Annotated in this window: 188 protein-coding genes, 5 tRNA genes and 1 riboswitch (1 of these 194 only partly in view); of the genes, 66 read left to right on the forward strand and 127 right to left on the reverse strand. The window is 65.8% G+C overall.

Going from position 1 to position 213,642, the window contains the following annotated elements; translation table 11 throughout:
- Together aroKB and HMPREF9710_RS26400 are read right to left on the reverse strand one after the other, a co-directional pair.
- On the reverse strand, positions 1 to 950 hold the 5' portion of the coding sequence (aroKB, locus tag HMPREF9710_RS01850; protein ID WP_005663354.1) for a bifunctional shikimate kinase/3-dehydroquinate synthase AroKB. Its footprint begins 661 nt before the window's first position; only the first 950 of its 1,611 coding nucleotides appear in the window; the start codon lies at positions 948 to 950; the stop codon falls past the left edge of the window.
- Between the two features lie 105 nt (positions 951 to 1,055).
- Positions 1,056 to 2,231: an Ig-like domain-containing protein gene (locus HMPREF9710_RS26400; RefSeq protein ID WP_005663356.1), complete on the reverse strand. Its 1,176-nt coding sequence runs from the start codon at positions 2,229 to 2,231 to the stop codon at positions 1,056 to 1,058.
- A gap of 52 nt (positions 2,232 to 2,283) precedes the next feature.
- Here HMPREF9710_RS26400 and HMPREF9710_RS28190 point away from each other — a divergent pair, with 52 nt between their 5' ends.
- Entirely contained in the window at positions 2,284 to 2,424 is a 141-nt protein-coding gene (locus HMPREF9710_RS28190) for a hypothetical protein (RefSeq protein ID WP_169331309.1), read from the forward strand.
- Between the two features lie 40 nt (positions 2,425 to 2,464).
- Here HMPREF9710_RS28190 and HMPREF9710_RS01860 read toward each other — a convergent pair whose 3' ends face one another.
- From HMPREF9710_RS01860 to HMPREF9710_RS01885, 6 genes are read right to left on the reverse strand one after another with little or no spacing between them, the layout of a single operon-like run.
- Positions 2,465 to 2,941: an Ig-like domain-containing protein gene (locus HMPREF9710_RS01860; protein ID WP_005663358.1), complete on the reverse strand. Its 477-nt coding sequence runs from the start codon at positions 2,939 to 2,941 to the stop codon at positions 2,465 to 2,467.
- Between the two features lie 35 nt (positions 2,942 to 2,976).
- Positions 2,977 to 5,175, reverse strand: a complete 2,199-nt coding sequence (locus HMPREF9710_RS01865) for a type IV pilus secretin PilQ (protein WP_005663360.1) — start codon at positions 5,173 to 5,175, stop codon at positions 2,977 to 2,979.
- Positions 5,176 to 5,187: 12 nt separating this feature from the next.
- Positions 5,188 to 5,736, reverse strand: coding sequence for a pilus assembly protein PilP (locus HMPREF9710_RS01870; RefSeq protein WP_157225411.1), 549 nt, complete (start codon positions 5,734 to 5,736; stop codon positions 5,188 to 5,190).
- Positions 5,733 to 6,428: a type IV pilus inner membrane component PilO gene (locus HMPREF9710_RS01875; protein WP_005663365.1), complete on the reverse strand. Its 696-nt coding sequence runs from the start codon at positions 6,426 to 6,428 to the stop codon at positions 5,733 to 5,735. The genes HMPREF9710_RS01870 and HMPREF9710_RS01875 overlap by 4 nt, the downstream gene beginning before the upstream one ends.
- Positions 6,425 to 7,057 carry a PilN domain-containing protein gene (locus tag HMPREF9710_RS01880; protein WP_005663368.1) on the reverse strand — a complete coding sequence of 211 codons (633 nt, stop codon included), beginning with the start codon at positions 7,055 to 7,057 and terminating at the stop codon, positions 6,425 to 6,427. Before HMPREF9710_RS01880 ends, HMPREF9710_RS01875 begins: the two co-directional genes overlap by 4 nt.
- Positions 7,057 to 8,079, reverse strand: coding sequence for a pilus assembly protein PilM (locus HMPREF9710_RS01885; RefSeq protein ID WP_143054454.1), 1,023 nt, complete (start codon positions 8,077 to 8,079; stop codon positions 7,057 to 7,059). The genes HMPREF9710_RS01880 and HMPREF9710_RS01885 overlap by 1 nt, the downstream gene beginning before the upstream one ends.
- Positions 8,080 to 8,442: 363 nt before the next feature.
- Here HMPREF9710_RS01885 and HMPREF9710_RS01890 point away from each other — a divergent pair, with 363 nt between their 5' ends.
- On the forward strand, positions 8,443 to 10,776 hold the full coding sequence (locus HMPREF9710_RS01890) for a penicillin-binding protein 1A (protein ID WP_040774896.1): 2,334 nt from the start codon (positions 8,443 to 8,445) through the stop codon (positions 10,774 to 10,776).
- A 63-nt stretch (positions 10,777 to 10,839) separates the two neighbouring features.
- On the opposite strand, the gene cyaY is transcribed toward HMPREF9710_RS01890, so the two are convergent.
- Positions 10,840 to 11,169 (reverse strand): iron donor protein CyaY, encoded by a 330-nt coding sequence (cyaY, locus tag HMPREF9710_RS01895; protein ID WP_005663375.1) that lies wholly within the window; start codon positions 11,167 to 11,169, stop codon positions 10,840 to 10,842.
- 41 nt (positions 11,170 to 11,210) lie between these two features.
- Here cyaY and lptM point away from each other — a divergent pair, with 41 nt between their 5' ends.
- A complete protein-coding gene (lptM, locus tag HMPREF9710_RS26880; RefSeq protein ID WP_143054455.1) occupies positions 11,211 to 11,402 on the forward strand; it encodes an LPS translocon maturation chaperone LptM in 192 nt (63 codons plus the stop codon).
- On the forward strand, positions 11,402 to 12,679 hold the full coding sequence (gene lysA / locus HMPREF9710_RS01900; protein WP_005663377.1) for a diaminopimelate decarboxylase: 1,278 nt from the start codon (positions 11,402 to 11,404) through the stop codon (positions 12,677 to 12,679). The genes lptM and lysA overlap by 1 nt, the downstream gene beginning before the upstream one ends.
- 33 nt (positions 12,680 to 12,712) lie before the next feature.
- Here the strand turns inward: lysA and msrQ are convergent, their stop codons facing one another.
- From msrQ to HMPREF9710_RS01925, 5 genes are all read right to left on the reverse strand, one after another.
- Positions 12,713 to 13,336, reverse strand: a complete 624-nt coding sequence (msrQ, locus tag HMPREF9710_RS01905; protein WP_005663379.1) for a protein-methionine-sulfoxide reductase heme-binding subunit MsrQ — start codon at positions 13,334 to 13,336, stop codon at positions 12,713 to 12,715.
- A complete protein-coding gene (msrP, locus tag HMPREF9710_RS01910) occupies positions 13,336 to 14,316 on the reverse strand; it encodes a protein-methionine-sulfoxide reductase catalytic subunit MsrP (RefSeq protein ID WP_005663381.1) in 981 nt (326 codons plus the stop codon). Before msrP ends, msrQ begins: the two co-directional genes overlap by 1 nt.
- Positions 14,317 to 14,448: 132 nt before the next feature.
- A complete protein-coding gene (ccsB, locus tag HMPREF9710_RS01915) occupies positions 14,449 to 15,627 on the reverse strand; it encodes a c-type cytochrome biogenesis protein CcsB (protein ID WP_005663382.1) in 1,179 nt (392 codons plus the stop codon).
- 24 nt (positions 15,628 to 15,651) lie between these two features.
- The gene (locus HMPREF9710_RS01920; RefSeq protein ID WP_005663384.1) at positions 15,652 to 17,745 is read right to left on the reverse strand and encodes a cytochrome c biogenesis protein ResB; all 2,094 of its coding nucleotides are present in this window, start codon (positions 17,743 to 17,745) and stop codon (positions 15,652 to 15,654) included.
- A gap of 119 nt (positions 17,746 to 17,864) precedes the next feature.
- Positions 17,865 to 18,539: a c-type cytochrome gene (locus HMPREF9710_RS01925; RefSeq protein WP_005663386.1), complete on the reverse strand. Its 675-nt coding sequence runs from the start codon at positions 18,537 to 18,539 to the stop codon at positions 17,865 to 17,867.
- A 143-nt stretch (positions 18,540 to 18,682) separates the two neighbouring features.
- Between HMPREF9710_RS01925 and yihA the strand changes: the two genes are divergently transcribed.
- Positions 18,683 to 19,426 (forward strand): ribosome biogenesis GTP-binding protein YihA/YsxC, encoded by a 744-nt coding sequence (gene yihA / locus HMPREF9710_RS01930; RefSeq protein ID WP_005663387.1) that lies wholly within the window; start codon positions 18,683 to 18,685, stop codon positions 19,424 to 19,426.
- A gap of 19 nt (positions 19,427 to 19,445) precedes the next feature.
- Positions 19,446 to 20,453 (forward strand): porphobilinogen synthase, encoded by a 1,008-nt coding sequence (hemB, locus tag HMPREF9710_RS01935; protein ID WP_005663388.1) that lies wholly within the window; start codon positions 19,446 to 19,448, stop codon positions 20,451 to 20,453.
- A gap of 62 nt (positions 20,454 to 20,515) precedes the next feature.
- On the opposite strand, the gene HMPREF9710_RS01940 is transcribed toward hemB, so the two are convergent.
- From HMPREF9710_RS01940 to HMPREF9710_RS01960, 5 genes are all read right to left on the reverse strand, one after another.
- Positions 20,516 to 21,457, reverse strand: coding sequence for a hypothetical protein (locus tag HMPREF9710_RS01940; protein ID WP_005663390.1), 942 nt, complete (start codon positions 21,455 to 21,457; stop codon positions 20,516 to 20,518).
- A gap of 201 nt (positions 21,458 to 21,658) precedes the next feature.
- Positions 21,659 to 24,793, reverse strand: coding sequence for an efflux RND transporter permease subunit (locus HMPREF9710_RS01945; RefSeq protein ID WP_005663391.1), 3,135 nt, complete (start codon positions 24,791 to 24,793; stop codon positions 21,659 to 21,661).
- The gene (locus tag HMPREF9710_RS01950) at positions 24,790 to 25,968 is read right to left on the reverse strand and encodes an efflux RND transporter periplasmic adaptor subunit (protein ID WP_005663392.1); all 1,179 of its coding nucleotides are present in this window, start codon (positions 25,966 to 25,968) and stop codon (positions 24,790 to 24,792) included. Before HMPREF9710_RS01950 ends, HMPREF9710_RS01945 begins: the two co-directional genes overlap by 4 nt.
- 118 nt (positions 25,969 to 26,086) lie before the next feature.
- Positions 26,087 to 27,457 carry an ATP-binding protein gene (locus HMPREF9710_RS01955; protein WP_005663394.1) on the reverse strand — a complete coding sequence of 457 codons (1,371 nt, stop codon included), beginning with the start codon at positions 27,455 to 27,457 and terminating at the stop codon, positions 26,087 to 26,089.
- Positions 27,454 to 28,182 (reverse strand): response regulator, encoded by a 729-nt coding sequence (locus HMPREF9710_RS01960; RefSeq protein WP_005663395.1) that lies wholly within the window; start codon positions 28,180 to 28,182, stop codon positions 27,454 to 27,456. The genes HMPREF9710_RS01955 and HMPREF9710_RS01960 overlap by 4 nt, the downstream gene beginning before the upstream one ends.
- Positions 28,183 to 28,378: 196 nt before the next feature.
- Here HMPREF9710_RS01960 and HMPREF9710_RS01965 point away from each other — a divergent pair, with 196 nt between their 5' ends.
- Complete coding sequence (locus HMPREF9710_RS01965; protein WP_005663397.1) at positions 28,379 to 28,912, forward strand: Spy/CpxP family protein refolding chaperone; 534 nt, start codon at positions 28,379 to 28,381, stop codon at positions 28,910 to 28,912.
- 39 nt (positions 28,913 to 28,951) lie between these two features.
- Here HMPREF9710_RS01965 and dsbD read toward each other — a convergent pair whose 3' ends face one another.
- The 30 genes from dsbD to HMPREF9710_RS02110 all read right to left on the reverse strand — a co-directional run bounded on the left by dsbD (position 28,952) and on the right by HMPREF9710_RS02110 (position 45,520).
- Complete coding sequence (gene dsbD, locus HMPREF9710_RS01970) at positions 28,952 to 30,775, reverse strand: protein-disulfide reductase DsbD (RefSeq protein WP_005663398.1); 1,824 nt, start codon at positions 30,773 to 30,775, stop codon at positions 28,952 to 28,954.
- A 127-nt stretch (positions 30,776 to 30,902) separates the two neighbouring features.
- Positions 30,903 to 31,298, reverse strand: a complete 396-nt coding sequence (gene rplQ, locus HMPREF9710_RS01975) for a 50S ribosomal protein L17 (RefSeq protein WP_005663400.1) — start codon at positions 31,296 to 31,298, stop codon at positions 30,903 to 30,905.
- A 118-nt stretch (positions 31,299 to 31,416) separates the two neighbouring features.
- Positions 31,417 to 32,394 (reverse strand): DNA-directed RNA polymerase subunit alpha, encoded by a 978-nt coding sequence (locus HMPREF9710_RS01980; protein WP_005663401.1) that lies wholly within the window; start codon positions 32,392 to 32,394, stop codon positions 31,417 to 31,419.
- Positions 32,395 to 32,696: 302 nt separating this feature from the next.
- On the reverse strand, positions 32,697 to 33,320 hold the full coding sequence (gene rpsD, locus HMPREF9710_RS01985) for a 30S ribosomal protein S4 (protein ID WP_005663403.1): 624 nt from the start codon (positions 33,318 to 33,320) through the stop codon (positions 32,697 to 32,699).
- A 260-nt stretch (positions 33,321 to 33,580) separates the two neighbouring features.
- Positions 33,581 to 33,985, reverse strand: a complete 405-nt coding sequence (rpsK, locus tag HMPREF9710_RS01990; protein ID WP_005663404.1) for a 30S ribosomal protein S11 — start codon at positions 33,983 to 33,985, stop codon at positions 33,581 to 33,583.
- Between the two features lie 14 nt (positions 33,986 to 33,999).
- Positions 34,000 to 34,365 (reverse strand): 30S ribosomal protein S13, encoded by a 366-nt coding sequence (rpsM, locus tag HMPREF9710_RS01995; protein ID WP_005663405.1) that lies wholly within the window; start codon positions 34,363 to 34,365, stop codon positions 34,000 to 34,002.
- A gap of 14 nt (positions 34,366 to 34,379) precedes the next feature.
- Entirely contained in the window at positions 34,380 to 34,493 is a 114-nt protein-coding gene (gene rpmJ / locus HMPREF9710_RS26885; RefSeq protein ID WP_005663407.1) for a 50S ribosomal protein L36, read from the reverse strand.
- A gap of 37 nt (positions 34,494 to 34,530) precedes the next feature.
- Positions 34,531 to 34,749 (reverse strand): translation initiation factor IF-1, encoded by a 219-nt coding sequence (gene infA / locus HMPREF9710_RS02000; RefSeq protein WP_005663428.1) that lies wholly within the window; start codon positions 34,747 to 34,749, stop codon positions 34,531 to 34,533.
- Positions 34,750 to 34,770: 21 nt separating this feature from the next.
- Positions 34,771 to 36,105, reverse strand: coding sequence for a preprotein translocase subunit SecY (gene secY / locus HMPREF9710_RS02005; protein WP_005663430.1), 1,335 nt, complete (start codon positions 36,103 to 36,105; stop codon positions 34,771 to 34,773).
- A 28-nt stretch (positions 36,106 to 36,133) separates the two neighbouring features.
- Positions 36,134 to 36,565, reverse strand: coding sequence for a 50S ribosomal protein L15 (rplO, locus tag HMPREF9710_RS02010; RefSeq protein WP_005663434.1), 432 nt, complete (start codon positions 36,563 to 36,565; stop codon positions 36,134 to 36,136).
- A gap of 28 nt (positions 36,566 to 36,593) precedes the next feature.
- Positions 36,594 to 36,773 carry a 50S ribosomal protein L30 gene (gene rpmD / locus HMPREF9710_RS02015; protein ID WP_005663436.1) on the reverse strand — a complete coding sequence of 60 codons (180 nt, stop codon included), beginning with the start codon at positions 36,771 to 36,773 and terminating at the stop codon, positions 36,594 to 36,596.
- Positions 36,774 to 36,784: 11 nt separating this feature from the next.
- Positions 36,785 to 37,303: a 30S ribosomal protein S5 gene (gene rpsE / locus HMPREF9710_RS02020; protein WP_005663437.1), complete on the reverse strand. Its 519-nt coding sequence runs from the start codon at positions 37,301 to 37,303 to the stop codon at positions 36,785 to 36,787.
- A 12-nt stretch (positions 37,304 to 37,315) separates the two neighbouring features.
- Positions 37,316 to 37,678 (reverse strand): 50S ribosomal protein L18, encoded by a 363-nt coding sequence (rplR, locus tag HMPREF9710_RS02025; protein ID WP_005663438.1) that lies wholly within the window; start codon positions 37,676 to 37,678, stop codon positions 37,316 to 37,318.
- An 11-nt stretch (positions 37,679 to 37,689) separates the two neighbouring features.
- Complete coding sequence (gene rplF / locus HMPREF9710_RS02030; protein ID WP_005663440.1) at positions 37,690 to 38,223, reverse strand: 50S ribosomal protein L6; 534 nt, start codon at positions 38,221 to 38,223, stop codon at positions 37,690 to 37,692.
- Between the two features lie 10 nt (positions 38,224 to 38,233).
- Positions 38,234 to 38,629, reverse strand: coding sequence for a 30S ribosomal protein S8 (gene rpsH, locus HMPREF9710_RS02035; RefSeq protein WP_005663442.1), 396 nt, complete (start codon positions 38,627 to 38,629; stop codon positions 38,234 to 38,236).
- Between the two features lie 14 nt (positions 38,630 to 38,643).
- On the reverse strand, positions 38,644 to 38,949 hold the full coding sequence (gene rpsN / locus HMPREF9710_RS02040) for a 30S ribosomal protein S14 (protein WP_005663444.1): 306 nt from the start codon (positions 38,947 to 38,949) through the stop codon (positions 38,644 to 38,646).
- Positions 38,950 to 38,953: 4 nt separating this feature from the next.
- Positions 38,954 to 39,493 carry a 50S ribosomal protein L5 gene (rplE, locus tag HMPREF9710_RS02045; protein WP_005663447.1) on the reverse strand — a complete coding sequence of 180 codons (540 nt, stop codon included), beginning with the start codon at positions 39,491 to 39,493 and terminating at the stop codon, positions 38,954 to 38,956.
- Positions 39,494 to 39,499: 6 nt separating this feature from the next.
- Positions 39,500 to 39,814, reverse strand: a complete 315-nt coding sequence (gene rplX, locus HMPREF9710_RS02050) for a 50S ribosomal protein L24 (RefSeq protein ID WP_005663448.1) — start codon at positions 39,812 to 39,814, stop codon at positions 39,500 to 39,502.
- A gap of 9 nt (positions 39,815 to 39,823) precedes the next feature.
- Positions 39,824 to 40,192, reverse strand: a complete 369-nt coding sequence (gene rplN, locus HMPREF9710_RS02055; protein ID WP_005663451.1) for a 50S ribosomal protein L14 — start codon at positions 40,190 to 40,192, stop codon at positions 39,824 to 39,826.
- Between the two features lie 238 nt (positions 40,193 to 40,430).
- A complete protein-coding gene (gene rpsQ / locus HMPREF9710_RS02060) occupies positions 40,431 to 40,703 on the reverse strand; it encodes a 30S ribosomal protein S17 (RefSeq protein ID WP_005663453.1) in 273 nt (90 codons plus the stop codon).
- The gene (gene rpmC, locus HMPREF9710_RS02065) at positions 40,700 to 40,891 is read right to left on the reverse strand and encodes a 50S ribosomal protein L29 (protein ID WP_005663455.1); all 192 of its coding nucleotides are present in this window, start codon (positions 40,889 to 40,891) and stop codon (positions 40,700 to 40,702) included. Before rpmC ends, rpsQ begins: the two co-directional genes overlap by 4 nt.
- Before the next feature lie 12 nt (positions 40,892 to 40,903).
- Positions 40,904 to 41,323, reverse strand: coding sequence for a 50S ribosomal protein L16 (gene rplP / locus HMPREF9710_RS02070; RefSeq protein ID WP_005663456.1), 420 nt, complete (start codon positions 41,321 to 41,323; stop codon positions 40,904 to 40,906).
- 2 nt (positions 41,324 to 41,325) lie between these two features.
- Positions 41,326 to 42,123 carry a 30S ribosomal protein S3 gene (gene rpsC, locus HMPREF9710_RS02075; protein WP_005663458.1) on the reverse strand — a complete coding sequence of 266 codons (798 nt, stop codon included), beginning with the start codon at positions 42,121 to 42,123 and terminating at the stop codon, positions 41,326 to 41,328.
- 11 nt (positions 42,124 to 42,134) lie between these two features.
- Positions 42,135 to 42,467: a 50S ribosomal protein L22 gene (rplV, locus tag HMPREF9710_RS02080; protein WP_174348348.1), complete on the reverse strand. Its 333-nt coding sequence runs from the start codon at positions 42,465 to 42,467 to the stop codon at positions 42,135 to 42,137.
- A complete protein-coding gene (gene rpsS, locus HMPREF9710_RS02085; RefSeq protein WP_005663463.1) occupies positions 42,464 to 42,739 on the reverse strand; it encodes a 30S ribosomal protein S19 in 276 nt (91 codons plus the stop codon). Before rpsS ends, rplV begins: the two co-directional genes overlap by 4 nt.
- A 9-nt stretch (positions 42,740 to 42,748) precedes the next feature.
- Complete coding sequence (gene rplB / locus HMPREF9710_RS02090; RefSeq protein WP_005663464.1) at positions 42,749 to 43,576, reverse strand: 50S ribosomal protein L2; 828 nt, start codon at positions 43,574 to 43,576, stop codon at positions 42,749 to 42,751.
- Positions 43,576 to 43,893 (reverse strand): 50S ribosomal protein L23, encoded by a 318-nt coding sequence (rplW, locus tag HMPREF9710_RS02095; protein WP_005663466.1) that lies wholly within the window; start codon positions 43,891 to 43,893, stop codon positions 43,576 to 43,578. Before rplW ends, rplB begins: the two co-directional genes overlap by 1 nt.
- Positions 43,890 to 44,510, reverse strand: a complete 621-nt coding sequence (gene rplD / locus HMPREF9710_RS02100; RefSeq protein WP_005663467.1) for a 50S ribosomal protein L4 — start codon at positions 44,508 to 44,510, stop codon at positions 43,890 to 43,892. The genes rplW and rplD overlap by 4 nt, the downstream gene beginning before the upstream one ends.
- 2 nt (positions 44,511 to 44,512) lie before the next feature.
- Positions 44,513 to 45,169 carry a 50S ribosomal protein L3 gene (rplC, locus tag HMPREF9710_RS02105; protein WP_005663469.1) on the reverse strand — a complete coding sequence of 219 codons (657 nt, stop codon included), beginning with the start codon at positions 45,167 to 45,169 and terminating at the stop codon, positions 44,513 to 44,515.
- Positions 45,170 to 45,443: 274 nt separating this feature from the next.
- Positions 45,444 to 45,520, reverse strand: a tRNA-Val gene (locus HMPREF9710_RS02110).
- A gap of 405 nt (positions 45,521 to 45,925) precedes the next feature.
- Between HMPREF9710_RS02110 and ggpS the strand changes: the two genes are divergently transcribed.
- Positions 45,926 to 48,244: a glucosylglycerol-phosphate synthase gene (gene ggpS / locus HMPREF9710_RS02115; RefSeq protein WP_005663470.1), complete on the forward strand. Its 2,319-nt coding sequence runs from the start codon at positions 45,926 to 45,928 to the stop codon at positions 48,242 to 48,244.
- 36 nt (positions 48,245 to 48,280) lie between these two features.
- Entirely contained in the window at positions 48,281 to 49,393 is a 1,113-nt protein-coding gene (locus HMPREF9710_RS02120; protein ID WP_005663472.1) for a mechanosensitive ion channel family protein, read from the forward strand.
- A 6-nt stretch (positions 49,394 to 49,399) separates the two neighbouring features.
- On the opposite strand, the gene HMPREF9710_RS02125 is transcribed toward HMPREF9710_RS02120, so the two are convergent.
- Positions 49,400 to 49,651 (reverse strand): type 1 glutamine amidotransferase family protein, encoded by a 252-nt coding sequence (locus HMPREF9710_RS02125; RefSeq protein ID WP_040774902.1) that lies wholly within the window; start codon positions 49,649 to 49,651, stop codon positions 49,400 to 49,402.
- A gap of 412 nt (positions 49,652 to 50,063) precedes the next feature.
- Here HMPREF9710_RS02125 and HMPREF9710_RS02130 point away from each other — a divergent pair, with 412 nt between their 5' ends.
- Positions 50,064 to 50,954: an AraC family transcriptional regulator gene (locus HMPREF9710_RS02130; RefSeq protein WP_040774905.1), complete on the forward strand. Its 891-nt coding sequence runs from the start codon at positions 50,064 to 50,066 to the stop codon at positions 50,952 to 50,954.
- Between the two features lie 39 nt (positions 50,955 to 50,993).
- Here HMPREF9710_RS02130 and HMPREF9710_RS02135 read toward each other — a convergent pair whose 3' ends face one another.
- Positions 50,994 to 51,749 (reverse strand): SDR family NAD(P)-dependent oxidoreductase, encoded by a 756-nt coding sequence (locus tag HMPREF9710_RS02135; protein WP_005663477.1) that lies wholly within the window; start codon positions 51,747 to 51,749, stop codon positions 50,994 to 50,996.
- A 288-nt stretch (positions 51,750 to 52,037) separates the two neighbouring features.
- On the opposite strand from HMPREF9710_RS02135, the gene HMPREF9710_RS02140 reads away from it, so the two are divergent.
- The 7 genes from HMPREF9710_RS02140 to HMPREF9710_RS02170 all read left to right on the forward strand — a co-directional run bounded on the left by HMPREF9710_RS02140 (position 52,038) and on the right by HMPREF9710_RS02170 (position 58,993).
- Positions 52,038 to 52,613, forward strand: a complete 576-nt coding sequence (locus tag HMPREF9710_RS02140) for a TerD family protein (protein ID WP_005663479.1) — start codon at positions 52,038 to 52,040, stop codon at positions 52,611 to 52,613.
- 93 nt (positions 52,614 to 52,706) lie between these two features.
- Positions 52,707 to 53,726, forward strand: a complete 1,020-nt coding sequence (locus tag HMPREF9710_RS02145) for an ATP-grasp domain-containing protein (protein ID WP_005663480.1) — start codon at positions 52,707 to 52,709, stop codon at positions 53,724 to 53,726.
- The gene (locus HMPREF9710_RS02150) at positions 53,723 to 54,910 is read left to right on the forward strand and encodes a phosphoribosyltransferase domain-containing protein (RefSeq protein ID WP_005663482.1); all 1,188 of its coding nucleotides are present in this window, start codon (positions 53,723 to 53,725) and stop codon (positions 54,908 to 54,910) included. The genes HMPREF9710_RS02145 and HMPREF9710_RS02150 overlap by 4 nt, the downstream gene beginning before the upstream one ends.
- The gene (locus HMPREF9710_RS02155) at positions 54,888 to 55,652 is read left to right on the forward strand and encodes a hypothetical protein (protein ID WP_005663483.1); all 765 of its coding nucleotides are present in this window, start codon (positions 54,888 to 54,890) and stop codon (positions 55,650 to 55,652) included. The genes HMPREF9710_RS02150 and HMPREF9710_RS02155 overlap by 23 nt, the downstream gene beginning before the upstream one ends.
- Positions 55,649 to 56,746, forward strand: a complete 1,098-nt coding sequence (locus tag HMPREF9710_RS02160) for a cysteine protease StiP family protein (RefSeq protein ID WP_005663486.1) — start codon at positions 55,649 to 55,651, stop codon at positions 56,744 to 56,746. Before HMPREF9710_RS02155 ends, HMPREF9710_RS02160 begins: the two co-directional genes overlap by 4 nt.
- Positions 56,739 to 57,653, forward strand: coding sequence for an HpcH/HpaI aldolase/citrate lyase family protein (locus HMPREF9710_RS02165; protein WP_005663488.1), 915 nt, complete (start codon positions 56,739 to 56,741; stop codon positions 57,651 to 57,653). Before HMPREF9710_RS02160 ends, HMPREF9710_RS02165 begins: the two co-directional genes overlap by 8 nt.
- Positions 57,650 to 58,993: a TerD family protein gene (locus HMPREF9710_RS02170; protein ID WP_005663491.1), complete on the forward strand. Its 1,344-nt coding sequence runs from the start codon at positions 57,650 to 57,652 to the stop codon at positions 58,991 to 58,993. The genes HMPREF9710_RS02165 and HMPREF9710_RS02170 overlap by 4 nt, the downstream gene beginning before the upstream one ends.
- A gap of 19 nt (positions 58,994 to 59,012) precedes the next feature.
- Here the strand turns inward: HMPREF9710_RS02170 and HMPREF9710_RS02175 are convergent, their stop codons facing one another.
- Both HMPREF9710_RS02175 and HMPREF9710_RS02180 read right to left on the reverse strand, forming a co-directional pair.
- Positions 59,013 to 59,585 carry a hypothetical protein gene (locus tag HMPREF9710_RS02175; protein WP_005663495.1) on the reverse strand — a complete coding sequence of 191 codons (573 nt, stop codon included), beginning with the start codon at positions 59,583 to 59,585 and terminating at the stop codon, positions 59,013 to 59,015.
- Positions 59,582 to 60,355, reverse strand: a complete 774-nt coding sequence (locus HMPREF9710_RS02180) for a hypothetical protein (RefSeq protein WP_157225412.1) — start codon at positions 60,353 to 60,355, stop codon at positions 59,582 to 59,584. The genes HMPREF9710_RS02175 and HMPREF9710_RS02180 overlap by 4 nt, the downstream gene beginning before the upstream one ends.
- Before the next feature lie 540 nt (positions 60,356 to 60,895).
- On the opposite strand from HMPREF9710_RS02180, the gene HMPREF9710_RS02185 reads away from it, so the two are divergent.
- From HMPREF9710_RS02185 to HMPREF9710_RS02195, 3 genes are read left to right on the forward strand one after another with little or no spacing between them, the layout of a single operon-like run.
- On the forward strand, positions 60,896 to 61,390 hold the full coding sequence (locus HMPREF9710_RS02185) for an Hcp family type VI secretion system effector (RefSeq protein ID WP_005663500.1): 495 nt from the start codon (positions 60,896 to 60,898) through the stop codon (positions 61,388 to 61,390).
- An 11-nt stretch (positions 61,391 to 61,401) separates the two neighbouring features.
- Positions 61,402 to 61,899, forward strand: coding sequence for a hypothetical protein (locus HMPREF9710_RS02190; protein ID WP_005663502.1), 498 nt, complete (start codon positions 61,402 to 61,404; stop codon positions 61,897 to 61,899).
- Between the two features lie 2 nt (positions 61,900 to 61,901).
- Positions 61,902 to 62,300 (forward strand): hypothetical protein, encoded by a 399-nt coding sequence (locus HMPREF9710_RS02195; RefSeq protein WP_051205005.1) that lies wholly within the window; start codon positions 61,902 to 61,904, stop codon positions 62,298 to 62,300.
- A gap of 161 nt (positions 62,301 to 62,461) precedes the next feature.
- Here HMPREF9710_RS02195 and HMPREF9710_RS28195 read toward each other — a convergent pair whose 3' ends face one another.
- The 7 genes from HMPREF9710_RS28195 to HMPREF9710_RS02230 form a co-directional block, all read right to left on the reverse strand.
- Complete coding sequence (locus HMPREF9710_RS28195; protein WP_040774911.1) at positions 62,462 to 62,653, reverse strand: hypothetical protein; 192 nt, start codon at positions 62,651 to 62,653, stop codon at positions 62,462 to 62,464.
- A 135-nt stretch (positions 62,654 to 62,788) separates the two neighbouring features.
- Positions 62,789 to 63,106: a 30S ribosomal protein S10 gene (gene rpsJ, locus HMPREF9710_RS02205; RefSeq protein WP_005663509.1), complete on the reverse strand. Its 318-nt coding sequence runs from the start codon at positions 63,104 to 63,106 to the stop codon at positions 62,789 to 62,791.
- Between the two features lie 191 nt (positions 63,107 to 63,297).
- Positions 63,298 to 64,488: an elongation factor Tu gene (tuf, locus tag HMPREF9710_RS02210; RefSeq protein ID WP_005663511.1), complete on the reverse strand. Its 1,191-nt coding sequence runs from the start codon at positions 64,486 to 64,488 to the stop codon at positions 63,298 to 63,300.
- 74 nt (positions 64,489 to 64,562) lie between these two features.
- On the reverse strand, positions 64,563 to 66,668 hold the full coding sequence (fusA, locus tag HMPREF9710_RS02215; RefSeq protein ID WP_005663513.1) for an elongation factor G: 2,106 nt from the start codon (positions 66,666 to 66,668) through the stop codon (positions 64,563 to 64,565).
- Positions 66,669 to 66,797: 129 nt separating this feature from the next.
- On the reverse strand, positions 66,798 to 67,268 hold the full coding sequence (gene rpsG, locus HMPREF9710_RS02220; RefSeq protein ID WP_005663516.1) for a 30S ribosomal protein S7: 471 nt from the start codon (positions 67,266 to 67,268) through the stop codon (positions 66,798 to 66,800).
- 137 nt (positions 67,269 to 67,405) lie between these two features.
- Entirely contained in the window at positions 67,406 to 67,789 is a 384-nt protein-coding gene (rpsL, locus tag HMPREF9710_RS02225; protein WP_005663517.1) for a 30S ribosomal protein S12, read from the reverse strand.
- Between the two features lie 319 nt (positions 67,790 to 68,108).
- Positions 68,109 to 68,990, reverse strand: coding sequence for a LysR family transcriptional regulator (locus tag HMPREF9710_RS02230; protein WP_005663519.1), 882 nt, complete (start codon positions 68,988 to 68,990; stop codon positions 68,109 to 68,111).
- Between the two features lie 103 nt (positions 68,991 to 69,093).
- Here HMPREF9710_RS02230 and metE point away from each other — a divergent pair, with 103 nt between their 5' ends.
- Complete coding sequence (gene metE / locus HMPREF9710_RS02235) at positions 69,094 to 71,385, forward strand: 5-methyltetrahydropteroyltriglutamate--homocysteine S-methyltransferase (protein ID WP_040775483.1); 2,292 nt, start codon at positions 69,094 to 69,096, stop codon at positions 71,383 to 71,385.
- A gap of 9 nt (positions 71,386 to 71,394) precedes the next feature.
- Here metE and HMPREF9710_RS02240 read toward each other — a convergent pair whose 3' ends face one another.
- The 5 genes from HMPREF9710_RS02240 to HMPREF9710_RS02260 all read right to left on the reverse strand — a co-directional run bounded on the left by HMPREF9710_RS02240 (position 71,395) and on the right by HMPREF9710_RS02260 (position 75,090).
- Entirely contained in the window at positions 71,395 to 72,357 is a 963-nt protein-coding gene (locus HMPREF9710_RS02240; protein WP_005663521.1) for an alpha/beta hydrolase, read from the reverse strand.
- Positions 72,354 to 72,590 (reverse strand): hypothetical protein, encoded by a 237-nt coding sequence (locus HMPREF9710_RS02245; RefSeq protein ID WP_005663524.1) that lies wholly within the window; start codon positions 72,588 to 72,590, stop codon positions 72,354 to 72,356. The genes HMPREF9710_RS02240 and HMPREF9710_RS02245 overlap by 4 nt, the downstream gene beginning before the upstream one ends.
- Positions 72,591 to 72,612: 22 nt before the next feature.
- On the reverse strand, positions 72,613 to 73,104 hold the full coding sequence (locus tag HMPREF9710_RS02250) for a hypothetical protein (RefSeq protein WP_005663525.1): 492 nt from the start codon (positions 73,102 to 73,104) through the stop codon (positions 72,613 to 72,615).
- Between the two features lie 79 nt (positions 73,105 to 73,183).
- Positions 73,184 to 74,233 carry an AraC family transcriptional regulator gene (locus tag HMPREF9710_RS02255; RefSeq protein ID WP_005663526.1) on the reverse strand — a complete coding sequence of 350 codons (1,050 nt, stop codon included), beginning with the start codon at positions 74,231 to 74,233 and terminating at the stop codon, positions 73,184 to 73,186.
- Positions 74,230 to 75,090 (reverse strand): GGDEF domain-containing protein, encoded by an 861-nt coding sequence (locus HMPREF9710_RS02260; protein WP_040775486.1) that lies wholly within the window; start codon positions 75,088 to 75,090, stop codon positions 74,230 to 74,232. Before HMPREF9710_RS02260 ends, HMPREF9710_RS02255 begins: the two co-directional genes overlap by 4 nt.
- 278 nt (positions 75,091 to 75,368) lie before the next feature.
- Between HMPREF9710_RS02260 and HMPREF9710_RS02265 the strand changes: the two genes are divergently transcribed.
- Positions 75,369 to 77,894 carry a TonB-dependent receptor gene (locus tag HMPREF9710_RS02265; RefSeq protein WP_005663530.1) on the forward strand — a complete coding sequence of 842 codons (2,526 nt, stop codon included), beginning with the start codon at positions 75,369 to 75,371 and terminating at the stop codon, positions 77,892 to 77,894.
- Positions 77,891 to 79,729 (forward strand): phytase, encoded by a 1,839-nt coding sequence (locus HMPREF9710_RS02270; RefSeq protein ID WP_005663532.1) that lies wholly within the window; start codon positions 77,891 to 77,893, stop codon positions 79,727 to 79,729. The genes HMPREF9710_RS02265 and HMPREF9710_RS02270 overlap by 4 nt, the downstream gene beginning before the upstream one ends.
- Here HMPREF9710_RS02270 and HMPREF9710_RS02275 read toward each other — a convergent pair.
- Complete coding sequence (locus HMPREF9710_RS02275; RefSeq protein ID WP_229409709.1) at positions 79,675 to 81,273, reverse strand: MutS-related protein; 1,599 nt, start codon at positions 81,271 to 81,273, stop codon at positions 79,675 to 79,677. The two genes, HMPREF9710_RS02270 and HMPREF9710_RS02275, sit on opposite strands and share 55 nt — an antisense overlap.
- A gap of 221 nt (positions 81,274 to 81,494) precedes the next feature.
- On the opposite strand from HMPREF9710_RS02275, the gene HMPREF9710_RS02280 reads away from it, so the two are divergent.
- The 9 genes from HMPREF9710_RS02280 to HMPREF9710_RS02320 all read left to right on the forward strand — a co-directional run bounded on the left by HMPREF9710_RS02280 (position 81,495) and on the right by HMPREF9710_RS02320 (position 92,143).
- Positions 81,495 to 83,273 (forward strand): YbhB/YbcL family Raf kinase inhibitor-like protein, encoded by a 1,779-nt coding sequence (locus tag HMPREF9710_RS02280; RefSeq protein WP_005663536.1) that lies wholly within the window; start codon positions 81,495 to 81,497, stop codon positions 83,271 to 83,273.
- A 158-nt stretch (positions 83,274 to 83,431) separates the two neighbouring features.
- Complete coding sequence (locus HMPREF9710_RS02285; protein WP_005663538.1) at positions 83,432 to 84,697, forward strand: efflux RND transporter periplasmic adaptor subunit; 1,266 nt, start codon at positions 83,432 to 83,434, stop codon at positions 84,695 to 84,697.
- Between the two features lie 25 nt (positions 84,698 to 84,722).
- A complete protein-coding gene (locus HMPREF9710_RS02290; RefSeq protein ID WP_005663539.1) occupies positions 84,723 to 85,436 on the forward strand; it encodes an ABC transporter ATP-binding protein in 714 nt (237 codons plus the stop codon).
- 9 nt (positions 85,437 to 85,445) lie between these two features.
- Entirely contained in the window at positions 85,446 to 86,753 is a 1,308-nt protein-coding gene (locus tag HMPREF9710_RS02295; RefSeq protein WP_005663541.1) for an ABC transporter permease, read from the forward strand.
- 18 nt (positions 86,754 to 86,771) lie between these two features.
- Entirely contained in the window at positions 86,772 to 88,004 is a 1,233-nt protein-coding gene (locus tag HMPREF9710_RS02300) for an ABC transporter permease (RefSeq protein ID WP_005663542.1), read from the forward strand.
- Between the two features lie 25 nt (positions 88,005 to 88,029).
- Entirely contained in the window at positions 88,030 to 89,361 is a 1,332-nt protein-coding gene (locus HMPREF9710_RS02305; protein WP_040775492.1) for a sigma-54-dependent transcriptional regulator, read from the forward strand.
- Positions 89,358 to 90,722 (forward strand): sensor histidine kinase, encoded by a 1,365-nt coding sequence (locus HMPREF9710_RS02310; RefSeq protein WP_005663545.1) that lies wholly within the window; start codon positions 89,358 to 89,360, stop codon positions 90,720 to 90,722. The genes HMPREF9710_RS02305 and HMPREF9710_RS02310 overlap by 4 nt, the downstream gene beginning before the upstream one ends.
- Positions 90,723 to 90,731: 9 nt before the next feature.
- A complete protein-coding gene (locus HMPREF9710_RS02315; protein WP_005663546.1) occupies positions 90,732 to 91,331 on the forward strand; it encodes a glutathione S-transferase family protein in 600 nt (199 codons plus the stop codon).
- A gap of 44 nt (positions 91,332 to 91,375) precedes the next feature.
- The gene (locus HMPREF9710_RS02320) at positions 91,376 to 92,143 is read left to right on the forward strand and encodes a spermine/spermidine synthase domain-containing protein (RefSeq protein WP_005663547.1); all 768 of its coding nucleotides are present in this window, start codon (positions 91,376 to 91,378) and stop codon (positions 92,141 to 92,143) included.
- Here the strand turns inward: HMPREF9710_RS02320 and HMPREF9710_RS02325 are convergent.
- Both HMPREF9710_RS02325 and HMPREF9710_RS02330 read right to left on the reverse strand, forming a co-directional pair.
- Entirely contained in the window at positions 92,115 to 92,627 is a 513-nt protein-coding gene (locus tag HMPREF9710_RS02325) for a hypothetical protein (protein ID WP_005663548.1), read from the reverse strand. The genes HMPREF9710_RS02320 and HMPREF9710_RS02325 overlap by 29 nt on opposite strands.
- Positions 92,628 to 92,825: a hypothetical protein gene (locus HMPREF9710_RS02330; protein ID WP_005663549.1), complete on the reverse strand. Its 198-nt coding sequence runs from the start codon at positions 92,823 to 92,825 to the stop codon at positions 92,628 to 92,630.
- Positions 92,826 to 93,187: 362 nt separating this feature from the next.
- Here HMPREF9710_RS02330 and HMPREF9710_RS02335 point away from each other — a divergent pair, with 362 nt between their 5' ends.
- Positions 93,188 to 95,611, forward strand: coding sequence for a TonB-dependent receptor plug domain-containing protein (locus tag HMPREF9710_RS02335; protein ID WP_157225413.1), 2,424 nt, complete (start codon positions 93,188 to 93,190; stop codon positions 95,609 to 95,611).
- Positions 95,612 to 95,627: 16 nt separating this feature from the next.
- On the opposite strand, the gene HMPREF9710_RS02340 is transcribed toward HMPREF9710_RS02335, so the two are convergent.
- The 11 genes from HMPREF9710_RS02340 to HMPREF9710_RS02390 all read right to left on the reverse strand — a co-directional run bounded on the left by HMPREF9710_RS02340 (position 95,628) and on the right by HMPREF9710_RS02390 (position 109,842).
- Positions 95,628 to 96,596 carry a cation diffusion facilitator family transporter gene (locus HMPREF9710_RS02340; protein ID WP_005663551.1) on the reverse strand — a complete coding sequence of 323 codons (969 nt, stop codon included), beginning with the start codon at positions 96,594 to 96,596 and terminating at the stop codon, positions 95,628 to 95,630.
- 71 nt (positions 96,597 to 96,667) lie between these two features.
- Positions 96,668 to 98,203 carry a hypothetical protein gene (locus tag HMPREF9710_RS02345; RefSeq protein ID WP_005663552.1) on the reverse strand — a complete coding sequence of 512 codons (1,536 nt, stop codon included), beginning with the start codon at positions 98,201 to 98,203 and terminating at the stop codon, positions 96,668 to 96,670.
- A complete protein-coding gene (locus HMPREF9710_RS02350; RefSeq protein WP_005663553.1) occupies positions 98,200 to 100,293 on the reverse strand; it encodes a hypothetical protein in 2,094 nt (697 codons plus the stop codon). Before HMPREF9710_RS02350 ends, HMPREF9710_RS02345 begins: the two co-directional genes overlap by 4 nt.
- Positions 100,277 to 101,260, reverse strand: a complete 984-nt coding sequence (locus HMPREF9710_RS02355; protein WP_005663554.1) for a BatA domain-containing protein — start codon at positions 101,258 to 101,260, stop codon at positions 100,277 to 100,279. Before HMPREF9710_RS02355 ends, HMPREF9710_RS02350 begins: the two co-directional genes overlap by 17 nt.
- Before the next feature lie 3 nt (positions 101,261 to 101,263).
- The gene (locus HMPREF9710_RS02360) at positions 101,264 to 102,148 is read right to left on the reverse strand and encodes a DUF58 domain-containing protein (RefSeq protein WP_005663555.1); all 885 of its coding nucleotides are present in this window, start codon (positions 102,146 to 102,148) and stop codon (positions 101,264 to 101,266) included.
- Positions 102,149 to 102,162: 14 nt separating this feature from the next.
- Entirely contained in the window at positions 102,163 to 103,167 is a 1,005-nt protein-coding gene (locus HMPREF9710_RS02365) for an AAA family ATPase (RefSeq protein WP_005663556.1), read from the reverse strand.
- A 3-nt stretch (positions 103,168 to 103,170) separates the two neighbouring features.
- Positions 103,171 to 103,794 carry a DUF4159 domain-containing protein gene (locus HMPREF9710_RS02370; RefSeq protein ID WP_005663557.1) on the reverse strand — a complete coding sequence of 208 codons (624 nt, stop codon included), beginning with the start codon at positions 103,792 to 103,794 and terminating at the stop codon, positions 103,171 to 103,173.
- Between the two features lie 15 nt (positions 103,795 to 103,809).
- Positions 103,810 to 105,147 carry a TldD/PmbA family protein gene (locus HMPREF9710_RS02375; RefSeq protein WP_005663559.1) on the reverse strand — a complete coding sequence of 446 codons (1,338 nt, stop codon included), beginning with the start codon at positions 105,145 to 105,147 and terminating at the stop codon, positions 103,810 to 103,812.
- Between the two features lie 10 nt (positions 105,148 to 105,157).
- A complete protein-coding gene (locus HMPREF9710_RS02380) occupies positions 105,158 to 106,795 on the reverse strand; it encodes a TldD/PmbA family protein (protein ID WP_005663561.1) in 1,638 nt (545 codons plus the stop codon).
- 64 nt (positions 106,796 to 106,859) lie between these two features.
- On the reverse strand, positions 106,860 to 108,194 hold the full coding sequence (locus tag HMPREF9710_RS02385) for a TldD/PmbA family protein (protein ID WP_005663562.1): 1,335 nt from the start codon (positions 108,192 to 108,194) through the stop codon (positions 106,860 to 106,862).
- Between the two features lie 13 nt (positions 108,195 to 108,207).
- Positions 108,208 to 109,842 (reverse strand): TldD/PmbA family protein, encoded by a 1,635-nt coding sequence (locus HMPREF9710_RS02390; RefSeq protein WP_005663565.1) that lies wholly within the window; start codon positions 109,840 to 109,842, stop codon positions 108,208 to 108,210.
- Between the two features lie 329 nt (positions 109,843 to 110,171).
- Here HMPREF9710_RS02390 and HMPREF9710_RS02395 point away from each other — a divergent pair, with 329 nt between their 5' ends.
- On the forward strand, positions 110,172 to 110,957 hold the full coding sequence (locus HMPREF9710_RS02395; RefSeq protein ID WP_005663566.1) for a class I SAM-dependent methyltransferase: 786 nt from the start codon (positions 110,172 to 110,174) through the stop codon (positions 110,955 to 110,957).
- Between the two features lie 121 nt (positions 110,958 to 111,078).
- On the forward strand, positions 111,079 to 112,698 hold the full coding sequence (locus tag HMPREF9710_RS02400) for a S1C family serine protease (protein WP_005663567.1): 1,620 nt from the start codon (positions 111,079 to 111,081) through the stop codon (positions 112,696 to 112,698).
- A 47-nt stretch (positions 112,699 to 112,745) separates the two neighbouring features.
- Here the strand turns inward: HMPREF9710_RS02400 and HMPREF9710_RS02405 are convergent, their stop codons facing one another.
- Both HMPREF9710_RS02405 and HMPREF9710_RS02410 read right to left on the reverse strand, forming a co-directional pair.
- Positions 112,746 to 114,356, reverse strand: coding sequence for a serine hydrolase (locus HMPREF9710_RS02405; protein WP_005663568.1), 1,611 nt, complete (start codon positions 114,354 to 114,356; stop codon positions 112,746 to 112,748).
- Positions 114,353 to 116,209 (reverse strand): M1 family metallopeptidase, encoded by a 1,857-nt coding sequence (locus tag HMPREF9710_RS02410; RefSeq protein ID WP_005663570.1) that lies wholly within the window; start codon positions 116,207 to 116,209, stop codon positions 114,353 to 114,355. Before HMPREF9710_RS02410 ends, HMPREF9710_RS02405 begins: the two co-directional genes overlap by 4 nt.
- A 164-nt stretch (positions 116,210 to 116,373) precedes the next feature.
- On the opposite strand from HMPREF9710_RS02410, the gene HMPREF9710_RS02415 reads away from it, so the two are divergent.
- Positions 116,374 to 116,949: a TMEM165/GDT1 family protein gene (locus tag HMPREF9710_RS02415; protein WP_005663571.1), complete on the forward strand. Its 576-nt coding sequence runs from the start codon at positions 116,374 to 116,376 to the stop codon at positions 116,947 to 116,949.
- Positions 116,950 to 116,952: 3 nt separating this feature from the next.
- On the opposite strand, the gene HMPREF9710_RS02420 is transcribed toward HMPREF9710_RS02415, so the two are convergent.
- Positions 116,953 to 118,368, reverse strand: a complete 1,416-nt coding sequence (locus HMPREF9710_RS02420; protein WP_005663573.1) for a CehA/McbA family metallohydrolase — start codon at positions 118,366 to 118,368, stop codon at positions 116,953 to 116,955.
- Positions 118,369 to 118,702: 334 nt separating this feature from the next.
- Between HMPREF9710_RS02420 and HMPREF9710_RS02425 the strand changes: the two genes are divergently transcribed.
- The 5 genes from HMPREF9710_RS02425 to HMPREF9710_RS02445 all read left to right on the forward strand — a co-directional run bounded on the left by HMPREF9710_RS02425 (position 118,703) and on the right by HMPREF9710_RS02445 (position 125,319).
- Entirely contained in the window at positions 118,703 to 119,605 is a 903-nt protein-coding gene (locus HMPREF9710_RS02425) for a LysR family transcriptional regulator (RefSeq protein ID WP_005663575.1), read from the forward strand.
- Between the two features lie 56 nt (positions 119,606 to 119,661).
- Complete coding sequence (locus HMPREF9710_RS02430) at positions 119,662 to 120,072, forward strand: RidA family protein (protein ID WP_005663577.1); 411 nt, start codon at positions 119,662 to 119,664, stop codon at positions 120,070 to 120,072.
- Between the two features lie 131 nt (positions 120,073 to 120,203).
- Positions 120,204 to 122,543: a GH92 family glycosyl hydrolase gene (locus tag HMPREF9710_RS02435; RefSeq protein ID WP_005663578.1), complete on the forward strand. Its 2,340-nt coding sequence runs from the start codon at positions 120,204 to 120,206 to the stop codon at positions 122,541 to 122,543.
- A gap of 16 nt (positions 122,544 to 122,559) precedes the next feature.
- Entirely contained in the window at positions 122,560 to 123,543 is a 984-nt protein-coding gene (locus HMPREF9710_RS02440) for a LacI family DNA-binding transcriptional regulator (protein WP_005663580.1), read from the forward strand.
- Between the two features lie 93 nt (positions 123,544 to 123,636).
- Positions 123,637 to 125,319, forward strand: a complete 1,683-nt coding sequence (locus HMPREF9710_RS02445) for a nuclease-related domain-containing DEAD/DEAH box helicase (protein WP_005663581.1) — start codon at positions 123,637 to 123,639, stop codon at positions 125,317 to 125,319.
- On the opposite strand, the gene HMPREF9710_RS02450 is transcribed toward HMPREF9710_RS02445, so the two are convergent.
- Positions 125,310 to 126,317: a helix-turn-helix transcriptional regulator gene (locus HMPREF9710_RS02450; RefSeq protein ID WP_005663582.1), complete on the reverse strand. Its 1,008-nt coding sequence runs from the start codon at positions 126,315 to 126,317 to the stop codon at positions 125,310 to 125,312. The two genes, HMPREF9710_RS02445 and HMPREF9710_RS02450, sit on opposite strands and share 10 nt — an antisense overlap.
- Complete coding sequence (locus HMPREF9710_RS02455) at positions 126,317 to 126,730, reverse strand: hypothetical protein (RefSeq protein ID WP_005663584.1); 414 nt, start codon at positions 126,728 to 126,730, stop codon at positions 126,317 to 126,319. Before HMPREF9710_RS02455 ends, HMPREF9710_RS02450 begins: the two co-directional genes overlap by 1 nt.
- A gap of 209 nt (positions 126,731 to 126,939) precedes the next feature.
- Here HMPREF9710_RS02455 and HMPREF9710_RS02460 point away from each other — a divergent pair, with 209 nt between their 5' ends.
- From HMPREF9710_RS02460 to HMPREF9710_RS02475, 4 genes are all read left to right on the forward strand, one after another.
- Complete coding sequence (locus HMPREF9710_RS02460; protein WP_005663586.1) at positions 126,940 to 127,476, forward strand: hypothetical protein; 537 nt, start codon at positions 126,940 to 126,942, stop codon at positions 127,474 to 127,476.
- 65 nt (positions 127,477 to 127,541) lie between these two features.
- A complete protein-coding gene (locus HMPREF9710_RS02465) occupies positions 127,542 to 129,632 on the forward strand; it encodes an AAA family ATPase (protein WP_005663587.1) in 2,091 nt (696 codons plus the stop codon).
- Positions 129,633 to 129,672: 40 nt separating this feature from the next.
- Positions 129,673 to 131,157, forward strand: a complete 1,485-nt coding sequence (locus HMPREF9710_RS02470; protein WP_005663588.1) for a DUF2779 domain-containing protein — start codon at positions 129,673 to 129,675, stop codon at positions 131,155 to 131,157.
- A 23-nt stretch (positions 131,158 to 131,180) separates the two neighbouring features.
- Positions 131,181 to 132,650, forward strand: coding sequence for a PDDEXK-like family protein (locus HMPREF9710_RS02475; RefSeq protein ID WP_005663590.1), 1,470 nt, complete (start codon positions 131,181 to 131,183; stop codon positions 132,648 to 132,650).
- A 9-nt stretch (positions 132,651 to 132,659) separates the two neighbouring features.
- On the opposite strand, the gene HMPREF9710_RS02480 is transcribed toward HMPREF9710_RS02475, so the two are convergent.
- The 3 genes from HMPREF9710_RS02480 to HMPREF9710_RS02490 form a co-directional block, all read right to left on the reverse strand.
- Complete coding sequence (locus HMPREF9710_RS02480) at positions 132,660 to 133,529, reverse strand: hypothetical protein (RefSeq protein ID WP_005663592.1); 870 nt, start codon at positions 133,527 to 133,529, stop codon at positions 132,660 to 132,662.
- Positions 133,530 to 133,539: 10 nt separating this feature from the next.
- Positions 133,540 to 141,642: a GH36-type glycosyl hydrolase domain-containing protein gene (locus HMPREF9710_RS02485; protein ID WP_005663593.1), complete on the reverse strand. Its 8,103-nt coding sequence runs from the start codon at positions 141,640 to 141,642 to the stop codon at positions 133,540 to 133,542.
- Between the two features lie 190 nt (positions 141,643 to 141,832).
- Positions 141,833 to 143,374: an aminotransferase class V-fold PLP-dependent enzyme gene (locus tag HMPREF9710_RS02490; RefSeq protein ID WP_005663595.1), complete on the reverse strand. Its 1,542-nt coding sequence runs from the start codon at positions 143,372 to 143,374 to the stop codon at positions 141,833 to 141,835.
- A 152-nt stretch (positions 143,375 to 143,526) separates the two neighbouring features.
- Here HMPREF9710_RS02490 and HMPREF9710_RS02495 point away from each other — a divergent pair, with 152 nt between their 5' ends.
- From HMPREF9710_RS02495 to HMPREF9710_RS02505, 3 genes are all read left to right on the forward strand, one after another.
- Complete coding sequence (locus tag HMPREF9710_RS02495; RefSeq protein WP_005663596.1) at positions 143,527 to 144,012, forward strand: Lrp/AsnC family transcriptional regulator; 486 nt, start codon at positions 143,527 to 143,529, stop codon at positions 144,010 to 144,012.
- 109 nt (positions 144,013 to 144,121) lie between these two features.
- Entirely contained in the window at positions 144,122 to 145,249 is a 1,128-nt protein-coding gene (locus HMPREF9710_RS02500) for a branched-chain amino acid ABC transporter substrate-binding protein (protein ID WP_005663598.1), read from the forward strand.
- 16 nt (positions 145,250 to 145,265) lie between these two features.
- Positions 145,266 to 147,074: a DUF885 domain-containing protein gene (locus HMPREF9710_RS02505; RefSeq protein ID WP_005663599.1), complete on the forward strand. Its 1,809-nt coding sequence runs from the start codon at positions 145,266 to 145,268 to the stop codon at positions 147,072 to 147,074.
- 171 nt (positions 147,075 to 147,245) lie between these two features.
- On the opposite strand, the gene HMPREF9710_RS02510 is transcribed toward HMPREF9710_RS02505, so the two are convergent.
- Genes HMPREF9710_RS02510 through HMPREF9710_RS02525 form a run of 4 tightly spaced genes read right to left on the reverse strand, consistent with a single transcriptional unit; the run spans position 147,246 to position 152,086 of the window.
- The gene (locus HMPREF9710_RS02510) at positions 147,246 to 148,937 is read right to left on the reverse strand and encodes a M14 family zinc carboxypeptidase (protein WP_005663600.1); all 1,692 of its coding nucleotides are present in this window, start codon (positions 148,935 to 148,937) and stop codon (positions 147,246 to 147,248) included.
- A gap of 5 nt (positions 148,938 to 148,942) precedes the next feature.
- Positions 148,943 to 150,484 carry a sensor histidine kinase gene (locus HMPREF9710_RS02515; protein WP_005663601.1) on the reverse strand — a complete coding sequence of 514 codons (1,542 nt, stop codon included), beginning with the start codon at positions 150,482 to 150,484 and terminating at the stop codon, positions 148,943 to 148,945.
- Entirely contained in the window at positions 150,481 to 151,431 is a 951-nt protein-coding gene (locus tag HMPREF9710_RS02520) for a hypothetical protein (RefSeq protein ID WP_005663602.1), read from the reverse strand. The genes HMPREF9710_RS02515 and HMPREF9710_RS02520 overlap by 4 nt, the downstream gene beginning before the upstream one ends.
- A gap of 4 nt (positions 151,432 to 151,435) precedes the next feature.
- Positions 151,436 to 152,086 carry a response regulator gene (locus HMPREF9710_RS02525; RefSeq protein WP_005663603.1) on the reverse strand — a complete coding sequence of 217 codons (651 nt, stop codon included), beginning with the start codon at positions 152,084 to 152,086 and terminating at the stop codon, positions 151,436 to 151,438.
- Positions 152,087 to 152,472: 386 nt separating this feature from the next.
- Here HMPREF9710_RS02525 and HMPREF9710_RS02530 point away from each other — a divergent pair, with 386 nt between their 5' ends.
- The 4 genes from HMPREF9710_RS02530 to HMPREF9710_RS02545 all read left to right on the forward strand — a co-directional run bounded on the left by HMPREF9710_RS02530 (position 152,473) and on the right by HMPREF9710_RS02545 (position 158,151).
- Positions 152,473 to 153,135, forward strand: coding sequence for an energy transducer TonB (locus tag HMPREF9710_RS02530; RefSeq protein ID WP_005663604.1), 663 nt, complete (start codon positions 152,473 to 152,475; stop codon positions 153,133 to 153,135).
- Between the two features lie 182 nt (positions 153,136 to 153,317).
- Complete coding sequence (locus HMPREF9710_RS02535) at positions 153,318 to 155,513, forward strand: M28 family peptidase (protein WP_040774918.1); 2,196 nt, start codon at positions 153,318 to 153,320, stop codon at positions 155,511 to 155,513.
- Positions 155,514 to 155,584: 71 nt separating this feature from the next.
- Positions 155,585 to 157,210, forward strand: a complete 1,626-nt coding sequence (locus tag HMPREF9710_RS02540) for a M28 family peptidase (protein ID WP_005663607.1) — start codon at positions 155,585 to 155,587, stop codon at positions 157,208 to 157,210.
- 92 nt (positions 157,211 to 157,302) lie between these two features.
- Positions 157,303 to 158,151 carry an alpha/beta fold hydrolase gene (locus HMPREF9710_RS02545; protein WP_005663608.1) on the forward strand — a complete coding sequence of 283 codons (849 nt, stop codon included), beginning with the start codon at positions 157,303 to 157,305 and terminating at the stop codon, positions 158,149 to 158,151.
- Positions 158,152 to 158,212: 61 nt separating this feature from the next.
- Here HMPREF9710_RS02545 and sodC read toward each other — a convergent pair whose 3' ends face one another.
- From sodC to istA, 4 genes are all read right to left on the reverse strand, one after another.
- Positions 158,213 to 158,734 (reverse strand): superoxide dismutase family protein, encoded by a 522-nt coding sequence (sodC, locus tag HMPREF9710_RS02550; protein WP_005663610.1) that lies wholly within the window; start codon positions 158,732 to 158,734, stop codon positions 158,213 to 158,215.
- Positions 158,735 to 159,088: 354 nt separating this feature from the next.
- On the reverse strand, positions 159,089 to 159,250 hold the full coding sequence (locus tag HMPREF9710_RS27640; protein ID WP_157225415.1) for a hypothetical protein: 162 nt from the start codon (positions 159,248 to 159,250) through the stop codon (positions 159,089 to 159,091).
- A gap of 9 nt (positions 159,251 to 159,259) precedes the next feature.
- Entirely contained in the window at positions 159,260 to 160,045 is a 786-nt protein-coding gene (gene istB / locus HMPREF9710_RS02555) for an IS21-like element helper ATPase IstB (protein WP_005663619.1), read from the reverse strand.
- Complete coding sequence (gene istA, locus HMPREF9710_RS02560; RefSeq protein WP_005663623.1) at positions 160,042 to 161,121, reverse strand: IS21 family transposase; 1,080 nt, start codon at positions 161,119 to 161,121, stop codon at positions 160,042 to 160,044. The genes istB and istA overlap by 4 nt, the downstream gene beginning before the upstream one ends.
- 90 nt (positions 161,122 to 161,211) lie before the next feature.
- On the opposite strand from istA, the gene HMPREF9710_RS26405 reads away from it, so the two are divergent.
- Together HMPREF9710_RS26405 and HMPREF9710_RS27645 are read left to right on the forward strand one after the other, a co-directional pair.
- Positions 161,212 to 162,009: a class I SAM-dependent methyltransferase gene (locus HMPREF9710_RS26405; protein WP_005663624.1), complete on the forward strand. Its 798-nt coding sequence runs from the start codon at positions 161,212 to 161,214 to the stop codon at positions 162,007 to 162,009.
- On the forward strand, positions 162,006 to 162,386 hold the full coding sequence (locus HMPREF9710_RS27645; protein ID WP_143054458.1) for a hypothetical protein: 381 nt from the start codon (positions 162,006 to 162,008) through the stop codon (positions 162,384 to 162,386). The genes HMPREF9710_RS26405 and HMPREF9710_RS27645 overlap by 4 nt, the downstream gene beginning before the upstream one ends.
- Positions 162,387 to 162,463: 77 nt before the next feature.
- On the opposite strand, the gene rpoC is transcribed toward HMPREF9710_RS27645, so the two are convergent.
- The 17 genes from rpoC to HMPREF9710_RS02650 form a co-directional block, all read right to left on the reverse strand.
- A complete protein-coding gene (gene rpoC, locus HMPREF9710_RS02570) occupies positions 162,464 to 166,708 on the reverse strand; it encodes a DNA-directed RNA polymerase subunit beta' (protein WP_005663626.1) in 4,245 nt (1,414 codons plus the stop codon).
- Positions 166,709 to 166,934: 226 nt separating this feature from the next.
- Positions 166,935 to 171,044 (reverse strand): DNA-directed RNA polymerase subunit beta, encoded by a 4,110-nt coding sequence (rpoB, locus tag HMPREF9710_RS02575; RefSeq protein ID WP_005663627.1) that lies wholly within the window; start codon positions 171,042 to 171,044, stop codon positions 166,935 to 166,937.
- A 300-nt stretch (positions 171,045 to 171,344) separates the two neighbouring features.
- Positions 171,345 to 171,722, reverse strand: a complete 378-nt coding sequence (gene rplL, locus HMPREF9710_RS02580) for a 50S ribosomal protein L7/L12 (protein WP_005663628.1) — start codon at positions 171,720 to 171,722, stop codon at positions 171,345 to 171,347.
- Between the two features lie 57 nt (positions 171,723 to 171,779).
- Positions 171,780 to 172,310 carry a 50S ribosomal protein L10 gene (gene rplJ / locus HMPREF9710_RS02585; RefSeq protein ID WP_005663630.1) on the reverse strand — a complete coding sequence of 177 codons (531 nt, stop codon included), beginning with the start codon at positions 172,308 to 172,310 and terminating at the stop codon, positions 171,780 to 171,782.
- A gap of 272 nt (positions 172,311 to 172,582) precedes the next feature.
- Complete coding sequence (gene rplA / locus HMPREF9710_RS02590; RefSeq protein WP_005663632.1) at positions 172,583 to 173,284, reverse strand: 50S ribosomal protein L1; 702 nt, start codon at positions 173,282 to 173,284, stop codon at positions 172,583 to 172,585.
- Positions 173,284 to 173,715 carry a 50S ribosomal protein L11 gene (gene rplK / locus HMPREF9710_RS02595; RefSeq protein ID WP_005663634.1) on the reverse strand — a complete coding sequence of 144 codons (432 nt, stop codon included), beginning with the start codon at positions 173,713 to 173,715 and terminating at the stop codon, positions 173,284 to 173,286. Before rplK ends, rplA begins: the two co-directional genes overlap by 1 nt.
- A 111-nt stretch (positions 173,716 to 173,826) precedes the next feature.
- Positions 173,827 to 174,447, reverse strand: coding sequence for a transcription termination/antitermination protein NusG (gene nusG, locus HMPREF9710_RS02600; protein ID WP_005663636.1), 621 nt, complete (start codon positions 174,445 to 174,447; stop codon positions 173,827 to 173,829).
- A gap of 1 nt (position 174,448) precedes the next feature.
- Positions 174,449 to 174,835 carry a preprotein translocase subunit SecE gene (secE, locus tag HMPREF9710_RS02605; protein WP_005663637.1) on the reverse strand — a complete coding sequence of 129 codons (387 nt, stop codon included), beginning with the start codon at positions 174,833 to 174,835 and terminating at the stop codon, positions 174,449 to 174,451.
- A 36-nt stretch (positions 174,836 to 174,871) separates the two neighbouring features.
- Positions 174,872 to 174,947 (reverse strand) — tRNA-Trp (locus HMPREF9710_RS02610).
- 108 nt (positions 174,948 to 175,055) lie between these two features.
- The gene (gene tuf, locus HMPREF9710_RS02615; protein ID WP_005663511.1) at positions 175,056 to 176,246 is read right to left on the reverse strand and encodes an elongation factor Tu; all 1,191 of its coding nucleotides are present in this window, start codon (positions 176,244 to 176,246) and stop codon (positions 175,056 to 175,058) included.
- Positions 176,247 to 176,331: 85 nt separating this feature from the next.
- Positions 176,332 to 176,406, reverse strand: a tRNA-Thr gene (locus tag HMPREF9710_RS02620).
- 33 nt (positions 176,407 to 176,439) lie between these two features.
- A tRNA-Gly gene (locus HMPREF9710_RS02625) sits at positions 176,440 to 176,513 on the reverse strand.
- Positions 176,514 to 176,551: 38 nt separating this feature from the next.
- A tRNA-Tyr gene (locus HMPREF9710_RS02630) sits at positions 176,552 to 176,636 on the reverse strand.
- Between the two features lie 209 nt (positions 176,637 to 176,845).
- Positions 176,846 to 178,381, reverse strand: a complete 1,536-nt coding sequence (locus tag HMPREF9710_RS02635; protein ID WP_005663638.1) for an HDOD domain-containing protein — start codon at positions 178,379 to 178,381, stop codon at positions 176,846 to 176,848.
- Positions 178,382 to 178,394: 13 nt separating this feature from the next.
- Positions 178,395 to 180,041, reverse strand: coding sequence for a tetratricopeptide repeat-containing response regulator (locus HMPREF9710_RS02640; RefSeq protein ID WP_005663640.1), 1,647 nt, complete (start codon positions 180,039 to 180,041; stop codon positions 178,395 to 178,397).
- 167 nt (positions 180,042 to 180,208) lie between these two features.
- Entirely contained in the window at positions 180,209 to 181,168 is a 960-nt protein-coding gene (locus tag HMPREF9710_RS02645; protein WP_005663643.1) for a J domain-containing protein, read from the reverse strand.
- Positions 181,169 to 181,300: 132 nt separating this feature from the next.
- Positions 181,301 to 182,449, reverse strand: coding sequence for a class I SAM-dependent methyltransferase (locus HMPREF9710_RS02650; RefSeq protein ID WP_005663645.1), 1,149 nt, complete (start codon positions 182,447 to 182,449; stop codon positions 181,301 to 181,303).
- Between the two features lie 44 nt (positions 182,450 to 182,493).
- Between HMPREF9710_RS02650 and HMPREF9710_RS02655 the strand changes: the two genes are divergently transcribed.
- From HMPREF9710_RS02655 to HMPREF9710_RS02675, 5 genes are all read left to right on the forward strand, one after another.
- A complete protein-coding gene (locus tag HMPREF9710_RS02655; RefSeq protein ID WP_005663648.1) occupies positions 182,494 to 183,294 on the forward strand; it encodes an SDR family oxidoreductase in 801 nt (266 codons plus the stop codon).
- 9 nt (positions 183,295 to 183,303) lie between these two features.
- Positions 183,304 to 183,702 carry a dihydroneopterin aldolase gene (locus HMPREF9710_RS02660; protein WP_005663650.1) on the forward strand — a complete coding sequence of 133 codons (399 nt, stop codon included), beginning with the start codon at positions 183,304 to 183,306 and terminating at the stop codon, positions 183,700 to 183,702.
- On the forward strand, positions 183,699 to 184,646 hold the full coding sequence (gene ttcA, locus HMPREF9710_RS02665; RefSeq protein ID WP_005663652.1) for a tRNA 2-thiocytidine(32) synthetase TtcA: 948 nt from the start codon (positions 183,699 to 183,701) through the stop codon (positions 184,644 to 184,646). Before HMPREF9710_RS02660 ends, ttcA begins: the two co-directional genes overlap by 4 nt.
- Positions 184,647 to 184,720: 74 nt before the next feature.
- Positions 184,721 to 185,479, forward strand: coding sequence for a 2'-5' RNA ligase family protein (locus tag HMPREF9710_RS02670; RefSeq protein ID WP_005663656.1), 759 nt, complete (start codon positions 184,721 to 184,723; stop codon positions 185,477 to 185,479).
- 60 nt (positions 185,480 to 185,539) lie between these two features.
- Positions 185,540 to 186,061 (forward strand): SixA phosphatase family protein, encoded by a 522-nt coding sequence (locus HMPREF9710_RS02675; protein WP_229409710.1) that lies wholly within the window; start codon positions 185,540 to 185,542, stop codon positions 186,059 to 186,061.
- A 100-nt stretch (positions 186,062 to 186,161) separates the two neighbouring features.
- Here HMPREF9710_RS02675 and HMPREF9710_RS26890 read toward each other — a convergent pair whose 3' ends face one another.
- Positions 186,162 to 187,019 (reverse strand): transposase, encoded by an 858-nt coding sequence (locus HMPREF9710_RS26890; RefSeq protein ID WP_143054636.1) that lies wholly within the window; start codon positions 187,017 to 187,019, stop codon positions 186,162 to 186,164.
- A 1,141-nt stretch (positions 187,020 to 188,160) separates the two neighbouring features.
- Here HMPREF9710_RS26890 and HMPREF9710_RS26895 point away from each other — a divergent pair.
- The gene (locus HMPREF9710_RS26895; protein ID WP_229409768.1) at positions 188,161 to 188,952 is read left to right on the forward strand and encodes a S8 family serine peptidase; all 792 of its coding nucleotides are present in this window, start codon (positions 188,161 to 188,163) and stop codon (positions 188,950 to 188,952) included.
- A gap of 64 nt (positions 188,953 to 189,016) precedes the next feature.
- Positions 189,017 to 189,508 (forward strand): hypothetical protein, encoded by a 492-nt coding sequence (locus HMPREF9710_RS02685; protein ID WP_005663665.1) that lies wholly within the window; start codon positions 189,017 to 189,019, stop codon positions 189,506 to 189,508.
- Positions 189,509 to 189,513: 5 nt separating this feature from the next.
- Here HMPREF9710_RS02685 and HMPREF9710_RS02690 read toward each other — a convergent pair whose 3' ends face one another.
- The 3 genes from HMPREF9710_RS02690 to HMPREF9710_RS02700 all read right to left on the reverse strand — a co-directional run bounded on the left by HMPREF9710_RS02690 (position 189,514) and on the right by HMPREF9710_RS02700 (position 196,750).
- Positions 189,514 to 191,274, reverse strand: coding sequence for a M14 family metallopeptidase (locus tag HMPREF9710_RS02690; protein ID WP_005663667.1), 1,761 nt, complete (start codon positions 191,272 to 191,274; stop codon positions 189,514 to 189,516).
- A 130-nt stretch (positions 191,275 to 191,404) separates the two neighbouring features.
- Positions 191,405 to 193,018 (reverse strand): S41 family peptidase, encoded by a 1,614-nt coding sequence (locus tag HMPREF9710_RS02695; protein ID WP_005663669.1) that lies wholly within the window; start codon positions 193,016 to 193,018, stop codon positions 191,405 to 191,407.
- Between the two features lie 132 nt (positions 193,019 to 193,150).
- The gene (locus HMPREF9710_RS02700) at positions 193,151 to 196,750 is read right to left on the reverse strand and encodes an indolepyruvate ferredoxin oxidoreductase family protein (protein ID WP_005663671.1); all 3,600 of its coding nucleotides are present in this window, start codon (positions 196,748 to 196,750) and stop codon (positions 193,151 to 193,153) included.
- A 171-nt stretch (positions 196,751 to 196,921) separates the two neighbouring features.
- On the opposite strand from HMPREF9710_RS02700, the gene HMPREF9710_RS02705 reads away from it, so the two are divergent.
- Positions 196,922 to 197,431, forward strand: a complete 510-nt coding sequence (locus HMPREF9710_RS02705; protein WP_005663673.1) for an Lrp/AsnC family transcriptional regulator — start codon at positions 196,922 to 196,924, stop codon at positions 197,429 to 197,431.
- 1 nt (position 197,432) lies between these two features.
- Here HMPREF9710_RS02705 and HMPREF9710_RS02710 read toward each other — a convergent pair whose 3' ends face one another.
- The 6 genes from HMPREF9710_RS02710 to HMPREF9710_RS02735 all read right to left on the reverse strand — a co-directional run bounded on the left by HMPREF9710_RS02710 (position 197,433) and on the right by HMPREF9710_RS02735 (position 204,648).
- Complete coding sequence (locus HMPREF9710_RS02710; protein WP_005663675.1) at positions 197,433 to 198,083, reverse strand: GNAT family N-acetyltransferase; 651 nt, start codon at positions 198,081 to 198,083, stop codon at positions 197,433 to 197,435.
- A 33-nt stretch (positions 198,084 to 198,116) separates the two neighbouring features.
- Positions 198,117 to 199,673, reverse strand: a complete 1,557-nt coding sequence (locus HMPREF9710_RS02715) for a diguanylate cyclase (protein ID WP_229409711.1) — start codon at positions 199,671 to 199,673, stop codon at positions 198,117 to 198,119.
- 161 nt (positions 199,674 to 199,834) lie between these two features.
- Positions 199,835 to 200,938 (reverse strand): multifunctional CCA addition/repair protein, encoded by a 1,104-nt coding sequence (locus HMPREF9710_RS02720; RefSeq protein WP_040775517.1) that lies wholly within the window; start codon positions 200,936 to 200,938, stop codon positions 199,835 to 199,837.
- Positions 200,939 to 200,940: 2 nt separating this feature from the next.
- Positions 200,941 to 201,660 (reverse strand): glutathione S-transferase family protein, encoded by a 720-nt coding sequence (locus tag HMPREF9710_RS02725; RefSeq protein ID WP_005663679.1) that lies wholly within the window; start codon positions 201,658 to 201,660, stop codon positions 200,941 to 200,943.
- A 17-nt stretch (positions 201,661 to 201,677) separates the two neighbouring features.
- Positions 201,678 to 202,646, reverse strand: coding sequence for a complex I NDUFA9 subunit family protein (locus HMPREF9710_RS02730; protein WP_005663681.1), 969 nt, complete (start codon positions 202,644 to 202,646; stop codon positions 201,678 to 201,680).
- 16 nt (positions 202,647 to 202,662) lie between these two features.
- Positions 202,663 to 204,648: a lytic transglycosylase domain-containing protein gene (locus HMPREF9710_RS02735; protein ID WP_005663683.1), complete on the reverse strand. Its 1,986-nt coding sequence runs from the start codon at positions 204,646 to 204,648 to the stop codon at positions 202,663 to 202,665.
- Between the two features lie 113 nt (positions 204,649 to 204,761).
- Between HMPREF9710_RS02735 and HMPREF9710_RS02740 the strand changes: the two genes are divergently transcribed.
- Positions 204,762 to 205,391 (forward strand): 5-formyltetrahydrofolate cyclo-ligase, encoded by a 630-nt coding sequence (locus HMPREF9710_RS02740; RefSeq protein ID WP_005663686.1) that lies wholly within the window; start codon positions 204,762 to 204,764, stop codon positions 205,389 to 205,391.
- Positions 205,392 to 205,477: 86 nt separating this feature from the next.
- On the opposite strand, the gene metF is transcribed toward HMPREF9710_RS02740, so the two are convergent.
- The 4 genes from metF to metK form a co-directional block, all read right to left on the reverse strand.
- On the reverse strand, positions 205,478 to 206,308 hold the full coding sequence (gene metF, locus HMPREF9710_RS02745) for a methylenetetrahydrofolate reductase [NAD(P)H] (protein WP_005663688.1): 831 nt from the start codon (positions 206,306 to 206,308) through the stop codon (positions 205,478 to 205,480).
- On the reverse strand, positions 206,295 to 206,651 hold the full coding sequence (locus HMPREF9710_RS02750; protein ID WP_005663690.1) for a phage holin family protein: 357 nt from the start codon (positions 206,649 to 206,651) through the stop codon (positions 206,295 to 206,297). Before HMPREF9710_RS02750 ends, metF begins: the two co-directional genes overlap by 14 nt.
- A gap of 114 nt (positions 206,652 to 206,765) precedes the next feature.
- Positions 206,766 to 208,178, reverse strand: coding sequence for an adenosylhomocysteinase (gene ahcY, locus HMPREF9710_RS02755; protein WP_005663692.1), 1,413 nt, complete (start codon positions 208,176 to 208,178; stop codon positions 206,766 to 206,768).
- 29 nt (positions 208,179 to 208,207) lie between these two features.
- A riboswitch (S-adenosyl-L-homocysteine riboswitch) is annotated at positions 208,208 to 208,282 on the reverse strand.
- A gap of 101 nt (positions 208,283 to 208,383) precedes the next feature.
- A complete protein-coding gene (gene metK, locus HMPREF9710_RS02760; protein ID WP_005663694.1) occupies positions 208,384 to 209,550 on the reverse strand; it encodes a methionine adenosyltransferase in 1,167 nt (388 codons plus the stop codon).
- Between the two features lie 176 nt (positions 209,551 to 209,726).
- On the opposite strand from metK, the gene HMPREF9710_RS02765 reads away from it, so the two are divergent.
- The 3 genes from HMPREF9710_RS02765 to dapF are packed head-to-tail and all read left to right on the forward strand — an operon-like array spanning position 209,727 to position 212,323.
- On the forward strand, positions 209,727 to 210,599 hold the full coding sequence (locus tag HMPREF9710_RS02765) for a lysophospholipid acyltransferase family protein (protein ID WP_267871911.1): 873 nt from the start codon (positions 209,727 to 209,729) through the stop codon (positions 210,597 to 210,599).
- A complete protein-coding gene (locus HMPREF9710_RS02770) occupies positions 210,596 to 211,459 on the forward strand; it encodes an LpxL/LpxP family acyltransferase (protein ID WP_005663698.1) in 864 nt (287 codons plus the stop codon). The genes HMPREF9710_RS02765 and HMPREF9710_RS02770 overlap by 4 nt, the downstream gene beginning before the upstream one ends.
- 3 nt (positions 211,460 to 211,462) lie before the next feature.
- Positions 211,463 to 212,323 carry a diaminopimelate epimerase gene (gene dapF / locus HMPREF9710_RS02775; protein ID WP_005663700.1) on the forward strand — a complete coding sequence of 287 codons (861 nt, stop codon included), beginning with the start codon at positions 211,463 to 211,465 and terminating at the stop codon, positions 212,321 to 212,323.
- A 63-nt stretch (positions 212,324 to 212,386) separates the two neighbouring features.
- Here the strand turns inward: dapF and HMPREF9710_RS02780 are convergent.
- A partial coding sequence (locus HMPREF9710_RS02780; protein ID WP_005663702.1) for a tetratricopeptide repeat protein occupies positions 212,387 to 213,642 on the reverse strand: 1,256 nt, incomplete at its 5' end.

Raw genomic sequence — 213,642 nt, forward strand, 5'->3', positions numbered from 1 at the left:
CCGACCGAGGAATCGACCTGGGACAGCAGGGTGGTCGGGATCTGCACGAAGGGCACGCCGCGCATATAGCTCGAGGCGGCGAAGCCCGTCAGGTCGCCGATCACGCCGCCGCCCAGCGCCACCAGCGTGGTCTTGCGGTCGCATTTGTTCTGCAGCAGCGCGTCGTAGACGAGGTTGAGCGACTGCCAGTTCTTGTGCTCTTCGCCGTCCGGCAGCACGATCTCGACCACGTCGCGGCCCGCAGCGCGCAGGTGGCCGGCCACCTTGTCCAGGTACAGCGGCGCGACGGTGGTGTTGGTGACGATGGCCACCTTGTTGCCGCCGATGTGGCGTTCGAGCAGCGCGGCGTCGTCCAGCAGGCCGGGGCCGATCGCGATCGGATAGCTGCGTTCGCCGAGGTCGACGTTGAGGGTGATGCGGTCCTGTTCGTTCATCGATGTCCTTGCAAGCCGGCGCGCGCGAGCCATTTCCTGCGCCGCCAGCTGGTCCAATATGGTTTGTACCATCGATTGTACGTTAGGACGGCCGGTGTCGATGACCAGGTCCGCAATCTCGCGGTACAGCGGATCGCGCTGGGCCCACAGCTCTTCGAGTTTCGCGCGCGGGTCGGCCGTCTGCAGCAGCGGACGGTTCTTGTCGTGGGCGGTGCGCTGCAGGATGCTGCCGATCGAGGCGCGCAGGTAGATCACGGTGCCGCGCTCGGCCAGCAGGGCGCGGCTGTGCGGATTGAGCACGGCGCCGCCGCCGGTGGCCAGCACCAGGCCCTGCTGGCCGGAGAGGTCGCGGATCACGTCCGCTTCGCGCCGCCGGAAGCAGGCCTCGCCCTCGATCTCGAAGATCCAGGGGATGGTGGCGCCGGTGCGCGCCTCGATCTCGTGGTCGGAATCGACGAAGCGGCGATTGAGCTTGCGTGCAAGCAATCGTCCGATCGTGGTCTTCCCTGCCCCCATCAGGCCAACAAGGAAGATATTGTCGTTCTTGGGATGTGGCACTACCAAACCCGCTCTAATGAAAAGACGGCCAGTATAGACTGGCCGCCTGTCAATCCGCGAATTTTATGGACAAGTGAAGTTCAGCGAGAACGGCAGCGAACTGACGTCGCCGCGCGGCGTGGTGACGCTCACGTTGAAGGTCGCCCGGGCGCCCGCGGTGCAGGGCTTGGTCCCGGTGGCGCTCAGGGTGATCCGGTGCGACGAACCCTGCGCGCCGGTTCCGGCGGCGGCGAAGATGCTCGGCACGCGGGCCGGGCTGATGTCGACGAGGGTGGCGTTGACCAGGCCGGTGACCGCCACGGTCGACTCGGACGGCAGCGGGTTGCCGTTCAGGTCGGTCAACTGGACCACGAATACTTTCGGGTCGTTGGCGCTGGCGCTGCCCAGGTCGCCGGTCGACGGCGACGTGGCGCCGTTGACGTAGGCACGGGCCAGGGTTTCGTCGCTGAACGTGATCGTCGTCTTGACGAACTGGGTATTGCTGCCGTCGGTGGTGCTGGCGCAGATCGTCGCCACGCCCGGACGGGTGCTGTCCGGGGTCGCGTTCGGGCCGGTATTGCATGGCGTGGCCGGGGTGTTCGGCAGCGCGACGCGGGGCTCCTGGGTGCGGAACGGGACCGAGCAGCCGCCGTTGACGGTGACGCAGCCGCCCGAGCTCGAGGTGCCGATGGCGCCGATATTGGTCTGGAACACGATCGGCGTGCCATCCGCCACCGGGTTGCCGAACTGGTCGGCCAGCAGCACGTTGACGGTGGCGGCCGGGGTCGTGGTGCCGCTGTCGAACGACCAGCCGTCCACGTTGCCGCTGGTGGTCGAGATCGAGAACGCGCGCTGGGTCGGCAGGCCGGTGGTCACGACGATCGAATCCGAGGTGGTCGAGATGACGGGCGTGGTCCCTGGCAGCACGGCGTGCACGCGGAACGAGGTCGGCACGTTGCCCGAATTGACGGTGGTGATCACCTCGCCGTTCTGGTCGGTGCGGTCGGTCGTCTTGTTCAGGGTGACCAGGTTCTCGGGTTCGGCGATGAAATCAACCTGCTTGTTGGCCAGCGGACGATTGAACAGGTCGAACACGCGGAAGCGCAGGGTCGCGGTCTCGGTGCGGTTGATGCCGCCCTGGCCGCGGATCACGATCGACTTGTCGGTCGGCAGCGCCTCGACGAACTGCACCGACGCGGCGCCCGGCTGGGCGATCACGAGCGAACCCGTGGCCGGGGTCGCGACGCCGTCGGCGGTCACGGTGATGGTGTCGTTGTTGCCGCAACCCTGGTCGCGGTAGACCGTCTCCGCGGTGCCGTTGCTGGTCGCGACGACGGCGGCCAGCGTGGCCTTGCCGGCGGCGACGCAGGCCGAGGTGAAGTTGACGTTGACCTGGCCGGTGTACCTGGCGCCGTTGGCCAGCAGGTCGACCTCGATCTTGCTCGAGTCGTAGGCATTGATGCTGCCCGGCTCCAGGCGCAGCGCGCTGAAGGTCAGCGCGGTGGCGTTGACCGCGTAGTTGGCGTGTTGGTGACGGCGGTGCCGGCCACGGTGACGCTGGCCGTGACGGTGCCGGCGCCGCCGGCCGCCAGGCTGGCCACGCGCATGGTGATGCTGGCGGTGCCGCTGGCGTCGGTCAGGGCGGTGCCGGCGCCCGGCGCGAACACGGCCAGGTCGTCGGCGGTGGTGAAGGTGACCAGCGCATTCGGCACCGGCTGCTTGTTGGCGTCGAGCACCAGGGCGCGCACCGTCAGCGGGGTGGCGCCGGAGAGCGAGGTGCTGGCGCTGCCCGTGGCATTGACCAGGCTGACGCCGACGGTCGGCGCGGCAGGCGTGACCGGCGTGCTGCCGGTGCCGCTGCCGCCGCTGCCGCTAGGTGTGCCCGGGTTGCCGCCGCCGCCGCCGCAGGCGGACAGGGTCGCGGCCAGGAGCAGCGCCAGGCTGCCGTACTTGATGTGCTGGTTTTTCATATTATTATCGGTTGGGGGAAGAAATTAAGGTCGGTTCAGCGCGTGCCCGCCACGTTCTCGTTCACGATCTTCGGGGTGATGAAGACCAGCAGCTCGGTCTTGCTGTGCTCGACGCCGCTGGTCTTGAACAGGTAGCCCAGCAGCGGGACGTCGCCCAGCAGCGGCACCTTGGTCACGTTGTTGCGCTCGGTCTGCTGGTAGATCCCGCCCAGCACCACCGTGCCGCCGTTCTCGACCATCACCTTGGTCTTGACGTGCTGGGTGTTGATCGCGAAGCCGGCGCGCGTCTCTTCACCCTTCGAATCCTTGTTGACGTCCACTTCCAGCACCACGTTGCCGTCCGGCGTGATCTGCGGCGTCACTTCCAGGCGCAGGTTGGCCTTCTTGAACGAGATCGAGGTGGCGCCGCTGCTGGTCGCCTGCTCGTAGGGCAGCTCGACGCCCTGCTCGATCACGGCGACCTGCTTGTCCTCGGTGACCACGCGCGGGCTCGAGATGATCTTGCCCTTGCCGTCGGCTTCCAGCGCCGACAGTTCCAGGTTCAGGAAGCGGTTGGCGGCCGACGAGAACAGCGAAAACGCCAGCGTCGAGGCCGGGACGCCGCCGATGCCGGCCGCCGGCAGGTTGACCATGGTGGTGTTGTCGATGCTGGTGGTCGCCGGGGTCTGGCCCGTGACCTGGCCCACGCCGGCCAGGTTGCCGCCGATGGCGACGCGCTCGTTGCCGCTGATCTGCCAGCCGGAGTCGCCGCCGCGCTGGGTGCGCAGGTCGTTGAAGCCGAGCTTGGCGCCGAGGTTGCGCGAGAAGCCGTCGTTGGCCTCGACCAGGCGCGCCTCGATCAGCACCTGCTTGGAGGCGATGTCGGTCTTCTGGATCAGCTTGCGGATGTCCTCGATCCTGGCGGCGATGTCGGTCACGAACAGCTGGTTGGTGCGCGGATCGATGATCGCGCTGCCGCGCCGCGACAGCACGCGGTTGCGCCCGCCCGCATCGCTGCTCGCGGTGGCGCCGCCGGCGTCCAGGCCGAACACGTTGCGGAACGATTCCGCCTTCTGGTAATTGAGCTGGAAGATCTCGGAGCGCAGCGGCTCGAGTTCGGCGATCTGGGCGCGCTGCTCGAGCTCGAGCTTTTCCTTGGTCAGCAGTTCTTCCTTCGGCGCGATCCACACCACGTTGCCGTTCTTGCGCTGGTCCAGGCCCTTGGCGGTCAGGATCACGTCCAGCGCCTGGTCCCACGGCACGTCCTTCAGGCGCAGGGTCAGCGAACCGGTGACCGAGTCGCTGGCGATGATGTTCAGGCCCGAGATGTCGGCCACCGCCTGCAGCGCGGCGCGCACCTCGACGTCCTGGAAGTCGAACGACAGCTTCTCGCCGCGATAACCCTGCGGGTTGTCGCGCGAGCCCGGGCTGCTGCGATTCGGGTCGCTTTCCACCTTGCGCACCTCGACCACGAGCTGGGTGTCGCTCTGGAATACCGACTGTTCCCAGTCGCCTTGCGCCTCCACCGTCATGCGCACATTGTCGCCCTGGGCCAGGGTCGAGACGCGGGTGACCGGCGTGCCGAAATCGGTCACGTCCAGGCGCCGGCGCAGCGACTCCGGCAGGCGCGCATTGAGGAAGTCGACGGTCACGCCGCCGGCGGTCTGGCGCACGTCGACCGCCACCTGGTTGGCGGGCAGGTCGACCACGACCCGGCCGGCGCCATTGGCGCCGCGGCGAAAGTCGAGGTCGCGCAATTGAGGGCGCGTCGCGGGAAGCGACGCTCGCGCCGCCGCAGCGGCCGGCATGCCGCTGGCGTCGAGCGCGCGCGCCACGCCGCCCGAGCCTTCCACGGTCACGATCACCGACTTGCCGTCGATGGTGGTGGCGTAGTTCAGGGCGCGCGCCAGGTTCAGCACCAGGCGGGTGCGCTCGCCGGCCTGCACCACGTTCAGGCTGCGCACGTCGCCCAGGTTCAGCTCGTGCACCGTCTTGCCGGTGGCGTTGGCGGTGGCGCCGAAATCGAGCGCAATGCGGGACGGGTTGGTGATCGCGAAGCCGATCGGCGCACGCGCCGGGACCTCGCGCATGGTCACGTTGATGACCACGTTGCTGCCCTGCTGGTTGGCCGTGATCGACTCGATCGCATTGCCCTGGGCCAGGGCGGCGCTGGCGCACATCATGAGCATGAGTGCGGCCGCGGCGCGCGCCAGCCAGGCCGGCGGGGCGAAGCGAATCTTGACGTTGAAGGTCATCTACTGCTCTCCTTATTTGGCTGCGCGGCTCTGCAGCTCGATGTGGGCCATCCGCTCCACCCAGTCGCCAGTGGCGTCCTGTACCGATTCCCTGATCTCGACGGCGCCCTCGCTCACACGCGTGATGCGCCCGTAGTTCTGTCCAATCCGCTGGCCGCTGCGCACCCGGTACAGCGAACGCTCGACCTGCAGCAGCGCGTAGTTCACGCCGCCCTTCTGGATCGTGCCCACCATCCGCATCGTGTCGAGCGGGAAGGTCTCCAGCAATTCCTTCGGCCGCTCGAGATCGGGCTGGTTGGCATTGGCGCCGGCCTGCGCCATGCGCGCCATCTCGCCCAGCAGCTTGGTGGGATCGAAGGGGTCGAGCGCCGCGCGCGGATCGTAGCCATAGGGTTCGAAGGTCTTCGGCTCCGGCAGCGGCTTGACCTTGGGCACGGTCTGCTTTTCCACCCCCTTCATCCAGGCCCGGGTCTCGCCCACGCCGCCGTCGCCGCAGGCGGCCAGCAGGCTGCCGGCCAGCAGCAGCGCGCCCATGCGCCCCATCGCTCGTGCGCGCATCATTTCTTGCCCCCGGTCTTGGCCTTGCCCTTGCCCTTCTTGCCCTTCTTCTTCTCGGCCGCGCGCGCGGCGCGCTGGGCCGCCAGCTCTTCCTGGTCGAGGTAGCGGAAGGTCTTGGCCACCGCCTGCAGCCCCAGGCTGCCGTCCTTGCCGGCCAGCAGGGTCAGGTTGTTCAGCGTGACGATGCGCGGCAGGTTGGCCATGTCGGCGGCGAACGCGCCCATGTCGTGGTAGCGGCCGCTCACCTTGATATCGATCGGCAGCTCGGCGTAGTAGTCGCGCACCACTTCCTGGCCCGGCTTGAACAGCTCGAACTGCAGGCCGCGGCCCACGCCCGACTGGTTGATGTCGGACAGCAGCGAATACATTTCGGACTTGCTCGGCAACTGCTTCTCCAGGCGCACCACGTATTGGTCGACCTGCGCCTTCTGCGCCTTGAGCGCTTCCAGGTTGATCGCCTGCGCCATCTTGGTCTTGTACTCCTCGCGCAGCTTCTGCTCGTCGCGCGCGCCGCGTTCCTGGGCCGCGAACTGGTCGCTCCAGTAGAAGTAGTAGCCCAGGCCGACGACCGCCGCCATCACGCCGGCGGCGCACAGCAGGCGCGGCGCCAGCGGCCACTGGCCGGGCGGACGGCCCTGCAGGTCCTGGAACTGCGCCGCCAGCCGGGCGCCGAGTTCTTTGATGTCGATGTTCATGACTTCTCCGCCACGCGCTTGCCCCCGGCCGGCTTGTCGCCGTGCGCGGCCTCGTCGCCCTCGTCGCTCAGGCGCGCGCGCTTGATCGACACGCCGAGCGTGAACTCGACCACCTTGCGGGTGGCCTTGCCCTGGGCCAGGCTGACGGCGCGGACCTCGGTCAGGTCCGGGTTCTGCAGCCACGGCGAGCCGCTCGACAGGTTGCGCAGCAGCTCGGCCACCCTTTCCTGCGACTGGGCGTTGCCGGTCAGGATCACGCGCTGGCCGCTCTGCTTGACCGATTTCAGGTGCACGCCTTCCGGCGTCTGGCGCACCAGCTCGTCGAGCAGGTGGACCGGCTGGTTGCGGTCGCCCTGCAAGTCTTCGACCGCCTGCTGGCGCGCCTGCAGCGCGGCGATTTCTTCCTTCAGGTTGGTGATCTCGCCGATCTTCTTGTCCAGCTCCGCGCTGGCTTTTTTCAGGACCTCGTTGCGCTGGTTCTGGACCGAGATCTGGCTCGCGTTATAGGCGCCGACCAGCATCACCACGATGGCGCCCAGCACGCCGCCCAGCGCCATCAGGGCGACGAAGGCGGCCTGCTTCTGCTTGCGCCTGGCTTCGCGGTGGGGCAGCAGGTTAATCCGGATCATCAGCCGAACCTCCGCAGCGCCAGGCCGCAGGCGACCAGGTAGGCCGGGGCGTCCTGGCGCAGCTGGTGTTCGCGCACGCCGGGGCCGAGCTGCATGCCCTCGAAGGGCGCCGCGAGCAGCGTCGGCAGGCGGGTGCGGCCGGCCACGACGTCGAGGATCCCGGGCAGCAGCGCGCAGCCGCCGGCCAGGTACAGCTGGTCGATCCGGGTATACGGGGTCGAGGTGTAGAAGAACTGGATGGCGCGCGTGATTTCCAGCGCCGCGCTTTCCAGGAACGGCGCCAGGATGTCGGCGCGGTAGTTCTCGGGCAGGTCGCCCGCCTTCTTGCGCGTCTCGGCTTCTTCGAACGCCATGCCGTAGCTGCGCACGATGTCCTGGGTCAGCGCATTGCCGCCGAACGGCTGCTCGCGCTCGTAGACCGCTTCGCCGTTCAGCAGCACCGACACGTGGGTGGCGTGGGCGCCGATCTGGAACAGGGCCACGATCTGGTCCTGCCGCGGCAGGGCGGCGTGTTCGAGCGCGCCGCGCGCGGCGTACGATTCGATGTCCATCACGGTGGCGGTAAGGCCGGCGGCTTCCGCGATCGCGACCCGGTCCTCGACCTTTTCGCGGCGCGCGGCGGCCAGCATCACTTCCATGTCGTCCAGCGAATTCGGGGCCGCGCCGATCACGTCGAAGTCGAGGCTGACCTCATCGAGCGCGAACGGGATATACTGACTGGCCTCGGACTCGACCTGCACTTCCAACTGGTCTTCCGACAGACCGGCCGGCAGGATGATCTTCTTGGTGATCACGGCGGCGGGCGGCATGCCGAGCGCCACGTGGCGGGCGCGGGTGCCGCTCTTCTTCCAGACCCGGCGCACCGCGTCGGCGACCTGGTCCATGTTTTCGATATTGCCGTCCACCACGGCGCCGCGCGGCAGCGCCTCGGTGGCGTAGCGCTCCAGGCGCACGATACCCTTGCCTGCATCGGCCAGCTCGACCAGGCGGACGCCGGACGTGCTGATATCGAGCCCGACCATCGGCGGACTCGATTGTCCAAACAAGGACCCCAGATTGATCACCAATACACTCCTGTGGCTGCAGAATGAGCTTGAAAGGCCCGGAATTACATGTTGTCGTAAATAAAACAGCTATTTACTTCTTATAACTTTCTTATAAAAATCCGGCACTTACGTGCAGCACCGCATCGGATCGTAGCAACAAAGGATGACTACGGACAAGAAATTTCTGCACTGGAACACTCCTTTCCGGGGCGTGCGCGCCACACTCCGGCGTTTTCATTGCCAGGCCAATATTGCCCTTGAGTTCCGTTAAGCTCCGTCGAGTATCGGGCACCAAACCGCTGCCTTATAATGAGGCGGATCAACAAAGCGAAAGTCAGCATGAAAGAGAAACAAGCAGCCTCCTCTTCCTCCGCGAAGTTCAGCCCCAAACGCCTGGTCCTGATGGCGGTCGCCGGCCTGTTCGGCCTGGGCGCCATCGGCGTGCTGGTGGTCGTGTTCGCCCTTGCGATGGCCTACCCGAACCTGCCGGCGCTGGACACCATCACCGACTACCGGCCCAAGATGCCGCTGCGCATCTTTACAGCCGATAACGTCCTGATCGGCGAATTCGGCGAGGAGCGCCGCACCCTGGTCCACTTCAAGGACATCCCGGACGTCATGAAGAAGGCCGTGCTGTCGATCGAGGACGACCGCTTCTACGAGCACAGCGGCATCGACTACTGGGGCATCCTGCGCGCCGCATTCCACAACGCCACCAGCGGCTCGCGCCAGGGCGCCTCGACCATCACCCAGCAGGTCGCGCGCAACTTCTTCCTGTCCTCCGAGCAGACCTTCAAGCGCAAGGCCTACGAGGCCCTGCTGGCCTGGAAGATCGAGAAGAACCTCTCCAAGGACCAGATCCTCGAGCTGTACATGAACCAGATCTACCTGGGCCAGCGCGCCTTCGGCTTCCAGTCGGCGGCCCAGATCTATTTTGGCAAGGACTTGCGCGACATCACCGTGGCCGAAGCGGCCATGCTGGCCGGCCTGCCGAAGGCGCCGTCGGCCTACAATCCAGTCGTCAACCCGACCCGCGCCAAGACCCGCCAGCAATACATCCTGCAGCGCATGCACTCGCTCGGCTACATCAGCGAGGCGCAATACAACCAGGCGAAACAAGAGCCGCTCAAGATCAAGTCGGACAGCACCGCCTTCGGCGTGCACGCCGAATACGTGGCCGAGATGGCGCGCCAGCTGGTCTACGAACAGTTCAAGGAAGACACCTATACCCGCGGCCTGAACGTGTTCACCACCATCACCAAGGCCGACCAGGACGCCGCCTACCTGGCCCTGCGCCGCGGCGTGATGGACTACGAGCGCCGCCGCCCCTATCGCGGCCCGGAATCGTTCATCGAGATCCCGGGCGCCAAGCTTGACGCCGACGAAGCGATCGAGGCCGAGCTGGCCGAGCATCCGGACAGCGACAACATCATCGCCGCCGTCGTCTTGCAGGCCAGTTCCACCCAGGTCCAGGCGACCATCGCCTCGGGCGACACGATCACGATCTCGGGCCCGGGCCTGGCCTTCGCGCGCGCCTGGCTGTCCGACAAGGCGGCCCCGAACCGCCGCGTGCGCCGCGGCGCGGTGATCCGCGTGATGCAGGACGACGAGTCGAAGTGGCTGATCACCCAGATGCCCGAAGTCGAATCGGCGTTCGTGGCGGCCAATACCGAGGACGGTTCGATCCGCGCCCTGGTCGGCGGCTTCGATTTCAACCGCAACAAGTTCAACCACGTGACGCAGGCCTGGCGCCAGCCGGGTTCCTCGTTCAAGCCCTTCATCTATTCGGCTTCGCTCGAGCGCGGCCTGTCGCCGGCGACGATCGTCAACGACGCCCCGATCAGCTTCGACGCCGGCCAGACCGGCGGCCAGGCGTGGGAACCGAAGAACTACGACAACAAGTACGAAGGTCCGATGACCATGCGGCGCGGCCTGATGCAGTCGAAGAACATGGTCTCGATCCGCGTGCTGAACAAGATCGGCGCCCGCTATGGCCAGGAATTCGCGAGCCGCTTCGGCTTCGAGCCGGAACGCAATCCAGCCTACCTGACGCTGGCGCTCGGCGCCGGCGCGACCACGCCGCTGCAGATGGCCGGCGCCTATGCGGTGTTCGCCAACGGCGGCTACCGCATCAGCCCTTACCTGATCTCGAAGGTCACCGACAGCGACGGCAAGGTGCTGTCCGAAGCGCGTCCGGCGCGTTCGGGCATTGAAGCCAATCGCGTGATCGACGCCCGCAACGCCTTCCTGATGGACAGCATGCTCAAGGACGTGGTGCGCCACGGCACCGCGGCCAAGGCGATGGCGCTCAAGCGCACCGACCTGGCGGGCAAGACCGGCACCACCAACGACTCGATCGACGCCTGGTTCGCCGGCTACCAGCCGAAGGTGGTGGCCATCGCCTGGATGGGCTACGACAAGCCGCGCAACCTGGGCGCGCGCGAGACCGGCGGCGGCCTGGCGCTGCCGATCTGGATCGGCTACATGCAGAAGGCGCTCAAGGGCGAGCCGAACGTCGAGCGCGAGGTGCCGGCCGGGCTGGTGCAGTACGGTTCGGATTACTACTATGCCGAGACGCCGCCGGGCAGCGGGGTCGAGACGCTGGACGTCGGCCCGCCGCCGGCGCCGGAACAGCAGAAGGAGCGTGATGCGGTGAGGAACGAGTTGTTCTGATCGGCACGGTGCAGAAATGACAAAGGCGGCCAATGGCCGCCTTTGTCGTCGATGGCCGGTACTTCAGACCAGCGACACCTGCGCCCCGCCCTGCTCGCCCGCATATTTCGACAGCGACGCGAAGAACTCGCTGTCGTCGCGGGTATTGCGCCATTCGTCGCCCACGCGCTTGTAGTGGTAGCCGCCCGAGCGCGCCGCCACCCACATCTCCTGCAACGGCGCCTGGCTGTTGACGATGATCTTGGAACCGTTGTCGATGAACTCGATCTCCAGCACGTTGCCGCTGCGCTTGCATTCGACGTCGATCACGTCCTCGTCGTTCAGGCGATCGAAGGCGTCCTCGATCTGCTTGAGGGTCAGGTCGGCAAGGTCCAAAAATTCGGTTTCGGTCATGCTACACTCCAAAATCTGCTAATCAAACCGTGATTCTAATCGTGAAGTCCTCTCTTGCGCTTCTCCCGGCCGCTGTTTTGCTTGCCGCCCTGTCGGGCTGCGGCCAGACCGGCGACCTGTACATGCCGACGCCGCCGGCAAGGCCGACGTCGGCGCCGCCCGCGGCACCGGTCGACCAACCACCGCAGCCCGTCCCTTCGAACAACGCCTCCACCCCTGCCCCGCACCGCTGATGTCCTATTTTTCGCACCAAGACGGCGTCCTGCACGCCGAAAACGTTTCGCTGTCCGCCATCGCGGAACAATTCGGCACGCCGACCTACGTTTACTCCAAAGCCGCCCTGCTCGAGAACTTCAGCGCCTACCACGACGCCTGCCAGGGCCGCGACGCCCTGGTCTGCTACGCGATGAAGGCCAATTCGAACCTGGCCGTGCTCGACCTGCTGGCGCGCCAGGGCGCGGGCTTCGACATCGTCTCGGGCGGCGAACTGCTGCGCGTGATCGCGGCCGGCGGCGACCCGGGCAAGACCATCTTCTCGGGCGTCGGCAAGACCGTCGAGGAAATGCAGCTTGCGCTGGAAAAAGGCATCCTGTGCTTCAACGTCGAATCGATCCCCGAACTGCACCGCCTGAACGAGGTCGCCGGCAAGCTCGGCATGCGCGCCCCGGTCTCGCTGCGCGTGAACCCGAACGTCGACGCCAAGACCCACCCGTATATTGCGACCGGCCTGAAGGCCAACAAGTTCGGCGTGGCCTTCGACGATGCGCTGGACACCTACCGCACCGCCGCCAGCCTGCCGCACCTGGACGTGGTCGGCATCGACTGCCATATCGGCTCGCAGCTGCTGGACGACGCCCCGCTGCTCGAAGCCCTCGATAAGCTGATCGAGCTGATCGACACCCTGCACGCCGAGGGCACCCACCTGCACCACCTGGACATCGGCGGCGGCATCGGCGTCGACTACGGCGTGGCCGGCGACAAGCCGCCGGTGCCGGTGGGCGACTACCTGGGCCGCCTGTTCAAGCGCATCGACGCCTGGCGTGCCGAGAAACACGGCGGCCAGCCGATCAAGGTGATCTTCGAGCCGGGCCGCTCGATCGTGGCCAACGCCGGCGTGCTGCTGACGAAGACCGAATTCCTGAAACCCGGCGCCGAGAAGAACTTCTGCATCGTCGACGCCGCGATGAACGACCTGATGCGTCCGACCCTGTACCAGGCCTGGATGGGCGTGCAGCCGGTGACCCCGCGCGACGGCGAAAAACTGGTGTGGGACATCGTCGGCCCGGTGTGCGAGTCGGGCGACTGGCTGGCGCGCGAGCGCGAGCTGGCGCTCGAGCCGGGCGACCTGCTGGCCATCATGACGGCCGGCGCCTATGGCATGACGATGGCGTCGAACTACAACACCCGCGGCCGCGCGGCCGAGGTGATCGTCGATGGCGACGCCACCCACCTGGTGCGCCGGCGCGAGACACCAGCCGAGGTGTTCGCGCTCGAAACGATGATGAAGTAAACACAGACCCGCGCAATGCGGGCCTTTTCAGTTTCAAGCGCGCGCGGTTTGTGGTTTGCGCCTGACATGCCAGAACACGCGCAGCCCCAGCAGCACGGCCACGATGGTCCCGAACAGGATCGGCTGCGCGAAATCGCTCTTGCCCTCTTTCATCCACCAGTAGTGCAGGATCGCCAGCGGACCGATCGCGTAGATCAGCCGGTGCAGCCATTGCCAGCGCTTGCCGCCCAGGCGCTTGATCATCGCATTGGTCGAGGTGGCCGCCAGCGGGATCAGGAGCACGAAGGCGATGAAGCCGACCAGGATGAACGGCCGTTTCACCACGTCGGCCAGCATCGCGGCGACGTCGAAGAAATGGTCGAACCACAGGAAGGCGATGAAGTGCACCAGCGCATAGAAGAAGGTGAACAGCCCGACCATGCGCCGCAGCTTCACCAGCCAGTTCCAGCCCGTCAGGCGCCGCAGCGGCGTGACCGCCAGCGTGATGCACAGGAAGTACAGCGCCCACTCGCCGCTGATGCCGGTGATTTCCGCCAGCGGATCGGTGAAGGCGCCGGTGGCGGTCCCCCACACCAGGCGCGCGAAAGGCAGCAGCGAGAGGATAAAAACGGCCGTTTTTACCCATCCGACCCGTTGATTGGAAAGCTGCAGCGCCATCAGTAATAGCGCTTCAAGTCCATGCCCGTGTACAGCGAGGCGACCTGGTCATAGCCGTTGAACATCAGCGTCTTGCGCTTGGGCTGGAACAGGCCGGTCTCGCCGATGCGGCGTTCGCTCGCCTGCGACCAGCGCGGATGGTCGACGTTTGGGTTCACGTTCGAATAGAAACCGTATTCGCGCGGCGCAGAATCGTTCCAGGCGGTGCGCGGCTGGCGACTCACCAGGCGGATGCGCACGATCGACTTGGCCGACTTGAAACCGTATTTCCAGGGCACGACCAGGCGCACCGGCGCGCCGTTCTGGTTCGGCAGCACCTGGCCGTACATGCCCATCGTGAGCATGGTCAGCGGATGCATGGCTTCGTCGATGCGCAAGCCTTCCACGTAGGGCCAGTCGAGCACGCCGCTCCTCAGGCCCGGCATCTGCTTGCGGTCGGCCAGGGTGGTGAATTCGACGAATTTGGCATTGCCGGTCGGCTCGACCTGCTTGAGCAAATTCGACAGCGAATAGCCGACCCAGGGAATGACCATCGACCAGCCTTCGACGCAGCGCAGGCGGTAGATGCGTTCCTCGAGCGGGGCCAGCTTGAGCAGGCTGTCGATGTCGAGCGTGAGCGGCTTGTTGACCTCGCCCTCGATGCGCACGGTCCAGGGCCGGGTGCGCAGGGTGTGCGCGTTCTCGGCCGGATCGCCCTTGTCGAGGCCGAACTCATAGAAGTTGTTGTAGCCGGCGGCGTCCTTGAACGGGGTCTGCTTCTCGTCGGTGGACAGCGCCACGTTGGCGCGCGCCGCCAGCTTTTGGGCAGGGGCAGCCTGGGCGAAGGCGTCGCGGTTGGCCATCTCCCACATGCCGCTGCCGACTGCCGCCGTGGCGGCCATGCGGGCAATAAATTGGCGCCGCCCGGTATAGACCTCTTGCGGCGTGATTTCGGACGGGAACGGAAGATCGAGTCCGTTGGGATGACGTTTGAACAGCATGGCTGGCCTCGGGAACTGGTGTTTTGCTTACATTACACGAAGTTCCCTTAAGCCAGCGTTAGGGTGGACGGCTACGCCGTCCACGCGGTGACGGTTGGCCGCCCGGTCATCCGGCACGCGCACGGAGCCGGTTTACAGCTCGCCGTACGAGTGCAAGCCCGACAGGAACATGTTCACGCCCAGGAAGGCGAAGGTGGTCACCAGCAAGCCCACCAGCGCCCACCAGGCCGCCACGCGGCCGCGCAGGCCGGTCATCAGGCGCATGTGCAGCCAGGCCGCGTAGTTGAGCCAGACGATCAGGGCCCAGGTCTCTTTCGGGTCCCACGACCAGTAGCCGCCCCAGGCCTCGGCCGCCCACAGGGCGCCCAGGATGGTGGCGACGGTGAAGAAGGCGAAGCCGACCGAGATCGACTTGTACATCACGTCGTCCAGCACCTCCAGCGGCGGCAAGCGGTCGGCCAGGATGCCGTGCGACTTGAGCAGGTAAGCGGTGCCGACCATCGCCGCCAGGGCGAAGGTGCCGTAGCCGATGAAGTTGGCCGGGACGTGGATCTTCATCCACCAGCTCTGCAGCGCCGGAACCAGCGGCTGGATCTGGGCGGCGTCGCGCGACACCGTGTACCACAGCAGGAAGGCGACCGCGGCGCCGATGATCAGCATCACGAACGGACCCAGCTGGCGAGTGGCGTAGTGTTCTTCGTAGTACAGGTGGAACAGCGCGGTGATGATCGCGAACAGGATGAACACTTCGTACAGGTTCGACACCGGGATGTGGCCCACGTCCGGCCCGATCAGGTAGCTTTCGTACCAGCGCACCATCATGCCGACCGAGCCGATCACGACCGCGGCCCAGCACAGGTTGGCGCCGACGCCGCCGCCGAACTTGCCGCGGCTGAACAGGCCAACCCAGTAGAACACGGTCGAGAACATGAACAGCGCGCTCATCCACAGGATGGCCGAGCCGCTCGACAGCATGTATTTCAGGAAGAACTTCTGCTCGGCCGCCGCCAGGTTGCCGTCATAGATCGAGATCGCGGCCAGCGACAGCACGCCGACCAGCGGCACCAGCCAGCGCATCGGCTTCCAGTACCAGCCCAGCGCCGCGAATACCGGCGCGGTACAGATCAGGATGATTTCTTCATAGATGTCCATGAAATGGCCGTACTGGACCTGGGCGTACAGGGCTCCCGCCAGCAGCGCGATGCCGTACAGCCAATCGGCCGCGGTCAGTCGGCGGAAGTAGCCGACCTTTTCCTGGTATTTGTCGGTCGAGCGCGCCGGGGCGCTATTTTTCGTTTGGGACAGTTCCATCATTTTCTCCAGATCGTCGCCAGCTTACGCCGGTTGCGGCAGCTTGACCGACAGGTCTTCGTATTCACGCTCGAAATCGAGCGTCTTGCGCTGGGTGCTCATCGCCATCAGGGCCTCGGCCCCGCCATCGACGTCGCGCACCCAGATCCAGACGCGCCGCTCGCGGATGTAGAACATCGCGAACACGCCCAGCGTCAGCAGCAGGCAGCCGAAGTAGACCACATTCTTGCCCGGCGAGCGAGTCATCTGCAGCACCGACGCCTTTACTTCGGTGAAATCGTCCAGCTGCAAATAGACCGGGGCGCCGTACAGGAAGCTGTCCGACAAGGCATTGGTGGCCAGTTGCAGGAAGCGGCCGTTGGCATCGGTCGGCTCCGCCGCGGCATCGCCGTTCTTTTCGCGCGCCACCTGCCACAGTTCCCACAGCGCGCCGTTGAGCATCTTCATGAAGATGCCGGCCGCCTTTTCCTGCTCGGCCTGCGGGATCTGTTCCAGGAAGCGGGCCACGCCGACGAAACCGCCGCGGCCGTCGCTGCCTGCGAAGATGTCGAGCGTGCGCGCGGCCGAGTCCTTCAGCTGGCCGGCCAGCGCGCCGCCGCCGCGCTGCTCCGCGCTGAGCGCGCGGCTGGCGTAGCGGGTGGCCGCCTCCTGGCGCGCGGCCGGATCGGACAGCGCCGCGCGCAGGCGCATCCAGTCGCCCACGCCGTGGCGCTCGTCGGACGGGATGCGCAGGAAGCTGAAGTTCTCGGACGGATTCGAGCGCACGCCGGCCAGGTAGACCTGGGCGCCTTCGAGGGTCAGCGGCTGCATGTAGTTCATGTATTCGCGCGCCTGGCCGGTGTGGTCGCGCAGCTTGTATTGCACGCTGGGGCCGACGTTTTTCAGGTCCTTGTTGGCGTCCGGGTCGGCCGCCGCGCCGGATGCCTTGCCCAGCGTGGCCGACAGCTGCGCATTGAAGCCGACGTTCTTGCCCACCGCGCGCGCGTCGTTGCCCTGGGCGACGTTCTCGACGTTGAAGGGACGGAAGCCCGACCACTCGACGGCATAGGTATCCTTGCCGAAGGTGAGCTCGGTCGCGCCATTGACTTCGCCTTCGATCGGGAAGCTGGCCGCGCTGGCGCCCGTCATCGGGAAGCCGGTCAGCCTGAGCTTGCTGCCGCCATCGTCAAAGCTCGACTGGTAGACGGCGATGCCCTTGTAGATCAGCGGATGGTTGACCTTGATCGTCGACTCGAACTTGTGGCCGTTTTCCAGGTCGTGCACCACGACGTCGCTGGCGAACAGCTTGGGCATGCCGGTCGAATAGAACTCGATGTGGAATTTCTTGAGCTCGATCCCGAACGGCAATTCCTGCACCAGCACGCCGGACGGCTGGTTCAGGATCGCGGTATGGCTGGTCTGGCCCTCGGCGATCGCGGTATTGCCGCGGAAGCTGGGATTGCCCGTGCTCAGGCGATGCTGGGCCGGGATCTCGGCGATCACGCCGCTGCCGGTGAACGGCGTCTTGCCGAAGAACCATTGCTGGACACGCACTGGGAGTTCCGAGTCCAGCATGCCGCCCAGCAGGATCACGATGATCGAGGTGTGGGCGAAGATATAGCCGAACTTGTTGCCGGCGCCCTTCTTGGCCGACACCAGGATCGCCTGGTCTTTTTCCACGACCTTGGTGGCATAGCCGGCGTGGCGCAGGCGCAACGCGCTCTGCTCGGCCAGCGCGGCGCGCGACAGCGGCGCCTGCCAGTCGGCCTTGTGATGGAAATTGCGCAGCGATTCGACACGCACGTTCTCGCGCCAGCTGCGCATATCGCGCAACATCTTCGGCGTGTTGCGCACCACGCACAGCGCGGTCGAGACGATCAGCACTACCAGGATGACCAGGAACCACCAGCTCGAATAGACGTTGTACAGGCCGAGCTTGTCGAAGATCTCGAACCAGAACGGCCCGAACTGGTTCACGTAATTGGGCATCGGCTCGTTCTGCTTGAGCACGGTGCCAATGACGGAGGCGATGGAGATGATGGTGAGCAGGCTGATCGCGAAGCGCATCGAGGAGATCAGCTCGACCGCCTCGGCCAGCCAGGGGCGGCGGGTATTCAGTTCAATTCCGGTGGTGCTCATACTCTACAACTTTCATCCTGCGCGAAAGCGGACCCGCGCGTGGAAAAAAGGGCGTCAGCTCGACGCTGCCGCCCTCTTCCGTTCATCTCATGCTCATGCCTAGCGCTAAAGCAACACTCTTAGCGTAAGCCGGCGATATAGTCTGCCACTGCACGCATCTCTTCCGGCGACATCCGTTGCGACAGCACCGTCATCTGCGGGCTGTTGGCGCGGGTGCCGGTCTTGAATGCTTCCAGCTGGGCCGTGGTGTAATCCTGGTGCTGGCCGGCCAGGCGCGGGTATTGCGCCGGGATGCCGTTGGCGGTGGCGCCATGACAGCTGGCGCAGGCAGCCACGCCTTTTTCCGCAATGCCGCCGCGATAGATCTTGCGGCCCAGCTCGACGGTTTCCTTGTTCTTCGCCGCGCCGGGCTTGTGCGCCTGCGTCGCGAGCCAGGCTGCGATATCCTTCTTCTCCTGCTCCGTCAGCATCTTGGCATAGGTCGTCATGATCGGCTGCTGGCGGTGCGCGGTCGTGAAGTCGACCAGCTGCTTGTGGGTATACGTCGCGAACTGGCCCGACAGTTTCGGATTGATCGCGATCGTCGAATTGCCGGCCGCGCCGTGGCAGGACAGGCAGGACGGCAGGCCGCGCGCGGCGTCGCCCGCTTCGTACAGGGCGCCACCCTTGGCTGGATCGGCTTTGACCGCTGGCGCGGTTGCGGCGGACGCCGCCATCGCCGCCGGTAGTCCCCCAAAAACAGTCAGCGAAGTAACCAACAGTGTTTTAAGCAAGGGGGACGTCAACCGATTCATAACTGGCACCTTATAAAGTCAAGATTGAAAGTTCAGTGCAGCGCTTTGATCTACCCGCCAGTGGGCGGAGCAGCAATCAACCCCTTATTGTACAATAGCTTTGTTTCCCCAACGCCATTTCATGGCCCTTATTCCCTCTCCCAATGTCCAGATTATGGCAAGCCCGGTTCTTCACGACCGTTAACCAGTTGCGCGATTTGCCAGGCACGCAAGTACCGGAAATCGCCTTCGCCGGGCGCTCGAACGCCGGCAAATCCACAGCGATCAATATCCTGACCAACCAGAAGGGTCTGGCGTTCGCTTCCAAGACGCCTGGCCGTACCCAGCACATCAATTACTTCTCGATCGGCGGCGCCCACGTGGGCCAGCACCGCAAGGATGCGGTCCGGGTCGACGAGATCGAAGCGCTGCTGGTCGACCTGCCGGGCTATGGCTATGCCGAAGTCTCGGGCACCGCCAAGCTGCACTGGCAGAAGCTGCTGGGCGACTACGTCCAGCGCCGCGACCAGCTGGCGGCGCTCATCCTGATCATGGATTCGCGCCGTCCCTTCACCGACCTCGACGTCCAGATGCTGGAGTGGTTCGCCCCGACCGGCAAGCCGATCCACTGCATCCTGACCAAGGCCGACAAGCTCAATCGCAACGAGTCGACCAATGCCCTGCGCGAAGCGCGCGCCGTGCTCGACAGCTACGTGGATGAAGAAGGCAATGGCTTCCCGTTCACGGTGCAGCTGTTCTCGGCGCTCAAGCGCATCGGCATCGAGGAAGCGGACGCCAAGATCCTGGAACTGGCCGGGCTGAACTCACAAGAGGAAGAAACCGAGGAAGACTCCGGCAACGAAGAAAGTGCTGCGCCGTCGGCGGACGACGATAACCCTGCCGCCTGATTTTGCAAGGACTAACACGATGACCATTATCACCTCCGCCTATCCGGCGGCCCGCCCGCGCCGCATGCGGCGCGACCCATTCTCGCGCGCCATGATGCGCGAAAACACCATCACCTCCGCCGACCTGATCTACCCGGTGTTCGTGCTGGAAGGCCAGAACCAGCGCCAGCAGGTGGCGTCGATGCCGGGCGTCGAACGCGTCTCGCTCGACCTGCTGCTGAAAGTTGCCGAAGAATGCGTTTCGCTCGGCATCCCCGCCATGGCGCTGTTCCCGCTGGTCGACCAGTCGGTCAAGACCTATGACGGCATCGAGGCGACCAACCCGGACGGGCTGGTGCCGCGTGTGGTGCGCGAACTGAAGAAGAATTTCCCGGAACTGGGCGTCATCACCGACGTTGCGCTCGACCCGTATACCACCCACGGCCAGGACGGCCTGCCGGACGAGAACGGCTACATCGTCAACGAAAAGACGATCGAGATGCTGGTGAAGCAGGCGCTCACCCACGCCGAGGCCGGCGTGGACATCGTGGCGCCGTCGGACATGATGGACGGCCGCATCGGCGCTATCCGCCAGGCATTTGAAGCGCAGGGCCACATCCATACCCGCATCATGGCCTATTCGGCCAAGTACGCATCCGCCTTCTACGGCCCGTTCCGCGACGCCGTGGGTTCCAGCGCCAACTTGGGCAAGGCCGACAAGAACACCTACCAGATGGACCCGGCCAACAGCGACGAGGCCTTGCGCGAAGTGGCGCTCGACCTGGCCGAAGGCGCCGACATGGTGATGGTCAAGCCCGGCATGCCCTACCTGGACGTGGTGCGCCGTGTGAAGGACGAGTTCAAGGTGCCGACCTTCGCCTACCAGGTCAGCGGCGAGTACGCGATGCTGAAAGCGGCAGCACTGAATGGCTGGCTCGATCACGACAAGGTCATGATGGAGTCGATGATGGCCTTCAAACGCGCCGGCGCCGATGGCGTGCTGACGTATTTTGCGCTGGATATCGCGCGCAAGCTGAAGGCGGGCTGATCGCGCCGCGCTCATGAAAAAACCGTGCCGAGGCACGGTTTTTTGTTGGCGTCGACAATGCCTCAGCGTCCCGGCACCGGCCTGTAATCCGGGAACATCTCCTTGTACAGGAAGGTCATCAGCTGATCCGTATCCTGCGGCCTTGCGCTGAGCTTCACCACGCGCCCCAGGCGGTGCGAATCCCACTCGAAGTCGCCCTTCTTCTCGCGCCGGATCAGCTCGATCATCTTCTTGATGACGGCGGTCTCGATATCGCGCTCGCTGCCCTGCTCCACCGTCACCGCCGTCAGCCAGCGCCGCTTGAAGCTCGGGTTCCAGCCGCGGAACTTGAGGTCCATGGTGTTGAAGGTCTTGTTCGACACCGAGAAGATGCCGCCCGTCTCGTTGCTGTCGTCGGTGCCGCGGCCGTTGATGGCGGCGATGTTCGCCAGCGCGTTGCGGGTGCCGCGCGCGGCGTCGCTTTCCTGGGCCGGCACTTCGGCGCCGGTCGGGGCGCCGCGGCGCTCGCGCTGGGCCTTCACGTAAGCCGCCATGTCCATGTCGGGCGGGACTTCGGTGGGCGGCTGCTGGCGCTGCGGTTGCGGCGGGGCCGGCGGCGCGGGACGCTCGTCGGGAACCGTGATGGTGTCCGGCAGGCGCTGGACGATGATGCGCTCCTGTTCCACGCGCGGCACCGGCGGCGCCGGCAAGGGACGCGGCGTCGGCCGCGGCGCCGCCTCGACGGGTGAGGTTTCCTGCAGCGGCGCCACATAGACCACCTGGCTGTCGCCCTGGTCTTCCGAGGCCGGCCGCGCCGTGCGCTGGTCCTGCTCCTTCGGTTCATAGAACCACAGCAGCACCAGCAACAGGTGGACGGCGATCGTGCCCGCCACGCCAAAGCGGCTCGGCTTCTTGCGCCCGTAGGCTAGCCCCAGCCCATAGCGCGGCCCCGTCGGCGGCAGTGGCTGCCCGCAATGGGAACACACTTCGCTGTCCTGGTCGTAGGTGTGGGAATGGTCACGCAAGATCGATCGATTTCCTGGAAGCCACGTCTAAAAAAACGGCAGAGAGCCGCAGTCTAACCGTTTTGCGGCGCCGACGCACCACGCGCGGCGCCCGGGTGCGCTGTCCAGGCCGTTGATGGTTGTTACCAAATGTTTCCGGCCGCCAGTATCAGACAATGAATGTTCCGATACTGGCGGCCGGCCGGCGCACATGATTGCCGCTCAGGCCGGGTGCACGGGGTGGACCGGCGTGGCCGGATGCGCCACGTGGTCCTGGTCGGCCCTGGCGATCTGCTCGTCGGTCAACGGGCCGGTGCCGCTGTAGCGGTCCAGGTACAGGTAGATCACCGGGGTGATGTACAGGGTGATGACTTGCGAGAAGATCAGGCCACCGCACACCGCCAGGCCCAGCGGCTGGCGCAGCTCGGCGCCGGCGCCGATGCCCAGCGCGATCGGCAGCGCGCCCATCAGCGCCGCCAGGGTCGTCATCAGGATCGGGCGGAAGCGCAGGATGCAGGCCTCGCGGATCGCCTCTTGCGGGCTCATGCCCAGGTTGCGCTGGGCGTCGAGCGCGAAGTCGATCATCATGATCGCGTTCTTCTTGACGATGCCGATCAGCATCAGGATGCCGATCATGGCGATCAGGGTCAGGTCCTTGTCGAAGAACCACAAGGTGATCAGCGCCCCGACGGCCGCCGACGGCAGGCCGGCCAGGATGGTCAGCGGGTGGATATAGCTTTCATACAGCACGCCCAGCAGCACGTAGATGACGCCGACCGCGGCGATGATCAGGATCAGCTGGCTCGATTGCGTATCCTGGAACACGGCGGCGTCGCCGCCATAGGTCGCGATGACCGAGGCCGGCAGCTTCATTTCGCGCCCCAGCTCCTCGATGTGGGCGGTGGCGTCGCCCAGCGACACGCCCGGGGCCAGGTTGAACGACAGGGTGATCGCCTGCAGCTGGCCCTGGTGGTTGACCTGCAGCGGGCCGACCGTGCGGCGCACCGAGGCGATGCTCGACAGCTTGACCAGCTCGCCGCTCTTGCTGCGCACCGAGACCCGCGACAGCGCTTCGTCGTAGTAGCGGTCGCTCGCGGCCGCTTCCAGGATCACGTAGTAGCTCGCCGCCGTCGAATAAATGGTCGAGACCTGGCGTTCGCCGAACGAGGCGTACATCACAGTGCGGATGTCGTCCATTTCCACGCCCAGCAGCGCCGCCTTGTCGCGGTCGATGTCCACCGTCGCCTGCAGCGCCTTGTTCTGGGAATCGCTGTTGACGTCGCGGAAGCGCTCGTCCTTGCGCATGCCTTCCAGGAATTTCTCGGCCCAGCCGCCGATCTCGCCGCCCGACACGCTCTGCAGCGTGTACTGGTAGCGCGCCTTGCTCTGGCGCCCGCCCAGCTGCAGGTTTTGCTGCGGCGACATGAACACCTGCACGCCCGGCACCGCGCGGGTGGCCTTGCGCAGGTCGTCGATCACCAGGTCCATCGGCGGACGTTCGCCGCGGTCCTTCAGCACCAGGAACATGCGGCCGGTATTGCCGCCGCCGCTGAACGAGGTCGTGTCCTTCACATAGGGATTGGCGCGGATGATGTCGACCACCTTGCCCTGCAGCTCGGCCAGCGCCATCGACGACGTGTCTTCCGACGCTTCGACCATCACGCGGATCTGGCCGATGTCTTCTTCGGGGAAGAAGCCCTTCGGCATGGTGGAATACAGCACGCCGGTCAGCACGAAGGTGCCCAGCGCCAGCATCAGCACCACGAAACGGTGGCGCAGCGCCAGGTCCAGCGTGCGTCCATAGCCGTTGCGCACGCGCGTGAAGCCGGCTTCGAAGCGGCGGCCGATCCACGACATGTCTTTCGGGTCGACGTGGCCGCCATCCTTGAGCAGGCGCGAGCACAGCATCGGCACCAGGGTCAGCGAGATCAGGGCCGAGACCAGCACCGCCAGGCCGACGATCACGGCGAATTCGCGGAACAGCAGGCCGATCACGCCCGGCATGAAGAAGATCGGGATGAACACCGCCACCAGCGAGATCGAGATCGAGATGATGGTGAAGCCCACCTCGCGCGCGCCGATGAGGGCGGCCGCCATCGGCTTCTTGCCCATCTCCATATGGCGCACGATATTCTCGAGCACCACGATCGCGTCATCGACCACCAGGCCGACCGCCAGCGTGATGCCGAGCAGCGAGATATTGTCCAGGCTGTAGCCGAGCCAGTACAGCAGCGACAGCGCGCCCAGCAGCGAGATCGGCACCGTCACCGCCGGGATGAAGGTGGCGGCGGCGCGGTGCAGGAACAGGAAGATCACCAGGATCACCAGCAGCACGGTGCCGCCGAGGGTCAGGTTGACGTCGTGGATCGCTTCGCGGATCGACAGCGAGCGGTCGTTCACCAGCTCGATCTTGATCGAGGCCGGCAGCTGTCCTTCGAAGCGCGGGATCAGCGCGCGCACCGCGTCGACCACCTGCACGGTGTTCGCGTTCGGCTGGCGCTGCACCATCAGCGAGATCGAGCGCTCGCCGTTCAGGCTGCCCATGGCCTTGACCGACTGGTAGCTGTCCTGCACGTCGGCGATGTCTTTCAGGCGCACCGGCAGGCCGTCGCGGGTGGCGATGATCAGGTTGGCGAAGTCGGCCGCCCGCATCAGCTGGCCGCCGCCCTGGATGGTCAGCGCCTGGGTCGGGCCGTCGAGGATGCCCAGCGGCGTGTTCGAGTTGGCCGCGCGCAGGGCCGCCGCCAGCTCGTCCATCGAGATATTGCGGGCGTTCATCAGGTCGGAACGGGCGCGCACGCGCACGGCGAAGCGCTTGCCGCCGTTGATCGACACTTGCGAGACGCCCTGCACGGTCGAGATCGCCGGCGAGATCAGGTTTTCGGCGTAGTCGTTCAGCTCCGACAAGTCCATCGACGGCGAGGTCAGGTGCATGAACAGGATCGGGGCGTCGGCCGGGTTGACCTTGCGGTAGGACGGCATCTCGGTCATCTCGAGCGGCAGGCGGCGCTGGGCCACCAGCAGGGCCGCCTGGACGTCCACCGCCGCCTTGTCGACGTCGATCTCGTTGTCGAACTCCAGCACGATATTGGTGTCGCCCTGGGTGCTGGTCGAGGTGATCAGCTTGATGCCGGCGATGGTCGAGAACTGCTTCTCGAGCGGCAGCGCCACCGAGGACGCCATCGTCTCGGGGCTGGCCCCGGCCAGGTTGGCGTAGACGTTGATGACCGGCGTGTTATAGCTGGGCAGCGCGGCGACCGGGATCTGCATGTACGACAGGATGCCGACCAGCACCAGGCTGAGCGACAGCAGCACCACCATCACCGGACGGCGGATACACAGTTCGGACAGATTCATGCCTGCTCGCCCTGTTTGGCCGGCGCCGGCGCGGCCGGCTTGGCGCCCTGCCCGGCCAGGCGCACCTTGCCGCCCGGACGCAGGTTCTGCTTGCCTTCGGTGATGACCCGTTCGTCGCCCTCGAGGCCGGTGACGGCCGCCTGGTCGCCGAAGGCGTACACGCGCTGCACCGGCACCTGGCGCGCCGAGTTGCCCTCGCCCAGCACATAGACGAAGGTGCCGTTGGTCGCCGTGATGATGGCGGTCTGCGGGATCACCACCGCATTCTTCAGCGTTTGCACCACCACGTTGGCGGTCACGTACTGGCCCGGCCACAGGGAGGTGTCGCGGTTGGCGAACTCGCCCTTCACGCGGATGGTGCCGGCCTGCGGATCGACCGCGTTGTCGATGAAGCTCAGGCGGCCGACCACCGGCGCGTCTTCTTCCTTGCCGCTGCCCGGGTTGACCCGTACCTCGACGTTGCCCTGCTTCTGGGCCGCCAGCAGCGCGCCCAGCGTCGATTCCGGCAGGGTGAACGACACGTTGATCGGGTCGAGCTGGGTGATGGTGGTGAGCGAGGTGCTCATCTGCACCAGGGTGCCCGGGTGGACGTCGATGGCGCCGACCCGGCCCGTCATCGGCGCCCGGATCGTGGTGTAGCTGGCGCTCACGCGCGTGGCGCGGGCCGCCGCCTGGTTCGACTGCACCAGCGCGCGCTGGGCTTCGACCTGGCTGAGCAGGGAGTCGAGGGCGCTCTGGGCCAGGAAGTTCTGCGCCACCAGTTCCTGGCTGCGCTTGTACTGGCGCTCGAGGTCGGCCAGGGTGGCCGAGTCGCGCGCCACCTGCGCTTCGGCGCGGGCGACGTTGGCCATGTCGGCGCGGTCATCGAGCGAGAACATCAGCTGGCCTTCCTTGACGAACTGGCCTTCGCGGATATGTACTTCGCGGATCGTGGTGACGGTCTGCGGATGCAGGTTGACCGTTTTCATTGGGGTCACGGTGCCGTTGGCGAACAGTTCGACGCCGACGTCGCGCCGCTCGGGCGCGACCACGTTGACGGTCACCGGCGGCTGGCCGCCCGGCCCCTGGCCCGCTCCCGCCTCGGCCTTGGCATCGTTGCCCTGGTTCAGATACCAGCCGCCAGCCACGACCAGCGCCGCAATTCCGGCGATGACGCCGACATTCTTCTTTTTCATTCTCGTCCCTTGCCGCCCGTTGTCGGCGGCTCCATCATTGATCGTGGTGGCCGTGCAGCTCGCCCTGGATGAGGGCGCCGCATTGTCCCACAGTGTTGTTACGACTTCGTGTACTGCCTTATTTATTCACCAATTTGTTCGGGTAGTAGGCCGGCAGCATCAAGGTCACTTCCAGCCCGCCTTCCGGGTGGTTGGTCAGGGTGATGCTGCCGCCGTGCTGCTCGGTGATGTTGCGCGCGATCGTCAATCCCAGGCCGGTGCCGCCCGATTCGCGCGAACGCGAGGTCTCGACCCGGTAGAACGGGTCGAACACCCGTCCCAGTTCGCTCCTCGGGATGCCCGGGCCGCTGTCGCGGATGCGCACCCGCGCCGTGCCGTTGATGCGGTCGACGCAGACGCGCGCATCGCGGCCGTATTTCACCGCGTTGTCGATCAGGTTGCCCAGGCAGCGGCGCAGGTCGAGCGGCCGGCCCAGCACCGCCATCGTGGCCTTGCCCTCCAGCGTGACATCCTGGCCGGCGTCGCTGGCGTCGGCGCACACCGCTTCCAGCAGCGAATCGAGATCCAGCATCTGCATCGCCTCGGTGGTGTCCATGCTGCGCGCCAGCACCAGGCCTTCGCGCACCATTTCCTGCATGGCCGACAGGTCGCCGATCAGGCGCTCCTGCAGCTCGCCGTCCGCCACCTTTTCGAGCCGCAGGCGCATGCGCGTGAGCGGCGTCTGCAGGTCGTGGGTGATCGCGGCCAGCATCTGCGTGCGCTGGAAGATGTACTGGCGGATGCGCGCCTGCATCGCGTTGAAGGCGGCGCTGGCCTGGCGGATCTCGCTGGCGCCGGTGAGGTCGAGCGGCGGACGGTTGATGTCCTGGCCCAGGTCTTGCGCGGCCTGGGCCAGCTGCTTGAACGGCCGGGTGGTCATGCGCGCCACCAGGTAGGCCAGCACGGCGATGCTGACCATGAACAGGGCGACCAGCGCGCGCAGGTCGAGGTCGCTTGGCGTGGACGGGCGTGGCGGCAGCACCGACAGGTGCAGCTCGGCGCCGTCGCGCAGGTGCACGTTGAGCGATTCGCAGGCGCCGCTGTAGCGCATGCTGAGCAGCCCGTACATCATGGGCAGGGGCGGCGCACCGTCGCAGGCGGCCGGACGCGCGGAGACCGATTCGACCCGGTAGCCCTTGCCCAGACGCGCGGCCAGCGACTTCGCGAACGGGGTGGCCGGCGCTGCCGCCGGAATCGTATCGCTGACCTGGAGCTCGAGTCCGGGGCGGTTGGCCACGTCGAGATAGATCGAGCGCGCCTCGGCGGGCACGATCTCGGTGGCCATGACGAGCTGCTCGGCGCGTTCCAGCAGGTGCTGCTCGCGCTGGCGTTCCCAGTCGCGCAGGCGCTGGTAGTCGGCCGCCAGCTGGGTCAGCGCGGCCGAGATCCACACGCCCAGCAGCAGCGTGAGGAACACCCGGCCCGTCATCGACCCGAAGAAATCCTTCACGCCGCCGGCTCCACCGTCACCTGGCCGGCCAGCACGTAGCCGCCGTTGCGGACCGTCTTGATGATCTGGGGCATGCGCGCATCCTCGCCCAGCTTCTGGCGCAGGCGGCTGATCTGGATGTCGATCGAGCGGTCGAACGGGTCGGCGTCGCGGCCCTGTGTGAGGTTGAGCAGCTGGTCGCGGTTCAGCACCCTGTTCGGATGCTCGAGGAACACGCGCAGCAGGCGGAACTCGGCGCCCGACAGCATGATCACGATGCCGTCCGGGTTGAGCAGGTGGCGCGCGGTGAGGTCGAGCGTCCAGCCCGAGAAACGCATCTGCTGCACGTTCTCGGACGGCGTGTTGGACGGCATGGCGTGCGAGCGGCGCAGCACGCTGCGGATGCGCGCCAGCAGTTCGCGCGGCTCGAAGGGCTTGGGCAGGTAGTCGTCGGCGCCCATCTCGAGGCCCAGGATGCGGTCCAGCGGCTCGTTGCGGGCGGTCAGCATGATGACCGGCAGGGTCGAGGTGGCGCGCAGCTTGCGGCACAGCGTCAGGCCGTCGTCGCCGGGCATGTTCAGGTCGAGCACGATGAGGTCGGGGCGGGTTTCTTCGAGCGCCTTCCACATCGCGTTGCCGTCGGCGGCGGCCAGCGTCCGGTAGCCGTTCGACTCGAGGTAGTCGGCCAGCAGGGTCCGGATGTCGCGGTCATCGTCGACGATCAGAATCGTAGAGGGAGTATCCATAACCTCAATTATCCGAGTTTATGACAAGCCCGGAGGAGCATTTTGTATCGCTGTGTATAAGCGAATAGGCCCGAAACATATTGATACAATGTACGAGACAGGGGAAACCCCATGGTTACAGTTTGTGCGCAAGATGGGAACCGTGCAGCGAGCGTTTCGGATGCACGTCAACCAGACACTCACAAAAGGAAGAACCATGAATACCCTCCGCAAGAACCTCGTGATCGCCCTCACCGCTGCCGGCCTGTTCGGCGCCACGATTGGCGCCCAGGCCCAGACCGCCGCCCCTGCCGAAGGCCGTCCGGCCTTGACGGCCGAGCAACGCCTGGCCAAGAAGGCCGAGTGGCAGGCCAAGGCCGGCGAGCGCCGCGCGAAGATGGAACAGAAGCGCGCCGAACGCCAGGCCAAGCTGCGCGATGCGCTCAAGCTCAATGCGCAGCAGCAGCCGGCCTGGGATGCCTTCGTCGCCAGCCAGGCGCCGCAAAAGAAGGGTGAACGCGCCGGACGTGGCGACCGCGCCGCCTGGGCCAGCCTGAGCGCCCCGCAACGCATGGAAAAGCAGATCGCGATGCAGAAGGAACGCACCGCGCGCATGGAAGCGCGTCTTGGCGCCCTGAACAGCTTCTATGCCCAGCTGACGCCGGAACAGCGCAAGACCTTCGATGAGCAGGCCAAGCACCGCAAGGGCCCGCGCCATCACGGTCACCACGGCCACCGCGCGAACGCGTAAGCATGACGGCTCCCAAGGTTGGCGGCGACGCCGCCAACCTTACCGCTGCAGCCGCTGCAGCGAGGCCAGGAACTTCTCCGCATTCTGGAAGCCGATCACCCGGCTGTCCGCGATTTCCTTCCCCTGTCCATCGAACAGGATGATGCCCGGCGGTCCGAACAGGCCGAAGCGCTTGAGCATGGCCTTGTCGTCGGCATCGTTGGCCGTCACGTCCACCTGCAGCAGCACCGTGTCGGCCAGCTTTTGCTGCACGGCCGGGTCGACGAAGGTGAACTTTTCCATCTCCTTGCACGACACGCACCAGTCTGCATAAAAATCGAGCATCACGGTCTTGCCGGCGTTGGCGGCCAGCGCGGCGTCGAGCTGGTCCACGGTCTTGATGCGGGTGAACGCCAGGCCGTGGTTCTGCGGCGCGCCGCCGAGGTGCGCCAGCGGCGCCCAGGCGTCGCGCCCGCCGCTGGCGAGGCCGACCAGCTGGGTCGCCCCCAGCACCGCGAACGCCGCGCCGAAGGCCAGCGCCGCCCAGTGACGGGTATGGCGCAACAGATAGAAGCCATACCCCAGCAGCAGCGCCGCCCACAGCAGCATCTGGGCCAGGCCCGGGAGCACCGGCGACACCAGCCAGATCGCCATCGCCAGCATCAGCACGCCGAACAGGCGCTTCACCGATTCCATCCACGGCCCGACGCGCGGCAGCAGCGAGCCGGCCGACAGTCCCACCAGCAGCAGCGGGATGCTCATCCCCACCGCCATCGAGAACAGCGCCGCGCCGCCGATGAAGACGTCGCGCGTCTGGCTGATGTAGACCAGGGCGCCGGCCAGCGGCGCCGCCACGCAGGGGCCCACGATCAGGGCCGAAATGGCGCCCATGACGAACACCCCGAGCAGCTTGCCGCCCTGCTGGCTGTTGGATGCCTGCGTCAGACGGGTCTGCAAGGTGTTAGGGAGTTGTAACTGATAGAAACCGAACATCGACAGCGACATGGCCACGATCAGCAGCGCGAAGGCGCCCAGCACCCAGGGATTCTGCAGCGCGGCGGCCAGGCCTTCGCCAGCCAGCCCGGCGGCGATGCCGAGCAGGGTGTAGACGATCGCCATGCCCAGCGCATACGCCAGCGACAGCACGAAGCCGCGCGAACGGCTCACGTGCCTGCCCTCGCCCACGATGATCGAGGACAGGATCGGCACCATCGGCAGCACGCACGGGGTGAACGCCAGGCCCAGGCCGAGCAGGATGAAGGCCGGCACGATGGCCAGCAGGCTGCCGCCGCCGAGGATGCCGGCGATGGTCGAGAGGTCCGATTGCGGCGCGGCGGGCGCCGCTGTCGGCGTAGCGGCGAGCGGCGCGGACGCCGGCGTCGACATGCCGCCCTGGGCCGCGCCACCGCCGATCGGCAGGCCGGACGCGGGCTGCGCGCCGCCGGCGCCGAGATTCACGCTGTGCTCCTGCGGCGGATAGCACAGGCCGGCGTCGGCGCAGCCCTGGCTGGTGGCCGTCAGGGTGAACGGGCCGGTGCCCTCGACCGGAATCCGGATCGTCAGGGTGCCGGTATGGGTCTCGAGATCCTTCTCGAAGGTCGGGTCGTACTTCACCTTGCCCTGCGGGACCTGCGGCTCGCCCAGCGTGACGCCGGCGCCGCTGGCCTTGAAGGCGAAGCGCTCGCGGTACATGTAGTAGGCGGGCGCGATGACGTAGGTGATCTCGGCGGTCTGCGGGTCGGCCATGCGCGCATCAAAACGGAAGGCGACGGCGGGATCGAGGAAGTCCTGCCCGGCGCGGGCGGGCAGCGCGGTGAACAGGGAAAGGACGGCGAACAGCGTCAGGCAGGCCTGCAGCAGGCGGCGGGCGGAAAATCGAACCATGGTATCTCGTGGAAAGTTACTGCACCGGGCATGGTACACCGCTTGCCCGCTTCGCGCCGGAACTCATCCTTGGCACGGGCGAAAAAAAACCAGGCGCGAGGCCTGGTCTTTTCAAGTCGACAGTCGATTACTCGGCGGTCGGTGCTTCTTCAGCCGAAGTGACTTCTGGACGGTCCAGCAGTTCGACGTAAGCCATTGGTGCATTGTCGCCAACGCGGAAGCCCATCTTCAGGATACGCAGGTAGCCGCCGTTGCGGTTTGCGTAGCGAGGACCCAGTTCAGCGAACAGTTTCTGGACCATTTCGCGGTCGCGCAGGCGAGCGAAGGCCAGGCGCTTGTTTGCCAGGGTGTCGGTCTTGCCCAGGGTCAGGATCGGTTCGATGACGCGACGCAGTTCCTTGGCTTTCGGGACGGTGGTCTTGATGGCTTCGTGACGCAGCAGCGAAACGGTCATGTTGCGCAGCATTGCCAGACGGTGGGACGAGGTACGGTTCAGTTTACGAAGGCCGTGACGGTGACGCATGGTATTTCCTTTCGGGTGTTTTCAAATCCAGTTCTTCGATCGTTCGTGCAAGCACGTCCGCGGACCGGTTCAGGGTTAAATCCGCCCGGACATCATGCCCAGGCGGGGTACGACAAAATTATTTTTCGAGACCGGCTGGTGGCCAGTTTTCGAGTTTCATGCCCAGGGTCAGGCCGCGCGAAGCAAGGACTTCCTTGATTTCGTTGAGCGACTTGCGGCCCAGGTTCGGCGTCTTGAGCAGTTCGTTTTCCGAACGCTGGATCAGGTCGCCGATGTAGTAGATGTTTTCCGCTTTCAGGCAGTTGGCCGAACGGACGGTCAGTTCCAGGTCGTCGACCGGGCGCAGCAGGATCGGATCGACCAGCGGCGCGCGCGATGGCGCTTCGGCGGCGGCTTCGGTGCCTTCCAGGGCGGCGAACACGTTCAGCTGGTCGACCAGCACGCGCGCCGACTGGCGGATCGCTTCTTCCGGGGTGATGACGCCGTTGGTCTCGATGTTGATGATCAGCTTGTCCAGGTCGGTACGCTGTTCGACACGGGCCGATTCCACGGCGTACGACACGCGGCGCACTGGCGAGAACGAGGCGTCCAGGATGATGCGGCCGATGGTCTTGTTGGTGTCTTCCGACAGGCGACGGACGTTGCCCGGCACGTAGCCGCGGCCCTTTTCGACCTTGATCTGCATGTCCAGCTTGCCGCCTGCGGTCAGGTGGGCGATGACGTGGTCAGGGTTGATCAGTTCGACGTCGTGCGGCAGGTCGATGTCCGAAGCCAGGACGGCGCCTTCGCCTTCCTTCTTCAGGGTCAGGGTGACGGAATCGCGGTTGTGGACCTTGAAGACCACGCCCTTCAGGTTCAGCAGCAGGTCGACGACGTCTTCCTGCACGCCATCCAGCGACGAGTATTCATGCACGACACCAGCGATCGTCACTTCGGTCGGCGCATAGCCCACCATCGACGACAGCAGGACGCGACGCAGTGCGTTGCCGAGGGTGTGGCCATAGCCACGCTCGAACGGCTCCATCACGACTTTCGCGTGGCCGGCGCCCAGTGCTTCGACGTCGATGATACGTGGCTTCAACAAACTATTTTGCATGAATGAGTCCTTTTCAATACCCTCGGCTCGTTACACCGATAAGGCTGATGGCTTTAAAGAGAACGCCTGCGCAAAGGCAGGCGGGTAAAACAATTCTGTGCGACGCGATGATAGGAACTGGAAAGATGTGCATCCGATTCGCTGTGGGTGCCGACCCGAGGTCGCTGCGCCCGCACCACCACCACGTCGTTCCCGCGTAGGCGGGAACCCAAGTTCTGCGACTTCGGAAGCAAAACTGGGATCCCCGCCTGCGCGGGGACGACTGCCCAAGAGCCGGCTTGCAGCCGTCCCTGTCGCAGTCGTTAACGCGAGTACAGTTCGACGATCAGCGCTTCGTTGACGTCGGCAGCGATTTCGTTACGCTCTGGGAACGAACGGAAGGTGCCTTCCAGCTTCTTCGCGTCGACCGAGACCCAGCTCGGGAAACCGACTTGTTCGGCCAGCGACAGCGCTTCAGCGATACGCACTTGCTTCTTGGCTTTTTCACGAACAGCGATGACGTCGCCGGTCTTGACCTGGTACGAAGCGATGTTCACGACGTTGCCGTTCACGGTGAAGGCCTTGTGGCTCACCAGCTGGCGTGCTTCGGCGCGGGTCGAGCCGAAGCCCATGCGGTAAGCGACGTTGTCCAGGCGCGATTCCAGCAGCTTCAGCAGGGTTTCGCCGGTGTTGCCCTTGCGACGGTTCGCTTCAGCGAAGTAGCGGCGGAACTGACGTTCCAGCACACCGTAGATACGCTTGACCTTCTGCTTTTCGCGCAGCTGGTTGCCGTAGTCCGAGGTGCGGGCACCCGACTTGACGCCGTGCTGGCCTGGCTTGACGTCCAGTTTGCACTTCGAATCGAGCGAGCGACGTGCGCTCTTCAGGAACAGGTCGGTGCCTTCACGGCGCGACAGTTTTGCTTTTGGTCCGATATAACGTGCCACGTTAGATTTCCTTTAATATTTGATCACGCCCCAGCGATGCACATGCACCCAGGCGCTAGTCCAGCTCTGCAGTTGATAGCAACTCAGGCCGGACGTGGCTTACAACAGCGCCCGCCATCAAGATGGCAGGCGACAAGAGCCGGGCAGTATAACCCATTTCTGGGCAACTGCACCGGCGATCTTTTAAACACAACGGGGCGCGCGCCCCGTGCGTCGTGTTCAAGACACGGATCGGGCGGCGAACCACCCTTCCCGAGGTCTTAGATACGGCGACGCTTCGGCGGACGGCAGCCGTTGTGTGGAACTGGGGTGACGTCCTGGATCTCGGTGATCTTGATGCCGAGGTTGTTCAGAGCGCGCACAGCCGATTCACGGCCTGGGCCTGGGCCCTTGATGCGCACTTCCAGGTTCTTCACGCCCGATTCCTGAGCGACCTTGCCTGCAGCTTCGGCAGCGACCTGAGCCGCGAACGGGGTCGATTTGCGCGAACCCTTGAAGCCGGCGCCGCCGGAGGTTGCCCACGACAGAGCATTGCCCTGACGGTCGGTGATGGTGATGATCGTGTTGTTGAACGAGGCGTGCACGTGGGCGATGCCCTCGGCAACGTTCTTCTTCACTTTCTTGCGCACGCGTGCTGCTGCTGCGCTGCTTTGTTGCTTGGCCATGGTCGGTTCCTAGATTATTTCTTGAGCGATTGAGCTGCCTTGCGCGGACCTTTACGGGTACGAGCATTGGTGCGGGTACGCTGACCGCGGACCGGCAGGCCCTTACGGTGACGCATGCCGCGGTAGCAACCCAGGTCCATCAGACGCTTGATGTTCATGGACAGTTCGCGGCGCAGGTCGCCTTCCACGACAAACTTGCCGACTTCGTCGCGCAGTTTCTCGAGTTCGTTATCGTCCAGGTCCTTGACCTTCTTGTTGGTCGCGATACCGGTTGCGTCGCAGATCTTCTGCGAACGCGGACGGCCAATACCGTAGATAGCCGTCAGGCCGATAACGGTGTGCTGATGATTTGGGATGTTAACCCCTGCAATACGTGCCATTCGTTATTCCTCGATTAACCTTGACGCTGCTTGTGACGCGGCTCGACGCAGATCACACGGACCACGCCTTTGCGCTTGATGATCTTGCAGTTGCGGCAGATCCGCTTGACTGAAGCGTTAACTTTCATTTTGCACTCTCTTCGGTTCGTTTACTTGATGATGTTTTTACTTGGTGCGGAACACGATGCGGGCCCGGGACAGGTCATACGGAGTCAACTCCACCGTCACCTTGTCACCCGGGAGGATGCGGATATAGTTCATCCGCATTTTACCCGAGATATGCCCCAGGACCACATGTCCGTTTTCCAGCTTCACGCGGAACGTCGCGTTTGGGAGATTCTCCAGAATCTCCCCCTGCATTTGGATGACGTCGTCTTTTGCCATTCGCTCTATGCACTCCCCCGCTTATCGCGTAGGAACTCCACCCTTGAAGTTAGCCTTACGCAGCAGGGAATCATATTGCTGCGACATGACGTAGTTCTGCACTTGTGCCATGAAGTCCATCGTCACCACCACGATGATCAGGAGCGACGTGCCACCGAAGTAGAAGGGAACCTTCCACTGGGCGGTCATGAACTCCGGCACCAGGCACACCAGGGTGATATAGACTGCACCGGCCAGGGTCAGGCGCATCAGGATCTTGTCGATGTAGCGTGCGGTCTGCTCACCCGGACGGATGCCCGGAACAAACGCGCCGCTCTTCTTCAAGTTGTCCGCCGTCTCCTTGCTGTTGAATACCAGCGCGGTATAGAAGAAGCAGAAGAACACGATCGCCACCGCATACAGCAACGCGTGGATTGGCTCGCCTGGCGCCATCGACGCCGCCAGATCCTTCAGGAACCCGATCACGGGGCCGCTGGAATCCTTGCCGCGCGTGAACCAGTCGACAATCGTCGCCGGGAACAGAATGATCGACGAAGCGAAGATCGGCGGGATCACGCCGGCCATGTTCAGCTTCAAGGGCAGATGGCTGGTTTGGCCACCGTAGATCTTGTTGCCGACTTGACGCTTGGCGTAATTGACCAGGATCTTGCGCTGTCCGCGTTCCACGAACACCACCGCATACGTCACCGCAGCCACCAGGACCACGATCAGGATGGCCGAGAAGCTGCCGATCGAGCCGTTCGAGACCAGGGTGAACAAGCCGCCCAGGGCCGAAGGCAGACCTGCTGCGATACCGGCAAAGATGATGATCGAAATGCCGTTGCCAAGACCACGCTCGGTGATCTGCTCGCCCAGCCACATGAGGAACATGGTGCCGGTCAGGAGGGTAACGACGGTCACGAAGCGGAAGCCGAGACCAGGGTCGATGACCAGGCCAGGCTGCGCCTCGAGCGCGACTGCGATGCCGAACGCCTGGAACAACGCCAGTGCCACCGTGAAGTAACGGGTGTACTGGGTGATCTTGCGGCGGCCGGCCTCGCCCTCTTTCTTCAACGCCTCGAGTTGCGGCGAGACGATCGATGCAAGCTGCATGATGATCGAAGCCGAAATGTAAGGCATGATGCCGAGCGCGAACACGGTAAAGCGGGACAAGGCGCCACCCGAGAACATGTTGAACATGCCCAGGATGCCGCCCTCGTTCTGCTTGAACAGCGCAGCGAGCTGCACCGGGTCAATCCCGGGAACCGGGATATGAGCACCGATGCGGTACACGACCAATGCGCCAAGCAAAAACCACAGCCGGCCCCAGGGGAATCCGGAAGCGGCGCTTTTACCAAGTTGTGAATTAGTCGCCAATTTTTGCTCCGATCAGGCAGCGGCCGCTTTACGCGACCGAGCCGCCAGCTGCTTCGATCGCTGCTTTCGCGCCAGCGGTCGCTTTCAGGCCCTTGAGGTTCACCGCTTTGGTGATCTCGCCGGACAGGATGACGCGCACGTCGCGTGCCACGACCGGCAGGATGCCTGCCTGCTTGAGCACCAGGATGTCGACGTCGCCGACAGCCAGGTTGTTCAGGTCGGACAGACGAACTTCAGCCTTGAAGGTCGCGTTCAGCGATTTGAAGCCGCGCTTCGGCAGACGGCGCTGCAGAGGCATCTGACCGCCTTCGAAGCCGACTTTGTGGAAGCCGCCCGAACGCGATTTCTGACCCTTGTGACCACGGCCGGCGGTCTTGCCCAGGCCGGAGCCGATGCCGCGACCGACGCGACGCTTGGCGTGTTTAGCGCCTTCGGCTGGTTGAATGGTATTGAGTTCCATTGATTTCTCCGTTCGCAAACCCGAGGGCTTACGAAACAACTTTCACGAGGTACGCGACTTTGTTGATCATGCCACGCACGGCTGGGGTGTCTTGCAGCTCGGAGACCGAGTTGACGCGACGCAGGCCCAGGCCACGCACGGTGGCGCGGTGGTCTTGACGGGTACCGATCAGGCCCTTGACGAGCTGAACTTTAACGGTGTTTGCCATGTGAGTTCTCCTTAACCGACGATGTCTTCGACCGACTTGCCGCGCTTGGCAGCGATGTCAGCCGCGGTGCTCATCTTCGACAGGCCGTCGAGGGTTGCGCGCACCAGGTTGTAAGGATTCGACGAACCGGTCGACTTGGCGACCACGTCGGTCACGCCCATCACTTCGAAGATAGCGCGCATTGCGCCACCAGCGATCACGCCGGTACCAGGCTTGGCTGGCATCATCATGACGCGCGAGGCGCCGTGACGACCGGACACGGTGTGGTGCAGGGTACCGTTCTTGAGTGGCACCTTGATCAGGTTGCGGCGGGCTTCTTCCATCGCTTTTTGCACGCCGACAGGAACTTCCTTCGACTTGCCCTTGCCCATGCCGATGCGGCCATCGCCGTCACCGACAACGGTCAGCGCTGCAAAACCCATGATACGACCACCCTTGACCACTTTGGTCACGCGGTTGATCGCGATCATTTTTTCGCGCATGCCATCATCCGGCTTGTCGCTTGCCATTTTCGCTTGCATTTTTGCCATGACGATTCTTCCTTAGAACTTCAGACCGGCTTCGCGCGCGGCTTCCGCCAGCGCCTTCACACGGCCGTGGTAACGGAAACCCGAGCGATCGAACGCAACTTCGGTGATTCCTGCTTTCAGTGCTTTTTCTGCGACGCGCTTGCCAACCAGAGCGGCTGCAGCAGCGTTGCCGCCGGCGCCGGTCTTGCCAGCCAGTTCGGCGCGCACTTCCGCTTCCAGGGTCGAAGCCGACACCAGTACTTTTGCGTCCGGGCTGATCAGGTTCGCGTAGATGTGCAGGTTGGTGCGGTGAACCGACAGGCGGTTCACGCCCAGCTGGGCGATCTTGATGCGGGTCTGACGGCCACGACGCAGACGGGATTGTTTCTTGTCCATGTCTGCTCCGATTATTTCTTCTTGGTTTCTTTAAGCTTGACCACTTCGTCCGAATAACGGACGCCCTTGCCCTTGTAAGGCTCAGGAGCGCGGTAAGCGCGAACTTCGGCGGCAACCTGGCCAACCTTCTGGCGATCGATACCCTTGATCACGATTTCGGTCGGGGTCGGGGTCACTGCGGTGACGCCTTCAGGCATCGCGTGCAGGACCGGGTGCGAGAAGCCCAGCGACAGGTTCAGGGCGTTGCCCTGCACTGCTGCCTTGTAGCCCACGCCGACCAGGTTCAGCTTCTTCTCGAAGCCCTTGGTGACGCCGGTGACCATGTTGTTGACCAGGGCGCGCAGGGTGCCCGACATGGCGTTCGATTCACGCGACTCGTCGATCACGTCGAAGGTCAGCGTGCCATTGTTGTTTTCCACTTTGACCAGGCCGTTCAGGGCTTGGGTCAGGGTGCCCAGCGGGCCCTTGACGGTGATCGACGACGCGTTGATCGCGACTTCGGCACCGGCAGGGACGGCGATTGGCATCTTAGCTACTCGAGACATCGTCTACTCCTTAAGCCACGTAGCAAATCACTTCGCCACCGACGCCGGTAGCACGTGCTTTGCGGTCAGTCATGACGCCTTGCGGGGTCGAGACGATAGCCACGCCCAGGCCGTTCATGACGGTTGGGATCTCGTCTTTGCCCTTGTAGATACGCAGGCCAGGACGGGAAACGCGCTCGAGGCGCTCGATGACCGGACGGCCGGTGTAATACTTCAAACCGATTTTCAGTTCCGCTTTGCCGCCTTCGGACGACACTGCGAAATCTTCAATGTAACCCTCGTCCTTCAGGACGTTGGCAATGGCAACCTTGACTTTCGACGACGGCATTGCGACCGAGGTTTTCTGAACAACTTGTGCGTTGCGAATGCGGGTCAGCATATCGGCGATAGGATCGCTCATACTCATTGCTTATTCTCCTATTACCAGCTAGCTTTGGTCATACCCGGAATTTCGCCCTTCATGGCGAATTCGCGGAGTTTGGTACGGGCCAGACCGAATTTACGGAAAGTGCCACGTGGACGGCCGGTCATGGCGCAGCGGTTACGCTGGCGGGTCGGGGCCGAGTTGCGCGGCAGAGCCTGCAGCTTCAGGCGCGCTTCGTAACGTTCTTCTTCCGACTTCGACTGGTCGTCGATGATTGCTTTCAGAGCGGCACGCTTCGCGGCGAATTTCTCCACCAGGTCTGCACGCTTCTGTTCGCGGTTAATCAGTGCAAGTTTTGCCATGCTCTTAGTTCCTGAACGGGAATTTGAAGGCGGCGAGCAGCGCTTTGGCTTCTTCGTCGGTCTTAGCGGTCGTGGTGATCGAGATGTTCATGCCACGCAGCGCATCGATCTTGTCGTAGTCGATCTCTGGGAAGATGATCTGCTCTTTGACACCGATGTTGTAGTTGCCGCGGCCATCGAACGATTTGCCGCTCACGCCACGGAAGTCACGCACGCGCGGCAGGGCCACGGTGATGAAACGGTCCAGGAATTCGTACATGCGGGCGCCGCGCAGGGTCACCATCGTGCCGATCGGGTAGCCTTCGCGGATCTTGAAACCTGCGATTGCCTTGCGAGCCTTGGTCACGACTGGCTTCTGGCCAGCGATCTTGGTCAGGTCGCCGGTAGCGTGCTCGATGATCTTCTTGTCGGCGACTGCTTCCGACAGACCCATGTTCAGGGTGATCTTGGTCAGGCGCGGCACTTCCATCACCGACTTGTAACCGAATTTTTCGGTCAGTTCGGCGACGACTTTGTCTTTGTAAATTGCTTGGAGACGGGCCATTTCTTATTACCCTTTCACTACTTCGCCGTTCGACTTGAAGACGCGGACTTTCTTGCCGTCCTGGTCTTTGAAGCCAACGCGATCTGCCTTGCCGGTCGCAGCGTTGAACAGCGCGACGTTCGACACGTGAATCGGCATAGTCTTGTCGACGATACCACCAGTAACACCGGTCATCGGGTTCGGCTTGGTCGCTTTCTTAGCGACGTTGACGCCTTCGACGATGACGTGTTCAGCGTCTACACGCTTCTGAACGACGCCACGCTTGCCCTTGTCCTTACCGGTCAGAACGATGACTTCGTCGTTTTTACGAATCTTATCCATGTCGAATCCTTACAGAACTTCAGGTGCCAGCGACACGATCTTCATGAACTTCTCGGTACGCAGCTCGCGCGTCACCGGTCCGAAGATACGGGTACCGATCGGCTCCAGCTTGGCGTTCAGCAGGACAGCGGCATTGCCGTCGAACTTGACCAGGGAACCATCCTGGCGGCGCACACCTTTAGCGGTACGCACAACCACGGCATTGTAAATTTCACCCTTTTTGACGCGACCACGTGGGGCAGCGACTTTCACGGTGACCTTGATGATGTCGCCAATGCTCGCGTAACGGCGCTTCGAGCCGCCCAACACCTTGATGCACAGAACTTCCTTGGCACCGGTGTTGTCGGCTACTTCGAGCCGGCTTTCGGTTTGAATCATAGTATTTTCTTTCCCAACTTAAGCCGTAGAAAACCCCACGGAAACCCATGGGCCTGCGGTCAGTCTTGGTCCCGCCGTGCCGCCCCTGCTGGAGCACCACGATTGGGTGATTGGACTTTCCAATAACGCATTCGTTACAGGCCGCACTTGCCGAGGGGACAAACTGCGGCAACACATGAACGAAGCCCGCTAGTATCTCAGATACCAGCGGGCCACGCAAGACAAATTTTCTAGATACTTACAGTACCTGTGCGACTTGCAACACTTTGGTCACAGTCCACGCTTTCGTCTTCGAGATCGGGCGACCTTCTGCGATCTCGACGGTGTCACCGATTTTCGCTTCGTTCGCTTCGTCGTGCGCGTGATACTTGTTCGAGCGCACGATGATCTTGCCGTACAGCGGGTGCTTGACGTGACGTTCGATCAGCACGGTCACCGTCTTGTCCATTTTGTCGGACACGACTTTGCCGACCAGCGTACGCTTCAGCGCCGTTTTAGTGGTGTCGTTCATTTGGCTTCCTTCTGGTTCATCACAGTCTTCACACGCGCGATATCGCGACGTACTTTCTTGAGCTGCGCGGTGTTACCGAGCTGCTGGGTAGCGACTTGCATGCGCAGACCGAACTGGGCCTTCAGCAGCTCGTTCAGCTCCTTCTGCAGCGCTTCCTGGTCTTTGCCGCGGAGTTCCGATGCTTTCATATTCAACTCCTGTTATTGGCCAACTTGGCGCACCACGAAGGTGGTAGCCAGTGGCAGTTTGGCAGCGGCCAGGCGGAACGCTTCGCGCGCCAGTTCTTCAGCGACGCCGTCCATCTCGTACAGGACTTTGCCTGGCTGGATTTCAGCGACGTAGTACTCCGGGTTACCCTTACCGTTACCCATACGGACTTCGGCCGGCTTGTTCGAAATCGGCTTGTCCGGGAAGATACGGATCCAGATACGACCGCCACGCTTGATGTGACGGGTCATGGCACGACGAGCCGCTTCGATCTGGCGTGCGGTGATACGGCCGCGGGCAACTGCCTTCAGGCCGAATTCGCCGAACGACACAGCGGTGCCGCGGGTGTGCGAAATGCCGGTGTTACGGCCTTTCTGCTCTTTACGATATTTCCTGCGCGATGGCTGCAGCATGCTTATTCTCCTGCTTTCTCAGCTGCCGGCTTGGCAGCGGCGCGGCGGCCCGCTGGAGCGGCACCTGGCTTCGCGCCTGGACGTGGACGGCTGCCTGGCTTGCCGTCGTCACGACGTGGGCCGCGTGGCTTCTTCTCGTCCGGCGGGGTGTCGATCACAGGTGCTTCGCCCGTTGGGGAGCGGTCGCCCTTGTAGACCCAGACCTTGACGCCGATGATGCCGTAGGTGGTCGATGCTTCGCTGGTGCCGTAGTCGATATCGGCGCGCAGGGTGTGCAGAGGCACACGGCCTTCGCGGTACCATTCGGTACGTGCGATTTCGATGCCGTTCAGGCGGCCCGACGACATGATCTTGATGCCGACGGCGCCCAGGCGCATGGCGTTCTGCATGGCGCGCTTCATGGCGCGGCGGAACATGATGCGCTTTTCGAGCTGCTGCGAGATCGAATCGGCGATCAGCTGCGAATCGATTTCCGGCTTGCGGATCTCTTCGATATTGACGTGCACAGGCACGCCCATGATCTTCGTCAGCGACGACTTCAGCACTTCGATGTCTTCGCCTTTTTTACCGATCACGACACCAGGACGCGACGAGTAAATGGTGAAGCGTGCGTTCTTGGCAGGACGCTCGATGACGATGCGGCCGACCGAAGCGTTCTTCAGCTTCTTCTTCAGGAAAGCGCGTGCTTCCAGGTCTTCCTTCAGCATGTCGGCGAAATTGCCGTTGCCAGCGTACCAGCGCGATGCCCAGTTACGGGTGACCGCCAGGCGGAAGCCGGTTGGGTGGATTTTCTGACCCATCGTGTGACTCCTTAGTTACCGACAGTCACGTAGATGTGACAGGATTGTTTCGAAATACGATCGCCGCGGCCCTTCGCACGTGCGGTGAAGCGCTTCAGGATCGGGCCCTTTTCGACGTAGATCTGGGTGACTTTCAGCTCGTCGATGTCCGCGCCATCGTTGTGTTCCGCGTTGGCGATCGCCGACTCGAGAACCTTCTTGATGATGGTCGCGCCCTTTTTCGGGCTGAATTGCAGAATGTTGAGTGCAGCGTCAACTTTCTTGCCACGGATCAGGTCGGCGACCAGACGGCCTTTTTGTTCCGACAGGCGCACGCCTTTGAGGATTGCTTTAGTTTCCATTATCGTTTCGCCTTCTTGTCAGCGGCGTGGCCCTTGAACGTACGGGTCAGCGCGAATTCGCCGAGCTTGTGGCCGACCATGTTCTCCGACACGTACACAGGCACGTGCACTTTGCCGTTGTGGACGGCGATCGTCAGACCGATGAAGTCCGGGGTGATCGTCGAGCGGCGCGACCAGGTTTTGACTGGCTTCTTGTCTTTGGTCGCTTGCGCGGCTTCGACTTTTTTCACCAGGTGGGCGTCAATGAACGGCCCTTTTTTCAATGAACGAGTCATGATTTATCCTTATTTCTTGCCGCGACGCGAGACGATCATCGACGAAGTGCGCTTGTTCGAACGCGTCTTCTTGCCCTTGGTCTGCTGGCCCCATGGCGACACTGGATGACGACCAGCTGCCGTACGACCTTCACCACCACCGTGCGGGTGATCGATCGGGTTCATGACCACACCGCGGACGGTAGGACGAACACCGCGCCAGCGCATCGCGCCAGCCTTACCGATCTTGCGCAGGCTGTGCTCGGCGTTGCCGACTTCACCCACGGTTGCACGGCACTCGATGTGCACGCGACGGACTTCACCCGAGCGCAGGCGAACCTGGGCGTAGGTGCCTTCACGGGCCATCAGCACGACGCCGGCGCCGGCGGTACGGGCCATCTGGGCACCCTTACCTGGCAGCATTTCGACGCAGTTCATCACGGTACCGACCGGGATGTTGCGGATTGGCAGGCAGTTACCGGCCTTGATCGGCGCTTCCGAGCCGTTCATGACGCTGTCGCCGACAGCCATGCCCTTGGTGGCGATGATGTACTGACGCTCGCCGTCCGCGTAGCACAGCAGTGCGATGTGCGCGGTACGGTTCGGGTCGTATTCGATACGCTCGACCTTGGCAGGAATGCCGTCCTTCTGGCGCTTGAAGTCGACCAGACGGTAGTGCTGCTTGTGACCACCGCCCTTGTGGCGGGTGGTGATGTGACCGTTGTTGTTACGGCCGGCGGTTTTCGATTTCTTTTCAACCAGGGCTGCGAGCGGACGGCCTTTGTACAGGCCTTCGGTCACAACTTTCACCATGCCGCGACGGCCTGGGGAGGTTGGCTTCATCTTAACGAGTGCCATTATTTAGCCTCCTCGACAAAATTGATTTCCTGGCCTGGCTTCAGGCACACGAAAGCACGCTTGGTGTGGTTGCGACGGCCGGTGAAACGACCCGAACGCTTTTGCTTGCCTTCGCGGTTCACGGTTTGCACCGATTCCACTTCGACCTTGAACAGCAGTTCGACGGCAGCCTTGATTTCTGGCTTGGTCGCGTCAGGCAGGACCTTGAACACGATCTGCTCGTTCTTTTCCGCGACGAAGGTAGCCTTCTCGGAAATGATCGGAGCCAGCAGCACCTTCATCAGGCGCTCTTCGCTGAATTTGATTGCGGCGCTCATGCGTACATCTCCTCGATCTTGGCCAGAGCAGCTTTCGTGACCAGGACTTTTTTGTAGAACACCAGCGACATCGGATCAGCGTGCTTCGGCTCGACGACCAGCACGTGCGGCAGGTTGCGCGATGCCAGTTCCAGGTTCTCGTCGATGGTGTCGGTGATCACCAGGACCGATTCCAGACCCATGGTCTGCAGTTTTTGCGACAGCAGCTTGGTCTTTGGAGCTTCGATCGACAGGTTCTCGACCACGTTCAGGCGGCCTTCGCGAGCCAGTTGCGAGAAGATCGAGCAGATACCTGCACGGAACATCTTCTTGTTAACTTTGTGCGAGAAGTTCTCGTCCGGGGTGTTCGGGAAGATGCGACCACCGCCGCGCCACAGTGGCGACGACGACATACCAGCACGAGCGCGGCCGGTGCCTTTCTGGCGCCATGGCTTCTTGGTCGTGTGGTGGACTTCTTCACGGTCCTTCTGCTTGCGGTTGCCGCTACGTGCGTTGGCAGCGTAGGCGACGACGATCTGGTGGATCAGGGCTTCGTTGTATTCACGACCGAACACTTCGTCGGTTGCTGCAACGTTGGCGCCAGCTTGACCTTGCTCATTCAGGAGCTTCAGTTCCATGCTTACGCTCCTTTCTTGGCTTTGGTTTTGACAGCAGGCTTGACGACCACTTGGCCGTTCTTCGCGCCAGGCACGGCACCTTTGACCAGCAGCAGCTGGCGGTCGGCGTCGATGCGAGCGATTTCCAGGTTCTGGGTGGTGACGGTAACGTCGCCCAGGTGACCGGTCATGCGCTTGCCCGGGAACACGCGGCCTGGATCCTGGGCCATACCGATCGAGCCAGGAACATTGTGCGAACGCGAGTTACCGTGGGTAGCACGGCCCGAAGCGAAGTTGTAACGCTTGATGGTACCGGCGTAGCCCTTACCGATCGAGGTGCCTTGCACGTCGATTTTCTGGCCCACTTCGAACATCGAAGCATCGATGGTGTCGCCGGCTTTGAGTTCAGCGGCTTTGGTGGAATCGATGCGGAATTCTTTCAGCATCGTACCGGCTTCGACGCCAGCTTTGGCGTAGTGACCGGCGGCGGCCTTGTTCACGCGGGAAGCGCGACGTTGACCGAAGACGACCTGAACTGCGGTGTAGCCATCAGTTTCAGGGGTTTTGACTTGTGCGACACGGTTGTTCGACACGTCCAGCACGGTGACAGGGATCGAATCGCCGTCATCCGTGAAGATACGCATCATGCCAACCTTGCGACCGAGGAGGCCCAGGCTCATTTTTTCTCCATTCCCACCTACGATTGGGCGGGGGTAGTTGAACTACTAAAAAATATGGGTCAAAAAAGACAGACCCATACCGAAGCCGGCTAGTATAGCGCGCAAAAGGCTTCGGCGCAACAGGAAAAATCGGAGTCAAGACCGGCCTGTTGCGCTTTTCGCAGTAACTGGAGAAAGAAGAATCCGCTCTAGCTGAGCGGCACAGAAAAGGCACACCGCTGCGCCTTTTCTCTACAGGCTACGACCATTGCTGGGAGCCTGCGATCTGGAAGTCTGGTGGGCGGTGCAGGATTCGAACCTGCGACCCCTTGGATGTCGACCAAGTATTCTAACCAGCTGAACTAACCGCCCGGGGAGCCGAATTATAAGTGCCGGGCTTAAAGTTTTGCAATAGCTTTTTTCGCGTGCCCGTCAATTTCTGTGCTCCTCGTCCGCGGCCGCGCCGGGACGGCGAGGCGAATCGCGGGTTGAAGATGCCGCCCCGAAATGCTATTGTACAAATGTTTTCCGAGGGTCGACCGCGTCGCGCGCACCTGGCGCACGTGATTTTCCGGCATCCATGCCGGCGCTGTCCGCCCTCTTCCGCCTGGCGGTTCCCGATGTGTCGAACGCGCATTCCTACAGAAGAGAGCGCCGCTTGTCGCATCCCGCCTTTCTCCGGCCCGCGCGCCTCCCCGGCGAGCATCGCAGGCCCAGACCCGGTCCGCCACCCAACCCATGGCTCATGGGCGGACGCATCGCTGCAAAGGATGAAGAATGACTGTCATTGAAACACGCCACTGGCCGCGCCAGCTCGATCCCTCACGCCTGGTGCTGGCTACCGACCTCGACGGTACGCTGCTGGCCGGCACCCACGAGGCGCGGCGCCGCATCCGCGAACTGTTTTCCGGCGCCCTGCCGGAAGCAAAACTGGTGTTCGTCACCGGCCGCGGCCTGGAAACCGTCATTCCCCTGCTGTCCGACCCAACGGTGCCGCGCCCCCATTACATCATCGCCGACGTCGGCGCCACCATCGTCGACGCCGACCTGCGCCCGGTCGAACCGCTGGCGCACGAGATCGCGGCGCGCTGGCCGGGCAGCCAGGCGGTATTGAAAGCGCTGGCCGATTTCCCGGAGCTGGTGCGCCAGTCGGTGCCGCAGGAACGCCGCGTTTCCTTCTACGCCACCGAGGAGGCCCTGACGCCTGAACTCCGGAATGCCGTCGACGCCCTCGGCTGCGACCTGCTGTTCTCGGCCGGCCGCTACCTGGACGTGCTGCCGCGCGGCGTCGGCAAGGGCGTCGCGGTGCGCCGCCTGGCCGAAGTCGCCGGTTTCGATCCGGCCCATATCGTGGTGGCGGGCGACACCCTGAACGACCTGTCGATGTTCGAGGCGGGCTTTCGCGGCGTGGTGGTCGGCGCCGCCGAACCGGCGCTGGTGCAGGCGGTGCGCAAGATGCCGCGCGTGGTGGTGGCCGACGCCGCCGGCTGCGGCGGCATCCTGCAGGCCTTCGGCCGCCACGGCCTGCGCCTGGACGGCGACGCCGTGGCGCATGACGCGACCTCCTACGGCGAGGCCGAGCTGGTGATGGTCTACCACCGCCTGCCCTATGACGAAGTGGTGGAAGGCGGCGTCACCTACCAGCGCCGCCCGAAAAGCCCGAACGGCATCATGCCGACCCTGCTCAGCTTTTTCGCCGGCGGGCGCAAGGGCTCGTGGGTCGCCTGGTCGCAGCAGGCCAGCCGGACGCCGAGCGGGTTCATCCCGCACGTGGCCGTCGACGCCCAGCGCTACCCGCAACTCAAGGCGGCCCGGATTCCGCTGACGGCGGACGACATCGACCAGTTCTACAAGAAGTTCTCGAAAGAGGCGTTCTGGCCGATCATCTTCTCCTTCCCCGATAAGGCCGAATTCCGCCAGGACCACTGGGAGCGCTTCCTGGAAGTCAACCGCCTGTTCGCCGAGCAGACCGCGCGCGAGGCGGCGCCCGGCGCCACCGCCTGGATCCACGACTACAACCTGTGGATGGTGCCGGCCTTCCTGCGCCCGCTGCGCCCGGACCTGACGATCGCCTTCTTCCACCACACCGCCTTCCCTTCCAGCGACGTGTTCAACATCCTGCCGTGGCGCAACGACATCATCGGCAGCCTGCTGCAGTGCGACTACGTCGGCTTCCACATCCCGCGCTACGTCGAGAACTTCGTCGACGCCGCGCGCTCCTGCGCGCCGGTCGAGGTGCTGGATGCGGTGCCGTGCGCGCCGCGCTACCTGACCTTCGGCTGCGCGCTGGGCGTGGACCGCATGCACAGCGCGCTCGAAGTGGGCGGACGCCGGGTCACGCTGGGCGCCCATCCGGTGGGCACCAACGCCGGCCTGATCGACGACCTGGTCAGGAGCGACGATATTCAGCGCCAGATCGCCGAATGGGACGAGTACCTGGATGGCCGCACCGGCATCATCTCGATCGAGCGCCTCGATTACGTCAAGGGCTCGCTGGAGAAGCTGCAGGCCTACGAGCGCATGCTCGAACAGCATCCCGAGCTGCTGGGGAAGGTCATGCTCATCAACATCATCACGCCGGCGGCGTCGGGCATGGAGATCTACGACAGCCTGCGCGAGGAACTGGACCGCACCGTGGGCCGCATCAACGGCCGCTTCTCGACCCTGGACTGGGTGCCGGTGCGCTACTTCTACCGCTCGCTGCCGTTCGAGGAAGTCGTGGCCCACTACGCCGCCTGCGACGTCGCCTGGATCACGCCGCTGCGCGACGGCCTGAACCTGGTGGCCAAGGAATACGTTGCCACCCGCCACGCTGCGGGCCGTCCCGGCACGCTGGTGCTGTCCGAATTCGCCGGCGCCGCGGTCGAGCTGCACGGCGCGCTGCTGGTGAACCCGTATGACAGGAACGCGATGAGCGCGACGCTCTACCACGCGCTGACCATGGGCGCCGACGAAGTAGCCTACCGCTCCGGCCGCATGGCCGCGATCGTGCGCGACCGCGACGTGGCGCGCTGGGGCGACGACTTCCTGGCCGCATTGGCCGCCCTGCCGTCATCCGGGCACGACGACGCCCACGAAGAGCGCTCCGCCGCCTGAAGCTTGAACATTGAATGAAAGGGAAATGAAACCGTGATGGAATACGTCATCCTCAAGAATCCGGTCGCCGACTGGCTGGTCGCGCTGGTCGTGGTCGCGGCCGTGGCGGCCGGGCTGGACGCCGTCAAGTCGATCCTGGCGCGGCGCCTGGCGGCGCTTGCCGCGCGCACCGACGCCAAGTGGGACGACATCGCGGTCGCCGCGCTGCGCTCGACCAAGCTGCTGGTGCTGATCATCGTCGGCATCTATGCCGGCGCCAGCTTCCTGGCGCTGCCGGACAAGGCGCAGCTGTTCATCGGCCGCGTCACCATCACCGCGGTGCTGATCCAGGTCGCGATCTGGGGCGACCGCGCGCTGCGCACCTGGCTGGTGGCGACCCGCGCCCAGCGCAACGAAGACCCGGACCGCATCACCTCCTCGGCCGCCATCGCCTTCCTGGTGCGGGTGGCGCTGTGGGCGGTGGTGGCCCTGATGGTGCTGGACAACCTGGGCGTGAACATCACCACCCTGGTGGCCAGCCTGGGGATCGGCGGTATCGCCATCGCGCTGGCGGTGCAGAGCATCCTGGGCGACCTGTTCGCCTCGCTCTCCATCGTTCTGGACAAACCGTTCGTGGTGGGCGACTTCATCATCGTCGACAAGATGCTGGGCACGGTCGAGAAGATCGGCCTGAAGACCACCCGCGTGCGCAGCCTCTCCGGCGAGCAGATCGTGTTTTCCAATAACGACCTGCTCAAGAGCCGCATCCAGAACCTGCGCCGCATGGAGTCGCGCCGCGTCGTATTCCAGTTCGGGGTGTCGCACCTGACGCCGGCGACCCTGCTGCGTGGCTTGCCGGAGATGGTGCAGCAGATCGTCGCGGCCCAGCCGCAGGTGCGCTTCGACCGCGCCCACCTGGCCGGCATCGCGGCGCCGGTGTTCAACTACGAGGTGGTGTACTACGTCGACAACACCGACTACACCGTCTACATGAACGTGCAGCAGGAGATCTACCTGAGCATCCTCGCCGGACTCGAGGAACGCGGCGTGTCGCTGGCCCTGCCGGTGCAGCTGGTGCGGCTGGCGCGCGATCAGTCGCAGCTTGCGCAGGCCGCGCAAGCGGTGGACCAGGCCGCGTGGACCGGCGGGGACGACGCCAGGGCCGCGTAAGCCCGGTCAGGCGGCCCTGGCCAGGACCGCCAGCACCCCGTCCGCGGTCAGCGCGCTGGACGCCGGATTCTGGCCGGTGACCAGCCTGGCGTCCGTGATCGCGAACGGGGCCCAATCCTCGGCGCCGCGCTCATAGCGGCCGCCCAGCTCGCGCATCCGCGAGGCCAGCAGCCAGGGCGCGTTCGCGGCGATGTCTGCCGCGCCGGTGAAGCCATCATCGCGCCGCCGGCCGCCCCGTCGTGACCGGAAACTCGGCAATCTTTGCCCGATCCTGCTATCAAAGACGTGAGCACATGTACTCAGCGTCCTCTTCCTGCCCCGAACCGTCCTGTTGACCGTGTTCGTATCTGACAGGCGTGACTTTCCCGCCTCCCGCCGATTACATCGGCAGCAGTGCCTGACGTCACCGCCAGACTCGCCACGGGTAGCGCCGTTCTCTCTGCAAGAGCGATGGTGGCGGACCGTGCTTCATACGCCATAACTCGATACTGACCGCACGCCATACACATCCAACGTCTTCGATCTCTGTCGCTTGGTTTTCGCAACAAAGATGAGTCATGTGATGGTGTGCTTCCTTGCCAGTATACGTAGCATCAGACACCGGTGATGGAGCCAGAGTTCCGCTCCAAACCCGTTTCGCGGCCCCGAAATGGGCGCTACCATGAGCGGCATGGACACCCGACTTCTCGACGCCGTGCTGCGCCATGCGCAAGACAATGCCGATGCCGGCGGCATTGCCCGCACGCCCATCCCCGGCCTGATCACGATCTATTCGACCGGCCGCACCGAGCTGAGCTACCAGATCCCGCGCCCGCTCGCCTGCCTGGTCTTGCAAGGAAGCAAGCACGTGACGATGGGCAGCCAGTCGTTCACCTTCAATGCCGGCGATTCGCTCCTGATCATGGCCGACGTTCCGACCGTCAGCCAGATCACGCAAGCCAGCGCCGCCGCGCCCTATTGCGCGCTGGCGCTGGACCTGTCGCCCGAAGTCATCGCCGACCTGATGACCGAGATCGCGGTGGTGGAAGCGGGCGACGAGGCGCCGGTGCGCATCGAGCCCACCGAAGACCAGCTCGTGGACGTCACGCTGCGCCTGATGCGCATGCTCGAACGGCCGGCGTCGATCCCGGTATTGAAGGGGGCCCTGATCAGGGAATTCCATTACTGGCTGCTGGCCGGGCGCCACGGCGCCGCGATCCGGCGCCTGGGGCTGCCGGACAGCCAGGTGCGGCGCATCGCGCGCGCGGTGGCGCTGCTGCGCACGAACTATGCCCAGCGCCTGCCGGTGGAGCAATTGGCGAAGCTGGCCGGCATGAGTCCTTCGTCCTTCCACCAGCATTTCCGCGCCGTGACCTCGCTCACGCCGCTGCAATTCCAGAAGCAGCTGCGCCTGATCGAGGCGCGGCGCCTGATGCTGGCCGAAGGCAAGAATGCGAGCAATGCCGCCCATGCGGTCGGGTACGAGAGCGTGCAGCAGTTTACGCGCGAATACGGGCGCATGTTCGGCATGCCCCCGGTGCGCGAAGTCGCGGCCCAGGCCCGGCTGCACGCCGCGGCCTGAGGCGCCCTTCCTCGTTCGGGCGCGCCCGCCTCGGTGCGGTCAGATGGTCTGGCCGTCCGAGACCTCGATGCGCTGCCCGGTGATCCAGCGGTTGTCCTCGCCCAGCAGGCTGGCGATCATCGGGCCGATATCGTCCGGCACGCCGACCCGGCCGAGGGCGATCATGCCGGCGAAGGCGGCGTTCATGTCCGGCGTGTCGCGCACCGCGCCGCCCAGGAAATCGGTCTCGATCGCGCCCGGCGCCACCGTGTTGACCGCGATGCCGCGGCTGCCCAGTTCGCGCGCCAGGTAGACGCTCAGGATCTCGACCGCCCCCTTGACCGCCGCATAGGCGCCGAAGCCCGGGTAGGAGACGCGGGTCAGGCCGGTCGACAGGTTGACGATGCGCCCGCCGTCGGCCAGCAGCGGCAGCAGCGCCTGGGTCAGGAAGAACACGCCCTTGAAGTGGACGTCCACCAGGCGGTCGAACTGGGCCTGGGTGGTGTCCTCGATCAGCGCCGCGTCGCCATGGCCGGCGTTGTTGACCAGGTGGTCGAAGCTGTCGCGGCCCCAGGTTTGCTTCAGCGCGGCGCGCAGGTGCTCGACGAACAGCGGGAAACCGGCGACGTCGCCGACGTCGAGCCGCAGCGCCAGCGCCTGGCGGCCCATGGCGCGGATCTGGTCGACCACGGCCTGGGCGTCCTGCTCGCGGCTCTGGTAAGTGATGATGACGTCGCCGCCCTTCTGCGCGATGTGCAGCGCGGTGTTGCGGCCCAGGCCGCGGCTGGCGCCGGTGACGAGTGCGATCTTGTTCATGGTGTGCTCCTTCAGGTGGGGTGGAAGAGCACCCAGTATCGGGTTCGGGCATGCTCTCCCGTTGCCGGAAGCTGGCCTCTTTTTGCCTGATTCTCCAAATCCGCAAATGTGACATTCCGGGGGCCAAGGCGGGCGTAAGTACGTACATCCCTCTATGAAAGATGTTGAAATTCACGCGCTCCGGCCCCATGTACAATTGATCAATTACCGCCTATATTGGCGGATGCATCCCCGATGGCGACGGCGGCATCGTCGTCTATTTCATCCCTCAACGGAAAAGGAGTTCGCATGGCAATCAGTCTGCAAAAAGGCGGCAACGTCAACCTGAGCAAGGAAGCACCGGGCCTGACCAAGGTCATCATCGGCTTGGGCTGGGATCCCCGCTCGACCGACGGTTCCGCCTTCGACCTGGACGGCAGCGCTTTCCTGCTGAAGACCGACGCCAAGGTACGCGGCGACACCGACTTCATCTTCTACAACAACCTGAAATCGAGCGACGGCTCGGTGGTCCACGCCGGCGACAACACCACCGGCCAGGGCGACGGCGACGACGAGAAGCTGACCGTCGACCTGGCGCGCGTGCCGGCCGACATCGACAAGGTCTCGTTCTGCGTCACCATCCACGACGCCGACGCGCGCCGCCAGAACTTCGGCCAGGTGGGCAAGGCCTATATCCGCTGCCTGAACGCCGCCGGCGAAGCCGAGATCGCACGCTACGACCTGTCCGAGGACAGCTCGACCGAAACCGCGATGATCTTCGGCGAACTGTACCGCGCCGGCAGCGAATGGAAGTTCCGCGCCGTCGGCCAGGGCTTCAAGGGCGGCCTCGGTCCGCTGGCACGCTCGTTCGGCGTCAACGTCTGAGAGTTTCACAGGGAGCTTCCCTGACGGCCCGCGCCGCCTGGCGCGGGCCCGCAACGCCACGCCAGTGGCCGATCATCCATCAAGAGAGTCCACATGCGCGTCTGGTACAACAGGACGTTTTCGTCCGTGAATGCGGCGATCAAGCTGATCCGCGAGGCCGATACCGAAGGCCGTTTCACCATCATCCACAGCAACGCCAACCGCCATGCGCCGGCCGCGCGCCTGGCCCATGAATTCCACGTCGAGCCGACCGGCCTGAAAGGCGACGCCTATGTCGACTGGTGCCTCGCCTTCTGCCGCGACCACAGGATCGACATCTTCGTGCCGGGCCGCGAAGCCACCCTGCTGGCGGCCGAGCATGCGCGCTTCGCCGACATCAAGACCCGCGTGCTCAGCGCCGCCCCGCCGGCGCAGCTGAAACGCATCCACGACAAGGCCGATTTCTATGCCGCGACGGTGCTGCCGGACGCGCCGGTGGCGGCGTTCCGCCCCTTCGCGACCCTGGAGCAGTTCGACGCCGCCTATGCCGAGTTGCGCCCCCACCATGCGAAGCTGTGCGTCAAGCCGGCGCACGGCATCTATGGCCTGGGCTTCGCCATCGTCGACGAAGAGCGCAGCAGCGCCGCGCTGCTGATCAAAGGCGTGGAGTACCACATCGGCTACCAGGACCTGCGCCGCGGGCTGGGAGAGCTGGAGACTTTCAACACCATGCTGCTGATGGAATTCCTGGACGGCCCCGAATACAGCGTCGACTGCGTGGGCGACCATGGGCGCCTGGTCACGGGCGTGGTACGCCGCAAGCTGCCGCAAGCCGGCAGCGGCCAGCTGATCGACATGCGCCAGGACATCCTGGATGCGACGACGCGCCTGGCCGCCGACTACCAGCTCAATGGCGTGTTCAACGTCCAGTTCCGCGAGGGCGGCGGCCGCCCGCGCCTGCTGGAAATCAATCCGCGCATGTCGGGCGGGATCGGCATGGCCTGCCTGGCCGGCCCCAACCTGCCCTATATCGCGCTGCGCGGCTTTGCCGAAGGCTACGATGGCCTCGAGATTCCCGCGCCGCGCCACGGCATGCGCGTGGCCGAAGTCAGCGTCGCGACGGAGCTGGCATGAACGCGCCGCACCCATTCCCCATCCAGCGCATCGAACTGCCGACCGGTGTCCTCGACCTGCGCATCGACAGCGGCGCGTCCGAACTCGACGCCCTGCTCGGCTTTGCCGCGCGCGCCAACGCCAAGCGCGGCTTCCTGTTCCTCAGCAAGGTGCTGGGCAAGCACTGGCCGGCACAACCGATCGACATGCTGACGGTGCACGAGCGCCTGGCCGCGACCGTGCCGCAGCTCAAAGGCGCGGTCCAGGGCCCGGTGGTGTTCATCGCCATGGCGGAGACCGCGATCGGCCTGGGCCAGGGCGTGTTCGAAGCCTGGCTGCGCGCCCATCCGGGCCAACAGGCGCTGTTCCTGCACACCACCCGCTACCGGGTCGGCGATGGCCCGCTGATCGAATTCGAGGAAGCGCACAGTCACGCGCCGCGCCAGTTCCTGCACGCGCCGGTCGAGCCCGAGCTGCACGCTCTGCTGCTGGCCGCACGCACCCTGGTGCTGGTCGACGACGAAGCCAGCACCGGCAATACCTTCGTCAACCTGGCCGCCGCCTGTCGCCGCCTGAATCCGGGCCTGGAACGGGTGCACCTGGCCACCATCACCAATTTCATGGGCCGCGCCGCGACCGACGCGCTGGACGCCCGCTTCGGCATGCCGGTGACGAGCGGCGCGCTGGTCGAGGGCGAATTCAGCTTCGCGCAGGGAGCGCTGCCGCCCGACCGCGGCGTGGCGCAGCGCTATGCGGAAGACGCCGACCGCGGCGCCAGCCCCGCCTTCGGCCGCCTCGGCACGGCGCGGGCATTGCGGGCGCCGGAGCGACTGGCGGCGCGCCTGGCCGGCGAGTTCGCGCCCGGCAGCCGGGTGCTGGTGCTGGGCACCGGCGAATTCATGCACGTCTCGACCCTGTTCGGCGCCGCCCTGCAGCGCCATGGCGTCGACGTGGTGGTGCAGTCGACCACGCGTTCGCCGATCCTCACCTGGGGCGCGGTGAGCCATGCCTTGACCTTCCCCGACAACTACGGCGAGGGCATCGCGAATTACCTGTACAACGTCGCGCCCGGCCAGTACGAGCACGTGCTGGTCTGTCACGAGACCGCGCCCGGCCCCGCGCTGTTCCAGCTGGCCGGCCAGCTGAACGCGCGGCTATTCCACTTCCAGTCCGAGGACCACGTTGAAGAAGTTCCTGTTCGCTGACCTGGACGACACGCTGTTCCAGACCTTCGGCAAATGCGGCGCGCACCGGGACACCCCGGGCGCCCTGGAGCCGGCCGCCTATTACAAGGACGGCAGCATCTGTTCCTATACCACGCCTTCGCAGCGCTCGTTCCTGGCGCTGCTGCAGGACGGGATGACGATGATCCCGACCACCGCGCGCGACCTCGACGGCCTGCGCCGGGTGTCGCTGCCGTTCGACAGCTACGCCGTCATCAATTATGGCGGCGTGGTGCTCGAGCCGGGCGGCGCGCTCGACCAGCCCTGGCTGGACGGCATGCGCACGGCGATGCATGCCGCGCTGCCCGGCCTGCAAGAGCTGGCCGCCCACATCGACGACCATGGGAAGCGCAGCGGCTATGGCGGCCGCGCGCGCATGATCGAGGATTTCGCCACCCCGTTCTTCCTGGTGGTGAAGGATCCGGACAAACAGGCCGAGCGCCTGGCGCCGCTCGAGGAAGACGTGGTGCGGCCCTGGATCGCCGACGGCGACCGCGATTACTTCATCCACCGCAACGGCAACAACCTGGCCATCCTGCCCAAGGCGCTCAACAAGGCCAACGCGGTGGCCCACATCACCCAGCGCCTGAAGCGCGAATTCGGCGAGATCGTCACCTTCGGCATGGGCGACAGCCGCTCGGACGCGCGCTTCATGGCTGCCTGCGACTACGCCATCATCCCGCGCGGCACGCAGCTCGCCGGCATCACCGTGGGGGCGCTGTGAGCGACTGGGAAGACTTCTCCGGCAGCTACCGCAAGGGCGAGGTCAGCTTCCTGCTGCGCCGCCTGCCGCAGGAGGGCTTCGTCGACGTCGCCGAGAAGGAAGCGCTGATCCAGAGCGGCCGGCGCCACTACAGCCAGATGCTGTCGCCCGAGTCGGCGCCGTCGGCGCGCTACATGGCGCTGTTCGACGAGGCCTGCCGCGCCAACAACGCGCGCATGGCGCGCGACTGCCTGCGCCTGGCCCGCCTGATCGCCGCGCGCCCGCTGCACCGGCTGGCGCTGGTGTCGCTGGCGCGCGCCGGCACCCCGGTCGGGGTGGTCGTCGCCCGCCTGCTGCGCGAGCTGTTCGGACGCGACGCCGTGCACTATTCGGTGTCGATCGTGCGCGATCGCGGCATCGACGCCGCCGCCCTGCGCCACATCCTGGCGCACGGGCACCAGCCCGATTCCATCGTCTTCCTCGACGGCTGGACCGGCAAGGGCGTGATCGCGCGCGAACTGGCCGGCTCGATCGAGGTGTTCAACGTGCGCCACGGCACCCATATCGACGCCGGCCTGCACGTGCTGTCCGACCTGGCCGGCGCTAGCGCCTGCGCCGCCTCGTGCGACGACTACCTGATCCCGTCGAGCATCCTGAACGCCACGGTGTCGGGCCTGGTGAGCCGCACGGTGATGAGCGAGGACATGCGCGCCGACGACTTCCACGGCTGCGTGTTCTACGAACAGTTCGCGGCGGTGGACCGCTCGCAGGCGTTCGCCGACGAGCTGCTGGCGCTGGCGCTGGCGCAAGCCGACACGCTGCCGCGCGCGGAAGCGATCGACGCCGCGGCCGCGCGCGCGCGCTCGCAGGACTACATCGGCGCCGCGATGCGGCGCTACGGCATTGCCGACGTCAACCTGGTCAAGCCCGGCATTGGCGAAGCCACGCGCGTGCTGCTGCGCCGCGTGCCGCGCCTGGTCGTGCTGCGCGACCCTGGCGCCGCCGAAGTGGCGCACCTGGCCGTGCTGGCCGAAGAAAAACGGGTGCCGGTCGAGATCGACCCGCACCTGCCCTATCACGCAGTATCCCTGATCAGGAGTGCATCGGATGGCTAAATCACTGGGCGCGTCGCTGTACGTGCCGGCCAATCACAAGAACCTGACCGCGATCGCCAATGGCGAGCGCTTGCCGCACGCGCGCTCGCTGATCTTCTGCACCGAGGATTCGATCGCCGACCGGGAACTCAGCTGGTCGCTGTTCAACCTGTCGGTGGTGCTGGCGAACATGCGCCTGGACGTGGCGGCCGACCGCTTCGTGCGGGTGCGCAATCCCGAAGTGCTGGCGCGCGTGCTGGCCATGCCCGGCGCCGAGAAGCTCACCGGCTTCGTGCTGCCCAAGATCACGCGCCACAACTTCGACAGCTATTTCAAGCTGGTGCGCCACACCGGACACGTGTTGATGCCGACCCTGGAGACGGCCGAGGCCTTCGACGACGGCGAAATGCAGGGCCTGCGCGCCGCCCTGGAGGCGCCGGGCGTGCGCCACCGCATCCTGGCGCTGCGCATCGGCGGCAACGACCTGCTGGCCCTGCTCGGCCTGCGCCGCCCGCGCGGCATGACCTTGTACCGCACGCCGCTCGGGCCGGTGATCTCGCGCCTGGTGACGACCTTCCGGCCCTACGGCTTCATGCTGACCGCGCCGGTGTTCGAATACCTCGACCTGCCCGAACTGCTGGACCAGGAAGTGATCGAAGACCTGGCCCACGGCATGGTCGGCAAGACCGCGATCCATCCTACCCAGATCGCGGCGATCGAGCAGCACTTCAAGGTGACGCCGCAAGACCTGGCGGTGGCGCGCGCCATCCTCGACGCCTCGAGCCCGGCGGTGTTCCGCATGGACGACGCGATGCAGGAAGTCGCCACCCACCGCGCCTGGGCCGAGCGCACCCTCGAACAATCGCGCCTGTTCGGCTCGCGCGCCGAACTGGGCCACAAACCATTCCTGGAAGGAGAACCCTCATGACTACATTTGGACGCGGACAGAAGGGCAAGCTGGCCGACCTCGGCGCCGGCCACATCTTCGATGTCGACGTCGAGATCGCCGCCAACGGCGCCTCGGTCGACGTATCCTGCTTTGGCCTGGACGCCAACGACAAGCTGTCGGACGACCGCTACATGGTGTTCTACAACCAGCTGGCCAGCCCCGAAGGCGCGGTGCGCCTGGACCTGAGCGGCGCTCGCGCGCGCTTCGCGCTGAACCTCGACCTGTTGCCCAGCTCAATCACGAAACTCGTGTTCGTGGCGACGATCGACGGCGCAGCCACCATGCGCACGCTGGGAGCCAGCTCACTGTCGCTGGGCAGCGCCGTGCGCTTCCCATGGTCGGGCGCCGACTTCGGCGACGAGAAGGCCCTGATCGTGGCCGAACTCTATCGACGTGACGGCCTGTGGCGCTTCGGCGCCGTCGGCCAGGGCTTCAATGGCGGCCTGTCGGCGCTGCTGAAGCACTTCGGCGGCGCCGAGGCGGGTACGCCGGCGCCGGCCGCACCCGCGCCTGCTCCTGCTCCTGCTCCTGCTCCTGCTCCTGCTCCTGCTCCTGCTCCTGCTCCTGCGCCCAAGCCGGCGGTCTCGCTGTCCAAGGTCACGCTCGACAAGCGCGGCGACAAGGTTTCGCTCGACAAGCGACCCGGCGGCGGCTACGGCCGCATCCACGTCAACCTGAACTGGAACCAGGCCGCCATCGCGCCGCCGCCGGCCTCGCCGCCGCCTCCCTCTTCGGCCGCGCGCGGCGGCGGCTTCCTCGACCGCCTCACCAGCATGGCGGGCGACCTCGCGAACAAGGCCGGCGAGATGGCCAACAAGGCCGGCGCGGCGCGCAAGGGCCGCAGCGGCATCGACCTCGATCTCGGCTGCATGTACGAGCTGGCCGACGGCCGCCGCGGCCTGGTGCAGGCGCTGGGCAACACCTTCGGCGACTATGAGCGCGAACCTTTCATCCAGCTCGATGCCGACGACCGCACCGGCGCCGCCGCCAATGGCGAGAACCTGTTCATCAACGGCGAACGCTTCGACAAGATCAAGCGCGCGGTGATCTTTTCCTTCATCTACGAAGGCGCGGCCAACTGGGGCGTGACCAATGGCGTGGTGACGGTGACGGCGCCGGGCCAGGCGCCGGTCGAAGTGAAACTCGACGGCGGCGACCGCCAGATCATGTGCGCGATCGCGCTGATCGAGAACCGCGGCGGCAACCTGGTGATCACCAAGCTGGCCGAGTACTTCCAGCAGCAGGGCATGACCAGCGCGCACGAGCTGATGGACCGGCACTACGGCTTCGGCATGCGCTGGAAGACCGGCAGCAAGTAAACCCGTTACGGCAGGGCTGCTACCACTTGCAGCCCTTGTCGGTGATCGTCTCGATGGCGAGCGGCACCAGCAACAGCAGGTTGACCGTCGTCCGGCCCTCGGCATACTTGGTCTGGCAGTCAGGGCGCTTCGCCCTGCGCACCGCGCGTGACAGGTCGCTGTCGTCGCTGGCGCGCATCTGTTCGGATTCGCGCAGGCTTTGCAGCGCGGTCGGCGCCCGCGCGCTTTCCACTTGCCGCGCCGCGGCGCGCAAGGATTCCATATCGATGGTCCTGGCCGGCGCCAGCGTCTGCTGACTGTCCGTCGCCGGCGGCGTCTCGGGCGCCGCGGCGAGCGGCGCCGGTGGCGTTGGCATTTCCACGGCCGGCGCCCTCATCCGATTCGGCCGGCGCAGCGGCGCCGCCGTGACCGGAGGCGGCGCGAGCGCCGCTGCCGGCGCCGGCGGCCGCGGCGCCGGAATGAAGACGACCGCAACGTAGTCGACGGGCGCCTCCGCGTAGCGCGCATCGGGCGTTTCCGCGAAGCGCAGCAGCGCAAGCACGAACAGGAGATGCGCCAGCGCGACCAGCGCGCCGGAGACGCCCCGCGTCAAGCGTCGTCCCGCCGGCGAAGCCGCGCCGCCAGCAGTTCGGGGCGGTCGAGATACAGGAACACGTAACGCGGCAGGCGCTTCCTCGCTTGCCAGTGCAGGATATCGATGCGCGCGTCGTCGGCGAGCACCAGCACGCAGTTCGGCTTGTCGAACGGCGTGACCAGCAGCGTGTCCCGGCTCGCCACCCCATGGCGCCGGCGCCAGATCGGCAGCGGCGCATCGACCCTCTCCAGGCGCGCGACCGCCGCCAGCGGCAGCACGCCTTCGACACGCGCTCCCACGCTCAGGTGCAGCGCATCGTCCGTCATGACATGACGCCCTGCCCCGATATGCCAGCGGTCGCCGAGCACCCAGGCCAGCGTGTACAGCACGGCGACGGCGCCGAGGACGTGCAGCAGGGCCAGCTTGCCGGCATCCTCGACGAACAGGTTCAGCAGCAGGACGTGCACCGGCAGCTCGAGCAACAGGCTGACGAAGACGACGGCGGTGGCGGTGCCGTAGGCGCCGCGTTCCAGGTAGGTCAGCGCGACGCCGTCCGGCAGCGTGCACGCAGCGGTTTGCCGCCGCAGGCGCCTGAAGCAGCCGATCCACAGCAGGCGGTCAAGCCGGAGCATCCCCACCAGTTCGGGCGGCAGCAGCGCCGTTACCCGCGCATGCCATGGGGCCCGGGCCGCATGCGCGCTGCGCAGGCGCTGCCAGGCGTCCGGCGCGTGGGCGATGTCTTTCGCCATCAGCAGCAACAGGGGCAAGGACAGGCCGAGACTGCGCAAGAAGGGCTTGGCGGCATCAGGAGCGAGCGTCCTGGCGATGGAGACCAGGAATAAGGCGGCGAGACCCCAACCGGCTAGATCGCGCCAGGATGTGGTGCGCAAGGAGGAAACAAGTGAGGGCGGCTGCATGGATCGACGATAGGAGGATGAACCATTCGATTACAGCATGCGGAAGGAATATGAACAACGGCTGGCGATCGCCACATAGAAGATCATGCGCCTCGCATGGCTGAAATGAGACCAGCTCCCTGCGACGTGGAACTGCGCTCGTTGCAAAGCATCACCGGGCCTGACTTATTGTCCGCTTGATGCTCAGGAGGCCAAGGATTGACTCGTGCCAAGTCCTTGTGTTCGGCTTGGCGCAACAATGCCCTCTTGAGTTCGCCAACTTTCCTCAAGGGGGCGCCACATGCACGTCTGGACAGCCCTTGCGCTGGAAGTCCTCGCCACGCCGAACCGCAACAGAACCGCCAGCGCCCGCAAGAGGCGCATCACGAAGTATTTCCAAAGGCACTTCAACCTGAACCACGGAGACTACAAATGGCAATCGACGTGTATCTGCAGATTGACGGTATCAAGGGTGAATCCCATGACGACAAGCACAAGGACTGGATCGAAATCGTGCAGGCTCAATGGGGTGTGGCGCAACCTGTCAGCTCGCCGGGCTCCGCTACCGGTGGCCGCACCACGGGGCGCAGCGAATACTGCACGCTGTCGCTGGCCAAGCTCGCCGACCTCGCATCGCCTGTACTGATGCAGCACTGCTCGAACGGCAAAACCATCCCGAAGGCGAAGATGGAATTCATGCGAGCCGATGGTGACGGCAATCGGGTGAAGTATTATGAGGTCGAGTTAGAGAACGTACTGATCGGCAACATGGAACAGATGGTGGCGGAGGGAAGCATCCTGCGTGACCACATCTCCCTCCACTTCAGCAAGGTCAAATGGAGGTACACGCAGCAAAAGATCGGCGGCGGTACGGGCGGTCAAACCGCCGGCGGCTGGGACCTGGGCTGCAACAAGTCGTGCGCGTAACGGAGGTGGACATGGCCGATCAAAAAGACGACCCGCTCCGGCCCACCCAGGACTCGCGCGGCTTCTTCATGCTGCCGCGTTCGCCGGCAGAGTCCGGCTACTACACCTACGGCACCATGGACAACAAGCCGGACAGGGGTGGATACCAGTACCCTCACCCGATCATGATGCAGGCAATTCTGCGCGTGGGCCTGGAGTGGCAGGCCATTGATCGGCGCCGCTTCGGCATCGGTAACATCAGTCGTGCTGACGCATTCGATGACGATGATCACGACTCCCATCTGGACGGCCTGCAGGTGGATGTCCGGCCACTTCGTAAGGATGGGCTCGAAGAACCGGTGACATGGAGGCAAGCGCAGCTGTACGACAGAGATGGGACAGCGAAACTGATCGAGTTGTTCCGCACCTTCGCCCCGGTCAGGCTCGTTCTGTTCAACGACACCAGCATCCCGTTCGTTAGGACAGCCAGGCGTCATGACGACCATTTCCATGTAGCCTTGATCGGATGAGTATGCGCAAATTGACCTTGCTAGTTCTCGCTGGCCTGTGCCAGATAGGCAGCGCTGCCGAAGACAACAAAAAGCCCCACGAGCTGAATCAGTGGAACCCGCTCAATGCCAACTACAAGATTCACTCAGGCGGCACTGCCTATTCGGAGCTTCCTACGAAGACAGACAGCGCACTTTCGGTCGCTTTCAGGGACGAAGCGGCGAGACAGGTGTTCGAGCAGATCGGGCCGGACGTAGAGCCCGTCTGTGGGAGCGGCGAAAAGGGTTATCGGGTACGAGAGAAAAAGGGCATCTATTGCTCATTTACTCCTCGCTTGGAAAATCCTAAAAACTCACTTTACCGATGCTGGATAGGGATCGACCTGCGAACTGGCGAGGGCGACGTTCGGGTAACGTGTTGAACCGATGCCCACAGAATCCCTTCGGCAACGACTTGCCCGAAAGGTGAGAAATCCAGGGATGTACGCTCTGCTCGCTTGAGATTGGTGCGGAAGATGAAGCCCGGCAGGAGCAGGAAAAAAACGATCAGCGCAGGCAACGCGACGTTCATCAGAACGTGGTGTTATGCGGCCTTGGGTACGATAGTAACGCGAACCGACTGACCGTCGTCACGGCGAATCTTGAACTCGCCTGCAGCAGCCTGGCGTGCCGTTTGCGGGAGGCTCCGTTTGCTGGTCATGAACTGGCGCAACTGGTCCCGAGCTTGCGGATCAGCAAGGAGTTCTGACGCGAGCTGGCTTTTCAAGGCTTTCATGCTTTAACTATGCCACAAGTAAAAAACGATTGCATCTGACGATACGCTTTCTTGCGCATAAAAACAGAAGGCCGGCTCGCTAAGCGATACCGGCCCCATGTCCATCGGCGGAAGACTCCGCCAGATGAAAAAATATTACTGCAGCTTGATTTCGACGTCGACGCCAGCTGGCAGGTCCAGCTTCATCAGTGCGTCAACGGTCTTGTCGGTCGGGTCCACGATGTCCATCAGACGCTGGTGCGTACGGATTTCGAACTGGTCGCGCGAGGTCTTGTTCACGTGTGGGGAACGCAGCACGTCGAAACGCTGGATGCGGGTCGGCAGTGGGACTGGGCCCTTGACGACGGCGCCGGTGCGCTTGGCGGTGTCGACGATTTCCAGTGCGGACTGGTCGATCAGCTTGTAGTCAAACGCTTTCAGGCGGATACGGATTTTCTGGTTTGGAGCGGACATGCTAATTCCTTTAAAAGAACGTTCCGGCTTGCTGCCGGCAATGTGGTAAAGGTACTTCGGTACTGCTCAAGAGGCGGGAGTATATCATCGTTCCCGCTCAAACAGATGGGGACAGACCAAAAAGTCTGTCCCCATCGTTGTGCCGGCAAGACGCTCCGGAGAGCGCCTACCTGCGATCAAGGCCTGATGAATTAGGCGATGATTTTTGCCACGACGCCGGCGCCGACGGTACGGCCGCCTTCGCGGATTGCGAAGCGCAGACCTTCTTCCATCGCGATCGGAGCGATCAGCTTGACGGTGATCGAGACGTTGTCGCCTGGCATGACCATTTCTTTGTCTGCTGGCAGTTCGATCGAACCGGTCACGTCAGTCGTACGGAAGTAGAACTGAGGACGATAGTTGTTGAAGAACGGGGTGTGACGGCCGCCTTCGTCTTTCGACAGGACGTAGATCTCACCGGTGAAGTTGCTGTGTGGCTTGATCGAGCCTGGCTTTGCCAGAACCTGACCACGCTGCACGTCTTCACGCTTGGTGCCGCGCAGCAGCAGACCGACGTTGTCGCCAGCTTGACCTTGATCCAGCAGCTTGCGGAACATTTCCACGCCGGTGCAGGTGGTCTTGACGGTGTCAACGATACCGACGATTTCGATTTCTTCGCCGACTTTGATCACGCCGCGCTCGACACGACCGGTCACGACGGTGCCGCGGCCCGAGATCGAGAACACGTCTTCGACTGGCATCAGGAAGGCGCCGTCAACAGCACGTTCCGGGGTTGGGATGTAGGTGTCCAGAGCTTCTGCCAGACGGGCGATGCACTCTTCGCCCATTTCGCCTGGCTGGCCTTCCAGCGCCATACGTGCCGAACCCTTGATGATTGGCAGGTCGTCGCCTGGGAACTCGTACTTCGACAGCAGTTCGCGGACTTCCATTTCGACCAGTTCCAGCAGTTCTGCGTCGTCGACCAGGTCGCACTTGTTCAGGAACACGATGATGTATGGAACGCCAACCTGACGCGCCAGCAGGATGTGCTCGCGGGTCTGTGGCATTGGGCCGTCAGCGGCCGAGCACACCAGGATCGCGCCGTCCATCTGCGCAGCACCGGTAATCATGTTCTTGATGTAGTCGGCGTGGCCTGGGCAGTCAACGTGAGCGTAGTGACGGTTTTCGGTTTCGTACTCGACGTGCGCGGTGTTGATGGTGATGCCGCGTGCTTTTTCTTCCGGAGCCGCGTCGATCTGGTCGTAGGCCTTGGCTTCGCCGCCGAATTTCTTCGACAGGACGGTAGCGATTGCAGCCGTCAGGGTGGTTTTGCCGTGGTCAACGTGACCGATGGTGCCGACGTTGACGTGCGGCTTGGTCCGTTCGAATTTACCTTTTGCCATTTCCTAATTCCTTTAAGAGAAACGATATATTTGTTTAACTGGAGGGATGGGACGTCCCATCCCTCCATTATCTATTACTTGGACTTCGCGGTGACGATGGCGTCAATCACGTGCTTCGGAGCTTCCGAATAGTGCTTGAATTCCATCGTGTAGGTCGCGCGGCCCTGGGTCGCCGAACGCAGCGAGGTCGAGTAACCGAACATTTCCGACAGCGGGACTTCGGCCTTGATGATCTTGCCGCCGCCGCCTGGGATTTCGTCCATGCCCTGGACCATACCGCGACGCGACGACAGGTCACCCATCACCGAGCCAGCGTAGTCTTCAGGCGTTTCCACTTCCACGGCCATCATCGGCTCGAGGATGACCGGATTCGCTTTACGGCAGCCTTCCTTGAACGCCATCGAGCCCGCCATGCGGAACGCGTTTTCGTTCGAGTCGACGTCGTGGTACGAACCGAAGGTCAGGGTGACTTTGACGTCGACCACTGGGTAACCAGCCAGCACGCCGGTGGTCAGGGTTTCGCGCACACCTTTTTCGACTGCAGGGATGTATTCGCGTGGAACCACACCGCCCTTGATCGCGTCGATGAACTCGAAGCCCTTGCCTGGCTCTTGCGGCTCGATCGACAGGACTGCGTGACCGTACTGACCACGACCGCCCGACTGCTTGACGAACTTGCCTTCGACGTCGGTGACTGCCTTGCGGATGGTTTCGCGGTATGCAACCTGTGGCTTGCCGACGGTCGCTTCCACGTTGAACTCACGCTTCATGCGGTCAACGATAATTTCCAGGTGCAGCTCGCCCATACCACCGATGATGGTCTGGCCCGATTCTTCGTCGGTACGTACGCGGAACGATGGGTCTTCCTGTGCCAGGCGGTTCAGCGCCAGGCCCATTTTTTCCTGGTCGGCCTTGGTTTTCGGCTCGACTGCCTGTTGAATCACAGGCTCAGGGAAGACCATCTTTTCCAGGGTGATGACAGCCGAAGGATCGCACAGGGTTTCGCCCGTGGTCGCTTCTTTCAGGCCGACCGCAGCGGCGATGTCGCCGGCGCGCACTTCCTTGATTTCTTCGCGCTGGTTGGCGTGCATCTGCAGAATACGACCCAGGCGTTCTTTCTTGCCCTTGACCGGGTTGTAGACGGTGTCGCCCGAATTGACCATGCCCGAGTAGACGCGGAAGAAGATCAGCTGGCCAACGAACGGGTCGGTCATGATCTTGAATGCCAGCGCCGAGAATTTCTCATTGTCGTCAGCTTTACGGGTGACCGGCTGGTCGTCTTCATCGGTACCGGCGACTGGTGGGATGTCCACTGGCGACGGCAGGTATTCGATGACGGCGTCCAGCATTGCCTGCACACCCTTGTTCTTGAACGCGGTACCGCACATCATCGGAACGATTTCCGACGCGATGGTGCGCTGGCGCAGGGCGGTCTTGATCTCTGCTTCCGACAGATCGCCTTCTTCCAGGTACTTGTTCATCAGCTCTTCGCTGGCTTCAGCAGCGGTCTCGACCAGCTTCTCGCGCCATTCGTTGGCTTGATCGACCAGTTCCGCAGGGATGTCGCGGTAGTCGAACTTCATGCCTTGCGAAGCGTCGTCCCAGATGATTGCTTTCATCTTGACCAGGTCGACCACGCCCAGGAAGTTTTCTTCCGCGCCGATCGGGATCTGCAGAGGGATCGGGTTTGCCTTCAGGCGAGCGCGCATCTGCTCGTAGACCTTGAAGAAGTTCGCGCCGGTACGGTCCATCTTGTTGACGAAGGCCAGACGTGGGACTTTGTACTTGTTAGCCTGACGCCACACGGTTTCCGACTGTGGCTGCACGCCGCCGACTGCGCAGTAAACCATGCAGGCGCCGTCGAGCACGCGCATCGAGCGTTCGACTTCAATGGTGAAGTCAACGTGGCCCGGGGTGTCGATGATGTTGATGTGGTGAGGCTCGAAGTTACCGGCCATACCTTTCCAGAAGCAGGTCGTCGCTGCCGAGGTAATGGTAATGCCGCGTTCCTGCTCTTGCTCCATCCAGTCCATCGTCGCTGCGCCATCGTGCACTTCGCCGATCTTGTGGTTGACGCCCGTGTAGAACAGGACGCGTTCGGTGGTGGTGGTTTTACCAGCATCGATGTGAGCCGAAATACCGATATTGCGGTAGCGCTCGATGGGGGTCTTGCGTGCCATAATTTTTCCTAAATCTTTGAATGGACAAAACCGAGCATCATCTTGATGATCAAAATGAGCCCGGCCTGAACAACAGATACTGCAGGGGCATATTCAGGAGAAAAATCCCCCTGCGGTCTGCCCATTTTTTTAGAAGCGGAAGTGCGAGAACGCCTTGTTCGCTTCTGCCATGCGGTGGACTTCGTCACGACGCTTCATTGCGCCGCCGCGGCCTTCAGCCGCTTCCATCAGTTCACCACCCAGACGTTGCGGCATGGATTTTTCGCTGCGCTTGTTTGCGGCTTCGCGCAACCAACGCATGGACAGCGCCATACGACGAACCGGACGAACTTCCACTGGCACCTGGTAGTTGGCGCCACCGACACGGCGGGACTTGACTTCCACCAGCGGTTTAGCGTTGTTGATCGCGGTCGTGAACACTTCCAGCGGGTCTTTGCCCGACTTGGATTGAATGTGTTCGAATGCACCGTAGATGATGTTTTCTGCAACCGACTTCTTGCCGGACAGCATCAGAACGTTGACGAATTTGGCGACATCGGTGTTGCCGAATTTTGGATCCGGCAGGATCTCGCGCTTGGGTACTTCACGACGACGTGGCATTTCAATTCCTTCCTGTCTTCAGTTGAGTGCGGATTCCACACTCGCGAAAGGCCCTCATGACCCTTCACTTACTCGGCCTTGCGGCCGGCTCAACTTATCTAATTAATGTGACGTGTCGATGACACGCACCTCGAAGATTACTTCTTCGCAGCCTTGGCACGCTTGGCGCCGTACTTCGAGCGCGCTTGCTTACGGTCTTTGACGCCCTGGGTATCCAGTGCACCGCGAACCATGTGGTAACGCACACCTGGCAAGTCTTTCACACGACCGCCGCGCAGCAGCACGACACTGTGTTCTTGCAGGTTGTGGCCTTCACCGCCGATGTACGAAATGACTTCGAAACCGTTGGTCAGACGCACTTTAGCGACTTTACGAAGTGCCGAGTTCGGCTTCTTCGGGGTGGTGGTGTACACACGGGTGCACACGCCACGTTTTTGCGGGCAGTTTTCCAGTGCCGGCGACTTGCTCTTCACAACCGCGGCTTCACGCGGCTTGCGAATCAATTGATTGATGGTTGGCATCGTTCCTAATCCAACTAAATTGCTGCTACGTTGACGACCCGGGACGGCAAACGAGCTGGCCCGGGGACTAAAACCTAGTCCCGTAAGAATTGACAGCGCAGGCGACGAAAGCCACTCGACGAAAGGAGCGGCTGCGAATGCGTATACGATGTGCAGAATAAAAACGAGAACTCGCGAATATACGCTGAATGTGACGGCGGGTCAACCGATTTGCCACTTCGCTCAGCTCGCCTGGGCGAGCGGGCCGGTAAACCGTGGTGAATGTGGCATCACCGCGACGGGCCTGCCCCATGACGGTGCAAAACGTGCCTGCGGGCACTCACGCTTGACGCGCGATCTCCACGAACGCTTCCAGGTAGGCGGTGCCGGCATCCACTTCGCGCGTGCCCAGGAAGATCTGCTTGAACACCCCTTCGTGCCCCAGCCGCACCGGCGCTACCGCCATCCTTCCCGCATACTCGTCCACCAGCCAGCGCGGCAGCGCCGCCACGCCGCGGCCGCTCGCCACCATCTGCAGCATGATGTCGGTGGTCTCGATGGTCTTGCGCTGGCGCGGCGCGCAGCCGGCCGGCAGGAAGAACTGGTTGTAGATGTCGAGCCGTTCGACGTCGACCGGATAGGTGATCAACACGTCGTCGGACAGGTCGGCCGGCTCGGCGTGGGAACGCCCGGCCAGCGGATGGCTGCTGCCCACCACCAGTACCTGCTCGTAGTCGAACACCGGCACGAAGCGCAGCCCCGGCTTGAACAGCGGGTCGGGCGTGACCAGCAGGTCGATTTCGTAGCCGTGCAGGGCCTTGAGGCCGCCGAACTGGAAGCGCTGCTTGACGTCGACGTCGACCTCGGGCCATGCGGCCAGGTAAGGATCCACCACTTTCAACAGCCACTGGTAGCAGGGATGGCACTCCATCCCGATGCGCAGGGTGCCGCGCTCGCCGCGCGCGTATTCATGCATCAGGCGCTCGGCATGCTCGAGCTGGGGCAGCACCCGTTCGGCCAGCGCCAACAGATAGCGCCCGGCCTGGGTCAGGCGCAGCGCCCGCCCCTCGCGCGTCCAGACCGGCGTGCCGAGCTGCTGCTCAAGCTTCTTCACCGTGTGGCTCAAGGCCGATTGCGTCAGGCACAGCACGTCGGCGGCGGCGGTCAGCGAGCCGCGCCGGTCGACCTCGCGGATCAGGGACAGGTGGATGCGTTCGATCATGTCACATGAATGAAATTAATGGATGGATGAAATCATACCAATTTTATTCATGAATCAAGCGGCCTATCATGAACTCATCCATTCTTATCAGGCTGACTTCACCATGACGACTACCCACACCCTCGGCTTCCCGCGCATCGGCGCGCGCCGCGAACTGAAATTCGCCCTCGAACGGTTCTGGAAGGGCGAGGCCTCGGCCCAGGAACTCGGCGCGCAGGCGGCAGCGCTGCGCCAGCGCCACTGGCAGCAGCAGGCCAGGCTCGATTTCGCCGCGGTCGGCGACTTTTCGCTGTACGACCAGGTGCTGGACATGAGCTTCACCCTCGGCAACGTGCCAGCGCGCGCGCATGCGCACCATGGCGATGCGCTCGACGCGCCGCTTCATTCTTATTTCCGGGTGGCGCGCGGCCGCAGCCAGGGCGATCACGACCACGCCTGCGGCGGCGTCCATGCCGGCGAAATGACCAAGTGGTTCGACACCAACTACCACTACATCGTCCCCGAATTCAGCGCCGACACCGGTTTCAGGCTCGACACCGCGCGCCTGGACGAACAGCTGGCCCAGGCGCGCACGCTGGGCGTGAAGGCCAAGCCGGTGATCATCGGCCCCCTCACCTATCTGTGGCTGGGCAAGGCCAAGGACGGCAGCGACCGGCTCGACCTGCTGCCCAAGCTCCTGCCGGTATATGCCGAGCTGCTGGCCTGGTTCGTCACGCAAGGCATCGAATGGGTGCAGGTCGACGAGCCGGCGCTGGTTACCGAGCTCGATGCGCGCTGGCAGGCCGCCTATGCGAGCGCCTACGACCTGCTCCAGCACAGCGGCGCCAGGCTGCTGCTGGCGACCTATTTCGGCCGCCTGGAAGATAACCTGGCGCTGGCCTGCGCGCTGCCGGTGGACGGCCTGCACCTGGACGCGATCCATGCCCACGCCGAGATCGCGCCGGTGATCGACGCCCTTGGCCCGGACAAGGTGCTGTCGCTGGGCGTGATCGACGGCCGCAATATCTGGAAGACCGACCTGCACGCCACATTGGAATGGCTGGAGCCGGTGCAGCGCCAACTGGGCCAGCGCCTGTGGATCGCGCCATCGTGCTCGCTGCTGCACGTGCCGGTCGACCTGCAGAACGAGACCACGCTCGATCCCGAAATCCGCTCGTGGCTGGCGTTCGCCGTGCAGAAGCTGGAAGAATTGCGCATCCTGGCCCATGCGCTCGACCACGGCCGCTCGCAGGTGCAGCTCGAACTGGTCGAGAATGCCGCCGCGATCGACCGCCGCCGCGCCTCGAAGCGCGTATCGAATCCTCAAGTAGCGCAGGCCCTGGCCGCGATCACCCCCGAGCTGGGCCAGCGCGCCAGCAGCCACGCCGAACGCAGCCTGCAACAGGCCGCCCTGCTCCAGCTGCCGAGCTACCCGACCACCACCATCGGCTCCTTCCCGCAGACGGCGGCGATCCGCCAGGCCCGCAATGCCCATAAAAAAGGCGAACTGGATGCGGCCGCCTACGAGGAAGCGATGCGCGGCGAGATCGCGCGCTGCGTGCGCGAACAGGAAGCGCTGGGGCTGGACGTGTTCGTGCACGGCGAGGCCGAACGCAACGACATGGTCGAATACTTCGGCGAGCAGCTCGACGGCTATGCCTTCAGTCAGAACGGCTGGGTGCAATCCTATGGTTCGCGCTGCGTGAAGCCGCCGATCCTGTTCGGCGACGTGCGCCGCCCACAGGCGATGACGGTCAAGTGGACGACTTACGCACAGTCGCTGACCGACAAACCGATGAAGGGCATGCTGACCGGCCCGGTGACGATCCTGAACTGGTCGTTCGTGCGCGACGACCAGCCGAGGTCCGTGAGCTGCCGCCAGCTGGCGCTGGCCATCCGCGAGGAAGTGCTGGACCTGGAGCGCGCCGGCGTGCGCGTGATCCAGATCGACGAGGCGGCCCTGCGCGAAGGCTTGCCGCTGCGGCGCGGAGAATGGAAGGACTACCTGGACTGGGCGGTCGAGTCATTCCGCATCACGGCCAACGGCGTGGCGGACGAGACCCAGATCCACACCCACATGTGCTATTCGGAGTTCAACGACATCATCACCGCGATCGCCGCCATGGATGCCGACGTGATCACGATCGAGACCTCGCGCTCGGATATGGAACTGCTGGACGCTTTCGATGACTTCAGCTATCCGAACGAGATCGGGCCGGGCGTGTACGACATCCATTCGCCGAACATCCCGAGCCAGGATCACATCGTGGACCTGATGCGCAAGGCCGCGACCCGCATCCCCCCCAACCGCCTGTGGATCAATCCGGACTGCGGCCTCAAGACCCGCAACTGGGAAGAAGTGCTGCCGGCGCTGCGCAATATGGTGGCGGCGGCGCATACCCTGCGCGCCGCCTGAAGCCAGCCCTCAGTTGGTCTTTTTCAGGAAGTCGCTGACCGCCTTCACCAGCAATGGCGAGACTGGCAGCGACGGGTCGCTGTAGGCCGCGGCCTGCAGCGCCGGGTCGGCCCGCACGTGCTTGAAGATATGGTTCATGCCGGGAATGATGGCCAGGGTCGCATCGGGCTTGGCGCGATGCAGCCCGTAGGCCTGGGCCACCTCCACCTGGATGTCGGTATTGCCCTGGACGATCAGCACCGGCATGGTCAGGGCGGCGATGCGCTGCGACGGCACGTACTTGAACCACGAGATCACGTAGGGCTGGATACTCGGCCGGTAAGCAGCCATCAGCGCGGGCGGCACCTGGTCGACCGTCGCGCCGTTCTCGAGCGCCGCCAGGATGCGCTCGTTTTCCTTGTCGAGCTCGGGCGGCAGCTTGCCGGCAAGCTGCTTGCGCAGGATGGCCGGGGCGCCGTCGGCGGCGCCGGCGATCGAGACGAAGGCCGCGGCGCCGGCCTGCTGCGCCGCCAGCATGCCGATCAGGGATCCCTCGCTGTGACCGATCACGGCCACCGGGCCGAAGCGCGCATCGGCCTTCAGCTTGCCGAGCCAGGCCGCGGCATCGTCGACGCCGGTCTCGAAGCGCAGCTCGGATTCAGGCGGTCCGGCCGCCAGGCTGGCGGCCACACCGCGCTTGTCGTAGCGCAGCGAGGCGATGCCCTCCCCGGCCAGCGCCACGGCCAGCATCCTGAGGCTGTCGTTGCGGCCCGGGATCAGGGGATTGTTGCCATCGCGGTCGGTCGGGCCGGAACCGGCGATGATCAAGGCGACCCGCGGCTTGCCCTCTAGGGCGGCCGGCAATTGCAGGGTGCCGGCGATGCGGCCGGTCGGCGTGTCGAGATTGATGTGTTCTTCGGCCGTTTGGGCCGAGGCGATGCCGGCGGCCACGAACAGCAGCAGGGTAGCAACGAGGCTGGTGGCGGATTTCATGCGCGCTCCGCAGTGATCGTCCTGGGCGAGACCGCCAGGACCGTCAGCCAGCCCAGGAAGGAAAAGCAGCGCTGCAAACCCACGAAACACAGGAACCAGACAGCCCACTGCGCGGCGCTGAACTTGACCGGCTGGTACTGAATTCCGGCCGCGTGCAGCAACCCGATCGTCGACATCGCCGTGAGGATCACCACGGGTATGAAAAACCACCACTTCCTTTCAAGCTCTGACATAGCATTCCTCATTCAATATCATTCACGCCGCCACCGGCAGGCCGCGCTGCGCCAGGCAGAAATCCTGGATCCGTTCCAGCGCCGCCTCGGCTTGACGCTGGTCCAGCCCCGCCCCGAAATGGTAGCGGCGGGTAGCGGTCTCGATCTCGATCCGGCCATGGCCGAAGCCGAGGGCATCCCACTTGGCTTCCGGCGTCCAGGCCTCCGGCGCCGGCAGCAGCCGCAGCGCGCGGATCTCGTCGGGCCGGAAGGCCAGCTCGATCGGCGGCAGCTCGCCCGCAGGGGCGATGTACAGCTCATCCCGGAACACGAAGTTGCGATACAGCGCCCAGGCCGCCACGCTCACGATGGCCAGCGCGCAGGCGGTGAAGATGGCGACGCCAGGCGACAGGTCGCGCTGCGCGCCGCTGGCCAGGCCATAGACCAGCAGGCAGACGAAGCAAAAGGACATGCACGCGGCAAAGCCGCGCTTCTGGGTTGGACAGACGATATGCAGGACCAGGCTGGCGCTCATTCCTTTTCTTCGAAAACGGCCTTGACCGTGAAAGATACCACTTCTCGAAGAATGGAATATGCGCGGATTCTCTCGCGCCCTACATTCCCGGCTCCAGCGCGCCCATGAACCAGCCCAGCTCTCCGTCCAGCGCGGCCCGGATCGGTCCCGGCGTGAGGCCGGTCCAGCGCTTGAACGAGCGCCGGAAATTGGCGGCGTCATGAAAGCCCAGGTAGCGCGCGACCTGCTCGTTGTCGGCCCGCTCGACCTGGAACAGCCACAGCGCCACATGGGTGCGCACCTGGTCGAGCTCGCCCTGGAAGTGGGTATGGTGGCGCAGCAGCTGGCGCTTGAAGGTCGCCGGGCTGACGCCGAAGTCGGCGGCGGTGCGCTCCAGCGTCGGCGCCGTGCGCACGTTGGCCAGCAGATAGTCGTACAACGCGGCCAGGATGCCGGGTGCGCGCGCCTCTTCCTGCTCGGCGGCCCGCTGCGCCAGGCGCGCCGCCATCTCGCTGGCGCGCGGCCAGGGCCGGTCGAGCCAGGCCGCCGGCAGCAGCATGGCGTCGAGCTGGCAACCGAAGCGCAGCTCGGCGCCCAGGTGGACGTGGTGCTGTTCGACGTGGCGCGGGGCGCCGCGGTTGAAGCAGAAGCGCCACGGCAGGCGCTCGCCGCCCAGCCAGCGGCACAGGGCGACCACCGCCGTCATGTGCATCTCGACCAGGGCCGGCCGGATGCCGGGCGCGCCATAGGCGTCGACCCAGTACAGCAGCGCGACCTCGCCCCAGGTCACGAAGCGCGGCCGCAACAGCGGCGTCAGGCGCGCGTGGAAACGGCACAGGGTCTGCAGCAGCGTGCGCAGGTCCGGCGCCTGCACCAGCGCGTGGCTGGCGGCGCCATCGTGACCGGGCAACAGCAGCTGGCCCAGCATGAAGCTGGTGTCGGGGCTGTCCAGCGCATGCAGGGTATTCGCCAGTTGCTGCAGGTATTGCGCCGGCGCCACCAGGCGGTCGGGATGCAAGCCTGCCAGCAGACCCGTATCGCGCAGCAGGTCGGCGTCGCTCGCATCGCGCGAGCGGCCGTATTCCAGCGCCAGCGCGGGCTGCTGCCGCGCCGGGATCGACGGTTCTCCGGCCGGCTGCCAGGCGGTCACACGGCGTCCATCTGGCGGCACAAGTCGGACAGCAGCGCATCCGGCGCGCCCTGGGCGGGCGCGCAACCGTGGCGCAGCGAGATCCGCACCCGGCCCTTTGGCGCATGGTGGCGCATCGAGGACACCATGCGGCACAGGTGCTGGGCGGCTTCGCGCGCCTCGCCCTCGTGCAATCCGGGCATCAGCACCGCGAAGCGATCGCCCGCATAGCGGCACAGCAGGTCTTCGTTGCGCAGGTTCAGGAGCAGCATGTGCGCCACCGCCTGCAGCACGCGGTCGCCCTCCGCCTGGCCGTGTTCGCGGTTGATGCGGTGGAATTCGTCGATGTCGAACAGCACCAGCGCGCAGCCCTGGCCATCGTTGCGCCGACTCTCCAGGCGCAGCTGCTCGCGCAGGTAGGCGGCGTCGGCCAGCTGGGTGATGCGGTCGAACGGGCGGTGGTTGCGAAACAGCCGCTCGCGCTTGCGCATGTGGTCGGACAGCGTGGCCTGCTCGAGCCTCCAGTAAGCCATGCCGACAGTGAGGACCAGCATCCCGAGCGGCAGCAGCGACTCCAGCGCGTTGTCCCACAGCGCCGCCTTGTCGACGTCGACCACCTCGTCCAGGCAGTCGGCCCAGGAGCCGAGCATGATGCAGGCCAGGCCGCCGGCCAGCAGCCGCGTGACCAGCCCATCCGGCCGGCTGGACAGCACGATCAGGCACCACAGCGCCGCCAGCAGCGAGGTGCCGCCCTCGCTGGCGATGTCGACCCAATCCCATTCGGCCATCGGGATGAGCGACCCCGCGCCGACGAACAGGAAGGCAAAGGCGCCGAGCAGCGCGCCGATCAGCAAGGCATGGCGGATCACGTTGGACATGGGGCAGCGTTCGAAGTGGATCGCCGGAACATAGCGCAGCCACATGACCGCAGGATGACAGGATGGCAAAGCTGTGGCATCCCGGCACGGGGTCCGAACGGCTCACGTCGCATGGCGTCCCATCGCATTCACCCGCCGCCGCCCTGCGGCGTGCGCCATGGGTGGCGGGTCATTTCAGCTCATCTTCGGTCTACGCAGGCGCTCTTGCGGACCGGCGTCACCAGATCGTCACATTGAGACACCAGAATCCGCCCCACTCCAACTATCTTCTTGCCCCCATGCGCCATCTCGCCCTCCCCGCCGTCACCGCCAGCCTGCTGGCCGCCGCCGGCGTCCACGCCGCGCCGGCTCCGGCCCCGGCCGTCGAATCCAGCGTGGTCGTCACCGGCCAGCGCGCCAGCCTGGCGCGCGCCATCGCCGCCCAGGAACAGGCCGACAACATCGTCAGCGTCGTCAGCAGCGACGACATCGGTCACCTGCCGGACAAGAACGCCGCCGAGGCGCTGGCGCGCGTGCCGGGCCTGTCGGTCCAGCGCGACCAGGGCGAAGGCCGCTACGTGGTGGTGCGCGGCCTGGACGCCGACTACAACAGCGTGACCATCAACGGCGCCCTGGTGCCCTCGCCGGAAGCGACGCGCCGCGCGGTGGCGCTGGACGTGCTGCCGGCCGGCCTGGTGCGCTCGCTCGAAGTGACCAAGTCGGCCACGCCCGACCAGGACGCCAACTCGCTGGGCGGCACGGTCGAGGTCAAGACCCTGTCGGCGTTCGACCTGCCGGGCAAGCTGCTCAGCGTCGGCGTGGCCGCCAGCCACGACACCAACACCGACCAGAACAGCCCCGGCGCCAACCTGCTGTGGGCCCAGCGCTTCATGGACGGCAAGCTGGGCATCGCCGCCGGCCTGTCGGGCGAGAAGCGCAAGTTCGGCTCGGACAACGTGGAAACGGGCGGCGCCTGGGACGGCAACCGCCTGGAAGGCTTCGAGATGCGCGACTACCTGCCCACGCGTGAGCGCCGCGCCGGCGCCGTCAACCTCGACTACCGCCCGGACGCCAGCACCAGCTACGCCCTGCGCGGCTTCCTCAGCCGCTTCTCGGACGAAGAGTCGCGCGACCGCATGACCGTGGGCGACTTCGAGAACGACGACGAAAGTGTGGTCGAAGGCGAGCTCGCCCCGGCGACCGTCGAGCGCCGCCTGCGCCAGCGCAAGTACACGCAAGAGATCCGCTCGCTCACCGGCTCCATGGACCGCCGCTTCGGCGACGCCTGGAAGATGCACCTCGAAGCCGCCACCAGCCGCGCCACCGACGAGACGCCGAACGCGATCAGCGACGCGCGCTTCACCAACGTCGAGAGCTTCGAGGGTGTCGGCTTTACCAACACCCGCGCCCCGCACCTGATCGCCCCGGCCGGCGTGCTTGATGCCGCCAACTACGAGCTCGATTCGTTCGCGATCGAGCGCGCCTACGCCAGGGACACCAGCCACCAGCTGCGCCTCGACCTGCAGCGCGAATTCGACGCCGGCGACTGGAGCGGCGCGCTCAAGTTCGGCGCCAAGGCCACCCGCCGCGACAAGCGCACCGACACCGACGCCTGGGAATTCGGCAGCGACGACCCGGAAGACGGCGATTACTGGGGGGCCGGCCCGACCTCGATGAGCGCCTTCGTCAATGGCACACGCATCGACTACCCGTTCGGCAACCTTGGCTACACGCTCGACCCGAACCTGGTACGCGCCCGCTTGGCCGGCCTGAACCGCGAGGGCGCGCGCGCGATCGTCGACTCGGCGCTGGACGACTTCAAGCTGCAGGAAGACATCGACGCTGCGTACGTGCAGGCCAGCCTGCGCAGCGGCGCCTGGTCGCTGCTGGCGGGCGTGCGCGCCGAGCGCACCCGCTTCAAGGCCGACGGCTCGCAAGTGACGGACGAAGAAGAGATCACGCCGCGCGGCGCTGCGCGCTCCTACACCAACTGGCTGCCGGGCGTGCACCTGCGCTACGACCTCGACCAGCACACCAGCCTGCGCGCGGCATGGAGCAACTCGGTGGTGCGCGCCAATTTCGCCCAGCTGGCGCCGGGCGTCAGCCTGGATGGCGACGATGAAGCCACCATCGGCAACCCGGACCTGAATCCGCTGCGCTCGCACAACCTGGACCTGGGCATCGAGCGCACCATCGGCGGCGACGGCGTGGTGTCGGCCTATGTCTTCACCAAGGATATCAAGGACTTCACCTACGCCACCGACCTGGCCGGCCGCGGAGACTGGGTCGACTTCAATAGCGCGATCTCGTACGCCAACGGCGAACAGGCGCGCGTGCGCGGCATCGAACTGGCCTGGCAGCAGCCGCTGCGCATGCTGCCGGCGCCGTTCAACGGCCTGCTGATCGGCATCAACGGCGCCATCACCCACTCGCGCGCCGATATCGACAGCGCCGATGGCGACGGCGGCGTCGGCACGCGCGAGATCCGCATGCCGGGCCAGTCGAACCGCATCGGCAACCTGATGGTCGGCTACGAGTCGGGTCCGTTCAGCGCGCGCCTGGCGATGAACTACAAGTCGCCCTACCTGCTCGAACTGGGCGAGGACGTGCTCGACGCGAGCCAGGACCGCTACGTCGACACCCAGAAGCAGCTGGACTTCTCGATGTCGTTCAAGCTCGACAAACGCTGGCAGCTGACTTTCGATGCCAGCAACCTGAACAACGAAAAATACTACGTGTACATGGGCGACAAGTCCCGCAACGCGCAACATGAACAATACGGCCGCACCTTCAAGATCGGCCTGAAAGCGAGCATCTTCCAATGAAAAAAATCGTTTCCCCGATCGTTGCACTCATCGTCCTGGCGGCGCTGCACGGCGCCATGTCCGCAGCACTCGCCGCACCGCAAGTGGCAAAGGCGCCGCTCGATGCCGAAGAACTGGCTGCCCTGCCGGGCGGCGCCTGGCTGGCGCTGAACAAGCGCGGCCTGCGCCTGGTCGGCGCCGACGGCATCGACCGCGCGACGCTGGCCCTGCGCGGCGAGCGGCTCGACCTGCGCCCGATCCAGGGCGGCGCCCTCGCGGTGCTGGTCGACTCGAACCTCGAACAGGCCCAGCCCGTGCGGATCGACCTGGCGGCCGGCACGCTGACCCGCCTGCCGGCGATTCCGAGCGCCGGCTTCGGCATCGAGGCGGCCTGCATGTACCGCGACGCCCAGAACCTCGACCACGTGTTCCTGGTGGGCGCGGATGGCCAGGCGCAGCAATGGCTGCTGGGCGAGCCCCACCGCCTGGTGCGCCGCCTGGCGCTGCCGACCGGCGTCGAACACTGCCGCGTCGACGACGCCTACGCCACCCTGTTCGTGGCCGAGGAAGGCATGGGCCTGTGGGCCTATGGCGCCGACGCCGAAGGCCCGTCGGCGCGCACGCCGGTGGCGCTGCGCGCGCCCTATGGCAAACTGAAAGGCGAGATCCAGGGGTTGGCGGTGCTGCCTGGCGGCGTGGCCGCCCTCGGCGAAAACGGCCAACTGCTCGGCTGGCGCCGTGCCGGCGCCGCATGGCAAGCATTGCCGGCGCGCGCGCTCGGCGCCAAACAACTGGTGGCCCTGGGCGGCGGCTCCCTGATGGTGCAGACGAAAAAAGGCTGGCAGTCGCCGGCCCTGGCCTGGAAAGCCGGCAGCGCGCCGCCGCGTTCCCTGCCGATCGTGATGCCGCGCATGCAGACCGCGCCGGTGGCGCAGATGGGCGACGCGGCCGACGACCCGGCGATCTGGGTCAACCCGCTTGATGCCAGCAAGTCGCGCATCCTCGGCTCCAACAAGAAGCAGGGCCTGCTGGTGTATGACCTGGACGGCCGCCAGACCCAGTTCCTGGCTTCCGGTCGCCTGAACAACGTCGACGTGCGCCAGGACCTGCGCTTCGAGGGCCAGCGCGTCGACCTGGCGCTGGCCACCCAACGCGACGAGCAGGCGATGGTGCTGTACACGATCGACGCCGGCGGCGAGCTGGCGGAAGCGGCGCGCCTGCCGACCGGCCTGGGCGACATCTACGGCACCTGCCTGTACCGCACGCCGGAAGGCGGCCTGGATGCTTTTGTGAACGACAAGGACGGCCGCTACGAGCACTGGCAGATCACCCGCAGCGGCGGAAAATACGGCGCCAGGCTGGCGCGCCAGTTCAGGGTCGCGACGCAACCCGAAGGCTGCGTGGCGGACGACCGCAGCGGCCTGCTGTTCGTGGGCGAAGAAGACAAGGCGCTGTGGGTCACGTCGGCCAGGGCCGACCAGCCGGCCAAGCTCGAGATGGTGATGCCGGTGGGCGAATGGCTGCACGACGACATCGAGGGCATGGGCATCTACCACGGCGACAAGCGCAGCTACCTGGTGGTGTCGAGCCAAGGCAACAGCAGCTACGTGGTGTTCGATGCGGCGGCGCCGTTCAAGGTGCGCGGCGCGTTCCGGGTCGGCATGGATCCGGTGGCCGGCATCGATGGCGCCTCCGAGACCGATGGCCTGGAAGTGAGCTCGGCGAACTTCGGCGGCCCGTTCGCGCGCGGCATGCTGGTGGTGCATGACGGCTTCAAGCGCATGCCCGAAGGCGCCCAGAACTACAAGGCGGTGGCCTGGGACGACGTCGCCAAGGCCCTGAAGCTGGAAGATTGAGGCGGCGCGGGTTCCGCCAGGTGGCTGCTCAACCAGCGCGCCACCTCGGCCGCCCGCTCCTCGATCCGCGGCCCGAAGCCCTGGCTCGCCAGCAGCGCGATGCCGTTCGGGTTGCGCAACACGCCCGGCGCCAGCACCGGCTGGCCGCTGGCGGTGTCGATGAAGAACGGCGCCAGCTGCTCGCGCAGCAGCGGCGCCAGCACCAGGTTGTGCGAGGACACCAGCACCAGGTCGCGCCCGGCCAGCTGCTCCAGCACGGCGCATGCCGCCGAGACCGACTCCAGGTGGTTCGTGCCGCGGAACACCTCATCGATCAGGCAGATGCCCGGCGGCTGGCCGGCGGCATCCAGCAATTCCTTCGCGCGCCGCAGCTCCGCCATGTACAGGCTCTCGCCGCCCAGCAGCGAATCCTCGTTCTGCATGCTGGCGCGCACCGGCAGCGCCGGCAGGCAGGCGCGCGTCGCGTAACAGAAGCCGAAGGCGCGCGCCGCGATCGCGTTCAGGCCCACCATGCGCAGGAAAGTGCTCTTGCCCGAGGCGTTCTGGCCGGAGACGAAGGCGCCTTTTCCTTGCAACGCCACCGACAGCGCGACCGGCTGCGCCATCAGGGGATGGACGCCGCCCTCCAGCACCAGCGTGCGCGCATCGCCGCGCTCGGCCCAGCACCAGCGCTCCATCGCTGCCAGGTGACGCGCCAGGGTCACGTCGGCCTCCAGGTTCGCGCAGGCCAGGTAGCACTCGCGCAGGAAGGCACGCTCGGCATGCACGATGCGCCGCGTCTTGAAATGATAGACCACATTGGCCGCTGCGAACCAGTCGGCGTACTGCAGCGCGCCCGGGATCATGCGCAGGCTCAGCGAGCGCGCCAGGCGCACGTGCAGGCGTTCCGCCCTCGGGCGCGCCGCCACGAAAGGTTCCAGCAGCTGCCCGCCCTGCCCGCCCAGCAGGCTGGTCGCGCGCAGCAGCGCGTGCAGCGCGCGGATGGCGGCGGCCCATTCCTCGAGCGGGCGGTGCAGGCGCATCTGCAGCGCCATCAGGGGCGCTAGCGCCGCCAGGGTCAACATCCAGCCCAGCGGCTGGGTCGCCAGGGCGGCCAGCGACAGCAGCAGCGCGAGCGGCAGCAGCCATAGCCAGTGCGGCCACCACGGGATTGTCGGCGCCGTATCCTGGAACAGCAGGCCGGCCACCTCGGCATCGGCATGGCGCAAGGTAGACAGGCTGGCGTCGATCGCATCCAGCCGCGCCGGGTCATCCATCAGCGCCTGCAGGCGCGCGCGCTGCGCGACGCATGCCGCATCGTCGATGCCGGCCCGCAGGCGCCGGTGCAGCACCTGGCGCGCGAAGATGCTGGCCTGGGGCGCCAATTTTTCTTCGTACGATTCGAGCAGCAAGTCGTTCCAGGTCTGGTCGTCGATGCCGGCGGCGCCATCGAGGCGATACAGGCGCTCGACCTCGTCCGGGATGAAGAAATGGCGCCGCGGAGGGGCGGGTGGGACGAGCGCGAGGCTGCGCCACAGGTCTTGCAGGCGGTCGAACAACGACACTGATGGACTTTCTGGAGAACCGGCCGCGCCGGGTGCCAATCCAATATACGGGTCGATTGCCATCTTGCAAGATCGAAAACATTTATGGGTTGAAATTACCCATGACGCATGTTCAACATTGAATTCGACAATGTACGTTTCCAAACATACCGGTTTCCGAATCGCTGGCACGATCATTGGCGCAAGGCTCCCACCAACAACGACCAAGAAAGGTAGGCCCGATGAAACGCGCTTCGCTCGCAGCCGCGCTATGCCTGATGTTCGGCTCCGCCACCGCCCAGCAGGGCGACGGCACCCTGTTCTCCACCAAGATCAATGTCTGGAAACCCAACAAGGTGGAGGCCACGCCGGAGCGTATCGCGGCGCTGAAGGCCCCGCAAGGCTTCACGGTCAGCGCCTTCGCGACGGGCCTCAAGAACGCGCGCATCATCGCGGTGGCGCCGAACGGCGACGTGTATGTGAGCCGGCGCGACCAGGGGGACGTGCTGCTGCTGCGCGACGCCAACGGCGACGGCCGCGCCGACGGCGCGCCGGTCACGGTGGCCAACCGCGCCGGGGCTCACGGCCTGGCGATCCGCGACAACAAGCTGTACCTGGTCACCGTCAAGGAGCTGTTCGTGGCCGACATCAAGCCGGACGGCCGCCTGGGCGAACTCAAGATGCTGCTCGGCGACCTGCCCGATTCGGGCCAGCACCCGAACCGCACCATGGCCTTCGGCCCGGACGGCATGCTGTACCTGAGCGTCGGCAGCACCTGCAATACCTGCAACGAGAGCAATGTGGAAAACGCCACCTTGCTGCGCGTATCCCCCGACGGCAAGAGCCGCAGCATCTATGCCAGCGGCCTGCGCAACATGATCGGCTTCGGCTGGCATCCGACCACGGGCGAGCTGTGGGGCTTCGACCACGGCATCGACTTCCTGGGCGACGACGTCCAGCCCGAAGAGATCAACAAGATCGAGCTGGGCAAGCAATACGGTTGGCCGCATGTGTATGGGGCCGGCGAGATCTACCCGCAAAGCACGCCGCAGGGCGAGATCATCAAGGAGCAATGGAAGGCCCGCAGCACGCCGATGGTGCTGGGCTATACCGCGCACGCGGCGCCGATGCAGTGGGTATGGGGCGCCGGCAGCGCTTTCCCGGCCGAATACCAGGGCGACGCTTTCGTGACCATGCGCGGTTCGTGGAACCGGGTGCCGGCGTCGGGCTACGAGATCGTGCGCGTGCGCTATCAAAACGGCCAGCCGACCTCCGTGGAACCTTTCGTCACCGGCTTCCTGACGGACGGCGGCAAGACCCATATCGCGCGTCCGGTCGGCCTCGCGCTGGCCAAGGACGGCGCGCTCCTAATGGCGGACGACGCCAACGGCGTGATCTACCGCATCGCCTATACCGGCGGCAAGGCGGCCGCCGCCACGCCGCCGAAGGCGCCGCCGGGTCCGATGGAAGAGCAGGTCAACAAGGGCAACAAGGTCCCGCTGGCGAACCAGCGTCCCGAGACCGAAGCCAAGGGCCAGTTGAGCGTGACGTCGCCGAGCTTCAGCGCCAACGGGATGATGGACGAGCGCTACACCGAGTATGCGGACGGCGTCTCGCCGGCGCTGTCCTGGAAAGCCGTGGCGGGCGCGAAGTCGTACGCGGTCATCGTGGAAGACCCGGACGCCAAGCCGGTCACGCCCTTCGTACACTGGGTGATGTGGAATATCCCGGCCACCATCACCAGCGTACCGGAAGGCGTGCAGGAGCAGCCGCGCCTGTCCGACCCGGACGGCGTGCTGCAGGGCCGCACCACGCGCGGCGCGCCCGGCTACTATGACCCCAAGCCGCCGGTCGGCGAGGCGGCGCACCGCTACCACTTCCAGGTCTATGCCCTCGACAAGATGCTCGACGTGCCATTCGGCGCCGACCGCGACCAGGTGCTGGCGGCGATGAAGGGCGATGTGCTGGCCAAGGGCGAAATCGTCGGCAGGTACGGCCAGAAGCAGCAGCCGCAGAAGTGAGCGCGACGCGGACAGTCCTGTCCGCGAACGACCGCAGGGAGGCCGGACGGACACCGCGGACAGCGGCGTTCGCCGGCCCTCACCTTATGAATCAATAACTTACATCCTGGCATGGATCGTGCTGTAACGACAAGCAACCCGTCGTTACTGGACACGCCATGATTCGCGATACATCTCTGCAAGACGCCGTCGTCGCCCCGCCGGCCGGCCACAACATCAAGCGCCGCGCGCTGCTGCTAGGGGGCGCCGTTGCCCTGGCCGCCGCCAGTTTCTCCCTGTACGCCGCCTGGAGCGGCAGCGAGCATTCCGTCTCCGCCAGCCGCGTGCGCATCGCCGAAGTCCAGCGCGGCACCCTGGTGCGCGACGCCGCCGTCAACGGCCGCGTGGTGGCCGCCGTCAGCCCCACCCTGTATTCCACCGCCCCCGCCACCGTCAACCTGAAGGTCGCCGCCGGCGACACCGTCAAGAAGGGCGACGTGCTGGCGGTGCTCGAGTCGCCCGACCTGACCGACGCCCTCAAGCGCGAAGTCTCGACCTACGAACAGCTCAAGGCCGAGGTGGCGCGCCAACAGATCCTGGCGCGCAAGCAGCAACTGCTGGCCAGGCGCGAAGCCGACACCGCCGAGATCGAGCGCCTGTCGGCCCAGCGCACCGTGGAGCGCTACGACAGCGTGGGCGTGGTCGGCATCATCGCCAAGATCGACTACCAGAAGGCCCAGGACGCCCTCAATTCGGCCGGCATCCGCGCCAAGCACGCGGCGCAGGCGGCCAACCTCGAAGGCGACGACGTCCAGCTGGCGATCCGCACCAAGACCAACGAGATGGAGCGCGCGCGCCTGTCGATGGCCAACGCCCAGCGCCGGGTCGACGAACTGACCGTGCGCGCGCCGGTGGACGGCTTCATCGGCACCCTGAACGTCCAGAACCGCATGGTGGTCATCGCCAATGCCCCGCTGATGACGCTGGTCGACCTGTCCAAGCTCGAAGTCGAGGTCGAGGTGCCCGAAACCTATGCCGGCGACCTGGGCCTGGGCATGAGCGCCGAGATCACCCTGCCCTCGGGCCGCGCCACCGGCAAGCTGTCGGCGTTGTCGCCCGAGGTGGTCAAGAACCAGGTGCTGGCGCGGGTGCGCTTCGACGGCGAGCAGCCCAAGGGCCTGCGCCAGAGCCAGCGCGTCAGCGCGCGCCTCCTGATCGAGGAAAAGCCGAACGTCCTGATGGTGCAGCGCGGCCCCTTCCTCGAAAACGAAGGCGGCCGCCACGCCTACGTGATGCGCGACGGTGTCGCGCAGCGCACCCCGATCCAGGTCGGCGCCACCAGCATCTCGGCGGTCGAGATCCTCTCCGGCCTGCAGGCCGGCGACCGGGTGGTGGTGGCCGGCACCGACGCCTTCGAGAACGCCGCACGTGTTTCGATCAACTGAAATCTTCCAGAACAAGGAGCCAACCATGCTGCGCATGACCAACCTGAGCAAGGTGTACCGCACCCACATGATCGAGACGCACGCGCTGCGCGGCTTCGAGATCCACGTCAGCCAGGGCGAATTCGTCACCGTGACCGGTCCGTCCGGCTCGGGCAAGACCAGCTTTTTGAACATCGCCGGCCTGCTCGAGGAATTCACCTCGGGCGAGTACGTGCTCGACGGCGTCAACGTGAAGGGCCTGGACGACGCGGCGCGCTCGCGCCTGCGCAACGAGAAGCTGGGCTTCATCTTCCAGGGCTTCAACCTGATCCCGGACCTGAACCTGTTCGACAACGTCGACGTGCCGCTGCGCTACCGCGGCTTCAATGCGCGCGAACGCAAGGAGCGCATCGAGGACGCGCTGGCCAAGGTCGGCCTGGCCTCGCGCATGAAGCACTACCCGGCCGAGCTGTCGGGCGGCCAGCAGCAGCGCGTGGCGATCGCGCGCGCGCTGGCCGGTTCGCCGAAACTGCTGCTGGCCGACGAACCGACCGGCAACCTGGACACGCAGATGGCGCGCGGCGTGATGGAACTGCTGGAAGAGATCAACGCCGCCGGCACCACGATCCTGATGGTGACCCACGATCCGGAACTCGCGGTGCGCACCCATCGCAACGTGCACATCATCGACGGCCAGGTGTCCGACCTGGTGCGCCGTTCGCCGTCGCTGGTCGACAGCGTGGCTTCCGTCCCAGCCTGAGGAGCTGCCATGTTCGGCTATTACTTCAAGCTCGGCGTGCGCAGCCTGCGCCGCAACCGCTACCTGACCGCGCTGATGGTGCTGACCCTGGCCATCGGCGTGGCCGCCAGCGTCTCGACGCTCGCCATCCTGCACGCGATGTCGGGCGACCCGATTCCCTCCAGGAGCGACCGCCTGTTCGTGCCCTTCATCGACAACGCCCAGCCCGAAGGCTATATCCCGGGGTCCGAGCACATCGACATGCAGATGACCTACAAGGACGCGATGAACCTGCTGCGCGCCAAGCCGGGCGACCGTGGCACGGCCATGTACGGCACCGGCATGCCGATCGAGCCGCCGCGCACCGACATCCCGGCCTTCACCGGCTATGGCCTGGCGCCGACGCGCGATTTCTTCGCCATGTTCGAGGTGCCCTTCCTGCATGGCCAGCCGTGGAGCGTCGAGGACGAGACGCGCGGCGCCAACGTCGTGGTGCTGAGCCGCGCGGTAGCGGAGAAGCTGTTCGGCGACGCCAGCCCGGTCGGCCAGCGCCTGCGCATGGGTGGCGAACCGTTCACCGTGGTGGGCGTGCTCGACGAATGGAATCCGATGCCGCGCTACTACAAGCTGATCGGCAGCGGCCCGGCCACCGGCGAAGACTTCATGATTCCCTTCACCACCGCGGTGCGGCGCGAGATGCCGGCCTACGGCAGCGTCAACTGCAGCGAGTCGCGCGATTCCGGCTTCGCCTCGCTGCTGGCCTCGGAATGCACCTGGATCCAGCTCTGGCTCGAAACCCGCTCCGGCATGGACCGCGCCGACCTGCACGCCTTCCTCGAGAACTACGCGAGCGAGCAGCGCAAGATGGGCCGCCTGAAGCGCCAGGCCCCGGTCGAGCTGTACGACGTGATGGAATGGATGGAAAAGCAGAAGGTGGTGGGCAACGATACCCGGCTGTCGGCCTGGCTGGCGTTCGGCTTCCTGCTCCTGTGCCTGGTCAACACCGTCGGCCTGCTGCTGGCGAAGTTCTCGGTGCGCGCCTCCGAGGTCGGCATCCGCCGTGCGCTGGGCGCTTCGCGGCGCGACATCTTCCGCCAGTTCCTGATCGAGACCGGCGTGGTCGGCCTGGCCGGCGGCGTGCTGGGACTGGCGCTGGCCTTCGGCGCCCTGGCCCTGATCGGCATGGAAAGCAAGAGCATGGCGGCCGTGGCGCGCATGGACTGGCAGATGCTTGCCTTGACCTTCGTGCTGTCGATCTGCGCCGCGCTGGTCGCCGGCCTGCTGCCGACCTGGCGCGCCTGCCAGGTGACGCCGGCCATCCAGCTCAAATCGCAATAATCATCAGGAGGACTGAATATGGAAATCCGACCAATCCTGTCCGCGCTGCTGCGCAACAAGACCGGCCCGATCCTGGTGGCGATGCAGGTCGCCCTGAGCCTGGCGATCCTGGCCAACGCCCTGCACATCGTGAACGAAAGGCGCGAGGTGGCGTCGCGCCCTTCCGGCCTCGACGACGAAGCCTCGACCTTCTACTTCTCAGTGCGCAACCTGAACCAGGACACGCCCGAGCAGATGCTGGCCACCATCAAGCGCGAGCTGGACGTGCTGCGCGCCGTGCCAGGTGTCGTGGCCGCGGGCCAGGTGTCGCAGATGCCGATGTCGCAAAGCGGCAGCACCACCAGCGTCGCCGCCGATCCGCGCCAGGAGCGCGAGAGCGCCTATGCGTCGGCCTATATGTCGGACGGCTCGATGGTCAAGACTTTCGGCCTGAAGCTGGTCGAAGGCCGCGACTTCCTGGCGCACGAAATCCCGGAAGTCAACCAGGCCACCAACCGCGAGCTGCCGACCATGATCCTCATGACGAAGGCGCTGGCCGAGAAGCTGTGGCCCGACGCGCCCGCGGTCGGCAAGACCATGTACTTCGGCACCGGCAGCGAAGCGCGCGGCGCCCAGGTGGTCGGCGTGGTCGAGCGCCTGCAGACCATCCACGCCGAAGTGGGCCAGGATGCCGAGTATTCGATCCTGATCCCGGCGCTCATGTACGGTACGCCCGGCACGATGTATGCGCTGCGCAGCGAAGCGGGCGAGCGCGACCGCGTGATGCGGGAAGCCGAACAGGCGCTGCGCAAGTCGTCGGCCACGCCGATGATCCTGCGCATCGCGACCGTCGAGGGCGACCGCAAGGACCGCTACCGCGCCGACATGGCGCTGTCGTGGATGCTGGTGACGGTGAGCGCGCTGCTGCTGCTGGTGACCTGCAGCGGCATCGTCGGCATGGCCAGCCTGTGGGTGACCCAGCGCCGCAAGCAGATCGGCGTGCGGCGCGCGCTGGGCGCGCGGAGAATCGACATCCTGCGCTACTTCATCGTGGAAAACGTCATGATCACCAGCGGCGGCGTGGTCGGCGGCGTGCTGCTGGGCGTGGGCCTGAACCAGCTCCTGGTGAGCAAGCTGGAAATGACGCGCCTGCCGCTGCCCTACCTGATCGCCGGCGCCCTGCTGTTCTGGGCGATCGGCATCCTCGCCGCCTATGGCCCGGCCTGGCGCGCGGCCAGCATCTCGCCGGCGCTGGCCACCCGCAGCACCTGACCCGGACAGTGCTATGCTGGCGGCCATGCCCACAGTTCTCATCATTGACGACAATGCCGCCGTCGCCATGGCGCTCGAAGTGCTGTTCTCGCTGCACGACATCGCGGCGCTGCGCGCTGCCTCGCCCGAGGAGGGCCTGGACCTTCTCGGCCGCGAACCGGTCGACCTGGTGATCCAGGACATGAACTTCACGGCCGACACCACGTCGGGCGAGGAAGGCGTGGCGCTGTTTCGCGAGATCCGCCTGCGCCATCCCGACCTGCCGGTGATCCTGCTCACCGCCTGGACCCACCTGGATGCGGCGGTCGACCTGGTCAAGGCGGGCGCCGCCGACTATCTTTCCAAACCCTGGAACGACGAGCGCCTGCTGGCCACGGTCGGCAACCTGATCGAGCTGGGCCAGGCCAATCGCGCGCTCGGTAGCCGCCTGCAGCGCGAACGCAAGGCCAAGCGCGAGCTCGAGCTGAACTTCGACCTGCGCGGCCTGGTGTGGCAGGACCCGGCCACCGAACGCGTGCTGCACCTGGCCTGCCAGGTCGCGCGCGCCGACGTGCCGGTCTTGATCACGGGGCCCAACGGCACCGGCAAGGAGCGCATCGCCGAAATCATCCAGACCAATTCACAAGTGGCCGCCGGTCCCTTCGTGGTGCTCAATTGCGGCGCCCTGCCGTCCGAGCTGATCGAGGCCGAGCTGTTCGGCGCCGATGCCGGCGCCTATACCGGCGCCTCGAAGGCGCGCGAAGGCAAGTTCGAGGCGGCCGACGGCGGCACCCTGTTCCTCGACGAAATCGGCAACCTGCCGCTGGCCGGGCAGATGAAGCTGCTGCGGGTGCTGGAAACCGGCCGCTTCGAGCGGCTCGGCTCGAACCGCGAGCGGCAAGTGAAGGTGCGCGTGATCAGCGCCACCAATGCCGATCTCTCCGCGATGATCCGCGCCGGGACCTTCCGCGAAGACCTGTTCTATCGCCTGAACGTGATCGAGCTGCGCCTGCCGCCGCTCGCGAGCCGTCCGGGCGACATCCTGCCGCTGGCGCAATCATTCCTGGCGCACGGCAAGGCCCTGCATCCGGCGGCCGAGGCGGCACTGCTGGCCCATCCCTGGCCCGGCAATGTGCGCGAACTGAAGAACGTGATGGCGCGCGCCAACCTGCTGTCGGGCGGCGCCACCATCACGGTGGCGGACCTCGGCCTGCCCGCGGCCAGCCTGCCGGCCCAGGACCTTGATCCCGACCGCGACGCCATCGTGGCGGCGCTGGCGCGCGCCGGCGGGGTGGTGGCGCAGGCGGCAAACGAACTTGGCCTGTCGCGCCAGGCGCTGTACCGCCGCATGGAGCGGCTTGGGATCGAACGTCCGTGAGCGAACGCCAGGCGCCGGCCCGGACCAGGTTCTCGCTGGTCACGCGCCTGTCGGCGCTGGTCGGCACCCTGCTCGTGCTGGCCATGCTGGCCGCGCTCGGCCTGGACGCCCTGTTCCCCGGCCGCCCGCTGCTGGTCGCGGGCCTGTGCCTGCTCGGATTGCTGCCGGTCGCGATCATCACCCTGCGCGCGCAAGTCCAGCCGATCCTGTCGCTGTTTCGCGCGCTGGAAGGCACGGTGGACAGCTACCGCGACGGCGACTTTTCGTTCAGCCTGCATTGGCCGCACAACGACGAGCTGAGCGACCTGATCGCGGCCCATAACCGGCTGGGCGCCGTCCTGCGCGAGCAGCGCCTGGGCCTGGCCCAGCGCGAGCTGCTGCTCGATTCGATGGTGCAGAACACGCCGGTGGCGATGCTGCTGGTGGCGGATACGGTCGGCCACGCCGGCGTCATCGTCTATGCCAATGTCGCCGCCCGCCAGTTGCTGGCGCATGGCCGCAAGCTCGAGGGGCACGCCCTGCGCGCCGTGCTCGACGAGGCGGCGCCGGCCCTGCGCGAAGCGCTGGCGCGGGGCGGCGACGGCCTGTTCAGCGCCGGCGAAGGCGAGAACGAAGAGGTGTATCACCTGGCGCGCAGCACCTTCAACCTGAACGGCCGCCGCCACGAGTTGCTGCTGCTGCGCCAGCTGACGGCCGAACTGCGGCGCCAGGAAGTGCAGACTTGGAAGAAGGTGATCCGCGTGATCAGCCATGAGCTCAACAACTCGCTGGCGCCGCTCGCCTCGCTCGCGCATTCCGGCGCCGAGCTGGTGCGGCGCGGGCAGGTGGAGCGCCTCCCGCAGATTCTCTCGACCATCGGCGAACGCACCCGCCACCTGGAGAGCTTCATCCTCGGCTATGCGTGCTTCGCCAAGCTGCCGACGCCGCGCCTGGAAGCCTGCCCGTGGTCAGAGCTGGTCGCACGCCTGGCCGGCCAGGTCGATTTTTCCGTCGAAGGCGAGCTGCCGCCCGACCCGGCCTGGGTCGACGCCGCCCAGCTCGAGCAGGCACTCCTGAACCTGCTCAAGAACGCGCACGAATCCGGATCCAGGCCAGACCGGGTCCAGCTGCAGGTGCGGCGCGTGCAGGACCAGCTGCGCATCGACGTACTCGATCGCGGCAGCGGCATGAGCGAGGCGGTGCTGACCCAGGCGCTGGTGCCCTTCTATTCGACCAAGCGCAGCGGCACCGGCCTGGGGCTGGCGCTGGCGCGCGAGATCGCCGAGGCCCACGGCGGACGCATCCTGCTCGCCAACCGTGACGGCGGCGGGCTTGCCGTCACGCTGTTCCTGCCGGGGCTGCCGGCAGCTTCCCCCACCTGAAAGGACATCATGCTGACCGTCATCGGCAAGGCCACCTCGATCAATGTGCGCAAGGTGCTGTGGACCTGCACCGAACTGGGCTTGCCGTTCGTGCGCGAGGAGTGGCAGGACGGCCACGCGGCGCTGAACCCGAACCGCATGGCGCCGGTGCTGGTCGACGACGGCTTCGTGTTGTGGGAATCGAACACCATTTGTCGCTACCTGTGCGAGCGCCACGCCGGGGCGTCGCTGTGGCCGGCCGAGGCGCGGGCGCGCGCCCGCGTCAGCCAGTGGATGGACTGGCAGGCCACCGAATTAAACACGGCCTGGCGCTATGCCTTCATGGCGCTGGTGCGCAGCAGCCCGGCGCACCGGGACCCGGCGCTGATCGAGGCCGGCATCGCAGGCTGGAACCGCCACGTCGGGCTGCTCGATGCGCACCTGGGCGACAACGGCCCCTGGATCGCCGGCGCCGGCTTTTCGCTGGCCGACATCGTGCTCGGCCTGTCGGTCAACCGCTGGCTGATGACGCCGATGGCGCGGCCCGACTATCCCCACGTGGCGGCCTGGTACGCGCGTCTTGGCGAACGTCCGGGCTTCGGCGCCTGGTGCGGCAACGGGGTGGCATGAGCCGTCTCTGGTAAGATCGGCTCTGATTTTCCAGCCGCTCGACCATGCCGCCGTCCACCATCGATCCCCGCTTCGCCCAGCCCGGCCATCCGCCCGCCACCATCGACGAATTCGAAGGCGTGCGCTTCCTGCACCTCGGCACCTCCTGGGTGCAGGGCGCGATGCGCCTCGCCAAGCCGGACACGATCGAGCTCGAATACGTGCAGATGATGATGTGGACGCTGTTCCAGCGCGCGCCGCGCCACATCGCCCAGCTCGGGCTGGGCAGCGCCGCGCTCACCAAGTTCTGCTACCAGCGCTTTCCCGAGGCGAAGGTCACGGCGATCGAACTCAATCCCAACGTGATCGCGATCTGCCGTGCGCTGTTCGGCCTGCCCGACAACGATGCCCGCCTGGACGTGCGCGAAATGAATGCGCTCGACTTCGTGCTCGACCGCGCCAACCATGGCAAGTTCGACGTGCTGCAGGTCGACCTGTACGACCAGGACGCGCGCGGCCCGGTGCTCGATTCGGTCGAGTTCTATCAGGGCTGCCGCGATTGCCTGGCGCCGGGCGGCATCGTGACCGCCAATGTGTTCGGCGACTTCAGCAACTACGACAAGAACTTCCTGCACATGGAGCAGGTCTTCGACGCCGTCGCCTGGCTGCCCGAGGTGCACGATGCGAATATCGTCGTGCTGGCCTTCGGAGAGGCTCCCGAACTCGACTTCGCGGAGCTGTACGAGCGCGCCGGCGAGATCAAGCGGCGCCTGAACCTGCCGGCCAAGAACTGGGTCAACGGCCTCAAAGAGTGGATGCGCGACCACTCGTGATCGTGTGGCGCGGCGTGGGCGGGCGGCGTCCCGGACGGGGGCCGGTCACGCCCAGTTCGGACGCCGGCACCGGCGCGCCGAGCAGCGCGAACACCGCGCCGCAGGGTTCGCGCTCCAGCGCCAGCACCGGGAACACCCGTTCGAGATTGGCATACTTGGCCCAGGCGCCGGCGCCGCGCGACTGGCTCGGCGGGATCGACATCGCGGCAAAGCCGCGTGCGCCGTTCTCGAGCGCCGCGATGCTGCGCACGCGGGCGGCGCACGCGTTTCCGTCCAACCTCGCGTCGGATACGTGGGGCTCGCCGGCGTCCATGCAGCGCACCCGCAGCTGCGCGCCGGGCAGCGGATGGTCATGGATCTTCTGGTTGGGAGCGTGCCAGAGCTGCATCAGCACGATGCCGGTCGGCCCGTGGGCGTCCCAGGCGCTTTCGAGGCTGCCGTGGTGCTGGAGGCCGTAGCGCTTGCATAGCTGGGTGATATTCATCTAGTCGTTCCGTTGCCGTTGGCGCCGCTCGCGGCTGCGGCGAGCGGCGGGATCCTGCATGGCGCGCAGCAGGATCTCTCGTGAGACATCGCAGCTCTCGAGGTACACCAGCCCGGCCGACACGCCGCGCGTCTCGGCCAGGAACAACGCATATTCGGTAGCGAGCGCGGACCGCTCGTCGATTCGTCGTTGGATCATGATGTGGCTGCCTACGAAGTGCGGCGAAAGCGCCGGCTTGAGATGTAATGCTAAAGCCACTCGGCAGCACACCCTTGGAAATCTTGTTAGAGAACGTAACAATCCAGCAAACTCTCTGCAGCAACATTTCTCACCAAAAATTTCTTTATTCTCAATGCATTACCCGACACTCATGAATATGTCGTGAAGTGTGAGGGCGCGTCTCTTTTGCGCGACGACCACCCCGCCTATTCACCTTCGTATTTACTTATTTCAATAACTTCGTGGTGTAGAGACATACCCCATTGCTAACATCAAATGACATCCGAACAAGCGGATGACATGACAAAACTCAATGCAGGGGGTAGAGGATGACCAGGAAGTTGAACAAGAAAACACTGCCGCAACGCGCCCTGCTGGCGTCGGCACTGATGGCGGCGCTGGCGCCGGCCAGCGCCCAGGAGACGGACAGCAATATGTCGCAGGTCGTGGTGCTCGGCTCGCGCACCCAGGCCAAGACCGCGCTCGACACCGCGGTTCCGGTGGGCCTCATCAACAGCAAGGACATCCAGTCCGCCGGCACGCTCGAGCTGGGCAAGGTGCTGCAAGACCTCGACCCTTCGTTCAACTTCACCAGCACCTTCGTGAGCGACGGCACCGACATCATCCGCCCCGCCACCCTGCGCGGCCTGGGCCCGGACCAGCTGCTGGTGCTCATCAACGGCAAGCGCCGTCACCAGCAAGCCCTGGTCAACGTGCAGCAGACCATCGGCCGCGGTTCGGCCGGCACCGACATCAATGCGATCCCGCTGTCGGCGATCCAGTCGATCGAGGTGCTGCGCGACGGCGCGGCGGCGCAGTACGGCTCGGACGCGATCGCGGGCGTGATCAACATCATCCTCAAGAAGGGCGCCGGCAACGGCACTTTGAGCGCCAGCGCCGGCACCACCGACGAAGGCGATGGCGACACCTATTCGGCCAGCGCCAACCGCGGCTTCGCGCTGGGGGCCGACGGCGGCTACCTGAACCTGTCGGTCGAGGCCAGGAAGCGCGACGAAACCAATCGCGCCGGCCCGGACACCCTGCGTGTCGACCCGCCGCGCGTGACCCAGCGCCTGGGCGACAGCAACGCCAAGGACTACTATCTGTGGATGAATTCGGCCATCCCGACCGCCGGCGGCGAACTGTATGCCTTCGGCGGCGCCTCCAGGCGCAAGGGCGATTCGGGCGGCTTCTTCCGCCCGGCCGAGGATTCGCGCAACGTGCCCGAGCTCTATCCAAACGGCTTCCTGCCGAATATCGTGACCACCGTGCAGGACGCTTCGCTGGCCGTCGGCTACCGCCACGACCTGCCCAACGGCTGGAACGCCGACGTCAGCGTCAACCACGGCCGCAGCCAGCTCAAGTTCCACGAGCGGAACTCGGTCAATGTCAGCTACTGGTACGAGAACGGCGAATCGCCGACGTCGGCCGACACCGGCACGCTCAAGTTCGAGCAGACCACCTTCAACCTCGATTTCAAGGGGCCGGTGAATGTGCTGGGCGGCGAGCTGTTCGTGGCCGCCGGCTTCGAATGGCGGCGCGACAACTACGAAATCGAGGCCGGCGACCCGGTCTCGTACCAGTATGGCCGCAACAACAATCCGGCCATCATCATCCGCGACCAGAACGGCGGCATCGCCGCCTCGGGCATCCAGGGCTTCCCCGGCTACACCCCGAGCACCGCGGTCGACGAGGGCCGCCACAACACCGCCTACTACCTGGACCTCGAGCGCAAGTTCGGCGCCAGCGTCACGCTCGGCGCCGCGGCGCGCCACGAACGCTATTCGGACTTCGGCAACACCACCATCGGCAAACTGAGCCTGCGCTGGGACCCGAGCCGCACGGTCGGGATCCGCGGCAGCGCCTCGACCGGCTTCCGGGCGCCAGGCGTGCAGCAGAAATTCTACAGCTCGGTCTCGACCAACCTGAACGCCGCCGGCGTGCTGACCGAGACCCTGACCGCGCGCGAAGACAGCGCCGTCACGCGCGCCTTCGGCATCGCGCCGCTGCAGGAAGAAACCTCGAAGAGCGCCAGCATCGGCATGATCCTGCGCCCGAGCCAGGGCTTCTCGCTCACCGCCGACGTCTACCGCACCAGGATCGACGACCGCATCGTCTTTTCCAGCAATATCGCGCCGGAGTCCGGCCCCTGCCCGACGCCGGCCGCCTGCCCGATCCGCAACATCCTCGATCCGCTGCGCGTGGGCCAGGCCCAGTTCTTCACCAATGCGATCGACACCACCACCACCGGCTTCGACCTGGTGGCGCAGCAGACCATCCGGGCCCAGGGCTCGACCCTGGTGCTGTCGGGCCAGCTGGGCTTCAACAAGACCGAGGTCGACGACCGCCACTCGCAGTCGCCGGTGCTCACCGGCGCCCAGCTGTTCGACGACGCCCAGGTGACGCTGATCGAACGCGGCCAGCCGCGCAAACACCACGTGGTGTCGGCCGACTACACCACCGGACCGTGGAACGTGACGGCGCGCGCCAACTACTTCGGCGAGGTGCAGGGGCAAGGGTTCACGGCGCCGTTCGTGCAGACCTGGGAGGCGAAGTGGATCGTCGACCTGACCGGCCGCTATGCCTTCAACAAGAACCTCAGCCTGTCGGCGGGCGTGAACAACCTGTTCGACACCTATCCGACGCGCTGGGACCCCGAACGCGCGGCGCCTTTCCCGCAGATGGGCTTCACGCACTGCTGGGAGACCTGCCCGTTCGGGATGAACGGGCGCTCGGCGTATGTGAAGGCGGACTATACGTTCTGAGACTGGCGCGCTCGGCTCAGCGCAGTGCCGAGCGCAGTCCAGACGCCTCGAAATACACATGGCGGACCACCGGATTGGCGGCGCCGATCGCCGTTTCGATGCGGGCGATCGCCTGCTCCACTTCACCGATCTGCAGCCCACGGCGGAATTTCACGGAAGCTGCGAGCAGCACCTCCTCAGGGCCCAGCTGCATGGTGCGCAGGCTTTCCACGCTCTCGAGCGCCGGCTCGCGCAGGAACAGCGCGCGCAACGACTCCAGTTGCGCGCCGTCGATGCCCTCCCCCACCAGCAGGCCGCCGGTCTCGCGCGCCAGCGTGACGGCCGCCCCCACCAGCAACAGCCCGATCAGGATCGACGCCGCCGGGTCGGCGTAGGGATTGTCCAAATAATGGCCGACAGCGATGCCGGCGGCAGCGATCGCGATGCCCAGCAGCGCGGCCGAATCCTCGATGAATACAGTAAATATCGAGGCGTCCTTGCTGGCGCGGACCGTTTGCCACAGCGTCATGCCGGGACCGCGCTTCGCGTTGAGCGCCTTGCGCGACACATTCCAGCTATAGCCCTCGAACAGGGCGGCCGCGCCCAGGACCACATAGTTCCATAGCGGGTCCTCCAGTGGCGGCGGATCCTGCAGCGCCGCGACGCCGTGGTAGATCGACAGCCCGCCGCCCAGCGAAAACACCGACAACGCGACGATCAGCGCCCAGAAGTACAGGGTTTTTCCGTAGCCGAAAGGATGCTTGCGGTCGGGCTTGCGCGCGCTGCGGCGTTCGCCCAGCAGCAGAAGCAGCTCGTTGCCGGTATCCACTGCGGAGTGGATGCCCTCGGCGACCATCGCGGCGCTGCCGGTGATGCCCGCTACGATGAACTTGGCGATGGCAATCCCAAGATTGGCCACGATGGCCGCGTAGATTACCTTGCGCGAATCCTGGCGCGGCGGTTCGGGCGCCGCGCCGCGTTCGCCGACCTGTGCTGCTTGATTCATACTTTTCTCCCGTTCGAGTGCACATGATGGAGCACTGCGTTACGGAGATCCGTACGGCCACGCACCTGCCGCTACCTGCGTTCGCGCCACCATAGCAGCAGCATCGCGGAGGCGAAGGCCAGGGCGAACGGCCAGGCCGGCATCGGGCGAGTCGGCCCTTCCTGGGCGCCAAGCGGCGAGCGGGCGGCGTAACGCGCCGTGGCGTCGCGTTTTTGCATCGCTTGCCACTGCGGCCAGTCGTTTTCCGCATACACGTAGACGGCATGCGCGCCCGCCTTGCGGTCCGCGATCTGCAGCCAGCCGGACTTCTGCGGCCACAGCGCGACGCAGGAAGCGTCGGCGCGATCGGCGCGGGCTTGCCAGCGCAAGGCCTGCGTCAGTTCGGGGAACGCGACCTCGCCCTCGACGCCACGGGCGCAGACTTCCAGGCGCTGTCCGGGCATCGGCATCTCGGCGCCAGCCAGCCATTCGGTCTCCTGGCGGCGCTCGACGCCGACGCGGTCGAGCACACCCTGCCACCAGAGCGCCAGCTTGCGCGGTTCGGCGATCGCGTGGCGGTGCCATTCGCTCACGCCCAGCCAGGCGATGCGGCCCTTTTTCCAGTCGCGGGTCCAGACCATGTCATCCGCGCCAAGCCAGGGGCCGGCCTCGCGCGCCGTCGGCAGCATCGGCGCCAGCGGCATCTCCAACGGGGCCTCCAGCTTGCCGCCCAGCGGCTGCACGCGCAGCGGCAATTGCAGGGTGCGCGACCAGACGCCCGGATCGTTCGCATTCCCGCCCAGCACCAGGAGCGGCATGCCGGCGGCCACGCGCTCGAGCAACGCGGCACGTTCGCCGCCACCCATGCGCTCGAAGCGGGCGGCATCGATCACCATCAGGTTAGGCGCCGTCATCTCTTCGCGCGGCTGTTCAAGGCGGGTGATGTCGCGCCCCAGCGTGACCTGCCAGTCGAGCAGCGCGCCGCTGCCGGCCAGCAGGTCGTTGAGCACGCGCAGGTCGAACGATGGCGCGCCGAAGCGGCCCACGACCTGCAACTGGACCGGCTCGTGCACGGTAAACGGCACCGGACCTTCGGCGACCACCTTGTCCTTCGCGTCCAGCAGGCGCGCCTTGAGGACGACGCGCTCGGCTACCGGCGGCATCCACTCGACGGTCAGACTGCCCGCGCCGCGCGCCTGCGCGATCGGCTGGCCGTTCTCGGCCAGCAGTTCCAGGCGCGCTTCACTTTTGTCTTCGCGCTCGACCGTCAGGGTGAACAGGCGGCCCAGGGCCACCTGGCTCGGGAAGTCGAGGCGCAGCGCCCCGCCCTTCGGCGCCTGCCACGCGAGCGGCAGGGCCGGCAGGTCGTTCCATGCCGCGGCGCGCAGGCCGTCGCCTTCGAGACGCAGGGAGCTCACTCCCTCAAGGGATACCGGCGGCGCGGCCGGGTCGATGGCCAGCGTGCGGCCGGCCTCGCCGGGCACGCGCAGGTCGGCCGCGAACAGGCCCAGGGCGGTGGCCGCGACGACGACCAGCAGCGCGTCCAGCCACTGGCGGCGGCGCAGGTAGAGCGCGGCGCTGACGACGCCGGCCAGGGCGATGAGGCCGATGAGCAGGGTCTGGTTCATGGCGCGCCCGCCTCGCGCCAGTGGCGTGCAAACGGGGTCTCGACCTTGCTGCTGGCCTGCAGCAGCACCTGGCCCTCGCCGGCGCCGGTGCGCAGCCAGGCGCGCAGCACCGGACGGCAGGCGATGCAGCCGTCGGCCACGTCCTGGATCGCGCGCTGGGCGGCCAGGCGCTGTTCGTCGTCCTTCAGGCGCGTACGCACCCAGTCGTTGGCGGTGCGCATCCACAGCGCAGGCAGCGCGGCCTCGCCTGACAGGGAGGCCACCAGCGCGCGCAGCTCCTCCGGCAGCGGCGACGCTTCTGCCGCCTGTTCGCGGCGGTAACTGGCGGCGCCGGCCATCTCGCCGGTCATGCGTTTTTCTTCCTTGATCGGCGGCGGGGTGAAGGCGGTCTTGTGCAGGTAGATGCGTTCGGCCTGCTGCAACTCCTTGATCGCTTCCAGGGCCTTGTGCTCGGGCGGCAAGGCGGTCCTGGGCGCGATCGCGCGCAGCGACTTCTCGGCGTCCCACATCGCGACCAGCGCGCGGCGCAGCACCTTCTTGGTGCCCTCGTCGTACATGGTCGCGTTCTCGGCCTCGTCGTGGGCGTGGCCATAGGTTTCGAGGATGTGCTGGGTCTGGTTCACGATGGCGCTCTTGCGGGTGTTCGGGCTGCCGTGGTCGTGGCCGTGGCCTTCCTCCTGCGGATGCTCGCCGGGGCCGTGCTCATGACCTTCGTGATCGTCATGCTCGTCCTGCTTTTGCGCGCCGCCGGTGCCGGAACCGGCGTTGTCGGCGAACAGCGTCGACTCCTCGCCCAGGAACTGGCCATAGCGGCGGCGCAGCTGCGCCTGGTCGTTGGCGATGCGTTCGCTGCGGTCGCGTACCTCGTCGGCCGCGATCTTCGTCCCGCGCATGTCGGCGATGAGTTGTTCGGTGTCGATGATGATCTGGCGCTGGCTGCGCAGCGACGCCGGCTTGACCAGCGACGGCATCGCCGCGCTCTCTTCTTCCGCCTCCTGCTCGGGCGCCGGCCGGCGCACGGTGTAGGTGGGCGACTGCACGGTCTGGGGACGGCCGGCGTTGTCGGTCGCGCGCACGAAGAAATACAGCTCGTCGCCCGGCTCCATTTCCAGCTCGGCGAGCGACCATTGCTTCGACCAGTCGCGCCGCTTCGGGTCGCTCGATGCCGGCAGCGGCATCTCGCGGTCGGTGAACTTGACGTTCTCGCCGCTGCCGCGCGCCAGCGTCATGTGCAGGGTGGCGCGCCGGATCGCGTAGTCGTCGCGGATCCGGATCGCCATCGCAGTGCCGGTCGCGTTCTCGCGCAGGTCCTGGATCATCTGGGTCGGAGCAAGAATCGTGATCTCGGGCGGCTGGTCGGGGATGACGCGCAGCGTGTGGCGCTGGCCGCGCCAGCGCCACACCACCGATTCGGTGGCGGTCCAGCGCGCGCACTCCTTGCCCGGCTCGAGCACCTGGCCGTTGCCCAGTTCGATCCTGTTGTCGCCTGCCGTGCCGTCCTTCAGGCACCAGCTGACCACGGTCTGCTCGGGCGCCTGCAGGTCGCGCGGCGCCGATTCGGATGCCTTGATGCCGGTATAGGCCGGCGGCGCCAGCTTGATGGTGAGTTGGGCCAGCGTGGCCGCGGTCGCGCTGCCGACCGGGCTCGGCGCCACAGGGGCCGCGCCATCGGACGGCCTGGTGGTGGCATACCACACCATCCCCGCCAGCACGGCGCTGACCAGGATGATCGGATAACCGCTCGACACATGGCGCGCGACGATCCGGCGCAGCTGGGCCGGCGAAATGACGGCGTCCAGGCGGTCGAACAGGCGCTGCTGCTGCAGGCGGGCGATCGGCGAATCGGCCTGCTCGAGCAGGGCCGCGCTATCCTCCATCTCGGGCACGGCGCCGTCCAGCCAAGCGGTCCACTCGAAGGTGACGCGGCGGCGCAGCTTGACCCAGTCCAGCGCGCACCAGCCGGCCCAGGCCAGCAGGCCCGGTCCCGATGGAATCGCCAGCCATGGCAGCGCGCCGCCTATCCACAGCGGCAGGCGGCGCAGCTGGGCTGCGCGCCATACCCGTTTGGTGATCTCAACGCCTCCGTGCATGCGTGAGACTCCTTTCCAGTACGAAGAGTGCGGCCAGGACGGCCAGCAGGACGCCGCGCAGCGCGCCGCCCGGTTCCGGCGCATCGGCGGCGCCGTTCGCCGTGAATGCCTGCGACGCCATCATGAATGGACGCGGGCCGACGTGCAGCTGCTGCCAATCGTCGAGCAGCGCGCGGGCGGCGTCCGGATCTTGCGGCGGCCAGTCGGCATGATGCCACAGGCGGCCGCGCGCGCTGTCGGCGTAGCGCAGGCCGTCCAGCGCAGGCGCCTTGGCCAGTTCGGGGAAGGCGGATGGGTTCGTCACCCACCACAACGACGCGCGCAACGAGGCTGGCGGGGCTGCGGCGCGGTCCCAGACGATCAGCGACGTCGCGGCGCCCGGCGTGTCGTCGATGATGATTTTCTCTGGCCCTCCCTGCTCGATGAACATGCGGCGCCACTCGGCGGCGCGCTCGCTGGCGATGTGGACGTGGCGCTCGACCCTGGCGGGCGTGGCGGCCTGGGTACGCACCTCGACCGCACGGCCGAACGCCGGCCTGGCGGCCGGCATCGGCACCTCGCCCAGCACCAGCAGCCGCGCGTCCGGTCGCCACTCGCGTTCGTGCGTGTGCACCCAGCCCAGGGCCTGCGCGGCGGGCAGCGTGACGCGCTCGGCGTCCGCCAGGCCGGCTTGCGTCGCTTCGCGCTCGACCCATGCGGGGTCGGCGCCTTGCGTCACCACGACCGTATCGCCGCGCCACGGATAGACCGGGTCGGCCAGCCAGGCAATGAGCGCCAGCAGCAGCAGGCAGCGCACCAGCAGCAATAGCGGATTGCTCCAGCGCCAGACCCGGGTCTGGCGCGGCTCGGTGCGCGGCAGGAAGCGCGCGGTCGCCATTGGCGCCGCCTGGTTCTGCACGCGCTTCTTGCGGTGCCACCAGATCGGCAAAATGAGAACAGGCAGCGCGAGCCACCAGAGTGCATTCATGAGTTACCTTCCCGGACGTCGCAGCCAGCGCCGCAGCACCTCGATCGGCGACTGCTCGATCGCGGCCAGGGTCAGCGGCATATCGTTCTTGCGGCACTGCGCCGTGAGGGTGTCGAAGTGGGCTTCGCGGTTGCGGCGGTAGCCTTCCTTCAGGTCGGCGCCGAAGCGGAACACGCCCTCTTCGCGTTCCGGATCGCGGTAGGCCAGGTCGCTGGAAAAGCTGGCGTCGACCTCGGCCTGCGTCTGCAGTCCCAGCACGCGCACGTCGTGGCGCATCTGGCGCAGGCGAATCAAGGCGACCGACAGCGGCGACGGCCAATCGAGCAGGTCGCTGGCCGCATAGATCGCGCTCGGCGACTGGGCGAAGTGCAGGCTCGCCTTCAGGGTCGCGGCATCCGGCAGGTCGCCATCGGGCTCGGCGCGCTGGAGCTGGGACAGCACGCGCTGCAAGTGGCGCGGTCCGCGCAAGGCCGGCGTGAACGCCACCTTGCCGCCACCGAGCACCACCAGGCCGAAGGCGTCGCCCTGGCGCTGCGCGATCGCGGCGACGCAGCCGAGCAGCATGCGCGCGTAGGCCAGCTTGTCGAGGCCGGGGATGCTGCGGCTCGGTTCGGCCATCGAGGCGCTGGCGTCGAGCACCAGCCAGACCGCCACGTGGCTGTCGCGCTCGGCCTCGCGCACGAAGTGGCGGTCGGCGCGCGCCGCCAGCTTCCAGTCGACGCGGCGCCACTCGTCGCCGGGCACGTAGGCGCGGTATTCCGAGAACTCGACGCCCGCCCCGCGTTCGCGCCCGGCGTGGATGCCATGGCCCAGGCCCGCCAGCACGTGGCGGATCACGAGGTCGAGCTTTTGCGTGTGCGCGATCAGCGCGGTATTGGCTAACGACATGCAGCGAACGCCCGTTACGGAACCTTGATCTCGCTCTGCAGCGCCTGCAGCACGTCGGCGATGGCGATGCCGTCGGCCTCGGCCTCGAAGTTGCGCAGCACACGGTGCGCCAGCACCGGCAGCAGCATGGCCCCGATGTCGTCGCGGGTCACCGCCAGCCGGCCCTGCATCAGGGCGCGCGCCTTGGAGGCCAGCACCAGCGCCTGGCCGGCGCGTGGGCCGGCGCCCCAGCCGATGTGCTTCTTGACCGCGTCGACCGTGGTCTCGCTCGGACGGGTGGCGCGCACCAGGCGCGTCGCATAGCGCACCAGGTGGTCGCCGATCTCGATGTCGCGCACCAGCTGCTGCAGGCGCAGCAGGGTCTCGACGTCCATCACCGGTTCGGCATCCTGCAGGCCGGCATGGGTGGTGCGCGAGACCATCAGCACTTCCTCGTCCTCGGTCGGATAGACCACGTCGATGCGCAGCAGGAAGCGGTCGAGCTGGGCCTCGGGCAGCGGATAGGTGCCGGCCTGTTCGATCGGGTTCTGCGTGGCCAGCACGAAGAAGGGCCGCGGCAGCTTGTGGGTCTGGCCGGCGAAGGTCACCGAACGCTCCTGCATCGCCTCCAGCAGCGCCGACTGGGTCTTGGGCGGGGCGCGGTTGATCTCGTCGGCCAGCAGCACCTGGGTGAACACCGGGCCGGGCTGGAAGCGGAACACGCGCTGGCGAGTGCTCGCGTCTTCTTCCAGGATCTCGGTGCCGACGATATCCGACGGCATCAGGTCGGGCGTGAACTGCACGCGGCGGAACTGCATGTCGGTGGCTTGCGCCAGCGATTTGACGAGCAGGGTCTTGCCCAGCCCCGGCACGCCTTCGACCAGCGCGTGGCCGCCCGCCAGCAGGCAGGTGACGAGCAGTTCGACCACCTCTTCCTGGCCGATGATCACGCGCGCCATGCTGGCCTTCAATGCGCCCACTTTCGCCGTCAGGGCGGCGATATCCTGTTCATTCCACGCTACTGCATCTTGTTGCGACACTGGTCATGCTCCCAACGCATATTGAATGATGTTCACCGCGAAGCGGGTATTGTCGACCGCGAGGAAACGCTTGTTGCGGAAGTCGTAATCCCATTCGCAGCCATAGTCCTTGTTCGAGTACAGCACGCGCACACGCCCCCCGATCTCGATCGCCTTCAGGTACTCGTGCACCAGGTCGTCGCCCCAGCCATTGAGTTCCATCGACGTCGTCGGCGGCCCGTCCTCGAACTTGAAGAAGCACGAGTACAGCGGATGGTTGTTCGGGATCTTCTTGAGCGCATGCAGCCCGAAGATCTTCGCCATCTCGGCCTCGAACGACTTGGCGAACAGGCCGTCGATGTCGTGGTTGCAATCGTCCACGAAGACGAAGCCGCCGCCGCGCACGTACTTCTCGAAATTGCTCCGTTCCGCCGGGGTGAACTGCACCAGCTTGTGGCCGGCCAGGTAGCAGAACGGCGCCTGCAGCATCTTCGGATCCGACAGGGCCACCATGCGCTCGGTCGTATCCACCCGCAACGTGGTGTACTCCACCAGGGAGTTCAGCACGTTGCTGGGCATGCGGATATCTACGTCCCAGTTGCCCGATTCATACATCAGGCGCGTGAAGTAGAAGTCGTAACTCGCCATGTAAACGCTCGATCGTCAGACCGCGTCGGACAGCGAGGTGAAGTTGAAGTCGCGCACCTTCATCGGCGGCAGCACCATCTGGAACGGCACTTCGTCGCCGCCGATGATCTGCGGCTTGCCCAGTTCGTCGATATTGTTCAGGATCGTGACCGGGCTCTCGTTGAAGCGGAAGTTCTTGAGCGGGTACTTGATCTTGCCGTTCTCGACGTAGAAGGTGCCGTCGCGGGTCAGGCCCGTGAGCAGCAGCGACTGCGGATCGACCATGCGGATATACCAGGTGCGGGTGACCACGATGCCCTTCTTGGTGCCTTCGATCAGCTCTTCCAGCGACTTGGTGCCGCCCGCCATGATCATATTGCCGTGACCCGCGGTGGCGCGCTTGCCGGTCTTCTGCGCCCAGTAGCGCGAGTAGTCGAGCGAGGCGACGCGGCCATCCTTGACCAGCTCGGTGCGTTCGCGCGCCAGCAGCGATTCGTTGTCCCATGGCGCGACCGGCACGTCCTTGTCCCACGGGTCGGCCCAGATGTTCACCTGGCTGTCGAACAGCTTGTCGCCCAGGCGGTTCTTGCCGCCGGCCTTCGACAGGAAGCTGCGGCCCTCGTCGGCCGAACGCGCGTCGAAGGCGCCGAACATATTGCCGAGGATTTCCGAGGTCGCCGCCGGCTCCAGGATCACGGTGTAGCGGCCCGGTTCCAGCGCGCGCGCCTCCACCGAACGCAGCGCCTTCTCGATCGCGATCTCGGCCGCTTCGCGCGCGTCGAAGCGCGCGGCGTCGACCGCCGAGCGGGTCACCCAGCCGGAACCGCGGCCGTCCTCGGTGCGCGCGGTGAGGCTGAACGACAGGTCGGTGAAGTCCTGGTGGCCGAACACGCCGTTCGAGTTGGCGATGGTCGAGAAACGGGTGCTGTCGGTGAAGAAGCCGGCGGTGACCAGCTTGTTCTTGCGCGCCAGCTCGATGCAGGTCGCCGCCACCTCGGCCCGGAAGTCCGGGTCGATCGCCGCGGTCTTGGGCACGAAGGTGGTGGTGGCGCGGTATTCCTGCTTGGCGATGGCGGGCATGAATTCCGGATTCTCCGGCGCCAGCTTCGCCAGTTCCTCGGCGCGGCGCACGGCCTTTTCCAGCGACTTGTCGTCGAATTCGTTGATCACGGCGGTGCCGCTGCGCTTGCCGAAGGCCACGCGCACGACCAGCTGCATGTCTTCGGTCAGGCCGGCGGTCGACACGCTGTTGCGCGCGAAGCGCACGTTGCCGACGCGGCTGCCTTCGATCCCCACCGTGCACTCGTCGGCTTTCGACAGCGACAGCACGCGATCGGTGATACGTTTTGCTTGTTCCTGATTCAGGGATTTCATCCTGGTCTCCTTATCCGATCTTGCGTGCGGTATTGATGACGTTGATGCCGTTGAAGCGGGTGGTGCTCGATCCGTGCGACACCGCGCTCACCTGGCTCGGCTGCCCCTTGCCGTCGAAGAAGGAGCCGCCCATGCGCCAGTCGCGCTCGTCGCAGATGGCCGAGCAGGCATTCCAGAATTCCTGGGTATTCGCCTGGTAGGCCACGTCCTCGAGCGGGCCGGTGATCTTGCCGTTCTTGATCTCGTAGTACAGCGTGCCGCCGAACTGGAAGTTGTAGCGCTGCTGGTCGATCGAGTAGGAGCCGCGGCCCAGGATATAGATGCCCTTCTTGACGTCCTTGACCATCTCGTCCGGCGTCAGGCGCGCCTTGCCCGGCTCCAGCGAGACGTTCGGCATGCGCTGGAACTGCACCGTGCTCCAGCTGTCGGCGTACGAGCAGCCGTGCGATTCCTTCTCGCCGATGATGTGGGCCTGGTCGCGCGTGGCCTGGTAGTTGACCAGGACGCCGTTGCGGATGATGTCCCACTGCTTGGCCGGCACGCCCTCGTCGTCGTAGCCGATCAGGCCCAGCGAGCCCGGCGTGGTGCGGTCCGCGACAAAATTGACGCGCTCTGCGCCGTACTTGAATTTCTTGCTCTGCCACTTGTCGAGACCCACGAAGCTGGTGCCGGCGTAGTTGGCTTCGTAGCCGAGCACGCGGTCCAGTTCCGTCGGGTGGCCGACGTTTTCGTGGATGGTCAGGAACAAGTGTTCGGGGCTGAGCACGAGGTCGTATTTGCCCGGCTCGACCGACTTGGCGCTGAGCTTCTCGCGCGCCTGCCTGCCGGCCAGGCGCGCATCCTCGACGATGTCGTAGGACTTGGTGTACAGCGTGGTGACGCCGCCGGCGGCGCGCACCTTGTCTTCGGGACGCGCGTCGAAATATTCATAGCCCATCGAGGCCGGGGCGCCCAGGCCGCCGCGCGAGCGGAACTTGCCGGTGGCCTTGTCGACCGCAGTGGCATTGATCGGGGCCCACAGGCGGTGCACGTCCTGGTCGATATAGGAGCCGTCGGTCGAGGCGAAGTATTTTTGCTGGTTGATCTGGAACAGCGAGGCGGTCATGAAGTTCGCGCCCGCATCCAGGCCGGCCTTGTTGGCGGCGATCAGCATGTCGGCCTTTTCCTTGACCGGCAGGGTGCGCCAATCCTTCTTGATCGGCGTGGCCCATGCCACTTCGCCCACGCCCTTCACCGGCGCCAGGCGCACCGGCTCGATCTGCAGCCTGGCGTTGGCCTTGGCGATCGCCACCGCCTGGCGCGCGGCCTGGGCGACGCCGTCCGCGGTCATGCTGTTGGTCGAGGCGAAGCCGTAGGCGCCGTCGGCGATCACGCGCACCCCCACGCCGCTCGATTCGGTATTGTTGATGCTTTCGACGTTCAGGTCGCGCGTGACGATGAACTGGTTCAGGTAGCGGCCGATGCGCACGTCGCAGTACGACGCGCCGGCCTGGGTGGCCGCGCCCATGGCGGTGTCGGCCAGGACCTTCTTGGCGCTTGCCGCCATCGGCTTGAGCAGGTCTTCGGCCGCGATCGCATTGCCGAACACCGGAATGAGCATGGCGCCGGCAGTGCCGGCGCCGATCTGCAGGAATTGTCGACGTTCCATGAATTCTCCAGGTGCGGTGCCCTCGGGTGGCATCCGCGTGGGCGGACAAGCCGCCCACCCTACGTTAAACGGCGTCCGACAGCGACGTGAAGTTGAAGTCGCGGATCTTCATCGACGGGATCAGCATCGAGTAGCGCGCTTCGTCGGCGCCGATCACCACCGGCTTGCCGATCTCTTCGATATTGTTCAGCATCGTCACCGGGCTTTCGTTGAAACGGAAGTTCTTGATCGGATGCTTGATCTTGCCGTTCTCGACGTAGAAGGTGCCGTCGCGGGTCAGGCCGGTCAGCAGCACCGATTGCGGGTCCACCATGCGGATGTACCAGGTGCGGGTGACCAGCACGCCCTTCCTGGTGTTGGCGATCAGCTCTTCGGTGCTCTTGTTGGTGCCGGCCATGATGATGTTGCCGGCCGCGCCCACCGCGCGCTGCTTCTTCTGCTGCGCCCAGTAGCGCGAGTAGTCGAGAGCGTTGATCTTGCCGTCCTTGACCAGCTCCACGCGTTCGCGCGGCAGCATGTCGTTATCCCATGGCAGCACGGCGACGTCCTTGTCCCATGGGTCGGACCAGATGTTGACCTGGCTGTCGAACAGCTTGTCGCCCAGCCGGTTCTTGCCGCCGGCCTTCGACAGGAAGCTGCGGCCCTCGTCGGCGCGGCGCGCGTCGAAGCCGCCCAGCATGAAGGACAGCAGGTCCGACGTCGCCGCCGGCTCCATGATCACGGTGTAGCGGCCCGGCTCCAGCGCCTTGGCGTCGACCGAGCGCAAGGCCTTCTCGATCGCGATCTCGGCCGCTTCGCGCGGGTCGAACTTGGTGACGTCGCGCGCCGAGCGCTTGACCCAGCCCGAACCGCGGCCGTCTTCGGTGCGCACGGTCAGGGTGAAGTCGAGCGAGGTCGCGACCTGGTGGCCGAACAGGCCGTTCGAGTTGGCGACGGTCTCGAAGCTGGTGCGGTCGGTGAAGAAGCCGGCCGAGACCAGGCCGCGCTTGCGGCACCCCTCGATCGCGTAGGCGGCGGCCTGCGCGCGGTACTCCGGATCGATGTCGGCGGTCTTCTGCACGAAGGTGTCGGACGGCTTGTAGGCGGTCTTGGCGATCGCCGGGATGAATTCCGGATTGTCCGGCGCCAGCTTCGCCAGGTCTTCGGCGCGGCGCACGGCGCGCTCGATCGACTTGTCGTCGAACTCGTTGATGGTGGCCGTGCCCTGCTTCTTGCCGAATGCGACCTGCACCTGCACGCGGGTGTCGTCGGCCAGGCCGGCGGTCGAGACGGCGTTGCGGGCGAAGCGGATGTTGCCGATGGTGCTGCCTTCGATGTTGACGATGCACTCGTCGGCCTTGGTCAGCGACATCACGCGATCGCTGATCTTCCTGGTTTGTTCCTGGGTCAAGATGCTCATGTGCGTCCCTGCCTTAGCCGATCTTGCGAGCGGTGTTGATCACGTTGATGCCGTTGAAGCGCGCGGTCGACGAACCGTGCGAGACGATGCTGATCTGCGGCGGCTGTCCCTTGCCGTCGAAGAAGGAGCCGCCCATGCGCCAGTCGCGCTCGTCGCAGATCGCGCTGCAGCCGCCCCAGAATTCCTGGGTGTTCGACTGATAGGCCACGTCTTCCAGCATCTGGCCGATCTTGCCGTCCTTGATCTCGAAGAACAGCTGGCCGCCAAACTGCGAGTTGTAGCGCTGCTGGTCGATCGAGAACGAGCCGTCGCCGATGATGTAGATGCCCTTCTTGATGCCCTTGACCATCTCGTCCGGGGTCAGCCTGGCCTTGCCCGGCGCCAGCGACACGTTCGGCATGCGCTGGAATTGCACCGTGTTCCAGCCGTCCGCGTACGAGCAGCCGTGCGATTCCTTCTCGCCGATGATGTGGGCCTGGTCGCGCGTGGCCTGGAAGTTGACCAGGATGCCGTCCTTGATGATGTCCCAGCGCTTGGTCTTGACGCCTTCGTCGTCGTAGCCGATCGCGCCCAGCGAACCCGGGGTGGTCTTGTCGGCGAAGATGTTGACGATCGGGGCGCCGTACTTGAAGCTCTTCGACTTCAGCTTGTCGACCGTGGCGAAGCTGGTGCCGGCGTAGTTGGCCTCGTAGCCCAGCACGCGATCGAGCTCGGTCGGGTGGCCGACGTTTTCGTGGATGGTCAGCCACAGGTGTTCCGGCGACAGCATCAGGTCGTACTTGCCCGGCTGGACCGACTTGGCGGTCAGCTTGCGCTTGGCGTCGCGGCCCGCGGCGCGCGCGTCCTCGACGATGTCGTAGGTCTCGGTGTACAGCGTGGCGACGCCGCCGGCGGCCTTGATCTTGTGCTCGGGGCGGGCGTCGAAGTATTCATAGCCCTTGCCCACCGGGGAGCTCAGGCCGTCGCGCGAGCGGAACTTGCCGGTGGCCTTGTCGACCGCCGTGGCCGACAGCGGCGCCCACAGGCGATGCACGTCCTGGTCGATATACGAGCCGTCGGTCGACGCGAAGTACTTCTGCTGGTTCACCTGGAACAGCATCGTGCGCATGAAGTTGGCGCCGCCTTCCATGCCTGCCTTGTTGGCGGCGATCAGCATGTCGGTCTTCTCGGCGATCGGCACCGTGCGCCAGTCCTTGGTGTACGGCGTGCTCCACGAAACCTCACCGACGCCCTTGACTGGTGCAAGCTGCACCGGTTCGGTCTGCAGCCTGGCGTTCGCTTTGGCGATCGCCACCGCCTGGCGCGCCGCGTTGGCGATGCCGTCGTTCGACATGTCCGAGGTCGCGGCGAAGCCGTAGGCGCCGTTCACGATGACGCGCACGCCGACGCCGGCCGATTCGGTATTGGCCACGTTCTCGACGTTCAGGTCGCGCGTGGTGATGAACTGGTTGAGATAGCGTCCGATGCGCACGTCGGCGTAGCTGGCGCCGGCCTTGGTGGCGGCGTTCAGCGCGACGTCGGCCAGGGCCTTCTTGGCGGCGACGGGCATCGTGCTGACCAGTTCCTCGGCAGCGATCGCGCGACCGAATGGCAACAGCATCGAGGCGGCGGCCAGGCTGCTGAGATTGAGAAAGGTACGGCGTTCCATGTGTTCTCCTGAATGACCTACTTCCGGGCAGCGGTTCCGCAAACAGCTCGGCGCCGCTCTTGTATGTACATCGCTATTGTTTTGGATTTGCCTGTGTGCCACGCGGCAAACCTCTCAACGATAGCATCGACTTAACGTTTTGAATAGGCAATCTTTGTGCCACCTCAATGCAATGTTCTCTGCCTGTGCAAGGCACTGTCAGTACAATGAATATTCCACGCATATGCATATACGGCGAACGCTTGACTATGGAGGTTGCCTGTTCGATCATCCTCGGGCTGACGGCGGCGAACCGCCTGCCGTCCCACCCACCAAGGAGACCTCGCACGATGAAACGACTGATCCTGGCCGCGATGCTGGCAACCGGCCTTGCCGGCGCCGCGCACGCGGACGACGCCCTGAAATCCGCCATCGCCGGCGAACACCGCGCCGCCGCCAGCAAGGCCCGCGACGCCTACCGCCACCCTTACGAAACCCTGACCTTCTTCGGCATCAAGCCGAACATGACGGTGATCGAGCTGTCGCCGGGCGGCGGCTGGTACACCGAGATCCTGGCGCCCTACCTGCGCGACCAGGGCAAGCTGTATGGCGCCGTGCCGGACGCCGAGAGCCGCGGCGGCAAGGCCTTCCGCGACAGGCTGGCGGCCAATGGCGCCGTGTACGGCAAGGTGACCCCGGTCCAGTTCGCGCCACCGGGCAGCATCGCGCTGGGCGCGCCGAACAGCGTCGACATGGTGGTCACCTTCCGCAACCTGCACAACTGGCTGGGCAATGGCGACGACGCCGTGCTCACCGTGCTGAAGGAAGCGCACAAGGTCTTGAAGCCGGGCGGCGTGCTGGGCGTGGTCGAGCACCGCCTGCCGGCGAAGATGGAGCAGGACGCCAAGGCCTCGAGCGGCTATATGCACGAGGCATACGTGATCCGCATGGCCGAACGCGCCGGCTTCAAGCTGGCCGCCAAGTCGGAGGTGAACGCCAATCCGAAGGACACCGCCGACCATGAAAAAGGCGTGTGGACCCTGCCGCCGGTGCTGACCAACAAGGACAAGGACCGCGAGAAGTACCTCGCCATCGGCGAGAGCGACCGCATGACGCTCAAGTTCGTCAAGCAGTAAGCATAAGCGCCACGTCGCGAAGGAAGGCCGGTATTCCTTCGCGACGATTCCCGTATTTCCTTTTGCGCCGCCTGTGGTTATTCTTCTGGATGCATCCTGAACCGTCCATTCGAAGGAAACCATGAAGACTCTGCCGACATTGCGCCTGGCCGCCCTCCTCCTTGGCGCCTGCGGCGCCGCGCACGCCCAGGACACCGTGCCGCCCGAGGTCCAGGCCATGCCTGCTCCTGCTCCTGCTCCTACTCCTGCCACGGCGCCCGCCGTCGCTCCCGCAGTTGCTCCCCCTGCCGCCAAGAGCGCCGTGCCCGCGCCGGTCCTGCCCGCGGTCGAGAACTCGGTGGTGAAGATCTTCGCCACGATCCGCCGCCCCGAACCCTATAAACCCTGGACCAAGGCGGCCCCAGCCTCGGTCACCGGTTCCGGCGTCATCATCGAGGGCAAGCGCATCCTGACCAATGCCCACGTGGTCGGCTATGCGAGCCAGGTCGAGGTGCAGGCCAGCCAGTCGGGCGACAAGGTGGCCGCCAAGGTGATCGCGCTGGCGCGCGGCATCGACCTGGCCGTGCTGGAACTGGAAGACCCGTCCTTCTTCGACAAGCGCCCGCCGGTGCCGCGCGCGCCCGTGCTGCCCGACGTGCGCCAGCAGGTGTTCGCCTACGGCTATCCGGTCGGCGGCAATTCGCTGTCGACCACCACCGGCATCGTCTCGCGCGTGGAGTTCGTCAACTACGGCGCCTTCAGCTCGGGCCTGCGGATCCAGATCGACGCCCCGATCAATCCCGGCAACAGCGGCGGCCCGGTGGTGTCCGGCGACCGCATGGTCGGCCTGGCCTTCGCCGGCGCGGCCAATGCGCAGAATATCGGCTACGTGATCCCCAATGAGGAAATCGAACTGTTCCTGCGCGACGTGGCCGACGGCCGCTACGACGGCAAGCCGCTGCTGCACGACAGCGTGCAGACGCTGGAAAACCCGGCGCTGCGCCAGTTCCTCAAGCTGGATAAATCGGTCGAAGGCGCGGTGGTGCACCGCCCCTACCGGGTCGACGCCAGCTGGCCGCTGAAAGAGTGGGACGTGATCACCCATATCGGCGAACATGCGGTCGACAACCAGGGCATGGTCAAGCTGGGCTCGAACCTGCGCGTGCGCTTCCAGTACCGCATCCAGCAGGTGGCGAAGAACGGCAAGGTCTTGATGACCATCATCCGCGGCGGCAAGCAGATGAAGGTCGAGGTGCCGGCCACCGGTCCGCGTCCACTGCTGATCTCGGACCTGGACGGCGGCTATCCGTCCTATTTCATCTATGGCCCGATCACCTTCTCGCGCGCCACCAGCGAATTCATGAGTTTTGTCGCCGGCAGCGCGCCGGGGATGAACGCCTACGCCTTCAACGCCAGCCCGCTGGTCACGCAGCGTGGCGACTCGCCGACGCCGGAGCGCGAAGAGCTGGTGGTGATCAGCGCGCCGTTCTTCCCGCACAAGCTGGTGAGTGGCTACAACAATCGCTTCGGCTCGGTGATCGAATCGGTGAACGGCGAGAAGGTGCACAGCCTGCGCCACCTGGTGGAACTGCTGCGCGACCTGAAGGACGAGCAGGTGGTGCTGCGCTTCGACCAGCGCTACGGCGAGACCATGATCCTGCCGCGCCAGGCGACGCTGGCGGCGACCGAGTCCATCCTGTCGGACAACGGGATCAGGACGCAGGGGTCGGAAGACATGATGAAGGTGTGGGAGCGCAAATAAGCTCCCCACCACGAAAAACGCCCGCGAACATGCGGGCGTTTTTTTTCTTACTTCGCCTTTTTCACCGGCGTGAACAGCAGGTCCTGGAAGTCGTAGCTGAAGTCGGTCTCGGTCGATACCGGCTTCATGCGCATCCGCTCGATCGAACCGTCGTGGTCCAGCGAGAACGTCGCATAGGCGTCGGCGTTGAAGTTGCGTTCCTTCCAGCGCACGATGAAGGTGTCGTGCTGGAAGTGCTCCATCTCGCCGGTCAGGTCGGGCGTGCGCGAGAACGACATCACCAGCTTGCTCCCCTGGCGCTTGACGGTCGCCTTGCCATACCAGGCGTCCTCGTACTCGCCTTCGTAGTCCCACAGCGGCAGCGACGGCTTCGAGGCCTTGGCGCGACTGGCGCTTTCACCCTTTACGCGCGCCGCTTCCTTTTCGCGCGCTTCGCGGTCGACCTCGGCGATGCGGCCGATCCAGTCGGTCGGCGCCACACCCAGGTACTGGTCCAGCAGGCGGTATTGCAGCGCATTGAGCGACGGGCCGCTTTCGGCATTGGTGAAGATCGCGATGCCCAGCTTCGCTTCCGGCACCAGCATGACGCGCGAATAGAAGCCCTGCAGCGCGCCGCCGTGCATCGCCACCAGCTTGCCCTGGTAGTCCCGCAGCTGGAAGCCCAGGCCATAGGCGAAGAAGTTCGGCTTGGTCGCCGCCAGCGGTGGACGCGGCTCGTTGATCTTCATCGGCGTCTGCGCGGTCCACATCTCGCGCGCCTGTTTCTCGGACCACAGGCGCACTTCCTTGCCGCCCACAGCTTGCGGGAGGCGGCCCTGGTCGAGCAGCACGTTCATCCAGCGCGCGATGTCCTCGGCATTGGTGTTGATGCCCACCGCGCCCATCGCGTTTGCCACCGGCATCGGCTTGACCACCGCCGCCTTGCCATTGATCTTGCTGTGCGGCGCCGACACGTTCATGCCCGGCTTGTGCTGGTCCAGGCTCGTGGTCGTCGCGGTCATGCCGACCGGATCGAGGATCCATTCGCGCATGGTCGCGCCCCAGTCCTTGCCCGACTTTTGCGCGATGATCTTGCCGGCCACGATGTACAGCAGGTTGTCGTAGGCGTAGCTGTTGCGGAAGCTCGTCGCCGGCTTGATGTAGCGGAGGTTGTGGATGATCTCGTCGGTGCTGAAGGTGGTGGTGGGCCACCACATCAGGTCACCGGCGCCGAGTCCCAGGCCGCTGCGGTGCGTGAGCAAGTCGCGCACCGTCATCTCGGCCGTCACGTACGCATCGTACATGCGGAAGTCCGGCAAGTGCTTGATGACCGGGTCGTCCCATTCCAGCTTGCCCTGGTCGACCAGCATCGCCAGCCCCGCCGCCGTGAAGGCCTTGGAGTTGGACGCGATCTCGAAGATGGTCTTGCCGTCGACCGGCGTCGGGTCGCCAAGTTTTCGCACGCCGAAGCCCTGGGTGACGACGACCTTGCCGTCCTTGACCACCGCGATGGCGATGCCGGGGACGTCGAAGGTTTTCAGGACGCGGTTGACGTCGGCTTCCAGGTTGTAGGCGGGCGCCACCGCGGTGGCGGCTGGCGCGGCGGCGGTCTGTGCAACAGCGGCGGTCGTGCACAAGGCGAGCAGCAGCGCGCCGGCGAGTCGGTTCATGGTCATCATTGCTTGCCCATCGCCTTGTCGACGCTCGATTGCGTCTCTGGGTGGTAACGCTCGCGCGCCTTCTTGTAGATGCCTTCGGCCCAGGCGCGGTCGTCCGGTTTCTCGCGCAGCGCGGCGTACAGCGGCACCACGAACTTCTGGCGGCCTACGCTCATCAGGAAGGCTTCGAGCTGCGGACGCACGGCGCGGTAGCCGGCGTGCACCGAGGCGCGGTAGAAGCGGAACGCGACTTCGTTGTTCCTGGTGTTGGCCAGGCCGTAGGCGCGGTCGAGTTCTGCGAGCTTCTTCGCATCGGCCTTGTTGTCGATATCGTTCAGGAACTTCATCCACTCGGCGGCGTTCCAGTCCCTGGCCTTCAGTTGGTCGGTCGATACCGTGCCCTTGATCCAGCCGTCGATCGAGGCGTTCAGCTGCGCCAGGCGCTGCGAGACGGCGCGTTGGCCGCTTTGCGGGATGCCGGGACCGTAGATCCACTCGTCCAGCTCGGCCTCGCTCATGATCTTTGGATTTTTCGCCAGCAGGTTCTTGCGCAGGTAGTCCAGGAACTGGTCGTTGGTCACGCTCTGGAAGGCGTGGCCGTCGAACCAGCCGCGCAGGAAGGTGTCGAAGGCGGCGCGGCCGGCGCGCTGCTCGAGCGTGTGCAGGAACCAGGCGCCCTTCGGATAGGCCAGCGAGGTGTCCGGGTAGTATTCGGCCGAGGTGTCCGGCTGGCGCGAGACCAGCGCCTGCTTCGCTGGCGGCAGGTCCTTCAGCATCTCCAGCGCCTCTTCCTGCTCCAGCTGCAGGTTCATGAGGGCGACTTCCTTGCCGTAGATCTCCTCCAGGATGCGGGTGGTGACATAGGTGGTGAAGCCTTCGTTGAGCCACCAGTGCTTCCACGAGGCGTTGGTCACCAGGTTGCCCGACCAGCTGTGCGCCAGTTCGTGGGCGATCAGGTCGACCAGGCTGCGGTCGCCCGCGATCATGGTCGGGGTAAGAAAAGTAAGGCGCGGGTTTTCCATGCCGCCGATCGGGAACGACGGCGGCAGGACCAGCATGTCGTAGCGTCCCCAGCGATACGGGCCGTACAGCTTCTCGGCCGCTTCCACCATCTTCTCGGTGTCTGCCAGCTCGTACTCGGCGGCCTTGATGCGCTGCGGCTCGGCGTAGACGCCGGTGCGCCCGCCGAGCGTGCGCGCTTCGAGCTCGCCGATGCCGATCGCCAGCAGGTAGGAAGGAATCGGCTGCGGCATATTGAACTTCCAGCCTCCCTTGCCGGTGGCCTTCATGTCGTTATCGGCGCTCATCACCACGCGCAGGCCTTGCGGCGCCTCGATGCGCGCGCTGTAGGTGAAGCGCACCGCCGGCGTGTCCTGGATCGGCACCCACGAGCGGGCATTGATCGCCTGCGACTGGCTGAACATGAACGGGTGCTTGCCCGACATGGTCTGCACCGGCTGCAGCCATTGCAGCGCGGTGGCGGTCGGCGCGGTGCGGTAGTGGATGCGCACCTTCTTTTGCTGGTCCGGCAGCTTGACGTGCAGCGGCTGGCCCTTCTCTTCGTCGAACTTGCCGAGCGAGTAGTCGGCCTTGCGCCAGGCGCCTTTCGCATCCTGCGCCTCGATCTTCGAGATCGTCAGCTCGCGCGTGTCCAGGTCGAGCGTGGTCGCCTTCTTGTCCAGCCAGTCGAGGGTCAGCTCGGCATAGCCGTCCAGGCTTTTCTTCGCGAAGTCGGCCTTCAGGTCCAGGTGCAGGGCGGTGGTCTTGACCTGGTCGTATTTGGCGTAGCTGAGGGGATCGAGTGCGAAGGCGTAAGCGCTCCAGGCGCCCAGGAAGGCTGCGGTGCTGGCGCGCAGCAGGGTACTTTTGTTCATGGTCTCTCGCAGGGAAGGTCGGCCCGGCAGGCCGAGGCGGGTGCAGGATAGCATGCACGCCTGGCCAGCGAAAGCGCGCCGCCCGCGCGATAAATACACATGCCGGCGCAGCGACAGGGCCGCGTCTGCTATGATCGCGGCCTTCCTCCTGCTTCACCCGACTGATGGACGCCTTTCTCGTCTCGACCGGCATCGTGGGCCTCGCCGAGATCGGCGACAAGACCCAGTTGCTGGCTTTCCTGCTCGCCGCGCGCTTTCGCCGCCCCCTGCCGATCGTGTTCGGCATCCTGGTCGCGACGGTGGCCAACCACGCCTTCGCCGCCGCCGTCGGCGCCCTCGTCAGCGAGCTGCTGGGCCCTGGCGTGATGCGCTGGGTGCTGGGCCTGTCCTTCCTCGGGATGGCCGCGTGGGTATTGACGCCCGACGAAATCGACGCCGAGGAAGCGCAACTGGCGAAGTACGGCGTGTTCCTGACCACCCTGATCGCCTTCTTCGTGGCCGAGATGGGCGACAAGACGCAGGTCGCCACCGTGGCGCTGGCCGCGCGCTATGAATCGATGGCCGCCATCGTCGCCGGCACCACCTTCGGCATGATGCTGGCCAACGTGCCGGCGGTGTACTTCGGCGAACGCATCGCGAACCGCGTGCCGCTCAAGCTCGTGCACGGCATCGCGGCGCTGATCTTCGCGGTGCTCGGCATCGCGACCCTGCTGGGGATGGGCGAAGGCCTGGGGTTCTAATCCTCATTCCTCCTGCATGACCCACACCGGCGCCGACCACAGCACGTTGCCGTCGTCCTGGGTCACCTTCGCATAATAGAAGTGCGCGCCCGGACTCGGGGTGAAGGTGGTCTCGGCCTGGTCCGACATCTGGGTGACCGTGCCCTTGCGGCCCGGGACGCCTTCCATGATCGCGACCGAGGCTGCCTTCCGGCCGGTTGAACTCGCAAAATTCGCCACCAGCGCGAGCGGTCCGCGATTGGTGAAGCGCTCGCCCATCATCCGTCCGTTCGCGGTCAGGACCAGTTGCGAATCCTTGTCCATCGTCGCGAACACGCGGCGCGCCTTGAGCGCTTCGACGAAGGTGGCGCGGCTCAGGGCCGCGCCGTTCGGCAGCAGCACGCCGGTGCGGTTGGTGAACGACGCGCCCCAGTTGGCGCAGTGGTTGTCCTGGTTGGTGCTGAAGGCCAGGCGGTAACCCGCTTCCAGCAGGCGGTTGCAGGCGCCTTCGAAATTGCTGCGGCGGGTCTCGGTCTCGTCGACGTTGGTCGAGAACGCGGTGCTGTTCATCACCTCGCACAGCGCCATCGCTTCGCCGCCGTCCTCGGTATAGGCGAGCGGCACGCCATCGACCTGGAACTGGCCCGAGTGCGCCGGATGGTTGAACTGCCCCACCCAGCCGCGCTCGCGCATCAGCGTGTACAGCGCCGCATAGTCGCCCTTGGGAGTGCGCGTGTCGGCCATCAGCTCGCCTTTGGCATTGGTCTCCCATCCCAGCAGCTCGTCGCTGTTGAAGATGTTGATATGGCCGCCGTTGTTGATGACGCCCCATTCCAGACCGTACACTGCGAGAAAGTCAGGGTGCTTTTTCGAGAAGCTGGCGGCGCTTTCCAGGCCGGCGCGGTACAAGCCCTTGGCGGCTGCGGGGTCGGCGTCCGGCGCGCTGCCTTCCGAGCCGTCGTACATGTGGTTGTGTTCCGAGGCGACCAGGATGTCGAGGCCGCGCTCGCGCGCATAGGCGAAGGCATGGTCCGGGCCGTGCGGCGACTTCAATGGCGACTGGGCGCCCTTGCACTCGGCGACGTCGGCGCCGCCGTCGCTGTGGTTGGTCTGGCTGTGCAGGTTGCCGAGATAGACCGTGTAGGGCAGCGCCCCGGGCGCCGGCGCGGCGGCCGGCGCGAAGGCGCGCGCCAGCGGCGAGAATGCCGGCATGGCTGGCAGCGGCGGCGCGCCGACCGCGATCTCCCAGTCCTGCTCGACTTCCTCATGCGCGTCGCCGCGCACGGTCGCGCGCAGCCGGACGCGATAGATGCCGCTCGGCGCCGGCGCCAATCCCAGGCGGCCGGACCATGGCACGGTAACGGTCATGGCCTCGCCCGTGAACGGCGCCGCGCCGCGCCAGCGCAGGGCGACGCGGCCGTCGGGCCGTACCAGCTCCACCCGCCAGTCGACGGTGGCCGCGCGCGCCAGGCCGGGATAGGCAAAATGCAGCGTGAAGGTCCGCCCTTGGGCCGCGCCGGCCTGGAACGGCGCGAGCAGGGTGGCTTCGAATTCCTGGTGTTCTGCGGGGGGTGGCTTGCGCCAGGCTGCAGCACAGCGACAGGGCCAGAAACGGGGAGAGGAATGAGGTTTTCATGATGCAATTTTTGCAATTTCATGCCTCATTCATATTGACCAGCCTCCCATAAAAATTGTCATTTCGTCCATTGGCTTTGATGAATTTCAATCATGACAACTTGCAACGGACGAGATAGCCGTTTATGTTGGCAGTCTCATGATCGACAAGCTCGAACTCACCCACCTGCGCACGCTCGACGCCCTGAACCGCTTCGACACCATCTCGGCGGCAGCCGAGCACCTGGACGTCTCGCAGCAGGCGGTCAGCCTGCAACTGAAGAAGCTGCGCGCCATCCTGGGCGACCCGCTGTTCGTGCGCACCGGCCAGGGCATGGCGCCGACGCCGTATGCGAAGCTGATCGCGCCGCACATCGGCCAGGTGCTGGCCAGGTTGAACGGCATTCCCCTGCCCTTCGAGGTCCGTCCCGAACAGGCCGAGCGCACGCTGGTGATCTCGGGCACCGACTACACGCAGAAGGTGATCGTGGCCGACCTGGTGCGCACGCTAAGGGCCGAGGCGCCGAAAGTGAAGGTGGCGGTGGTCGACATCGAGGTCAGCGCCCTCACCCGCAAGCTGCACCAGGGAGAAATCGACCTGATCTTCACGGTGGATGGATACGTGGCGCCCGGGCTGGTGACGCAGCCCCTGTTCCTCGAGCAGTACCGCTGCGTCACCGGCAACCGCGCGCTGGCCGAGGGCGGCGTCATGCCGCTCGAAAAGCTTGCGGAGCACGACTTCATCGTCACCAATCCGGGCATGGCCAGTTTCACGGGATCGGCCGACGGCTGGTTCGCGCGCCAGGGATTGCAGCGGCGGGTGGTCGCGTCGGCGCCGTCCTTCTTCATGGCGCTGGAATACCTGAAGGGATCGGACCTGGTCGCGTTCATGCCATCGCGCCTGCTGCCCTGCGAGGGAGTATTCGAGATCGCGCTGCCCAAGTACCCGCCCGGCTACCAGGTCGTGGCCGCCCACCATCCGAATGCGCAAAACGATGCTTTCATCACCTGGGTGCTGGAGCGGGTCGGATCCGGCCTTGTATCCGCTACAAGCCGCGCTTGATTGCGGCGGCGGGCGCGCATGCCTAAGCTGGCGCCTTTCAACGCAAAGGAACCCGCATGAGCATCGAACGCATCAATCCCCCTGCCCTGTACGACGGCGCCCCGCACGGCCTGTCGCATGCGACCATCGATCACGACACCGGCCTGGTGTTCGTATCGGGCCAGGTCGACTGGGACCGTGAGTACAAGGTCAAACACACCACGCTGGCCGAGCAGACCGAAGGCGCGGCGCGCAACCTGATCGCGGTCCTGGAGGCCGCCGGATCCTCGGTCGAGCACATCCTGCAGCTGCGCGTCTACGTGCGCGGCGAGATCGGCGAGCACCTCGAGACCGTGGCGCCAATCCTGGTGCGCCACCTCGGCCTGCCGCGTCCGGCCCTGACCGGCATCGGCGTGGCGTCGCTGGCCTCTCCCGACACCCTGGTCGAAATCGAGGCGGTGGCCAAGCGCCGCGCACAAAATGTTTAGTAAACCGGCTAAACAGATGGGTTGAAACACGGTAAAGATTGCTTAGAAACCAGTCTCCACATATAAGTTTCGCTTGGGTATAGTGCAACTAAAAGGCGGCGCCCGTCGCTGCCGCCACGCGTGGAGACCTCATGACGGCCAGACTCAATTTCGGACAACTCTCGATCGCCGCCAGTGCGGCATTCCTGTTTAGTGCAACTCCCGTCCTGGCCGCCGCGCCGGGCAGCCCGGCCGAAGCCGTGAACGTCTTCATCGGCACCGGCGGCGACGGCCACACCTTCCCCGGCGCCAGCCGCCCCTTCGGCATGGTGCAGCTCAGCCCCGACACCCAGCACCGCCACTTCCGCCAGAGCTATCCCTGGGCCTCGGGCTACAACTACGCCGACAGCTCGATCCTCGGCTTTTCGCACACCCACTTCTCCGGCAGCGGCCACTCCGACCTGGGCGACGTGCTCCTGATGCCCTACAGCGGCGAGACCAAGCTGGAGCCGGGCTATCCGGAGCGTCCGTTCTCGGGCTACCGTTCGCGCTTCTCGCACGACCAGGAAAAGGCCGAGCCGGGCTACTACGCGGTGCGCCTGAAGGACCATGAAGTCGATGTCGAGCTGACCGCCAGCGAGCGCGTGGGCCTGCACCGCTATAAATTCAAGGCCGGCGAGCCGGCCAAGGTGCTGCTCGACCTGCGCACCAGCATCTACAACTACGACGAGAAGAACCTGTGGGCGCGCCTGCGCGTGCGGAGCAGCACCACCATCACCGGCATGCGCGAGACGCGCGGCTGGGCGCCCGGCCGCCAGGTGCACTTCGCGATCCAGTTCTCGCGCCCGATCGACACCCGCCAGCTCCTGAACCGCGAAGAAGCGATCCCTTACCGCGGCTTCGCCCCGCCCGGAAAGACCCCGGCCGACAAGGCCCTGGTCGAAGGCAAGCAGCTGATGGCCGACTTCAACTTCGGCGTGCCGCAGGACGGCACGCTGCTGGTGAAGGTCGCGCTGTCGGCGGTGAGCGAAGACAATGCGATCGCCAACCTGGCCGAGATGCCGGGCTGGGACTTCGACCAGGAGCGCGAGCGCGCCGGCAAGGCCTGGAACGACGCGCTGGGCGCGGTGAACGTCGAGGCCGAAGGTCCGATGCGCACCAAGTTCTACACCGCCCTGTACCACACCATGCTGGCGCCGTCGCTGTTCATGGACCTCGACGGCAGCTACCGCGGCCCGGACAACCAGGTGCACAAGGCGAAGAACTTCCGCTTCCACTCGACCTTCTCGCTGTGGGACACCTACCGCGCGCTGCACCCGCTGCTCACCATCGTCGCGCCCGAGCAGCGCAACGCCGACTTCGTGAATTCGCTGATCGCATCAACGCAGCACAGCCCCTATGGCATCCTGCCGGTATGGCAGTTCCACGGCCTGGAGACCTGGTGCATGATCGGCTACCACGCGGTGCCGGTGATCGCCGACGCCTACATGAAGGGCATCCGCGGCTTCGACGCCGACAAGGCCCTGGCCGCGATGACGGCCAGCGCCGAATACGGTCCCTACGGCGGCCTGGAACACTATATGAAGCTGGGCTACGTGCCGATCGACCTCGAGAAGGAAGCGGCGTCGAAGACCGTCGAATACGCCTTCGATGACTGGACCATCGCGCGCATGGCCGAGAAGATGGGCAAGAAGGACGTCGCGGCGCGCTACTACAAGCGCGCCCAGAACTACCGCAACGTGTTCGACAAGGAGACCGGCTTCATCCGCGCCCGCAAGTCCACCGGCGAATTCCGCACCCCGTTCAATCCGGAGCAGTCGAACTTCGGCAGCGACTATACCGAGGGCAGCGCCTGGCAGTATTCCTGGTATATGCCGCACGATAACGCCGGCCTGATCTCCTTCCTGGGCGGCGACACCAAGCTGGTGAGCAAGATCGACCAGGTGTTCGACGCCAAGGTCGACGAGACCGTGTACGCCCACATGGAAGACATCTCGGGCCTGATCGGCCACTACGCCCACGGCAACGAGCCTTCGCACCACGTGGCCTACCTGTACAACTACGCCGGCGCGCCATGGCGCACCCAGGAACGCCTGGCCAACATCATGGCCACCCAGTACAGCGACAAGCCGGACGGCCTGTCGGGCAACGACGACCTGGGCCAGATGTCGGCCTGGTTCGCCTTCACCGCGCTCGGCTTCTACCCGGTGGCCCCGGCCAGCAACGAGTACGTGATCGGCCGTCCCTTCCTGGACAAGGCGACCCTGAACCTGCCGAACGGGAAGCGCTTCACGGTGCGCGCCGATAACCTGTCGACTGCCAACGGCTACATCGGCCGCGTGACCCTGAACGGCAAGCCCCTGATGCGCACCTTCATCCGCCACGAGGACATCATGGCCGGCGGCGAACTGGTGTTCACCATGCAGGCCACGCCGAACAAGGACTGGGGCAAGGAACAGAACGCCCGCCCCTACACGCAGACCAGGTATTGACGAAGGAAAGCGCGCCATGGCCGTCACGATCCGCGACATTGCCCGCGCCACCGGCTACTCGATCGGCACGGTCTCGCGCGCGCTGAAGAACCAGGACGGCCTGACCGACAAGACGCGCGAACGCATCTGCGCGGTGGCGCGCGAGATGGGCTACGACTTCGCCAAGCTGCGCGAGGGCGACGTGCGCCGCATCGCCTTCTTGCTGCACCGCCAGCACAACACGCAGTCGGCCAGCCCGTTCTACCTGCCGGTGCTGCATGGCGCCGAGGATGCCTGCCGCAAGCGCGGCATCGCGCTGTCGTTCGTGGTGGTGGGCCCGGCCGAGCCGGTGCTCGACCTGGTGCGCCTGCACCAGCCCGACGCCCTGCTGTGCGCCGGCTTCTTCGAGCCCGAACTGGTGGCGGCGCTGCGCGACACCGGCAAGCCCCTGGTGCTGCTCGACATGCGCCTGCCCGGCTACCGCTCGGTCAATCCCGACCATGCGCTGGGCGGCTACCTGGCAACGCGCCACCTGATCCGGCAGGGCCGGCGCCGCATCGCCATGCTCACCGGCCCGCTGGCCCACCACAGCATCCTGGAACGCTACCGCGGCTTTCGCAAGGCCTTGTTCGAGGCGCGCATGCTGGCCAATCCCGACCTCGAGGTCCAGCTGCCCAGCATCGGCAACAGCCTCGACAACGTGCGCCAGGCGGTCGACGCCCTGCTGGCGCGCGAGCCGCGGCCGGACGCGCTGTTCTGCTACAACGACAGCACGGCGCTGGCCGCCATGCGCCACTGCCTGGAGCGCGGCCTGAAGATCCCGCACGACATCGCGATCGTCGGCTTCGACGACATCAGCGCCGCCTCCAGCGCGATCCCGCCGCTGACCAGCATCCAGATCGACAAGGATTTGCTGGGACGGATGGGCGTCGATTCGCTGCTGGAAAGGGTGGACAGCGCCAGCCTGGAACAGACGCTCGCGGTCCAGCTGGTGGTGCGCGAAAGCAGCAACGACGACTGACTTGCCGTTCCGGCTGGGGCAAAAAAACGACAGGCCATGGTGTCATCCGGCTGGTTGCTTAATAATAGACAACTTCTGACGATTGCTCCCGCCATGGCCACCCTGTCGCCCCACCTGCTCCCGCCACTGCGCACCGATGCCGGACTTTACCGCGAACTCGAGGTCCTCGAGCGCTTGCGCGACCATCTGCCGGCCGGCTTCGAGGTCTTCCACAGCGTAACGCTGCACACGCTCCATCATGGGCGCGACCGCTACGGCGAAATCGACATCGTGGTGCTGGCGCCGAACGGCAACCTGCTGCTGATGGAAGTGAAGGCCGGCGACGTCGTGCTGCGCGCAGGCGGCATCTACAAGCTGTACGGCAAGCGCGAATGCGATGTGGCGCGCCAGACCACGGTGCAGCGCGGCGCGATGCAGAACCGCCTGCAGCAGGCCGGCATCCATCCGGAACTCATCAGCTGCCTGGTGCTGCCCGACTATGCGCTGGGCGACGGCCAGGTCTCGGCGATCCCGCGCGAGCGCATCATCGACGCCCACGGCTATGACCGCATGATCGGTTCGGTGTGCGACTGGCTGGCGCCGACCCCGCGCGAGGTCGATCGCGAGGCGCTGCGCCGCCTGCTGCTCAACCAGTTCCAGGTGATGCCGGTGCTGGACGTGCTGCGCGACCAGCTGCAGGGCACGGTGCGCCGGCTGTCGGACGGACTGGCGACCTGGGTGCCGCGGGTCGAGGCGGCATCCGGGATCGTGCGGGTCCAGGCGACGGCCGGCTCCGGCAAGACCCAGCTGGCCCTGCAGCTGCTGGAGGATGCGCGCGCCGCGCGCCTGGACGCGCTCTACGTCTGCTACAACCGGAGCCTGGCCGACCACGTGCGCGTGCTGGCGCCGCCATCGAGCGAGGTCGTCAACTATCACGAGCTGTGCGTCGAGCATTACCGTCGCCATCACGGCGAGCCGGAGTTCTCGCCCGAGGGCTTCGAGCGCATGGCCCAGGCCTACCTGGACGACAGTGACGGCGTCGCGGCGCGCTTCGACCTGCTGGTCATCGACGAAGCCCAGGACTTCAGCGCCGAGTGGGTGGCCAGCCTGGGCGGCCAGCTGCGCAAGAACGGACGCCTGTACGTGCTGGAGGACGAGGCGCAGCGCCTGTACGGCAAGGAAGGCTTCGAGCTGGACGAGGCGGTCGTGATCCGCTGCAGCGACAACTTCCGCACCCCGCGCATCCTGTGCGACATGATCAATGCGCTCGACCTGGTGCGCCCGCCGGTGCGCAGCATGAATCCCTACGCCGGCGAGGTGCCGGGCATCCGCGGCTATGCCTGCGGCGAGGAGCTGCTGGCGGCGACCGAGGCGGCGGTCGCGGCGCTGCTGGCGCGCGGCTTTGCCCTGGACGATATCGCGGTCGTGTGCGGCCGCGGGCGCGGCAGCTCGCAATTGCTGAACCGGGCCACCATCGGCCCCTGGCTGACGCGCCGCTTCACCGGCGAGTACGGGCGCGACGGCGCGCAGCGCTGGAGCGAGGGCGAGCTGCTGGTCGAGTCGGTGTACCGCTACAAGGGCCAGAGCGCGCCCGCGGTGGTGGTGACCGAATTCGACCTCGACGCCCTCGACGACAAGGCGCGCCGCATGCTGTTCGTCGCCCTCACGCGGGCGCAGATGGCGGTCGAGCTGGTGCTGTCGCCCGAGGCCGAGCGCTGCCTGTATGCGGCGCTGCAGGAGGCGGCTGGCGATGAGCGGGCGCGCGTCACGCCCGCCGCGTCCGCGCCTCAGACATAAGCCTGCGCCATCCTCGCCGCAGTCTCCGCCATCTCCTGGCGCAGGCCGGCCGGCTCCTCGACCACCACGCCGTCGCCGAAGCCCAGCAGCCACCACACCAGCGAACGCGTATGCGGCACCGTGGCCGCGAGACGCAGGTGTCCATCGCCGTGCGCCGTGAGCTGCTGGTCTTCGCTGAGCGGCGTTTCATACAGGTGTTCGCCGGCCGCGCGTGTAAACACGGCGCGCAGGCGCAGCGGCTCGCCGGCGATCACGCCGAACTGGCCCGAGGCGATGTAGGCGTCGAGGTCGAATCCCATCTTCTTGCGCGCATCCTCGTAGCGCGCCTCGGCCGCCACGATGCGGTGCAGCGGGATAGTGCGCACGTCCTCGTAGTCTCCAAACATGCAGACCAGGTAGACGATGCCGCCGCGCTGGACGATCGCCAGCGGATGCACCGTCTCGTAGAGCGTGAGTTCGGTGGCGTCGCGCTTGCGGTAATGCAGCGTGAGCTGGCGATCTTCCATCAGCGCCAGGTAGACGGTGCGCTGACAGTCGGGGTCCAGGCGCGGCGCAATCAGCGGTTGCTGCGGCGGCACGCTGCGCACCTTGCGCAGCCACGCCTTGGACGGCGCCGGATCGTCGTCGGTCGACAAGGTGCGCGCGGCCGATGCGAAATACGGCTGCAGCGCTTCGGCGGTGCTGGGCGGCAGATGGTGGCGCAGATGCTGCTCGACCAGGGTCATGGTGAGCGCCTCGGGTACCGTCAGGCCGGGCAGGTCGAAGCGCTGGGCGCCGCGCAGCCAGCTCCACTTGAAGGGTTTCTCGGCGTCGTCGCACACCAGCGGGAACACTTCGGACAAGGCGTTCAGGTCGCGCTCGACGGTGCGCTTGGTGACCGGGAATTCGAGCGCATCCAGTCGCTTGCACAATTCGCCGGCCTCGATCGACAGCGGCGCGCGCGGCACCAGCTGCAGCATATGCCATTGGCGCAGGAGGGCTTGCTGGTTGCTCGCCATCAGAACTCCTCCGCCCAGCGCTGCCAGTATCCAGGCTCGTCGTGCTCCGCGTTTTCCATCGCCAGCTCGAGCGGCATGGCGTAGAAGCGCACGCCGGCATGGCGCATGCTGCCGTCGGGCAGTTCGAGATAGTCGCGCAGCACCCGGTAGGCCGGCAGATCCTCGTCCCACGGCAGGTCGAGGTAGACCTGGCCGCGCCAGGACGCCATCACCGACGGATTGGCCAGCGGGCCGCAGGGCCGCCACGGCACCCCGTTGGCGTCCAGCCAGGCCAGCACCTGGGCGCGCATCGGGTCTTGTTCGTGGTGGTAGGCGCGCCGTTCGGCGGCGGCTTGCGGATGGAATTCGAGGTAGAGCGCGGCGCGCCCCTTCTGGCGCGCGATGGCGTCGATGTGTTCGATCAGTGCAGGCATGGTGGCTTTCGCCGCGCCGACGTGGCGCGTTCAAGATGTGATATTAGCAAATAAATTACCGTCAGGAAATTAAAGACCGGCCGGGCAGACGCAGATTGGCATGCGCATGCGACAGCATGCGTCGCGCCATGTCCTCGGCCGGCTGCGACACATCCTGTCGCCGGGGTCTCCTATGCTGTGTTCCGTCTTTCACAGCCGACAAGGAATCAATGACCGACCTGCGCTGGTATCTCCCGCTCGAACGGTGCCGCAGCCTCGACGCCATCCGCCGCCAGTGGCATCCCCTCCTCGAGCGGGCCGCAAGCCTGCCCGGACAGGACCCGGTCCGCCACCACGATGCGCTGCTGGCCTTCATCGGCATGTCGGCCCTGCCCCCTCACCTGAAGCTGGCGGCGCTGCTGGCCTGCGTCGACAGCCGCGACTTCGACCTGCGCCTGGCCCTCGGCGCGCTCGACGACCAGGTGAGCGCCAGCCGCGCGCCGTGGCCCGGTTCGGTGCAGGATGCGGTGGCCGGCAACGGACCGGCGATGCAGGTGGCCAGCCGCCGCGACTGGCTCGGCGCCTTCGTGGTCGGCCGCCTGGCCGGCCTGCGCGACGCCCTGGCCCAGGACGGGACCGGGGTCGCGCCGTGGAAGGGCGCATTCCGCAAGCGCTACGCCGAGATGGCGCAGCGGCGCGGCCTGGCCGGCGCCGGCCTGCCGGCACGGCCCCTGGGCGCCGCGCCGCGGCTCACCCGCGTCAAGTAATGCGCGACACAAGCTGTCGCACCCCTGCCGCACAATGACGTCATCCCATCACCAGGAGAGCCAATTTGACCGTACGCCGCCGTCGCATCCGCCCCGTGCCCCAGGAACTCGCCCCGGCCGTCACCCTGTGGGTTTTGCGCATCATGATGCCGCTCGGCGGCCACCGCGACCTGGTCGGGTCGATGTGCTTTTCCAACGATCACGTGGCGCGCGCGCTGGGACTGGGCGACTGGATCGACGACGAGCGCGACTTCGATGCGGCGCTGGTGCGCGCGCGCCTGCGCGAACTGCACCGCGAGGCTGAACGCGACGCCGAGCGCAAGGTGCCCACGATCCTGCACGCCAACGTGGCGCGCCTGGCGGCCCTGGTCGGCATGTCCGGCGCCGAATGCCGCATCCTCGAATTCGCCACCATGCTGCACCACGAGCGCATCCTCGACGACGCCGCCGAGACGCTGGGCAACCTGTCGGCCGCGAAGATCGTCGACGTGCTGTCCACGCTGCTCGAGCTGCAGCCCGACGAGGTGCGCGCCGCGCTGGGCGCGGGCGGCGTGCTGGCGCGCTCGGGCCTGCTCACCGTCGACCGCGCCATCAACGGCTCGCTGCGCAGCAAGCTCGACCTGCTGTCGAACCGCTTCGCCGACTCGGTCGTCGGCCTCGACGCCGATCCGATCTCGCTGCTGCGCGACACGGTGGCGCCGAGCGCCCCGGCGCGCCTGACGCTGGACGACTTTCCCCACCTGGAACAGGAACTGGCCATCCTGCGCCCCTACCTGGCGCGCACGGTAGCGCGGGACGGCATCCACCAGGGCGTGAACGTATTCGTCTACGGCGCGCCCGGCACGGGAAAAAGCGAGCTGGCGCGCGCCCTGGCGGCGGAGCTGGGCTGCGAGCTGTTCGAAGTGGCCAGCGAAGACGAGGACGGCGACCCGGTCGGCGGCGAACGCCGGCTGCGCGCCTACCGCGCCGCCCAGAGCTTCTTCGACCGCCGCCGCGCGCTGCTGCTGTTCGACGAGGTCGAGGACGTGTTCGCCGACGACGGCATGTTCGGGCAGCGCAGCACCGCCCAGCGACGCAAGGCATGGATCAACCGCACGCTGGAACAGAACCAGGTGCCGACCCTGTGGCTGTCGAACTCGATCGCCGGCATCGACCCGGCCTTCCTGCGCCGCTTCGACGTGCTGGTCGAAGTGCAGGTGCCGCCGCGCGCCCAGCGCGAACGCATCCTGCAGGCCGCCTGCGGCGACCTGGTCGATCCCCCGACCCTGGCGCGCATGGCGCAGGTCGAGACCCTGGCCCCGGCCGTGGTCGACCGCGTGGCCTCGGTGGTGCGCACGATCCGCGACCAGTTCGACCAGCCAGGCGCCGCGCGCGCCGTCGCCTGGCTCGCCAACCGCTCGCTCGAGGCGCAAGGCCATGCGGGCCTGGATGCCGGCGCCGCCAGCCGGCTGCCGCCCGATTACGACCCGGCCATCCTGAATGCCGACACCGAGCTGGCGGCGCTGCTGCCGGGCCTGCAGCATGCGCGCTCGGGCCGCATCTGCCTGTACGGTCCGCCCGGCACCGGCAAGAGCGCCTTCGGACGCTGGCTGTCCGAACAGCTCGAGATGCCGCTGATGCTGCGCAGCGCCTCGGAACTGATGTCGAAATACGTCGGCGAGAGCGAAAAGGCGATCGCCCAGGCCTTCCGCCAGGCCGAGCGCGAAGGCGCGCTCCTGATGATCGACGAAGTCGACAGCTTCCTGCGCGACCGCGAAGGCGCGCGCGCCTCGTGGGAAGTCACGCGCGTGAACGAGATGCTGACCCGGATGGAAGCCTTCGGCGGCGTGTTCATCGCCTCGACCAATCTGATGGACGACATCGACCCGGCCGCGCTGCGCCGCTTCGACCTCAAGCTGCGCTTCGGCTACCTGCGCCCGGAACAGGCGCTCCTGATGCTGGAACGCCAGTGCGCCGCCCTCGGCCTGGCGCCGCCCGACGCATGCGACGCCGAACGCCTGCGCGGTCTGCCGCAGCTGACCCCGGGCGACTTCGCCGCCCTGGCGCGGCGCCACCGTTTCGCCCCCTTTGTTGTCTGCGCGCAACTGGTGACGGCGCTCGAGCAGGAATCCGCGGGGAAACGCGGCCGGCAGGCAGCGATCGGCTTCCTGGCCTAAACCTGCGATGCCATACTCACCATTCTCCAGGAGCGAACCGATGCGACGTTTTTCGAAATCCAGGCTGATGGCCTATCGCCAGTGCGAGCGCCGCCTGTGGCTCGAGCTGCACCGTCCCGAGCTGCGCGTGGACAATGCGGCGAGCATGGCGGCCTTCGCCGCCGGCCACCAGGTGGGCGACCTGGCGCGCCGCCTGTACGACCCGCACGGCACGGGCGCCCTGCTCGATCCGCACACCGAAGGCTTCGATGCGGCGCTGGCGCGCAGCCTGGCGCTGCTCGATTCAGGCCAGCCGATCTTCGAGGCCGGCTTCGTCGCCGGCGGCGCCATGGCCTTCGCCGACGTCCTGCTTCCCTTGCCTGGCCAGGGCCCGCGCCGCTGGCGCATGGTCGAGGTCAAGTCGTCGACCTCGGTCAAGGACTACCACCGCGACGACGCCGCGATCCAGGCGCGGATGGCGCTGGACGCCGGCGTGGCCCTGGAAGGCATCGCGCTGGCCCATATCGACAGCAGCTGGGTCTATCCGGGAGGCGGCGACTACCGCGGCCTGCTGGTCGAGGAAGACCTGACCCAGGAAGCCTTCGGCCGCGCGGACGAAGTCGCGGCCTGGGTGGCCGGGGCGCGCGCCGTGGCCGCCTCGGTCGACGAACCCGATATACAGCCCGGCAAGCATTGCGCGAGCCCCTACGATTGCGGCTTTACCGCCCATTGCGCCAGCGGCATGCCGCAGGCCGATTTCCCGGTCGCCTGGCTGCCGCAGCTGCGCAGCAAGGCGGCCAGGCAATGCGTGGACGATGGCGCGCTGGACATGCGCGATATCCCGGATGCACTGCTGAGCGACAAGCAGTTGCGCGTGAAGCAGCACACCATCTCGGGACAGGCCTATTTCGATGCCGCGGGCGCCGCCGCCGACCTGGCGCCGCATCCGCTGCCGGGGTATTTCCTCGACTTCGAGACCATCGCCTTCGCGGTGCCGGTCTGGCAAGGCACGCGGCCGTTCCAGATGATCCCCTTCCAGTTCAGCGTGCACCGGCTGGACAGCGAGGGCGGGATCGAACACGCCGCCTTCCTCGACCTCTCTGGCGACGATCCGTCGCACGCCTTCGCCGTCGCACTGATCGCGGCCTGCGGCGGGCACGGCCCCGTGTTCGTGTACAACGCCAGCTTCGAGAAGTCGCGCATCCAGGAACTGGCCGAGCGCTTCCCGCCACTGCACGATGCGCTGCTGGCGATCAATGCACGCGTGGTCGACCTGCTGCCGGTGGCGCGCGAGCGCTACTACCACCCGTCGCAAGAGGGCAGCTGGAGCATCAAGAAGGTGCTGCCGGCGGTCGCGCCCGACCTGCGCTACGACGACCTCGAGGGCGTGCAGGACGGCGGCGCCGCAATGCAGGCCTACCTGGAGGCGATCGCGGTCGGCACGGCGCCGGAGCGCAAGCGCGCGATCGAGACGCAGTTACTCGCTTACTGCGAACTCGATACCTTGGCCATGGTGCGGCTGTGGCGCTACTTCGCCGGAAAATAAACAACCACTTTCAAAAGGTACAAATGTCCACGATTCAGAATCTGTTGGTCGACAAGTCTTTCCTCGAACTCGACCGTCAGCTCAATGCCTTCAATATCTTCGACGTACTGAACGTGCGTGAGTACGAAATACGCCATACCCGCTTTCTGGCGCACATGCTCGACCCCTATGGAACACACGGATTGGGCAACGCCTTCCTGCGCAATTTCCTGTTGCAGCTCAGCGTGCAACTTGGCGCTGACGCGGGAGGAGGCCTGCTGCGTGAAGTTCACCAACTGGATCTCGACCTGGCCCGTGTCACTCCCGAAATTTCATTCAAAGGTGGAAGGGATGAGCTTTCGATAGAAACCACTGACGGAGCGGGGTCCAGCGCCGACAGCGGCCGCCTGGACATCGTTCTGCAGATCCCACGCCGTGGCGGCGGCGAGGTTGTCATCGCCATTGAAAACAAGGTCAATGCCAGGGAAGGGGATGGACAACTTCCTCGTTACAGGCGCTGGATGCATACGCGTTTTGGTGCAGGGAACTCGGTACTGGTGTTCTTGACCGTGAATGAAGAAGAGCCGCGCGAAGACTGGAACTGCGTCACTTACAGCAATGTCGTGTATCCAGCCCTGGAACTGACCGCGCAGTCCTGTGACACGCTGGGCCCTGGCCCGGCCATGCTCATCGACCACTACAAGTCGATCTTGCGCGACAAGGTCGAAGGGGATGCCGCAAATGCCGACGCCGACAGTCTCGCGCTGGAACTGGTCGACAACTACCCTGACGCCAAAAAATTCATCGATGCGACGTGCAGCCGGTGGGGTGGCCGGCTTGGCCTGGAGGCGGTGGATTCGAGCTGGGGACTTTATAATCGTTACAAGAACGCGTTTTCTTTCCTTGCGGGATACGATTCGGATGAGCGCGCGAAAGTCCTGCGCTGGTTCAAGAACAAGTGGCCAAACCAGGTTGCCGACGGCTCTGTTACACCCAGTATCTTCATTGACGACTCCGGACGCAGCATCATGCGCTTCCTGGCATGGCCCGCTGGTTCGGCACTAGCCGAACTGTCCCGGAAATATGCGGTAAAGACGAAAGAGAACAAGAAACACGCCTGGACATCCGGCAAGCACGCGGTGCTCTTCGAGCTGCGTTCCTATGTCACCGAGCGTCCGCAGTCCAGGGACACTGATGAGGCTGAGTACGGTTGGAACCTGTTTCTCGTCATCGGCCCTCTCGAAGGCATCGATCGCCATGCCTGGATCACGCGGCTGCGCAAGACGCTCAATGGCCATTTTTCGACCAGGGCCGGTGCCGGCATTCCCACTGTGCGCCATGCAGCCATCACGGCCACGTTTTTCTCATTGCTCAAGTGGGAGCTCAAGGGCCGGAACGTTGCAACGCTTGCCGAGGAACTGACCTCTCCCGCACTCCTGACGTGCATCGACGACGTGGCGCGCACGATCGAACGCACCTTGCTGGAGGAGGATGACGGCACCAACAAGGCTTGATGTGAGACGTCAGAAGTGATACTCGGCGCGGATCATCGGCGTGCTGGCGCGCTGTCCGCGCCCGCCCGTCGTGGCGCGGGTATTGCCGAACTTGTTGTTCCAGAACTGGTATTCGACGCCGACACGGAAGCGGTTCTTCTTCTGGCCGAAGTGGGCGCCGACGTCGTACATCAGCTGCATGTCGATATTGGTTTCGGCCCCGGTCGGGTTGCCGGTTTCGTCCAGCCCCTTCTCGGCGATGAAGTTGGCATAGCCCTCGAAGGCCCAGCGTTCGTTCAGCGGAATGCCCCAGCTGACGTTGAGCATCGGGTGGTTCTCGTACTTGTAGCGCCCGCGCACGTCGGAGATCGGGGCGAAGGCGCCGCTCGGCGCATTGCTTTCGCGGATCAGGAGGATGCTGGTGCTGAGGAAGCCCGGCACGTCCCACATCAGGGTCGGCCCGACCACCAGCATGCGCTTGCGCGAGTTGTAGCCGACGTCGCGCTTGGTGTTCAGGTCGAAGCCGGCGGTGAGCCCGACGCCCTTCACCTTCCCGAAGCGCAGCTCGCGCCCGCTCAGCGCGCCGATGTCGAGCGTGTGGCGATACAGCAGGTAGGCTTCCTCGGCGCCGGAACTGCCGCCGAGCGAGCGCGGATCGTTGCGGTCGGACTTGAGCCAATCCAGGTTGAAGTAGTTGCTGCCGTACTTGTAGCCGCTGGCGTGGGTCAGCGCCAGGACGTGCTTGTCGATGTGTTCCGGATTGAAGGGCTCGGCGAAGCGGCTGCCGTAGCGCCAGCTGATGGCGGTGTCGCTCCAGTCGAGCGCCTGTGCTGGACCGGCCGCGAACCCCGCGGCCAGCAGGCAGGCGCCGCAGCCGAGGGCGCGGGTGATGATGTTCATGATCTTGATCCTATGCTTCGGGCGCTCTCGGGTCGCGCGCAACCCGCAATTCTACCTTGTGGTCACGCCGGTCGTCGCGCAGCATGATGGTCCAATCCGGACAGGGTTGGCCGTCCAGCAGCATTTCTTCGGGTCCTTCGGTGGCGCGCACCGTGATCTCGTAGAAGGCGCCGCGATGACGGTAGCGCAGGCCGAAGCCCTCCCAGCCCGGCGCCAGGCGCGGCCTCAATGTCAGCGCATCGCCGTGGCGCTCCAGGCCCAGCAGCGCTTCGACGAACAGCAACCAGGTCCACGCCGCCGCAGGAGTAGCGACACCGCCGATGGCGCGGCCGGCATGCGGGGCGATCGTGCGCAGGCCGCCGCTCATCAGGTAAGGCGGTCCGTCGTCATGCGCCGTCGGGTCGAGCATGCGCGCCAGCTGCCATGCGTGGCCGGCGTCGCCCAGCCGTGCGAGTCCGGCCGCGGCCCAGGCGGTGGCGCGGTGGTCCTGGCCTGGGCTCGACGGCACCCGTTCGCTCCATTCGCCATCCACCGGCGGATCGCAGCGCGGCAGAGCGCCGCCCGTGCGCAGGCGCCGCACCGCCGCGCGCAGCGCCTGCGGGCCTTGCGCCGCCCCGGCCTCCAGCGCCCAGCACTGGGTCGACAGCTCGACGCGGCAGGCCGCATTGGCGATCGAGCCGAGGGCTGTGCTGCTGTCCAGCCAGGTCCAGCGGTACCAGTCGCCGTCCCAGCCGTGCTCCTCGCACTGCGCGCCCAGCGCCAGCGCCGCGCCGCGGCAGGTGGTGGCGAAACCGAAGTCGCCGCGCCGGTCGGCCACCTCGGCGAAGCGCTGCAGCACGGCCACCATGAAGAAGCCCAGGCGCACGCTCTCGACGCGACCGGCCACCCCTTCCTCATGCAGGCGCCCCGCCGCCGGCGGCAGGCCGCGCGGCCCGAAGCGCAGGCAACCGCGCAGGCCGTGCACGCAGTGCTGGTACAGATCGTCACGCTCCGACAGGCGCACGGCCAGCAGCGCATGGTCGTCCGTCACCGCGAGATAGCGCGTCAGCGCGTACGGCAGCCACAGGAAGTCCTCGACATGAGCCCCCGTCGTGAACGCGGGCGCGGCGCGCAACAAGGCTTCGCGCAGCAGCTCGGGGCGGGCGTGGACGCAGGCCAGGGCCGACTGCAGGCGCGCAGCCGGATCGTTCTCGCCCATCATGGCGCCGATCGCCTGATACGGCAACCAGCTGTTCACGCGCAGGTCGAAGCCGGGTTCCGGCGTGCATGCGGTGACGGCGCCGAGCGTGTGGTCCCACCAGTCGCGCAGGCGCTGCCATGCGGCGGCGGCGGCCTGCGCCGTGCCATGGCGCTGCACGACCGCACTGGCGTCCAGGCTGCCGGGACCGGCCACGCCCAGCACGAACACCAGTTCGCACTCGGCCCCCGGCGCCAGGGTGACGCCGACCTGCAGCGCCGCGCAAGGGTCGAAGCCGGCGCCGGCGATGCCCGACAGCCCGGCACGCCCCAGCGCCACCGGGCGTGCGATGGCGCCGGAACGGCCGATGAATTCCTGGCGGTCGCAGGTCACGGCGACCTGCTCGGCGTCGACGTGGAAGAATGCGACCTTGTCATGGAAACCCGCGCCGAAGACGTTGCGCGCCAACAGCGCGCCGCTGGCGAGATCGCGCCCGGTCACCACCTGCAGGCCGGGCGCCGCGTGGCGCTCGTCCAGCAGCCATTCCACATACCCCGTCGCGCTCAGGCGGCGCGGCGCGTCGCTGTCGTTGCGCAGGCGCAGCACGCTGTACTTGAGCGGCGCGTCCTGGGCCACGAAGCAGCGCAGCTCGGAATGGATGCCGTGGGCACGGTGTTCGAATATGCTGTAGCCGATGCCATGGCGTGTCGTGTACGTTTCTGGCGACGGCGCCGGCCACGGCGTCGGCGACCAGACGGCGCCACTGTCTTCGTCGCGCAGGTAAAAGGCTTCGCCGCCCTGCGGCGCGACTTCGTCTTCTCCCCCTGCGGTCAAGCGCGTGGCGCGCTCGCCGCTCCAGCTGACGGCATGGCCGCGCTCCGAGACGATGCTGCCGAAGGCGTCGTTGGCCAGCAGGTTGATCCACGGCGCCGCAGGCGCGGCGATGCCGGCGCCGCTGCGCACCACGACCTCGCGGCCGTCCGGCAAGGCCTCGGTCGCGGGCGAAGGCGGATTCGCCGCGGTCCATGCCTGCGCCGGCGTGGCGGCGACGAACGGCGCCGCCGCCGCGCTGCCCGCGCGCTCGGCGCGGCGCAGCTGGTCGGCCAGGTCGCCGCGCTCCCCGGAGAGCAGCACGCTGGCGGCGGAGCGCAGCAGGATGCGGTCTTCATGCGGCACGTCTTCCTTCAGGTGCAGGTGCAGTCCGCCGGGCTGGTCGAAGCTGGACGGATCGACCAGCGGCGCCGCCAGGTGCATCAGGGCTTCGCGCGCCGCGCGGCTGTCGCACAGGACCAGCAAGTCGACCGCCAGGCCGTGGCCGCGCCAATAACCGTGGGCCTGCAGCAGCTGGCGCGCGAGGCCGGTGTCCGGCCCCTCGCCCAGTTGCAGCAACAGCAGCGGCAAGTCGCCCGTGACGCCATACGCCTGCAAGTCGGCCCGCCCGCGCAGATTGCGCGCGATGACGGCGGGATCGGCGCGCAGCGCCGGCGCGGGCTGCAGCAGGCAGCCGGCCAGGCGGTTGATCAGCTGGGCGTCGGCTTCGCCGATCTCGGCGCGGCGCAGCTCGGCCTGGGCCAGGGTCCAGGCGGCCTCGATCGCGTGGTCGACCTCGTGAGCGACCCCATAGCGCGCCGCCAGCTCGCGCGCCAGCGCGCGGCTGGAGGCGGCGCCGAGCACCAGGTCGACCGTGATCTCCTGCTGCGGCGCCAGGGTCACGCTGCGCCGCAGCGCCAGCAGCGCCTCGTCGGGCTCCGGGTCCAGGCCGGGCAGCGCGCCGCCCTGGCTCACCGCCTGCGGCCGGCACAGCTCATGGCCGCGCCCGATGAAGCGCGCGCGATTCGTTTCCACGCTCGGCTGCCCCGCCGTCTCGCGCACCGTCATGCGATGCACGAGCACGGGCGCGCTTGGTGCGGTCAAGCACAGCAGGCTGTCGGCGCTCGCGTCGAACTCGATGCGGATGCTGCTGCGGCCGCCTTCTTCCAGCGGCGGCCCGGCCAGCGCCACGCAGCCGGTCAGCTCCAGGGTGAGCGTCTCAGACGCGCGATTGACGATGCGGATGCGGCGCAGCTCGACGTCGTCGCCCGGGGCCACCACCGCGTCAGTGCGCATCTCGATGCCGTGGTCCATGCGGCGCAGGCTGGCCCGCCCTTCGGCCAGCACCGCCTCGACCTCGTCGGGCGCCGGCGCGCCGGGCAGCAGGACGTTGGCCCAGGTGGCGCCGGATGCCGTGTCGCGCACGTGAAGCGCCGGGCCGCTCTCGCCGGCCCCTACTCGCGTCAGTACGGTTCCCTCCCAGCAGCTGGCGCCGGCGCCCGCGCTGTCGACGACCACGTGATAGCGGCCGTTCGACAGCAGCTGGACTTCCGGCAGCGGCGAAGCGTCCGGCTGGAGCACGCGCGCGTAGGGGCGGGCCGCCGCGACGCCGTCGAGCGCCACGCCGGCATCGATGCGCAGGGGCGGCTCGGCGCCGGCCGCCGGCGCCGCCTCTTGCAGCAGGCCGAGCGCGGCGCGCAGTTCGGGATCGCGCGCGAAGCGGCGCTGCATCGGTTCGCCCTGCAGGTGGCGCGCCAGCGCCAGCAGGATCGTGGCCTGGTGGCGCGCGAGCTGGGCCCGCACCACCGCCTGGCGTTCGCCTTGCGGCAGGCGCGCTGGCGCATAATCGAGCGCCTCGTGGAAGCCGGTCTCGCCCAGCAGGCCTTGCTCCGCCATGCGGCGCAGGTTGGCCGCCGCCAGCGCCGGCGCCGCGCTGAGCGCCAGCGCCACGCCATGGGGCGCGGCGACCAGGTCGTCGGCCGCCCTCCGCCGCAGGGCCGCGGCGTCGATGCCGAAGCGCCCGATGCGGTAGCGCGCCGCCGCGTCGACCGCGTTGCAGCCCGATTCCGTATAGCCCCACAGCAGCCCGCGGCCCTTGGCGTGGGCCGCCTGCAGGCGCGCCACAGCCCGGCCGGCGTCGTCCAGCAAGGTGTCGCGCCACGACGGCATCACGAGCTGCGGCGCCAGATAGTCCGCCAGCGCGCCCGCGCGCGACAGCAGCAGCGCGCCTGCCCCCGTCATGCGCAAGGGACGGCCGAGCGACCACCAGTGCTGCTGCGGCAGCTGGTCCTGGGCGACGGCGGCGAAGCTGGCCATGCGCGCCTCGGACGCCAGCAGGTCGCAGCTGTCGCCGTCCAGGCGCCCCCCGCGTCCCTCGCGCACTTGACAGCCCGTGGCCAGCAGGCCGGTGGACGGGTCGACCAGCGCGCCGAAATCCACGCGCGCCGCGTCCCGCGCCTGCGCGGCCAGGCGCGCGATGCTCTCCATGCGTTCGCGCGCGCAGTCGCGCCCCTGTGCGACCAGCTGGGCCAGGCCCTCGTTGTCGCCTGGCGGTTCGAGCGCGGCCAGCTCGCGCAAGGTCGGGATGCGGGTCAGGCCGGCATCGAGCACGTATTCCTGCGCCGCGCGGGTCCAGGGCGTGAGCGCATGCAGGTCGTCCAGCTGCGCCGCGCATTGCCGCGCCAGGCGCGCCGTCCAGGCGCGCAGCGCGGGGTCGGCGGGGTTTGCTTTTTCCGGCAGGCCGGCGTCCAGCTCGGCCGCCCTGGCCGCGACCGTGCGCAGGCAGTCGGCCAGGCCCGGCAGGGTATCGGTGGCGCGGCAGCGGCCCGGCGCCAGCGCGTCGCCCAGCGCGTCCAGCGCCGGCAGCAGGCCGGGCGGCGCATGCTCGCGCACCACCAATAGCGTGACGCGGATGCCGTCCAGCGCGGCGGCGTCAACGATCGGCCGGTCCGGCACTTCATCGAGGCCGGCGGCGAAGGTGCGCAGCGCCAGCGCCAGGCCCCCGCTGGCCGCGGTGTCGACACGGGCCGGTTCGAGCGGAGCGAGCGTGACGCCGTCATACCATTGGAAGGGGTGGCCATGCCAGCGCTCCAGCAAGGCCATCGACGCCAACGCCTGCTCGCTGCGCGCGAGCAGGCCGCCCAGCGGCAGATAGCCGAAGTCGCGCGCGCTCAGGGTCGCCAGCAGGGTCGCGCCCATGCCGGCGGGCGACACGCGCTCGTCGACGGTCGGTTCGGAATGGTCGAACACGGCTTCCGGCGCCAGGCCGTGCCGGCCCGCGCCGTGCTGTTCGAAGAAGGCCCAGCTGCGGCGCGCCAGCGTGCGCAGGAACAGCGTCTGCCCCTTCGCCAGGCGCATGCCGCGCCGCGCCGGCTGGCTGACCCACCAGGCCAGCACCGGCGACAGGAACCACACCAGCAGCAGCGGCGCGGTCGCGAACAGGGCGTAGGGGTTGGCGAAGGTCAGGAGCACCGCGACGCCGACCGCCAGCAACGGCGCGAACCACATCGTGCGCCAGTTGTTCTCCAGCGCGCTGCTGGGTCGCGCCAGCGCTGGAGGACGCAGCTCGAGCAGCTTGCGGCGGCTCACGTCGCGCCGCCACAGGCCGCGCACGACCGCGTCGGCGTCAAGCCAGGCCCGGTGCGGCAGGAAGGCTAGCGCCAGCGCGGCGCGCACCAGGGCCGCGCGCGCGCCGCGCGTCCAGGCGTCCAGGTGCTGGCGCAGCGGCGCGTCGACCGCGCGGCCGGCCAGCGTGGCCAGCATGTCGAGCAGCGCCGGCAGCCAGAGCGGCGCCAGGATGGCCACGGTCCAGAACACGGGCGCGGCCAGCAGGCTCCAGCACAACACGAGCAGCGCGATCGACGCCGGCGCGGCCAGGCTCCCGGCCAATGCGTCGAACAGGCGCCGGCGCACCCGCGCGGCGCGCAGGCGCTCGGCGCCGCGCCCGAGGCGGCGCGCTTCCTGCCAGGCGGCGCGCAAGGCGCGATGGCGGCGCAGCGCGTGTTCGCCATAACTGCCCGGATGCGCGGCATCCAGCCGCAGGTCGCTCACGCGCGCGGCGCGCAGGCGGTCTTCCTCGACCGCGCCGGGTTGCGCCCGCCCCTCGTCGCGCAGCTCGAGACCCATCGCGCGGCGCCAGGCATCGACGTCATAGATCGCGGCCCAGCCGTGGCCACCGTCGGGCCACAGGCGCTGGTAGCGCACGGCGTCCCGGCCCGGCAAGGCGGTCGTGATTTGCGGCAGCAGCATGGCATGGCCTTCCAGCACCCGCCCCGCTTCGTCCTGCAGCGCCCGGTGCAGCGGGTGCGCCATCGCCGCCACCAGGCCGCGCGCGGCGTCGCGCGGCAGGCCGGTATCGGCGTCGAGCGCGATCACATAGCGCATCTCGGCCGCGGCGCCGAGATTGCCGGCCGCGTGCGCGAAGCGGTCGCGCATGCCGCACAGCCAGGCATTCAGGTCGGTCAGCTGGCCGCGCCGCCGTTCGCGGCCGATCCAGGCCTGCTGGTCTTCGCTCCAGGCGCGCGCACGCGCCAGCAGCATGAAGGGGCCGTCTCGTTCGCCGCCGTGCTTGCGGTTGAGCGCCTCGATCGCGGCGCCCGCCTGGGCCAACAGGGCGGCGTCCAGAGGCAGCGTCGCTTCAGGCGCGTCGGGCAGGTCGAGCAGCAGGCAGAAGCGCAGGCGCGGATCGCGGTTGCCGAGGTAGCGCACTTCGAGGTCTTCGCACAGCGCCGCGAGCTGCGCGGCGTCGGCCGGCTGCGCCGACACGGCCACCAGCGTGCGTGCATCGTCAGGAATGCCGGCCGCCACATCGATGCGCGGCGTGGCCTGGGGCCGGACCAGCCAGCGCCCGGCCATGCCCATCAGGGTGCGCGCCAGGGCGCCGGCAACCGGCAGCGCCAGGATGCCCATCAGGACCAGCAGCAGCGACCCGGCCCCGCCCTGCCAGGCATGGACCAGGCCCGCGCCCGTGAACAGCAGGGCCAGCGCCGCCGTGGCGCCCGTCTGCATGCCGGGGGAAGCGCCCTGCAATGCGGCGCGAACGCGCGGCGCCCATCCGCGCCGTCCGCGCAGCCTGGCCTCGAGCGTCGCCAGGCCAGGGCCGGCCAGGTAGTGGCCCACGTGGCGGATGCGCATATCGAGCCCGCCCTCGCCCGGCGCGCGATGGACGCCGGCCAGCGCGATCGCTTCTTGCGCCACCGCGGCTTCGCTCACGCCGAGGGAATGCGCCAGGCGCGCGACCGTGTGGCGGTAGCGGTCGCGCGTGGCGCCGTCCATGCGCGCATAACTGCCGTCAGGATCGTCGCGCAGCAGCGCGTCGACCACGCCCAGGCGCTCGGCGAAGGCGCGCCAGTCGACGCCGCCCAGCGCGCGCAGGCTGGCCAGGGCGTTGCCGGCGGCGACGGCGTCCTGCGCCTGGCTGCTCCTCTCGTCCTGCGTCAGCCCGGCGATGCTGCCCTGGCCATCGGCCAGGCGCGCATCGATCCAGTCCAGTACCTGGGCCAGCGGCGCGCCGCGGCCCTGCAGGCGGCGCGCCAGTTCGACGATGAAAGCGCCGTTGTCCGCGTCTGCGCTGCGCGCCATGTCGGCGAACAGCAGCACCAGGTCGCCCGGGCGGGCCTCGGCGGTGTCGAGGAAGCGCGCGGCCCAGGCGGCGGCGCGCTCGCGGCCGGCGCAGGCATGCGCGGTGCGCGCGGCCAGCGCGGCCAGCCGGTCGATCAGCGCGAGACGCAGCAGCGCGGGCAGCGCATCGAGTTCTGCGACGCGCAACGGCGCGTGTTCCTGGCCCGCGGTGAGGACGCGCGCCAGTTCTTCGATGTCGACGACGCCGTCGGCGCGCGCCACCGTATCGAGCGCCAGGCCCCAGGCGCGCGCGGCGCCGTCCTGGGCGGCGATCTGCCGCGATTGCGCGCGCGCCAGCCGCAGCTGGGTGTCGAGCAGGTGGTAGCCGTCGAGCAGGCGCGCGCCGGCGGGAGGCAGGTCGATCCCGGCGCGCATGGCGCGGTCGAGCGTTTCGCAGGAACGAACGATGCCCTCCGCATTCGCGGCCAGCAGCGGCACGGAGGCGGCGGCGGCGGCGCCATGTGGCGCATGCTGCCCCGCGGGCATCTTGTCGTTCTCAACTTTCAACGGGAACCTCGGGACGGAGGCGTGCGCGGCGGACCGCCGGAGGACGGGACACCCTAAGGTAATCAGGGCAAGAAACCAGACAAACGATGCTGGGCGCGCACGGCTGACTCCATGCTAGGGAAAGGTACGAAAAGTTACCGTGCGCTGGCGTACACACCGCCTGCCGAGCCGGCAGGCGGCCGGGGAATCATCAGACGGCGAGCGCGAAACCGCCGGCCAGCGAGCAGGCGCGCGGATGGCCCAGCGCGCGCAGGGTGCGCGCGGCACGGGCGCTGCGGGCGCCGCTGCGGCACACGAACAGCAAGGGACGGGCCTCGGCGCCCAGCCAGGCGGCGGCATGTTCCTTCACGCTCGCCAGCGGCACGTTGAGCGCCGTGCGGCCATGCAGTTCCACCTGGCCGGCGACGCAGTGCTCGCGCGCATCGCGCACGTCGACCACGATGGCGTCGGGATGGGCCGCCAGCCAGCCGCGGGCCGCGACGGCGTCGAGCTCCATGCCGGCGTCCAGCGCGGCGTCAGGCGGCGCCGCATCGGGCGCCGCCGCCGGCGCCGGCGGCATTGCCAGCGCCGCCCCGCAGCGCGCGATGCGTTCGCAGGCCAGCGCCAGCACGGCGTCGTCCAGCAGCGGCCCGATCGACAGGCGCACCGCCGACGCGCTGCGCCAGGCCGGCAAGCCCATCGCGTCGAGCACATGGCTCGGCGCCGCCTTCGACGCGGCGCAGGCCGAGCCGGCGCTGACGCGCATGCCGGCGGCATCGAACAGGTCGAGCAACTCGGCGCTGGCGACGCCCGGGATCGAGAAATTGAGCGTGGTCGGCAAGGTGTGCGCCAGCGGCGCGTTGAACACGATGCCGGGAAAGGCGCGGGTCAAGGCCTCGGCCAGGCGCGCGCGGCAGGCTTGCAGCGCCTCGGCGGCATGGAAGGTGTCGCCGCGCTCCAGCGCTTCCAGCACCGCGCCCAGCGCCGCGATGCCGGCCATGTTCTCGGTGCCCGAGCGCCCATTGTCTTCCTGGCCGCCGCCGCAGATCAGCGGCGTGAACGGCGCGCCTTCGCGCACGTACAGCATGCCGATGCCCTTCGGCGCATGCAGCTTGTGGCCCGAGAACGGCGCGTAGTCGATGCGGCTGGCGCCCAGGTTCAAGGGCAGCTTGCCGAGCGCCTGCACGCAGTCGACCATCCACAGCGCCGGGCTGGCCGTTTCGATCAGCGCCGCCGCGATGCCGTCCAGGTCGGACACCACGCCGGTCTCGTTGTTGGCGGCCATGGTGCAGACAAAGGCGAGGCGCGGCGCCAGCGCGCGCAGCACGTCCAGGCGATGGCGGCCGTCGGCGTCGACCGGCAGCACGCGCAGTTCGAGGCCCGTGCCCAGCAGCCGGTTCCAGTGCGCCAGGCTTTCGGACACCGCCTTGTGCTCGGTGGCGCCAATCAGCACCACGTCCCCGCATGCTTCGCCGCGCGCGCGCCGTTCGCGCACCGCGCACAGCGCCGACAGCGCCGCGGTCTGGATGCCTTCGGTGGCGCCGCTGTTGAACATCAGCCGTCCGTTCGGGGCGCCCAGCACCCGCCGTGCGCAGGCGCGCGCGCCCTCGCGCAGCGCCCGGGCGCGCAGGCCGCTCGCATGGCTGCTGCTCGGATTACCGAAGCACTCCTGCAGCGCGGCCATGGCGGCAGCGGCGGCGGCAGGCAGCACCGGCGAAGTCGCGTTGGCGTCGAGGTAGATTTCGGTGATCATGGATTAGCTGCCAAAGACATAAAAAAAGGTGTCGCACAACACGTTATTGTCCAGTAATATGGTACGGAATTACGCCAATCGAAACGTCCCAAATTTCTCGATTTGTGGGCTGTTAATAGAATAATTATTCTTATAAACACGCTTTACGGAATATGAACTCACTCGACAAGTTTGATTGTGCGATTCTCGCCGCCTTGCAGGCGGATGCAACCCTTTCCATCTCGGGTCTGAGCGAAAAGGTCGGCCTTTCCAGCACGCCCTGCTGGAAACGCGTCAAGCGCCTCGAAGAAGAAGGCTATATCGAAAGCCGCGTCAGCATCGTCAACCGCGAAAAGGTCGGCCTGCCGGTCACCGTGTTCGTCAGCATCAAGACCACCGAGCACGACGAGAAATGGCTGGCGCGCTTCGCCGCCGCCGTGGTCGCCCTGCCCGAAGTGCTGGAATTTCATCGCATGAGCGGCGACGTCGACTACCTGCTCAAGGTCGTCACCACCGACATCGCCGGCTACGACCGCTTCTATAAAAAGCTGATCAAGGCCGCGCGCCTGACCGGCGTGTCGTCCGCGTTTTCGATGGAACAGATCAAGTCGACCACCGCCCTGCCGCTCGAGCTGATCTCGCACGGCGTGCCGGCCTGAGGTCGCTCCGAATCCATACGCCGGGTCTTTACGCTGTCGCTTAACGCTTTCGCCGGCCGTGCGAATCGTGCGATGATGGCGGCCGTTGACATCAACGGAGACCAAGGGAATGCGATCGAAAATAAAGATGGCGCCGCTGGCGCTGGCGGCGTTGTTCGCCGCTCAGGCAACCGCCGCGGAGCAAATCGTGAAGATCGGCGTGAGCGGCCCGCTGTCGGGTTCCAACGCCTTCGCCGGCAAGGACAATGAGAACGGCGTGCGCCTCGCCATCGAGGAGCTCAACGCGCAGAAGATCCAGGTGGGCGGCAATGTGCTGCGCTTCGTGCTGCAGTCCGAAGACGATGCGGGCGACCCGAAACAGGGCGTGACGGTGGCCCAGAAATTCGCCGATTCCGGCGTCAAGTACGTGCTCGGCCCGTACAACTCGGGCGTGGCGATTCCCGCCTCGCGCGTCTACAACGACAACGGCATCCTGATGTCGACCGTCGGCACCAATCCCAAGATCACGGCCGCCGGCTATCCGACGGTGTTCCGCATCGTGGCCAGCGACACCCAGGTGGGCGCCTCGGTCGCCGGCTATGCGGCCAAGGAGCTCAAGGTCAAGAACGTCGGCGTGATCGACGACCGCACCGCGTTCGGCCAGGGCATCGCGATGGAGTTCAAGCGCCAAGCGCAAAAGGCCGGCATCAAGGTCGCGGGCCACGAATTCACCAACGACAAGGCGAGCGACTTCGCCGCCATCCTGACCTCGCTGCGCGCCAAGAAGGTGGACGCGATCTTCTTCGGCGGCTACGCCCCGCAAGGCGCCCCGATGGCGCGCCAGATGAAGCAGCTGGGCCTGAACGTGCCGCTGCTGGGCGGCGACACCCTGTGCAGCCCCGAGATGGCCCGGCTGGGCGGCGAGGCGGTCGGCGAGAACGTGCGCTGCGCGCAGGCCGGCGCCATCGTCGCCAAGCAGCCGGGCGGCCCGGCCTTCCTGGCCAGCTACAAGAAGCGCTTCGGCCGCGATCCGGACGTCTACGCGCCGTCGTTCTACGACCAGACCAAGTTCATCGCCCAGGCGATCCAGCAGGCGAAGTCGGTCGACGCCAAGCAGGTCGGCGCCGCGATGCACGCGATCAGCTACCAGGGCGTGGTCGGCGCTTACGGCTACGACGCCAAGGGCAACCTCAAGAAGACGGCGGTGACGGTGTACACCTTCAAGAACGGCGCGTTGACGCCGCTGGCCAGCTACTGACCCAACAAGGAAAAAAATGAGAGAGAACTTCAGGCTCGGCGCGCTGGCGATTGGCGCCCTGCTCGCCTGCGCATCCGTCCAGGCCGCGCCGGCGCCCGACACCGCGCCCGCCAAGCAGAAGGTCGCCACGACCGAAGCCGGCAAGGCGATCAACAAGCTGGTCGACGAATACTACGAGGCCTATGCCCGCTTCGAGCCGGTGTGGGCGACCGAGAGCGGCGACGGCCGCTTCTTCGACCAGCTCGGCCTGTCGATCGCGCCGAAGAACCGCGACGCGCAGTTTGCGCTGTACCGCGGCTACCTGAAGCGCCTGGCCACCATCCCGCGCGAGCGCCTGAATGCGCACGAGCAGGCCAGCTACGACATCGTCAAGTTCGAGCTCGAGACCGCGCTGCGCCTGGGCGCCTTCCCCGAGCACCTGCTGCCGATGGACCAGATGTTCAATATGCCGGCCTTCATCGCGAACTACGCCGGCGGCGAAGGCGCGCAGCCGTTCGCCACGCCGAAGGACTATCGCAATTACCTGAACCGCCTCGACCAGATGGTCGCCTACATCGACCAGTCGATCGCGAACATGCGCGAAGGCGTCGAGCGCGGCATCGTGCATCCGCGCCAGCCGATCCAGTCGCTGCTGCCGCAGCTCAAGCAGCTGCAGGCCAAGAGCGCGGAAGCCAGCATCTTCTATACCCCGATCAAGAAGCTGCCACAAGGTTTCTCGGCCGCCGACAAGCGCAGCCTGCTTGACGCCTATCGCACGACGGTCGGCAAGCTCAATCCGGCGCTGGACCGCCTGGCCAGCTATGTCGAGAAGGAATACCTGCCGAAGACCCGCACCAGCGCCGGCTGGAACGCGCTGCCGAACGGCGCCGAGTGGTACAAGGCGCGCGTGGCGGCGATGACCACCACCGCCATGACGCCCGAGCAGATCCATGCGATCGGCCTGAAGGAAGTAGCGCGCATCCAGGGCGAATACGGCAAGATCGGCCCCAAGATGGGCTACGACGGTCCGGCCGCCGGCCTGCCGAAGTGGGTGTCCGAGCAGCCGAAGTACAAGCCGTTCACCACGGACCAGCAGGTGATCGAGGTGTTCCAGAAGCTGGACACGCAAGTGCGCGCCAAGCTGCCGGCCCTGTTCACCCTGATGCCGAAGGCGCCGCTGGAAGTGCGGCTGGAGCCTGAACTGACGCGCGAAACCGCATCGGACCATTATTCGGCGCCGGCGGCGGACGGCTCGCGTCCGGGCGTGTTCTGGTCGGTGGTGAACGACCCGACCAAGTATGGCCGCACCGGCATGGTCACGCTGTACCTGCATGAAGGCCAGCCGGGCCACCACTTCCACATCGCGCTGCTGCAGGAACTGGGCCTGCCGAACTTCCGCAAGTTCGGCGGCAACACCGCCTTCACCGAAGGCTGGGCGCTGTATGCCGAGACCCTGGGCAAGGAGATGGGCCTGTTCGAGAAACCGGAAGACTATTTCGGCCACCTGAACGACGAGATGCTGCGCGCCGCGCGCCTGGTGGTCGACACCGGCATGCACAGCAAGGGCTGGAGCCGCGACCAGGCGATCAAGTACTTCCGCGACACGCTGGGTTACTCGGAGCTGGAAGCGCGCGCCCAGATCGAGCGCTATATGGTGATGCCGGGCCAGGCGCTGGCGTACAAGATCGGTTCGCTGAAGATCATGGAACTGCGCCAGCGTGCGCAGGCGGCGCTGGGCGACAAGTTCAGCCTGCCGAAATTCCACGAGGTCGTGCTGGACGAAGGCACCTTGCCGCTGGCGGTGCTGGAGGCGAAGGTCGATCGCTGGATCGCGGCGTCGAAGTAAGCGCTGTCACGCTACCAGCTCACAAAACCAACGTCGTCCCCGCGCAGGCGGGGACCCAAGTCCTCAGAGCCGCCGGTCACGTTCAAACGCATCGATAACGCTGGCAAGCTTGGGTTCCCGCCTTCGCGGGAACGACGGTTTTCAAGCTATCGGTAGATAGCCAGCACCTGATCAGCGCGCGATCATGAACACCGGATAGCGGTTCCACTCCGGTTCGCGATAACGCGCGCAGTTGGCGTAGATGAAGTCGAGCACCGCTTCCTGGCTGCTCAACAAGCCGGGATTGGCAGCCTTCCACTCGGCGAACTTCGCCGCCAGCTCGGGCTCCTCCGCCAGCAGTTTCTCCGCCTCGTCCTCGAACACATAATCCGAGTAATGCTCCTTCTTCTCCAGCACGCTGTTGAAGAAGCCCCAGCGGAAGAAGCTGTCGTGGGCCAGCGGCTCGAGCGTCTCGACCGCGTAGCGCGCCCGGTCCTGGTCCAGCGGCACGATGTAGTCGCCGGCGCGCAGCAAGACCTGCCCGACGCGCCGCTCCAGCGCCACCTCGTCATGGAACAAATGGCCTTCGTAGGCCGACGGACGCGAGGTCACGGATTGGATCTGGTAGTACGTCACTTCCTGCAGGCGATCCGCCTCGATGCGCTCCATGCGCACGCCATTCCATTCCAGGCGCTCGATCGCCTCGCGCCACTGCTGCGGCACCACATAGGCTTGCGGCGCCGGCACCGCGACGTCGACCGGGAAGCTGTTGTAGTAGGCGATGTCGCGTTCCCACGGACTGCTGCGGTCGTAGTACAGGCGCGTGTAGTCGCCGATCGCGCTCTTCTTGTATTTGGCCTCGTAGCCCTTGAAGCGGAAGCTCGACGGATTGGCTTCGTCCATCTTCCAGCGCACCGGCCACGCGTCTTGCTTGCGGCCTTCCTCGCGCGCCGCGCGGCGCAGCGCCTGGATGCGGTCGGCGTTCTTGACGGTGAACTCGAGCGCCACTTCGACCAGCGCCACCATCGACTCGTAGCGGTCCTTGAACGGCTTGAGCATGTGCGTCTCGGGCATGAAGCCAATCGTGTGATGCAGCGCCGCGTAGCCGGTCGAGAAGCGCGCCGTCTCGAGGAACTCGGCGATGCCGTGGTCCGGGCTGTCCTTGACCGGGTTCACGTAGGGGCAGGTCGGCCAGCCGCGCGCATCCATGCCGGCATACATCGCCGGCAGCATCTCCGCGCGCAGGAATTCGCCCAGGCCGCCGCCCAGCTTGTCGGCCTGGGTGTGGATCAGCGTCATCGTGTAGCTGTAGTCGGCGCCGTTGGAGGTGTGGGTGTCGACCATCACGTCCGGATCCCAGCGCGTGAACAGTTGATTGAACGTGCGCGCCGTCAGGGTGTCGCACTTGACGAAGTCGCGGTTCAGGTCGAGGTGGCGGCTGTTGCCACGGAAGCCGAACTGCTCCGGCCCGTCCTGGTTCACGCGCGAGGTGTCGGTGCGGTTGAAGCTGCCGTCCACGTTGTACAGCGGGACGAACAGGAACACGGTCTTGCCCAGCGCACTCAGACGCCCAGGCTCGACGCAGAAATCGCGCACGAGCGCCATGCAGCCGTCGACGCCTTCCGGCTCGCCCGGGTGGATGCCGTTGTTGTTGAAGAAGACCGGACGGCCGGCGCGCTTGATCGCATCGACGTCGAACACGCCGTCGCTGCTGACCACGCCCGCATGGATCGGCACGCCCGCATCCGACACGCCCACTTTCTCGAAGCGCAGCACCGAAGGGAAACGGCGCGCGAGGTCTTCGTACCAGGCGATGCACTCGCCCCAGGTGGTGGTCTGGTTCAGGTTGCCCTTCTCGTAGGGCGTCAGCAATTCAGTGGACATGGATCTTATCGTTGTGAGGTGGATGCTTCGGAAATCGTCGCCGGCACGCTTGGTGCCTGGGCCGGCAGGTTGAGCGGCAGCGCGATCGCGACGTCGGTGCCTTCGCCCGGGCTGGATCGCACCTCGATCGTGCCGTGCAGCGCATAGGCGCGCTCGCGCATGCCGATGATGCCGATGCCTTCCGAGGCGCTGGCGGTGTCGAAGCCGGCGCCGTCGTCAACCACGCGGATGCGCAGCATGCCCTTGCCTTCGTCCAGCAGCAGGCTGACGTGGGCCGAGCGCGCGGCGGCGTGCTTCATCACGTTGGACAGGGCTTCCTGCACGATGCGGTAGGCGGAAATCGCCAGCTCGTTCGACAGGCGCGCGAAGTCGCCCTCGCTGTGCAGGTCGAAGCGGCAGCCGGACGTGGTGTCGTAGTGGCGCACCATCTCTTCCACCGCGCCGTGCAGGCCCAGCATGTCGAGTACCTCGGGACGCAGGCGGCGCACCAGGCGCCGGCCGTTGGCGTACAGGTCGAGCGCCAGCTTGGTGATGGCCTCGGACTTGCGGCGGATCTCGTCGACTTCGGGCCCTGGCGGCGCCTTGGCCGCCAGCAGGCCGATCGACTGCGCTTCCAGCCGCGCCGCGATCAGGGAAGCATTGAGCTCGTCGTGGATCTCGACCGCGATGCTCTTGCGCTCGTCCTCGATGATCTCGTTGACCTTCTGGATCAGCTTGCGCTTGTCGGCGTCGGCGCGCAGCGCCTCGTTGCGCGAGGCCAGCAGGTCGCGCGTGCGCTCGGCCACCTTGTTCTCGAGGTCGCGCTTGGATTCTTCCAGCGCCAGCGACATCTCGCCGATCGAGGCCTGCAGCTCGCCGATCTCACCGCCGGTGGTGACCGGCGGATGCACACGGAAGTTGCCGCCCCGGATCTGGCGCAAGGTGCCGATCGCCTCGCGCAGCGGCACGATCAGCGAGCGCGCCAGCACCCAGGCCAGGATGCCGCTCGCGGCCAGCGCCAGCGCCGCCATCGACAGCTCGATCTGGAAGCGGTCGGTCTGCTTGGCCATCATGTTCGCCGGCGACATCGTCACCCGCACCCAGCCGACGACTTCGGTGGTGAGCGTGGGCGGGCGCGAATCGCTCGATGCCGACACGTGCGGCGTGCCGTTGTCCGAGAACAGGTTGATCCACACCACCTGCTTGCGGATCGGCGCCTCGTAGAAATGGGCCTGGGCGTCGCTGGCCGAATCGGACACCACGCGCACCGCGGCGCGTCCGCTGCCGTCGATCACGTCGACCTTGTAGATGCTGCGGTCGGACTGCACCAGGCCGTTGATGGTCAGGCGCAGGTCGGACAGGTTGCCCGAGATGACGTTGTATTCGGACGTCTCGGCCAGCGCGCGCGCCAGGATGCGCCCGCGCTCGGCCAGCTCCTCGGCCACCTGGGCGCGGTGCGCATACCAGGAATACCAGACGAAGGAGGTGAACAGCAGGATCACCGGCAGCATGGTGATGACGGCCATGCGCCGTCCGACACCCCAGCCGCGCCAGAAACGCAGGTTCATTGCAGGGCCGGCGCGCGCCGCGCGAAGTTGCGGGCGGCGTCGGTCACGCGCAGGTCGAGCGAACTGGCCACCCCTTCGTTGATGATGGTGCGGAAGTAGCGCGGGAACTGCGGCGGATCGAGTTCGCCGGTGCGCACGAAGTCGGCGGCCAGCTCGGCCACCTGGGCGTTGATCTCCTCGATCTCGGAATACGTGGTGGCCAGCGCGCCGACCTTGACCATGTCGGCCGAAAAGCCGATCACGCCCTGCTTGCGGCGGTAGGTCGAGAGCAGGATGTTGCGCACGTTCTCGGCGTTGTAGATGTCGCTGTCGGGCAGCGCCAGCAGGGTCTCGGCGCGCGTCATGCTGTTGAGCGTGTGATTCAGGTCGTCGCCCGGCGCGTACATCTGGATCTCGGTCGCGTCGTGCAGCGCCGGCTTCAGGAAGGCGGTGTCGGGGCCGAGCAGCACGCCGACCCGCACCGGGCGGCCGTACAGCAGTTCGGCCAGGCGCATCTGGTCGTTCGGCGCCGGCTCGGCATAGATCGCGGTCATGGCCATGCGGCGCGGCTTGGGCAGGCGCGCGGTGAGCGTGCGCCACACCTGGCTCGAGGTATAGGCCGAGATCACCACGCAATCGCAGCGGCGCGACAGCGCGTCGCGCAGCGCGGTCGGGCCGATCGCCACGTACAACATGCGGCGCTTCTGCGCCAGCTCGGTGCGGAAGGCCGCGAAGGTGGGCACCAGGCGCTTGTACAGGTCGTCGGCGATGCGGTGGGTGACGGCGCTGTCGTCGCCGGTCAGGATCTGGAAGCGGTAGCCCTGCGCTTCTTCGCGTTCGCGCTCCGCCTGCTGGGCGGCGTGGACGCTGCCGGCCGACAGCGCCAGCATGAAGGCAAGGGCCAGCAGCGGCGCCAGCGCGGGGGCGCGCCTGCGCTGGTGGGGCATGCGGCGCGGGAGGATGGCCATCGCGTCAGGGCTCGATCAGGCCGTGCTTGACCGCCAGCAGGGTGATGCTGGCCTGGCGGTGCACGCCCAGCTTTTCCTTGATCGACTGGCTGATGTTGCTGATGGTCTTGGTCGACAGGTCGAGGCGCTCCGCGATCTCGGCATTGGTCATGCCCTCGGCCATCAGCTTGAAGATTTCCAGTCCGCGCTCGTCGAGCTGCGACTGCGGCGTGACTTCGCCGCGCACCGCCATGCTGGCCAGGCGCGACGCGATATGCGGCAGGAAGTACAGCTTGCCCTCGTGGGCATGGCGCACCGCGGTGGCCAGGTCGGCCGGGTCGCAATCCTTGGTGACGAAGGCGTGGGCGCCGAGGCGGTAGGTTTCCTTGATCAGGCTGTCCTGGTCAAACTGGCTCAGGAAGACGATCTTGGCCGCCGGGTCGGACTTGAGGATGGCCTGGGCCGCGTCCATGCCGGTCAGCTCGGTGCCGAAGCGCATGTCGAGCACGGCGACGTCGGGGTGCTCGGCGGCGTACAGCGCGGTCGCCTCGCTCGGGGTCTTGGCCTGCCCCACCACCTGCATGCCCGCCGCTTCCAGCGACATGGCGAAACCGGTCATGACGATCGGGTGATCATCCGCGAGCATGACGCGGATGGGTTTGTTCTGTTCTGCCAATTTGATTCTCCTGGCGCGTGGCCGGTGTGCGTTGCCAGTGTCTGGCGTTGCGTTGGCCGGGCGAAAAGCCACGGCACAGTTGGGAATTATTTCATACAACGGGCGGGGAAGCGAATGGAAAGGCGGGGAGATTTTGTACGCTCTGGTCCGCATTTTTGGGGCCCTTCCTTTCGCTGGACGCGTGGATGGCGAAGTCGCCCACCTTACGAATGGGCTTGCTTGGTACGTTGACGCACACACAACCAGAAACAAATTTACTAGATTATGGATTTGCAAATTGCTAGGACATAGCATATATTGATTCCAACGAGCTGTAGATATGCATTCTTCCAAGGTAGTAAACCTGGCGATCCCGAGGGGTCCCAGAACGAATAAAGGAGGTTGCCATGCATTTTTCTGACATCAATCAAGGCGCCGGCGGCAAGGCCGGCAAATTCGCCCTGGTGGCCGGCCTGCACGTGCTGGTGGCGATGGGCGTCATCAGCACGATGAATGCCAAGTCGATCTCGCTGCCCGCCATGCTCGAAGACAAGCTGGTGTGGATCCAGCCCGAGGTTCCTCCGCCTGCCCCGCCGCCGGAGCCACCGAAACCCGTCGCCAAGGCCGCACCGCCCGACATCGTGGTGCCGGACGTGGAAGTCGAGGTGCCTGCGCCGCCGCTCGAGCAGGTGATGGAGGCAAGCACGGAACCAGCGCCGGAACCGGCCCAGCAAACCCAGTCCGAGGCTCCGCCGCAGCCCGCCGCCGCGCCGTCGTCGAACAGCGGCCAGATGCGCAGCGCCGTGCTGGCCGACGCCAACGGCTGCGCCAAACCAGACTATCCGGTGCGCGCTGCGCGCAATGGCGAGACCGGGACCGTGACCCTGGCGCTGCTGGTCGGGGCCGATGGCCGGGTGCAGGACTCGCGCATCCAGTCTTCCAGCGGCTCGCGTGAACTCGATCGCGCCGCCGTGCACGCCCTGAGCCTGTGCAAATTCCAGCCGGCGATGAACGGCGGCACAGCCGAAGCCGGATGGGCGCAGCTCGCCTACGTCTGGACACTCGAGTAAGCCCCTTTTCCTCTTTCAGCCCGCCCCTCTTCATCCGGCGGGCTTTTTTTCGCCCCGCTTTTTCGTTCCTTTGACAGGCGCATCGAGGCCTGCGCGGGCGACATTTGCTCACAACAACAATGGAGAGAGAACACATGGATGCAACGAGCGCAGCAATACCGGCGATACGTCTCACCGGGTTCATGCACGCCCTTGCCGGCTGCCTGGGACTGGCCGTCCTGGTCATCCTGGGCTGGATGGCGTTGACGCGACAGGCACCGCCCGAACCGAAGGCGGAGATCGCGGCCGGCAGCTGGAACGCCCGCGTGCAGGAGCACATGCGGGTGCTCGCGGCCAGGCCGCGTTCGATCGCGACCGAAGGCAATGCCCAGGCGCGCGCATACCTGGCGGCGCAGCTGCGGGCGATGGGCCTGGCGCCGACAGTGCAGCGCGCCACGGTGCGCAAATCGGTCGTCTACTACTTCGGCGCCATCCACAACACGGTCGGCGTCGTCCATAACGTCGTCGCCAGGATTCCCGGCAGCGCGCCGGATGCGGGCCGCCGCCCGGCGCTGCTGCTCACCGCGCACTACGACAGCGGCAACGCTGGGCGCGATGCCGCGCGCGGCGCCGCCACCATGGCGGCCCTGCTCGAAACGGCGCGCTCCCTGCGCGCCGCGCCACCCGCCAACGACGTCGTGCTGCTGTTCGCCGACGGCCACCACGTCGGCGCGCTGGGCGCCAAGGGCTTCGTCGAACAGCATCCGCTGGCCCCAAACATCGGCCTGGCGCTCAAGTTCGATCCTGCCGGCGACGCGGGGCTGCGCATGGTCGAGACCAGCGGCGCGGGCGGCGCCGCGCTGGCCGGCTGGATGCGCGCCGCACCCGAGCTGCGCGGCTCCTCGCTCGAGACGACCCTGGCGCGCATGCTGAACGACGCGCCGCACGTCGGTCCGCTGGCGGCGCTCGATACGCCGGTGCTGCTGTTCGCCGGCGGCGAAGCCGATCCGCGACAACTGGGCGACGCCATGCTGCGCCTGGCGCAGGCCTACGGCGACACGCCGCTCACGCGCGGGACGCAGACAGCCGCCGCCTATTTTTCGCTGCCCGTCGTGGGCCTGGTGCAGCACGCGGCGTGGCTCGCCTGGGCGCCGACGATCCTGTCCTGCCTGATGCTGGGCTTCGCCTGGCGCCGCCTGTTCGGCGCGGACGGCGCGGTCGAGGCGGCGCAAGGCGTGTTCGGCGTGTGCTTCCTGCTGCTCGTGGTGCGCGTCGGCAGCTGGACCTGGCGCGAAGAGGTCGCCGCCGCCGGCCTCGCGGGCGAGCAGCGCCTGCCGCTGATGGTGTTGGTCGTGGCAAGCTGCGTCTTTGTCGCCGGGCTGTATCTGTTCCGGCGCAGCGTCGGCGCCGCAGCGATGGTGCTCGGCGCGCTGGCCTGGCCTGCGCTGACGCTGCTGCTGGTCGTCTTCTTCTTGCCCGGCGCCGCCTACGTGCTGGCCTGGCCGCTGGCGGCGGCGCTCGCCGCCTTCCTGGTATTGCAGTCGCGCTGGGGCCAACGCCAGGCCTTCGCCCCGCGCCTGCTGGTGCTGGTGGCCGGGCTGGCGCCGGCCGCCGCGCTGTTTCCGTCTGCGCTGCGCGATGCCTGGCTGCTGCTCGCGCCGCACCACATGTACCTGCCGCCGATGCTGATGGCGCTGCCGATGCTGTGCTTCGCCTGCCTGCTGCTGGTGCTGCGCATGGCGCCGGCCGTCGCCGCCCTGCTTGCGCTGCTGGCCGCAAGCTGCTTCGCCCTGCCGGGACAGGCGGCGCCGCGCATCGCGCTGCCGTCCACATCCGATGGCCTCGAACGCCTGGTCTACTACAAGGATGCGAACACCTGGCGCGCTTACTGGCTGCTGCCGGAGCAGCCGCTCGACGACTGGCGCCGCCAGCTGTTCCCCGGCCGCCAGCCGACCATCTTCGTCGAAGTCTTCGGCTGGAACAGCCCGCGCCAGTGGTATGCCGAGGCGCCGCGCGAGGATGCGATCGCCTTCCCCGAATGCTTCGCCCTGCTCAACACCGTCGGCAAGGTGCGGCGCGGCACGTTCACTGTGCGCTCAAAAAACCGCGCGCCGCACATCGAGCTGCGCATGTCGGGCGCCAAGGCGCTGCGCTCGCGGCTCGACGGCGTGCCGCTCACGTCAAAGGAGGCGCCGTGGATGCTGTCGCTGTACGGGATGGAAGACCGGGTGCTGCACTTCGAGATCGAGAGCGCGCCGGAAGAGATTTTCGCGATTACCGTGCAGGAGCGCATGCCCGGCGTGCCGCAGCATCTGCTACCGTCGCGCGAGCAAGGCGCCCCGTATTTACGGGAACAATCGGGAATGACGATGTCGACCGATATCCTGCGATTTTATTGAGAACTTGTCATAGAATGTTCCGCGCACGCCACGAACGTGCCCTTCCCGATCAACTCAAGTCGCAGGATTTTATGTACAAGATCGTCTCTTCCCTCGTCCTCACCGCCCTCGCCGGCAGCCTGGCGCTGGCCTATCCGGCCTATGCCCAGAACGTGCAAAACGTCCAGGAAGCGCCGCTGCGCGCGCACCTGGCCCACCTGTCCGCCGACGCCATGGAAGGCCGCGGCACCGGCCAGCGCGGCGGCGAGCTGACCGTCGCCTACCTCGAGGCGCAGGCGAAGGCCGCCGGCCTGAAGCCGGCCAACGGCAGCAGCTTCCGCCAGGCGGTCAAGATCGCCGGCGTGCGTTCGCTGCCGGCCAAGAGCGACATCGCGATCACCGCCGGCGGCAAGGCGCTGCCGCTGCAGTTCGGCGCTGACTGGGTCTGGGGCCCGGGCGACGGCAAGGCCGATCACAAGCTGGACGCGGACCTGGTCTTCGTCGGCTACGGCACCGTGGCGCCGGAAGAAGGCGGCTGGAACGACTTCAAGGGCATGAACCTGAAGGGCAAGGTGCTGGTGATGATGGTGAACGATCCGCTGCCGACCGCGGCGGAACCGAACCGCTTCAACGGCGAAGGCCTGACCTACTACGGCCGCTGGACCTATAAATTCGAGGAAGCGGCGCGCCAGGGCGCGGCCGGCGCCATCCTGATCCACACCGACAAGTCGGCCTCGTACGGCTGGAGCGTGGTGCAGAACAGCTGGGCCAACGCCGAGCGCTTCCAGCTCACCGAAGGCAAAGTGGGCACCGGCCTGCAGGGCTGGATGACCGATGACACCGCACGCAAGGTGTTCGCCGCCGCCGGCCAGGACCTCGATAAACTGCGCGCCGCGGCCGAAGACAAGAACTTCAAGCCGGTGACGCTGAAGGCCCGCCTGAAGGGCACGGCCCGCGCAGAGGTACGCAAGCTCGAAGAGTTCAACGTGGCCGGCATCGTGCCCGGCACCGATCCGAAGCTCAAGGACGAAGTGGTGATCTACACCGCGCACTGGGACCACATGGGCAAGCAGGGCACCCAGGGCGACACCATCTTCAACGGCGCGGTCGACAATGCCTCGGGCACCGGCGCGCTGCTGGCGATGGCGGAGCAAGCCGTCAAGCACCCGGCCAAGCGCAGCCAGATGTTCCTGTGGGTGGCGGCCGAAGAGCAAGGCCTGCTGGGCAGCGCCGCCTACGTCGCCAAGCCGCTGTGGCCGATCGCGAAGACCGCCGCCAACCTGAACCTGGACAGCCTGAACTGGGTGGGCCTGGTGAAGGACGTCAGCGTGCCCGGCAGTGAGCGCACCGAACTGGGCGCGATGGCGGCCGCCACCGCCCAGGCGATGGGTTTGACCGTCGCGCCAGCGAAACCTGACCTGGCCGGCGGCTACTTCCGCAGCGACCACTTCAGCTTCGCCAAGGCCGGCGTGCCGGCGTTCTCGGTGGGCGCGGGCCGCAGCTGGGTGAAGGACGTCGAGGCCAACAACGCCAAGGCCGCGACCTACCGCGACAAGTACCACCAGGCGTCGGACGAATACGATCCGAACTGGGACCTGTCGGGCATGGTGCAGCAGGCGCAGTACACGCTGAACCTGGGCCGCGCAGTGGCCGACGCGCCGAAGATGCCGGCGTGGAAGGAAGGCGATCCGTTCGGTAAGGCGCGCGCTGCCAAGTAAGCAGTCAGGCAAGCGCTCGACATGAACGCGCCGGAGGACCACACTAGGTCCACCGGCGCGTTTTTTTTGGCCACCTTTTTTGAGAGCGAACGATGCGCGAAGAAGACCTGGTGCTCGGCGACGGCCGCACGCTGCACTTCTACGACCTGGCGCCACCCGGCGAGCAGGAGCTTGTCGTGTTCTGGCACCACGGCACGCCAAACATCGGCCGCCCGCCCGAGCCGCTGTTCGCCCTCGCGGCGCAGCTGGGCATACGCTGGATCGGCTACGACCGCCCGGCTTATGGCGGCTCGTCGGAACGCAGCGGGCGGGACGTCGCCTCGGCGGCCTTCGACGTCGAGCGCATCGCCGACCGGCTGGGCATCAGGCGCTTCGCGGTGATGGGGCATTCGGGCGGCGGCCCGCATGCGCTGGCTTGCGCCGCCCTGCTGCCCGAGCGGGTGGTGGGTGCGGTCAGCATCGCGGGCCTGGCCCCGCCCGATGCGCAGGGACTCGACTGGTTCAGGGGGATGGGCGCATACGGGGCGGCGGGACTGCGCGCGGCGGCGCAGGGGCGCGCGGCCAAGGCACATCACGAGGCGCTCGGGCTCGCGTTCGACCGCGAGATGTTCACGCTTGAAGACTGGGACGCGCTGGCGGGGCCCTGGTCTTGGTTCGACAGCGTGGTGGGGCCGGCGGTGGCCAAGGGGCCTGACGGCGCGATCGACGACGATATCGCCTATGTGACGCCGTGGGGATTCGATTGTTCGCACATCGCCTGTCCGGTGCTGTTCGTGCATGGGGTCCAGGATCGCGTGGTGCCGGCGTCGCATAGCGAATGGCTGGCGCGTCACTGCCGTTGGGCCGAGCTGTGGCGGCAGCCGGGCGATGGGCATATCTCGGTGATGAACTACGCCGCGTCGAGCCTGGTGTGGCTGCGCGGGCAGTTGCGGGCGGACTGACCGACCTTGCGGCGGATGGCGCGCCATGGGCTACCATCCGCTTTCTGCTGCGAGTCGTGGCTTACTGGATCACGCCGCAAGCCATGCGGCCGCCTCCGCCACCCAGCGGCGCCGGATGATCGGAGTGGTTGTCGCCGCCGACGTGGACCATCAGGGCCTTGCCCTTGATATCCGACATCTTCAGGCGCGGGGCGAGGACCGGGTTGGTGGCCATGCCCTTGGCATCCACCGTCAGCGCCGGCAGGTCGCCCAGGTGGCCGTCGCCCCATGGGGTGCCGTGCTTGCCGGTCTTGGCAGGATCGAGGTGGCCGCCCGCGGCGCCGGCCGGGACGGTCTTGCCGTCGGCCTGATTCGGCGCGCAACTGCCGTTGGCGTGGATGTGGAAACCGTGCAGGCCCGGGGTCAGGTCCTTGAGGTCAGGCGTGAGCACCACGCCGTACTTGGTTTCGCTGAGCTTCACGGTGCCCACGGTGGCGCCATCGCCTTTTTCGGTGGCCAGCTTGAGGGTCACGGTGTTATCGGCGGCACTGGCGGCAGCGCATACGGCGCTCAGCAGGACGGCGCTCATCCATCGCATTTTCATTGTTTTCTCCTTCAAAAATATCTACAGGATAGTAAAAAGCCAATTCAGTTTAGACCAATCCCATGCATTGGGGCGTCCTGCTGACTTGGGTTTTACTGGCGACAGCGGTTCTGTTCGGGTTCATCCAGTGCTGTCGGGATACATGAGTTACGTGGAGCCACGGTGACCGGATGTATCGAATACGATTCGCCGACACGTAAGCGCGCACGTTTGAGGAGGGGCAGAGTGGAGCATCCACCGCTGGCTAAGCTGACCAGCAACGCCACATGGTTGACCGGAACTCCACTCTGAGAGAACGTTGTGCCTGAACGCATTTGTCCAGCATGCCATGCCGATGATACCGAGGCCGTCGACTCAGTCGATCGGGCGGATCTGATCCGCAGTTATCGCCAGAAAGGGATCGAGGTCGGCGCCTATCTTCATGGCGGCAGCATTACCTGTCAACGGCGATTGAAAACTGATACAGATTTCGTCGTCCCAGCGATTTAAAACTGATACACCGCCGTCGCCGAACACCGTCCGTGTTCAGCCCATTTCTGCAACATCGCTCCCCCTCATCATCCCGGCCTGTCGCTGGTGCTTCAGCCGGTAGCTCTCACCTGCAATCGGCACGATATGCGCATGGTGCAGCAGCCGGTCGAGCAGGGCCGCGGTGAGCGTCGTATCCTGCGCAAAGGTCGTGTCCCATTGTCCGAACGGCAGGTTACTGGTCACGATCAGGCTGCTGCGCTCATACAAGGCCGCGATCACCTGGAAGAACAGGTTGGCCTGTTCCCGGTTCATCGGCAAGTAACCTATCTCGTCGATGATCAAGAGCCGATATGCCTTGATCGCGCGGTGCATCACCGCTTTCAAATTGTTCTGCGTATGCGCCGTCGTCAGTGCCAGCATGAGGTCGGCCGCCGTCGTGAAGCGCGTCTTGATGCCGGCCTGCGTGGCCTTGTAACCCAGTGCCATCGCCAGGTGCGTTTTGCCTACACCGCTCGGCCCGACCAGTACCACGTTCTCATGCCGCTCGACGAATCCCAGGCCGGCCAGCTCCTCGACTTGGCTGCGCTTTACGCCTTTGGCGAAGTCATAGTTAAATTCGTCCAGCGTCTTCACCACGGGGAATCCTGCCAGACGGGTCATCGTGTTTTGCTTGCGCACGTTGCGCCCAGCTGCTTCCTCCCTCAGCAGCCCCTCCAGGAAGTCGCTGTAGGCCATCTCCTGTTTCGCTGCTTTCTGGGTTGCGGCGCCGTAGCCCTGTGCCACGAACGGCAGGTTCAGGCTCTCGCACAACGCCGCGATACGCTCATGCTGCAGGTTCATGCCGCCACCCCTTCCGATACCCGCACCAGCAGCGCGTCATACACCTGCAACGGATGCTGTACCGGAGAAGGTTGCGCGATCCGCTCCACCACTGCTGCCGGCCGCGGCGCCGCAGGTGCTGCAGCAGCCGGCTGCGGCCTGGCTGCCGCGATGTCCGCCCGCCACGGTGCCGGCAGCGCTTGCAGGTGCTCCACTTCCCGCTTCAAGGCTTCGGCTGGCGGTTCTCCGGTCGTGCCGTGGATGCGCGCATTGGCCACTTCGCGCAGCCAGTGGGCCACCTCGACGTTGGCCGTCACGACGTCGAGCTTCTGGCCGCTCTGTGCCAGCCGGCTCGCCAGCGGCACATAGAACGATCGGCGCAGGTAGCCGTTGAACCGCTCGACCTTACCCTTGGTCTTGGCCCGGTACGGCTGGCACAGCTTGATCACGAAGCCGCTATGCCTGGCATAGTCCAGGAAGCCGGCGTGGAAGCGGTGCTCGCCCTCACCGTACGCATCGCGCTCCAGTACCACCGTCTTCATATTGTCGTACAGGACCCGCCGCGTCACGCCGCCGAACGCTGCAAAGGCGCGCTCGTGGCAGGCGATCAGGGTATCCACCTTCATGTTGTTGACGAACTCCACGTAGCTGGCCCGGCTAAAGCCGAGCGTCGCGCAGAACGCGTGCAATGGCGCGCTGCCTTTACGAAATTCGACCCAGTCCACCTGCAGCTGCTCACCCATCGCCGTCTCGAAACGCACCACCGGATCGGCGGGAGGCGCCGGGCGCAAGGTGCGCACGAAGGCCCTCAACTGGCTCATGCCGCCCTCGTAGCCGCGCGCGGCAATCTCGCGGTACAGCACGGTGGCTGGAATCACGTCGGGCTGAGCAGCTTGCTGCCGATCCCTCAGGTACTGCTCGAACTGCGCCAGCTTCGTCTGGCGTTTGACTTTGCGTTCGTACTTCGGCACGGCCTCCAGGGCCAGGTGCCGGCGCACCGTGTTCACTGCACAGCCTACCTCGGCGGCGATCTGCCGAAGGCTTAACCCATGCTTCTTCAGTAGTTGGATTTCCACGTACACCTCTTTGGGTTTCAAGGCCGCTCCGCAAAGCGGCCATCTTCTCAAAATGGTGTATCAGTTTTCAATCGCTGCCTGTATCAGTTTACAACCGCTGCTGACATTACCTTGTGCCACTGCCACCATTGCGAACTGGGCTTCTTCGATCCGGCCTGCGTGGGTGACGGTCTCTTCTACGAGCAACTACAGACCCAGGACTGGTACTACCAGGACGACAAACCGGAATACGCCCAGGCGGCGACGCTGGTACGACAAGACAGCTCGGTCCTCGAAGTCGGCTGTGGCAAGGGAGCATTCCGGCGCTGGCTGCCGCAATCGATCCGGTACACCGGGCTCGAGTTCAATGACGAGGCCATACAAAAAGCGCGTGCGGCTGGGCTAGACGTCAGGAAACAGCCGGTCGAAGAGCATGCCGCCGTGGGCTCTCGCTACGACGTCGTGTGCGCTTTCCAGGTGCTGGAACACGTCGAGCATCCTAAACAGTTCTTCCATGCCTGTGTCCAGGCGCTCGAGCCCGGTGGAATCCTGATGATCGCCGTGCCAGCCCAGGACAGTTTCCTGGCCATCGCACCGAACTCGCCGCTCAATATGCCGCCGCATCACGTGACGCGCTGGACCGATCGCGCACTGACCAATCTGGCCCACAGTGAAGGTTTCCGCGAAGCCAAGATCTGGCATGAACCCGTCGCCGACTTCCACAGAGACTGGCATGCGACGACGCTGGCCTACCACGCGCTGACTCGGTTCGGACTCTATCAGCCACGTTTGATCGACAACAGCGTGCGCTACCGCCTGCTGGGCCGGATGGTGCGTTTGCCTGCGGTGCGGAGGTATCTCGTACGAAGCGCACTGAAGGCCAGTCCCCGATTGGCAGTTGGGCACACCGTGATGCTGATTGCTTCATGAGCTCGAAAGACTTCCGGATGCGGCATCCCTCTCTTCGAATATTACTGACGCTTGCCTGCTTCGCCTGCCCCAGTATTGTGATGGCAGAAGTCAGCGACAAGGAACCGGTTGCTGTCCTGTTTTGGCAAGTGGGCCTGGCTGCAGCGCTTCTGTGTCTCTTCACCGCCCGCCTGAGGCCATGGCTTGGCGCAGTTTGCTTTGCTCCCGCAGCAATCTGGTTTGCCAGTCTGCTCCTGGAACTTCACTCACCCGACGTTAGCCTATATCTGCGACTTGAACAGGGCAACGGTTACTACCTGCAAGCATATGGCGCCTTCGCGCTTGCCGTAGCCGGACTGGTTGCCGGCTACCTGTGGCACCGCAGCAAACCGCCCTGACGATCCCAAGCGATGACCCATCAGGCAAAAAAAAACGGCACCCCTCAGGGTGCCGTTTTCGCTAACAACTTACGCGATCACTCGCCGTCGTCATGCTGCTCAGCCGAAGCCTGCGCAGTCTGCTGGTCTTCCATCGCCTGCAGCTCGGCAGCCATATTGGCTTTCTCTTGCTGCAGCAGTGCCTGACGCTCTTCCGCTTCCCACACTTCCTTCTCCTTGCGGGCGCGGTGGAATGCCAGACCGGTACCGCCAGGGATCAGGCGGCCGACGATGACGTTCTCTTTCAGGCCGCGCAGACCGTCGCGCTTGCCCATGATCGCCGCTTCGGTCAGCACGCGGGTGGTTTCCTGGAACGATGCGGCCGAGATGAACGAGTCGGTCGACAGCGATGCCTTGGTAATACCCAGCAGCACGTTTTCGTACTGTGCCGGCAGCTTGCCGACGGCGTTGACCTTGTCGTTCTCTTCCAGCAGTTCCGAACGCTCCACCTGCTCGCCGACGATGTAGTCGGTGTCGCCTGCGTCGGTGATCTGAACACGGCGCAGCATCTGGCGAACGATCACCTCGATGTGCTTGTCGTTGATCTTCACGCCCTGCAGACGGTACACGTCCTGCACTTCGTCCACGATGTAGCGGGCCAGCGCTTCGATACCCAGCAGGCGCAGGATGTCTTGCGGATCGGCCGGGCCGTCCACGATCATCTCGCCCTTGTTCACCACCTGGCCGTCGTGCACCAGCACTTGCTTGTCCTTGGTGATCAGGAACTCGTGCTTGTTGCCGTCCATGTCGGTGATTTCCAGGCGCTGCTTGCCCTTGGTCTCTTTACCGAACGCCACGGTACCGGTGACTTCCGCCAGCATGCCCGCGTCTTTCGGCGAACGTGCTTCGAACAGTTCGGCAACGCGCGGCAGACCACCGGTAATGTCGCGGGTCTTCTGCGATTCGGTCGGGATACGTGCCAGCACTTCACCCACGGTCGCTTGCTGACCGTCCTTGACCATGATCAGCGCGCCGACCTGGAAGCCGATCGTCACAGCGTGTTCGGTGCCGGCGATCTTCACTTCCTGGCCTTCTTCGTTCAGCAGCTTGACCTGCGGACGCAGCACCTTGCCCGAACCACGACGCTTCGGATCGATTGCCACCAGGGTCGACAGACCGGTCACTTCATCGACCTGACGTGCGACGGTGACGCCTTCTTCGACGTTCTCGAAGCGGATCGTACCGGCGTATTCGGTGATGATCGGACGGGTCAGCGGATCCCAGGTCGCCAGGGCGGTGCCAGCCTTCACGGTCTGGCCATCCTTGACGATCAGGGTCGCGCCGTACGGCACCTTGTGACGCTCGCGCTCACGGCCGTGGTCGTCGGTGATCAGCACTTCGCCCGAACGGGTAATGACGATTTGCGCGCCCTTGCCGTTGGTGACGTAACGCATGGTCGCGGTGAAGCGGACCGTACCGTTCGACTTGGCTTCGACCGACGATGCCACTGCTGCGCGCGATGCCGCACCACCGATGTGGAAGGTACGCATGGTCAGCTGGGTACCCGGCTCACCGATCGACTGCGCTGCCACCACACCGACTGCTTCGCCGCTGTTGACCAGCATGCCGCGGCCCAGGTCGCGGCCGTAGCACTTGGCGCACAGGCCGTAGCGCGTGTCGCAGTTCAGCGGCGTGCGGACCTTCACCTCGTCGATGCCGACGCGTTCGATCTCTTCGACCATGTCTTCGTCCAGCAGGGTGCCGGCTTCGTACAGGGTTTCCTGGGTTTCAGGGTTGACGACGTCGGTGCCTGCCACGCGGCCGAGGATACGGTCGCGCAGGGCTTCGATGACTTCACCGCCTTCGACCAGCGCCTTCATGTGGGTGCCGTTGCTGGTGCCGCAATCGTCTTCGATCACCACCAGGTCTTGCGTCACGTCCACCAGACGACGGGTCAGGTAACCCGAGTTCGCGGTCTTCAGTGCCGTATCCGCCAGACCTTTACGAGCGCCGTGGGTCGAGATGAAGTACTGCAGAACGTTCAGGCCTTCGCGGAAGTTCGCGGTAATCGGCGTTTCGATAATCGAACCGTCCGGTTTCGCCATCAGGCCGCGCATACCCGCCAGCTGGCGAATCTGGGCTGCCGAACCACGGGCGCCCGAGTCGGCCATCATGTAAATCGCGTTGAACGATTCCTGGGTGCCTTCGGTGCCGTCGCGCTTGGTGACCGGCTCGATCTTGAGCTGGTCCATCATCGCCTTGCCGACTTCATCCGAGGTCTTGCCCCAGATGTCGACGACCTTGTTGTAACGCTCGCCGGCGGTGACCAGACCCGAGGCGTACTGCTGCTCGATCTGCTTCACTTCGGCTTCGGCGGTCGCGATCATGCCCTTCTTGACGTCCGGGATCAGCATGTCGTCGACGGCGATCGAGATGCCGGCGCGGGTCGCCAGGCGGAAGCCCGACTGCATCAGCTTGTCCGCGAAGACGACGGTCGCACGCAGGCCGCACTTGCGGAACGACGTGTTGATCAGCTTCGAGATTTCCTTCTTCTTCAGCGCGCGGTTCAGCACCGAGAACGGCAGGCCTTTCGGCAGGATCTCGGACAGGATCGCACGGCCAACGGTGGTCTCGTAGCGGGTCAGGGTCTGGTCGAAGCCGCCTTCGGCGTTCTTCGGGAACTCAACGATACGCACCGTGATGCGGGTCGCCAGTTCGACTTCCTTGTTGTCGTACGCGCGGATGACTTCCGACACGTCCGGGAACATCATGCCTTCGCCCTTGGCGTTGATCGCCTCGCGCGACGCGTAGTACAGACCCAGCACGATATCCTGCGACGGCACGATCGACGGTTCGCCGTTCGATGGGAACAGGATGTTGTTCGACGCCAGCATCAGCGTACGCGCTTCCATCTGCGCTTCGATCGACAGCGGCACGTGGACTGCCATCTGGTCACCGTCGAAGTCGGCGTTGAACGCCGCGCAGACCAGCGGGTGCAGCTGGATCGCTTTACCTTCGATCAGGACTGGCTCGAACGCCTGGATACCGAGACGGTGCAGCGTAGGCGCACGGTTCAGCATGACCGGGTGTTCTTTGATGACTTCTTCCAGGATGTCCCAAACGACTGGTTCCTGAACTTCCACGAGCTTTTTCGCGGCCTTGATGGTGGTCGCGAGACCCATCAGTTCCAGCTTGTTGAAGATAAAGGGTTTGAAAAGCTCGAGAGCCATCAGCTTCGGCAGACCGCACTGGTGCAGTTTCAGCTGTGGACCCACCACGATGACCGAACGGCCCGAGTAGTCGACGCGCTTACCCAGCAAGTTCTGACGGAAACGACCGCCCTTACCCTTGATCATCTCGGCCAGCGACTTCAGCGGACGCTTGTTGGCGCCGGTCATCGCTTTGCCGCGACGGCCGTTGTCCAGCAGCGAGTCGACCGCTTCCTGCAGCATGCGCTTTTCGTTACGCGTAATGATCTCTGGTGCGCGCAGTTCCATCAGGCGCTTCAGGCGGTTATTACGGTTGATGACGCGGCGATACAGGTCGTTCAGGTCAGACGTGGCGAAACGGCCGCCGTCCAGCGGGACGAGCGGACGCAGCTCTGGCGGCAGGACCGGCAGAACTTCCATGATCATCCACTCAGGCTTGATGCCCGAACGCTGGAACGCCTCGAGCACTTTCAGGCGCTTGGCGTATTTCTTGATCTTGGCTTCGGATTTCGATTCCTTGAGCTCCACGCGCAGGGCTTCGGCATCGCGGTGGATGTCGATCGAGCGCAGCAGTTCACGGATGCCTTCGGCGCCCATGAATGCGGTGAAGTCGTCGCCGTACTCTTCGTACTTGGCGGCGTAGTCGTCTTCCGACATGATCTGGCTCTTCTTGAGCGGGGTCATGCCAGGATCGGTGACGACGTATGCTTCGAAGTACAGCACGCGTTCGATATCGCGCAGGGTCATGTCCAGGACCATGCCCAGACGCGACGGCAGCGATTTCAGGAACCAGATGTGAGCGACTGGCGACGCCAGTTCGATGTGGCCCATGCGCTCGCGGCGCACTTTAGCCAGGGTGACTTCGACGCCGCACTTTTCGCAGATCACGCCGCGGTGCTTCAGGCGCTTGTACTTGCCGCACAGGCATTCGTAGTCCTTGATCGGGCCAAAGATCTTGGCGCAGAACAGGCCGTCACGCTCAGGCTTGAACGTACGGTAGTTGATGGTTTCCGGCTTCTTGACTTCGCCGAACGACCACGAACGGATTTTTTCAGGCGACGCCAGGCCAATCTTGATGGCGTCGAAACTTTCGTTTTGCTGAACTTGCTTGAATAGATCGAGCAGTGCTTTCATGTATCACTCCAAAGGTGATTGATTCTGTACTGAATACTACTACCGCCACGTTCTCACCGATTTTCGCCGGCGTTTGCTGATCCCACTATCCTAAAAACCGTCATTCCCGCGCAGGCGGGAATCCAAGTTTGCCGGCTGATCGCCGGGCTTAGGTTCCCGCCTGCGCGGGAACGACGGTCTTGAAGGCGCGGACCAGCCCGAAGGCTGGCGGCCATGCTGGCCCTGCTTAGTTGCGCTCGAGATCGATGTCGATACCCAGCGAACGGATTTCCTTGACCAGCACGTTGAACGATTCCGGCATGCCGGCGTCGATCACGTGGTCGCCCTTGACCAGGTTCTCGTACACCTTGGTACGGCCGTTCACGTCGTCCGACTTCACAGTCAGCATTTCCTGCAGCACGTACGATGCGCCGTACGCTTCCAGTGCCCACACCTCCATCTCACCGAAGCGCTGGCCACCGAACTGGGCTTTACCGCCCAGCGGCTGCTGCGTCACCAGCGAGTACGGACCGGTCGAACGGGCGTGCATCTTGTCGTCGACCAGGTGGTGCAGCTTCAGCATGTGCATGAAGCCGACGGTGACCTTGCGCTCGAACGCTTCGCCGGTGCGGCCGTCGAACATGGTGACCTGGTTCTTCGACGGCGTCATGCCCAGGTGGGCAGCGATGTCGTCCGGGAACGCCAGGTCCAGCATGCGGCGGATGTCTTCCTCGTGGGCGCCATCGAACACCGGGGTCGCGAACGGCACGCCGTTCTTGAGGTTCTGTGCCAGGCTCAGGATTTCTTCATCGCTGAAGCTGTCCAGGTCTTCCTTGCGGCCGGTTTCGTTGTAGATCTTGCCCAGGAAGGTGCGCAGATCTGCCGCCTTCGCTTGCGCCTGCAGCATTTCGCCGATGCGCCAGCCCAGACCTTTGGCTGCCCAACCGAGGTGGGTTTCCAGGATCTGACCGACGTTCATACGCGACGGAACGCCCAGCGGGTTCAGCACGACGTCGGCAGGACGACCGTCCGCCATGAACGGCATGTCTTCCACCGGCACGATACGCGAGACCACACCCTTGTTACCGTGGCGGCCCGCCATCTTGTCGCCCGACTGCAGGCGGCGCTTGACGGCCAGGTAGACCTTGACCATCTTCTGCACGCCAGGCTGCAGCTCGTCGCCCTGGGTCAACTTCTTGCGCTTTTCTTCGAAGGCCAGGTCGAACTGGTGACGCTTTTCGTTGATCGATTCCTTGATCGCTTCCAGCGCGTTCGCGGTGTCGTCGTCGGCCGGACGGATGTCGAACCAGTGGAACTTGTCCAGGTCCGCCAGGTATTCCGAGGTGATCGCCGCGCCCTTGGCCAGCTTCTTCGGACCGCCGTTGACGATCTTGCCGACCAGCATACGCTCCAGACGCTCGAAGGCATCGCCTTCCACGATACGCATCTGGTCGTTCAGGTCCAGGCGGAAACGCTTCAGCTCGTCGTCGATGATCTGCTGGGCGCGCTTGTCGCGCTGGATGCCTTCGCGGGTGAACACTTGCACGTCGATCACGGTGCCGACCATGCCCGAAGGCACGCGCAGCGAGGTGTCTTTCACGTCCGACGCTTTTTCGCCGAAGATCGCGCGCAGCAGCTTTTCTTCAGGGGTCAGCTGGGTCTCGCCTTTCGGGGTGACCTTACCGACCAGCACGTCGCCGGCTTGCACTTCGGCGCCGATGTAGACGATGCCCGATTCATCCAGGCGCGCCAGCTGGTTTTCTGCCAGGTTCGAGATGTCGCGGGTGATTTCTTCCGCGCCCAGCTTGGTGTCGCGAGCGACCACCGACAGCTCTTCGATGTGGATCGAGGTGTAACGGTCGTCCTTGACCACGTTTTCCGAGATCAGGATCGAGTCTTCGAAGTTCAGGCCGTTCCACGGCATGAACGCCACCAGCATGTTCTGGCCCAGTGCCAGCTCGCCCAGGTCGGTCGATGCGCCGTCGGCAATCACGTCGCCACGGGCAACGCGGTCGCCAACCTGCACGATTGGACGCTGGTTGATGTTGGTGTTCTGGTTCGAACGGGTGTACTTGATCAGGTTGTAGATGTCGACGCCGACTTCGCCAGCCTGCGCTTCATCGTCGTTCACGCGAATGACCACGCGACCGGCATCGATGTAGTCGACCACGCCGCCACGCAGGGCCTGCACGGTGGTGCCCGAGTCGACCGCGACGGTGCGCTCGATACCGGTGCCGACCACGGCTTTCTCTGGACGCAGGCAAGGCACGGCCTGGCGCTGCATGTTGGCGCCCATCAGTGCACGGTTCGCGTCATCGTGCTCCAGGAACGGAATCAGCGATGCTGCGACCGACACGATCTGGCCCGGGGCGACGTCCATGTACTGGATGCGCTCTGGCGAGACCAGGATCGTTTCGCCGGCTTCACGCGCCGAGACCAGTTCGTCGACCAGCTGGCCTTCGTCGTTGATCTTCGCATTCGCCTGGGCGATGATGTAGCGGCCTTCTTCGATCGCCGACAGGTATTCGATCTTGTCGGTGACTTTCGAATCCTCGACCTTTCGGTACGGGGTTTCCAGGAAGCCGTATTCGTTCAGGCGGGCGTACAGAGCCAGCGAGTTGATCAGGCCGATGTTCGGGCCTTCAGGCGTTTCGATCGGGCACACGCGGCCGTAGTGGGTCGGGTGCACGTCGCGCACCTCGAAGCCGGCGCGTTCGCGGGTCAGACCGCCCGGTCCCAGTGCCGAGACGCGGCGCTTGTGGGTGACTTCCGACAGCGGGTTGGTCTGGTCCATGAACTGCGACAGCTGCGACGAACCGAAGAATTCGCGGATCGCGGCCGAGATCGGCTTGCTGTTGATCAGGTCGTGCGGCATCAGGTTGTCCGCTTCGGCCTGGCCGAGGCGTTCCTTGACGGCGCGTTCCACGCGCACCAGGCCGGCACGGAACTGGTTCTCAGCCAGTTCGCCGACGCAACGCACGCGGCGGTTACCCAGGTGATCGATGTCGTCGACTTCGCCGCGGCCATTGCGCAGCTCGACCAGGATCTTGATCACGGCCAGGATGTCTTCATTCGACAGGGTCATGTCGCCGGTCAGTTCGTCACGGCCGATACGGCGGTTGAACTTCATGCGGCCGACAGCCGACAGGTCGTAGCGTTCCGGCATGTAGAACAAGCCGTTGAACAGGGCTTCGACCGACTCTTCGGTTGGCGGTTCGCCAGGACGCATCATGCGGTAGATCGCCACGCGTGCGGCGGTCTGGTCGGCGGTGTCGTCGGTGCGCAGGGTTTGCGAGATGTAGGCGCCCTGGTCCAGATCGTTGGTGTACAAGGTCTGGATGTCGGTCACGCTGGCGTCGCGCAGCTTGCCCAGCAGTTCTTCGGTCAGCTCGTCGTTGGCCACGGCGATGATCTCGCCGGTGTCCTGGTCGACGATATTCTTGGCCAGCACGCGGCCCAGCAGGTAGTCTTCCGGCACCGAAATGCTCTTGATACCGGCGGCTTCGATGTCACGGACGTGCTTGGCGTTGATGCGCTTGTCCTTGGTGACGATGGTCTTGCCCGACTTCGGATCGACGATGTCGAAGCGCGCGACTTCGCCGCGCAGACGCTCGGAAACGAACTCGAGTTCGCCGCCGTCGTTACGCAGGGTGAAGTTGTCGAAGACGAAGAAGTTCGCCAGGATCTGCTCCGGCGTCATGCCGATGGCCTTCAGCAGGATCGTTACCGGCATCTTGCGGCGACGGTCGACGCGGAAGAACAGGATGTCTTTCGGGTCGAACTCGAAGTCCAGCCACGAGCCGCGGTAAGGAATGATACGTGCCGAGAACAGCAGCTTGCCCGACGAGTGGGTCTTGCCGCGGTCGTGTTCGAAGAACACGCCAGGCGAACGGTGCAGCTGGGAGACGATGACGCGCTCGGTGCCGTTGATCACGAACGAACCGTTCGTGGTCATCAGCGGCAGCTCGCCCATATAGACTTCCTGCTCTTTCATTTCCTTGACGACTGGCTTGGTCGGCGATTCCTTGTCCAGGATCACCAGACGCACCTTGGCGCGCAGCGGCGACGCGAAGGTCAGGCCACGCTGCTGGCACTCTTTCACGTCAAACGCAGGGTCGCCCAGCACATACGACAGGAACTCGAGGCGCGCAAAACCATTGTGCGACACGATAGGGAAAATCGAGGAGAAGGCCGATTGCAGGCCTTCGTTCTTGCGCGAGGACGGAGCGAATTCGGCCTGCAGGAAGTTCTCGTAGGATTCCAGCTGGGTAGCCAGCAGGTAGGGAACGTTGTGAACGTTGGCGCGCTTCGCGAACGATTTGCGAATGCGCTTCTTCTCAGTAAATGAGTAGTGCATGGACACTCCGTGAGTGACAGAAAGGATGGAGAATTCAGGAATTGCCAGTGGCGAACGCCACTACCACACGCAAGCCCTGAAGTCTCTTACTCTTTCGCGCCAGATGAAAAGGACAAGCAAACTGCTGTGATACGATGCTGCTGAAACGGGGTACTACTTATTCCCTGTCGCCATGTAAATCTCGACGTTTGCCGCAGGGACGACAAAAGAGCCAAAGCCGCATCCCCTGCCTTCCGGCAGGTTTTGCAAGCTTTGACTCCCGCGCTGGGCACTGTATTTCAAGCGCCCGGTGCTTATGTATTACTTCAGCTCGGCCTTGGCGCCAGCTTCTTCCAGCTTCTTCTTAGCGGCTTCAGCGTCAGCTTTTGGCAGGGCTTCTTTCACGGTCTTCGGTGCGCCGTCGACCAGGTCTTTAGCTTCTTTCAGGCCCAGACCGGTGATTTCACGGACTGCCTTGATGACGCCGACCTTGTTCGCGCCGACTTCCGACAGAACAACGTTGAACTCGGTCTGCTCTTCAGCAGCAGCTGCACCGCCAGCGGCGCCGCCAGCTGCCGGTGCTGCCATTGCAGCTGCCGACACGCCGAACTTCTCTTCGAATGCCTTGACCAGTTCGTTCAGGTCCATGACGGACATTTCGCTCACTGCGTTCAGGATATCGTCTTTGCTAATTGCCATTTGAAACTCCAGTTGTATATTGTGTGTAGTTAGTACTTGAGAAAAAAGGCTGCGCTATTAAGCTGCAGCGGTTTCTTCGGCTGCAGGAGCAGCTTCCGAACCTTCGCCTTTTTTCGCTGCCAGTGCAGCCAGACCACGTGCAAAGCCCGACACCGGAGCCAGCATGACGCCCAACAGCTGCGAGATGAGGACTTCACGGGATGGGATGCTTGCCAACGCGGTAACACCAGCTACGTCGAGCTGCTTACCTGCGTAGTTACCGGCTTTCAGGACCAGCTTGTCGTTGGTTTTCGCGAAGTCGGCGAGGACTTTAGCGGCAGCAACGGCGTCGTCCGAGATCGAGTAGATCAGCGGACCGGTCATGGCGTCAGCCAGCGGGGCAAACTGCGTGCCTTCGACAGAGCGGCGAGCCAGCGTGTTCTTCAGAACACGCAGGTACACACCCTGGGCACGTGCGGTTGCACGGAGCTTGGTCAAGTGACTAACCTGGATGCCACGGTACTCAGCCACGACGATGGTTTGCGCAGTTGCTACTTTTGCGGAAACTTCTTCGACGACGACCTTTTTGTCATTCAGATTAAGACCCACGGTCAATCTCCTTAAATGATATGAACGGATGTCCATATCGGTTCGAACACACGGCGTCCGAAGTTAAGAAGTCTTAAAACTGGGCGGATACATTCACACAGCTGGACTACAAAACTTGTTCGGGTACACCATCTGCGTTGGGTGGTCTATTAACCGTCAGCTCAACCTCTGCTTTCGGCCCAACGGTCTTTGATTGCCTGCCGGAGCGGTGTTCAGCTCCGACAGCCCAAAGATGCGCCCAGTGCCGAAGCACCGGGACTTAATGCTGTTACTTAGGCAGCAGCCGAGATCGAAGCGTGATCGACACGGACGCCAGCGCCCATGGTCGACGACAGGGCGACCTTACGCAGGTACACGCCTTTCGAGGTGGCCGGCTTGGCCTTGTTCAGTGCGTCGATCAGGGCGACCAGGTTGGTCTTCAGATCTGCGTCGCTGAACGACTTGCGACCGATGGTCGCGTGGACGATACCTGCCTTGTCGGTACGGTACTGGACCTGACCGGCTTTGGCGTTCTTGACGGCGGTAGCGACGTCAGGGGTCACGGTGCCGACTTTCGGGTTCGGCATCAGGCCGCGTGGGCCCAGGATCTGACCCAGGGTACCGACGATACGCATGGTGTCTGGCGAAGCGATGACGATGTCGAACGGCATGTCGCCGGCCTTCACGCGCTCTGCCAGGTCTTCCATGCCGACCACGTCGGCGCCGGCTGCCTTGGCAGCTTCAGCCTTGTCGCCCGAAGCGAACACAGCGACGCGCACGGTCTTGCCGGTGCCAGCTGGCAGCACGACCGAACCGCGGACCACTTGATCCGACTTCTTCGGGTCCACGCCCAGTTGAACGGCGACGTCGATCGACTCGTTGAACTTGGCGGTGGCGAATTCCTTGATGATCGACACAGCGTTGTCGAACTCATAGACCTTGTTACGGTCAACTTTTGCTTTGATTGCTTTGACGCGCTTGGACAGCTTAGCCATTACAGACCCTCCACCGTGATGCCCATCGAACGTGCCGAGCCAGCGATGATACGCACTGCTGCGTCCATGTCGGCGGCGGTCAGGTCCGGCTGCTTGGTTTTTGCGATTTCTTCAGCTTGAGCGCGGGTCAGCTTGGCAACCTTGTCGGTGTGCGGCTTGGCCGAGCCCTTGGTGATGCCGGCGGCTTTCTTGATCAGGTAGGTTGCCGGTGGGGTCTTCATCACGAAGGTGAAGGACTTGTCGGCGAACGCGGTGATCACGACCGGGATCGGCATGCCTGGTTCCATACCCTGGGTCTGCGCGTTGAACGCCTTGCAGAATTCCATGATGTTCAGGCCACGCTGACCGAGTGCAGGACCGATCGGTGGGGATGGGTTTGCCTTACCAGCTGGGACTTGCAGCTTGATAAAGCCAATGATTTTCTTTGCCATGTCTGGCTCCTATCTTGACTTGAGTAGTAGCGCCCCACCACGACTACTCGTCTCGGCGGGGCTCCTCTTACCGGATTCCGCCTGACTACTGCGACGCTCCGATTACGGCGTTTAGACTTTCTCTACCTGTCCGAACTCCAGCTCCACCGGAGTCGAACGACCGAAGATGGTAACAGAAACACGCACCTTCGACTTTTCGTAGTTGACTTCCTCGACGTTGCCGTTGAAGTCGGTGAACGGGCCTTCCTTGATGCGGACTTGCTCGCCCACTTCGTACAGCACTTTTGGCCGTGGCTTTTCGACACCCTCTTGCACCTGCTGCATGATCTTGTCGATCTCGCGTGCTGGGATCGGGGTCGGCTTGTTCGATTTGCCGCCGATGAAGCCGGTGACCTTGCTGGTGTTCTTCACCAGGTGCCAGGTTTCGTCGGTCATTTCCATCTCAACCAGCACGTAGCCCGGGAAGAAGCGGCGCTCGGAAACGGCTTTGGTGCCGTTGCGCATCTCGACGACTTCCTCGGTCGGCACCAGGATCTGGCCGAACTGGTCTTGCATCCCTGCGCGCTCGACGCGCTCGTTCAGGGCGCGCATCACGCTCTTTTCCATGCCCGAATAGACATGGACGACGTACCAGCGCTTGTTGCTGACCGGGACGCTCAGCGGCGCAGCCGCAGCGTCTTGTGCCGGGACATCGCCCGGCACTGGTGCATTGTCTTGCACGTTATCGCTCATGTTATTTCCAACCCAGGACAAAGTCGTACAACAGGAGCTCGAGAAGCTTATCCGTGCCCCACAGGAAAATCGCCATCACGACCACGAAGGCGAACACGATGCCGGTGATCTGCATGGCTTCGCGGCGGGTAGGCCAGACGACCTTCTTGGTCTCGCGCACCGACTCCTTGGCGAAGCTCAGGAAATCACGGCCAGTGGTGGAAGTCCACAAAAGCAGGACAGCAAAAACTAAACCAGCCACGAGGGCGCCTGCGGCGACCAAGGCTGGTTTGTTCTGGCCAGTCAGGTAGAAGAACCCGACGACGCCTGCAATCGCTGCAACCACCGCCAGCGCGACCTTGAACTTGTCATTCGAGGTGCTGACAGTTTGCACGGATTGATTAGACATTCTTCTTTACTTTCGGTGCTGCGCACCAGAATTCGGTGGCAGGGGCGGAGGGAATCGAACCCGCGACCTTCGGTTTTGGAGACCGACGCTCTGCCAATTGAGCTACACCCCTACGAAAACTTTACTGCTGAATCCAGCATTATACAGCAAGCGCGCGCTCGCTGGCAATGCTGTTCGAGGGAAACGGAGATGTTTCCGTTTCCCTTTGTCGCCTGATGAATTAGGCGATGATCTTGGCAACCACGCCGGCGCCGACGGTACGGCCGCCTTCGCGGATTGCGAAGCGCAGACCTTCTTCCATCGCGATCGGAGCGATCAGCTTGACGGTGATCGAGACGTTGTCGCCTGGCATGACCATTTCTTTGTCTGCTGGCAGTTCGATCGAACCGGTCACGTCAGTCGTACGGAAGTAGAACTGAGGACGATAGTTGTTGAAGAACGGGGTGTGACGGCCGCCTTCGTCTTTCGACAGGACGTAGATCTCACCGGTGAAGTTGCTGTGTGGCTTGATCGAGCCTGGCTTTGCCAGAACCTGACCACGCTGCACGTCTTCACGCTTGGTGCCGCGCAGCAGCAGACCGACGTTGTCGCCAGCTTGACCTTGGTCCAGCAGCTTGCGGAACATTTCCACGCCGGTGCAGGTGGTCTTGACGGTGTCAACGATACCGACGATTTCGATTTCTTCGCCGACTTTGATCACGCCGCGCTCGACACGACCGGTCACGACGGTGCCGCGGCCCGAGATCGAGAACACGTCTTCGACTGGCATCAGGAAGGCGCCGTCAACAGCACGTTCCGGGGTTGGGATGTAGGTGTCCAGAGCTTCTGCCAGACGGGCGATGCACTCTTCGCCCATTTCGCCTGGCTGGCCTTCCAGCGCCATACGTGCCGAACCCTTGATGATTGGCAGGTCGTCGCCTGGGAACTCGTACTTCGACAGCAGTTCGCGCACTTCCATTTCGACCAGTTCCAGCAGTTCTGCGTCGTCGACCAGGTCGCACTTGTTCAGGAACACGATGATGTATGGAACGCCAACCTGACGCGCCAGCAGGATGTGCTCGCGGGTCTGTGGCATTGGGCCGTCAGCGGCCGAGCACACCAGGATCGCGCCGTCCATCTGCGCAGCACCGGTAATCATGTTCTTGATGTAGTCGGCGTGGCCTGGGCAGTCAACGTGAGCGTAGTGACGGTTTTCGGTTTCGTACTCGACGTGCGCGGTGTTGATGGTGATGCCGCGTGCTTTTTCTTCTGGAGCCGCGTCGATCTGGTCGTAGGCCTTGGCTTCGCCGCCGAATTTCTTCGACAGGACGGTAGCGATTGCAGCCGTCAGGGTGGTTTTACCGTGGTCAACGTGACCGATGGTGCCGACGTTCACGTGCGGCTTGGTCCGTTCGAATTTACCTTTTGCCATTTCAGACTCCTAAGATCTAACGATATTTTGGGGATTACCAGGCACACCTGACGGACGAGTGCAACGCGACTGCCGTACAAAATTCTGGTGCCCTTGACGTGGATTGAACACGTGGCCTCTCCCTTACCAAGGGAGTGCTCTACCACTGAGCTACAAGGGCTGATTTTTGCGATGTAGAAACCACCGCACTAACTGGAGCGGGTGAAGGGAATCGAACCCTCGTCGTAAGCTTGGAAGGCTTCTGCTCTACCATTGAGCTACACCCGCGAGGTACAACTTCAAATCCGACTTCACGATCTTCTTTTTGGTGGTGGGGGCTGGATTCGAACCAGCGTACTCAGAGAGGGCAGATTTACAGTCTGCTGCCTTTAACCACTCGGCCACCCCACCGCGAAGAACCGCAGAGTATGAAGCAAGCTCAACGTACTGTCAATCAGGTTTTGGTAGAAGATTTTCTACTTCGCCTGACAGCGTTGCTTCGGGGCGTGATTGTAACGGTCGGACTGTAAAGCTGCAAGGGTGATTTTGCCAAGTGCGAAAAAATCTTTATGAACTGATTCGGAATAGTTCCGACGGCACGTCCGCAGAATCGGACAACCCTACGGGTTCGGCCCCGCCGGCGCCAGCGCCGCCAGCACCTGCGCCTTGAGCGCCTTGATCAGGGCCGTCTCGTCCGGCGCCACGCCCTCGGGCGCGGGGAAGATGCGGTCGGCGTAGATCAGGCCCAGCCCGGCCTTGCCGACCACCAGCGGCAGGACGATGAAACTCTCGGCGTCCGGCAGCAAAGTCTTGTACCAGGCCGGCAGCAGGTCGCGGATCCTGGGGCTGAAGGCGTCCGCGATCATCATGTCGGCGTCGTTCTCGAGCGCCAGGTGGAACACGTCGCGCGTGAAGGCGCAGGGGAAGACGAAACCGTCCTGCAGCGGGGCGCTGCCCTCGCCCAGCGACACCCGCGCGCGGAACTGTTTCGTGCGCGCGTCGCGCAGGCAGACGGTGGCGAAGCGGAAGCCCAGCGCGCCGTACAGGGTCTCGAGCACGGCCATGATGATGTCGTTGAGGCCGGCGCCGGACCCGCCCAGCAGGGTCACGTCCTGCACGCCCGCCAGCAGCAGGTCGCGCGCATTCTTCGGCTTGCCGCTGGGGTGGAACTCGCCCTCGTCGTCCTCGCCCGCGTCCAGGGTGGCCAGCGCCAGCACGTTCGGCAGGCTGCTGGCGGCCTTCGGATCGGTCTTCGGCGCGCGCTCCATGTTCATGCTCTGCAGCATGCCGTTCATGCCTTCCTGCACCTCGTCGTACAGCGCCACCATGGCCGGATGGTCGACGCCCAGCGCCGCGCCATAGCGCCGTATCAGTTCCTGGGTCTCGGTCGCGGCGGCCGGATCGTGATGGCGCCCCATCAGGCGCGCCACGTCGCGGCTGAAGGCGGCCACCTGCCGCATCCATTCGTCGCGATCAAACGCGGCCTCGAGCGGTCCCGGCGGCAGCGTCGCCTGGGCCTGCACGATCAACCCTGGCATCTGCCACTCGCGCAAGATCGCCTCAGACAAAACCTCAAAGCTGCAGCCCAGGATCAGTTGCGCAGCCTGGCTAGGACTATGCTTGCCGGCCGCCACGAACGCGGCGATTTCCCGGTAGCGCTCCGGCTCGTGGCTGGCCAGCAGCAGCGCGCCCAGGTTCTTGAACAGCGCGCAGATCGCCGCTTCCTCGGCCCCGGGGATCGGGCTGTGGCGCGCCAGCTCGCGGCCGACCAGGCTGGCGCACAGGGCGGCTTCGAGCTCCACCCGCACGCCGTGCTCGGCGGTGTCGAGCGCATCGACCAGCAGCATCGCCAGCGCGGCGGCGCGCACATTGTCGAAGCCGAGCAGGGAAATGGCGCGCGAGATCGTCGTTACCGGCGTGCCCGACAGGGTGCGGTACTGGACCGTGTTGGACAGGCGCAGGATGCGCTGGGTCAGAGCGACGTCGGACACCACGTAATACGCGAGGTCGGCCGTGCCCAGGTCGTCGCGATACCCCATGCCGATCACATGGGCGATGGCGCCGCCCAGGGTGAACATGCGTTCGGTGCCGCTGAGTTTACGCATCAGGGCGGGTCGCACGCGGCGCGGGGCGCAGTCCTGGGGGGTGTCGGCCATGGCGTCGCTCCGCTCAGCCGGCCTTGCGCAGCGGCGCGGCAGCATGCGCGCCTTGTTTGTATTGTTTCAGCACCTGCTGGTGCAGCGCCGCCAGCGCCGGCAGTTTGGGATTGAGCGCATCGAGCTTGCGCACATTGCCGATCAGGCCCGGCACCTGGGCGCCGAGGCGATTGTCCCAGCCCTCGTGCTCGAGGCAGCGCAGCACCGCCAGCGCGGCATTGAAGGCCACCGCCGGATTGCTCGGCAACTTGGTGGCCGCTTCCAGCATCAACCGCACTGCGCCCTGGTAGTCGCCGTCCCTGGCGCGCGCGGCGCCGCCGGCGACCAGGTCGACCACCTGCTGGCGGCTCTGCTGGGCCAGCGTCTGCGCCAGTTCGCCCTTCCCCGCCTGCTCCAGCACGCCCATGGCGCGCGTGACCATGGCGTCGCTCGAGGCATTGCTCATCACCTCGCGCACGATCTCGGAAGCGCCTTCTTCGCGGCCATTGTCGATGCAGGTGCGCGCCAGCTCGAGCTTGAGGTCGGGCGACAGATTGGGCGCATCCTTGCTTGACGCCAGGGCCGCGCCCAGCGCTTCGCCCAGGCGCTGCTCGTTGCCGGTGTATTCGTGCACCAGGGCCGAGGCGATCGCGCTGCACAGCGGGGTATTGGCGCGCCCGCCCATCGAGCGGTCGAGGTCGCGCACCACGGCGGCGGCCCCGACGGGATCGCCCTTGTGCACCAGCGCGCGCACCAGCTTGACGTGATCCTCGGGGTCGCGAAATTCGGAGTATTTGGCCTTGCCCACCACCTGGCGCAGGGCTTTTTCGGCGGTGTCGACGTCGCCTGCCTCGAAGGCGGTGTCGGCCAGGGTGCGCAGGCGCCGCACGGCATGCGGCGACACCGCCACCGCGTCGCTCAGCACCGCCTGCGATTTCTGCAATTCGCCGACCGCCGCGTGGGTGCGCGCCAGCCAGTCGTAGGCGTCGACGAAATTGCGATTGGTGTCGACCAGGTCTTCCAGGATGTCGCGCGCTTCGGTGAATTGCTTGCGCACGAACAGGGTCTTGGCCAGGCCGAGCCGGGCCCAGGCGATCGCCTTGATCTCGACCAGGTGGCGATAGATCGGCTCGGCCTGGTCGGCCTGGCCCAGGAACATGTGCAGCTCGGCGCGCAGGCGCAGGAAGTCGACCGCGTAGCGCGCGTGCAGGCGCTGGCCTTCGATGCAGGCGGCGATCGTCTCCTCCTGGTCGCCCGCTTCCATCAGGGTGTACACCGGCAGGAAGGCATTGCGCTTGTCGAGGGCGCGTGCGATGCGCTCGAGCAGGCGGTCGGCGGTGAACGGCTTGAGGATATAGTCGGTGGGCGCCAGCTCGGCGGCGCTGACCACCTTGCTGTGGTTGCCTTCGGCCGTGACCATGAAGAACATGGTGGCCAGCTGCATCAGCTTGTGGTGGCGCAGGTCTTCCAGCAGTTGCTGGCCATCCTGGCCGCCTTCCAGGTCGTATTCGCACAGGATCATGTCGAACTGGCGCAGGCCCAGGTGCTTGACGGCCTGGTTGGAGGTGCTGGCGTGCTCGATCCGGGTCAGGCCGCACAGCGTGAGCATGCTGTGGATGCTGGCCCGCATCCCCGCGTGGGGCTCGATGATCAGGGCCGTCAGGCCTTCCAGTTCGTTCATGATGGTCCGTGTAAGCCTGCGTTGGGCGTGGCGCCGTGGCTGCATGGGCGCGCGGCATCTGGCCAGTATATTACGGCGCGGAACGAAAATAATGAAATCGGGGTAGGTCCTGACACGAGAAAGTGTCAGTACGCCGAAAAAACGACAGCCAGCTGATTGTGGGCCGCTTATTGCATATCGGCCGCGGCCTGGCGCAGGGCCGTATGGCGGCCGTCGCACTCGGACTTGCTGGCGCCGTCGACCACGTTCTGGTAACGCACCTCGTACTTGCCGGCGGCCAGCTTGTCGAAGGTGAAGTTGGAGCGCTGCTGCACGAAGGCGTGCCTGACGTTGGCGCGGCGGTCGAGGTCGTACAGCTTGACGAATACCGGCGCCGCGTTGGCGCTGTTGTCGACCACGACCTGCATCTCTGTCCCCTCGTTGCCGACCGGGTAGCCGGGCAGGTAGGAAGACTCGAGCGGCCAGGGATCGCCGCTGGGCGACGCCAGGGTCTGCAGGTCGGTGCTGCAGTCGGGGGCGCGGGCCGGCACCGCCAGCTGGGTGACGGCGAGCGCGCGCACCTCGGGCGGCGGGCCCTTGGCGCCGTCCGGACCGATGCGGCGGGCCCAGTCGTCACTGCTGGCGTCGACGCCCAGCGCGTCCGGGCGGCCGGTCTTGACGGGGTCGTGGGCGATGCCGCCCCAGGCCAGTGCGCTCGGGATAATGTTGGGTTGTTGTTCGATCGTCAGCACGGCGACGACGGCGCCGGCCACGAAGCAGCCCGACATGCCCAGCCACCAGCGCGGATCGCGCCACAGGCGCTTGCGGCGCGGCTTGGGCGGCGGCTGCCCCTCCCAGTTGTCGGCGTTCTTGCGCGGCTGGCCTTCCTTGGCGTTCGAGCTTTCCAGCCACTCGACTTCCCACTCCTCGGCCGCGATCCATTCGTCGTGTTCCTTGCGGCGGACGGGATCGGACAGGACGTTGTAGGCGGTATTGACGACCGCCATGATGCGGGCGGACTTTTCGTCGCCCGGGTTTTTATCGGGGTGGTATTTCTGGCTCAGGGCCTTGTAGGAAGCACGAATGACTTCCTGGGGCGCATGACGCGACACCTTCAGGTTGTCATAATGTGTATGAATCTTGGCCATGATCTGTCAAGTCTACCCGCTTCTACCCTGCGCGTTTTGTCTGTCCTCGGCCGAAGCCCGTCATGTGACGAGACGCGGGAATATCTCACAGCTTAGCCGGATTTGTGTCCGCTGTGCAAGATATCATAAAGTCTACAAGCGATGACTGCGGTCCGCGCGCACGATTGGCTCTGGCAATTCTACGTCCTGTCCGACCACCAGGACCTTGAACAATTCGCCCATTTCAGCAGGAGAAACCAGCTTTTGCACGGCCCGCGACCGGGGCAGGAAATGCTTGGCATCCTCGGGGTCGTTTTCCAGCAACAGTTCGCCGATCCCGGCGCCGAGCAGGAAGGAAGCCTGGCTCATATAGGCCAGCACCGGCAGGCCGGCATCCTGCGATGCCAGCGCCATCGCCGTGAAATCGACGTGGGCGGTGATGTCCTGCAGGCCGGGCAAATAAAAGGGATCCGGGTGCGCGTGGTGGCGGTAATGACACATCAGGGTGCCGCCGATGCGCTGGTCGAGGTAATACTCGTGGGCCGGGAAGCCGTAGTCGAACAGGATGGCGGCGCCGCGGCCGCCCGCGAACATCGCCGCCAGCGAGCGCATGAAGCCGGCGCCGATCGGGTGCAGTTCGGTCACATAGCCTTCGATCATCTGCTCGTGGTCCGGCACCTGGCGCGCCAGCTGGGCGGTCAGTTCAGCGCCGAGCGGCGCCTGGACGAAGGCGAAAGCGCCGTCCTCGACCGTGACCATTTGCCGGCGCCAGCCGTCGCCGGTACGGATCACCAGCTCGACCGGCATGGCGTCGAGCACCTCGTTGGCCAGCACCACGCCGCTGAAGCGGTCCGGCATGGCGTCCAGCCAGCGCAGCTGCGGCAGGTCGGCCAGGTTGGCCTGCTGGCGCGCGCGCAATTCGCCGGACAGTTCGATGATGGTGTAGGAGCGAACCTCGACACCCTGCCGGGCCAGCTCGGCCAGGACGTCGCGCGCCAGGCGGCCGGTGCCGGCGCCGAACTCGATGATGTCGGGCGCGCTTTGGGCGATAATAGCGGCTGCCACGCGCGCCACGGCCGCCCCGAACAGCGGCGTCATCTCGGGCGCGGTGGTGAAGTCGCCGCTCGCGCCGAGCTTGGCTGCGCCGCCGCTGTAATACCCGAGCCTGGGCGCATACAGCGCCAGTTCCATGAAACGAGAGAATGCGATCGCGCCGCCGTGCTGTTCGATGTCGGCGGCGATGAGCTGTTGCAGGGAATGGGACGCGGCCAGGGCGTCGGTATCGGGTGCGGGCAGGGACATGCCGGCATTGTAGCCAGAATAGCTTTTATCAACAATTCAAGAAAATGATGACGGATAGCCCTTCGATCTCCCTGCCCCGGGTCGCGCTCGTGACCGGCGCCGGCCGTCGCCTGGGCCGCGCGATCGCGCTCGGCCTGGCCCAGGCCGGCTGGGACCTCGCCCTGCACTACCGCCATTCCGAAAGCGACGCGATCGCGACCCGCGACGCCATCCTGGCCCTGGGCCGGCGCGCCGCGCTGCTGCAGTGCGACCTGGCCGACGAGGCGGCGGTACGCCAGCTGGTCGGCCAGGCCAGCGCGGCGCTGGGGCCGATCTCTTGCATCGTCAACAACGCTTCGTTGTTTGAATACGACAGCGCCACCGCGTTCTCCTGGGAGCTGCTCAACGCCCATATGCAGGCGAACGTGGCCGCGCCGGTGCTGCTGGCGCAGGAACTGCACGCCGCCACCCCGGAGGGGCGGCAAGCCGTCGTGGTCAACTTGCTGGACCAGAAACTGTACAATCTCAACCCGGATTTTCTGTCGTACACGCTGTCCAAGGCGGCCCTGCACACGGCGACCACGATGCTGGCCCAGGCGCTGGCGCCGAAGGTGCGCGTGGTCGGCGTCGCTCCCGGCATCACGATGGTGTCGGGCGACCAGAGCGAGCAAGGCTTCGCCGCGGCGCACCAGATGACGCCGCTGCGGCGTTCGTCGACCCCGCAGGACATCGCCGACGCCGTGGTCTACGCCGCATCAGCGCGCGCGCTGACCGGCACCACCCTGCTGGTCGATGGCGGCCAGCACCTGATGCCCTCGCAGCGCGACGTGATGTTCCTGACCGAACCAAATAACTCCACCAAATAAGGCTATCCCATGTTGTCCGCCCTGTCCCACCCGAGCTTGCGCGATTGCCGCCGGCTGTTCCTGCGCAATTACGAAGTGATGATCAATATCGGCGTGCACGATTTCGAGAAGAAGGGCGAGCAGCGTGTCCTGATCAATGTCGAGCTGTACATTCCGCTGGAGCTGTCGACGCCGAAGGCGGACCAGCTGGCGGAGGTGGTCGACTACGATTTCATGCGCGAGACCATTGCCCAGCGCATCGCCAAGGGCCACATCCACCTGCAGGAAACGCTGTGCGACGACGTGGTGGCCGCGATGCTGACCCACCCGCGCGTGCGCGCCGCCGGTGTGTCGACGATGAAGCCGGACGTCTATCCGGATTGCGAAGGCGTCGGCGTCGAAGTATTCAGGATCAAGGAAGAAGCATGAACGAAACGGTGATTGAACGCGTCGTCGAAGACGACTTCCCGACTGCCGAGGCCGGCATTGACGCGAAGAAGCAAGAGAAGATCGCACGCGAGGACAACAAGCTGCACAAGCGCCTGTGCCGCCTGGTGGGCCAGGCCATCGGCGACTTCAATATGATCGAGGACGGCGACAAGGTGATGGTGTGCCTGTCGGGCGGCAAGGACAGCTATGCGCTGCTCGACATCCTGCTCACCTTGCGCGAGCGCGCGCCGATCCACTTCGACATCGTCGCGGTCAACCTCGACCAGAAGCAGCCGAACTTCCCGGCCCACGTGCTGCCGGCTTACCTGGACAAGCTTGGCGTGCCTTATCACATCGAAAACCAGGACACCTACAGCATCGTCAAGCGCCTGGTCCCGGAAGGCAAGACCACCTGCTCGCTGTGCTCGCGCCTGCGGCGCGGCATCCTGTACCGCGTGGCCGACGAACTCGGCTGCAACAAGATCGCCCTGGGGCACCACCGCGACGACATCCTCGAGACCTTCTTCCTGAACATGTTCTTCGGCGGGAAGCTGAAGGGCATGCCGGCCAAGCTGGTGTCGGACGACGGCAAGCACATGGTGATCCGCCCGATGGCCTACGTGAAAGAAGCCGACACCGAGCGCTACGCCGAAGTGAAAGGTTTCCCGATCATCCCGTGCGACCTGTGCGGCTCGCAGGAAAACCTGCAGCGCAAGCAGATCAAGAACATGCTGCGCGAATGGGAAAAGAAGCATCCGGGCCGGGTCGAGAACACGTTCTCGGCGCTGTCGACCGTGGTGCCGTCGCATTTGCAGGACCGCGCTTTGTTCGACTTCGTCGGCCTCAAGACCGATGGCGTGCCGAATCCGCTGGGCGATATCGCGTTCGACGAGGAGCCGTGTTCGACGCCGGCGACGAATACGATTTCGTTGACGCAGCTCTAAGCGCGGCGCATCGAGGAAGCAGAGGCCGGCGCCTCTGCTTTTTTTTCGTCATGATATACGTGCGGAACGACGACATGACCGACACCTCTGCGAGGCCCAGCCTGCAAGCCCATTACGACACGATGTGGGAGCACGCCTTCGGCGCGATCGCGCGCGGAGACGTCGACTGCGACACGCGCCTTGCGGCCGGTCCCGACCCGCGCCGCGGCATCAGCCTGATCGCGCGTCCCTGCCCGTCGCTGCAGGCGCGCTTCGACGGCCTGCTGGACTGCCTGGCCGGCGCCGAACCGCGCCAGTATCGCTACCCGGCAGCCGATATGCACATGACGATCCTGTCGCTGCTGACCGCCGGCGCCGGCGTCGCCATCCATCCGGCGCTGGTGGACGACTATCTGGCCGCGGCCCGGGCCGCCGTGGACGGCATCGAGGCGATCGGGATCGACTTCGGCGGCATCGCGCTGTCGCGCGGTGCGGTGATGGCGCGCGGCATTGCACGCGGCCCAGCGCTGGAAATCCTGCGCGAGCGCCTGCGGACGGCATTGCGCGAGCGGGGCCTCGACGGCGCGCTCGACCGCCGATACCGCCTGGTGACCGCGCATATGACGCTGTTTCGCTTCACCGAGCCCTTGCGCGATGCGGCGCGTTTCGCCGCCCTGCTCGACGCGCTGCGCGACGAGCCGCTCGGCGTCATGCGCATCGAACAGGCCGAACTGGTGGTCAATGACTGGTATATGTCCAGCCACTCGCTGGTGCGGGTGGCAGCGTTGCCCCTCGCCGGGCCGCAGCGCGATGCCAGTTTCCACGGTCGCCCTCTCCCAGATACCGAAGCCTGAGTTCCGCCGTGCTACGCTGGCGTCACCTCCACCGCCTAGAGAACCGCGATGCGCCTGCCTTTGAGCCAAGCCCCACGCCTGCTGCGAAACATCTTCATTGCCCTTGCCGTGCTCGTCCCAGGCACTGCCCTTGCCGAGCCCAGCGCGATCTACCTGGTCCGCCATGGCGAAAAAGCCAGCATCGGCAAGGACCCGGCCCTGACGCCGCAAGGCCAGCTGCGCGCCCAGAACATCGCGGGGATCCTGCAGCGCACCGGCATCCAGGCCATTTTCAGCACGCCGACCGCGCGCACGCTGCAGACCGCGCAGCCACTGGCCCGCCAACTGGGCTTGCAGGTCGAGCAGTACGACCCGGCCCGGCCGAAAGCGCTGGTCGACAAGGTGAAGACGCTGCGCGGCCCGGTGCTGGTGGTGGGCCACTCGAACACGCTGCCGGAACTGGTGCGCCTGTTCGGCGGCGAGCCTGGTCCCGATATCGCCGACGACGAGTACGACCGCCTCTACCAGCTCACGCTTGACGCCGGCGGCGCGGTAAGGACGGTCATCCTGACGTCCCTGCCTGCATCCGCCAGCGCGCCCTGAGCGTGGCCAGGCGTCAGGGCGCGACGTTCGTGCGCAGCACCGGATACACGGGAACTACTGCCGGAACTACGGGGTCAGGTCTGACATTTGGACACGGCCTCTACAATGATTTGCTTTTATTTGCCCTCTCAAAGCCAGCAATCGCTCGGCTGACCGTTTTGGTCGACACACCAAACACGCGTGCTATTTCCGACATGGTGAAGGCGGTAGACGCGTAAGCACGTGCCATTGCCTCGCTCCTGTCCGGATACCGGTCCTGATAGTCGGACAATGGAAGCGCAACGGCACGTCGTTCAGATCTCTTTGTTTCTATAAGCTCTTCGGATTGCTGCAGTTGCTGGTGCACCAATATGAAGTTTTCATCGCCAAGCAGAATTTGATGGCGTGTAGCCTCCAATGGACTCATTTGCCCAAGGCCAGCAAGAACAAAATCCTGATATGCCGCGATCGCGCTCGTCGGCGTATTACCAAACTGCCTTAGAAGCCAGTTGCGCTCAAGCCAGTCGGGTGAAATGTCATCCCCTATAAAATAATGGTAGCTGCTCCATCTCCATTCTTTCAGCGCCGCCACGGTGTTAGCGCGTAGAGGATTTAGAACAATATAACGGGAAACCTCTAGCAGATAGCTATCTTTCTGCACCAATACCGCCTTATAGCGCCCTTGAAACAAGTGGCCAACAACACGATGCCGTCGATTGAAATACTGTGAATAATGACCGTTGAGTTGGCGCATGCAACTCGGTAGATTCCCTTCCACCGTTTCAATCAATAAGTGGTAGTGATTGGTCATCTGGCAAAAACTGTGAATGACGCAATGATAGCGTTCGCAAACCTTCTCCAGAACGTCTAGCCAAATACGTCGATCGGCATCATCCCGAAAGATCGATGCGCGTCGGTTTCCGCGCGACGTCACATGGTAGAGCGCCCCAGGGAAATTAACTCTAAGTGGTCGTGTCATCCGATAACGGTACTGGATCGGCAACCACCAGCGCTGAGATCGCTCAGACTTCCAAGGAACCTTGATTACTGCTGAACTCGTGTCCAAATGTCAGACCTGACCCCGATGTTACCGTGACCCCGATGTTACCGATATTGATTAATGCTGAACCCGTGTCCAAATGTCAGACCTGACCCCGATGTTACCGATATTATGCTGACCCCGATGTTACGTGCCCCCGGTGTTGCGATGTTAGTCGTTCAGGCCACCAAAACAAGGACATGGCATCGTATTTGCGCGACACGCCCGCATTTCGATTATTGAACACCTGGATTTTCGTTGACCGTTTTACCAAAAAACCGTGACATGGTGATCTACATCCATGCACGGCGCATGAATGGTGGATAGATCACTGGTCACGGAGGGATATCGTGGATTATGAATACAAGGTCAATGGCCAGACGGTTCGTTTGGCGGAAGATCCAGATCTGGTTGGCGTACGTTATCTGGAGCCGGCGCCGCATAGCCTGCGGGCGGCATTCTCCAGCAGTGTCGGGGCCGACGTTACCGAACGCATCGAAATCCCTAATGAAAAATTCACCTTACTGAAATCCCCGTCCGCGGCGCCCATGTCGGTGAGCCATGCCGTCAACGCGGCGGTCGGCAACCGGCCTGCCGGCGTTGCACGAACGACGCCCGTGTTCAAGCTGGGCGAAACCCGGGTGCTGGCCACAGACCGGATCCTGCTGGGCATGAAAGACCCGGCCACCCCCGTCAGCGGCTTGCTCAAGGACGTGAACTATGAATCGATCGCGCCACGCGGGTTCGGCGAGTACACGGTTACCCTGGCGCCCGATGTCGATCCGCTGGCGACGGTCCAGCAACTGGCGCCAAGCGAAGACCTGGCGTATATCGAGCCGGACTTCGTCAATCTGATGGTCAAGCCCGCGCTTGACGATGTCTCGGCCGATGCTGCCGCCCAGGGCGGCCCGGGCAGCGAGCGCGCCTACGCCGCGCGGCAATACGCGATACAGCTGACCGCCGCCGACCAGGCCTGGAAGCTGGTTCAGGGAAATCTCGCAATCAAGATCGCCGTGCTGGACGACGGCATCGATACCCGGCATCTCGACCTGCGCCAATCGGTCATCGCCGGCTACGACGCCTGCGACAAGGACAATTTTCAGGAGCCCAATCCTGGGACGGCCATGGGACGGCGTGCGCAGGTCTTGCCGCGGCGGTTCCCAGCAGCACCGATGGCGTCCGCGGGATCGGTGGCGGCTGCTCGATCATGGCGGTCCGGATCGCCTATTCCGACCGGCCGCGCGGCGTCTGGACCACCAGCCCCGGCCAGATCGCCGAGGCGGTCGACTGGTGCTGGCAAAACGGCGCCTCGGTCCTGAGCAATAGCTGGAGCGACACATCCGCGTCCAGCGCCGTCATCGCCGCTTTTGGACGTGCACTGACGCTTGGTCGCGGCGGCAAGGGCTGCGTTGTCGTCGTCGCGGCGGGCAACAGGCCAGGACCGGTCGGTTTTCCAAGCAACCTCCCCGGTGTGATCTGCGTGGCCGCATCCACGCCGAAAGATGAACCGAAGACGCCCTCCAGCGACGATGGAGAAAACTGGTGGGGCTCCAGTTACGGCCCTGAAGTACTGGTCGCCGCCCCTGGGGTCAAGAACTATACGACCGACATCACCGGGCCGGCCGGCTACAACCCCGGCGGCGATTACTATCCCGGCTTCAATGGCACCTCGTCCGCCACGCCGCTGGTCGCCGGGGCTTGCGCCCTGGTGCTGAGCGCCAACCCCACGCTGTCCGGCGCCCAGGTGACGGCCATCATCGCGCAGAGCGCCGACAAGGTCGGCTCGGTGTCCTATGTCGATGGACGCAACGACCAGATGGGCTATGGCCGCCTGAACGTGCTGAAAGCGGTGCAGCTGGCAATAACGTCGTAACGGCCCGGGCATCCACGACCCGAGCGGAAACACATTAACCCCGGACCGGTACGGAGGCGCCACCATGAAAACGCTGGTCACGACCCTGGGCGCGGTAGCCAGCCTGTGCGGCTGCGCCAGCTCGCTGCATATTTACGATGCGGGCAACAGGCAGGCGCCGGGCGTTCCGTTCAGGACGCACGAAACCTATGTCAAGACAGGGACGCATGACAAGGCGAGCGACGGCGGAAACTGCGAGCCGGCGCAATTCGTTACCAGCGCCACCCTGGCGACCGGGGCCTTGTACTACGCCAAGGTCGTCCCCGCCCAATTCGCCAAGACGGAATTCCACGTCAAGTATGGCGACAGCGGGGCGATCAGCGAGATCAGCCTCGGCACGGAGCCCTCCGCCGAAGCCCTGACCGCGGCCAAGGAATTCGTCCAGACCGTCATCCCGCTCGGACCGGCTGCGGGAGCCAGTCCCGCGGCGGCACGCGCGCCGGCGAAGGCCTGCGATGCCGGCGAGCGCGACGTCAAGTTCATCCGTCTCGACGACTTCATCCAGGGCAGCCGATAAGGGGTTCAGGGCGCGCTATTTGCGCGCAGCACCGGATACAGGTTCAGGCGCTCGTCATACGACGAATGGCGCTTGGCGAAGAACTCCAGGCGCGCCTGCGGATTCTTGGCGAAGGCCGGATCGCTGTCCAGGCGCTCCTGGAAGGCCTTGGCCACGGCCGGGTCGGCCGCCATCTGCTCGCGCGCGACCTCCTCGGCCACGTAGTCCTCCATGTATTCCTTGCGCTCGAAGGCCGTGTTGAACGTGCCCCAGGCCAGCAGCGAATCCGGCGCCTGCGGCTCCAGCATCGCCACCACCAGGCGCGCCTTCGGCTGCGCGATCGGCACGAACAGCGAGCCTGCCGCGACCGGGCGGGCTTCCGCCTTCCACTTGCCTTCCACCGTCAGGCGCTGGTGGCCTTCGACCGAGGCCGCGGCCAAGGTTGCCTTGTCGGCGCGGAAGGACTGGAGCTGGAGGTCTTCCTTCGTCTTGTCCAGCTTGCGGAACTCGACGCCGTGCTGGCGCAGCTTCTCGCCCACGATCGCGGCGTAGGCGGCGGGCACGATGTAACCGGCGCGCGGCGCGGTGACCTGGAAGTCGGCCACGATGTCCTGCCACAGCGGCACGCGCCATACCTGTGGCTTGGTTTCGTCGTAGCGTGTCATCAGGGCGCCCGAGACTTCCGACGGCGTGCGGGTGTAGGCGTAGCCGTTGAACTCGACCATCTCCTTCTTGTCGGAAGCCTTGTACGACAGCGCCACCGGCTGGTTGCCCAGCTTGGCGGCGCGCGCGTCGGCCGCATAGGCGGCCTGCTGCCATTGCTTGCCGTGCTGCGCCACCTGGTCGAGCACCGACACCACGGTGTTGCGGGTGATGCGCACGCGCACCGGATATTCCTTCCACGAGTGGGTTTCGACCAGCATCGCCATGCGGTTGCGCAGCTGGAAGTAGCCGGTCGAGAAGCGCGGATCGGACACGCCGTCCATGAAGCCCGACATCGGATCGTCATGCTTCACGAAGGACATGTAATAGGACTGCGGCGTCGAGCCTTCCCTGGCGATGTCCTTGATCACGTTGGTGCGGAGCAGCAGGCCGGCCTTGCGGAATTCCGGGTCGCCCGAATACACCGGCTCGACCTGGATCGAGATATCGTGCTGGAACTTGGCGCCGTTGGTCGCGTGCAGGTCGACGTAGACCAGTGGATCCCAGGCGTTCACCAGCGCCAGCATGGCCTGCATCTCGGGCGCGTCGGCCTTCAGGTAGTCGCGGTTCAGGTTGTAGTTCTGGGCGGTGGTGCGCCAGCCCATCTCGACCGGGCCGCGCTGGTTCGGGCGGTTCCACTTGCCGAAGCGCTCGTGGCCGTCGACATTGAATACCGGGACGAAGATGAACACCTGCTTGTCGAGCGCGCCCTTGGCCGCGCGGCCTTCAAGCAGCTCGCGCAGCGCCAGGAAGCCGGCGTCCTTGCCGTCGATCTCGCCGGCGTGGATGCCGCCCTGCATCAGGGTCACCGGCAGGCCCTGCTGTTTCGCCGCCTGCGGGGTGAACACGCCCTTGCCGTTCACCACCAGCGCCTTCATCGGGCGGCCTTCCGGCGTGACGCCGAAATCGATGCACCTCACCTGCTTCGGATACGCCTGCTGGAATGCTGAGCACAGCGCGATCGTCTCGTCGTAGCGGCCGGTGGCGGTGAAGCCCGAGCGTTCGGATACGGTGGTCAGGTCGGGTGCAGCGTGGGAAAGAGGGATAGCCGATAACAGGGCCAGCAGTAACGCAGAACGGATCATCGAAAAGCTCCGGCAAGGACAGAAGGAAGCCGACGATTATAGACGTGTTCTTAGCGCAACAGTTCAACCCTGGAAACACGACGGGCGGACGGCATGCGGCGCCGCCCACCCGTCAATACAGGCTTTTTGCTCAGCGCGGTGGCGCGCCCGGCGTGGTGTGGATCGAGATCTCCTTGACCTCCGGCCGCACGATCCGCATCGGCACGACGCGCGCCCTGGCCGTGGTCGAGACAGGACAAGCGCCATTCGCGCGGTAAGCCAGGGCCGTGGCCAGCAAGCCTTCGTTCTGGTCTCCCACCGGCCGCGACAGGTCGTCGCTCGCCTGGCAGGTCGGCGTAAAGCCGTCGGTGAAGTCGCCGAAGCCCTTGTGGTTCACGCCCTGGAACTCGATCGAGAAATAGGTCGTGCCACAGTTCGGCACCGGCGTGAAGCCGTAGGGCTTGCCGCAGGTGGTGCCGCCGATCTGGATCACTTCGATGTCGGCGCCGCGCAGGCCGTTGATCACCGATTCGCTGGCCGAGCAGGTGCCCGGGGTGCTGAGCACGGTCACCCGTTTCAGGCCCAGGGTGGGCAGCGGCGTGCCGGTGCGTAGCGGGTTGCTCGAGGAGAAGCCCCAGGCGGTCGAGCGGAACATGATCGGCTGGTAGGCCGGCGTCTTGTCGTTGTAGCGGGATTGCTCGAACACCTTGCCGCTCGTCGACGCGGGGCCGGCGATCATATAGGCCAGCTGGCTGGCGACGTACAGCAGGCCGCCGCCGTTGTAGCGCACGTCGAGCACCAGGTCGTTGACGCCGGCCTGCTGGAAGGTGACGAAGGCATCGTACAGCTGTTTCTCGGACACGGCGTTGAAGCTGTCGAAGGTCAGGTAGCCGACCTTGCCGCTGGCGGTCTCGATCACCTTGACGTTCTTCACCGGCGCCAGCACGACCTCGGCCCCGGCCAGCGTCGCCTCATAGGCCACACCGGCGCGCTGCAGGGTGAAGCGGTGGGTGGTCCCGGCGGACGCCGGGAACAGCCCGGCATTGATCCGGTCGACCGAGGCTTCATCGTCGGCATTGACGAAGTCGACGCCATCGACCTTGAGCAGCATGTCGCCGCGCAGCAGGCCGGCCGCGGCTGCGGGCGAACCCGGCTCGACCGCCGTGATCAGCCAGGTGCGCGGCGCCAGGCCATCGGCGTTGCGGCTCCAGGTGATGCCATAGCCCAGGTCGATGCCCTGGGTCTGCATCGCCTCCCACTCGGCGGTCGGATAGGTGAAGTGATAACGGTCCTTCGGCTTGCCGCTTGCGGTCAATGCCGGCGTCTTGAGCACCGCGAAATAGTCGAGCGCGCTCGTGAAGTCGGCCATCTTGTAGGTGTTCGGGATCTCGTCGTACCAGAGGTAGTACTGGTTGGCCCAGGCGCGCAGGAATTTCAGTTCGTCGAGCAGGGTGCCCTGCACGTCGGGATAGGATTTGCCGCTCGCATCCAGTCCTGTGCGCGGGACGGCGCACTTGTTCCAGTAGCTGCCGTAGGCGTCGCCCAGCAGGTTCGGGTTCAGGTCTTCCGGCGACGGCTGGGTGGCGACCGGGGGTGTCGGGACCGGCGTGGGCGCCGGCGCAGGCTGTTGCGCCACCGGCCCAGGCGCGCCGACACTCGGCGAACCGCCGCCACCGCCGCACCCGGCGAGGACGAGCAGCGCGGCGAGCGCGCTGGGAATCAGACGCAGAGGAGAGGTCTTGCGGAAGGTAGATGGCGTGCTCATGCGCCGATTATAGACGCGCCATTCGCTCGGAATACCACCAACTGTCACAATTGAGGCTAGCGGACAACGACTAATATCAAGTAAATAAAGATCGGCAGCGTGGACGGCTCGGCCGTCCACGCACTCCGCCAATCAAGCCGCCCGTGGCGTCACGTCCGGCGCATGAAACGCCGCCACCAGCGCCGCCTCTTTCTCCCTGGCCGCCTTCAGGTGACGCTCCTTCACGTGACCGTAGCCGCGGATGTCTTCCGGGATGCTGGCGATCGCCACCGCTTGCGCCAGCTTGTCCTCCGTCAGCTTCGGCAGCAATGCCGTCACCGTCTCGCGGTATTGCTTGACCAGGGCGCGCTCCATCCTGCGCTCGGCCGTGTAGCCGAACACGTCGAAGGCGGTGCCGCGCAAGCCCTTGAGCTTCGCCAGCACGCCGAAGGCGCTCATCATCCACGGGCCGTACTCGCGCTTGATGGCGCGGCCTTCCTTGTCGTGCCTGGCCATCAATGGCGGCGCCAGGTGGAACTTCAGCCTGGTGTCGCCTTCGAACATGGCGCCGATCTTCTCGCGGAAGGCCGGGTCGGTGTGCAGGCGCGCGACCTCGTACTCGTCCTTGTAGGCCATCAGCTTGTAGTAGTAGCGCGCCACGGCTTCGGTCAGGCGCGTGCCCTTGCCGAGCCTTTCTTCCTGCGCGCGCACCTGGTCCACAAAAGCCTTGTACTGGCCGGCATAGGCCGCGTCCTGGTAGGCGGTCAGCAGCTCGATGCGGCGGCTGACGATGTCGTCCAGGGTCTGGATGCGCTTGAACTCGACCACCTTCGACGGCAAGGCGGCGCGGCTCACGGCGGCCAGGTCGTGCGCGGCGCTGCGGCCCCAGTTGAAGGCCGCCTTGTTGAAGGCGACCGACACGCCGTTCAGTTCGATCGCCTTGAGCAGCGAGTTTTCCTGCAGCGGCACATGGCCCTTCTGGAAGGCATAGCCGAGCATGAACATATTGGTGGCGATCGCGTCGCCCAGCAGGGCGGTGGCAATCTGGCCGGCGTCGATGAAGTCGACGTTGTCCTTGCCGCAGGCTTGCTGGATGGCGCCGCGCGAACCCTCGGCCGGGAATTGCCAGTCCGGGTTCTTGACGAAGGCCGCGGTGGTCGCACCGCTGGCGTTGACCGCGGCCCAGGTGCGGCCCTCGCCCATGCGGCTCAGGGCGTCGCGGCTGGCGGTGACGATCTGGTCGCAGCCGATCACCAGGTCGGCGCTGCCGGTGCCGACGCGGGTCGAGTGCAGGTCAAGCTGGCGTTCGGCCAGGCGCACGTGCGACATCACCGGACCGCCCTTCTGGGCCAGGCCGCTCTGGTCGAGCACGATGGCGCCCTTGCCTTCGACGTGGGCCGCCACGGCCAGGATCTGGCCCACGGTCACCACGCCGGTGCCGCCGACGCCGGCCACCAGGATGCCATACGGCGTCTCGACCGACGGAATGACCGGCAGCGGCAAGCTTGGCGGCGCCGCCTCGGCGCTCGATGATTTCTTTGGCTTCTTGAGCCCGCCGCCTTCGACGGTGACGAAGCTCGGGCAAAAGCCCGACACGCAAGAAAAGTCCTTGTTGCACGAGGACTGGTTGATCTGGCGCTTGCGGCCCAGTTCGGTTTCCAGCGGCTCGACCGACAGGCAGTTCGACTGCACCGAGCAGTCGCCGCAGCCTTCGCACACGGCTTCGTTGATCACGACGCGCTTGGCCGGGTCGGGGAACTCGCCCTTTTTCCTCCGGCGGCGCTTCTCGGACGCGCAGGTCTGGTCGTAGATCACGGCCGACACGCCCGGCATTTCGCGCAGCTCGCGCTGCACGTCCATCAGCTCGGAGCGGTGGCGCACCGTGGTGCCCGGCGCCCAGGCATAGTCGCTCGGGTATTTATCGGGTTCGTCGGTGACGACGATGATCGGCTTGACGCCCTCGGCCGCGATCTGGCGGCTGATCATGCCCGGGTCGAGCGGGCCGTCGACGTTCTGGCCGCCGGTCATCGCGACCGCGTCGTTGTACAGGATCTTATAGGTGATGTTGACCTTGGCCGCCACCGCGGCGCGGATCGCCAGGATGCCCGAGTGGAAGTAGGTGCCGTCGCCCAGGTTCACGAACACGTGCTTCTCGTCGGTGAACGGGGCCTGGCCGATCCAGGTCGTGCCTTCCGCGCCCATGTGCGTGAAGGTCGACGTTTCGCGGTCCATCCACAACACCATATAGTGGCATCCGATGCCGGCCATGGCGCGCGAGCCTTCCGGCACCTTGGTCGAGCTGTTATGCGGGCAGCCCGAGCAGAAGTACGGAATACGGTCGGTCTGCGGATTCGGTTTCGCCGGAATGTTCTTGAGCACCAGTTCCTTCGCTTCCAGGAAGGCGATGCGTTCCTTGACCCGCTCGGCGACCGGGTGGCCGGCGCAGTAGTGCGAGATGCGCGAGGCGATGGCGCGCGCGATCTGGGCCGGATTGAGCTCATAGGTCGCCGGCAGCAGCCAGTCGCCGTGGCCCATGCGGTTCTTGTTGCTCCATTCGCCGGTATCGTCGAACTTGCCGACCACGCGCGGACGCTCGCCGTCCGGCAGGTTGTACAACTCTTCCTTGAGCGCGTATTCCATCACCTGGCGCTTTTCTTCGACCACCAGGATCTCGTCGAGGCCGCGCGCGAACTCGTGCACGCCTTCGGCCTCGAGCGGCCAGGTCATGCCGACTTTATACAGGCGCAGGCCGATGTCGCGCGCGGCCTGCTCGTCGATGCCGAGGTCGGCCAGCGCCTGGCGCGTGTCCAGATAGCTCTTGCCGGCGGTGATGATGCCGATCTTCGGCCGCGGGCTGTCCCAGATGATGCGGTTGAGTTTATTGGCGCGCGCATACGCCAGCGCGGCATACCATTTGTGGTTGCTCATCCGCACTTCCTGGTCCAGCACGGCGTCCGGCCAGCGGATGTTCAGGCCATCGGGCGGCAGCTGGAAGTCGGTCGGCGTGACGATCTGCACGCGGTCCGGGTCGAGGTCGACCACGGCGCCCGATTCGATGATGTCGGTCACGCACTTCATCGACACCCACAGGCCGGTGTAGCGGCTCATGGCCCAGGCGTGCAGGCCGAAGTCGAGGTATTCCTGGACCGAGGACGGGTACAGCACCGGGATGCCGCAGTGGGTCAGGATGTGGTCGGACTGGTGCGCGGTGGACGAGGATTTCGCGGCATGGTCGTCGCCGGCCAGCACCAGCACGCCGCCATGCTTCGCGGAGCCGGCGTTGTTGCCGTGCTTGAACACGTCGCCGCAGCGGTCGACGCCCGGGCCCTTGCCGTACCACATGGCGAACACGCCGTCGTACTTCGCGTCCTTGTACAGGTTGGTCTGCTGGGTGCCCCAGACGGCGGTCGCCGCCAGGTCTTCGTTCATGCCCGGGTGGAACTTGACGTGGTGGGCGTCGAGGTGTTTCTTCGCCTTCATGGCGGTCTGGTCGACGGCGGTGACCGGCGAGCCGCGGTAGCCGGTGATGTAGCCGGCGGTGTTCAGGCCGGCCTTCAGGTCGCGCTCGCGCTGCAGCATCGGCAGGCGGATCAGGGCCTGGGTGCCGGTCATGAAGGCGCGGCCGCGCTCGAGCGTCCATTTGTCGTCGAGCGTGATGTCCTGTTGCGGTTGGGCGGGCTGACCGGGCTGCGAAGGCGCGGGCGGGGATGACTCCGGCGGCGCCAGGTGGGCGCGGTCCGTGGGTGCGTTCATGGTGTCTCCAAGATTCTCATGGCGGATACGTCGCGGCGCATTTCCTGCATCTCGCTGACCGTATGTGAGCCAGTATAGTCCTGCCCCCCAAGCATTAAATTCCAAACAATTCCCCCGTCTTCTTGAATTGCGCAATAAAATTGCCATACAAAAGTCTGCAATGGGGTGGGTATGTCAAAGATTGAGCTGGATAAAACAGACCGCAAGATTCTGGAAATCTTGCAAAGCGATGGCCGGCTGTCGAACCAGGACGTGGCCGAAAGGGTAAACTTGTCGCCCTCGCCCTGCCTGCGCCGCATCAAACGCCTGGAAGAAGCAGGTGTCATCCGCCAGTACGTGGCGCTGCTCGACCCGGACAAGATCAGCCTTGGGCTATTGGCGTATGTGAATGTGCGGCTGGAAAAGCACAGCGAGGTGGCGAGCGCCACCCGCCAGCCGGGCTTGCCGGCGACGTCGCCGCGCAACGATTTCGCGGTGTCAGTGGGCACCTGGCCCGAGGTCGTGGCCTGCTATGCGATGACCGGCGACATGGATTTCCTGCTGCGCGTGCACGTCGAAGACATGGACCACTTCTCGCGCTTCATGATGGGCACCCTGCTCAAGCATCCGGCGGTGCTGGACGTGAAGTCGAGCTTTGCGCTGCAGCGCATCAAGGAAACGACGGCGATGCCGTTGGTGTGAGCTATTTTTTCGGTGTAAAAAATTTCACCGCCGCGCGGGCATTGGCCTTGACCGTGTAATCGATCGCCGCGAACTGCTCTTCCAGCGCCTCGGCCATCACGCTGCCCGGGCTGGGCGGCGGCAGTTCGAGGTGGGCGTCGGCCTCGCCGTACTCGCGCTTGATGCGCATGCCGGCCTTTTTGGCGATGTGCATCATGGTCTGGTTCGAGGTCAGGCATTGCATATACAGGGTGTCGACGTCGGAGTTGCGGCAGTGGATCGCCGCGCGCTGGAACAGGCGCGTGCCCACGCCCTGGCCGCGCGCCGACTTCGACACCGAGACGCCGAACTCGGCCACCTGCTGCTTGGTCGTCGACTTGCGCCCGTCGGCCGAGGCGAAGGCAAGATGACCCATCCCGACCAGCTGGAATACGTTGTTGACCACGCCGAACACGATGTCGCGCGAGAAATCGATCTTGTCGACGTAGGCCGTGATCTGTTCGTCCGGGATCATGCTGCCGAAGCGCAGCAGGCGGTCATTGCTGTCCAGCGCCAGCAGATGGCGCAGTACGCGACGACGGTCGCGTTCGCCCAGTTCCTTGACCAGCACCGGCGGCTGGCCCTTCTTGCCTCTCAGGCCCTGGATCCAGCGGCGTAAGGGATTGTCCAGCATCTCGATACCTTCACGTACTGCAACATTCGGATTCTAGCCGATCGGGTCGGCATTGGCGGCGCGATCGGTATTGTCGCGCGCGGCGCCTTCCAGCGCCAGTCCCGCAGGATGGTCCAGGCCCAGCCATTGCGATTGCGGACTGACCACGAACCGCCCCTTCCCGGCCTGCTTGGCCGCGTACATGGCCTTGTCGGCGTCCGCCAGCAGCGCTTCCTGCCCACGCGCGGCGCCCGCCTGGCCGCGCGCGCTGGCGATGCCGATGCTGGCCGAGATCGTCACCGCGTGGCCATCGGCCTCGGTGATCGATTCGATTTCGGCCAGGGCCAGGCGCGCCACGCGCAGCGCGCCGGCCTCGGAGGCCACGTCTTCGAGCAGGATCACGAATTCGTCGCCGCCCAGGCGCGCCAGCGCGTCCTCGGCGCGCAGCTTGGCCTGCACCCGGCGCGCGACCATCTGCAGCACCAGGTCGCCGGCGGCATGGCCCCAGGTATCGTTGACCGCCTTGAAACCGTCCAGGTCGATGAACATCAGCACCACCACGCTGTCGCGGCGGTCGGCGCGCGCCAGCGCCCGCTCCAGCAGGCGGGTCAGCTGGCGATAGTTGATCAGGCCGGTCAGGCTGTCATGCTGGGCCAGGCGCTCGAGCTGGCGCGACTGCGCTTCGAGCTCGGCGGTGCGCTCGGCCACGCGCTGTTCCAGCGTCTCGTTGGCCGACTGCAGGCGGCGGTTGACCACGCCGATGATGCGGTAGCTGCGGCGCAGCCGCGCGCCGGCGTACACCAGCAGCACCATCAGCACGGCGCTGTAGGCGAACAGGTAGCCGCGAAAGCGCTGGCGCTCCAGCAGCACGGCGTCGAAGGAACGGTCGAACTCGCGCTCCAGGCGGTCGAGCGCGGCGGCGCTGCCGGCGGCGGCGATCTGCGCCTCGAGCAGGTTTTCCAGCGGACGCTTTTCCAGGATCACGCGGCAGCTGGCGATCACGGCATCCATCTTGTCGTTCACGGCCGGCGAGAACGCGATCTGCTGGGCCGCCACGTCGCCCAGGATTTCGTCGATGCGCGCCGCCAGCGCCGGGCTCGGCGCGATGTTGTAACGCAGGGTCTCGGTCAGCAGCGCGTTCAGGGTGGTGTCGAGCCGCACCACGATGCGGCCCGGCGCCAGCGCGCCTTCGATGCCCGAAATCTCGGTCTTGAGGTCGGCCACGGCCGGCGGCATGTGCAGCAGCGCCGCGCGCAGCGGCGGATTGTGCTTGGCGAACTGGGCAACCAGCTGCTCCTTGCCCTGCAGCGCCTCCTGCAACTCGGCGTAGGCGGACTGGGCGTCGCTATCGCCGGTGAGCGGCAGGGTGTCGCCCAGGCGCGCCATCAGGTCGTGCATGCGCGGCAGTTGCGAAGCGAGGTCGAGCGGCGTGGCGGCGCGTCCCGTATGCGCGCGCAGGATGTTGGCATCCCATTCGGCGTCGAGCTTTTCGAGCTCGCGCAGGTTCAGCATGACACTGTTGCGGATTTCCGGGTCCACCGTCTCGGTGCGGACATAGAGAAACACCAGCACCGCGCTCATGAAGATGACCGCCAGGCTTGCCAGAAGCACACGACGGCGCCGGCACCAACTTGCAACACGCCGTGCCAGCAAGGTGAACATCGTTTTTCTCCAACGCAACAATTTACAGTTACTGAAGGATAGCAAAACGTTTGGCCGCACCGCACGAACCGTGTAACTACATGTAACCAAACCCTGTCAATACAGGTGAATTAGTTGTCTTGATGCAACACTTGCCGGACGGCTTCGACGCGCGCAGCATGCACGGCCCCCGGAATCTCCGTCTTGCGCTCGGCGTGGCGGGCCGCGACCTCGCCGGCGTTGACGGCGCGCGCCGCGTCCAGCGCGCGCGCCAGGTGCGGTCCCTGGGGCCGCTCGCCTTCCCCGCAACCGGCCGCCAGCAGCATCTGGGCGAAGCGCTCCGGCTTACGGAAGGCGTCGCAGCGTTCGAACAGCGTGACGATGGCTTCGGCGGGCAGCGCCAGCGCCCGGCCGACCTCGTCCTGCTCGCGCGCCGTCATCACGGCCAGGTCGCGGCACTCGTTGGGCACCTTGAGGCGCTTGCACACGGCCTGGATCGGCTCGACGGCCGCCAGAGTGCGCATCAGCACCGCGAAGCGCACTTCCAGCGGGTGGCCGAGTGTGGCGGCGCGGTCGATCGTGCGCAGCGCCGGCTCGTTCCACAGCGCGTCCAGTTCGGGCAGGATGCGCGGCAGCGCGCCGCAGTCGCGCAGCACCTCGAGCATGCGCGACGGCTGGCGCTCCATCAGGCCGCGCGCCAGCTCCTGCCAGACGCGCTCGGGCACCAGGGCGTCGACCTCGCCCTCGTCGACCATGCGGCGCATCAGGGCGTTGGTGCTGTCCGCCACCGTGAAGTCGGGCAGGCGCGCGGCGAAGCGGGCGATGCGCAGGATCCGCACCGGGTCTTCGGCGAAGGCATCGGACACGTGGCGGAACAGGCGCGCCTGCAGGTCTTGCCGGCCGTTGTGCGGGTCGACGATGCTGCCGTCCTCGGCCTGCGCCATGGCGTTGATGGTCAGGTCGCGCCGCACGAGGTCCTGCTCCAGGGTGACGTCGGGCGCGGCGTGGAACACGAAGCCGTGGTAACCGGGCGCGGTCTTGCGCTCGGTGCGCGCCAGCGCGTATTCCTCTTGCGTTTGCGGATGCAGGAAGACCGGGAAATCCTTGCCGACGGCGCGAAAACCGGCCTTGATCATCTGCTCGGGAGTGGCGCCGACCACCACGTGGTCATGGTCCTTCACGGGCAGGCCCAGCAGGGCGTCGCGCACGGCGCCGCCGACGATATAACTGCGCATCGTCATTCGCCCGGCAGATCGGCGTCGTGCAGCGGGGTCGGATCGGTCTCGGCCATGGCTTCATTCACCCAGCGCGCCACCGCCGGGTGGGCCAGCACGCGGTCGCAATAGGCCTGCAATGCCGGGGCCAGCGCCACGCCATAGGTCTTGAAGCGGCACACCACCGGCGCATAGAAGGCGTCGGCGATCGAGAACTCGCCGAACAGGTACTGGTGGTGGCCGAAGCGCGACAGGCAGTCTTCCCAGATCTCGCAGATGCGGCCGATGTCGGCCTGGGCGCCGGGCGTGCGTCCGCGGCCCGGCAGGCGCGCCTGGATGTTCATCGGCATGCTGTTACGCAGCTCGCCGAAGCCGGAGTGCATCTCGGCCACGATCGAGCGCGCCAGCGCGCGCGCGGCCACGTCTTGCGGCCACAGATGTTTATCGGGGAACTGCTCGGCCAGGTACTCGACGATCGCCAGGCTGTCCCAGACCGTCATGTCGCCCGACATCAAGACCGGCACCCGTCCCGCGTGCGAGTAGCGCGCGATCTCGTTGGCGGTGTCGGGCTGGTCGAGCAAGACTTTCACTTCGGTGAATGGAATGCCGAAGGCGACCGCCGCGACCCAGGGCCGCATCGACCACGAGGACAGGTTCTTGTTGCCGATGATGAGGGTTAAACCGGGGTGTCGGGTTGCGTCGAGCGTGCGGGCAAGGATGGGGTCGCGTTCGATGGTCTGCATGGTTTGTCGTTTATTTTTCAGCGCCCGGCATGGGTGCGATAGGCGTCGAGGCGGTCGTGCCGGTTGAGGTAGTGCGGCGCGGCCGACTCGATCGCCGTGAGCTTGATCCCGAGCGACTCGGCTGTCAAGGCATGGGTGTCGGCGGCCACGACATTGTCGACCAGCATCGAATCGAGGTTGTCGCGGCTGACCAGGGGATCCCCCGGCAACAGCTCGAACAGGCGCGCCTGCAGGCGCGCCGCCCAGTCGGGCAAGCCCAGCACCGGGCGCTCGCGGCCGGCGAAGCGGCCCGCCAGCCGCACCAGCTGGCCCAGGGTATACACGGCCGGGCCGCCCAGCTCGATCGTGGCGTCGCGCAGGTCGGGCCGGGCCAGGGCGATCGAAAAGGCGGCGGCGACGTCGCCCACGTAGACCGGCTGGAAGCGCGCGCAGCTGGCCGCCAGCGGCACCAGCGGCAGGTGGCGCTGCAGGCGCGCGAACATGGTCAGGAAGTGGTCGCCGGGACCGAACACCACCGAGGGACGGAACACGGTGGCCGCGACCGTCGGCTGGCTGCGCGCGGCCAGTTCGCCGTCGGACTTGGAGCGGCCATACATCGAGGAGCTGGAAGCGCTGGCGCCGAGCGCGCTCATGTGCAGGTAGCGCGGCACGCCCACGTCGGCGCAGGCGGCGGCGATGCGGCGCGGCAGCTCCACGTGCAGGTGGCGGAAACCCTCGCCATAGGGCCGGCCGTGGCCGCCATGCAGCACGCCGACCAGGTTGATCACGGCGTCGCGCCCGGCCAGCAGCTTGCGCAACACGGCGTCGTCGTGGATATTGGCCACCTCGACGTCGACGCCCGGCAGCATGGTCAATTGCTTCGCGCTTTCGTAGTGGCGTACGGGCACCAGCACGCCCACGCCGTCGTCGGACAGCCGCGCGGCCAGGTGCTGGCCGATGAAGCCGGTGCCGCCGATCAGCACCACGTTCGGTGGCCGCACGCTCACGCTCGTCCTCCCCGGCTCAGTCCAGGACCGAAGCGCTGCCAGGGCGCGGGCTGATCGTGCCCAGGCGCGCCTTCAGCGATTGCGGCTTGCCCTCGAAGATCGAGGCATAGTTGGTGGCATTGGCCATGACGTTGCGCACATAGCCGCGCGTCTCGGTGAAAGGGATGGTCTCGACGAAGATCGCGCCTTCCATCGGCGCGTCGAGCCGGCCGCGCCAGGTGCGGGAACGGCCCGGGCCGGCGTTGTAGGCCGCCGTGGCCAGCACCTGCGAGCCTTCGAAGTTCTCGAGCACCATATTCATGTAGTTGGCGCCGAGCGTGATATTCGTATGCAGGTCGTTGAGCATGGTGTGCACGAAGTTATCCAGGCCAATCTTGGCCGCCACCCACTTGCCGGTGGCGGGCATCACCTGCATCAGGCCCGAGGCGCCGACGCCGGAACGGGCGTCGCGGATGAAGCGCGACTCTTGCCGGATGAGGCCATACACCCAGGCTTTATCGAGGCTCAGGCCCTGGGCGGTGGGCTTGAGGACCTCGAGATGGGGCGCCGGGAAGCGCTGGTCGTAGCTCAGCTCGGTGCGTGTGCGCAGCGAGGTCTCGACCATGCGGTCGAGGTGCTCGTTGCGGCGCGCCAGCTCGGCGGCGGCCAGCAGCTGACGTTCAGACAGCCCGCGCAAGCCCCAGTTCCATTCACGGTTGCCTTCCGCGCGCAGGCTCAAACGGTAAAATTTCAGCGCCCGCTGCAGGCTCGCATTATTGGTCGCCTGCGACAGTTCCGGCGCCGTGATCGGCGCCACCGGTGGCGGCGCGACGATCTGGTTGCCCAGCTCTTCATGCGCCAGCTGGGTATAGAAGGTGGTCTGGGCGGCGATGCCCTGCCACAACGCGCGCGCCTCTTGCGTGCGGCCTTCGGCCTGCAGGGCGCGGCCCAGCCAGTAGATCCAGGTCGACTCGGCGCGCAGGTTCGGCGGCATCGCCTCGATGGTGGCGCGCACTTGTTTCCAGTCGCCGCGGCGCAGCGCCATGCGCGTCTTCCACTGCATCTGGAATTCGGTGAGCGTGGCGCCCTTGGCGCGGTCCCAGTAGCCGTGCGCCTCGGGCGCCAGCGCGATCGAGGCCGCCAGCGCCACGCTGGCCCAGCCGATGGCGCGCTCTTCGCTGGAGAGTTGCGGCCCGTTCTTTTCCAGGCTCGCGACGGCGATCTTGAGCGTGGTGCGCGCCATGCGGCCGACCGCCACCAGGTAGAGCTCACGCTCGGCGCGGGTCTTGCCGACGCCGCGCGCCAGCGCCACCGCGGGCAGGTCGACCGCCTGGGCGGCGCGCGTTTCGGGCAGGCCCAGCAGCACGGCGACGCGGCGCGCGGGCCCGGTAGTATTGTCCAGGCCGGCAATGCGCAGCTGCCACAGCAGGTCGGCCTGGGTGAACTGGCCGTTGCCGGCCAGTTGCGCGATCAGGCCGCTGCAGGCGTCGCCATAGCCGGCCGGCGTCTTCAACAAGGCGCGCGCTTCGTCGGCCACCCGCTCGCCGCGTTCGGCGCGCGCCAGCAAGGCGTAGCAGCGGATCTGCAGGCTGCCGGTCCCGGCCAGCGCGCCGGCTTCGCGCTCGAAGGTATTCCATTCGCGCCGCTTGCCCAGCTCGATCAGCCATTCGGCGCGCAGCTGCTCGGCCACCGCCGTGCCCTCGTGGCGGCGCAGCACCTGCAGCACCTCATCCTGGATGGCATCGCGCAGGCGCGGTTTCAGACGATAATAGTCGACGTAGGATGCCAGCGAGTAATTCGACGGCAGGCGCGAGGCGATCGCATTGACGCGCGCGCCGTCGTTCTGGCGCGCCGCTTCGCGCAGCAGCAAGAAATTGTCGTCATCGGCGCGGCTGTCGGCCACCAGCGCCGGCCCGGCGGCGGGCACGCCCACCGTACCGGCGCCGGGAACGGACGGCGCACCGGCCGGGATGGACGGCAGCGCCACGTCGGGCGCGGGTGCATCGGGGTCTTCCTGGGCCATCACACCTGCAGGCAGTGCGCAGGACAGAACAAGGGCAATAGCGGCCGGCCACAAGCCGGCTGACAATTTCGATTGAAACATCCACAACTCTCACATTACGCTGCATTGAAACCATGACCGGCGATCAAAGAATACCACGCGCCTCCGCGCCTCCACCAGACACGGCAGCGAGCAAACTTGCCCAGCAACAGGACAAGGCGCTGTTGCGCAACACGCTCAAGGCGCTGCGGCGCGCGATCGATCCGGCCACCAGACACGCCTGGGACGACCGCATCGGCGCGCGGGTGATTGCCTGGTGCCGCGCGCATTCCCACCAAACGCTGGGCGTGTACTGGCCGCTGGCCGGCGAACCGGACTTGCGTCCAGCCTACGCGGAATTGGCTCAAGCAGGCGTACGGCTGGCATTGCCGGTGGTGGTCGAACGCGATGCGCCCTTGGGATTCGCCGAGTGGCTGCCTGGTGAGCCGACGGTGACGGACCGGCTGGGCGTGGCGGTGCCGGCCGAGCTGCGGATGGTCGAACGGCCACCGGCTTTGCTGGTGCCCTGCCTGGGCTTCAATGCTTCAGGGTATCGGGTGGGGTATGGGGGCGGGTTCTATGACCGGACGCTGGCGCCCGAGCCGAGGCCGGCGACGGTGGGGATCGCGTATGCGTGCCAGTTGGTGGCCTTCGATGGCGACGCGCACGACGTGCCGTTGGATAGCGTGATTACCGAACGTCACGATGATGTAAACGTGATTTGAACGCGTCGGCGGCAAAGCCGCCAACCCTACGTAGGGTTGGCAGCTATGCTGCCGACGCGTTCAACCGGCTGCTGAACAGCCGCGGATCAAGCCCGCAACCGCTGCCAGATCGCCGTCGTCGGCGCCGCCTGGTTCATGCTGTAGAAATGCAGCCCCGGCGCGCCGCCCGCCAGCAGGCGTTCGCACAGCCCCGTCACGACGTCCAGCCCGAAGGCCTTGATCGAGGCGCTGTCGTCGCCGAAGCTGGCCAGCTTGAGGCGCACCCAGCGTGGAATCTCGGCGCCGCACATATCCGAGAAACGCATCAGCTGCATATAGTTCGTGATCGGCATGATGCCGGCCACGACCGGCACATCGACGCCCAGCTTGCGCACATTGTCGACGAACTGGAAGTACGCATCGGCATTGTAGAAATACTGGGTGATGGCGGCATTCGCCCCGGCCTGCACCTTGCGTGCGAACGCCTGCAGGTCGTCCTGCGGCGAACGCGCCTGCGGGTGCATCTCGGGATAGGCCGCGACCTCGATGTGGAACCAGTCGCCGGTTTCCTGGCGGATGAATTCCACCAGCTCGCTGGCATAGCGCAGCTCGCCCGCGCCGCCATAGCCGCTCGGCAGGTCGCCGCGCAGGGCCACGACGCGACGGATGCCGCTGTCCTGGTATTGCTTGAGGACGTCGCGGATCGATTCGCGCGTGGCGCCGATGCAGGACAGGTGGGGCGCGGCCTCGTGGCCGGCGGCCTGGATCTCGCGCACTGTCGCCAGCGTGCCCTGCTGGGTGCTGCCGCCGGCGCCGAAGGTCACCGAAAAATACTTCGGATTGAGGTCGGCCAGCTTTTCGCGCGCGATGCGCAGTTTCTCCGCGCCTTCCGGCGTCTTGGGCGGGAAGAACTCGATACTGAAATCAGGAGTTTCCATCTTTGTCGGAAAGAAGCAAGGTAGAGAGCGCCCACGAAATGATGCTGTACAGGATGGCTGCCAGGAAGGCCGACCAGAAACCCGCCACCTCGAATCCACCGACCACATTCGACACCAGCCAGAACAGCAAGGCATTGATGACCAGGATAAACAGGCCCATCGAGACCAGGGTGACCGGCAGGGTCAGGAGCACCAGCACCGGACGGATCAGGGTATTGACCAGTCCGAGCACCAGCGCCGCGATCAGGGCGGTGCCGATGCTGGAAACTTCGACGGAGTGCATCAGGTAAGGCAGGGCCATCAGGGCCGCGGCATTGATCAGCCAGGTAACCAGCAAGCGCATCGGTACAGACTTTCGTGGTACGCGTACGCCGCACGCAAAAAAGGTACGGCGCACGGTGTTTAGATAAGCGAAACGTCCCGAAGGACGTTTCACATGACTACAAGCCGCTACCGATCAATAACGGTAGTGTTCCGGCTTGTACGGGCCTTCCTGGCTCACCGAGATGTAGTTCGCCTGCTCTTCGGTCAGCGTGGTCAGCTGGGCGTTGAGCTTCTTGAGCTGCAGGCGCGCCACTTTCTCGTCCAGCTTCTTCGGCAGCGTGTACACGCCCACCGGATACTGCGCGGTGTTCATGAACAGCTCGATCTGGGCGATGGTCTGGTTCGCGAACGACGAGCTCATCACGTACGACGGGTGGCCGGTGCCGCAACCCAGGTTCACCAGGCGGCCTTCGGCCAGCAGGATGATGCGCTTGCCATCAGGGAAGATGACGTGGTCGACTTGCGGCTTGATGTTGTCCCACTGGTACTTCTTGAGCGCGGCGACTTCGATTTCGTTGTCGAAGTGACCGATATTGCAGACGATCGCCTGGTCCTTCATCTTGAGCATGTGCTGCTCGGTGATGACGTGATAGTTGCCGGTGCAGGTGACGAAGATGTCGCCGTGTTCGGCGGCGTAGTCCATGGTCACGACGCGGTAGCCTTCCATCGCCGCCTGCAGTGCGCAGATCGGATCGATCTCGGTGACCCACACCTGCGCCGACAGCGCGCGCATGGCTTGGGCCGAACCTTTACCCACGTCGCCGTAGCCGGCGATGACGGCGATCTTGCCCGCGACCATCACGTCGGTGGCGCGCTTGATACCGTCGACCAGCGATTCGCGGCAGCCGTACAGGTTGTCGAACTTCGACTTGGTGACGGAATCGTTGACGTTGATCGCCGGGAAGGCCAGCTTGCCCTCTTGATGCATCTGGTACAGGCGGTGCACGCCGGTGGTGGTTTCTTCGGTCACGCCTTTGATTTCAGGCAGGCGCTTCGAGTACCACGACGGATCGCGCGCCAGGCGGCCCTTGATCGCGTTGAACAGGCAGATTTCTTCTTCCGAACCCGGCTTGTCCAGCACCGAGATGTCTTTCTCGGCGCGCACGCCCAGGTGCAGCAGCAGGGTCGCGTCGCCGCCGTCGTCCAGGATCATGTTGGCGTGGTTGTCGCCTGGCCATTCGAAGATGCGGTGGGTGTATTCCCAGTACTCGTCCAGGGTCTCGCCCTTGATGGCGAACACCGGGGTGCCGACCGAGGCGATGGCCGCGGCGGCGTGGTCTTGCGTCGAGTAGATATTGCACGATGCCCAGCGCACGGTGGCGCCCAGGGCTTCCAGGGTGCGGATCAAGACCGCGGTCTGGATGGTCATGTGCAGCGAACCGGCGATGCGCGCGCCCTTCAGCGGCTGCGTCGCGGCGTATTCTTCGCGGATCGCCATCAGGCCCGGCATCTCGGTTTCGGCGATGCGGATTTCCTTCTCGCCCCAGGAAGCCAGGGAGATGTCGGCGACGATGTAGTCTTGGGAGTCTTTGAGTACGGCGCTCATCACGCCCTCCTTTCAATGTTTAGAAAAAAGTAACGTGAGCGCAGTTGCTTGGATATCCGAGCCTGGCAGAGAGGGACCTCTCTGTCGCAACGCTCCTCGGAACGGGGTAGTTTAGCACGCCTGGATGGCGGGGGGAATGCTTGTTGGATCGCGGGATGGCGCGTGGGGTCGGCGGCCATGCCGCCGCCCCCACGGTCGTTGACGCTTATGCCAGGCCGGCAGCGGCGCGCAGTTCGGCCGCCTTGTCGGTGCGTTCCCAGCTGAATTCCGGCTCTTCGCGACCGAAGTGGCCGTAGGCCGCGGTCTTGCAATAGATCGGGCGCAGCAGGTCGAGCATCTGGACGATGCCTTTTGGACGCAGGTCGAAGTGCTCGTTGACCAGGGCCGCGATTTTCTCGTCGGAGATCACGCCGGTGCCTTCGGTGTACACGGTGATGTTGATCGGACGCGCCACGCCGATCGCGTAGCTGACCTGCACCTGGCACTGGCGCGCCAGGCCGGCGGCGACGATGTTCTTGGCGACGTAGCGCGCGGCGTAGGCGGCCGAACGGTCGACCTTCGACGGATCCTTGCCGGAGAACGCACCGCCGCCGTGCGGGGCTGCGCCGCCGTAGGTGTCGACGATGATCTTGCGGCCGGTCAGGCCGCAATCGCCCTGCGGACCGCCGATGACGAAGCGGCCGGTCGGGTTGACCAGGAAGCGGGTTTTATCCAGCCACTCGCGCGGCAGGGTCGGCTTGATGATCTCTTCGATGACGGCTTCTTCGATCTGCGAATGGGTGACGTCGGGGTGGTGCTGGGTCGACAGCACGACGGTGTCGACCGCGACCGGACGGCCGTCGACGTAGCGCAGGGTGACCTGCGATTTTGCGTCCGGACGCAGCCATGGCAGGCGGCCATCCTTGCGCAGCTGCGACTGGCGCTCGACCAGGCGGTGCGAATAATAGATGGCGGCCGGCATCAGCTCTGGCGTTTCGTCGCAGGCATAGCCGAACATCAGGCCCTGGTCGCCCGCGCCCTGGTCGAGGTCGATGCCGGCGCCTTCGTCCACGCCTTGCGCGATGTCGGGCGACTGCTTGTCGTAGCAGACCATGACGGCGCAGCCCTTGTAATCGATGCCGAAATCGGTATTGTCGTAGCCGATGCGCTTGATGGTGTTGCGCGCCACCTGGATGTAGTCGACGTTGGCGTGCGTGGTGATCTCGCCGGCCAGCACCACCAGGCCGGTGTTGCACAGGGTTTCGGCGGCGACGCGCGCGGTCGGGTCTTGCTCGAGGATGGCGTCGAGGATGGCGTCGGAAATCTGGTCAGCGACCTTGTCCGGGTGGCCTTCGGAGACGGATTCGGAAGTGAAGAGGTAGTCGTTCGACATGTAGGCTCCAGTTACTGTTCACATGAATTGCCGCAGCAAACTGTTGCCTGCGACGCTTTAGCGACATTTATATTCCGCTTCGCAAGTTGTCTGTTAACTCGGCGGATCCAGCATAAAGTGGTATTTTACGCTTCCTTGGAATTTTGGTGTGGAAACGCACGCGCAAACGCAACGCGATCCGACACCCATCAATCGACATGTTAGTAGTCATTTTCCGTATCTTATCTATTTTCCCGTTGCCAGTCCTGCACGCCTTGGGCGCCGCGCTGGGCTGGCTGGTCTATTGGCTGTCGCCGTCGTACAAGCGCCGCCTGCGCGCCAACCTGGCCCAGGCCGGCTATGACGCGCACTGGAAACAGGCCGTGTCCGAGGCCGGCAAGGCCGCGATCGAGCTCGCCTTCGTATGGTGCGCCAAACCGGAACGGGTTGCCAGGCATGCCACGGTGGAAAACTGGGAACTGGTCCAGGAAAAACTCGACGCCGGCCGCGGCATTGTGTTCCTGACGCCACACCTGGGTTGCTTCGAAATGACGGCGCAGCAGATCGCGCTCAAGACGGCGTTGACGGTCATGTATCGTCCGCCGCGCAAGGACGCGCTGCGGCCGCTGGTCGAAGGCGCACGCGCGCGCCACAACCTGCACCTGGCGCCGGCCAACCTGTCCGGCGTGCGCATCCTGGCCAAGACCCTCAAGAGCGGCCAGCCCATCGGCTTGCTGCCCGACCAGGTGCCGCAGGAAGGCGAAGGCGTGTGGGCGCCTTTCTTCGGCCGCAACGCCTATACGATGACCCTGCCGGCCAAGCTGGCCCAGCTGGGCAAGGCCGACATCCTGCTGGTGTACGCCGAGCGGCGCCCGCACGGCGCCGGTTACATCGTGCGCTTCGTGCCGTTCGACGGTGACCTGAGCGGCAGCGCCGCCGAGCAGGCGGCGGCGATCAACCGCGCCATGGAGCAGCTGATCGCGCGTGCGCCGAGTCAGTATTTCTGGAGCTATAACCGCTACAAGCAGCCGGAAGGCGTGGCCGGTCCGGAAAGCGAGGTCGCGGCATGAGGGTGTTGCTCGGAATCCTGTGGCTGCTGCATTTCCTGCCGTTGCCCATCCTCGGCCGCATCGGCGAATCGATCGGCAGCCTGATGTTCATGATCATGGGCCGGCGCCGCCACATCGCGCTGACCAATCTGCGCCTGACCATGCCCGAACTGGACGAGCGGGAACGGCGCCGCATCGCGCACCGGCACTTTCGCGCCTATGCGCGCAGCATCGTCGAGCGCTCGATCCTGTGGTGGGCGCCCGAGGAACGCGTGCGCAGCCTGATCCAGGTCGAGCCGGCGGTGCCGCAGGCCGAGATGGAAGCCGGCCCCACGATCCTGCTGTGCCCGCACTTCGTGTGCCTGGACGTGGCCGGCGTCGCCTCGCGCGTGATCCCGGTGTGCAGCATGTACGTGCCGCAAAAAAACGAAGCCTTCGACCGCCTGCTGCGCCACGGCCGCGAACGCTACGGTCCGGTGCGCCTGGTGACGCGCAAGGAAGGCATCAAGCCGATCCTGCGCGCGCTGCGCGACGGCCTGCCCTATTTCATGCTGCCGGACATGGATTTCGGCGAAAAGGATGCCGAATTCGTGCCCTTCTTCGGCGTGCAGGCCGCGACCCTGACCGCGCTGGGGCGCATCGCCGCCACCACCGGCGCCAAGGTGATCCCGGTGATCGCGACCTATCTGCCGAACTACCAGGGCTGGCGCGTGCGCTTCTACCCGGCATGGGAAAACTACCCGGGCGACGACATGGTCGAAGCGACCCGCCGCATGAACGCCTTCATCGAAGAGCGCGTGCGCGAGGCGCCGGAGCAGTATTTCTGGACCCACAAGCGCTTCAAGACCCGTCCGCCGGGTGAACCTTCGCTGTATGATTAATTTATGAAACTGAAATTCACCAAGATGCACGGCGCGGGCAACGACTTTGTCGTGATCGACGCCATCAACCAGGAGATCGACGTCGACGGCATGAGCGCCGACGGGTGGCAGCGCCTGGCCGACCGCCGCTTCGGCATCGGCGCCGACCAGATCCTGGTCGTCGAGCGCCCGGTCGACGCCGGCGTGGTCTTCCGCTATCGCATCTTCAACAACGACGGCAGCGAAGTCGAGCAGTGCGGCAACGGTTCGCGCGCCTTCGTGCGTTTCGTGGTCGAGAAAGGCCTGACGCAGGAACGCAGCATCCGCGTGCAGACCATGTCGGGCGTCATCAATCCGCGCCTGGAAGACGACGGCAACGTGACGGTGGACATGGGCGCTCCGCGCCTCGATCCGGCCGAGGTGCCGTTCGACAGCGCCGGCCTGGACGGCAAGCCCGAAGGCGAGGACACGCTGTGGCCGTTGCCGGTCGGCGGCGAGGCCACGCAGATCTCGGTGGTCTCGATGGGCAATCCGCATGCGGTGCAGGTGGTGCACAACGTCGACACGGCGCTGGTGGAGCAGACCGGCCCGCTGATCGAACACCATGAGCGCTTTCCGAAACGCGTCAACGCCGGCTATATGCAGGTGGTCGACCGCCATCATATTCGGCTGCGCGTGCATGAACGCGGGGCCGGCGAGACGCTGGCCTGCGGCACCGGCGCCTGCGCGGCGGTGGTCGCCGGCATCCGGCGCGGCCTGCTCGATTCGCCGGTGCGCGTGTCCGCCCGCGGCGGCGAGCTCAGCATCGCCTGGGCGGGAGCGGGCCAGCCGGTCTACCTGAGCGGACCGGCGGTGTCGGTGTTCGAGGGCGAAGTCGAAATCTGACGCCGCCGTCACCACGTTCCAGGGCGCCGGTGGCGCCCTTTCCATTTGCAGTCCTGTCTGTTTTCAGGCCGCCAGCTCGATGTCGGCGCCGCCGTCGGCGTCGTTGCCGGGGATCGCCACATTGAGCAGGGTGCGCAGCCGGTACAGGCGCTGCCGATAATTTCCTTCCGGCCCAGCCGGACCGCAGTCGACCTGCTCGAACAGGCGCACGATGCGATCCAGCGCCTCGCGTTCCTGCGCCGATTCCACCATCACCAGTCGCCGCTTGCTGCGCCCGTAACTGGCGCGGATGTCGATGACGAGGCAATGGCCCTGGTCGGCGGCCCCCACGTCCAGCAGCAGCGCTTCGGCGCGCGACAGGCCGAACAGCGCCGCCAGCTCGATGCGCGCGGCCAGCAAGGGATGCGCCGCCAGCGCGTCGGTGTGGCTGGCCAGCAGCCGCCCGGTTTCGGTGTACGGCGCGGCCGTGGCGCGCGGCGCGATCTTGCGCAGCAGCTCGACGGCTTCGTGCGAGCCCTGGGCCGCCGCCTTCTGCAGCCAGTACACGGCGCGCACGTCGTTGTTCTCGTTCTCGCGGCGCGCGCGCCAGGCATTGTGGCCGCATTCGAGCTGGGCGTCGCGATACCCCATCTCGGCGGCCCGCTGCAGGTAGCGCTGGGCATCGGCCACGTTACGCTGCGAAAACTCGGGCTTGATATAGATGCGCGACAGCGCATACCAGGCCTCGGCCAGGCCCTGTTCTCCGGCCAGGTTCAGCCACCGGATCGCTTTCTTGAAGTTGGCGACATGCGCGTTCGCGACATGCGCGTTGGCGACATGCGCGTTCGCGACGTGCGCGTTGGCGACGTGCGCGTTGGCGACATGCACATCCGCGACCTGGCCATTGCTGCAACGCCTGCCATCGACCCGCATGCGCGCGCAGCGCAGGCCCAGCGCCAGCTGTGCATGGGCGTCATGCTCGGCCGCGGCCAGCTCCCAGAACACGGCCGGTTCGCCCGGTTGGCAGCGCGCCGCCGCCGCGCCGGCGTCCAGCGCCTGCAGGCCGCTGACGCCATCGAGGGCCGGGTCGAGCAGGCGCGCGCAGCGCGACAGCAGGGTGATCTCGTCGGGGGCGAAACGACGCATTTCTCCTTGTTCGCCGCGCTCGCTGACCAGCGCGCGCGCCTGCGGCAGTGCGCGCTCGAGGTAGTCGTCCCAGCGGCGCGCCGTCCATGCCTCGTCGAGCGCGGCGTACTGCGCCGCGCCGGCGCCTGGCGGACGCGGCGACCGTTCCTGGCCGGACTGGGACACCGGCGGGCGCGCCGGCGGACGCCCGGCGG

It is taken from the genome of Massilia timonae CCUG 45783, from assembly GCF_000315425.1.
In the GTDB taxonomy this organism is placed as follows: Bacteria; Pseudomonadota; Gammaproteobacteria; order Burkholderiales; family Burkholderiaceae_D; genus Telluria; species Telluria timonae.

What these genes read in the sequence shown, in the direction of transcription:
- HMPREF9710_RS01860 (WP_005663358.1), bottom strand. Translation starts at nt 2,941, where the DNA reads ATGAAAAACCAGCACATCAAGTACGGCAGCCTGGCGCTGCTCCTGGCC.
- HMPREF9710_RS01865 (WP_005663360.1), bottom strand. Translation starts at nt 5,175, where the DNA reads ATGACCTTCAACGTCAAGATTCGCTTCGCCCCGCCGGCCTGGCTGGCG.
- HMPREF9710_RS01870 (WP_157225411.1), bottom strand. Translation starts at nt 5,736, where the DNA reads ATGATGCGCGCACGAGCGATGGGGCGCATGGGCGCGCTGCTGCTGGCC.
- HMPREF9710_RS01875 (WP_005663365.1), bottom strand. Translation starts at nt 6,428, where the DNA reads ATGAACATCGACATCAAAGAACTCGGCGCCCGGCTGGCGGCGCAGTTC.
- HMPREF9710_RS01880 (WP_005663368.1), bottom strand. Translation starts at nt 7,057, where the DNA reads ATGATCCGGATTAACCTGCTGCCCCACCGCGAAGCCAGGCGCAAGCAG.
- HMPREF9710_RS01885 (WP_143054454.1), bottom strand. Translation starts at nt 8,079, where the DNA reads ATGGTCGGGCTCGATATCAGCACGTCCGGCGTCCGCCTGGTCGAGCTG.
- HMPREF9710_RS01890 (WP_040774896.1), top strand. Translation starts at nt 8,443, where the DNA reads ATGAAAGAGAAACAAGCAGCCTCCTCTTCCTCCGCGAAGTTCAGCCCC.
- cyaY (WP_005663375.1), bottom strand. Translation starts at nt 11,169, where the DNA reads ATGACCGAAACCGAATTTTTGGACCTTGCCGACCTGACCCTCAAGCAG.
- lysA (WP_005663377.1), top strand. Translation starts at nt 11,402, where the DNA reads ATGTCCTATTTTTCGCACCAAGACGGCGTCCTGCACGCCGAAAACGTT.
- msrQ (WP_005663379.1), bottom strand. Translation starts at nt 13,336, where the DNA reads ATGGCGCTGCAGCTTTCCAATCAACGGGTCGGATGGGTAAAAACGGCC.
- msrP (WP_005663381.1), bottom strand. Translation starts at nt 14,316, where the DNA reads ATGCTGTTCAAACGTCATCCCAACGGACTCGATCTTCCGTTCCCGTCC.
- ccsB (WP_005663382.1), bottom strand. Translation starts at nt 15,627, where the DNA reads ATGGAACTGTCCCAAACGAAAAATAGCGCCCCGGCGCGCTCGACCGAC.
- HMPREF9710_RS01920 (WP_005663384.1), bottom strand. Translation starts at nt 17,745, where the DNA reads ATGAGCACCACCGGAATTGAACTGAATACCCGCCGCCCCTGGCTGGCC.
- HMPREF9710_RS01925 (WP_005663386.1), bottom strand. Translation starts at nt 18,539, where the DNA reads ATGAATCGGTTGACGTCCCCCTTGCTTAAAACACTGTTGGTTACTTCG.
- yihA (WP_005663387.1), top strand. Translation starts at nt 18,683, where the DNA reads ATGTCCAGATTATGGCAAGCCCGGTTCTTCACGACCGTTAACCAGTTG.
- hemB (WP_005663388.1), top strand. Translation starts at nt 19,446, where the DNA reads ATGACCATTATCACCTCCGCCTATCCGGCGGCCCGCCCGCGCCGCATG.
- HMPREF9710_RS01945 (WP_005663391.1), bottom strand. Translation starts at nt 24,793, where the DNA reads ATGAATCTGTCCGAACTGTGTATCCGCCGTCCGGTGATGGTGGTGCTG.
- HMPREF9710_RS01950 (WP_005663392.1), bottom strand. Translation starts at nt 25,968, where the DNA reads ATGAAAAAGAAGAATGTCGGCGTCATCGCCGGAATTGCGGCGCTGGTC.
- HMPREF9710_RS01960 (WP_005663395.1), bottom strand. Translation starts at nt 28,182, where the DNA reads ATGGATACTCCCTCTACGATTCTGATCGTCGACGATGACCGCGACATC.
- HMPREF9710_RS01965 (WP_005663397.1), top strand. Translation starts at nt 28,379, where the DNA reads ATGAATACCCTCCGCAAGAACCTCGTGATCGCCCTCACCGCTGCCGGC.
- dsbD (WP_005663398.1), bottom strand. Translation starts at nt 30,775, where the DNA reads ATGGTTCGATTTTCCGCCCGCCGCCTGCTGCAGGCCTGCCTGACGCTG.
- rplQ (WP_005663400.1), bottom strand. Translation starts at nt 31,298, where the DNA reads ATGCGTCACCGTCACGGCCTTCGTAAACTGAACCGTACCTCGTCCCAC.
- HMPREF9710_RS01980 (WP_005663401.1), bottom strand. Translation starts at nt 32,394, where the DNA reads ATGCAAAATAGTTTGTTGAAGCCACGTATCATCGACGTCGAAGCACTG.
- rpsK (WP_005663404.1), bottom strand. Translation starts at nt 33,985, where the DNA reads ATGGCCAAGCAACAAAGCAGCGCAGCAGCAGCACGCGTGCGCAAGAAA.
- rpsM (WP_005663405.1), bottom strand. Translation starts at nt 34,365, where the DNA reads ATGGCACGTATTGCAGGGGTTAACATCCCAAATCATCAGCACACCGTT.
- rpmJ (WP_005663407.1), bottom strand. Translation starts at nt 34,493, where the DNA reads ATGAAAGTTAACGCTTCAGTCAAGCGGATCTGCCGCAACTGCAAGATC.
- infA (WP_005663428.1), bottom strand. Translation starts at nt 34,749, where the DNA reads ATGGCAAAAGACGACGTCATCCAAATGCAGGGGGAGATTCTGGAGAAT.
- rplO (WP_005663434.1), bottom strand. Translation starts at nt 36,565, where the DNA reads ATGGAACTCAATACCATTCAACCAGCCGAAGGCGCTAAACACGCCAAG.
- rpmD (WP_005663436.1), bottom strand. Translation starts at nt 36,773, where the DNA reads ATGGCAAACACCGTTAAAGTTCAGCTCGTCAAGGGCCTGATCGGTACC.
- rpsE (WP_005663437.1), bottom strand. Translation starts at nt 37,303, where the DNA reads ATGGCAAAAATGCAAGCGAAAATGGCAAGCGACAAGCCGGATGATGGC.
- rplR (WP_005663438.1), bottom strand. Translation starts at nt 37,678, where the DNA reads ATGGACAAGAAACAATCCCGTCTGCGTCGTGGCCGTCAGACCCGCATC.
- rplF (WP_005663440.1), bottom strand. Translation starts at nt 38,223, where the DNA reads ATGTCTCGAGTAGCTAAGATGCCAATCGCCGTCCCTGCCGGTGCCGAA.
- rpsH (WP_005663442.1), bottom strand. Translation starts at nt 38,629, where the DNA reads ATGAGTATGAGCGATCCTATCGCCGATATGCTGACCCGCATTCGCAAC.
- rpsN (WP_005663444.1), bottom strand. Translation starts at nt 38,949, where the DNA reads ATGGCAAAACTTGCACTGATTAACCGCGAACAGAAGCGTGCAGACCTG.
- rplE (WP_005663447.1), bottom strand. Translation starts at nt 39,493, where the DNA reads ATGGCCCGTCTCCAAGCAATTTACAAAGACAAAGTCGTCGCCGAACTG.
- rplX (WP_005663448.1), bottom strand. Translation starts at nt 39,814, where the DNA reads ATGGATAAGATTCGTAAAAACGACGAAGTCATCGTTCTGACCGGTAAG.
- rplN (WP_005663451.1), bottom strand. Translation starts at nt 40,192, where the DNA reads ATGATTCAAACCGAAAGCCGGCTCGAAGTAGCCGACAACACCGGTGCC.
- rpsQ (WP_005663453.1), bottom strand. Translation starts at nt 40,703, where the DNA reads ATGAACGACACCACTAAAACGGCGCTGAAGCGTACGCTGGTCGGCAAA.
- rpmC (WP_005663455.1), bottom strand. Translation starts at nt 40,891, where the DNA reads ATGAAAGCATCGGAACTCCGCGGCAAAGACCAGGAAGCGCTGCAGAAG.
- rplP (WP_005663456.1), bottom strand. Translation starts at nt 41,323, where the DNA reads ATGCTGCAGCCATCGCGCAGGAAATATCGTAAAGAGCAGAAAGGCCGT.
- rpsC (WP_005663458.1), bottom strand. Translation starts at nt 42,123, where the DNA reads ATGGGTCAGAAAATCCACCCAACCGGCTTCCGCCTGGCGGTCACCCGT.
- rpsS (WP_005663463.1), bottom strand. Translation starts at nt 42,739, where the DNA reads ATGACTCGTTCATTGAAAAAAGGGCCGTTCATTGACGCCCACCTGGTG.
- rplB (WP_005663464.1), bottom strand. Translation starts at nt 43,576, where the DNA reads ATGGCACTCGTTAAGATGAAGCCAACCTCCCCAGGCCGTCGCGGCATG.
- rplW (WP_005663466.1), bottom strand. Translation starts at nt 43,893, where the DNA reads ATGAGCGCCGCAATCAAATTCAGCGAAGAGCGCCTGATGAAGGTGCTG.
- rplD (WP_005663467.1), bottom strand. Translation starts at nt 44,510, where the DNA reads ATGGAACTGAAGCTCCTGAATGAGCAAGGTCAAGCTGGCGCCAACGTT.
- rplC (WP_005663469.1), bottom strand. Translation starts at nt 45,169, where the DNA reads ATGAGCCTGGGCCTCCTCGGTCGCAAGGTTGGCATGATGCGTATCTTC.
- ggpS (WP_005663470.1), top strand. Translation starts at nt 45,926, where the DNA reads ATGACTGTCATTGAAACACGCCACTGGCCGCGCCAGCTCGATCCCTCA.
- HMPREF9710_RS02120 (WP_005663472.1), top strand. Translation starts at nt 48,281, where the DNA reads ATGGAATACGTCATCCTCAAGAATCCGGTCGCCGACTGGCTGGTCGCG.
- HMPREF9710_RS02130 (WP_040774905.1), top strand. Translation starts at nt 50,064, where the DNA reads ATGGACACCCGACTTCTCGACGCCGTGCTGCGCCATGCGCAAGACAAT.
- HMPREF9710_RS02135 (WP_005663477.1), bottom strand. Translation starts at nt 51,749, where the DNA reads ATGAACAAGATCGCACTCGTCACCGGCGCCAGCCGCGGCCTGGGCCGC.
- HMPREF9710_RS02140 (WP_005663479.1), top strand. Translation starts at nt 52,038, where the DNA reads ATGGCAATCAGTCTGCAAAAAGGCGGCAACGTCAACCTGAGCAAGGAA.
- HMPREF9710_RS02145 (WP_005663480.1), top strand. Translation starts at nt 52,707, where the DNA reads ATGCGCGTCTGGTACAACAGGACGTTTTCGTCCGTGAATGCGGCGATC.
- HMPREF9710_RS02150 (WP_005663482.1), top strand. Translation starts at nt 53,723, where the DNA reads ATGAACGCGCCGCACCCATTCCCCATCCAGCGCATCGAACTGCCGACC.
- HMPREF9710_RS02165 (WP_005663488.1), top strand. Translation starts at nt 56,739, where the DNA reads ATGGCTAAATCACTGGGCGCGTCGCTGTACGTGCCGGCCAATCACAAG.
- HMPREF9710_RS02170 (WP_005663491.1), top strand. Translation starts at nt 57,650, where the DNA reads ATGACTACATTTGGACGCGGACAGAAGGGCAAGCTGGCCGACCTCGGC.
- HMPREF9710_RS02185 (WP_005663500.1), top strand. Translation starts at nt 60,896, where the DNA reads ATGGCAATCGACGTGTATCTGCAGATTGACGGTATCAAGGGTGAATCC.
- HMPREF9710_RS02190 (WP_005663502.1), top strand. Translation starts at nt 61,402, where the DNA reads ATGGCCGATCAAAAAGACGACCCGCTCCGGCCCACCCAGGACTCGCGC.
- HMPREF9710_RS02195 (WP_051205005.1), top strand. Translation starts at nt 61,902, where the DNA reads ATGCGCAAATTGACCTTGCTAGTTCTCGCTGGCCTGTGCCAGATAGGC.
- HMPREF9710_RS28195 (WP_040774911.1), bottom strand. Translation starts at nt 62,653, where the DNA reads ATGAAAGCCTTGAAAAGCCAGCTCGCGTCAGAACTCCTTGCTGATCCG.
- rpsJ (WP_005663509.1), bottom strand. Translation starts at nt 63,106, where the DNA reads ATGTCCGCTCCAAACCAGAAAATCCGTATCCGCCTGAAAGCGTTTGAC.
- tuf (WP_005663511.1), bottom strand. Translation starts at nt 64,488, where the DNA reads ATGGCAAAAGGTAAATTCGAACGGACCAAGCCGCACGTCAACGTCGGC.
- fusA (WP_005663513.1), bottom strand. Translation starts at nt 66,668, where the DNA reads ATGGCACGCAAGACCCCCATCGAGCGCTACCGCAATATCGGTATTTCG.
- rpsG (WP_005663516.1), bottom strand. Translation starts at nt 67,268, where the DNA reads ATGCCACGTCGTCGTGAAGTACCCAAGCGCGAGATCCTGCCGGATCCA.
- rpsL (WP_005663517.1), bottom strand. Translation starts at nt 67,789, where the DNA reads ATGCCAACCATCAATCAATTGATTCGCAAGCCGCGTGAAGCCGCGGTT.
- HMPREF9710_RS02230 (WP_005663519.1), bottom strand. Translation starts at nt 68,990, where the DNA reads ATGATCGAACGCATCCACCTGTCCCTGATCCGCGAGGTCGACCGGCGC.
- metE (WP_040775483.1), top strand. Translation starts at nt 69,094, where the DNA reads ATGACGACTACCCACACCCTCGGCTTCCCGCGCATCGGCGCGCGCCGC.
- HMPREF9710_RS02240 (WP_005663521.1), bottom strand. Translation starts at nt 72,357, where the DNA reads ATGAAATCCGCCACCAGCCTCGTTGCTACCCTGCTGCTGTTCGTGGCC.
- HMPREF9710_RS02245 (WP_005663524.1), bottom strand. Translation starts at nt 72,590, where the DNA reads ATGTCAGAGCTTGAAAGGAAGTGGTGGTTTTTCATACCCGTGGTGATC.
- HMPREF9710_RS02250 (WP_005663525.1), bottom strand. Translation starts at nt 73,104, where the DNA reads ATGAGCGCCAGCCTGGTCCTGCATATCGTCTGTCCAACCCAGAAGCGC.
- HMPREF9710_RS02260 (WP_040775486.1), bottom strand. Translation starts at nt 75,090, where the DNA reads ATGTCCAACGTGATCCGCCATGCCTTGCTGATCGGCGCGCTGCTCGGC.
- HMPREF9710_RS02265 (WP_005663530.1), top strand. Translation starts at nt 75,369, where the DNA reads ATGCGCCATCTCGCCCTCCCCGCCGTCACCGCCAGCCTGCTGGCCGCC.
- HMPREF9710_RS02270 (WP_005663532.1), top strand. Translation starts at nt 77,891, where the DNA reads ATGAAAAAAATCGTTTCCCCGATCGTTGCACTCATCGTCCTGGCGGCG.
- HMPREF9710_RS02280 (WP_005663536.1), top strand. Translation starts at nt 81,495, where the DNA reads ATGAAACGCGCTTCGCTCGCAGCCGCGCTATGCCTGATGTTCGGCTCC.
- HMPREF9710_RS02285 (WP_005663538.1), top strand. Translation starts at nt 83,432, where the DNA reads ATGATTCGCGATACATCTCTGCAAGACGCCGTCGTCGCCCCGCCGGCC.
- HMPREF9710_RS02290 (WP_005663539.1), top strand. Translation starts at nt 84,723, where the DNA reads ATGCTGCGCATGACCAACCTGAGCAAGGTGTACCGCACCCACATGATC.
- HMPREF9710_RS02295 (WP_005663541.1), top strand. Translation starts at nt 85,446, where the DNA reads ATGTTCGGCTATTACTTCAAGCTCGGCGTGCGCAGCCTGCGCCGCAAC.
- HMPREF9710_RS02300 (WP_005663542.1), top strand. Translation starts at nt 86,772, where the DNA reads ATGGAAATCCGACCAATCCTGTCCGCGCTGCTGCGCAACAAGACCGGC.
- HMPREF9710_RS02305 (WP_040775492.1), top strand. Translation starts at nt 88,030, where the DNA reads ATGCCCACAGTTCTCATCATTGACGACAATGCCGCCGTCGCCATGGCG.
- HMPREF9710_RS02315 (WP_005663546.1), top strand. Translation starts at nt 90,732, where the DNA reads ATGCTGACCGTCATCGGCAAGGCCACCTCGATCAATGTGCGCAAGGTG.
- HMPREF9710_RS02320 (WP_005663547.1), top strand. Translation starts at nt 91,376, where the DNA reads ATGCCGCCGTCCACCATCGATCCCCGCTTCGCCCAGCCCGGCCATCCG.
- HMPREF9710_RS02325 (WP_005663548.1), bottom strand. Translation starts at nt 92,627, where the DNA reads ATGAATATCACCCAGCTATGCAAGCGCTACGGCCTCCAGCACCACGGC.
- HMPREF9710_RS02330 (WP_005663549.1), bottom strand. Translation starts at nt 92,825, where the DNA reads ATGATCCAACGACGAATCGACGAGCGGTCCGCGCTCGCTACCGAATAT.
- HMPREF9710_RS02340 (WP_005663551.1), bottom strand. Translation starts at nt 96,596, where the DNA reads ATGAATCAAGCAGCACAGGTCGGCGAACGCGGCGCGGCGCCCGAACCG.
- HMPREF9710_RS02345 (WP_005663552.1), bottom strand. Translation starts at nt 98,203, where the DNA reads ATGAACCAGACCCTGCTCATCGGCCTCATCGCCCTGGCCGGCGTCGTC.
- HMPREF9710_RS02350 (WP_005663553.1), bottom strand. Translation starts at nt 100,293, where the DNA reads ATGCACGGAGGCGTTGAGATCACCAAACGGGTATGGCGCGCAGCCCAG.
- HMPREF9710_RS02355 (WP_005663554.1), bottom strand. Translation starts at nt 101,260, where the DNA reads ATGAATGCACTCTGGTGGCTCGCGCTGCCTGTTCTCATTTTGCCGATC.
- HMPREF9710_RS02360 (WP_005663555.1), bottom strand. Translation starts at nt 102,148, where the DNA reads ATGTCGTTAGCCAATACCGCGCTGATCGCGCACACGCAAAAGCTCGAC.
- HMPREF9710_RS02370 (WP_005663557.1), bottom strand. Translation starts at nt 103,794, where the DNA reads ATGGCGAGTTACGACTTCTACTTCACGCGCCTGATGTATGAATCGGGC.
- HMPREF9710_RS02375 (WP_005663559.1), bottom strand. Translation starts at nt 105,147, where the DNA reads ATGAAATCCCTGAATCAGGAACAAGCAAAACGTATCACCGATCGCGTG.
- HMPREF9710_RS02380 (WP_005663561.1), bottom strand. Translation starts at nt 106,795, where the DNA reads ATGGAACGTCGACAATTCCTGCAGATCGGCGCCGGCACTGCCGGCGCC.
- HMPREF9710_RS02385 (WP_005663562.1), bottom strand. Translation starts at nt 108,194, where the DNA reads ATGAGCATCTTGACCCAGGAACAAACCAGGAAGATCAGCGATCGCGTG.
- HMPREF9710_RS02390 (WP_005663565.1), bottom strand. Translation starts at nt 109,842, where the DNA reads ATGGAACGCCGTACCTTTCTCAATCTCAGCAGCCTGGCCGCCGCCTCG.
- HMPREF9710_RS02395 (WP_005663566.1), top strand. Translation starts at nt 110,172, where the DNA reads ATGAAACGACTGATCCTGGCCGCGATGCTGGCAACCGGCCTTGCCGGC.
- HMPREF9710_RS02400 (WP_005663567.1), top strand. Translation starts at nt 111,079, where the DNA reads ATGAAGACTCTGCCGACATTGCGCCTGGCCGCCCTCCTCCTTGGCGCC.
- HMPREF9710_RS02405 (WP_005663568.1), bottom strand. Translation starts at nt 114,356, where the DNA reads ATGATGACCATGAACCGACTCGCCGGCGCGCTGCTGCTCGCCTTGTGC.
- HMPREF9710_RS02410 (WP_005663570.1), bottom strand. Translation starts at nt 116,209, where the DNA reads ATGAACAAAAGTACCCTGCTGCGCGCCAGCACCGCAGCCTTCCTGGGC.
- HMPREF9710_RS02415 (WP_005663571.1), top strand. Translation starts at nt 116,374, where the DNA reads ATGGACGCCTTTCTCGTCTCGACCGGCATCGTGGGCCTCGCCGAGATC.
- HMPREF9710_RS02425 (WP_005663575.1), top strand. Translation starts at nt 118,703, where the DNA reads ATGATCGACAAGCTCGAACTCACCCACCTGCGCACGCTCGACGCCCTG.
- HMPREF9710_RS02430 (WP_005663577.1), top strand. Translation starts at nt 119,662, where the DNA reads ATGAGCATCGAACGCATCAATCCCCCTGCCCTGTACGACGGCGCCCCG.
- HMPREF9710_RS02435 (WP_005663578.1), top strand. Translation starts at nt 120,204, where the DNA reads ATGACGGCCAGACTCAATTTCGGACAACTCTCGATCGCCGCCAGTGCG.
- HMPREF9710_RS02440 (WP_005663580.1), top strand. Translation starts at nt 122,560, where the DNA reads ATGGCCGTCACGATCCGCGACATTGCCCGCGCCACCGGCTACTCGATC.
- HMPREF9710_RS02445 (WP_005663581.1), top strand. Translation starts at nt 123,637, where the DNA reads ATGGCCACCCTGTCGCCCCACCTGCTCCCGCCACTGCGCACCGATGCC.
- HMPREF9710_RS02450 (WP_005663582.1), bottom strand. Translation starts at nt 126,317, where the DNA reads ATGGCGAGCAACCAGCAAGCCCTCCTGCGCCAATGGCATATGCTGCAG.
- HMPREF9710_RS02455 (WP_005663584.1), bottom strand. Translation starts at nt 126,730, where the DNA reads ATGCCTGCACTGATCGAACACATCGACGCCATCGCGCGCCAGAAGGGG.
- HMPREF9710_RS02460 (WP_005663586.1), top strand. Translation starts at nt 126,940, where the DNA reads ATGACCGACCTGCGCTGGTATCTCCCGCTCGAACGGTGCCGCAGCCTC.
- HMPREF9710_RS02470 (WP_005663588.1), top strand. Translation starts at nt 129,673, where the DNA reads ATGCGACGTTTTTCGAAATCCAGGCTGATGGCCTATCGCCAGTGCGAG.
- HMPREF9710_RS02475 (WP_005663590.1), top strand. Translation starts at nt 131,181, where the DNA reads ATGTCCACGATTCAGAATCTGTTGGTCGACAAGTCTTTCCTCGAACTC.
- HMPREF9710_RS02480 (WP_005663592.1), bottom strand. Translation starts at nt 133,529, where the DNA reads ATGAACATCATCACCCGCGCCCTCGGCTGCGGCGCCTGCCTGCTGGCC.
- HMPREF9710_RS02490 (WP_005663595.1), bottom strand. Translation starts at nt 143,374, where the DNA reads ATGATCACCGAAATCTACCTCGACGCCAACGCGACTTCGCCGGTGCTG.
- HMPREF9710_RS02495 (WP_005663596.1), top strand. Translation starts at nt 143,527, where the DNA reads ATGAACTCACTCGACAAGTTTGATTGTGCGATTCTCGCCGCCTTGCAG.
- HMPREF9710_RS02500 (WP_005663598.1), top strand. Translation starts at nt 144,122, where the DNA reads ATGCGATCGAAAATAAAGATGGCGCCGCTGGCGCTGGCGGCGTTGTTC.
- HMPREF9710_RS02505 (WP_005663599.1), top strand. Translation starts at nt 145,266, where the DNA reads ATGAGAGAGAACTTCAGGCTCGGCGCGCTGGCGATTGGCGCCCTGCTC.
- HMPREF9710_RS02510 (WP_005663600.1), bottom strand. Translation starts at nt 148,937, where the DNA reads ATGTCCACTGAATTGCTGACGCCCTACGAGAAGGGCAACCTGAACCAG.
- HMPREF9710_RS02515 (WP_005663601.1), bottom strand. Translation starts at nt 150,484, where the DNA reads ATGAACCTGCGTTTCTGGCGCGGCTGGGGTGTCGGACGGCGCATGGCC.
- HMPREF9710_RS02520 (WP_005663602.1), bottom strand. Translation starts at nt 151,431, where the DNA reads ATGGCCATCCTCCCGCGCCGCATGCCCCACCAGCGCAGGCGCGCCCCC.
- HMPREF9710_RS02530 (WP_005663604.1), top strand. Translation starts at nt 152,473, where the DNA reads ATGCATTTTTCTGACATCAATCAAGGCGCCGGCGGCAAGGCCGGCAAA.
- HMPREF9710_RS02535 (WP_040774918.1), top strand. Translation starts at nt 153,318, where the DNA reads ATGCACGCCCTTGCCGGCTGCCTGGGACTGGCCGTCCTGGTCATCCTG.
- HMPREF9710_RS02540 (WP_005663607.1), top strand. Translation starts at nt 155,585, where the DNA reads ATGTACAAGATCGTCTCTTCCCTCGTCCTCACCGCCCTCGCCGGCAGC.
- HMPREF9710_RS02545 (WP_005663608.1), top strand. Translation starts at nt 157,303, where the DNA reads ATGCGCGAAGAAGACCTGGTGCTCGGCGACGGCCGCACGCTGCACTTC.
- sodC (WP_005663610.1), bottom strand. Translation starts at nt 158,734, where the DNA reads ATGAAAATGCGATGGATGAGCGCCGTCCTGCTGAGCGCCGTATGCGCT.
- istB (WP_005663619.1), bottom strand. Translation starts at nt 160,045, where the DNA reads ATGAACCTGCAGCATGAGCGTATCGCGGCGTTGTGCGAGAGCCTGAAC.
- HMPREF9710_RS27645 (WP_143054458.1), top strand. Translation starts at nt 162,006, where the DNA reads ATGAGCTCGAAAGACTTCCGGATGCGGCATCCCTCTCTTCGAATATTA.
- rpoC (WP_005663626.1), bottom strand. Translation starts at nt 166,708, where the DNA reads ATGAAAGCACTGCTCGATCTATTCAAGCAAGTTCAGCAAAACGAAAGT.
- rpoB (WP_005663627.1), bottom strand. Translation starts at nt 171,044, where the DNA reads ATGCACTACTCATTTACTGAGAAGAAGCGCATTCGCAAATCGTTCGCG.
- rplL (WP_005663628.1), bottom strand. Translation starts at nt 171,722, where the DNA reads ATGGCAATTAGCAAAGACGATATCCTGAACGCAGTGAGCGAAATGTCC.
- rplA (WP_005663632.1), bottom strand. Translation starts at nt 173,284, where the DNA reads ATGGCTAAGCTGTCCAAGCGCGTCAAAGCAATCAAAGCAAAAGTTGAC.
- rplK (WP_005663634.1), bottom strand. Translation starts at nt 173,715, where the DNA reads ATGGCAAAGAAAATCATTGGCTTTATCAAGCTGCAAGTCCCAGCTGGT.
- nusG (WP_005663636.1), bottom strand. Translation starts at nt 174,447, where the DNA reads ATGAGCGATAACGTGCAAGACAATGCACCAGTGCCGGGCGATGTCCCG.
- secE (WP_005663637.1), bottom strand. Translation starts at nt 174,835, where the DNA reads ATGTCTAATCAATCCGTGCAAACTGTCAGCACCTCGAATGACAAGTTC.
- tuf (WP_005663511.1), bottom strand. Translation starts at nt 176,246, where the DNA reads ATGGCAAAAGGTAAATTCGAACGGACCAAGCCGCACGTGAACGTCGGC.
- HMPREF9710_RS02635 (WP_005663638.1), bottom strand. Translation starts at nt 178,381, where the DNA reads ATGGCCGACACCCCCCAGGACTGCGCCCCGCGCCGCGTGCGACCCGCC.
- HMPREF9710_RS02640 (WP_005663640.1), bottom strand. Translation starts at nt 180,041, where the DNA reads ATGAACGAACTGGAAGGCCTGACGGCCCTGATCATCGAGCCCCACGCG.
- HMPREF9710_RS02645 (WP_005663643.1), bottom strand. Translation starts at nt 181,168, where the DNA reads ATGGCCAAGATTCATACACATTATGACAACCTGAAGGTGTCGCGTCAT.
- HMPREF9710_RS02650 (WP_005663645.1), bottom strand. Translation starts at nt 182,449, where the DNA reads ATGTCCCTGCCCGCACCCGATACCGACGCCCTGGCCGCGTCCCATTCC.
- HMPREF9710_RS02655 (WP_005663648.1), top strand. Translation starts at nt 182,494, where the DNA reads ATGATGACGGATAGCCCTTCGATCTCCCTGCCCCGGGTCGCGCTCGTG.
- HMPREF9710_RS02660 (WP_005663650.1), top strand. Translation starts at nt 183,304, where the DNA reads ATGTTGTCCGCCCTGTCCCACCCGAGCTTGCGCGATTGCCGCCGGCTG.
- ttcA (WP_005663652.1), top strand. Translation starts at nt 183,699, where the DNA reads ATGAACGAAACGGTGATTGAACGCGTCGTCGAAGACGACTTCCCGACT.
- HMPREF9710_RS02670 (WP_005663656.1), top strand. Translation starts at nt 184,721, where the DNA reads ATGACCGACACCTCTGCGAGGCCCAGCCTGCAAGCCCATTACGACACG.
- HMPREF9710_RS26890 (WP_143054636.1), bottom strand. Translation starts at nt 187,019, where the DNA reads ATGACACGACCACTTAGAGTTAATTTCCCTGGGGCGCTCTACCATGTG.
- HMPREF9710_RS02685 (WP_005663665.1), top strand. Translation starts at nt 189,017, where the DNA reads ATGAAAACGCTGGTCACGACCCTGGGCGCGGTAGCCAGCCTGTGCGGC.
- HMPREF9710_RS02690 (WP_005663667.1), bottom strand. Translation starts at nt 191,274, where the DNA reads ATGATCCGTTCTGCGTTACTGCTGGCCCTGTTATCGGCTATCCCTCTT.
- HMPREF9710_RS02695 (WP_005663669.1), bottom strand. Translation starts at nt 193,018, where the DNA reads ATGAGCACGCCATCTACCTTCCGCAAGACCTCTCCTCTGCGTCTGATT.
- HMPREF9710_RS02700 (WP_005663671.1), bottom strand. Translation starts at nt 196,750, where the DNA reads ATGAACGCACCCACGGACCGCGCCCACCTGGCGCCGCCGGAGTCATCC.
- HMPREF9710_RS02705 (WP_005663673.1), top strand. Translation starts at nt 196,922, where the DNA reads ATGTCAAAGATTGAGCTGGATAAAACAGACCGCAAGATTCTGGAAATC.
- HMPREF9710_RS02710 (WP_005663675.1), bottom strand. Translation starts at nt 198,083, where the DNA reads ATGCTGGACAATCCCTTACGCCGCTGGATCCAGGGCCTGAGAGGCAAG.
- HMPREF9710_RS02720 (WP_040775517.1), bottom strand. Translation starts at nt 200,938, where the DNA reads ATGCGCAGTTATATCGTCGGCGGCGCCGTGCGCGACGCCCTGCTGGGC.
- HMPREF9710_RS02725 (WP_005663679.1), bottom strand. Translation starts at nt 201,660, where the DNA reads ATGCAGACCATCGAACGCGACCCCATCCTTGCCCGCACGCTCGACGCA.
- HMPREF9710_RS02735 (WP_005663683.1), bottom strand. Translation starts at nt 204,648, where the DNA reads ATGGCCCAGGAAGACCCCGATGCACCCGCGCCCGACGTGGCGCTGCCG.
- HMPREF9710_RS02740 (WP_005663686.1), top strand. Translation starts at nt 204,762, where the DNA reads ATGACCGGCGATCAAAGAATACCACGCGCCTCCGCGCCTCCACCAGAC.
- metF (WP_005663688.1), bottom strand. Translation starts at nt 206,308, where the DNA reads ATGGAAACTCCTGATTTCAGTATCGAGTTCTTCCCGCCCAAGACGCCG.
- HMPREF9710_RS02750 (WP_005663690.1), bottom strand. Translation starts at nt 206,651, where the DNA reads ATGCGCTTGCTGGTTACCTGGCTGATCAATGCCGCGGCCCTGATGGCC.
- ahcY (WP_005663692.1), bottom strand. Translation starts at nt 208,178, where the DNA reads ATGAGCGCCGTACTCAAAGACTCCCAAGACTACATCGTCGCCGACATC.
- metK (WP_005663694.1), bottom strand. Translation starts at nt 209,550, where the DNA reads ATGTCGAACGACTACCTCTTCACTTCCGAATCCGTCTCCGAAGGCCAC.
- HMPREF9710_RS02770 (WP_005663698.1), top strand. Translation starts at nt 210,596, where the DNA reads ATGAGGGTGTTGCTCGGAATCCTGTGGCTGCTGCATTTCCTGCCGTTG.
- dapF (WP_005663700.1), top strand. Translation starts at nt 211,463, where the DNA reads ATGAAACTGAAATTCACCAAGATGCACGGCGCGGGCAACGACTTTGTC.